201 protein-coding genes, 1 pseudogene and 2 riboswitches (2 of these 204 running past the window's edge) are annotated in these 227,946 nt (G+C 71.6%); of the genes and pseudogenes, 84 read left to right on the top strand and 118 right to left on the bottom strand.

Annotated features, from left to right (window positions below; genetic code table 11):
• On the bottom strand, positions 1-234 hold the 5' portion of the coding sequence (locus ACIRF9_RS14965) for a biotin--[acetyl-CoA-carboxylase] ligase (protein WP_403820856.1). It extends 633 nt beyond the left edge of the window; the window shows 234 of its 867 coding nt (coding positions 1-234); it begins with the start codon at positions 232-234; its stop codon lies off the left edge, out of view.
• Between the two features lie 110 nt (positions 235-344).
• Between ACIRF9_RS14965 and ACIRF9_RS14960 the strand changes: the two genes are divergently transcribed.
• From ACIRF9_RS14960 to ACIRF9_RS14945, 4 genes are all read left to right on the top strand, one after another.
• Positions 345-1,958 (top strand): acyl-CoA carboxylase subunit beta, encoded by a 1,614-nt coding sequence (locus ACIRF9_RS14960; RefSeq protein WP_403820853.1) that lies wholly within the window; start codon positions 345-347, stop codon positions 1,956-1,958.
• Positions 1,959-1,984: 26 nt separating this feature from the next.
• A complete protein-coding gene (locus ACIRF9_RS14955) occupies positions 1,985-2,194 on the top strand; it encodes an acyl-CoA carboxylase epsilon subunit (protein WP_403820850.1) in 210 nt (69 codons plus the stop codon).
• An 87-nt stretch (positions 2,195-2,281) separates the two neighbouring features.
• Positions 2,282-2,410 (top strand): morphogenic membrane protein MmpB, encoded by a 129-nt coding sequence (gene mmpB, locus ACIRF9_RS14950; protein ID WP_403820847.1) that lies wholly within the window; start codon positions 2,282-2,284, stop codon positions 2,408-2,410.
• A 27-nt stretch (positions 2,411-2,437) separates the two neighbouring features.
• Complete coding sequence (locus tag ACIRF9_RS14945; protein WP_403820844.1) at positions 2,438-3,043, top strand: Maf family protein; 606 nt, start codon at positions 2,438-2,440, stop codon at positions 3,041-3,043.
• Here the strand turns inward: ACIRF9_RS14945 and ACIRF9_RS14940 are convergent.
• Complete coding sequence (locus ACIRF9_RS14940; protein ID WP_403820841.1) at positions 3,012-3,626, bottom strand: hypothetical protein; 615 nt, start codon at positions 3,624-3,626, stop codon at positions 3,012-3,014. The genes ACIRF9_RS14945 and ACIRF9_RS14940 overlap by 32 nt on opposite strands.
• 383 nt (positions 3,627-4,009) lie before the next feature.
• On the opposite strand from ACIRF9_RS14940, the gene ACIRF9_RS14935 reads away from it, so the two are divergent.
• Positions 4,010-5,785, top strand: a complete 1,776-nt coding sequence (locus ACIRF9_RS14935) for an acetyl/propionyl/methylcrotonyl-CoA carboxylase subunit alpha (RefSeq protein ID WP_403820838.1) — start codon at positions 4,010-4,012, stop codon at positions 5,783-5,785.
• Positions 5,786-5,879: 94 nt separating this feature from the next.
• Here ACIRF9_RS14935 and ACIRF9_RS14930 read toward each other — a convergent pair whose 3' ends face one another.
• The 3 genes from ACIRF9_RS14930 to ACIRF9_RS14920 all read right to left on the bottom strand — a co-directional run bounded on the left by ACIRF9_RS14930 (position 5,880) and on the right by ACIRF9_RS14920 (position 9,083).
• Positions 5,880-6,584 (bottom strand): hypothetical protein, encoded by a 705-nt coding sequence (locus ACIRF9_RS14930; RefSeq protein WP_403820835.1) that lies wholly within the window; start codon positions 6,582-6,584, stop codon positions 5,880-5,882.
• A 118-nt stretch (positions 6,585-6,702) separates the two neighbouring features.
• Positions 6,703-7,401, bottom strand: coding sequence for a response regulator transcription factor (locus ACIRF9_RS14925; RefSeq protein WP_403820833.1), 699 nt, complete (start codon positions 7,399-7,401; stop codon positions 6,703-6,705).
• 458 nt (positions 7,402-7,859) lie between these two features.
• Positions 7,860-9,083, bottom strand: coding sequence for an RNA-guided endonuclease InsQ/TnpB family protein (locus ACIRF9_RS14920; RefSeq protein ID WP_403820830.1), 1,224 nt, complete (start codon positions 9,081-9,083; stop codon positions 7,860-7,862).
• A gap of 50 nt (positions 9,084-9,133) precedes the next feature.
• On the opposite strand from ACIRF9_RS14920, the gene ACIRF9_RS14915 reads away from it, so the two are divergent.
• Entirely contained in the window at positions 9,134-9,292 is a 159-nt protein-coding gene (locus ACIRF9_RS14915; RefSeq protein WP_403820827.1) for an Arc family DNA-binding protein, read from the top strand.
• A 568-nt stretch (positions 9,293-9,860) separates the two neighbouring features.
• On the opposite strand, the gene ACIRF9_RS14910 is transcribed toward ACIRF9_RS14915, so the two are convergent.
• A complete protein-coding gene (locus ACIRF9_RS14910) occupies positions 9,861-10,820 on the bottom strand; it encodes a DeoR/GlpR family DNA-binding transcription regulator (RefSeq protein ID WP_403820824.1) in 960 nt (319 codons plus the stop codon).
• A gap of 563 nt (positions 10,821-11,383) precedes the next feature.
• Here ACIRF9_RS14910 and ACIRF9_RS14905 point away from each other — a divergent pair.
• On the top strand, positions 11,384-12,046 hold the full coding sequence (locus ACIRF9_RS14905; RefSeq protein ID WP_403820822.1) for a hypothetical protein: 663 nt from the start codon (positions 11,384-11,386) through the stop codon (positions 12,044-12,046).
• 129 nt (positions 12,047-12,175) lie between these two features.
• Complete coding sequence (locus ACIRF9_RS14900) at positions 12,176-14,074, top strand: hypothetical protein (RefSeq protein WP_403820819.1); 1,899 nt, start codon at positions 12,176-12,178, stop codon at positions 14,072-14,074.
• A gap of 58 nt (positions 14,075-14,132) precedes the next feature.
• On the opposite strand, the gene ACIRF9_RS14895 is transcribed toward ACIRF9_RS14900, so the two are convergent.
• Positions 14,133-15,581, bottom strand: coding sequence for an NAD(P)H-quinone dehydrogenase (locus ACIRF9_RS14895; RefSeq protein ID WP_403820817.1), 1,449 nt, complete (start codon positions 15,579-15,581; stop codon positions 14,133-14,135).
• 96 nt (positions 15,582-15,677) lie between these two features.
• On the opposite strand from ACIRF9_RS14895, the gene ACIRF9_RS14890 reads away from it, so the two are divergent.
• From ACIRF9_RS14890 to ACIRF9_RS14875, 4 genes are all read left to right on the top strand, one after another.
• Entirely contained in the window at positions 15,678-16,124 is a 447-nt protein-coding gene (locus ACIRF9_RS14890) for a gamma-glutamylcyclotransferase (protein WP_403820814.1), read from the top strand.
• A 15-nt stretch (positions 16,125-16,139) separates the two neighbouring features.
• Positions 16,140-16,436 carry a type II toxin-antitoxin system RelE/ParE family toxin gene (locus ACIRF9_RS14885; RefSeq protein ID WP_403820811.1) on the top strand — a complete coding sequence of 99 codons (297 nt, stop codon included), beginning with the start codon at positions 16,140-16,142 and terminating at the stop codon, positions 16,434-16,436.
• A 136-nt stretch (positions 16,437-16,572) separates the two neighbouring features.
• Positions 16,573-17,397: a purine-nucleoside phosphorylase gene (locus tag ACIRF9_RS14880; RefSeq protein ID WP_403820808.1), complete on the top strand. Its 825-nt coding sequence runs from the start codon at positions 16,573-16,575 to the stop codon at positions 17,395-17,397.
• A gap of 494 nt (positions 17,398-17,891) precedes the next feature.
• Positions 17,892-19,523 (top strand): phospho-sugar mutase, encoded by a 1,632-nt coding sequence (locus ACIRF9_RS14875; protein WP_403820805.1) that lies wholly within the window; start codon positions 17,892-17,894, stop codon positions 19,521-19,523.
• 116 nt (positions 19,524-19,639) lie between these two features.
• On the opposite strand, the gene ACIRF9_RS14870 is transcribed toward ACIRF9_RS14875, so the two are convergent.
• Complete coding sequence (locus ACIRF9_RS14870) at positions 19,640-19,852, bottom strand: hypothetical protein (protein WP_403820802.1); 213 nt, start codon at positions 19,850-19,852, stop codon at positions 19,640-19,642.
• A gap of 248 nt (positions 19,853-20,100) precedes the next feature.
• Positions 20,101-20,808, bottom strand: coding sequence for a PH domain-containing protein (locus ACIRF9_RS14865; RefSeq protein WP_403820799.1), 708 nt, complete (start codon positions 20,806-20,808; stop codon positions 20,101-20,103).
• Between the two features lie 464 nt (positions 20,809-21,272).
• Here ACIRF9_RS14865 and deoC point away from each other — a divergent pair, with 464 nt between their 5' ends.
• The 3 genes from deoC to ACIRF9_RS14850 are packed head-to-tail and all read left to right on the top strand — an operon-like array spanning position 21,273 to position 24,596.
• Complete coding sequence (gene deoC, locus ACIRF9_RS14860; protein WP_403821229.1) at positions 21,273-22,226, top strand: deoxyribose-phosphate aldolase; 954 nt, start codon at positions 21,273-21,275, stop codon at positions 22,224-22,226.
• A gap of 5 nt (positions 22,227-22,231) precedes the next feature.
• Positions 22,232-23,668 carry an aldehyde dehydrogenase family protein gene (locus tag ACIRF9_RS14855; RefSeq protein WP_403820796.1) on the top strand — a complete coding sequence of 479 codons (1,437 nt, stop codon included), beginning with the start codon at positions 22,232-22,234 and terminating at the stop codon, positions 23,666-23,668.
• Entirely contained in the window at positions 23,661-24,596 is a 936-nt protein-coding gene (locus ACIRF9_RS14850; protein WP_403820793.1) for an aldehyde dehydrogenase family protein, read from the top strand. The genes ACIRF9_RS14855 and ACIRF9_RS14850 overlap by 8 nt, the downstream gene beginning before the upstream one ends.
• A 68-nt stretch (positions 24,597-24,664) precedes the next feature.
• Here ACIRF9_RS14850 and ACIRF9_RS14845 read toward each other — a convergent pair whose 3' ends face one another.
• Entirely contained in the window at positions 24,665-25,072 is a 408-nt protein-coding gene (locus ACIRF9_RS14845) for a hypothetical protein (RefSeq protein ID WP_403820790.1), read from the bottom strand.
• A gap of 59 nt (positions 25,073-25,131) precedes the next feature.
• Between ACIRF9_RS14845 and ACIRF9_RS14840 the strand changes: the two genes are divergently transcribed.
• A complete protein-coding gene (locus tag ACIRF9_RS14840) occupies positions 25,132-25,839 on the top strand; it encodes a uridine kinase (RefSeq protein WP_403820787.1) in 708 nt (235 codons plus the stop codon).
• 221 nt (positions 25,840-26,060) lie between these two features.
• Here ACIRF9_RS14840 and ACIRF9_RS14835 read toward each other — a convergent pair whose 3' ends face one another.
• On the bottom strand, positions 26,061-26,804 hold the full coding sequence (locus tag ACIRF9_RS14835) for a SigE family RNA polymerase sigma factor (RefSeq protein ID WP_403820784.1): 744 nt from the start codon (positions 26,802-26,804) through the stop codon (positions 26,061-26,063).
• Positions 26,805-27,191: 387 nt separating this feature from the next.
• On the opposite strand from ACIRF9_RS14835, the gene afsQ1 reads away from it, so the two are divergent.
• The 5 genes from afsQ1 (at position 27,192) to ACIRF9_RS14810 (ending at position 31,135) form a co-directional block, all read left to right on the top strand.
• Positions 27,192-27,869, top strand: coding sequence for a two-component system response regulator AfsQ1 (gene afsQ1, locus ACIRF9_RS14830; protein WP_403820781.1), 678 nt, complete (start codon positions 27,192-27,194; stop codon positions 27,867-27,869).
• Positions 27,866-29,449 (top strand): sensor histidine kinase, encoded by a 1,584-nt coding sequence (locus ACIRF9_RS14825; protein WP_403820779.1) that lies wholly within the window; start codon positions 27,866-27,868, stop codon positions 29,447-29,449. The genes afsQ1 and ACIRF9_RS14825 overlap by 4 nt, the downstream gene beginning before the upstream one ends.
• Positions 29,449-30,057, top strand: coding sequence for a hypothetical protein (locus tag ACIRF9_RS14820; RefSeq protein ID WP_403820776.1), 609 nt, complete (start codon positions 29,449-29,451; stop codon positions 30,055-30,057). Before ACIRF9_RS14825 ends, ACIRF9_RS14820 begins: the two co-directional genes overlap by 1 nt.
• Before the next feature lie 164 nt (positions 30,058-30,221).
• Positions 30,222-30,770, top strand: a complete 549-nt coding sequence (locus tag ACIRF9_RS14815; protein WP_403820774.1) for a VanZ family protein — start codon at positions 30,222-30,224, stop codon at positions 30,768-30,770.
• Positions 30,771-30,934: 164 nt separating this feature from the next.
• Positions 30,935-31,135 carry a PspC domain-containing protein gene (locus ACIRF9_RS14810; protein ID WP_403820771.1) on the top strand — a complete coding sequence of 67 codons (201 nt, stop codon included), beginning with the start codon at positions 30,935-30,937 and terminating at the stop codon, positions 31,133-31,135.
• A gap of 77 nt (positions 31,136-31,212) precedes the next feature.
• On the opposite strand, the gene ACIRF9_RS14805 is transcribed toward ACIRF9_RS14810, so the two are convergent.
• Together ACIRF9_RS14805 and ACIRF9_RS14800 are read right to left on the bottom strand one after the other, a co-directional pair.
• Positions 31,213-31,584, bottom strand: coding sequence for an ATP-binding protein (locus tag ACIRF9_RS14805; RefSeq protein WP_403820769.1), 372 nt, complete (start codon positions 31,582-31,584; stop codon positions 31,213-31,215).
• A gap of 138 nt (positions 31,585-31,722) precedes the next feature.
• Positions 31,723-32,886 (bottom strand): adenosine deaminase, encoded by a 1,164-nt coding sequence (locus tag ACIRF9_RS14800; protein ID WP_403820766.1) that lies wholly within the window; start codon positions 32,884-32,886, stop codon positions 31,723-31,725.
• A 113-nt stretch (positions 32,887-32,999) separates the two neighbouring features.
• Between ACIRF9_RS14800 and ACIRF9_RS14795 the strand changes: the two genes are divergently transcribed.
• Complete coding sequence (locus tag ACIRF9_RS14795) at positions 33,000-33,761, top strand: alpha/beta hydrolase (protein WP_403820764.1); 762 nt, start codon at positions 33,000-33,002, stop codon at positions 33,759-33,761.
• A 109-nt stretch (positions 33,762-33,870) separates the two neighbouring features.
• On the opposite strand, the gene ACIRF9_RS14790 is transcribed toward ACIRF9_RS14795, so the two are convergent.
• Positions 33,871-34,833, bottom strand: coding sequence for a LysR substrate-binding domain-containing protein (locus tag ACIRF9_RS14790; RefSeq protein WP_403820762.1), 963 nt, complete (start codon positions 34,831-34,833; stop codon positions 33,871-33,873).
• A gap of 63 nt (positions 34,834-34,896) precedes the next feature.
• Here ACIRF9_RS14790 and ACIRF9_RS14785 point away from each other — a divergent pair, with 63 nt between their 5' ends.
• The gene (locus tag ACIRF9_RS14785; protein ID WP_403820759.1) at positions 34,897-36,177 is read left to right on the top strand and encodes an MFS transporter; all 1,281 of its coding nucleotides are present in this window, start codon (positions 34,897-34,899) and stop codon (positions 36,175-36,177) included.
• 59 nt (positions 36,178-36,236) lie between these two features.
• Here ACIRF9_RS14785 and ACIRF9_RS14780 read toward each other — a convergent pair whose 3' ends face one another.
• Positions 36,237-37,136: an RNA polymerase sigma-70 factor gene (locus ACIRF9_RS14780; protein ID WP_403820757.1), complete on the bottom strand. Its 900-nt coding sequence runs from the start codon at positions 37,134-37,136 to the stop codon at positions 36,237-36,239.
• Between the two features lie 53 nt (positions 37,137-37,189).
• Positions 37,190-38,458: an NAD(P)/FAD-dependent oxidoreductase gene (locus tag ACIRF9_RS14775; RefSeq protein ID WP_403820755.1), complete on the bottom strand. Its 1,269-nt coding sequence runs from the start codon at positions 38,456-38,458 to the stop codon at positions 37,190-37,192.
• Between the two features lie 267 nt (positions 38,459-38,725).
• Here ACIRF9_RS14775 and ACIRF9_RS14770 point away from each other — a divergent pair, with 267 nt between their 5' ends.
• The gene (locus ACIRF9_RS14770) at positions 38,726-39,751 is read left to right on the top strand and encodes a sigma-70 family RNA polymerase sigma factor (RefSeq protein ID WP_403820752.1); all 1,026 of its coding nucleotides are present in this window, start codon (positions 38,726-38,728) and stop codon (positions 39,749-39,751) included.
• Here ACIRF9_RS14770 and ACIRF9_RS14765 read toward each other — a convergent pair.
• The 9 genes from ACIRF9_RS14765 to ACIRF9_RS14725 form a co-directional block, all read right to left on the bottom strand.
• Positions 39,635-40,021 (bottom strand): STAS domain-containing protein, encoded by a 387-nt coding sequence (locus ACIRF9_RS14765; protein WP_403820749.1) that lies wholly within the window; start codon positions 40,019-40,021, stop codon positions 39,635-39,637. The two genes, ACIRF9_RS14770 and ACIRF9_RS14765, sit on opposite strands and share 117 nt — an antisense overlap.
• A 20-nt stretch (positions 40,022-40,041) precedes the next feature.
• Positions 40,042-41,319 (bottom strand): thymidine phosphorylase, encoded by a 1,278-nt coding sequence (locus ACIRF9_RS14760; protein ID WP_403820746.1) that lies wholly within the window; start codon positions 41,317-41,319, stop codon positions 40,042-40,044.
• A gap of 103 nt (positions 41,320-41,422) precedes the next feature.
• Entirely contained in the window at positions 41,423-41,848 is a 426-nt protein-coding gene (locus tag ACIRF9_RS14755) for a cytidine deaminase (protein WP_403820744.1), read from the bottom strand.
• Entirely contained in the window at positions 41,845-43,104 is a 1,260-nt protein-coding gene (locus tag ACIRF9_RS14750; protein WP_403820741.1) for an ABC transporter permease, read from the bottom strand. The genes ACIRF9_RS14755 and ACIRF9_RS14750 overlap by 4 nt, the downstream gene beginning before the upstream one ends.
• Positions 43,104-44,219 (bottom strand): ABC transporter permease, encoded by a 1,116-nt coding sequence (locus ACIRF9_RS14745; RefSeq protein WP_403820738.1) that lies wholly within the window; start codon positions 44,217-44,219, stop codon positions 43,104-43,106. The genes ACIRF9_RS14750 and ACIRF9_RS14745 overlap by 1 nt, the downstream gene beginning before the upstream one ends.
• A complete protein-coding gene (locus ACIRF9_RS14740; protein WP_403821226.1) occupies positions 44,216-45,871 on the bottom strand; it encodes an ABC transporter ATP-binding protein in 1,656 nt (551 codons plus the stop codon). Before ACIRF9_RS14740 ends, ACIRF9_RS14745 begins: the two co-directional genes overlap by 4 nt.
• A 260-nt stretch (positions 45,872-46,131) precedes the next feature.
• Positions 46,132-47,184 carry a BMP family protein gene (locus tag ACIRF9_RS14735; RefSeq protein WP_403820735.1) on the bottom strand — a complete coding sequence of 351 codons (1,053 nt, stop codon included), beginning with the start codon at positions 47,182-47,184 and terminating at the stop codon, positions 46,132-46,134.
• A 242-nt stretch (positions 47,185-47,426) separates the two neighbouring features.
• On the bottom strand, positions 47,427-48,491 hold the full coding sequence (locus tag ACIRF9_RS14730; RefSeq protein WP_403821223.1) for a BMP family protein: 1,065 nt from the start codon (positions 48,489-48,491) through the stop codon (positions 47,427-47,429).
• A 286-nt stretch (positions 48,492-48,777) separates the two neighbouring features.
• Positions 48,778-50,019, bottom strand: coding sequence for an amidohydrolase (locus tag ACIRF9_RS14725; RefSeq protein WP_403821220.1), 1,242 nt, complete (start codon positions 50,017-50,019; stop codon positions 48,778-48,780).
• 414 nt (positions 50,020-50,433) lie between these two features.
• Here ACIRF9_RS14725 and ACIRF9_RS14720 point away from each other — a divergent pair, with 414 nt between their 5' ends.
• Entirely contained in the window at positions 50,434-51,096 is a 663-nt protein-coding gene (locus ACIRF9_RS14720) for a class I SAM-dependent DNA methyltransferase (RefSeq protein WP_403820732.1), read from the top strand.
• Between the two features lie 328 nt (positions 51,097-51,424).
• On the opposite strand, the gene ACIRF9_RS14715 is transcribed toward ACIRF9_RS14720, so the two are convergent.
• Genes ACIRF9_RS14715 through ACIRF9_RS14700 form a run of 4 tightly spaced genes read right to left on the bottom strand, consistent with a single transcriptional unit; the run spans position 51,425 to position 56,103 of the window.
• Complete coding sequence (locus ACIRF9_RS14715; protein WP_403820730.1) at positions 51,425-52,516, bottom strand: hypothetical protein; 1,092 nt, start codon at positions 52,514-52,516, stop codon at positions 51,425-51,427.
• Positions 52,517-52,557: 41 nt separating this feature from the next.
• Complete coding sequence (locus ACIRF9_RS14710) at positions 52,558-53,496, bottom strand: N-acetylneuraminate synthase family protein (protein ID WP_403820727.1); 939 nt, start codon at positions 53,494-53,496, stop codon at positions 52,558-52,560.
• A 13-nt stretch (positions 53,497-53,509) separates the two neighbouring features.
• Positions 53,510-54,727: a cytidylyltransferase domain-containing protein gene (locus ACIRF9_RS14705; RefSeq protein WP_403820724.1), complete on the bottom strand. Its 1,218-nt coding sequence runs from the start codon at positions 54,725-54,727 to the stop codon at positions 53,510-53,512.
• 20 nt (positions 54,728-54,747) lie between these two features.
• A complete protein-coding gene (locus tag ACIRF9_RS14700) occupies positions 54,748-56,103 on the bottom strand; it encodes a DUF6716 putative glycosyltransferase (RefSeq protein ID WP_403820721.1) in 1,356 nt (451 codons plus the stop codon).
• A 197-nt stretch (positions 56,104-56,300) separates the two neighbouring features.
• Here ACIRF9_RS14700 and ACIRF9_RS14695 point away from each other — a divergent pair, with 197 nt between their 5' ends.
• The 5 genes from ACIRF9_RS14695 (at position 56,301) to ACIRF9_RS14675 (ending at position 61,402) form a co-directional block, all read left to right on the top strand.
• On the top strand, positions 56,301-57,287 hold the full coding sequence (locus ACIRF9_RS14695; protein WP_403820718.1) for a glycosyltransferase family 2 protein: 987 nt from the start codon (positions 56,301-56,303) through the stop codon (positions 57,285-57,287).
• Positions 57,287-58,624, top strand: coding sequence for a polysialyltransferase family glycosyltransferase (locus tag ACIRF9_RS14690; protein ID WP_403820715.1), 1,338 nt, complete (start codon positions 57,287-57,289; stop codon positions 58,622-58,624). The genes ACIRF9_RS14695 and ACIRF9_RS14690 overlap by 1 nt, the downstream gene beginning before the upstream one ends.
• A gap of 111 nt (positions 58,625-58,735) precedes the next feature.
• Positions 58,736-59,734, top strand: coding sequence for a glycosyltransferase family 2 protein (locus tag ACIRF9_RS14685; protein WP_403820712.1), 999 nt, complete (start codon positions 58,736-58,738; stop codon positions 59,732-59,734).
• Entirely contained in the window at positions 59,727-60,143 is a 417-nt protein-coding gene (locus ACIRF9_RS14680) for a GtrA family protein (protein ID WP_403820710.1), read from the top strand. Before ACIRF9_RS14685 ends, ACIRF9_RS14680 begins: the two co-directional genes overlap by 8 nt.
• On the top strand, positions 60,140-61,402 hold the full coding sequence (locus ACIRF9_RS14675; RefSeq protein WP_403820707.1) for an NAD(P)/FAD-dependent oxidoreductase: 1,263 nt from the start codon (positions 60,140-60,142) through the stop codon (positions 61,400-61,402). The genes ACIRF9_RS14680 and ACIRF9_RS14675 overlap by 4 nt, the downstream gene beginning before the upstream one ends.
• 52 nt (positions 61,403-61,454) lie before the next feature.
• Here ACIRF9_RS14675 and ACIRF9_RS14670 read toward each other — a convergent pair whose 3' ends face one another.
• The 3 genes from ACIRF9_RS14670 to ACIRF9_RS14660 are packed head-to-tail and all read right to left on the bottom strand — an operon-like array spanning position 61,455 to position 66,875.
• On the bottom strand, positions 61,455-63,131 hold the full coding sequence (locus ACIRF9_RS14670; RefSeq protein WP_403820705.1) for a hypothetical protein: 1,677 nt from the start codon (positions 63,129-63,131) through the stop codon (positions 61,455-61,457).
• A 4-nt stretch (positions 63,132-63,135) separates the two neighbouring features.
• Complete coding sequence (locus ACIRF9_RS14665; protein ID WP_403820702.1) at positions 63,136-65,463, bottom strand: glycosyltransferase; 2,328 nt, start codon at positions 65,461-65,463, stop codon at positions 63,136-63,138.
• Positions 65,460-66,875, bottom strand: coding sequence for a glycosyltransferase family 29 protein (locus ACIRF9_RS14660; protein WP_403820699.1), 1,416 nt, complete (start codon positions 66,873-66,875; stop codon positions 65,460-65,462). The genes ACIRF9_RS14665 and ACIRF9_RS14660 overlap by 4 nt, the downstream gene beginning before the upstream one ends.
• Before the next feature lie 279 nt (positions 66,876-67,154).
• Between ACIRF9_RS14660 and ACIRF9_RS14655 the strand changes: the two genes are divergently transcribed.
• Positions 67,155-68,264, top strand: coding sequence for an acyltransferase family protein (locus tag ACIRF9_RS14655; protein WP_403820696.1), 1,110 nt, complete (start codon positions 67,155-67,157; stop codon positions 68,262-68,264).
• A 26-nt stretch (positions 68,265-68,290) separates the two neighbouring features.
• On the opposite strand, the gene ACIRF9_RS14650 is transcribed toward ACIRF9_RS14655, so the two are convergent.
• Positions 68,291-68,947, bottom strand: coding sequence for a TetR/AcrR family transcriptional regulator C-terminal domain-containing protein (locus ACIRF9_RS14650; RefSeq protein WP_403820693.1), 657 nt, complete (start codon positions 68,945-68,947; stop codon positions 68,291-68,293).
• A gap of 94 nt (positions 68,948-69,041) precedes the next feature.
• On the opposite strand from ACIRF9_RS14650, the gene ACIRF9_RS14645 reads away from it, so the two are divergent.
• Positions 69,042-70,379, top strand: a complete 1,338-nt coding sequence (locus ACIRF9_RS14645) for an FAD-dependent monooxygenase (protein WP_403820690.1) — start codon at positions 69,042-69,044, stop codon at positions 70,377-70,379.
• 21 nt (positions 70,380-70,400) lie between these two features.
• On the opposite strand, the gene ACIRF9_RS14640 is transcribed toward ACIRF9_RS14645, so the two are convergent.
• Positions 70,401-71,981 (bottom strand): methylmalonyl-CoA mutase, encoded by a 1,581-nt coding sequence (locus ACIRF9_RS14640; RefSeq protein ID WP_403820688.1) that lies wholly within the window; start codon positions 71,979-71,981, stop codon positions 70,401-70,403.
• A gap of 56 nt (positions 71,982-72,037) precedes the next feature.
• Here ACIRF9_RS14640 and ACIRF9_RS14635 point away from each other — a divergent pair, with 56 nt between their 5' ends.
• Complete coding sequence (locus ACIRF9_RS14635) at positions 72,038-72,886, top strand: L,D-transpeptidase family protein (protein ID WP_403820685.1); 849 nt, start codon at positions 72,038-72,040, stop codon at positions 72,884-72,886.
• Positions 72,887-73,119: 233 nt separating this feature from the next.
• Here ACIRF9_RS14635 and ACIRF9_RS14630 read toward each other — a convergent pair whose 3' ends face one another.
• The 6 genes from ACIRF9_RS14630 to ACIRF9_RS14605 form a co-directional block, all read right to left on the bottom strand.
• Positions 73,120-74,223, bottom strand: a complete 1,104-nt coding sequence (locus ACIRF9_RS14630) for a hypothetical protein (RefSeq protein WP_403820682.1) — start codon at positions 74,221-74,223, stop codon at positions 73,120-73,122.
• Positions 74,223-74,882, bottom strand: coding sequence for an RNA polymerase sigma factor (locus tag ACIRF9_RS14625; protein WP_403820679.1), 660 nt, complete (start codon positions 74,880-74,882; stop codon positions 74,223-74,225). The genes ACIRF9_RS14630 and ACIRF9_RS14625 overlap by 1 nt, the downstream gene beginning before the upstream one ends.
• 382 nt (positions 74,883-75,264) lie before the next feature.
• Positions 75,265-76,035, bottom strand: coding sequence for a hypothetical protein (locus tag ACIRF9_RS14620; RefSeq protein ID WP_403820676.1), 771 nt, complete (start codon positions 76,033-76,035; stop codon positions 75,265-75,267).
• 66 nt (positions 76,036-76,101) lie between these two features.
• Entirely contained in the window at positions 76,102-76,737 is a 636-nt protein-coding gene (locus tag ACIRF9_RS14615) for an RNA polymerase sigma factor (RefSeq protein ID WP_403820673.1), read from the bottom strand.
• Positions 76,738-76,922: 185 nt separating this feature from the next.
• Positions 76,923-77,372 (bottom strand): hypothetical protein, encoded by a 450-nt coding sequence (locus tag ACIRF9_RS14610; protein ID WP_403820670.1) that lies wholly within the window; start codon positions 77,370-77,372, stop codon positions 76,923-76,925.
• Positions 77,373-77,530: 158 nt separating this feature from the next.
• Complete coding sequence (locus tag ACIRF9_RS14605; RefSeq protein WP_403820668.1) at positions 77,531-77,932, bottom strand: hypothetical protein; 402 nt, start codon at positions 77,930-77,932, stop codon at positions 77,531-77,533.
• 116 nt (positions 77,933-78,048) lie between these two features.
• Here ACIRF9_RS14605 and ACIRF9_RS14600 point away from each other — a divergent pair, with 116 nt between their 5' ends.
• The gene (locus ACIRF9_RS14600) at positions 78,049-78,519 is read left to right on the top strand and encodes a DUF1877 family protein (protein WP_403820665.1); all 471 of its coding nucleotides are present in this window, start codon (positions 78,049-78,051) and stop codon (positions 78,517-78,519) included.
• A 719-nt stretch (positions 78,520-79,238) separates the two neighbouring features.
• Here ACIRF9_RS14600 and ACIRF9_RS14595 read toward each other — a convergent pair.
• The 3 genes from ACIRF9_RS14595 to ACIRF9_RS14585 all read right to left on the bottom strand — a co-directional run bounded on the left by ACIRF9_RS14595 (position 79,239) and on the right by ACIRF9_RS14585 (position 82,293).
• On the bottom strand, positions 79,239-79,781 hold the full coding sequence (locus ACIRF9_RS14595; RefSeq protein WP_403820662.1) for a hypothetical protein: 543 nt from the start codon (positions 79,779-79,781) through the stop codon (positions 79,239-79,241).
• A 90-nt stretch (positions 79,782-79,871) separates the two neighbouring features.
• Positions 79,872-80,576 carry a DUF4328 domain-containing protein gene (locus tag ACIRF9_RS14590; RefSeq protein WP_403820659.1) on the bottom strand — a complete coding sequence of 235 codons (705 nt, stop codon included), beginning with the start codon at positions 80,574-80,576 and terminating at the stop codon, positions 79,872-79,874.
• Between the two features lie 148 nt (positions 80,577-80,724).
• On the bottom strand, positions 80,725-82,293 hold the full coding sequence (locus tag ACIRF9_RS14585) for a glycoside hydrolase family 20 protein (RefSeq protein WP_403821217.1): 1,569 nt from the start codon (positions 82,291-82,293) through the stop codon (positions 80,725-80,727).
• Between the two features lie 286 nt (positions 82,294-82,579).
• Here ACIRF9_RS14585 and ACIRF9_RS14580 point away from each other — a divergent pair, with 286 nt between their 5' ends.
• From ACIRF9_RS14580 to ACIRF9_RS14555, 6 genes are all read left to right on the top strand, one after another.
• Positions 82,580-83,170 carry a 2-oxo-4-hydroxy-4-carboxy-5-ureidoimidazoline decarboxylase gene (locus ACIRF9_RS14580; protein WP_403820657.1) on the top strand — a complete coding sequence of 197 codons (591 nt, stop codon included), beginning with the start codon at positions 82,580-82,582 and terminating at the stop codon, positions 83,168-83,170.
• A gap of 191 nt (positions 83,171-83,361) precedes the next feature.
• Positions 83,362-83,742, top strand: a complete 381-nt coding sequence (sdhC, locus tag ACIRF9_RS14575) for a succinate dehydrogenase, cytochrome b556 subunit (protein ID WP_403820654.1) — start codon at positions 83,362-83,364, stop codon at positions 83,740-83,742.
• A gap of 5 nt (positions 83,743-83,747) precedes the next feature.
• Positions 83,748-84,230: a succinate dehydrogenase hydrophobic membrane anchor subunit gene (locus tag ACIRF9_RS14570; protein WP_403820651.1), complete on the top strand. Its 483-nt coding sequence runs from the start codon at positions 83,748-83,750 to the stop codon at positions 84,228-84,230.
• Between the two features lie 19 nt (positions 84,231-84,249).
• Entirely contained in the window at positions 84,250-86,004 is a 1,755-nt protein-coding gene (gene sdhA / locus ACIRF9_RS14565; protein ID WP_403820648.1) for a succinate dehydrogenase flavoprotein subunit, read from the top strand.
• Positions 86,004-86,765, top strand: coding sequence for a succinate dehydrogenase iron-sulfur subunit (locus ACIRF9_RS14560; protein WP_329335516.1), 762 nt, complete (start codon positions 86,004-86,006; stop codon positions 86,763-86,765). Before sdhA ends, ACIRF9_RS14560 begins: the two co-directional genes overlap by 1 nt.
• Before the next feature lie 165 nt (positions 86,766-86,930).
• On the top strand, positions 86,931-87,548 hold the full coding sequence (locus tag ACIRF9_RS14555) for a Uma2 family endonuclease (RefSeq protein WP_403820644.1): 618 nt from the start codon (positions 86,931-86,933) through the stop codon (positions 87,546-87,548).
• 7 nt (positions 87,549-87,555) lie between these two features.
• On the opposite strand, the gene ACIRF9_RS14550 is transcribed toward ACIRF9_RS14555, so the two are convergent.
• The 7 genes from ACIRF9_RS14550 to ACIRF9_RS14520 all read right to left on the bottom strand — a co-directional run bounded on the left by ACIRF9_RS14550 (position 87,556) and on the right by ACIRF9_RS14520 (position 94,120).
• Entirely contained in the window at positions 87,556-87,999 is a 444-nt protein-coding gene (locus ACIRF9_RS14550; RefSeq protein ID WP_403820641.1) for an SMI1/KNR4 family protein, read from the bottom strand.
• A gap of 133 nt (positions 88,000-88,132) precedes the next feature.
• Positions 88,133-89,557 (bottom strand): FAD-binding protein, encoded by a 1,425-nt coding sequence (locus tag ACIRF9_RS14545; protein WP_403820638.1) that lies wholly within the window; start codon positions 89,555-89,557, stop codon positions 88,133-88,135.
• Between the two features lie 225 nt (positions 89,558-89,782).
• A complete protein-coding gene (locus tag ACIRF9_RS14540; RefSeq protein ID WP_403820635.1) occupies positions 89,783-90,046 on the bottom strand; it encodes a TM2 domain-containing protein in 264 nt (87 codons plus the stop codon).
• Between the two features lie 310 nt (positions 90,047-90,356).
• The gene (locus ACIRF9_RS14535) at positions 90,357-90,758 is read right to left on the bottom strand and encodes a DUF2752 domain-containing protein (protein ID WP_403820632.1); all 402 of its coding nucleotides are present in this window, start codon (positions 90,756-90,758) and stop codon (positions 90,357-90,359) included.
• Positions 90,751-91,218: an NINE protein gene (locus ACIRF9_RS14530; RefSeq protein ID WP_403820629.1), complete on the bottom strand. Its 468-nt coding sequence runs from the start codon at positions 91,216-91,218 to the stop codon at positions 90,751-90,753. The genes ACIRF9_RS14535 and ACIRF9_RS14530 overlap by 8 nt, the downstream gene beginning before the upstream one ends.
• A 119-nt stretch (positions 91,219-91,337) precedes the next feature.
• On the bottom strand, positions 91,338-93,839 hold the full coding sequence (locus ACIRF9_RS14525; protein ID WP_403820626.1) for a DUF4132 domain-containing protein: 2,502 nt from the start codon (positions 93,837-93,839) through the stop codon (positions 91,338-91,340).
• The gene (locus ACIRF9_RS14520; RefSeq protein WP_403820623.1) at positions 93,839-94,120 is read right to left on the bottom strand and encodes a hypothetical protein; all 282 of its coding nucleotides are present in this window, start codon (positions 94,118-94,120) and stop codon (positions 93,839-93,841) included. Before ACIRF9_RS14520 ends, ACIRF9_RS14525 begins: the two co-directional genes overlap by 1 nt.
• Positions 94,121-94,226: 106 nt before the next feature.
• Between ACIRF9_RS14520 and ACIRF9_RS14515 the strand changes: the two genes are divergently transcribed.
• Both ACIRF9_RS14515 and ACIRF9_RS14510 read left to right on the top strand, forming a co-directional pair.
• Positions 94,227-94,622: a hypothetical protein gene (locus tag ACIRF9_RS14515; RefSeq protein WP_403820621.1), complete on the top strand. Its 396-nt coding sequence runs from the start codon at positions 94,227-94,229 to the stop codon at positions 94,620-94,622.
• A complete protein-coding gene (locus tag ACIRF9_RS14510; protein WP_403820618.1) occupies positions 94,619-95,713 on the top strand; it encodes a hypothetical protein in 1,095 nt (364 codons plus the stop codon). The genes ACIRF9_RS14515 and ACIRF9_RS14510 overlap by 4 nt, the downstream gene beginning before the upstream one ends.
• Here ACIRF9_RS14510 and ACIRF9_RS14505 read toward each other — a convergent pair.
• Complete coding sequence (locus ACIRF9_RS14505; protein WP_403820615.1) at positions 95,705-96,454, bottom strand: hypothetical protein; 750 nt, start codon at positions 96,452-96,454, stop codon at positions 95,705-95,707. The two genes, ACIRF9_RS14510 and ACIRF9_RS14505, sit on opposite strands and share 9 nt — an antisense overlap.
• Positions 96,455-96,582: 128 nt before the next feature.
• Here ACIRF9_RS14505 and ACIRF9_RS14500 point away from each other — a divergent pair, with 128 nt between their 5' ends.
• The 4 genes from ACIRF9_RS14500 to ACIRF9_RS14485 all read left to right on the top strand — a co-directional run bounded on the left by ACIRF9_RS14500 (position 96,583) and on the right by ACIRF9_RS14485 (position 98,789).
• On the top strand, positions 96,583-96,993 hold the full coding sequence (locus tag ACIRF9_RS14500) for a VOC family protein (RefSeq protein ID WP_403820612.1): 411 nt from the start codon (positions 96,583-96,585) through the stop codon (positions 96,991-96,993).
• Positions 96,994-97,086: 93 nt separating this feature from the next.
• Positions 97,087-97,497 carry a hypothetical protein gene (locus tag ACIRF9_RS14495; RefSeq protein ID WP_403820609.1) on the top strand — a complete coding sequence of 137 codons (411 nt, stop codon included), beginning with the start codon at positions 97,087-97,089 and terminating at the stop codon, positions 97,495-97,497.
• On the top strand, positions 97,494-98,012 hold the full coding sequence (locus ACIRF9_RS14490; protein ID WP_403820606.1) for a thiol-disulfide oxidoreductase DCC family protein: 519 nt from the start codon (positions 97,494-97,496) through the stop codon (positions 98,010-98,012). Before ACIRF9_RS14495 ends, ACIRF9_RS14490 begins: the two co-directional genes overlap by 4 nt.
• A 9-nt stretch (positions 98,013-98,021) precedes the next feature.
• Positions 98,022-98,789, top strand: coding sequence for a TetR family transcriptional regulator (locus ACIRF9_RS14485; RefSeq protein WP_403820603.1), 768 nt, complete (start codon positions 98,022-98,024; stop codon positions 98,787-98,789).
• Between the two features lie 8 nt (positions 98,790-98,797).
• On the opposite strand, the gene ACIRF9_RS14480 is transcribed toward ACIRF9_RS14485, so the two are convergent.
• On the bottom strand, positions 98,798-101,203 hold the full coding sequence (locus tag ACIRF9_RS14480; protein WP_403821214.1) for an MMPL family transporter: 2,406 nt from the start codon (positions 101,201-101,203) through the stop codon (positions 98,798-98,800).
• A gap of 166 nt (positions 101,204-101,369) precedes the next feature.
• Here ACIRF9_RS14480 and ACIRF9_RS14475 point away from each other — a divergent pair, with 166 nt between their 5' ends.
• Both ACIRF9_RS14475 and ACIRF9_RS14470 read left to right on the top strand, forming a co-directional pair.
• Positions 101,370-102,059, top strand: a complete 690-nt coding sequence (locus tag ACIRF9_RS14475; RefSeq protein WP_403820601.1) for a response regulator transcription factor — start codon at positions 101,370-101,372, stop codon at positions 102,057-102,059.
• Positions 102,056-103,513 (top strand): sensor histidine kinase, encoded by a 1,458-nt coding sequence (locus tag ACIRF9_RS14470; RefSeq protein WP_403820598.1) that lies wholly within the window; start codon positions 102,056-102,058, stop codon positions 103,511-103,513. Before ACIRF9_RS14475 ends, ACIRF9_RS14470 begins: the two co-directional genes overlap by 4 nt.
• A gap of 236 nt (positions 103,514-103,749) precedes the next feature.
• On the opposite strand, the gene ACIRF9_RS14465 is transcribed toward ACIRF9_RS14470, so the two are convergent.
• The 4 genes from ACIRF9_RS14465 to ACIRF9_RS14450 all read right to left on the bottom strand — a co-directional run bounded on the left by ACIRF9_RS14465 (position 103,750) and on the right by ACIRF9_RS14450 (position 107,520).
• Positions 103,750-104,145: an ATP-binding protein gene (locus tag ACIRF9_RS14465; RefSeq protein ID WP_403820595.1), complete on the bottom strand. Its 396-nt coding sequence runs from the start codon at positions 104,143-104,145 to the stop codon at positions 103,750-103,752.
• A gap of 143 nt (positions 104,146-104,288) precedes the next feature.
• Positions 104,289-105,827 carry an ABC transporter substrate-binding protein gene (locus ACIRF9_RS14460; protein WP_403820592.1) on the bottom strand — a complete coding sequence of 513 codons (1,539 nt, stop codon included), beginning with the start codon at positions 105,825-105,827 and terminating at the stop codon, positions 104,289-104,291.
• 208 nt (positions 105,828-106,035) lie between these two features.
• Positions 106,036-107,277 (bottom strand): metallophosphoesterase, encoded by a 1,242-nt coding sequence (locus ACIRF9_RS14455; protein ID WP_403820589.1) that lies wholly within the window; start codon positions 107,275-107,277, stop codon positions 106,036-106,038.
• A 3-nt stretch (positions 107,278-107,280) separates the two neighbouring features.
• Positions 107,281-107,520, bottom strand: coding sequence for an SCO4848 family membrane protein (locus ACIRF9_RS14450; RefSeq protein ID WP_403820587.1), 240 nt, complete (start codon positions 107,518-107,520; stop codon positions 107,281-107,283).
• Positions 107,521-107,611: 91 nt separating this feature from the next.
• On the opposite strand from ACIRF9_RS14450, the gene ACIRF9_RS14445 reads away from it, so the two are divergent.
• Positions 107,612-108,949: a D-alanyl-D-alanine carboxypeptidase family protein gene (locus tag ACIRF9_RS14445; RefSeq protein ID WP_403820585.1), complete on the top strand. Its 1,338-nt coding sequence runs from the start codon at positions 107,612-107,614 to the stop codon at positions 108,947-108,949.
• On the opposite strand, the gene ACIRF9_RS14440 is transcribed toward ACIRF9_RS14445, so the two are convergent.
• The 4 genes from ACIRF9_RS14440 to ACIRF9_RS14425 are packed head-to-tail and all read right to left on the bottom strand — an operon-like array spanning position 108,903 to position 111,927.
• Positions 108,903-109,820 carry a YihY/virulence factor BrkB family protein gene (locus tag ACIRF9_RS14440; RefSeq protein WP_403820583.1) on the bottom strand — a complete coding sequence of 306 codons (918 nt, stop codon included), beginning with the start codon at positions 109,818-109,820 and terminating at the stop codon, positions 108,903-108,905. The genes ACIRF9_RS14445 and ACIRF9_RS14440 overlap by 47 nt on opposite strands.
• Before the next feature lie 15 nt (positions 109,821-109,835).
• Positions 109,836-110,246 (bottom strand): GtrA family protein, encoded by a 411-nt coding sequence (locus tag ACIRF9_RS14435; RefSeq protein ID WP_403820580.1) that lies wholly within the window; start codon positions 110,244-110,246, stop codon positions 109,836-109,838.
• Positions 110,240-111,397, bottom strand: coding sequence for a decaprenyl-phosphate phosphoribosyltransferase (locus ACIRF9_RS14430; protein WP_403820577.1), 1,158 nt, complete (start codon positions 111,395-111,397; stop codon positions 110,240-110,242). The genes ACIRF9_RS14435 and ACIRF9_RS14430 overlap by 7 nt, the downstream gene beginning before the upstream one ends.
• A complete protein-coding gene (locus ACIRF9_RS14425; RefSeq protein WP_403820574.1) occupies positions 111,394-111,927 on the bottom strand; it encodes a phosphatase PAP2 family protein in 534 nt (177 codons plus the stop codon). The genes ACIRF9_RS14430 and ACIRF9_RS14425 overlap by 4 nt, the downstream gene beginning before the upstream one ends.
• 132 nt (positions 111,928-112,059) lie before the next feature.
• Here ACIRF9_RS14425 and ACIRF9_RS14420 point away from each other — a divergent pair, with 132 nt between their 5' ends.
• Together ACIRF9_RS14420 and ACIRF9_RS14415 are read left to right on the top strand one after the other, a co-directional pair.
• On the top strand, positions 112,060-113,409 hold the full coding sequence (locus ACIRF9_RS14420) for an FAD-binding protein (protein WP_403820571.1): 1,350 nt from the start codon (positions 112,060-112,062) through the stop codon (positions 113,407-113,409).
• Positions 113,410-113,417: 8 nt separating this feature from the next.
• Positions 113,418-114,173 (top strand): decaprenylphospho-beta-D-erythro-pentofuranosid-2-ulose 2-reductase, encoded by a 756-nt coding sequence (locus ACIRF9_RS14415; RefSeq protein WP_403820568.1) that lies wholly within the window; start codon positions 113,418-113,420, stop codon positions 114,171-114,173.
• Here ACIRF9_RS14415 and ACIRF9_RS14410 read toward each other — a convergent pair whose 3' ends face one another.
• The 3 genes from ACIRF9_RS14410 to ACIRF9_RS14400 form a co-directional block, all read right to left on the bottom strand.
• Positions 114,174-114,752, bottom strand: coding sequence for a 2'-5' RNA ligase family protein (locus ACIRF9_RS14410; protein WP_403820565.1), 579 nt, complete (start codon positions 114,750-114,752; stop codon positions 114,174-114,176).
• A gap of 188 nt (positions 114,753-114,940) precedes the next feature.
• Positions 114,941-115,954, bottom strand: coding sequence for a tryptophan--tRNA ligase (trpS, locus tag ACIRF9_RS14405; protein WP_403820562.1), 1,014 nt, complete (start codon positions 115,952-115,954; stop codon positions 114,941-114,943).
• 140 nt (positions 115,955-116,094) lie between these two features.
• Positions 116,095-117,543 carry a glycine hydroxymethyltransferase gene (locus ACIRF9_RS14400; protein WP_403821211.1) on the bottom strand — a complete coding sequence of 483 codons (1,449 nt, stop codon included), beginning with the start codon at positions 117,541-117,543 and terminating at the stop codon, positions 116,095-116,097.
• A gap of 49 nt (positions 117,544-117,592) precedes the next feature.
• A riboswitch (ZMP/ZTP riboswitch) is annotated at positions 117,593-117,684 on the bottom strand.
• 113 nt (positions 117,685-117,797) lie between these two features.
• Between ACIRF9_RS14400 and rocD the strand changes: the two genes are divergently transcribed.
• Positions 117,798-119,006, top strand: coding sequence for an ornithine--oxo-acid transaminase (gene rocD, locus ACIRF9_RS14395; RefSeq protein WP_403820559.1), 1,209 nt, complete (start codon positions 117,798-117,800; stop codon positions 119,004-119,006).
• Here the strand turns inward: rocD and ACIRF9_RS14390 are convergent.
• The 4 genes from ACIRF9_RS14390 to ACIRF9_RS14375 form a co-directional block, all read right to left on the bottom strand.
• A complete protein-coding gene (locus tag ACIRF9_RS14390; protein WP_403820556.1) occupies positions 119,003-120,190 on the bottom strand; it encodes a glutathionylspermidine synthase family protein in 1,188 nt (395 codons plus the stop codon). The genes rocD and ACIRF9_RS14390 overlap by 4 nt on opposite strands.
• Before the next feature lie 13 nt (positions 120,191-120,203).
• The gene (locus tag ACIRF9_RS14385; RefSeq protein ID WP_403820553.1) at positions 120,204-120,575 is read right to left on the bottom strand and encodes a hypothetical protein; all 372 of its coding nucleotides are present in this window, start codon (positions 120,573-120,575) and stop codon (positions 120,204-120,206) included.
• Positions 120,576-120,663: 88 nt separating this feature from the next.
• Positions 120,664-121,710 (bottom strand): tetratricopeptide repeat protein, encoded by a 1,047-nt coding sequence (locus tag ACIRF9_RS14380; RefSeq protein WP_403820550.1) that lies wholly within the window; start codon positions 121,708-121,710, stop codon positions 120,664-120,666.
• Positions 121,711-121,818: 108 nt separating this feature from the next.
• Positions 121,819-122,607, bottom strand: a complete 789-nt coding sequence (locus ACIRF9_RS14375; protein WP_403820547.1) for a DUF3050 domain-containing protein — start codon at positions 122,605-122,607, stop codon at positions 121,819-121,821.
• 219 nt (positions 122,608-122,826) lie between these two features.
• Between ACIRF9_RS14375 and ACIRF9_RS14370 the strand changes: the two genes are divergently transcribed.
• The 6 genes from ACIRF9_RS14370 to ACIRF9_RS14345 are packed head-to-tail and all read left to right on the top strand — an operon-like array spanning position 122,827 to position 130,777.
• Positions 122,827-123,423, top strand: a complete 597-nt coding sequence (locus ACIRF9_RS14370) for a hypothetical protein (RefSeq protein ID WP_403820544.1) — start codon at positions 122,827-122,829, stop codon at positions 123,421-123,423.
• A 29-nt stretch (positions 123,424-123,452) separates the two neighbouring features.
• A complete protein-coding gene (gene pabB, locus ACIRF9_RS14365) occupies positions 123,453-125,609 on the top strand; it encodes an aminodeoxychorismate synthase component I (RefSeq protein WP_403820541.1) in 2,157 nt (718 codons plus the stop codon).
• The gene (locus tag ACIRF9_RS14360) at positions 125,606-127,162 is read left to right on the top strand and encodes a benzoate-CoA ligase family protein (protein ID WP_403820538.1); all 1,557 of its coding nucleotides are present in this window, start codon (positions 125,606-125,608) and stop codon (positions 127,160-127,162) included. Before pabB ends, ACIRF9_RS14360 begins: the two co-directional genes overlap by 4 nt.
• A gap of 35 nt (positions 127,163-127,197) precedes the next feature.
• Complete coding sequence (locus ACIRF9_RS14355) at positions 127,198-128,781, top strand: AMP-binding protein (RefSeq protein ID WP_403820536.1); 1,584 nt, start codon at positions 127,198-127,200, stop codon at positions 128,779-128,781.
• Positions 128,778-129,956 (top strand): FAD-dependent monooxygenase, encoded by a 1,179-nt coding sequence (locus tag ACIRF9_RS14350; RefSeq protein ID WP_403820533.1) that lies wholly within the window; start codon positions 128,778-128,780, stop codon positions 129,954-129,956. Before ACIRF9_RS14355 ends, ACIRF9_RS14350 begins: the two co-directional genes overlap by 4 nt.
• A gap of 17 nt (positions 129,957-129,973) precedes the next feature.
• Positions 129,974-130,777: an aminotransferase class IV gene (locus ACIRF9_RS14345; RefSeq protein ID WP_403820530.1), complete on the top strand. Its 804-nt coding sequence runs from the start codon at positions 129,974-129,976 to the stop codon at positions 130,775-130,777.
• A gap of 128 nt (positions 130,778-130,905) precedes the next feature.
• On the opposite strand, the gene ACIRF9_RS14340 is transcribed toward ACIRF9_RS14345, so the two are convergent.
• Entirely contained in the window at positions 130,906-131,391 is a 486-nt protein-coding gene (locus ACIRF9_RS14340; protein WP_403820527.1) for a carboxymuconolactone decarboxylase family protein, read from the bottom strand.
• Between the two features lie 113 nt (positions 131,392-131,504).
• Here ACIRF9_RS14340 and ACIRF9_RS14335 point away from each other — a divergent pair, with 113 nt between their 5' ends.
• Entirely contained in the window at positions 131,505-132,437 is a 933-nt protein-coding gene (locus ACIRF9_RS14335; protein WP_403820524.1) for a GNAT family N-acetyltransferase, read from the top strand.
• Positions 132,438-132,689: 252 nt separating this feature from the next.
• Here the strand turns inward: ACIRF9_RS14335 and ACIRF9_RS14330 are convergent, their stop codons facing one another.
• The 5 genes from ACIRF9_RS14330 to ACIRF9_RS14310 form a co-directional block, all read right to left on the bottom strand.
• The gene (locus tag ACIRF9_RS14330) at positions 132,690-133,679 is read right to left on the bottom strand and encodes a malate dehydrogenase (protein WP_403820521.1); all 990 of its coding nucleotides are present in this window, start codon (positions 133,677-133,679) and stop codon (positions 132,690-132,692) included.
• A 340-nt stretch (positions 133,680-134,019) separates the two neighbouring features.
• Positions 134,020-134,973: a helix-turn-helix domain-containing protein gene (locus tag ACIRF9_RS14325; RefSeq protein ID WP_403820518.1), complete on the bottom strand. Its 954-nt coding sequence runs from the start codon at positions 134,971-134,973 to the stop codon at positions 134,020-134,022.
• 120 nt (positions 134,974-135,093) lie between these two features.
• Positions 135,094-135,543 (bottom strand): helix-turn-helix domain-containing protein, encoded by a 450-nt coding sequence (locus ACIRF9_RS14320; RefSeq protein ID WP_403820515.1) that lies wholly within the window; start codon positions 135,541-135,543, stop codon positions 135,094-135,096.
• A 239-nt stretch (positions 135,544-135,782) separates the two neighbouring features.
• Entirely contained in the window at positions 135,783-136,229 is a 447-nt protein-coding gene (locus ACIRF9_RS14315; RefSeq protein WP_403821208.1) for a DUF3017 domain-containing protein, read from the bottom strand.
• Between the two features lie 61 nt (positions 136,230-136,290).
• On the bottom strand, positions 136,291-137,145 hold the full coding sequence (locus tag ACIRF9_RS14310; RefSeq protein WP_403820512.1) for a bifunctional methylenetetrahydrofolate dehydrogenase/methenyltetrahydrofolate cyclohydrolase: 855 nt from the start codon (positions 137,143-137,145) through the stop codon (positions 136,291-136,293).
• A gap of 200 nt (positions 137,146-137,345) precedes the next feature.
• On the opposite strand from ACIRF9_RS14310, the gene ACIRF9_RS14305 reads away from it, so the two are divergent.
• Entirely contained in the window at positions 137,346-137,969 is a 624-nt protein-coding gene (locus tag ACIRF9_RS14305; RefSeq protein ID WP_403820509.1) for a hypothetical protein, read from the top strand.
• A gap of 76 nt (positions 137,970-138,045) precedes the next feature.
• Here the strand turns inward: ACIRF9_RS14305 and purH are convergent, their stop codons facing one another.
• Positions 138,046-139,614 carry a bifunctional phosphoribosylaminoimidazolecarboxamide formyltransferase/IMP cyclohydrolase gene (gene purH, locus ACIRF9_RS14300; protein WP_403820506.1) on the bottom strand — a complete coding sequence of 523 codons (1,569 nt, stop codon included), beginning with the start codon at positions 139,612-139,614 and terminating at the stop codon, positions 138,046-138,048.
• Positions 139,611-140,243 carry a phosphoribosylglycinamide formyltransferase gene (gene purN / locus ACIRF9_RS14295; RefSeq protein WP_403820503.1) on the bottom strand — a complete coding sequence of 211 codons (633 nt, stop codon included), beginning with the start codon at positions 140,241-140,243 and terminating at the stop codon, positions 139,611-139,613. The genes purH and purN overlap by 4 nt, the downstream gene beginning before the upstream one ends.
• A gap of 280 nt (positions 140,244-140,523) precedes the next feature.
• Here purN and ACIRF9_RS14290 point away from each other — a divergent pair, with 280 nt between their 5' ends.
• Positions 140,524-141,285: a hypothetical protein gene (locus ACIRF9_RS14290; protein WP_403820500.1), complete on the top strand. Its 762-nt coding sequence runs from the start codon at positions 140,524-140,526 to the stop codon at positions 141,283-141,285.
• 82 nt (positions 141,286-141,367) lie between these two features.
• Here the strand turns inward: ACIRF9_RS14290 and ACIRF9_RS14285 are convergent, their stop codons facing one another.
• Positions 141,368-141,946, bottom strand: coding sequence for a TetR/AcrR family transcriptional regulator (locus ACIRF9_RS14285; protein WP_403820497.1), 579 nt, complete (start codon positions 141,944-141,946; stop codon positions 141,368-141,370).
• A gap of 89 nt (positions 141,947-142,035) precedes the next feature.
• Between ACIRF9_RS14285 and ACIRF9_RS14280 the strand changes: the two genes are divergently transcribed.
• On the top strand, positions 142,036-142,482 hold the full coding sequence (locus ACIRF9_RS14280) for an anthrone oxygenase family protein (RefSeq protein WP_403820495.1): 447 nt from the start codon (positions 142,036-142,038) through the stop codon (positions 142,480-142,482).
• Between the two features lie 73 nt (positions 142,483-142,555).
• Here the strand turns inward: ACIRF9_RS14280 and ACIRF9_RS14275 are convergent, their stop codons facing one another.
• Positions 142,556-144,205 carry a DUF6350 family protein gene (locus tag ACIRF9_RS14275; protein WP_403821205.1) on the bottom strand — a complete coding sequence of 550 codons (1,650 nt, stop codon included), beginning with the start codon at positions 144,203-144,205 and terminating at the stop codon, positions 142,556-142,558.
• 141 nt (positions 144,206-144,346) lie between these two features.
• Here ACIRF9_RS14275 and ACIRF9_RS14270 point away from each other — a divergent pair, with 141 nt between their 5' ends.
• Entirely contained in the window at positions 144,347-145,255 is a 909-nt protein-coding gene (locus ACIRF9_RS14270; protein WP_403820492.1) for an RNA polymerase sigma factor, read from the top strand.
• 76 nt (positions 145,256-145,331) lie between these two features.
• Here ACIRF9_RS14270 and sucD read toward each other — a convergent pair whose 3' ends face one another.
• The 7 genes from sucD to ACIRF9_RS14235 all read right to left on the bottom strand — a co-directional run bounded on the left by sucD (position 145,332) and on the right by ACIRF9_RS14235 (position 155,976).
• On the bottom strand, positions 145,332-146,216 hold the full coding sequence (gene sucD / locus ACIRF9_RS14265; RefSeq protein ID WP_403820490.1) for a succinate--CoA ligase subunit alpha: 885 nt from the start codon (positions 146,214-146,216) through the stop codon (positions 145,332-145,334).
• Positions 146,217-146,264: 48 nt separating this feature from the next.
• Positions 146,265-147,443, bottom strand: coding sequence for an ADP-forming succinate--CoA ligase subunit beta (sucC, locus tag ACIRF9_RS14260; RefSeq protein ID WP_403820487.1), 1,179 nt, complete (start codon positions 147,441-147,443; stop codon positions 146,265-146,267).
• A gap of 593 nt (positions 147,444-148,036) precedes the next feature.
• Positions 148,037-149,962 (bottom strand): hypothetical protein, encoded by a 1,926-nt coding sequence (locus ACIRF9_RS14255; RefSeq protein WP_403820484.1) that lies wholly within the window; start codon positions 149,960-149,962, stop codon positions 148,037-148,039.
• 143 nt (positions 149,963-150,105) lie between these two features.
• A complete protein-coding gene (locus tag ACIRF9_RS14250) occupies positions 150,106-150,900 on the bottom strand; it encodes a hypothetical protein (RefSeq protein WP_403820481.1) in 795 nt (264 codons plus the stop codon).
• Between the two features lie 141 nt (positions 150,901-151,041).
• Positions 151,042-152,205, bottom strand: coding sequence for a vWA domain-containing protein (locus ACIRF9_RS14245; protein ID WP_403820478.1), 1,164 nt, complete (start codon positions 152,203-152,205; stop codon positions 151,042-151,044).
• The gene (locus ACIRF9_RS14240) at positions 152,202-154,700 is read right to left on the bottom strand and encodes a DUF5682 family protein (RefSeq protein WP_403820475.1); all 2,499 of its coding nucleotides are present in this window, start codon (positions 154,698-154,700) and stop codon (positions 152,202-152,204) included. Before ACIRF9_RS14240 ends, ACIRF9_RS14245 begins: the two co-directional genes overlap by 4 nt.
• 145 nt (positions 154,701-154,845) lie before the next feature.
• On the bottom strand, positions 154,846-155,976 hold the full coding sequence (locus ACIRF9_RS14235; protein ID WP_403820472.1) for an AAA family ATPase: 1,131 nt from the start codon (positions 155,974-155,976) through the stop codon (positions 154,846-154,848).
• Positions 155,977-156,133: 157 nt separating this feature from the next.
• Here ACIRF9_RS14235 and ACIRF9_RS14230 point away from each other — a divergent pair, with 157 nt between their 5' ends.
• Together ACIRF9_RS14230 and ACIRF9_RS14225 are read left to right on the top strand one after the other, a co-directional pair.
• Positions 156,134-157,492 (top strand): SWIM zinc finger family protein, encoded by a 1,359-nt coding sequence (locus tag ACIRF9_RS14230; RefSeq protein ID WP_403820469.1) that lies wholly within the window; start codon positions 156,134-156,136, stop codon positions 157,490-157,492.
• Positions 157,493-157,538: 46 nt separating this feature from the next.
• A complete protein-coding gene (locus tag ACIRF9_RS14225) occupies positions 157,539-159,152 on the top strand; it encodes a DUF5691 domain-containing protein (RefSeq protein WP_403820466.1) in 1,614 nt (537 codons plus the stop codon).
• A gap of 102 nt (positions 159,153-159,254) precedes the next feature.
• Here ACIRF9_RS14225 and ACIRF9_RS14220 read toward each other — a convergent pair whose 3' ends face one another.
• Complete coding sequence (locus tag ACIRF9_RS14220) at positions 159,255-159,671, bottom strand: cobalamin B12-binding domain-containing protein (protein WP_403820463.1); 417 nt, start codon at positions 159,669-159,671, stop codon at positions 159,255-159,257.
• 346 nt (positions 159,672-160,017) lie between these two features.
• Between ACIRF9_RS14220 and ACIRF9_RS14215 the strand changes: the two genes are divergently transcribed.
• Both ACIRF9_RS14215 and ACIRF9_RS14210 read left to right on the top strand, forming a co-directional pair.
• Positions 160,018-160,923 carry an esterase/lipase family protein gene (locus ACIRF9_RS14215; protein ID WP_403820460.1) on the top strand — a complete coding sequence of 302 codons (906 nt, stop codon included), beginning with the start codon at positions 160,018-160,020 and terminating at the stop codon, positions 160,921-160,923.
• A gap of 207 nt (positions 160,924-161,130) precedes the next feature.
• On the top strand, positions 161,131-162,678 hold the full coding sequence (locus ACIRF9_RS14210) for a M23 family metallopeptidase (RefSeq protein WP_403820457.1): 1,548 nt from the start codon (positions 161,131-161,133) through the stop codon (positions 162,676-162,678).
• Between the two features lie 60 nt (positions 162,679-162,738).
• Here the strand turns inward: ACIRF9_RS14210 and pcrA are convergent, their stop codons facing one another.
• Positions 162,739-165,234 (bottom strand): DNA helicase PcrA, encoded by a 2,496-nt coding sequence (gene pcrA / locus ACIRF9_RS14205; RefSeq protein WP_403820454.1) that lies wholly within the window; start codon positions 165,232-165,234, stop codon positions 162,739-162,741.
• 233 nt (positions 165,235-165,467) lie between these two features.
• Positions 165,468-165,641, top strand: a riboswitch (cyclic di-AMP (ydaO/yuaA leader).
• 7 nt (positions 165,642-165,648) lie between these two features.
• Between pcrA and ACIRF9_RS14200 the strand changes: the two genes are divergently transcribed.
• The gene (locus ACIRF9_RS14200; protein WP_403820451.1) at positions 165,649-166,797 is read left to right on the top strand and encodes an NlpC/P60 family protein; all 1,149 of its coding nucleotides are present in this window, start codon (positions 165,649-165,651) and stop codon (positions 166,795-166,797) included.
• Between the two features lie 149 nt (positions 166,798-166,946).
• A complete protein-coding gene (locus tag ACIRF9_RS14195; protein ID WP_403820448.1) occupies positions 166,947-167,990 on the top strand; it encodes a tellurite resistance/C4-dicarboxylate transporter family protein in 1,044 nt (347 codons plus the stop codon).
• On the opposite strand, the gene ACIRF9_RS14190 is transcribed toward ACIRF9_RS14195, so the two are convergent.
• Entirely contained in the window at positions 167,968-168,321 is a 354-nt protein-coding gene (locus ACIRF9_RS14190; RefSeq protein ID WP_403820445.1) for a hypothetical protein, read from the bottom strand. The genes ACIRF9_RS14195 and ACIRF9_RS14190 overlap by 23 nt on opposite strands.
• Positions 168,322-168,819: 498 nt before the next feature.
• Here ACIRF9_RS14190 and ACIRF9_RS14185 point away from each other — a divergent pair, with 498 nt between their 5' ends.
• On the top strand, positions 168,820-169,893 hold the full coding sequence (locus ACIRF9_RS14185) for an NlpC/P60 family protein (RefSeq protein WP_403820442.1): 1,074 nt from the start codon (positions 168,820-168,822) through the stop codon (positions 169,891-169,893).
• Between the two features lie 82 nt (positions 169,894-169,975).
• On the opposite strand, the gene ACIRF9_RS14180 is transcribed toward ACIRF9_RS14185, so the two are convergent.
• Both ACIRF9_RS14180 and ACIRF9_RS14175 read right to left on the bottom strand, forming a co-directional pair.
• Positions 169,976-170,722: a LuxR C-terminal-related transcriptional regulator gene (locus ACIRF9_RS14180; protein ID WP_403820439.1), complete on the bottom strand. Its 747-nt coding sequence runs from the start codon at positions 170,720-170,722 to the stop codon at positions 169,976-169,978.
• On the bottom strand, positions 170,719-172,047 hold the full coding sequence (locus ACIRF9_RS14175; protein ID WP_403820437.1) for a PspC domain-containing protein: 1,329 nt from the start codon (positions 172,045-172,047) through the stop codon (positions 170,719-170,721). Before ACIRF9_RS14175 ends, ACIRF9_RS14180 begins: the two co-directional genes overlap by 4 nt.
• A 143-nt stretch (positions 172,048-172,190) precedes the next feature.
• On the opposite strand from ACIRF9_RS14175, the gene ACIRF9_RS14170 reads away from it, so the two are divergent.
• Entirely contained in the window at positions 172,191-173,888 is a 1,698-nt protein-coding gene (locus ACIRF9_RS14170) for a PspC domain-containing protein (RefSeq protein ID WP_403820434.1), read from the top strand.
• Positions 173,875-174,120 (top strand): hypothetical protein, encoded by a 246-nt coding sequence (locus ACIRF9_RS14165; protein WP_403820432.1) that lies wholly within the window; start codon positions 173,875-173,877, stop codon positions 174,118-174,120. The genes ACIRF9_RS14170 and ACIRF9_RS14165 overlap by 14 nt, the downstream gene beginning before the upstream one ends.
• A 129-nt stretch (positions 174,121-174,249) precedes the next feature.
• On the opposite strand, the gene ACIRF9_RS14160 is transcribed toward ACIRF9_RS14165, so the two are convergent.
• Entirely contained in the window at positions 174,250-174,771 is a 522-nt protein-coding gene (locus ACIRF9_RS14160; RefSeq protein WP_403820429.1) for a DoxX family protein, read from the bottom strand.
• 333 nt (positions 174,772-175,104) lie between these two features.
• Positions 175,105-175,533, bottom strand: a complete 429-nt coding sequence (tnpA, locus tag ACIRF9_RS14155; RefSeq protein WP_403820426.1) for an IS200/IS605 family transposase — start codon at positions 175,531-175,533, stop codon at positions 175,105-175,107.
• Between the two features lie 23 nt (positions 175,534-175,556).
• On the opposite strand from tnpA, the gene ACIRF9_RS14150 reads away from it, so the two are divergent.
• Entirely contained in the window at positions 175,557-176,879 is a 1,323-nt protein-coding gene (locus ACIRF9_RS14150) for an RNA-guided endonuclease InsQ/TnpB family protein (protein WP_403820423.1), read from the top strand.
• A 34-nt stretch (positions 176,880-176,913) separates the two neighbouring features.
• On the opposite strand, the gene ACIRF9_RS14145 is transcribed toward ACIRF9_RS14150, so the two are convergent.
• Positions 176,914-178,203: a hypothetical protein gene (locus tag ACIRF9_RS14145; protein WP_403820420.1), complete on the bottom strand. Its 1,290-nt coding sequence runs from the start codon at positions 178,201-178,203 to the stop codon at positions 176,914-176,916.
• Positions 178,204-178,404: 201 nt separating this feature from the next.
• Here ACIRF9_RS14145 and ACIRF9_RS14140 point away from each other — a divergent pair, with 201 nt between their 5' ends.
• Entirely contained in the window at positions 178,405-179,322 is a 918-nt protein-coding gene (locus tag ACIRF9_RS14140; RefSeq protein ID WP_403820417.1) for a DUF4429 domain-containing protein, read from the top strand.
• Here ACIRF9_RS14140 and ACIRF9_RS14135 read toward each other — a convergent pair.
• Entirely contained in the window at positions 179,319-180,113 is a 795-nt protein-coding gene (locus ACIRF9_RS14135; RefSeq protein ID WP_403820415.1) for a class II aldolase/adducin family protein, read from the bottom strand. The genes ACIRF9_RS14140 and ACIRF9_RS14135 overlap by 4 nt on opposite strands.
• Positions 180,114-180,285: 172 nt before the next feature.
• On the opposite strand from ACIRF9_RS14135, the gene ACIRF9_RS14130 reads away from it, so the two are divergent.
• A complete protein-coding gene (locus ACIRF9_RS14130; protein WP_403820413.1) occupies positions 180,286-180,759 on the top strand; it encodes a pyridoxamine 5'-phosphate oxidase family protein in 474 nt (157 codons plus the stop codon).
• A gap of 11 nt (positions 180,760-180,770) precedes the next feature.
• On the opposite strand, the gene guaA is transcribed toward ACIRF9_RS14130, so the two are convergent.
• Positions 180,771-182,345, bottom strand: a complete 1,575-nt coding sequence (guaA, locus tag ACIRF9_RS14125) for a glutamine-hydrolyzing GMP synthase (RefSeq protein WP_403820410.1) — start codon at positions 182,343-182,345, stop codon at positions 180,771-180,773.
• A 281-nt stretch (positions 182,346-182,626) separates the two neighbouring features.
• Between guaA and ACIRF9_RS14120 the strand changes: the two genes are divergently transcribed.
• Positions 182,627-182,908, top strand: coding sequence for a chorismate mutase (locus tag ACIRF9_RS14120; protein WP_403820407.1), 282 nt, complete (start codon positions 182,627-182,629; stop codon positions 182,906-182,908).
• A 651-nt stretch (positions 182,909-183,559) separates the two neighbouring features.
• On the top strand, positions 183,560-184,591 hold the full coding sequence (locus tag ACIRF9_RS14115; protein WP_403820405.1) for an LPXTG cell wall anchor domain-containing protein: 1,032 nt from the start codon (positions 183,560-183,562) through the stop codon (positions 184,589-184,591).
• 90 nt (positions 184,592-184,681) lie between these two features.
• On the opposite strand, the gene ACIRF9_RS14110 is transcribed toward ACIRF9_RS14115, so the two are convergent.
• The 9 genes from ACIRF9_RS14110 to ACIRF9_RS14070 all read right to left on the bottom strand — a co-directional run bounded on the left by ACIRF9_RS14110 (position 184,682) and on the right by ACIRF9_RS14070 (position 202,073).
• The gene (locus ACIRF9_RS14110; RefSeq protein ID WP_403820402.1) at positions 184,682-186,460 is read right to left on the bottom strand and encodes a GMC family oxidoreductase N-terminal domain-containing protein; all 1,779 of its coding nucleotides are present in this window, start codon (positions 186,458-186,460) and stop codon (positions 184,682-184,684) included.
• Positions 186,461-186,539: 79 nt separating this feature from the next.
• Positions 186,540-188,171 carry a succinic semialdehyde dehydrogenase gene (locus ACIRF9_RS14105; protein ID WP_403820399.1) on the bottom strand — a complete coding sequence of 544 codons (1,632 nt, stop codon included), beginning with the start codon at positions 188,169-188,171 and terminating at the stop codon, positions 186,540-186,542.
• A 54-nt stretch (positions 188,172-188,225) separates the two neighbouring features.
• The gene (locus ACIRF9_RS14100; protein WP_403820396.1) at positions 188,226-189,665 is read right to left on the bottom strand and encodes a protein kinase; all 1,440 of its coding nucleotides are present in this window, start codon (positions 189,663-189,665) and stop codon (positions 188,226-188,228) included.
• 19 nt (positions 189,666-189,684) lie between these two features.
• Positions 189,685-191,340, bottom strand: a complete 1,656-nt coding sequence (locus tag ACIRF9_RS14095) for a serine/threonine-protein kinase (protein ID WP_403820393.1) — start codon at positions 191,338-191,340, stop codon at positions 189,685-189,687.
• 51 nt (positions 191,341-191,391) lie between these two features.
• Positions 191,392-193,185 carry a protein kinase gene (locus ACIRF9_RS14090; RefSeq protein ID WP_403820390.1) on the bottom strand — a complete coding sequence of 598 codons (1,794 nt, stop codon included), beginning with the start codon at positions 193,183-193,185 and terminating at the stop codon, positions 191,392-191,394.
• Positions 193,186-193,244: 59 nt separating this feature from the next.
• Positions 193,245-194,990 (bottom strand): serine/threonine-protein kinase, encoded by a 1,746-nt coding sequence (locus ACIRF9_RS14085; protein ID WP_403820387.1) that lies wholly within the window; start codon positions 194,988-194,990, stop codon positions 193,245-193,247.
• Between the two features lie 147 nt (positions 194,991-195,137).
• Entirely contained in the window at positions 195,138-197,822 is a 2,685-nt protein-coding gene (locus tag ACIRF9_RS14080; protein WP_403820384.1) for a protein kinase, read from the bottom strand.
• Between the two features lie 201 nt (positions 197,823-198,023).
• Positions 198,024-200,135: a serine/threonine-protein kinase gene (locus tag ACIRF9_RS14075; protein ID WP_403821202.1), complete on the bottom strand. Its 2,112-nt coding sequence runs from the start codon at positions 200,133-200,135 to the stop codon at positions 198,024-198,026.
• 231 nt (positions 200,136-200,366) lie between these two features.
• Positions 200,367-202,073, bottom strand: coding sequence for a glycerol-3-phosphate dehydrogenase/oxidase (locus tag ACIRF9_RS14070; protein WP_403820381.1), 1,707 nt, complete (start codon positions 202,071-202,073; stop codon positions 200,367-200,369).
• A gap of 347 nt (positions 202,074-202,420) precedes the next feature.
• Between ACIRF9_RS14070 and ACIRF9_RS14065 the strand changes: the two genes are divergently transcribed.
• A complete protein-coding gene (locus ACIRF9_RS14065) occupies positions 202,421-203,629 on the top strand; it encodes a nucleotide sugar dehydrogenase (protein WP_403820378.1) in 1,209 nt (402 codons plus the stop codon).
• Between the two features lie 93 nt (positions 203,630-203,722).
• Here ACIRF9_RS14065 and ACIRF9_RS14060 read toward each other — a convergent pair whose 3' ends face one another.
• From ACIRF9_RS14060 to ACIRF9_RS14045, 4 genes are all read right to left on the bottom strand, one after another.
• A complete protein-coding gene (locus tag ACIRF9_RS14060; protein ID WP_390658199.1) occupies positions 203,723-204,847 on the bottom strand; it encodes a GuaB3 family IMP dehydrogenase-related protein in 1,125 nt (374 codons plus the stop codon).
• A 116-nt stretch (positions 204,848-204,963) separates the two neighbouring features.
• Complete coding sequence (gene guaB, locus ACIRF9_RS14055) at positions 204,964-206,466, bottom strand: IMP dehydrogenase (protein ID WP_403820374.1); 1,503 nt, start codon at positions 206,464-206,466, stop codon at positions 204,964-204,966.
• A 166-nt stretch (positions 206,467-206,632) separates the two neighbouring features.
• Positions 206,633-207,220: a sigma-70 family RNA polymerase sigma factor gene (locus tag ACIRF9_RS14050; RefSeq protein ID WP_189718553.1), complete on the bottom strand. Its 588-nt coding sequence runs from the start codon at positions 207,218-207,220 to the stop codon at positions 206,633-206,635.
• Between the two features lie 721 nt (positions 207,221-207,941).
• The gene (locus ACIRF9_RS14045; protein WP_003948568.1) at positions 207,942-208,553 is read right to left on the bottom strand and encodes a response regulator transcription factor; all 612 of its coding nucleotides are present in this window, start codon (positions 208,551-208,553) and stop codon (positions 207,942-207,944) included.
• A 380-nt stretch (positions 208,554-208,933) separates the two neighbouring features.
• Between ACIRF9_RS14045 and ACIRF9_RS14040 the strand changes: the two genes are divergently transcribed.
• Positions 208,934-209,263, top strand: a complete 330-nt coding sequence (locus tag ACIRF9_RS14040) for a WhiB family transcriptional regulator (RefSeq protein WP_403820370.1) — start codon at positions 208,934-208,936, stop codon at positions 209,261-209,263.
• 69 nt (positions 209,264-209,332) lie between these two features.
• Here ACIRF9_RS14040 and ACIRF9_RS14035 read toward each other — a convergent pair whose 3' ends face one another.
• Positions 209,333-210,241, bottom strand: a complete 909-nt coding sequence (locus ACIRF9_RS14035) for a LysR family transcriptional regulator (RefSeq protein ID WP_403820367.1) — start codon at positions 210,239-210,241, stop codon at positions 209,333-209,335.
• Between the two features lie 80 nt (positions 210,242-210,321).
• On the opposite strand from ACIRF9_RS14035, the gene ACIRF9_RS14030 reads away from it, so the two are divergent.
• The 3 genes from ACIRF9_RS14030 (at position 210,322) to ACIRF9_RS14020 (ending at position 212,692) form a co-directional block, all read left to right on the top strand.
• Positions 210,322-210,990 (top strand): MOSC domain-containing protein, encoded by a 669-nt coding sequence (locus ACIRF9_RS14030; protein ID WP_403820364.1) that lies wholly within the window; start codon positions 210,322-210,324, stop codon positions 210,988-210,990.
• 97 nt (positions 210,991-211,087) lie between these two features.
• Positions 211,088-211,861 (top strand): SDR family NAD(P)-dependent oxidoreductase, encoded by a 774-nt coding sequence (locus tag ACIRF9_RS14025; RefSeq protein WP_403820361.1) that lies wholly within the window; start codon positions 211,088-211,090, stop codon positions 211,859-211,861.
• A 123-nt stretch (positions 211,862-211,984) separates the two neighbouring features.
• Positions 211,985-212,692 (top strand): ester cyclase, encoded by a 708-nt coding sequence (locus ACIRF9_RS14020; RefSeq protein ID WP_403820358.1) that lies wholly within the window; start codon positions 211,985-211,987, stop codon positions 212,690-212,692.
• Between the two features lie 102 nt (positions 212,693-212,794).
• On the opposite strand, the gene groL is transcribed toward ACIRF9_RS14020, so the two are convergent.
• The 4 genes from groL to ACIRF9_RS14000 all read right to left on the bottom strand — a co-directional run bounded on the left by groL (position 212,795) and on the right by ACIRF9_RS14000 (position 216,955).
• A complete protein-coding gene (gene groL / locus ACIRF9_RS14015; RefSeq protein ID WP_403820355.1) occupies positions 212,795-214,420 on the bottom strand; it encodes a chaperonin GroEL in 1,626 nt (541 codons plus the stop codon).
• Between the two features lie 122 nt (positions 214,421-214,542).
• Positions 214,543-214,851 (bottom strand): co-chaperone GroES, encoded by a 309-nt coding sequence (groES, locus tag ACIRF9_RS14010; protein ID WP_039652762.1) that lies wholly within the window; start codon positions 214,849-214,851, stop codon positions 214,543-214,545.
• Positions 214,852-215,066: 215 nt separating this feature from the next.
• Positions 215,067-215,939: a polysaccharide deacetylase family protein gene (locus ACIRF9_RS14005; protein WP_403820351.1), complete on the bottom strand. Its 873-nt coding sequence runs from the start codon at positions 215,937-215,939 to the stop codon at positions 215,067-215,069.
• Complete coding sequence (locus ACIRF9_RS14000) at positions 215,936-216,955, bottom strand: polysaccharide deacetylase family protein (protein WP_403820349.1); 1,020 nt, start codon at positions 216,953-216,955, stop codon at positions 215,936-215,938. Before ACIRF9_RS14000 ends, ACIRF9_RS14005 begins: the two co-directional genes overlap by 4 nt.
• 130 nt (positions 216,956-217,085) lie before the next feature.
• Here ACIRF9_RS14000 and ACIRF9_RS13995 point away from each other — a divergent pair, with 130 nt between their 5' ends.
• Entirely contained in the window at positions 217,086-218,279 is a 1,194-nt protein-coding gene (locus tag ACIRF9_RS13995; RefSeq protein ID WP_403820346.1) for a methyltransferase domain-containing protein, read from the top strand.
• On the opposite strand, the gene ACIRF9_RS13990 is transcribed toward ACIRF9_RS13995, so the two are convergent.
• The 6 genes and pseudogenes from ACIRF9_RS13990 to ACIRF9_RS13965 all read right to left on the bottom strand — a co-directional run bounded on the left by ACIRF9_RS13990 (position 218,257) and on the right by ACIRF9_RS13965 (position 225,892).
• A complete protein-coding gene (locus ACIRF9_RS13990) occupies positions 218,257-220,302 on the bottom strand; it encodes a cell wall-binding repeat-containing protein (protein WP_403820343.1) in 2,046 nt (681 codons plus the stop codon). The two genes, ACIRF9_RS13995 and ACIRF9_RS13990, sit on opposite strands and share 23 nt — an antisense overlap.
• Before the next feature lie 88 nt (positions 220,303-220,390).
• Positions 220,391-221,681 (bottom strand): annotated as a pseudogene (locus ACIRF9_RS13985) (RNA polymerase sigma factor).
• Between the two features lie 52 nt (positions 221,682-221,733).
• On the bottom strand, positions 221,734-222,090 hold the full coding sequence (locus ACIRF9_RS13980; RefSeq protein WP_403820340.1) for a YciI family protein: 357 nt from the start codon (positions 222,088-222,090) through the stop codon (positions 221,734-221,736).
• Between the two features lie 139 nt (positions 222,091-222,229).
• Entirely contained in the window at positions 222,230-223,285 is a 1,056-nt protein-coding gene (locus tag ACIRF9_RS13975) for an LCP family protein (RefSeq protein ID WP_403820337.1), read from the bottom strand.
• A 104-nt stretch (positions 223,286-223,389) separates the two neighbouring features.
• Positions 223,390-224,745: an endo-1,4-beta-xylanase gene (locus ACIRF9_RS13970; protein WP_403820334.1), complete on the bottom strand. Its 1,356-nt coding sequence runs from the start codon at positions 224,743-224,745 to the stop codon at positions 223,390-223,392.
• A gap of 82 nt (positions 224,746-224,827) precedes the next feature.
• Entirely contained in the window at positions 224,828-225,892 is a 1,065-nt protein-coding gene (locus ACIRF9_RS13965; RefSeq protein ID WP_403820331.1) for a LacI family DNA-binding transcriptional regulator, read from the bottom strand.
• 160 nt (positions 225,893-226,052) lie between these two features.
• On the opposite strand from ACIRF9_RS13965, the gene ACIRF9_RS13960 reads away from it, so the two are divergent.
• Positions 226,053-227,946, top strand: partial view of a glycoside hydrolase family 3 N-terminal domain-containing protein gene (locus ACIRF9_RS13960; protein WP_403820328.1) — the 5' portion only. It continues 419 nt past the right edge of the window; 1,894 of the gene's 2,313 nt are visible here — the first part of the coding sequence; the start codon lies at positions 226,053-226,055; its stop codon lies beyond the right edge, outside the window.

The following is a 227,946-nucleotide window of genomic DNA, read 5'->3' as shown; positions in this document are numbered from 1 at the left end:
GCGCCCGGAGGTCTGCTCCTCGGCGACGAGAACGGCCCCCTCGCCCGCCTTGCCCTCACTCGCCCGCGTGACGAGCTCGGAGTTCGTGGAGCCGATGCGCTGCACCACCTCCACCTCGGACCACAGGCCTCCCTCCCGCACCAGCGCCCGGCGCAGGGCGGTGGCGTTGAGGGGCGGCCGGTCCAGGTCGGACCAGCGGCTGCCGTCGGCGTCTGATGCATCTCGGGGCGTCATGCAAGCCACCCTAGGTGTGTGAAACGCCGCACTGCTGATTGGTAGGCGCACCACTACTCTACGGATGAGTAACCGTCCCCCCTTTTGAGCAGGCAGGGAGCCGCATCCCGATGTCCGAGCCGGAAGAGCGTCACGAGATCCAAGGGATCGACATTCACACCACCGCTGGGAAGCTCGCGGATCTCCAGCGCCGTATCGAGGAAGCGACGCACGCCGGCTCCGCACGCGCCGTCGAGAAGCAGCACTCCAAGGGCAAGCTGACGGCCCGTGAGCGCATCGAACTCCTCCTCGACGAGGGCTCCTTCGTCGAGCTCGACGAGTTCGCCCGGCACCGCTCCAGCAACTTCGGCCTGGACAAGAACCGCCCCTACGGCGACGGCGTGGTGACCGGCTACGGCACGGTCGACGGCCGCCCGGTGGCCGTGTTCTCCCAGGACTTCACCGTCTTCGGCGGCGCGCTCGGCGAGGTCTACGGCCAGAAGATCGTCAAGGTGATGGACTTCGCGCTGAAGACGGGCTGTCCGGTCATCGGCATCAACGACTCCGGCGGCGCCCGCATCCAGGAGGGCGTGGCGTCCCTGGGGGCGTACGGCGAGATCTTCCGCCGCAACACACACGCCTCCGGTGTGATCCCGCAGATCAGCCTGGTCGTGGGCCCCTGTGCCGGCGGCGCCGTCTACTCGCCCGCGATCACCGACTTCACGGTGATGGTCGACCAGACCTCGCACATGTTCATCACCGGCCCGGACGTCATCAAGACGGTCACCGGCGAGGACGTCGGCTTCGAGGAACTGGGCGGGGCCAGGACCCACAACGCGGTCTCCGGCGTGGCCCACCACATGGCGGGCGACGAGAAGGACGCCATCGAGTACATCAAGCAGCTGCTGTCGTACCTGCCGTCCAACAACCTCTCCGAGGCCCCGGTCTTCCCGGAGGAGGCGGACCTCGCGATCACCGACGAGGACCTGGAGCTGGACACCCTCGTCCCGGACAGCGCCAACCAGCCGTACGACATGCACACGGTGATCGAACACGTCCTGGACGACGCCGAGTTCTTCGAGACGCAGCCGCTGTACGCGCCGAACATCCTCACCGGCTACGGCCGCGTCGAGGGCCACCCGGTCGGCATCGTCGCCAACCAGCCGATGCAGTTCGCCGGCTGCCTCGACATCAAGGCCTCCGAGAAGGCGGCCCGGTTCGTGCGCACCTGCGACGCCTTCAACATCCCCGTCGTCACCTTCGTCGACGTCCCCGGCTTCCTGCCTGGCGTCGACCAGGAGCACGACGGCATCATCCGCCGCGGCGCCAAGCTGATCTACGCCTACGCCGAGGCCACCGTCCCGCTGATCACCGTCATCACCCGCAAGGCATTCGGCGGCGCCTACGACGTGATGGGCTCCAAGCACCTGGGCGCCGACCTCAACCTGGCCTGGCCGACCGCCCAGATCGCCGTCATGGGCGCCCAGGGCGCGGTCAACATCCTGCACCGCCGCACGATCGCGGAGGCGGAGGCGAACGGCGAGGATCTTCAGGCGGTGCGCGCCCGGCTGATCCAGGAGTACGAGGACACCCTCCTCAACCCCTACATCGCGGCCGAGCGCGGCTACGTCGACTCCGTGATCATGCCGTCCGACACTCGCCGCCACATCGTGCGCGGCCTGCGTCAACTGCGTACCAAGCGGGAATCCCTGCCTCCGAAGAAGCACGGCAACATCCCCCTCTAGACCTGGTCGACCCGCTGGGAGCCGTCATGAACATCAAGGTCGTACGGGGCAACCCGACGCCGGAGGAGCTGGCCGCCGCCCTGGCGGTGGTCAGAGCCCGCGCCGCGGCGGCGGCACAGTCGCCGTCCGGCGCGGAGGGCCCGAGGGACGCGTGGTCCGACCCGTCGAGGATCGCGGGCCGACGCGTACCCCAGCCGGGCGAGGCGTCATGGGCCCGCACCTACTGGCCGGGCTGAGGGCAGCCGACCTGCTCTTGAGTCAGGGCGCCATTTTGAGTACGCGTACTCAGGCGCCCTCCCCGGCCCAAGCCCCACGCTAGGGGCATGCTGTGGTCCGACCCGAAGAACGAGCCGCCCAAGGAACTCCGCGAGATGCAGGAGACCCTGAGGCGGCTCGGCTTCTTCCTGGCGTTGGCCATGGTGATCGCGATGATCGTGCTCGGCCTCAGATAGGGCCGCCCCCGGCGCTACCCTGACCGCATGCGCCGACTCGTCCTCGCCTCCCAGTCCCCCGCCCGCCTGAACCTCCTGCGCCAGGCCGGTCTCGCCCCCGAGGTCATCGTCAGCGGGGTCGACGAGGACGCCGTCACCGCCCCCACCCCCGCCGAGCTGGCCCTCGCCCTCGCCGAGGCCAAGGCGAGCGTCGTGGCCGCGCGGCCGGACGCCAAGGGCGCGCTGGTGATCGGCTGCGACTCGGTCCTGGACCTGGACGGCGAGGCGCTGGGCAAGCCCGCGGACGCGGAGGAGGCCACGGCGCGCTGGAAGGCGATGCGGGGCCGGGCGGGCACGCTGCAGACCGGCCACTGCGTCTACGACACCGTCAGCGGGCGTTACGCCTCCGCCACCGCGTCCACGGTGGTCCGCTTCGGCGAGCCGACCGACGAGGAGATCGCCGCGTACGTCGCCTCGGGCGAGCCCCTCTACGTCGCGGGGGCGTTCACGCTCGACGGCCGCTCGGCGCCGTTCATCGACGGCATCGACGGCGACCACGGCAACGTCATCGGCATCAGCCTGCCCCTGGTCCGCAGGCTGCTGGCCCAGCTGGGTGTGGGCATCACGGAGTTGTGGGCGCCGCAGGAGGCGTGACCGCCGAGCCGTCGCCCTCGTCGGCCGTACCGCCGCCCGCGGACCGCACGTGGCTCTCGGGCGCCGAACCGCCGTCCCCTGGCCCCTCGTCGCCCGTGCCGCCGCCCTGGGGCTTCTCGAGGGCCACGCCCGTGTCCCCGGGTGTCCCGGGTGCGGTGCCGTCGTCGCCGCGCTCCTCGGCGGCGGGGCCCGGCTGGGCGTCGTACGTCATCAGGAGCAGGATGATCAGCGCGAGCACGACCATCATGAACAGGAACTGCTGCCGGCCGAGCAGGCCCCAGGCGAACGCGCCGAGCAGGCCGTGCACGACGGCCGCGCTGATCAGCAGGACACGCCCGAGGCCGGCGGGCCGGCGGCCGCGCAGGGCCACCAGCAGGGCGACCAGGCCGCAGAAGGCGAAGTAGAGGCCGAAGACGATCCCGCCGACCTTCGAGGACGTCGACATGACGTCCGGGTCAATGCCGGCCAGGGACATGTTCTGCCGGTCGGCCAGGGTCCCCAGGGACCAGTTCAGCACGGCGATGCCGAGCGCCTCGGCGAACAGCACGAGCGCCACGATCAACGCCACCGGTCTTCGGACCACCGGCCCCCACCCACTTTCGCCCCGCTCGAGCCAGAGCCCAGCAGGTTTTCAGTTACCCCAAGTACGTTCGAGACATCGCGAACGCTACTAACGGGTAAACCCGGGGACAAGGGTTCTGCGCCGGGCAAAGAATCGTTGGGCCATTCGTAGGGACTCCACAAAGAAACCGAGTGGGCCGCAGCACGCCCTCACAGAGACCTTGACCACACGGGAAGGCTAGGGTTGCCGGGTGGAGTGCTGCGTACGGCGGTACTACAAGGGATTTCACGGTCGAGTGAGCCTCGCATCACGCTCCGTGTGGGCAAGCTCACCTCTGGGGACGGGTCGATGTGTCGTGTCGGCAGTCCCTAAACTCGGCTTGTTTCAAGGAGGGAGCCTCAATCGTGCGCAAGGTGCTCATCGCCAACCGTGGCGAAATCGCAGTCCGCGTGGCCCGGGCGTGCCGGGATGCCGGTATCGCGAGCGTGGCCGTGTACGCCGACCCGGACCGGGACGCTCTGCACGTCCGGGCCGCGGACGAGGCGTTCGCCCTGGGCGGTGACACTCCGGCGACCAGTTACCTGGACATCGACAAGGTGCTGAACGCCGCGCGCGAGTCCGGCGCGGACGCCATCCATCCTGGGTACGGCTTCCTCTCCGAGAACGCCGACTTCGCCCAGGCGGTCCTGGACGCCGGTCTGATCTGGATCGGCCCGCCGCCGCAGGCCATCCGCGACCTCGGCGACAAGGTGGCCGCCCGCCACATCGCGCAGCGCGCGGGTGCCCCGCTCGTGGCGGGTACGCCGGACCCGGTGTCGGGCTCGGAGGAGGTCGTCGCCTTCGCGCAGGAGCACGGGCTGCCGATCGCGATCAAGGCCGCCTTCGGCGGTGGCGGCCGCGGTCTGAAGGTCGCCCGCACCCTGGACGAGGTGCCCGAGCTGTACGACTCGGCCGTCCGTGAGGCGGTCGCCGCGTTCGGGCGCGGCGAGTGCTTCGTCGAGCGCTACCTCGACAAGCCGCGCCACGTCGAGACGCAGTGCCTGGCCGACAGCCACGGCAACGTGGTCGTGGTCTCCACCCGTGACTGCTCCCTGCAGCGCCGCCACCAGAAGCTGGTCGAGGAGGCTCCGGCGCCGTTCCTCTCCGACGAGCAGGTCGCCGAGCTCTACTCCTCCTCCAAGGCGATCCTGAAGGAGGCCGGCTACGTCGGCGCCGGCACGGTGGAGTTCCTCGTCGGCAACGACGGCACGATCTCCTTCCTGGAGGTCAACACCCGTCTCCAGGTCGAGCACCCGGTCACCGAGGAGGTCGCCGGCATCGACCTGGTGCGCGAGATGTTCCGCATCGCCGACGGTGAGGCGCTCGGTTACGACGACCCGCCGCTGCGCGGCCATTCCTTCGAGTTCCGCATCAACGGCGAGGACCCGGGCCGGGGCTTCCTGCCGGCCCCCGGCACCGTCACCACGTTCAACGCGCCGTCCGGCCCGGGCGTGCGCCTGGACGCGGGCGTCGAGTCCGGCTCGGTCATCGGCCCGGCGTGGGACTCCCTGCTGGCGAAGCTGATCGTCACCGGTGCCACCCGTGCTCAGGCTCTGCAGCGCGCGGCCCGCGCCCTGGAGGAGTTCCAGGTCGAGGGCATGGCCACGGCCATCCCGTTCCACCGCGCGGTCGTCGAGGACCCTGCGTTCGCTCCCGAGCTCACCGGCTCCGGCGACCCGTTCACGGTTCACACCCGCTGGATCGAGACCGAGTTCGTCAACGAGATCAAGCCCTTCGCCTCCCCGGCCGACACCGAGGCGGAGGAGGACGACAAGGACCGCGAGACGATCGTCGTCGAAGTCGGCGGCAAGCGCCTGGAGGTCTCCCTCCCGTCCTCGCTCGGCATGACCCTGGCCCGCACCGGCCTCGCCGCCGGCGCCAAGCCCAAGCGCCGGGCGGCCAAGAAGTCCGGCCCCGTCGCCTCAGGCGACACCCTCGCCTCCCCGATGCAGGGCACGATCGTCAAGGTCGCGGTCGAGGAGGGCCAGGAGGTCAAGGAGGGCGACCTGGTCGTCGTCCTGGAGGCCATGAAGATGGAGCAGCCGCTGAACGCGCACCGCTCCGGCACCATCAAGGGCCTGTCGGCCGAGGTCGGCGCGTCGATCACCTCCGGCGCGGCGATCTGCGAGATCAAGGACTGACACCCCGGCGTCACGAGAGCCCCGGTGGACCGGACGGCCGGTCCACCGGGGCTCTCGTCTTTCCCCGTCCCCCGTGACGGTGGTCTACGCAGTTCTACGCGGCGGCCCGCACCCAGCCGGTGCCGTGCCGGGCGACGACCAGGCCGGTGGCGCCGAAGCCGACGGCGAGCATCAGGAACGTGGCGACGGTGAGCGGCATGATGCCGCCGACGTAGCCGACCACGTTGAGCGGCATGGAGAGGATCAGCACCCAGGCGGCCCAGGCCGGAATCACCCGGCCGCGCAGCAGGGCGATGCCGAGCAGGACCGCGCCGACGACGTGCGCGACGACGAAGTAGAGCGTGGGGACTCCGGTCACGGCCAGCGCGTAGGTGCCGTCTCCGGCCTTGACCAGCGCCTCCTGGCTCACGCCCTTGTCGAGCCCGCCGAGGACGACGAGGTCCATGGACGGGGTCGAGGAGATCGCCAGCAGTCCGGTGCCGAAGACGGCCGCGCCCCACAGACCGAGCTTCGGCGCGTACCGCGTGGCGACGAGCCCGACGACGACCGTGCCCACGGTGAGGAGGATCGAGCCCACCACCCAGAACCACTGGGTGAGCTCGGCGGCCGTCCGGTGCTCGGCGAGCTTGCGCACGATCTCCTTGCTGGAGTCGCTGGTCCCGTACGGGGTGAGCGCCATGCCGACGGCGAGCAGGATCGGTCCGAGACCCGCGGCGACGGCCGCGAGGAGGCGGGCGGGGCCCGGGGCGGTGGCGGTGTCCGCGGCGGAAGTCTCAGGGCGTGACGGTGTCGTGGTCATGGGTCCCCCTTGCCGACCGGCCCCGCGCGGGGCGTTCTCAGTCAGTGAAGCGGCCGGGGCTCGGCCATGACCATCCGTCAATTCTGACGGATCGCGACATGTCGTGTGTACGGGTGGTTCAGTCGAGCAGGCCCAGTTCCCGCCCCCGGTGCAGCAGGGCGGCGGTGTGGCCGGCGTCGAGTTTGCGGTGCAGGGAGGCGATGTAGCCGCGCACGGTGACGGGAGAGAGGCCCAGCTGGCGGGCGGTCTCGGTGGCCGTGCGGCCGGCGTGGAGGTGGCGCAGGGTGCGGTGTTCCTGTGCGGTGACGCCGATGAGCCGGGCGATGGCCCGGCCCCGGGCGAGGTCACGGAGCAGCAGCAGCGCGGGCAGTCCGGGGCCGGCGGAGGGGACGTACCGCACCTCGGTGTCCCGTGCGGTGAACGTGTCGGGGCCGCCGAGCCGTGGGTCGTCCCGTACGGCGGCCAGCAGGCGGGCGGCGGTGGCGTCGAGGGGGTGCGGGCGACCGTCCTCGTCGAGGCGGGCGACGCCGCGGCCGCCCCCGCCGACCAGTTCCAGCGCGGCGGCCGCGAGCAGCCGCAGCCGCTCCCGCCGGGCCAACTGCGCCTCCACCAGGGCGAGTTGCTGTTGTGCGAAGCCGAACAGGTCGCGGTCGTCCCCGGTGAAGTCCCGCCCGGAGCGCACCAGCGCGTACCCCTCGACGACGCCCGGGTCCGCGCCGGCCGAGGCGACGAGGTGCCGCAGGTGACCGAAGGGCCGGAAGTCGAGGTTGTAGCAGTGGGTGCGCCGCCACTGCCGCTCGCCGGCCACGTCGCTCACCCTCCCCCACTCTCGGCTTCGCTCGAGCGGGGGGACCCCCACCGTCCTCCGCGGTCGGGGTCTGGAGCATGATCTCGGTGAGCGGGTGGTCCAGCGGGTGGTCGTAGATGACCATCGGGTCCTCGTGGAAGGAGTCCCGGGGCAGTGACAGCGTGAACAGTCCGGCGCCGTCGACCGACAGCCGGTAGCACTGTGCCGCGTCCGCCGCCACGAGGCGCATCAGCTCGGGCAGCGCCCGCTCCTGCAACTCCGCCACGGAGTCGGCCTCTTCGAGCCCACGTACGAGCGACAGCACACGCCGCGCGTCCGCACCGCTGATCTCCATCACGTCCCCCGGAGCTGCGTCGACGCCCCTGGGAAAACGCTACGGCCCGCGCCGCCCCGACGTGGCCCGCGCGCACCCATCCTCACCAGCAAGATTGACATCCTCCCCTCCCTGAAGGGAGGGGATTCCCGGCTCAGGCTGCCTGTGGGAGCGGCGCTCCCACAGGTCTTACGCCCTCGGCACCAGCCGGGTTGAGACCAGCCCGGACGAGCATCACGCGGGCGGAGTTCTTGTCCCTGGGGGAGACGGCTCCGCACGCGGTGCAGGTGTAGGTACGTTCCGACAGCGGAAGTGCGTGCTTGGCTCTCGCTCCGCACGACGCGCAGTCCATGGTGGTGTGCGCTGGGTTGACGAGGCGGATGTCCCGTCCGTGCTTGCGGCCCATCTCGATCAGGGCCGTCTTCGTGGCGCCGATCGCCGCGTCAGCGGCTTTGCGGGCCATGGTGGTCTTGGCCAGGAACTTCGGCCGGAAGTCCTCCACGGCGATCGCGTCATGATCGCGGACGACCTTCTTGGCCCACTTGCGGGCGGTGTCCTGCCGTTGCCGGGCGATCTTCGCGTAGACCTTGGCGCGCGACTTCTTCGCCTCACGATGGCCCTTTGACGATGCCTGTCCTTTCTTCGGCTTGCGGCGGGCCACCATCCGGTCGTACCGGCTCAGCCTCGCCTGGGCCTTGCGGCCATGCTGCAGGTGGGGGAGGTCGTGGGCGTCGGATGTGGTGGTGACGGTCTCCTTCACCCCCCAGTCCACACCGAGCACCCGGCCCGTGGCGGGGAGCGGCTGCACCTCGGTCGTGACGACGAACGACGCGTACCAGTGGCCCATCGCATCCTGGTACACACGCACGCTGGACGGCGCGGTGGGCAGTTCGCGGGACCACACCACAGTCAGGCTGATGCCGCCCGCGAGGTGGAGGCGTCCGTCCTTCAAGCGGAAGCCCCGGGTGGTGTAGTTCAGCGTGGGCAGCGCGTCACGTTTGCGCTTGATGCGGGGCATCCCGGCACGCTGCCGCACCGGCAGCCCGGCCTTGATGTCCTTCATCGCCTTGGCGCGGGACTTCGCGCAATCGCGGATGGTCTGCTGCTGCGGTACCGAGGCGCCCTCACGCAGCCACGTCATCGCGGTACGGGCCTCGGTCAACATCTTGTCGAGCTGTGCCGGGCCGCACGTCGTCTTCTCGGCGGTGTCCCGGTTCGCGGTGTGGACCTTGCGGGACATGGCCACGCACTCGTTCCACACCCACCGGCAGCGAGCCCACTCGGCCATCAGACCCGCGCGGGCGGCCGACGACACGCGAAGCCGGTAGGTGTATCGAGCATGCCCGACATCCTCCGCCTGTCGTTTCACCGTCTCCATGACGTCAAATGTACGTCACTCTTGCATAGGAAGGCAACTACAGTGGCGGCATGGACGAAGAGAAGCGCATCACTGTCCGGCTCCCCCTGGAGCTCCACGAAAGGCTCGCCACACTCGCAAAGCGGGACCGCAGGTCGGTCAACGGCGAGATCGTGCATCTCCTGGAGGTCGCACTCGCCAGTCACTCGGTGGACACCGAATCGCCCTGACGGCGATTCGGCTTCCCTGCCCTGCTCCGCAGGAATCCGATTCCTCCCCGGCCTGAAGGCCGGGGCATCCTCGGAGGAACCAGGTGACCTGAGGCACGGGACCCCCGGGCATCCCTTCGGGGTCGGCGGGCGCCCATCGGGCCGACGCCTCGGGCGGGCGCCACTCGACCACGGACGCCGCTGGGTGAACGACCCGCAAAGACCTCCCGCGACGACCGACGCACTCCGCGGCTGGTGACGCACCGAAGACGGCCGTGGCCGGTACCTCCGCGACGACACGGACGACCTCATCGGCGACAGCAACCGGCGTGCCAGCGGCGACGGCTGCTCTTCCCCGGCTGCAACCAGCGCCCACAGCCGGCCTATCCCTTCGACGGAGACCCGCCCCTCGTCGACACCAGCTGCTCCACCCCGACAGCAACCGGCGCCCGCAACCGACCCATCCCTTCGACGGCAACTGCTCTTCCCGACGGGAGTCCGCTCCCGAGTGGCACGCAGCCGGCCCTCCCTACCGCGACCGGCACTCCGACTGCGGGCGCGGCCGGCTGTTCGGCGCCGGACCGAAGCCTCAGCGGCGGCGCATGTCCGCGACCCGGGCGCGTTCCGGGGGCTGTTCGCCGAGGACCGCGGCCGTGCGCAGGCCCGTGGCGGCGCCCGGGACCTGGCCCCGGCGCGGGGCCGGGAGGGGGACGTCCCGGCGCTGCTGCTGGGGGCGCGCCGGGACCGCGTCACCCCCCGGGCTGCCGGACGCCCCGGCCACGGCGATCTGCACCCCCTGGTCCGCGAGGGCCTGGAGTTCGGTGGCGGCGCGGTCGTCGTGCGCGGGTGGCTCGTCGGTCACCAGGCGGGTGATGACGTCCGTGGGCACGGTCTGGAACATGGTGTCCGTGCCGAGCTTGGTGTGGTCGGCGAGCACGACGACCTCGGCGGCGGCCTGGACGAGGGCCCGGTCGACGGACGCCGACAGCATGTTGGACGTGGACAGTCCGCGTTCGGCGGTGAGGCCGCTCCCGGAGAGGAAGGCTCTGGAGACGCGCAGCCCCTGCAGGGACTGTTCGGCTCCGCTGCCGACGAGGGCGTAGTTGGAGCCGCGCAGGGTGCCCCCGGTCATCACGACTTCGACTCTGTTGGCGTGGGCCAACGCCTGGGCCACCAGGAGGGAGTTGGTGACGACCGTCAGACCGGGAACGCGCGCGAGACGGCGGGCGAGTTCCTGGGTGGTCGTACCGGCCCCCACCACGATGGCCTCGCCCTCTTCGACGAAGTTGGCGGCGAGGTCCGCGATGGCGGTCTTCTCGGCGGTCGCGAGATGGGATTTCTGCGGAAAGCCGGACTCCCGCGTGAACCCGCCCGGCAATACCGCACCGCCGTGCCGGCGGTCGAGGAGTCCTTCTGCCTCCAGTGCGCGCACGTCCCGCCGTACGGTCACTTCGGAGGTCTGGACGACGCGGGCGAGCTCACGGAGCGACACGGCCCCGTTCGCTCGCACCATTTCGAGGATCAATTGGCGACGTTCTGCAGCGAACACGAAACTGACAGTAACGCGGGCGACCGTCTGCTTTCAGCTCTTTACACCGGATAGTCGAAGTTGTTCGCACAGGGGGTCGGGGAGTGGTATAGGGCCCCGATTCCGGCGCTTCACACCTGCCCTCAGCCCTCCCGTCACCCCTTTCGCCGGACTCCGCCGCCTGATCTGGTCATCCGTCAGATGTTGTCGATGGCGACCGAGTTGGAAGACTTGCGTTTCAAACCCGCTTCCCCTGCAGTTCCATCATCACCTTTGCCCTTCAAACCTCACCCGAGATAAGCTAGTTGAATCTGCGTTACACCCTGGAGCGACTACCTCGTCCGCAAGAGGGCGTCCCACCAGCGGATTCATGAGTATCCGCCCGGTCAGACCCCCTCTCCGGCACGTTCGGCGTACCGGTTCCTCACGGAACCGCCCCCGTCGGGCCTGTCGCAGGCGTACGACTCCCTCGGTCCACCACTGGAATGCGCGAGCGCCGAGTGCCCTCACGCGACGGAGTGCAGGAAGACGGACCTCCCCGGTCGCCTCCTGCGTAGAGCCGCAAGGCTCCGAGGAGGCTGGACATGTGTGCTGCCCGTATGTACCACGTCCCCGAGAACGACGAGTCGGGAACCATCGCCCTGTGTGACGAGTCGATGCGCCATGGCGCCGACTCCGCCGGGGTCTATCTGCTCTCCGCGATCATCGTGCCGGCGACCACGCTGCCCATGGTGCGGGATCGCATGACCGGGCTGCGCCTGCCGGGACAGCGGAAGAAACTGCACTGGCGGGACGAATCGGCGCCCCGACGAACGCTGGCCGCCGACGGATTGGCCGCGTTGCGCGCCGACATCGTCGTCGCCACCTGGTGTGGGATGAGCCGCGACAAGCAGGAGCGCGCCCGCCGCAAGGGCATGGAAGGACTGCTGCTGGACCTGGGTCGCCGCGGTGTCAGTCACGCTCTGTTCGAATCCCGCGGACCTGACCGGGACCGAGCCGACGTGGCCTCTCTGGCGGGACTGCGCCGGTCAGGTGCCCTGCCGCCCTCGCTGCGGGTGAGCCACGCACCGGGCAACGACGAGCCCGCGCTGTGGTGTGCCGACATCGCGGCCGGGGCCTACAGCGCCGCCATCGGCGGCGTGCCGGACTACTGGACGGCCACTCTGCGCGGCTCCAAGGGCACGGTGCTGACCTGCGGAGCGTGTGGGACGCCTCACATGCCCGTCGTAGCAGCGGAAGCCGACTGAGAAAGCGCGAAGGCCAGGCGTCCGTCGTCCGGCGGATGGCCTGGCCCCACTTCCGGCCCCTCCTGGGGTCGGCTGTACAACCACTTTGCCTCCCCGCCAGTCGGGGGTCAAGCGGAAGGTCTGACACGTATGAGTGACATCGATCCCCCCTACGAGCTGCCCGAGGACGAGTACCGCAACCGCGTCGGCGTCCTCGTCGACCGGCTCAAAGACCTGCAGGTCCGCGACATGAGAGCGGTACGGGCAGCAGCCGAGCGTATCGTGGATCACCCCAACGGCACGACACACACGATCGACACGGCCGCTCAGCTGCTCACCGCGGTTGTCGACCCCCGAGCCGTCCGGGCCAATCAGATACGGTCCCAACGCGTGCGGGGCGGACGGATACTCCACCTGCTGCGCGCCAGCGTGTGGACACCCCTGCTGCTGGTCGATGCGACGAACGGCCGTTTCGTGGTCGACCAGGCCTACCTCTCCGACCCCCAGGTCATCCCGGGGACGACCTTGAAGGTGGCGCTCGCGGCACCGGACTCCTCCGGGACCGTTCCCTCTCTCATCTACCGCGGCACCCGGCAGGCCGTCGCGACCGCGCTGGACGAGAACGCGGACTACGTCAGGCAGGCGAACTCCTGGGAAGCCGACATCCGGATCAACGGGATTCTGATGCCCCTGCTGGCGGGGCATGTCGAGTACCGCTTCACCGACGCCCCGTCGCGCCCCGCGGTCGGCGTCGTGGACGGTACCTCCCGCACCGCGTCGGCGCATAGGATCCTCGGACTCGCCGAGTCGGACATCGTCGCCGCTACCCCCGAGTCGCAGCGCAAGTGGCTCACTCGCCGCTTGAAGGATCTGACGGACACCGTCGGGGTGCTCGCGTCCGGCACCGAACCGGACGAGGAGGGACTGCTGACCGCAGAGGGCGTGGTGAACGCGCTGACCGCGGAGGCCGACCTGATCGTCGGCTGGGGCTGGGACGAACAAACGACAGGCCGACCCTCCCACGTCGAACCGACCTATGCGAGCACGCTGAACCTGGCCCTCGGCGCACAGAACATCGAGCCCAAGTCCTTCTCCGCGGAAGCCCAGAGCACCCTGCTCGCGGAGCGGTCCGTGAACACGCTGGCAGACTACGGGCTGATCAGCCACACCGAACTCGTGTACGCGCTGGGCCGCGAGGACCTTACGGAAGTCGCGCGGAAACTCGGTTACAGCCGGCACCGTGACGAACGCTGTGCCTGGCTCATCCGCCTCATGACCACCCCCGAGCCCAAACTGCGGAAGGTGCTGAACGAGGCACTCAACACCAAGGCCTTCTCGGCCAAGAACCGCTCACGCCCCACCATCGAACTGGCGCTGCGCTCGTTCTCGGGGCACGACCACCAGTACCTCGACCGTGCCCGCAACGCCGCCGTACACGCCTTGTGGACGGACGTGGGCACGACTCCCTGGAGCGTCCACTCGCGCCCGGACAACGAGGCCCTCGACGAACTTGAGGACGAGGCGCTGGCCGAGGTGCACGACGGGCAGCCCGGCTCCCGCTGCCAGGAAGTGGCAGCACGGGGCATCGTCCCGCTCCTCGCCCTGGGCGGGCTCGGCGTGGACCGCGGTTCAGCCCAGTTCCGAGGCCAACCAGCCGTGGTGATCGCCCGCATGATGAAGAACGAGTGGGGGATCCGACAGCTGATGGCCACGGTGCGGGCCTCGCGCGAGGACCGTCCCTTCCCCCGCCTTGATCCCGACGGCAGGCAGTTGCCCGACGACGTGCAGCGGAACACGCCGTCGTACAACAACAACTGGCTACGCGAGCAGGTCCTGAGCGAGGAGGTAACCACACCGGTCACTGAGGCCGAAGAACCGGAGAAGGTGCTCTTTCAATCGCTTCAGACGGCCTGGGACGCGCTTGAGCGATACCGGGAGCTGAAGGATCCGGCTTACGACTCCCTCACCGACGACAAATGGCGGGAGGCGGCCAAGACTGCCGGCCGCCTGTCCAAGAACATCAACAAATACGTGCAGGAAGAAGACTGACCACCGCGCACGCGGGCGCCGGGACACAACAGCCCTCGTGTCCCGGAATGCCACGGGGTCAGGCCTCCCCCGCCGCCTTGCGCGTGTGCAGCTGCCGGGCCACCTCGGCGATCGACCCCGAAAGGGACGGGTACACGGTGAACGCGTTCGCGATCTGTTCGACCGTCAGATTGTTGTCGACGGCGATCGAGATGGGGTGGATCAGTTCCGAGGCGCGCGGCGAGACGACCACACCGCCGACGACGATCCCGGTGCCGGGCCGGCAGAAGATCTTGACGAAGCCGTCGCGGATGCCCTGCATCTTGGCGCGCGGGTTGCGCAGCAGGGGCAGCTTGACGACCCGGGCGTCGATCACGCCGGCGTCGACGTCGGCCTGCGTGTAGCCGACGGTGGCGATCTCGGGGTCGGTGAAGACGTTCGAGGAGACGGTCTTGAGGTTGAGCGGGGCCACCGCGTCGCCGAGGAAGTGGTACATGGCGATACGTCCCTGCATGGCGGCGACGGACGCGAGCGCGAACACCCCGGTCACGTCACCGGCGGCGTACACGCCCGGCGCGGTGGTCCTGGACACCTTGTCGGTCCAGATGTGACCGGAGTCGCGGAGCTTGACGCCCGCCTCCTCCAGGCCGAGGCCCGCGCTGTTGGGGACGGCGCCGACGGCCATGAGGCAGTGCGAGCCGGTGATGACCCGCCCGTCGGAGAGGGTGACCTCGACGCGGTCGCCGACCCGCTTGGCGGACTCGGCGCGGGAGCGGGCCATGACGTTCATCCCGCGGCGCCGGAAGACGTCCTCCAGGACGGCGGCGGCGTCCGGGTCCTCGCCGGGCAGCACGCGGTCGCGGGAGGAGACCAGGGTGACCTTGGAGCCGAGGGCCTGGTAGGCGCCGGCGAACTCGGCACCGGTGACACCCGAGCCGACCACGATGAGCTCCTCGGGCAGCTCGCCGAGGTCGTAGACCTGGGTCCAGTTCAGGATGCGCTCGCCGTCGGGCTGGGCGTCCGGCAGCTCGCGGGGGTGACCGCCGGTGGCGATCAGCACGGCGTCGGCGACGAGGGTCTCCTCGGTGCCGTCGGCGGCGGTGACGACGACCTTGCGGGAGCCGTCCAGGGCCTGCATGCCCTCCAGCCGGCCCTTGCCGCGCAGCACCCGGGCGCCGGCCCGGGTGACGGAGGCGGTGATGTCGTGCGACTGCGCGAGGGCGAGCCGCTTCACACGCCGGTTGACCTTGCCGAGGTCCACCCCCACGACCCGGGCCGCCTGCTCCAGCGGCGGGGTGTCGTCGGCGACGATGATGCCGAGTTCCTCGTACGACGAGTCGAAGGTCGTCATGACCTCGGCCGTAGCGATAAGGGTCTTCGACGGCACGCAGTCGGTCAGCACCGACGCTCCGCCCAGACCGTCGCAGTCGACGACGGTCACCTCCGCGCCGAGCTGCGCGGCCACCAGGGCCGCCTCATAGCCGCCGGGTCCGCCACCGATGATCACGATCCGAGTCACGTACTCCATTGTCCCGCACCCCGCGCGGTGGTCCTGCGCCGGGGGCTGAGCCGGTCGCCACTGTTGCCGAAGTGACACGTGTGCCGGCTGCCGTACCCTCCTCCCATGTCGCTCTACGCCGCGTACGCCGGCAACCTCGACGCGCGGCTGATGACCCGCCGCGCCCCGCACTCGCCCCTGCGCGCGACGGGCTGGCTCAACGGCTGGCGGCTGACCTTCGGCGGCGAGCAGCTCGGCTGGGAGGGCGCGCTGGCGACGGTCGTGGAGGACACCGCGGACCCGGAGGCGCAGGTCTTCGTCACCCTGTACGACATCGCCCCGATGGACGAGGAGTCCCTGGACCGCTGGGAGGGCGTCGGCCTCGGCATCTACCGCCGGGCCCGGGTCCGGGTGCACACCCTGGACGGCGAGACCGGCGCGTGGGTGTACGTGCTCAACGGGTACGAGGGCGGGCTGCCGTCGGCCCGCTACCTCGGGGAGATCGCCGACGCGGCGGAGTCGGCCGGGGCGCCGCACGACTACGTGATGGAGCTGCGGAAAAGGCCCTGCTGACCGATCCTGGTGTGCATGAGCGGGGCACGGCACGGTTACGAGGTCCACTACACCGAGCAGGCCGCGGCGGAGCGTGACGCGCTGGACGCACGGCTGCGCGCCCGGTTCGACAAGGGCGTCGACGTGCTGGCCCGCGACCCCTACCTCCCCGCGTCCCGCGCCGTCAGCGCCACCGGCGACGACCGCACGGTCCGGCTCACCGAGCACATCTTCGCCGAGTACATCGTCAGCCGCGGACGGCTGCTGATCTTCGTCGTCGACGTCTTCAGCGACCAGGACGTCCTCGTCCCCGAGGAGGGGTCGGACCTGTGACGGGGCCGCCTCTGCGAACCGCCCCTGCGATGCGCCCCTGCGATGCCCTCCTGGATGGAAACGACAAGGCAACGATCGCCTTCCCGTGTGCTCTGTCATCTACGCGCGTAGGCAAGAACCGGCTACCCTCATCCGCGTGAACGCATCTCTTCTCCCGGACGACATCCAGGGCGACCCGCACGCCGCCGCCGACGCCGCCGCCGCGCGCCTGCGCGAACTGACCGGCGCCGAGACCCACGACGTCGCCCTCGTGATGGGCTCCGGCTGGGCACCCGCCGTGGACGCCCTGGGCGCCCCCGACGCCGAGTTCCCGGTCACCGAGCTGCCCGGTTTCCCGCCGCCGGCGGTCGAGGGCCACGGCGGCAAGATCCGCTCGTACCGCATCGGTGAGAAGCGCGCCCTGGTGTTCCTGGGCCGCACCCACTACTACGAGGGCCGCGGCGTCGCCGCCGTCGCGCACGGTGTCCGTACGGCCGTGTCGGCGGGCTGCAAGACCATCGTCCTGACCAACGGCTGCGGCGGTCTGCGCGAGGGCATGCGCCCCGGCCAGCCGGTCCTGATCAGCGACCACATCAACCTCACGGCGACCTCCCCGATCGTCGGCGCGAACTTCGTCGACCTCACCGACCTGTACTCGCCGCGGCTGCGCGCCCTGTGCAAGGAGATCGACCCCACGCTGGAGGAGGGCGTCTACGCCCAGTTCCCCGGCCCGCACTACGAGACGCCGGCCGAGATCCGGATGGCCCGCGTCATCGGCGCGGACCTGGTGGGCATGTCGACGGTGCTGGAGGCCATCGCGGCGCGTGAGGCCGGCGCCGAGGTACTGGGTATCTCCCTGGTGACCAACCTCGCCGCCGGAATGACGGGCGAGCCGCTGAACCACGAGGAGGTCCTCCAGGCGGGACGGGACTCGGCGACACGGATGGGCTCGCTGCTGGCCCAGGTACTGGGCCGCCTGTAGGCAACGCACCAGGGGGCTCCGCCCCCTGGCCCCCGGCCTACAACCGGCCCACCACCGGCTCGCCGACAGGACGGGGCCCCATCCAGCCCGTCCGGCGTTCCAGCCTCGGCCGGCGCACCGCAGCCCTTCCGGTGTTCCAGCCCGTCCGGCGCACCCCAGCCCGTCCGGCGTCTCCGGCCCCGGCCGGGATTCCAGCCCGTCCGGCGCATCCAACCCCGGCCGGCGCATCCAACCCCGGCCGGTACATCCCAGCCCGTCCGGCGTCTCCAGCCCCGGCCGGGATTCCAGCCCGTCCGGCGTCTCCAGCCCCGGCCGGGATTCCAGCCCGTCCGGCGTCTCCAGCCCCGGCCGGGATTCCAGCCCGTCCGGCGTTTGAGGACGAGGCCCCTTCAGGGCCGAAGCGGGGGTCTGGGGGCGGCAGCCCCCAGGGACGGGACGGGTAGGGGCGGCGGGGGCGAGAAAACCCACGACCACACACGAGAGGTTGACCCACCGTGCACGACGACCTCACCACCCGTGCTCAGACCTGGCTCGCCGAGGACCCCGACCCGCAGACCCGCGCCGAACTCGCGAAGCTCATCGAGTCCGGAGAGGTCACGGAACTCGCCGACCGCTTCTCCGGCACCCTCCAGTTCGGCACGGCCGGCCTGCGGGGCGAGCTGGGCGCCGGCCCGATGCGCATGAACCGCTCGGTCGTCATCCGCGCCGCCGCCGGCCTCGCGGCGTACCTCAAGGGCAAGGGCCAGGAGAACGGCCTCGTCGTCATCGGCTACGACGCCCGCCACAAGTCCGCCGACTTCGCCCGGGACACGGCGGCCGTGATGACCGGCGCGGGTCTGCGCGCCGCCGTACTCCCCCGCCCCCTCCCCACCCCCGTCCTGGCGTACGCCATAAGGCACCTCGGCGCGGTCGCCGGCGTCGAGGTCACCGCCAGCCACAACCCGCCGCGCGACAACGGCTACAAGGTCTACCTGGGCGACGGTTCGCAGATCGTCCCGCCCGCCGACGCGGAGATCGCCGCCGAGATCGCCGCCGTCCGCTCCCTGGACGACGTACCGCGCCCGGAGTCCGGCTGGGAGACCCTCGACGACGCCGTCCTGGACGCCTACCTGGCCCGCACCGACGCCGTGCTCGCCACCGGCTCCCCCCGGACCGCCCGCACCGTCTACACGGCGATGCACGGCGTCGGCAAGGACGTCCTGCTCGCCGCCTTCGCCCGCGCCGGGTTCCCCGAGCCCGTCCTCGTCGCCGAGCAGGCCGAACCCGACCCGGAATTCCCGACCGTCGCCTTCCCCAACCCGGAGGAGCCGGGCGCGATGGACCTGGCCTTCGCCACGGCCCGGGCGACCGGCCCCGATCTGATCGTCGCCAACGACCCGGACGCCGACCGCTGCGCCGTGGCCGTCCCCGACGGCGGCGACTGGCGGATGCTGCGCGGCGACGAGGTCGGTGCCCTGCTCGCCGCCCACCTGGTCCGCAGGGGCGCCCGCGGCACCTTCGCCGAGTCGATCGTCTCCTCCTCCCTCCTCGGCCGTATCGCCGAGAAGGCGGGGCTGCCCCACGAGGAGACCCTCACCGGCTTCAAGTGGATCGCCCGCGTCGAGGGCCTGCGCTACGGCTACGAGGAGGCCCTCGGCTACTGCGTGGACCCGGAGGGCGTGCGCGACAAGGACGGCATCACCGCCGCGCTGCTGATCACCGAGCTCGCCTCGCAGCTCAAGGAGGAGGGCCGGACCCTCCTCGACCTGCTGGACGACCTCGCCGTGGAGCACGGTCTGCACGCCACCGACCAGCTCTCGGTCCGCGTCCAGGACCTCTCGGTCATCGCCCGCGCCATGGAGCGGCTGCGCGAGCATCCCCCGACCGCCCTCGCGGGCCTGGCCGTCACCAGGGCCGAGGACCTCACCCAGGGGACGGACACGCTCCCGCCCACCGACGGACTGCGCTACACCCTCGACGGCGCCCGCGTCATCGTCCGGCCCAGCGGCACCGAGCCCAAGCTGAAGTGCTATCTGGAGGTGGTGATCCCGGTGACCGACCTCGCGGCCCTCCCGGCCGCCCGCACCAGGGCGAACGACCTGCTCGCGGCCATCAAGCGGGACCTGTCGGCGGCGGCCGGCATCTGACCGTACGACGCCCCTCGGGAAGATCGGGGACCCGACTGCCCCGGCCCCCTCGGCCGGGGCAGTCGGGGTTCGTGAGGGCAGGTCAGGTCAGGTCAGGTCAGGTCAGGGGAGGTCGGTCAGGGCAGGAAGAGCACCGCCGCCACCCCGACCATCCCGATGACGACCCCGAGCGGCCACAGCGCACGCCCCCGCTGCCGCACGTCGCTCACGCCGGCCGGCCGCAGCTCCGGGTCCCGCCACATCGCCTCGATCTCGGCGGCCGTCCGCTCGTACGGATGGGTCAGGCCCAGCCTGCGCTCCAGCCAGGGCCTCCGGCCCCGCCGCCCCACAACCCGACCCACCCCACGGCCGACCCAACCCCCGGCACAACGGCCACATCACGCCACGACCACCGGCCCCGCCGCCCCACAACCCGACCCACCCCACAGCCGACCCAACCCCCAGCACACCGGCCACATCACGCCACGGCAGCCATCGGCCCCCGCCACGCCACAACCGACTCACGCCCACGGGCCCGCCACGCCAGAACCCCGCCCCACGTCACGGCCGGCCGAACCCCCTGCACCAACACCCCCCCTCACCCCACGGCCAGCAGAATCCCCAACACAACCACCCCCGCGACCGCCGGCCCCAGGATCTCCCAGGCCCACCGCACGGTCACCTCTCCCTGCGCGCTCTCCGCCTTCTCGCGCTCCTCCCACACGCCCCGCATCTCGTCCATGACCCGGTCGGACGCGGCCCGCACGGGCCCGGCCGGCGCCGGTCCGGGCGAGCTGTCGAAGCCTCCGAGGCCGCTGAGTCCGGCCCGGCCGCCCCGGCCACCCCCACGTCCCTCACGCGGAGCGCTCCGCTCCGCCGCCGCCCGGGCCTCCCGCCGGGCCGCCGACTTGCGTGCCCGCAGCGACACCGGGACGGCCCACAGCTGGTACTTCTTCCCCGACCGGGCGAGGACCTCGTTGGAGTACCCGGACCGCAGCGCCGCGACCTGCCCCCAGGGCAGCACGATCACCCGGAACGGGTTGCGCACCCGCAGCCGGTCCTGGCCGACGTACACGGCGGGCCGCACGGTGAAGGCGACGATCAGCGGCACCACCAGGATCAGCATCGCGAGCGCCAGCCACGGCGCGCTCCCCTCCCCCGCGACGATCGCGTCGATGCCGAGCCAGCCGACGATGGCCAGCAGCAGCACGCCGCTCGCGATACCGGCGGACGACCGGTGGACACGGTCGTCGGACTCGGATGCCGGGGGCTGCGGCGCGGAGGGCTGGTCTTCCGGGGTCGTCATGGCCCCGATTCTGCCGCAGCCCACGGCGCGGGGCCGAGCCGCCCAGGTCCCAGACCGGCCCTCGGCCCCCAAGCCGCCCAGGTCCCAGACCGACCCTCGGCCCCCAAGCCGCCCAGGTCCCAGACCAGCCCCCGGCCCCCAAGCCGCCCAGGTCCCAGACCGACCCTCGGCCCCCAAGCCGCCCAGGTCCCAGACCAGCCCCCGGCCCCCAAGCCACCCAGGTCCCAGACCGCCCCCGGCCCACAAGCCACCCAGATCCCTGACCAGCCCCCAGCCCCCAAGGTCCCGGACCAGCCCCCAGCCCCCAAGCCACCCAGGTCCCAGACCAGCCCCCAGCCCGCAAGCCGCCCGGCTTCCGGTCCAACCCCGCGCCCCTTCAGACCGGACCGGGCACCCCCGCCGGCCAAGGATCCGTCTCCGGGCTATACATCCGCTACGCGCGTAGATATGCTCGTCTGGTGACCATGCCCACCAATGCACCCACCGCAGCCCTCAAGGACGTGACCTCGTCCGACAGCACGCTGCGTCGCTTCCTCCACGGGCTGCCCGGCGTCGACGCGGTCGGCCTGGAGGCACGCGCCGCGTCGCTCGGCACCCGTTCCATCAAGACGACCGCGAAGGCGTACGCCATCGACCTCGCCATCTCGATGGTCGACCTGACGACGCTGGAAGGCGCGGACACCCCGGGCAAGGTCCGGGCGCTCGGCGCCAAGGCGGTCCGCCCCGACCCGACCGACCGCACCACGCCCACCACGGCCGCGGTCTGCGTCTACCCCGACATGGTGGCCGTCGCCAAGCAGGCCGTCGCCGGCTCCGGCGTGAAGGTCGCCTCCGTCGCCACCGCCTTCCCGGCCGGCCGCGCCGCGCTCGCGGTGAAGCTGGCGGACGTGCGTGACGCGGTCGCCGCGGGCGCCGACGAGATCGACATGGTCATCGACCGGGGGGCGTTCCTCGCGGGCGACTACCTGAAGGTGTACGACGAGATCGTCGCCGTGAGGGAGGCCAGCGGGGCGGCCCGCCTCAAGGTCATCTTCGAGACCGGTGAGCTGTCGACGTACGACAACATCCGGCGGGCGAGCTGGCTCGGCATGCTGGCGGGCGCCGACTTCATCAAGACGTCCACCGGCAAGGTCGCCGTCAACGCCACCCCCGCCAACACCCTCCTGATGCTGGAGGCCGTCCGCGACTTCCGCGCCCAGACGGGGGTACAGGTGGGTGTGAAGCCCGCCGGCGGCATCCGTACCAGCAAGGACGCGATCAAGTTCCTCGTCCTGGTCAACGAGACGGCCGGCGAGGACTGGCTGGACAACCACTGGTTCCGCTTCGGCGCCTCCTCGCTTCTGAACGACCTGCTGATGCAGCGGCAGAAGCTGGCCACCGGCCGCTACTCCGGCCCCGACTACGTGACGGTGGACTGATCACCATGGCTTCCGCATTCGAATACGCACCGGCACCCGAGTCCCGCTCGGTCGTCGACATCGCCCCCTCCTACGGGCTCTTCATCGACGGCGAGTTCGTCGACGCGGCCGACGGCAAGGTCTTCAAGACCGTCTCGCCGTCCACCGAGGAGGTCCTCTCCGAGATCGCCCAGGCGGGCGAGGCGGACGTCGACCGTGCCGTGAAGGCCGCCCGCAAGGCCTTCGAGAAGTGGTCGGCGCTGCCGGGCTCCGAGCGCGCCAAGTACCTCTTCCGCATCGCCCGGATCATCCAGGAGCGCAGCCGCGAGCTCGCCGTCCTGGAGACGCTGGACAACGGCAAGCCGATCAAGGAGACGCGCGACGCCGACCTCCCCCTGGTCGCCGCGCACTTCTTCTACTACGCGGGCTGGGCGGACAAGCTCGGCCACGCCGGGTTCGGGCCGGCCCCGAAGCCGCTGGGCGTGGCCGGCCAGGTCATCCCCTGGAACTTCCCCCTCCTGATGCTGGCGTGGAAGATCGCCCCGGCGCTCGCGACCGGCAACACGGTCGTCCTCAAGCCCGCCGAGACGACCCCGCTCTCCGCTCTCTTCTTCGCGGACGTCTGCCGCCAGGCGGGCCTCCCCAAGGGTGTCGTCAACATCCTGCCCGGCTACGGCGCCGCGGGCGCCGCGCTCGTCGCGCACCCGGACGTGAACAAGGTGGCCTTCACCGGCTCCACGGCCGTCGGCAAGGAGATCGCGAGGACGGTCGCGGGCAGCCGCAAGAAGCTCACCCTGGAGCTGGGCGGCAAGGGCGCCAACATCGTCTTCGACGACGCCCCCATCGACCAGGCCGTCGAGGGCATCGTCAACGGCATCTTCTTCAACCAGGGCCAGGTCTGCTGCGCGGGCTCCCGTCTGCTGGTCCAGGAGTCGATCGAGGACGAGCTGCTGGACTCCCTCAAGCGCAGGCTCTCCACGCTTCGCCTCGGCGACCCGCTGGACAAGAACACGGACATCGGCGCGATCAACTCCGAGGAGCAGCTCGCCCGTATCACCGGCCTCGTCGAGCAGGGCGAGGCGGAGGGCGCCGAGCGCTGGTCCCCGGCCTGCGAACTGCCCGAGGCGGGTTACTGGTTCGCCCCGACGCTCTTCACCAAGGTCACCCAGGCCCACACCGTCGCCCGCGACGAGATCTTCGGCCCGGTCCTGTCGGTTCTCACCTTCCGCACCCCGGACGAGGCCGTCGCCAAGGCCAACAACACGCCGTACGGCCTGTCGGCGGGCATCTGGACGGAGAAGGGCTCGCGCATCCTCGCGGTGGCGAACAAGCTCCGGGCCGGTGTCGTCTGGTCCAACACGTTCAACAAGTTCGACCCGACCTCGCCGTTCGGCGGCTACAAGGAGTCGGGCTTCGGCCGCGAGGGCGGCCGCCACGGCCTGGAGGCGTACCTCGATGTCTGACAAGTCCGAGAAGACCGAGCAGCCGCGCCTGAGCGTCTTCAAGACCTACAAGCTGTACGTCGGCGGGAAGTTCCCGCGTTCCGAGAGCGGCCGGGTGTACGAGGTGACGGCGAAGACATCAGCCGCTGACGCGGCGGGCAAGGGCAAATGGCTGGCCAACGCACCGCAGTCGTCCCGCAAGGACGCCCGTGACGCGGTCGTGGCCGCCCGCAAGGCGTTCGGCGGCTGGTCGGGCGCGACCGCGTACAACCGCGGCCAGGTCCTCTACCGCGTCGCCGAGATGCTGGAGGGCCGCCGCGACCAGTTCACCCGTGAAGTGGGCGAGGCCGAGGGCCTGTCGAAGTCCAAGGCCGCCGCGGTCGTGGACGCCACGATCGACCGCTGGGTCTGGTACGCGGGCTGGACGGACAAGATCGCCCAGGTCGTGGGCGGCGGGAACCCGGTCGCGGGCCCGTACTTCAACCTGTCCTCCCCGGAGCCGACGGGCGTGGTCGCGGTGCTGGCCCCGCAGGAGTCGTCCTTCCTGGGCCTGGTGTCCGTACTGGCCCCGGTGATCGCGACCGGCAACACGGCCGTGGTGATCGCCAGTGAGAAGTCCCCGCTCCCGGCCCTCTCCCTGGCCGAGGTCCTCGCCACCTCCGACGTCCCCGGCGGTGTCGTCAACGTCCTGTCCGGCCGTACGGCGGAGATCGCGGCGCCGCTCGCCGCCCACCAGGACGTCAACGCGATCGACCTGGCGGGCGCCGACGAGGTGCTGGCGAAGGAACTGGAGATCGCGGCGGCCGACAACCTGAAGCGCATCCTTCGTCCACAGCCTGTGGACGACTGGTCGGTCACTCCGGGCACGGACCGTATGACGGCCTTCCTGGAGACGAAGACGGTCTGGCACCCGACGGGTTCGCTGGGCGCGTCGGGCTCGGCGTACTGAGCGGCGCCCCGTAAGGGGCACGGGGAACTGCGCGGCCGGCCACGAACGGCCCGCGGTTCCCCGCCCGCTCAGCCCCCCAGAACCCGCGTCGCGTCCCCCAGCACGGGGATCGCCCCGATCGACGACGCCTGCGCCACCGGCCCGGTCAGCATCCGGGAGGTCAGGGGCTGGAAGTCGGCGAGCTGGGTGCCGACGCCGTTGTCGAGGGGGTCGACGCCGGTGCCCGCGAGGGGGTTGGGCTTGAGGCCGGCGATCGTGCCGGTGACGTAGGGCAGGGAGCCGAGCAGACCTTGCGCGCCGGCCTGGGGGTCGATGTCGCCCACCGAGGTGGGGCGGGTCCGCGCAACGTCGACGACCGGTTCGCCGGTCGCCGCGGCGGCGGTTCCGGCGCCCGCGCCCAGCGCCACTCCGGCGGTCGCGAGGGCGGCGAGGGCGCGCCGGCCGGTGGAGGTCTGGGGGGATGCGTGTCGGGCCATCGCTGGTGCCACCTTATGCTGCGCAAGGTAATCGGGTCGACACGAAGGGTATTTGAGGTGTGACGCGCGCTTCAAAGCCGACCCGCGGGGTCGTACGCGGCCCGACGGATGCCTCACACTGGTGTCCCGTGAGCTCCCAACCGCCCATACCCACGCGAGTCGTGCTGCTCTGCGGCCCTTCCGGCTCCGGCAAGTCCCTTCTCGCCGCCCGCTCCGGCCTGCCGGTGCTGCGGCTCGACGACTTCTACAAGGAGGGCGACGACCCGACCCTGCCGCTGGTCGCCGGGAGCTCCGACATCGACTGGGACCACCCCGACTCGTGGGACGCGGACGTGGCGGTCGCCGCCATCGTGGAACTGTGCGCGTCGGGCCGTACGGACGTGCCCGTGTACGACATCTCGCTCAGCGCCCGCACCGGCGTGGAGGCGGTCGAGGTCGGGCGCACCCCGCTGTTCATCGCGGAGGGCATCTTCGCCGCCGAGATCGTCGGGCGCTGCCGTGAGCTGGGCGTCCTGGCCGACGCGCTGTGTCTGAGCCGCGGCCCGATGACGACGTTCCGCCGCCGTTTCCTGCGCGATCTGAAGGAGGGCCGCAAGTCGGTCCCGTTCCTGCTGCGCCGGGGCTGGCGGCTGATGCGCGCGGAGCGCTCCATCGTGGCCCGGCAGACCGCGCTCGGCGCGTACGCCTGCGACCGTGACGAGGCGATGGGCCGGCTCGCGGCCGCGGCGGCGGGCCGCTGCGCGACGACCGCGCGTACGACCGCTTGAACGAGGGGTGACATGAAAAAGCGGGACTGGACGGACCCCCCGGCCCTCCAGTCCCGCTTCCCCCGTTCCCCCGTTCCCCCGTTCCCCCGTTCCACCCCCCGGTGGTGCTTCCCCTTGTTGTGCGGCACCGCTCCCCCGGACGTCCCCCGTCGGGCCCCCGGTGCCGCTCCCCCGTCACCGGCACATGGCCGGGTCCTCCCCCGTGTTTCCCCCGTTCACCTTCAGGCGACAAGCTCCCCGAAGGCGTCCTCCTCGTCACGGCCGAAGCTGAGGACCTGGTCCTCGCGCAGCCGGCGGAGCGACCGCCAGATGCTGGACTTCACCGTGCCGACACTGATGTCGAGGATCTCCGCGATCTCCGGGTCGGTGCGGCCCTCGTAGTAGCGCAGGACCAGCATCGTCCGCTGGAGTTCGGGCAGCCGGGCCAGCGCCTGCCACAGGACCGCGCGCAGCTCGGTGCCGCGCATCGCGTCCGTGTCGCCGGGCGTCTCCGGCAGCTCCTCGGTCGGGTACTCGTTCAGCTTGCGGCGGCGCCACGCGCTGATGTGCAGGTTGGTCATGGTCCGGCGCAGGTATCCGCCGACCGCGGCCTTGTCACTGATCCGGTCCCACGCCTTGTACGTCGAGAACAGCGCGCTCTGCAGCAGGTCCTCGGCCTCGAAGCGGTCGCCGGTGAGGTGGTAGGCGGTGGCGTACAGGGAGGCGCGGCGCTCCTGGACGTAGGCGGTGAACTCCGCCTCGGTCAGCGAGCGACGCTCCCCCGTGTCCTCCCTGTACGCGGCTCCCCCGTGAGCTTCCCCCGTGTGTGCGTCAACCACCGTCATGTACGTGGTGTGCTGACGCCCGGTGCCGCGAGCGCACCCCCGCCCGCTCACGACACCGGACTTCTCGGAACCCCGGTTCACGTCGTGCAGACGCGTGACGACTGCGACTGCGCTGGTGCTCTTACCGTGCAGCGTGTTCATCTCGCGCCCCCCGTCGTGGACTTCCGGTGTTTCGTTCTTTGCGTTCTTGCCTGTGCCGAAAAGACTGCCCGGGCCACTTCATCGCCGTGTCCGCCGACTGTCACAGACCTGTCACAGGGGCCTGTCCTTGCGACACCACAGATCGTTCACAGACGTCAGAGGTACGCCGGTCGGCTGCCGACACCTCCGGACGACCTCGCCGGCGCGGAGGGCCGGCTGATCCTCTCCGACCTCGCCGAACACCTCGGTCCGCGCCCCCGTGCCGGGCTCCTCGGGCAGGTCGAAACCGCAGGTACAGCGCCCGCGCCACGGAAACCGTCTCCCTGTGGCGTCCGCGGTGTGCCCCACAGGTCGAACGACAGCCCCCTCATGGGCCAGAATGAGCGCGTGCCTTCCCTGTTGCTGATCGAGGACGACGACGCCATCCGTACGGCCCTGGAGCTCTCACTGACGCGCCAGGGGCACCGTGTGGCGACCGCTGCGAGCGGTGAGGACGGTCTGAAGCTGTTGCGCGAGCAGCGGCCGGATCTGATCGTTCTGGACGTGATGCTGCCCGGCATCGACGGTTTCGAGGTGTGCCGGCGTATCCGGCGCACCGACCAGCTGCCGATCATCCTGCTCACCGCGAGGAGCGACGACATCGACGTCGTGGTCGGGCTGGAGTCCGGCGCCGACGACTATGTCGTCAAGCCCGTCCAGGGGCGGGTGCTGGACGCCCGGATCCGGGCGGTGCTGCGCCGCGGGGAGCGCGAGTCGAACGACGCGGCGGTCTTCGGCAGCCTGGTCATCGACCGCGCGGCGATGACGGTGACGAAGAACGGCGAGGATCTGCAGCTCACGCCGACCGAGCTCAGGCTGCTGCTCGAGCTGAGCCGGCGGCCGGGTCAGGCGCTGTCCCGGCAGCAGCTGCTGCGCCTGGTGTGGGAGCACGACTACCTCGGTGACTCGCGGCTCGTCGACGCCTGTGTGCAGCGGCTGCGCGCCAAGGTCGAGGACGTCCCCTCGTCCCCGACGCTGATCCGTACCGTCCGCGGGGTCGGCTACCGCCTGGACGCCCCTCAGTGACGCAAGAGCAAGGGGGGTTCCGCGGCTGGTCCGCGGTGCGCAAGGGTCATCTGTCACGGCTGCGCTTCACCAGCCTGCGGCTGCGTCTCGTCGTCGTCTTCGGGGCGGTGGCGCTGACCGCCGCCGTCTCCGCGTCCGGCATCGCCTACTGGCTCAACCGCGAGGCCGTGCTCGACCGTACCCAGAGCGCGGTGCTGCGGGACTTCGAGCAGGAGATGCAGAACCGGGCGGGCGCGCTGCCCGAGCATCCGACGCAGGACGAGCTGCAGCACACCGCCGGGCAGATGGCCAACAGCAGCCAGCGCTTCAGCGTGCTGCTGGTCGGCGAGGACGCGAACGGCAGGACCGTGTACGGCAACTCCGGCGGACTCAGCGGCTTCTCGCTGGAGGACGTGCCCGAGTCGCTGCGTACGGCGGTGAACAAGAAGCAGGACGTCAGCGGCGGCAACAAGTCGCCGTACCACCTCTACTGGCAGCGGGTCGTGGACCACGGCACGCCGTATCTGGTGGCCGGGACGAAGGTGCTCGGCGGCGGACCGACCGGCTACATGCGCAAGTCGCTGGAGCCGGAGGCGGACGACCTCAACTCGCTCGCCTGGTCGCTGGGCATCGCCACCGGTCTCGCGCTGATCGGCGCCGCGCTGCTCGCGCAGGCCGCCGCCACGACCGTGCTGAAGCCGGTGCACCGGCTGGGTGTGGCCGCGCGGCGGCTCGGCGAGGGCCGGTTCGACACCCGGCTGCGGGTGTCCGGGACGGACGAACTCGCCGATCTGTCACGGACGTTCAACCGGGCGGCGGAGTCCCTGGAGAAGCGGGTCGCCGACATGGCCGCGCGGGACGACGCCTCGCGGCGGTTCGTCGCCGACATGTCGCACGAGCTGCGCACCCCGCTGACCGCCATCACCGCCGTAACGGAGGTACTGGAGGAGGAGCTGGACGCCGAGTCGGGCAGCATCGACCCGATGATCGAGCCCGCCGTCCGGCTGGTGGTCAGCGAGACCCGGCGGCTCAACGACCTCGTCGAGAACCTGATGGAGGTCACCCGCTTCGACGCCGGTACGGCGCGGCTGGTCCTGGACAACGTCGACGTCGCCGACCAGATCACCTTCTGCATCGACGCGCGCGCGTGGCTGGACGCGGTCGATCTGGACGCCGAGCGCGGCATCCACGCCCGCCTCGACCCGCGCCGCCTGGACGTGATCCTCGCCAACCTCATCGGCAACGCGCTCAAGCACGGCGGTTCCCCGGTGCGGGTGTCGGTGCGCGAGTCGGCCGAGGACGTCGTCATCGACGTACGCGACCACGGGCCGGGCATCCCCGAGGAGGTGCTGCCGCACGTCTTCGACCGGTTCTACAAGGCGAGCGCCTCCCGGCCGCGCTCCGACGGCAGTGGACTCGGCCTGTCCATCGCCCTGGAGAACGCCCACATCCACGGCGGCGAGATCACCGCCGCCAACTCCCCCGAGGGCGGCGCGGTGTTCACGCTGCGGCTGCCGCGGGACGCGTCGGAACTGGTGGACCCGGGGGGACAGCGGGCGCAGGACGCGCAGGCCGGGAAGGACAACAAGGGGGACGCCTGATGAACGTACGCCGTCTGCTCGCGCTTCCTCTCCTCGCCGGTCTGCTCACCGGCTGCGGGATCCGGGCCACCGAGGTGCCGACCGACTTCGGGCCCGCGCCGTCCCGGGTGCGCTGCTCGCTCTCCGAGCCGGACGTGACGGCGCAGTCCGCGCGCGCGGGGGTGCCGGTGCAGGTGTTCCTGCTGTGCGGCTCGTCGCTGGTGGCCGTCGACCGCTCGGTGCGGGTGCCGGACGGGGCGGTGGACTCCGAGCGGCGCGTGGTGGTGGCGCAGGGCCTGCTCGACGAGCTCGCCGAGTCTCCGTCGGCGGCCGAGAAGGAGGCCGGGTACACCACCGACGTGCGCGGCGGGATGACGGTGAGCGGGCCGGGCGCGAAGGACCCGGACGACGCGCTGCGGCTGAGCGTGCCACCGGGGAACCTGACCTCGTACGCGCTGGCCCAACTGGTGTGCACCTTCTCCGACTCGGCGGCGGCCGAGGGCGACGGCTCGGTCGTCCTGGGCGGCCCCGGCTCCGGCCCGCTGCGCCGCTACGAGTGCACGGACGAGGTCCGCTCCCGTCCGGGCAGCACCGAACCCCCCTCGTCGGAGGTCACGGACGGCGGGTGACGGGCCGCGGGTGTGGTGGACGCCTCATGCCGCGGCCCCGGGGTGTAGTCGTCGCAGGTCATCGTCCGGCGGCGGGACGGTGGTGAGGCGTGTCGCCGGTGGCTCGTGACAGTGCCGGGCGGGGAGCCGGAACCGATCGTGCCGAGGGGTGCGTCTAGGGGGTCGTGCAGCGTCAAGGCTCCATCGGCGGCAGCGCCGCGATCCGTCTCCGTGCGACCGGGGTTGTCCTCCTGGTCGCACACCTCGTGTTCGTGGCCTGGGTCACGCTGCGCCCCCGGGACGTCCCCTGGGTGATGCCCACGAATCTGCACCCCTTCGCCGGGATCCGCGCCGACCTGAGGCTGGGCTGGCCCGAGGCGGCCCGGCGGATCGGCGAGGGGCTGGCGCTGCTCGCCCCGCTGGGCGTCCTGCTGCCGCTGGTGCACGGACGGCTCCGTGTCTCACCCGCGGCCTCCCTGATCCGTACGGTCGCGGCGGGCGCCCTGTTGTCGCTGGGGATCGAGTTGCTGCAGACCGGGGTGCCCGGTCAGGTCGCGGACGTCGACTCGCTGCTGCTGAACACCGCGGGTGTGGCCCTCGCGCACGCCGCGGTGGTGCCGGCGGCCCGGGTGTGGCTGCGCCGCAGGAGCGAGCGGCGGGTGCGGGCGGCCGTCCCGGAGGAAGCGTCTCAGGGGCGGACCCCGAGGATTCCCAGGGTCGGGATCGCCCCGTAGATAGAGGAATCTCGGGGTCGGGATGGCTCCGGAGAGTGACGCTTCGTCCCCTTCGTCTCCGTAGCGTTGATGGCAGACGGGGCAGCCGCAGGGGCCGCCCCGCTCCCCCACTCTCGACTTCGTTCGAGCGGGAGGGAGCCCCCTCGCTCACGAAGGAGCCGCAGATGTCCAGCCTCGCCCGCCCCACCAACGACCGCATGATCGGCGGAGTGTGCGCCGCGCTGGCCCGCCGCTTCGGCACCTCCGCGACGACGATGCGCGTGATCTTCCTGGTCTCCTGCCTGCTGCCCGGCCCGCAGTTCCTGCTCTACATAGCGCTGTGGATCCTGTTCCCGTCGGAGGACAAGGCGCGCGCGGCCTGGTGACCCACTCCCGCACCAACGCCGTTGGGGCGCGCCCGGTCCTCCGGGTGCGCCCCAACGGCGTCGCGGCTGCGGGAGGTTCAGCCGATCGGCAGCCCGTTCACCGGCAGGCCGTGCGTGGGCAGGCCCTGGCCGACCGGCAGACCGCCGAGCAGTCCGGCGACCGGCTTGGTCGGCCCCTGGACGAGCGCCTGCTCGACGGCCGGCTGCGCGGCGGCGAGGCCCGCGGCGAGCGCCGGCTGGGCCTGAGACAGCTGGGCCTGCTCCAGGGACTTGCCGGCACCCGGCAGCGCCTTGGTGACGTTCTCCAAGGGCAGGGCCTTGGTGACCGTGTCCAGCGCCTGCGGGGTGTCCTGGACGGCGGGGGCGGCGTTGGCGGCGCCCGCGCCGACGGCGGCGATGGCGGCACCGAGGGCGGCGACGCCGAGGGTCTTGGCGGCAGACTGCTTCATGATAAATGCGTCCTCGAATGGGATACGGGAACCGATCGGTCCCCGACCGTAAACACGGAAAGGGGGAGGCCGCAAACATCGAAATGCGGACGGATTGTGAACGCCCGTCCGCGTTCCGCACCCCGCACGAGCCCGCGATCAGCCCTCCGTGTCCACGGAACCGCTGGTGGAGGACGTCTGCTGGAACAGCCATTCGGACTTCAGCTCGGCATAACCGGGCTTGATCACGTCATTGATCATGGCCAGTCGTTCATCGAAAGGAATGAATGCTGACTTCATAGCATTGACCGAGAACCATTGTAGATCGTCGAGCGTGTAGCCGAATGCGTCGACAAGGTGCTCGAATTCCCGGCTCATGCTGGTGCCGGACATCAGACGGTTGTCGGTGTTGACCGTGGCCCGGAAGTGCAGTCGCCTGAGGAGACCGATGGGGTGCTCGGCATAGGAGGCGGCCGCGCCGGTCTGGAGGTTGGAACTGGGGCACATCTCCAGCGGGATGCGCTTGTCGCGGACGTAGGAGGCGAGCCGGCCCAGCGTCACCGTGCCGTCCTCGCCGACCTCGATGTCGTCGATGATGCGCACCCCGTGCCCGAGCCGGTCGGCGCCGCACCACTGCAGGGCCTGCCAGATGGACGGCAGCCCGAAGGCCTCGCCGGCGTGGATGGTGAAGTGGTTGTTCTCCCGCTTCAGATACTCGAAGGCGTCGAGGTGCCGGGTGGGCGGGAAGCCGGCCTCCGCGCCCGCGATGTCGAAGCCGACGACCCCGAGATCCCGGTAGCGGTTGGCGAGTTCGGCGATCTCCAGGGAGCGGGCGGCGTGCCGCATCGCGGTGAGCAGGGCGCCGACGCGGATGCGGTGGCCGTTCTGACGGGCCGTCCGCTCACCTTGCCGGAAGCCCTCGTTGACGGCCTCGACGACCTCCTCGAGGCTCAGCCCGGCGTCGAGGTGCTGCTCGGGGGCGTACCGCACCTCGGCATAGACGACACCGTCCTCGGCGAGGTCCTCGGCGCACTCCCGGGCGACCCGCACGAGCGCGTCCCGGGTCTGCATCACACCGACGGTGTGCGAGAAGGTCTCCAAGTACCGTTCCAGGGACCCGGAGTCGGCGGCTTCCCGGAACCAGATGCCGAGCTTGTCGGCGTCGCTCTCGGGAAGTTGGGCATACCCGGTCTCCCGGGCGAGGTCGACGATCGTGCCGGGGCGCAGCCCGCCGTCGAGATGGTCGTGCAGCAGAACCTTGGGCGCCCGCCGGATCTGGTCCGAGCTCGGGGTGATGCCCGCCTGGATGCTCTGGCTCGTCATTTTCGCACTCTAACTCCTACGCGCGTAGAACGCCCGTTGCGCACCCCCGCCGATACGCAATGGTGACCGCACGGACGGGTGGAGTACACCACCACTTCTGACACTGTTCTGTCGTGACACACCAAACGACACCGGTGAGAACGGCCCGGCTGGGGAGGCCGTTCGGCGCGGAGCCGACGGCGGTGAGCGGGGTGGTGCTGCTGCTCCCCGGTGGTGAGGAGGTCTCCGACCGCAGACCGTCCCCGATGTGGGCGACCGCCTCCGTGCGCGGGCTCGGGCGAAGACTCGCGCGCGCGGGCCGGGCGGAAGGGCTCGCCACTCATGTCGTCCACTACCGCTACCGCGGGTGGAACGGCAGCGCGGCGCATCTCGCCGCGGACGCGGCCTGGGCCGCCGACGAGATCGTACGGCGGTACGGGGACGTTCCCGTGTGCCTCGCCGGTGTCGGCATGGGTGGGCGGGCGGCGCTGCGGGCGGGGGGTCACGAGGCCGTCACCTCCGTACTGGCGCTGGCCCCCTGGCTGCCGCAGGAGGATGTGGCCGCGCCACCCGAACCGGTGAAGCAGTTGGTGGGACGGCGCGTGATGGTGGTGCACGGCACGCATGACGACCGGAGTGATCCGGAGTTGTCGTTCCGGCTCGCGGCGCGGGCGAAGAAGGCGAATCGGGATGTGTGCCGGTTCGAGGTGCATGCCGATGGACATGGGTTGCACCAGTACCGGGATGAAGTGCTGGCGTTGGCGGAGGACTTTGTGATGGGGGTGTTGTTCGGGAGGGGGTTTTCCCGGCCTGTCGAGGATGCGCTGGCTGCTCCGCCGCCGTTGGGGTTGCGGATGCCGTTGGCTGCGGGGTTCGGTTCTTCTTGGCGCCGGTGAGGTGGGGGGTGTTGCGGATCGTTGCGGGGTGCGGGTTCGTCGTGGCTGGTCGCGCCCACGCGGCGGAGCCGCATATCGATACAGCCCCGCGCCCCTGGGGTTGCTGCCCTTAGGTCGGCAGCAAGTTGCCCCTTCTTGACAGTAGGAACTTCTTGAAGGCTGCCACCGGTGGGGTGTCCGGGTGGCCGTCCAGCCATGCGACGCCGATCTCGCGGACGGCCCTCGGGGCAGTGACCGTCAGTTCCACCACGCCCGGGCGGGCCACTGCCGGTGGAGGGAGCAGGGCCACGCCCAGGCCCGCCGCGACCAGGCCCCGCAGGGTCTCCGCCTCCTCGCCCTCGAAGGCGACGCGGGGCTTGAAGCCGGCCTCCTTGCACAGGTCGTCGGTGATGCGGCGCAGGCCGTAGCCGGGTTCGAGGGTGACGAAGGTTTCGTCGGAGGCCTCGGCCAGGCGGACTCGTCTGCGGCCCGCCAGGCGGTGGTCGGAGGGTACGACCAGGCGGAGTTTCTGTTCGTCGAGGCGGCGGGCGACGAGGTCCGGGGCGTCCGGGACGGGGGAGGTGAGGCACAGGTCCAGTTCACCCGCCCGCAGACGTTCGATCATCGCCTCGCCGTAGTTCTGGACGAGGCTGAAGCGGACGCGGGGGTGGTCGGCGCGGAAGGCGTGGATCAGGCCGGGGACGGTCTCGGCGCCCATGGTGTGCAGGAAGCCGAACGCGACCTTGCCGGTGGCCGCGTCGGCGTCGGCGCGGACCTCGTCGGCGGCGCGTTCGATCTCCGCGAGGGCGCGTTCCACCGAGGCGAGGAAGGTACGGCCGGCGGGAGTCAGGGAGACCGTGCGGCCTCTGCGGGCGAACAAATCGACGCCCAGGTCCTGTTCGAGGCGGACCATCGCCCGGGAGAGGGTCGACTGCGGGACCTGCATCTCCTGGGCGGCGCGGGTGACGTGCTCGGTACGGGCGACTCCCGCGAAGTACGCGAGCCTCGGGGCCAGCAACCTCGACATGTCAGTCATGTCTTCTGTGTCACTGGACGGTGACAGGTGAGCCTGTGACCTCTGCTGATGCACCATGGGAACGATTATGACGAGTCCGTGCATTGGACGGATGACGGGGACCGTACGTAGCTTCGAGGCATGTCTCCCGCCAGTACCGGGGCGTCCACGATCGTGGGCGCCGTCACGTCCGTCCCCTCCTCCTCCGACACCGTCGACTCGCGCATGGCCCCCGGTGGGCCCGGCTACCGCCGGATGAGCTTCGCGCTCTTCCTCGCCGGTGTGGCGACCTTCGCCCTGCTGTACTCCACGCAGGCGCTGCTGCCGCTGATCTCCGGTGACTTCGGGGTGGCGGCGAGCGAGGCGAGCTGGACGGTGGCGGCGGCGACCGGTGGGCTGGCGCTGTTCGTGCTGCCGATGAGCGCCCTGTCGGAACGCTACGGGCGTCGTACGGTCATGACCGCCTCGCTGGCGGTCGCGGTGACCGTCGGGCTGCTGGTCCCCTTCGCGCCGTCGCTCGGCGCGCTGGTGGTGCTGCGGGCGGTGCAGGGCGCGGCCCTGGCCGGGCTGCCGGCGTCGGCGACCGCGTATCTGGCGGAGGAGGTCCGGCCCAAGGCGCTGGTGACGGCGATCGGGCTGTTCGTGGCGGGCAACAGCGTCGGCGGGATGAGCGGCCGGGTCATCACCGGGTGGGTCGCGCAGGAGTGGGGCTGGCGGGTCGCCGTCGCGGTGATCGGCGTGCTGGCCGTGGGCTGCGCGATCGCCTTCCGGCTGCTGCTGCCGGCGCCGAAGCACTTCAGCTCGGGTTCGCTGCGGCCCCGCGTCCTGGCCCGCACGGTCCGCGACCACCTCGCCAACCCGCTGCTGTGCCGGCTGTACGCGATCGGCGCGCTGTTCATGACCGTCTTCGGCGGTGTGTACACGGTCATCGGCTACCGGCTGACGGAGGCGCCGTTCTCGCTGCCGCAGGGCGTCGTCGGCTCGATCTTCCTGGTGTACCTGGTCGGTACGGCGTCGGCGTCGACGGCCGGCCGTCTGGTGGGCCGGCTCGGGCGGCGCGGGGCGCTGTACCTGGCGGGCGGTACGACGGCGGCGGGTCTGCTGCTGTCCCTGGCGGACTCGCTGGCGCTGGTCCTGCTGGGTCTGGTGCTGATCACGGCGGGCTTCTTCGCGGGGCACGCGGTGGCGTCCTCGGCGGTCAGCAAGACGGCGACCACCGGGCGCGCCCAGGCCTCCGCCCTCTACCAGTCGGCCTACTACATCGGCTCCAGCGCCGGCTCCACCGTCGGCGCGACGGCCTTCCACTCCGGTGGCTGGGCCGGCACGGTCGGCGTGGGTGTCCTGGCGGTGCTCGGTGTCGTGACGATCACCGTGTTCGGGACGCGGGCGGCCCGCCGGGAGACCCTCGTCGCCGCGCACTGAACGCGGATGAGGCCGGAAGCGGTGCCCGGCCGGCCGTCGGCCGGCCGGGCACCGGTGTCTCAGCGCAGGGTGAGCGGGGTCTCGGCGGCGACGCGGGTCAGTTTCTCCGGGTTGCGGACGTAGTACATGCCGGTGATGCGGCCGTCCTCGAGGCGGGCCGCCAGGACGCCGTCGATCTCGCCGTCCAGGAGCAGGACGAGGGCCGGGTTGCCGTTGACGACGGTCGGGACGCTGGTGAGCGTGACCGCCGGGTGCCTGGTGGAGTATCCGAGGATGAAGCGGGCCACCTTGTCGGCGCCGACGACCGGCCGCCGGGCGGCCTGCTTGATGCCGCCGCCGTCGCTCAGCAGGACGACCTCGGGGGCGAGCACGTCGAGGAGGCCCTGCATGTCCCCGGTCTCGAGCGCGCGCTGGAACGACTCCAGGGCCGCCCGGGTCTCGCCCGGGGAGACCACCTCGCGAGGGCGCCGGGCGTCGACGTGTTGGCGGGCGCGGCGCGCGATCTGGCGAACGGTGTCGGGACGCTTGTCGACGGCGGCCGCGATCTCGTCGTAGCCGATCTCGAAGACCTCGCGCAGCACGAAGACGGCGCGTTCGGTGGGCGACAGGGTCTCCAGGACGAGCATCAGCGCCATCGACACGCTCTCGGCGAGCTCGACGTCCTCGGCCACGTCCGGGGTGGTGAGCAGGGGCTCGGGCAGCCAGGGGCCGACGTAGGCCTCCTTGCGGCGGGCCAGGGTGCGCAGCCGGTTGAGGGACTGCCGGGTCGTGATCCGGACCAGGTAGGCGCGCGGGTCGCGCACCTGCCCCAGGTCGGCCTCGACCCACCGCAGCCAGGTCTCCTGGAGGACGTCCTCGGCGTCGGCCGCCGATCCGAGCATCTCGTAGGCGACGGTGAAGAGCAGGTTGCGGTGGGCGACGAAGGTCTCGGTCGCCGCGTCGGTGGTCTGGTCACTCATGGTCTTTCCCTCTCCTTCGCGGGCGGCCGTGACACCGCCCGCGCCCCGATCGGTCAGGCCACCTGCTCAGCGGTGGCCGGCGTCTTGCCGTGCTCGGCCTGCTTGCCTTGCCCGGCCTGCTTCGCCTGCCCGGCCTGCTTCGCCTGCTCGGCCTGCTCGGCCTGCAGCAGCTGCCGGCGCTTGGCGCCGCCCGAGACGCGGTGCAGGCCGTACGAGCCGGGCTTGCGTGCCTCGCCGGCGATGTGCTTGACGATGCCGCTGCACACCAACTCCTTGAGCCGCGCGCCGGGGTGACCGCCGATGTGGAAGCCCACCGCGACGTCGTACCGGTGGGCGAACTGGAAGATGCCGGCGCGTCGGCCCAGGCTGATGCACTGCCCGGCGAAGACCTGGTTGAGCGGCGCGGGCCGCTCGCCCGCGATCCGGGCCAGCACAGTGTCGGCGGCCCGCGCGCCCAGCGGTATCGCGGCCTGGCAGCTCATCCGCAGCGGCAGGTTCGAGGGCGCCGCCGAGTCCCCGGCCGCGACGACGCGTTCGTCGTCCACGCTGGTCAGGGTCTCGTCGGTGAGCAGGCGGCCCAGGGCGTCGGTGCTCAGTCCGCTGCGCGCGGCCAGGTCCGGCACGCCGAAGCCCGCGGTCCAGACGGTCACCGCGCTCGGCAGTTCGCGGCCGCCGCCGAGCCGCACGGTGTCGCGGGTCACGGCCGTCACCTTCGTGTCGGGGCCGTCGAGCACGGTCACACCGAGCCCGGCCAGCCGCTTGGCGACCGAGCGGCGCCCCCGCGGGTGCAGGTACGGGCCGAGCGCCCCGCCGCAGACCAGGGTCACCCGGCGGCCCTGCTCCGCCAGCTCGGCGGCGGTCTCGATGCCGGTCGGACCGGCTCCGACGACCGTCACGGCGGCCTTCGCGGGCGTGGCGTCGAGGACCGGGCGCAGCCGCTGCGCGTCCTCGAGGGTGGCGATCGGGTGGGCGAACTCGGCCGCTCCGGGCACGCCCGGGTCGGCGCTGCCGCTTCCGACGGCGTAGACCAGGTAGTCGTAGCCGACCGTGCCGCCCGTCGCCAGAGTCACGCGGCGCTCGGCCGCGTCGATCCGGCTCACGGTGTCGACCACCAGGCCGGCGCCCTCGGCCAGGACCTCCCGGTAGTCGAGGACCGCCTCGTCGGTCCCGCCGACCAGCTGGTGCAGACGGATGCGGTGGACGAAGGACGGGCGCGGGTTGATCAGGGTCACGGTCACGTCGTCGCGCCGCGTCAGACGGTTGGCCGCCATGACTCCGGCGTATCCGCCGCCGATCACGACCACCTCGGTGTTCCCGGTCATGGTGTCTCTCCTTCGCTCGCTGCTTGACGTCCGCCCTCAAGACACCGGACGCCCGCCCGATGTGACATACGTGACGCGGATCACTTCGCGGGTGAGGGTCCGACCGGCGGGCGGCGGGGCCGGATGTCCTCCCGATCTCCTCCCGATCAGCGCCCTGACCTGCTCCTTTGCCGACTCGGCAGGCCATTGTCAGTGGGCTGCGGTAGCTTCCGAAGTGCTGGGCGCAAAGGCGCGTGACAGGACGGCCACAGGGGTGGGTGGGCGAGGATGAGTGACGGTACGGCGGGCACGGCGACGGCCGAGGACCTCGACGTCCGGCTGGAGAAGCACCGGGTCGAGCTGACCGGTTACTGCTATCGCATGCTGGGCTCCTCCTTCGAGGCCGAGGACGCGGTGCAGGACACGCTGGTGCGGGCCTGGCGCAGCTACGAGAAGTTCGAGGGCCGCTCCAGTCTGCGTTCGTGGCTGTACCGGATCGCGACGAACGTCTGCCTGGACATGCTGACGGCGGGCAACAAGAGGGCGCGGCCGATGGACCTCTCCGAGTCGACGCCGCTCGCCCAGGCGGCCCTCTCCCCCCGCCCCGACCACACCTGGCTGGAGCCGATGCCCGACGCGCGCGTGCTGCCGACGGTGGAGGACCCTGCGGAGGCGGCGGTCGCCAAGGAGTCGGTGCGGCTGGCGTTCATGGCCGCGCTGCAGCAGCTGCCGGCGAAGCAACGGGCGGTGCTGATCCTGCGCGAGGTGCTGGCGTGGAAGGCGAGCGAGGTCGCCGAGCTGCTCGGCACCTCGGTGGCGTCGGTCAACAGCGCGCTGCAGCGGGCGCGGGCCACGCTGGCCGAGCGGGACCGGGCGGGCGCGGACGCGGCCGTGTCCGACCCGTTGGACGAGGAGCAGCAGAAGCTGCTGGAGCGCTATGTGGCGGCCTTCGAGGGCTACGACATGACGGCGCTGACGGCCTTGCTGCACGAGGACGCCATCATGACGATGCCGCCGTTCGACCTGTGGCTGACGGGCCACGACGACATCACGGGCTTCATGACGACCCTCGGCTCGGCCTGCGAGGGCTCCCGCCTGCTGCCGGTGAAGGTGAACGGCCTGCCGGGGTTCGCCCAGTACAAGCCGGACCCGGAGGCGGGCGGGTTCACCCCGTGGGCGATCCAGGTCCTCGAGATCTCAGACGGCCGCCTCACCGGGTTCCACTTCTACCTCGACACCAAGCGGTGGTTCCCGCTCTTCGGCCTCCCCCTCCACCTCGACGGGCAGCCCGACGAGGCGGAGCAGGGCGCGTAGGGCGGGGTCGGGGGCGCGCAGCCGGATCCGTCCCCCGGCTCGCCGGGCGGCGAGCTGGAGGCGGGCCAGCAGGTCCACGGCGGCCAGCCCCGGCGGCCCGAGCCCGGCCACGTCACAGACGACGACCCCGGTGCCGTCGGTCTCCAGCAGGGCCCGTACGGCGTCGGCGAGCCCTGCCACCTGCTCTCGGGTGACAGGGCCGGCCAGGGCGAGTACGGGGGGTGCGTCGGGGTCCACGTGCGGTAGACCCGCGCGCGGGCCCCAACTCATCGGAGGCGGGGAAACGCAGGTCAGGCGATGCGTTCCAGCACGACCGGCGACGCGGTGAAGAGGGTGCCGGGGGCGCCGACGTCGTAGGACCCGGCCACCGCCTCGAGGGCGTACTCGAAGCGCTCGGGGGTGTCGGTGTGGAGGGTGAGCAGGGGCTGGCCCTCGGTCACCGTGTCGCCCGGCTTGGCGTGCAGCTCCACGCCGGCGCCCGCCTGCACCGGGTCCTCCTTGCGGGCGCGGCCCGCGCCGAGGCGCCAGGCGGCGATGCCGATGTCGTAGGCGTCGAGGCGGGTGAGGACGCCCGAGGCCGGGGCCTTCACCACATGCTGCTCGCGGGCCGTCGGCAGCTCCGCGTCCGGGTCGCCGCCCTGGGCCGCGATCATGCGGCGCCAGACGTCCATCGCCGAGCCGTCGGCCAGCGCCTTCGCCGGGTCCGCGTCCTTCACGCCGGCCGCGTCGAGCATCTCGCGGGCGAGCGCGATCGTCAGCTCCACGACGTCCGCCGGGCCGCCGCCGGCCAGGACCTCGACCGACTCGCGGACCTCCAGGGCGTTGCCGGCCGTGAGGCCCAGCGGCGTGGACATGTCCGTCAGCAGCGCGACCGTCTTCACACCGTGGTCGGTGCCCAGGCCCACCATCGTGGAGGCCAGCTCCCGGGCGTCCTCGATGGTCTTCATGAAGGCGCCGGTGCCGACCTTCACGTCCAGGACGAGGGAGCCGGTGCCCTCGGCGATCTTCTTCGACATGATCGAGGAGGCGATGAGCGGGATCGCCTCGACCGTGCCGGTCACGTCCCGCAGGGCGTACAGCTTCTTGTCCGCCGGGGCCAGGCCGTCGCCCGCCGCGCAGATCACCGCGCCGGTGGTGTCCAGGACGTGCAGCATCTCGTCGTTGGAGAGCAGGGCCCGCCAGCCCGGGATGGACTCCAGCTTGTCGAGGGTGCCGCCGGTGTGGCCGAGGCCGCGGCCGGAGAGCTGCGGGACGGCGGCGCCGCAGGCCGCCACCAGGGGGGCCAGCGGGAGGGTGATCTTGTCGCCGACGCCACCGGTGGAGTGCTTGTCGGCCGTCGGGCGGGACAGGGACGAGAAGTCCATGCGCTCGCCGGAGGCGATCATCGCGGCCGTCCAGCGGGCGATCTCGCGCCGGTTCATGCCGTTGAGCAGGATGGCCATCGCGAGCGACGACATCTGCTCGTCGGCGACCTCGCCGCGGGTGTACGCGTCGATGACCCAGTCGATCTGCGCGTCGCTGAGCTCGCCGCGGTCCCGCTTGGTGCGGATGACGGAGATGGCGTCCATGGCCATGGCTTTCCTTCCGGTGGTGCGGGTGGTGCAGAAAGAAGTCGTCGAAAGTGCGCGGCCCCCCTGCCCGATCAAGCGAGTCAGAGGGGCCGCACGGGAATCACTTGGTGAGGTGCTCCGGCCCGAAGGCCTGCGGAAGCATCGCGGACAGGGGCAGGATCCCGGCCGGCGTCTCCAGCAGGAGTTCCGCGCCGCCGAACTCGTACAGCAGCTGACGGCAGCGGCCGCACGGGACGAGGATCTCGCCCTTGCCGTCCACGCAGGTGAAGTGCGTGAGGCGGCCGCCGCCGGTGTTCTGCAGCTCGGAGACCAGCCCGCACTCGGCGCACAGGCCGAGGCCGTAGGAGGCGTTCTCGACGTTGCAGCCGGACACGATCCGGCCGTCGTCGACCAGGGCCGCCACGCCGACCGGATAGCCGGAGTACGGGGCGTACGCCCGGGACATGGCGTCCCGGGCCACCGTCCTCAACTTCTCCCAGTCGACCGAGTCGGCCGGCGTGGAGGCGGGCGTGACGGCGGGGGTCACTTGCCCTGCCCCTTCCGGTACGGCAGTCCGTCCGCCTTCGGCATGCGCAGGCGCTGGGCGGACAGGGAGAGGACGAGCAGGGTGACGACGTACGGGGTGGCCGTGACGACCTGGTTCGGGACGTCGTCGGTGCTGGTGTACCAGATGAACATCAGGGCCGAGACCGCGGCGGTGATCGCGGCGGGGACGTACTTCTTCTTCCAGGCCAGGTAGGCCACGCCGGCGACCAGCAGGATCGCGATCAGCAGGATCAGCGCGTGCACGTTGGTCACACCGCCGCGCAGGTTGAGGCTGTCGGTGTAGCCGAACAGGCCGGCGCCGAGGGCGAGGCCGCCCGGCATCCAGTTGCCGAAGATCATCGCGGCGAGACCGATGTACCCGCGGCCGGCGGTCTGCCCGTCGAGGTAGACGTTCGACGCGACGATGGACAGGAACGCGCCGCCGAGGCCGGCGAAGCCGCCGGAGATGATCACGGCGATGTACTTGTACTTGTAGACGTTGACGCCGAGGGACTCGGCCGCGATCGGGTTCTCACCGCAGGAGCGCAGCCGCAGACCGAACGAGGTGCGCCACAGCACGTACCAGGTGGCGGGGACGAGGGCGACGGCGACGACGGTGAGCGGCGACAGGTTGGTGATCAGACCGCCGACCAGGCCGGCGAGGTCGGAGATCAGGAACCAGTGCTTGTCGTTGAGGGTCTCCAGCCAGCTGGACAGGCCGGGGACGTCGAAGGTGCCGAGCGAGTCGATCGGCGGGGACTGCTTGGAGGAGCCCTGCGGGGCGTCCTCGAAGGTGAACTTCGACAGATAGCGGGTGGTGCCCAGGGCCAGGATGTTCAGCGCCACACCGGAGACGATGTGGTTGACGTTGAAGGTGACGGTGGCGATGGCGTGCAGGACGGCGCCGAGCGCGCCGCCGATGATGCCGAAGACGACACCGGTCCACGGGCCCCACTGGTAGCCGGCCCAGGCGCCGAACCAGGTGCCGAGGATCATCATGCCCTCGAGGCCGATGTTGACGACGCCCGCCCGCTCGGCCCACAGACCGCCGAGGCCGGCGAGGCCGATCGGGACGGCGGCGCGCAGGGCGGTGGACATCTGGCCGGTGGACGTGATGCCGTCCGCGCCGGTGATCAGGCGGACGACCGAGGTGAGGATCAGGACGCCCGAGATGACCAGCAGGAGTACGGGCAGCGACATCCGGCCGCCCTTGCGCGGCGCTTGAGCCTTGGGCTTCGCGATGGTCGCGGTGCTCATCAGACCGCCACCTCCTTCTTGGTGTTCGCGGCGGCGGCGAGCTCCTCACCGACGCGCTTCTGCTGGCGGCGCAGACCCCAGGTGCGGACGACCTCGTAGGAGATGACGACCGCGAAGACGATCAGGCCCTGCATGATCATCGCGATCTCCTTCTCGTACGGCTCCGGAGTCGCGTAGTCGAGCGCGGGGGACGCCTTGTCGAGGAAGGCCCACAGGAGGGCGGCGAGGGCGATGCCGCCGGGGTTGTTGCGGCCGAGCAGGGCGATGCCGATGGCGGTGAAGCCGACACCGGTCGGGAAGCTCAGGCTGTAGGTGTGGGCGTCGCCGAGCAGCAGGGGCAGACCGGCGAGGCCGGAGACCGCACCGGAGACGATCATCACGGTGAGGATCATGCGCTTGGCGTCGACGCCGGAGGCGGCGGCGGCCGACTCGGACTCACCGGTGGCGCGCAGGTCGAAGCCGAAGCGGGTGCGGTTGAGGACGAGCCAGTAGACGATGCCGAGGGCGACGGCAAGGAAGACCAGGCCGTAGATCTCGCCGACGTCGGGGCCGAGGTCGATGCCCGGGACCCAGCCGGACTCCTTCATGATGCCGGTGGTCTTGTTGTCGCCGACCAGCTCACCGAAGACGTCGGGGAGGGTGAGGTAGGCGATGAGGCTGGTGGCGATCGCGTTGAGCATGATCGTCGCGACGACCTCGCTGACGCCCCGGGTGACCTTCAGGACGCCCGCGACACCGGCCCAGATGCCACCGGTGAGGGCGGCGACCAGCAGCAGCAGCGGGATCTGCAGGAAGGCCGGCAGGTCCATGTGGGCGCCGACCACGGCGGTCATCATCGCGGCGAGGCGGTACTGGCCGTCGACGCCGATGTTGAAGAGGTTCATGCGGAAGCCGAGGGCGACCGCGAGGGCGGCGATGTAGTACAGCGACGCCTGGTTGATGATCAGCACCTGGACGTCGGAGTAGCCGATCTGCTCCAGCATGAGCGTGTACGGCTCGATCGGGCTCTTGCCCGAGGCGATCAGCACGACCGAGGTCAGCAGGATCGCCGCGACGAGCGCCATGACCGGGCCGGCCACGGCGAGGAGCAGACGCTCCTTGTCGAACTTCTTCATCGGGCCTCGTCCTCCGGGGCGCTCGCTTCCTCGACGTGCTCAAGGTGTCCGGTGGCGGCACCCGTCATGGCCGAGCCCAGCTCTTCGGGGGTGATGGTGGCGGGGTCGGCATCCGCGACCAGCCGCCCGTTGTAGATCACGCGCAGGGTGTCCGACAGGCCGATCAGCTCGTCCAGGTCGGCGGAGATCAGCAGCACGGCTAGGCCCTCGCGGCGGGCCTCACGGATGCGGTCCCAGATCTGCGCCTGCGCGCCGACGTCCACACCGCGGGTGGGGTGGGCGGCGATCAGGAACTTCGGGTTGTGGCTCATCTCGCGGCCGACGATCAGCTTCTGCTGGTTGCCGCCGGAGAGGGAGGCGGCGGTGACGTCGATGCCGGGGGTGCGGACGTCGAACTCCTCGACGATCCGGCGGGTGTCGGCCTGCGCGCCCTTGGGGTTGAGCCAGAAGCCCTTGGCGTTGGGGGCCTCGGTGACATGGCCGAGGATGCGGTTCTCCCAGAGGGGGGCCTCCAGGAGCAGGCCCTGGCGGTGGCGGTCCTCGGGGATATAACCGACGCCGGACTCGCGGCGCTTGCGGGTGGGCCAGGGGGTGATGTCCTCGCCGAGGAAGGTGATGGAGCCGGAGTCGGCGTGCTTGGTGCCGATCAGCGCGTCGATCAGCTCGGTCTGGCCGTTGCCCTCGACACCGGCGATGCCCATGACCTCGCCGGCGTGGATGGTGAAGGTGACATCGTCCAGGACGCGCTTGACCTCGCCGCCGCCCGCGAACTCGGTGAGCCCCTCTCCGGCGGGCTCCTCCTCCCAGCCGACGGAGGCGCCGCCGCTGGCATAGACGGTGAGGTTCTCGACCTTGAGGACGGGCTGGTCGGTGACCGTGGACTCGGCGGTCTCCGGGGTGGGCAGCTCGCTGCCGACCATCATCTCGGCCAGCTGGCGCGGGGTGGTCTCGGCGGGGACCGCGGTGCCGACGGTGGTGCCGCGCCGGATGACCGTGATCTCGTCGGCGACGGAGAGGACCTCGCCCAGCTTGTGGGAGATGAAGATGACGGAGAGGCCCTCGGACTTCAGCTCGCGCAGGTTGGCGAAGAGCGCGTCGACCTCCTGCGGGACGAGCACGGCGGTCGGCTCGTCGAGGATGAGGGTGCGGGCGCCGCGGAAGAGGACCTTGAGGATCTCCACGCGCTGGCGGTCGGCGACACCGAGGTCCTCGACCAGGGAGTCGGGACGCACGCCGAGGCCGTAGCGGTCGGAGATCTCCTTGATCTTCTTACGGGCGGCACCGCCGATGCCGTGCAGCTTCTCGCTGCCCAGCACGACGTTCTCCAGGACGGTCAGGTTGTCGGCCAGCATGAAGTGCTGGTGGACCATGCCGATGCCGCGGCCGATGGCGTCGGCGGGGCTGGAGAAGCTCACCTGGTCGCCGTCGACGGCGATGGTGCCCTCGTCCGGCTTCTGCATGCCGTAGAGGATCTTCATCAGGGTCGACTTGCCGGCGCCGTTCTCGCCGACGAGGGCGTGCACGGTGCCCTTGCGGACGGTCAGGTGGATGTCGTGGTTGGCGACGACACCGGGGAAGCGCTTGGTGATCCCCGCCAGCTCTACCGCGATCGTCGACTGTGCGGTGAGCGGAGGGCTGCTGGACGCGTCGATGGCGCACTCTCCTTGGGAAAGGGGCCGCTCTACGCGCGTAGCGCCCCTGCTTTAAATAGTGCCCGGATCGAATCGACCTTTAATGATCTTGATAGCCATGATCCCGATAGCCATCTCGATCAGTCTCGATCCGTTCCGAGCATTCTGCCGCGCGAACGGGGCACAGGTCGCTCATGGTTCCCGTGCCCCGTTCCGTGGCCGTAACGCTGTCATTACAGCGCACTGTTGGCCAATGCCTCTGACCGGTTCAGTTCCCCGGATCAGGAGGTCTTGACGGTGATGGTGCCGTTCTTGATGCCCTCTTCGGCCTTCTTGATCGCGGCCTGGATGTCGGCGTTGCCGGAGAAGGTCGGGTTGGAGTTCGACACGCTCACGCCGCCGTTCTCCAGGCTGCCGCGGACGACGCCCGTCTCCGGCTTGCCGTCCTTGACGGACTTGGCCAGGGTGTAGACCGCGCCCTGGACGTTCTTCATGGCCGAGGTCAGGATCGAGTCCTTGTACGCCTTCAGCGCGTCCTGCTTGTACTGGTCGGAGTCGACGCCGATCGCCCAGATCTTGTTGGCGTTGGCGGCCTTGATGACGCCCTGGCCGGACAGACCGGCGGCGGCGTAGACGACGTCCGCACCGGCGTCGATCTGGCCCTCGGCGGCGCTCTCGCCCTTGTCCGGGCTGGAGAAGCCACCCTCGGCGGCGGTCTCGGTCAGGTACTGCGACTTGACCGTGACGCCCTTCTTGGTGTCCTCGACGCCCTGCTTGAAGCCGGCCTCGAACTTGTGGATCAGCGGGACGTCCACACCGCCGATGAAGCCCACGACGTCGGACTTGGTGGCCTTGGCGGCCGCGACACCGGCGAGGTAGGAGGCCTGCTCCTCGTGGAAGACGAGGTCGGCGACGTTGTCGGCCTTGATCTGCTCGTCGTCGACGATGCCGAAGGTGGTCTTCGGGTACTTGGCCGCGGCCTCCTTGACGGCCGGCGCGTAGGCGAAGCCGACGCCGATGACCGGGTTGTAACCCTGCTTGGCGAGGTTCTCCAGGCGCTGCACCTTGTCCGCGTCGGACTCGCCGTCCTGCGGCTCGACCGCGGTGGACTTGTAGCCGAACTCCTTGTCGGCCTGCTCCAGACCGGCGGTGGCGGCGTCGTTGAAGGACTGGTCGCCCTTGCCGCCGACGTCGTACGCGAGAGCGAGGCCCAGGTTCTTGTCGCTGCTCTTCGAGGAGGACGACGACGTGGACGAGCTTCCACAGGCGGACACGGTCACTGCGAGAGCTGCGGTGGCAACACCCGCAACGGCGATTCGGGACACCCGGCGCATGGAACGAGACTCCTTTGTGCAAGCGCCCAAACCAGGCGCTGGTTCCGCCGCAGCGTAACGCGCGTAGACCAGACGGAAAAACCCTTCTGTCCGGTCCGTTATCGAGCTGTGGCCACAGTTGTAGTCCAGGTCACGGACAGCGCGACGCCCCTCGCGGGAGGCAAGGGGCGCATGGGCTGCGAGGACGCCCGTGAGGGCGCTGGGACGGGGCGGGCCGGTGTGGCACCGGCCCGCTTACGGCGTTACTTGGTGTTGACCGTGACCTTGCCGTCGATGATCTCCTGCTTGGCCTTGTTCACGGCGTCCACGACGTCCGTCATGGCCTGGTACTTCGGGTTGGAGTCGGCGAAGCCGACGCCGTCGTTGGAGAGGCTGCCGCGGACCACGCCGGACAGCGGCTTGCCCTCGTAGACGGACTTCACCAGGTCGTAGACCGCGCCGCCGACGTTCTTCAGCGCCGAGCCGAGGATGTAGTCCTTGTACTCCGCGAGCGCGCTCTGGCTGTACTGGTCGGAGTCGACGCCGATGACCCAGATCTTCTTGGCGGCGCCCTCGCTGATCACGCCCTGACCGGACAGGCCGGCCGCGGCGTACAGGACGTCGGCGCCCGCCTCGATCTGGCCGCTCGCCGCGTCCTTGCCCTTGTCGGGGCTGGAGAAGCCGCCCTCCTGGGGCGTCTCCGTGAGGTACTGCGACTCGACCTTGATGTTCGGGTTGACCGACTTGGCGCCCTGGACGTAGCCGGCCTCGAACTTGTGGATCAGCGGGATGTCCACGCCGCCGATGAAGCCGATGTGCGCCTTCTTGGACGCCTTGGCGGCGGCGACACCGGCCAGGTAGGAGGCCTGCTCCTCGTGGAAGACCATGTCGGCGACGTTCTTCGCCTGGACGCTCTCGTCGTCGATGATCCCGAAGGTGGTGTTCGGGAACTTGGCGGCGACCTCCTTGACGGCCGGCCCGTAGACGAAGCCGACGCCGATCACCGGGTTGTAGCCGGCCTGGGCGAGCTGCGTCAGACGCTGGATCTTGTCCGCGTCGGTCTCGTTGTCCTGCGGCTCGACGTCGCGGCCGCTGATGCCGAACTCCTTCTCGGCCTTCTGCAGGCCGGCGTAGGCGGCGTCGTTGAACGACTGGTCACCCTTGCCGCCGATGTCGTACGCGAGCCCGATGCCCTTGCCCGAGTACTTACCGGACGACTCGGTGTCGCTCGTCTTGGAGCTGGTGCTGGACTCACCGCAAGCGGTGGCCGCGAGAGCGATGACCGCGACGGCCACCGCTGCCTGGGAGAATCTGCTCCTCCGAGATATCAGACGCACAGCAAGCACCCCTTCGAATCCCCACGGCGCCGTGACCGGCCCGTTTTCCCCTTGGTGGCGCCGTTCCGGAGGGCTCCCCAACAAGCCGTACCGGGTGGCGATTTCGGCGACAGTAACGCGCGTAGAAGGGGAGGGGAACGGGGTTTCTCGCTCCCGTTATCGATTCGTGCCGACCTTGGGTTACAAGCGCGCCCTGAGGGTTACGAGTGGGTGACACAAGGGGACGAAGGGGCACCATTCCGTCACCCCTTCATCCACCCCACCGGTCACTTCCGGCTCATGCGTCGCGCGTGACCGCGTCCAGCAGCGCGGCGGCCGTGAACAGCTCCACGCCCACGGTGATCGCGGACTCGTCGGCGTCGAAGTCGCCCTGGTGCAGATCACGGACCGTGCGCTCGCCGGGAGGCCGGACGCCGAGGCGGGCCATGGCCCCCGGCACCCGCTCCAGGTACCAGGAGAAGTCCTCCCCGCCGAGGCTCTGCTCGGTGCCCTCCACCGAGCCCTCTCCGCGCCGGGCGACCATCGCGTCGCGCAGCAGCCCGGTCACCTCACCGTCGTTGACGACCGGCGGCACGCCCCGCACGTAGTTGATCTCGGACTTGGCGCGGTGCAGGTTGGCGACCTCGTCGATCGCCGCCACGACGATGTCCGGGGCCTGGCGCCAGGCCTCGATGTCCAGGCAGCGCACGGTGCCGGACAGCTCGGCGTGCTGCGGGATCACGTTCGGGGCGTGTCCGCTCTCGATGCGTCCCCAGGTGACCGCGAGACCGGCCCGGGTGTCGACCCGCCGCCCGACGAGCGCGGGCACGTCGGTGACGACCCGGGCGGCCGCGGTGACCAGGTCGGTGGTCAGGTGGGGGCGGGCGGTGTGGCCGCCGGGACCGTCGAGGGTGATCTCGAGCCGGTCGCAGGCGGAGGTGATGGCGCCCGCCCGCAGCCCGATGATCCCGGCGTCGACGCGGGGGTCGCAGTGCACGGCGATGATCCGCCCGACGCCGTCCAGCGCGCCGCACTCGATGGCGTCGGCGGCGCCGCCCGGGAGGATCTCCTCGGCGGGCTGGAAGATCAGCCGCACCGGACGCGGGAGACGCCCCTGCTTGTGCAGCTCGGCGAGGACGAGGCCGGCGCCGAGGACGACCGCGGTGTGCACGTCGTGACCACAGGCGTGCGCGCGGTCGGGGACCGTGGAGCGGTACGCGCACTCCGTCTTCGTGTCCGGGATGGGCAGGGCGTCGATGTCGGCGCGCATGGCGAAGATGGGGGTGCCGGTGATCTCCTCCCCCTCCTCGATCCCGATGTCACAGATGAGGCCGGTTCCGATGGTGAGGACACGCGGCCTGAGGCCCGCCTTTTCCAGACGGGCCTTGATCGCGGCCGTCGTACGGAACTCCTGGTTGCCGAGCTCGGGGTGCATGTGCATGTCGCGCCGGAAGGCGACGAGCTCCGCACGCAGGGCTTCCGGCAGCGTGCCGGGCAGGGCGGCGCGCTCGGGACTATCGGCCTCGGACTCTCGGGACATCAGTTGCTTCACCCTCTGAAGGGTAGGACGCCGAAGCGGTCAACTGACCCGATCAACAAAATTTCAACCCGTTGGAGGAAGAAAAGTTGGCCGCGCGACGCATGGTTGCTGTTGAGGGTGGGTAAACTCGCCGAATTCTTTACCTGGCGCCACTCTCGTCCTTCCCTCACGCATACCACGACCCACGGGAAGCACGCCGCGCGTGTCCACGTTCCGGAATCCGTCCCTGGGCCGTAGCCGTGGCGCAGTGGTTCCGGCACGCTGCGTGAAATACGACGCGGAAAGCTTTCCGCCCGGGTTCGGCCATCGGGAGGACGGCCGGGTGCCCGTCGTGACGACGTTCACTCCCCGGCCCACGGCTCCTTCGCCAACGTTCGTACGGGCCCACCCCGGCCGCGGGTAGTGTGCGCCCCCATGACCGACCTGGACGTCGACTTCCTGCACGCCACCCGTACCTCGTACGACGCCATAGCCGAGGCCTACACCGAGGAGTTCCCCGACGGGCTGGGGCACCGGCACCTGGACAGAGCGCTGGTCTCGGGGTTCGTCGACCTGGTCAAGGAGCGTGGAGGCGGTGAGCCGGTCGCCGACGTCGGGAGCGGGCCCGGGTTCGTGACCCGGCGGCTGGACGCCCTCGGGTTGCCGGTGTTCGGGGTGGACGTCTCGCCGCGCATGGTGGCGCTGGCCTCGCGGGCGCATCCGCACCTGCGGTTCCATGTGGGGTCGATGACCGGGCTCGACCTGCCGGACCGGTCGCTCGCGGGGCTGGTGGCCCTGTACTCCGTGATCCATGTGCCCGACGCGGAACTGCCCGCCGTCCTGCGCGAGTTCCGCCGGGTCGTGGTGCCCGGGGGGTATCTGCTGCTTGCCTTCCAGGCCGGGCGGGGCGAGGAGCTGCATGTCACGGAGCGGTTCGGGCAGGAGGTGTCGCTGCGGTACTGGCTGCGGGATCCGGTCGTGGTCGCCGAGCTGCTCTGCGAGGCGGGGTTCGAGGTGCAGGCACGGGTCGTCCTGGCACCGGACGAGGGCGCCACGCACCCACGCGCGTTCCTCCTGGCAAGCGTGCCCGGTCTGTAGCGGGCCGGGGGTGGGTGTCGCTTGCCCGCGCTCGCAGGGTGCCGCTGCGCCCACCCGTGCCGCCCCAGCGGCACGACTGCCCGCAGCGAAGCAGGTACGACGGCCGTCCGCAGCTACGCAGCAGACGTGACTGCACCGCGGCTACGCGGGTGACTTGGTGGCGGGCGTGACTGCAACCCCCCAGGGGCGCGGGGAACTGCGCGACCAGCCCCCGACAAGCCGCACCCGAACGCCTGCACCGCAGCTACGCGGGTGACTTGGTGGCGGGCGTGACTGAAACCCCCCAGGGGCGCGGGGAACTGCGCGACCAGCCACGACGGACCCGCGGCTACATGGGTGTCACCGCCGCCAGGCGGTGTACGTCGCGGGCTGTGCCGGTCACGCCTGACAGGAAGCCCTGGGCGCGGGGTGAGGCGTGGTCCGTCAGCCAGCGGGGGTCGATGTCGCAGACCGCCACGCGGACGTCGGTGCCGGACAGGGCCAGGGGAAGGGTGTGGACGACGGTGGAGGGGAAGCTGAGGACCGTACGGCCGATGGGGCCGCGGCGGGCGATCAGTTCCAGGGGGAGGTCGGGGCGGACCACCTCCAGGCCCGTCTCCACGGCCAGCCGGTGGAGTTTGTCCGCGCTCTCGCGGCGGTGGGCGAAGTAGCGGGCCGCGCCATGGGCCCGGGCGAGCGCGCCGACCGCCTCCAGATAGCGGTCCGCGTCCACCACGCCCGTCTCCACCAGCGAGGTGCCCACCATGTCCGCGCCCTTGGTCACGCGCGGCGGGCCGAAGCGGGCGCGGGTCCAGGCGAAGGTGTTGGCCGTGATCGTGACGCCCTCGGGGCTCTCCTCGATCGGCATGGAGGAGAAGACCTCGACCCGGCGGTCCTCGGACGGCGTCAGCCGGCGCCTCGCCGAGGACGACACCGGCGCGAAGAGGAGGTCGCGGGGGCCGGGCCGGCCGCCCTTGCGGTGCCAGCGGACCAGGCGTTCGCCCCGGGCCAGCTGGCCCACGAACTCCATGGTCGCCGTGCCGTCGTCCACCACGACGAGGTCGCCGGCCCGGGTGATGGTCAGCAGCAGCTGGACGTACCGCGAGAACGGGTCCCCCATCACCACCCGCCGCGCCTGCCGCAGCATCGGCGTCAGCCCGCCGATCGTGCGGAAGGGGGCCGTCGTACCGCCCCGCGCCTCCTCCCAGCGCACGGTGTGGCCCTCGTCGCGGGCGAGTTCCGCCATGCGGCGCAACTGGCCGCGGGTCATGGGGTCGTTCGGGGACAGGACGACGAGGGTGAGCTCCGCGCCGGACCCGGACCCCTCCCGCGCGGGCTGGGCGTGGGCCCATTCCAGCACGTTCAGGAGCTGCACCGGGCTCTCGACGAACGCGAGGGTGTGGGGGGTGGTGCCGGGGTTCTTCCCGGCGCGGGGGCTCAACGGCTCATCCTCGTATCGACCGTCCCGTAGTGGTGGGTGACTCAGACCGCGACCGGCTCGCCCGCCGCCGCGGCGATCTCCGCCTCCGCGACGACGCCGTTGACGCGGCGGAGCTTCTTCATCGGGCCCAGCTCGGAGTCGTAGACCTTCTTGACGCCGTCGCCGAGGGAGGCCTCGATGGTGCGGATGTCACGGACGAGGCGCGTGAGGCCCTGCGGCTCGACGGAGGCGGCCTGGTCGGAGCCCCACATCGCGCGGTCGAGGGTGATGTGGCGCTCGACGAAGACGGCGCCGAGGGCGACGGCGGCCAGCGTGGTCTGCAGGCCGGTCTCGTGGCCGGAGTAGCCGATCGGGACGTTCGGGTACTCCTTCTCCAGCGTGTTGATCACACGGAGGTTGAGCTCCTCGGCCTTCGCCGGGTAGGTCGAGGTGGCGTGGCACATGACGATGTTGTCGCTGCCGAGCACCTCGACGGCGTGGCGGATCTGCTTCGGGGTCGACATGCCGGTGGACAGGATGACCGCGCGGTTGGTGGCGCGCAGGGCGCGCAGCAGCTCGTCGTCGGTGAGGGAGGCGGAGGCGACCTTGTGGGCGGGGACGTCGAACTTCTCCAGGAAGGCGACGGCCTCGGTGTCCCACGGGGAGGCGAACCAGTCGATCCCCTTCTCCTTGCAGTACTCGTCGATCTGGCGGTACTCGTCCTCGCCGAACTCCACGCGGTGGCGGTAGTCGATGTAGGTCATCCGGCCCCAGGGCGTGTCGCGCTCGATGTCCCACTGGTCGCGCGGGGTGCAGATCTCGGGGGTGCGCTTCTGGAACTTGACGGCGTCGCAGCCGGCCTCGGCGGCCGCGTCGATCAGCTTGAAGGCGTTCTCGAGCTCACCGTTGTGGTTGATGCCGATCTCGCCGCAGATGTAGACCGGGCGGCCGGGGCCGACCTCGCGGGAACCGAACGTGCGCAGGCGGGAGTTGGTGCTCATGGCGGGGATGTCCTTACGTGGTGAGGTTGTCGAGAGAAGGTCCGAGGATCCAGCCGGCGATCTCCCGGATCGCGCCGTCGCCACCGGGGACGGTGGTGACCGCGCGTGCGGCGCCGCGTACGACGTCGTGGGCGCTCGCGACCGCCACCGGCCAGCCCACGAGGGCGAAGCAGGGAAGGTCGTTGACGTCGTTGCCGACGTAGAGCACGCGCTCCGGCGCGATGCCCTGTTCCTCGCACCACTGCTTGAGTGCGAGGTCCTTGCGGTCGATGCCGTGCAGGACCGGGAGCCTGAGCTTCCGGGCGCGGGCGGCGACGACCGGGTTCTGTTCGGTCGAGAGGATGAGCAGCTTCAGGCCGCTCCTGCGCAGGGCGGCGATACCGAGGCCGTCCCCGCGGTGGACGGAGACGAACTCCCGTCCGTCGGAGTCGATCAGCACCCGGTCGTCGGTCTGGGTGCCGTCGAAGTCGAGGACGACCGCGTCGATGTCGTCGAAGGCCGGCAGGGCGCCCGGGAGGTCCGCGTCGAAGACCGGGGCCAGGGCGCGGGCGCGCGCGAGGTCGTGCGGGTCGTCGATCTCCAGGACCCGCGCGGGGTCGGTGCGGACGAGTTCCGTGCGGCCGAAGAAGCGGTGGCGGTGCTTGCGGAAGCCGGCCGCGTCCATCGCGTAGGCGGCGCCGGTCTCCAGGAAGTCCTGGGGGCGGTCCTGGCGGCGCGGGCGGAAGGACTTGTCGTGGTTGACGCCGTGCCCGCCCTCGGCGGCCTCGTCGGCGTGGCGCCAGACGAAGCCGTGGAACGGCGCGACGGTCACCGCCGTGTCGGCGCCCTGTTCGACGACCGCTCCGGCGACCCCGTCGACGTCCTCGCGGACGAGGAACGGGCTGGTGCACTGCACGAGCAGGACGACGTCGACCGGGGCGCCGTGCAGGGCCTCGTGGGCGTCCATGGCGTGCAGGACGGCCGCCTCGGAGGTGGCGGTGTCGCCGGCGATGGCCGCCGGGCGCAGCACGACCTCGGCGCCCGCCTCGCGCGCCGCGGCCGCGATGGCCTGGTCGTCGGTGGAGACGACCACGTCCGTGACGAGCCGGGTGGCGCGGCATTCGCGGACCGCGCGGGCCACCAGCGGGACACCGCCCACCGGAGCCAGGTTCTTCGCGGGCACTCCCTTGGAGCCGCCGCGGGCGGGGATCACGGCGAGGACGCGGCGCACCCCCGCTGGTGTGTCGGACATCGGCTTCTCTCCTTGAAGGGTCACAGCTCCCCCATCCGCCGGATGACGGGCGCCACCCGCTGCACTCCGTGCCGGTAGGCGCCGCGCGCCGCCCGGCGCACGATCTGCCGGACCGGGCCCGGTTCCTTGTCTGCGGCGGGCGCGCCGGGCAGCGGGCTGCCGTCGGGGCCGAGGTGGTGGCGGGCGAGGATCCCGGGCAGATAGCCGGGCGCGGTGGCGGGCGTGTAGTAGGGGGTGAGGGGCGGCAGTCCGCCGGGCCGGCCGAGCAGCTTGGCGATGCGCTCGCGGGCCACATCCCATGAGGAGTCGTACGAGCCTCCCCCAGAGGGGGTACCCCCAGCGGCGACACCCTGCCGGGACACCCACTCCTCGTCGGGGGTGGGCCGGTGGCCGGCGTCGAGCTGGTCCCAGGAGGCGAGGCAGCCGGAGCCCACGAAGTGGTGGTTGCCGAGGGCCTCGCGCACCCCCAGGTCGCTGAGGACGACGGTGGGGACCCGGCGGTGGAGGGACTCCAGGGCGGCCGTGGAGCTGATCGTCACCAGGAGGTCGGTGCGGTCGAGGACCTCGCCCATGTTGCCGTACACCAGGCGGAAGTTGGGCGGCAGGTCGAGCCGCTGGGCCAGCTTCTGGTACGGCAGTTCCTCGATGTGGGTGGTGTGCTCGCCGGGCTTGGAGCGCAGCTTCAGCAGCACCTCGCGCTCGGGGTGCAGCCGGGCGTGCTGCACCAGCCGGTTCAGCAGGTACGTACGGTCCTTGCGGCTCTCCGGCACGGAGGGCTGGGCGGCGAAGACGACCGTGTACGGGTCGTGCTCCCCGGAGTAGGGGGCGCCGCCCAGGAAGGGCAGGGCCACCTCGGTGACGGAGGAGGCGTCGGCGCCCACGCCCTCGTACACCGCGCGGAACCGCTCGGCGTCCTGGCGGGAGTTGGCGAGGACGAGGTCGGCACCGTGCCGCAGCAGGAGACCGTCGGCGAGCTTCTCGTAGACGACACCGACGTAGCCGGTGACGACGACGGGCCGCTCGGCCGTGTCCTCCCAGACCCGCTTCAGGCCGTGCAGGACCGCCTGGACGCCGCCGCCGACCAGCGCGAGGACGAGGACGTCGTACGACTCCTGCGTCATGGCGCGCAGGAACTCCACGGCCGTGACCTCACGCAGGGATTCGGCGCGCACGCCCACCTCGGCGAGCTGGCGCGGGGTGGGGGTGGCGCGGCCCCGCAGGAGGAACCCGTCGAGGACGGAATGGACGGGGTCGGCTTGCACCCCGCTCACGGATCCGGGCACGATCCTGGAGGCGGTCAGCGCACCCCATTTCCACCGGGTGTCCGAGTCCGCGAGGACGGCAATCCGTGGGGGGTTCGCAGTACTTGCTGGCACGTCGAAGACGCTAGAAAGCAAAACCCAGGGTTGGCCCAACCGCGATTCAACGAAAAGTTAACAGCAGCCCACCGGACACCGAACTGGCTCGCAAACGGCTGTCACGCACGTGGGGTGCACCAATCCGACACATCGAGTTCACCCCCTGTCCAGTCGGCGGAAAGTTCCGCTGCCGGAGGCGCTCCTAGGATTTCGCTGTGCCAAAGCTTTCCGTGATCGTGCCGTTCTACAACGTCCAGCAATACGCACCGGACACCGTCAGAAGCCTTCGCTTCAACGCCCGGCCCGACTTCGAGTTCGTCCTGGTGGACGACAAATCGAAGGACGAAACTCCGGCCATTCTCGAACGGGCGGTCGAGGAGCTTTCCGAGGTCGCCCAGGTGCGTTTTGTCCGCCATGAGGAGAACGGGGGGCTGGCCACCGCGCGCAACACCGGACTGAACGCGGCGACGGGCGAGTATCTGACGTTCCTGGACGGCGACGACTGGCTCGCCCGCGGCCATCTTGCCGAGCTGGTCACCGCGATCGAGACGCTGGGCTGCGACTTCGTACGGACGGATCATGTGCAGGCCACCGGGCGCGCCCGCACGATCGTCCGGCATCCGCTCGGACGGCGCGACGAGGTGCTCGACCCCCGCGAGGCGATCCTGCCCGTCGACCGCTCCACGTCCGTCGACTACGCCTACGCCTGGGCCGGCGCCTACCACCGCCGTCTCCTCGACCGCGGTCTGCTGCACTTCACCGACGGGCTGCGCACCGCCGAGGACCGGCCGTGGATCTGGAAGCTGCACCGGGAGGCGGAGTCGTTCGCGGTGCTGAACCTGCACGGCGTCTTCTACCGCCGCGGGGTCGCCTCCTCCCTCACCCAGATCGGCGACGCCCGCCAGCTGGACTTCATCCGCGCCTTCGACCAGGTCGTCGAGGAGACCGCGCAGGACCGGGAGGCGGACCGGCTGCTGCCCAAGGCGGTGCGCACCTACTGCGCGATCATCGCCCACCACCTCGCGGAGATCGACAAGTTCGAGCCGGCCGTGGCCAAGCAGCTGCGCACGATGAGCTCGGCGGCCATAAAGCGGATGCCGCAGGAGCTGCTCACCGACGTTCTCGACACCATGGACCTGCGCCGCTCCGCGAAGCTGCGGCGGCTCAGGCGCCAGATCACCAGCGCGAAGGCGGCCGCCTGATGGCACGCACCACCGGACAGACCACGCAGATCTTCTGCGCCTCCACGCTGTACGGCGCGGCCACCCTCGCCGCCGCCCTGGACGCCGGCTGCTTCCCGGCGGCGGACCGGCGGCTGCTGCTGGTGTGCAACAACGCCACCACCCCGGAGACCGCCCCGGCCGTCGACGAGATGCCGGGCTTCGAGCCGCTGCGCGACCGCTTCGACGCGGTGCTGTCCTGGAACGACGCGATCAGCCCCTTCCACCCGGGCGCCTGGGCGCCGCGCCCGGACGACGTGCCGCTCCTCGAGCGGTATCTGCGGCTGCTGTGGGGCTTGGGCGAGGACCGGGTGGAGATCGTCCTGGAGTCCATCCAGGTCAACCCCGCCCAGGCCGTCGCCCAGGTGTTCCCCGCCGCGCCGATCGAGGTCTACGCCGACGGCCTGATGAGCTACGGCCCCACCCGCAACAAGCTCGACCCGCTGATCGGTACGCGGGTGCGGCGGCTGCTCCATCTGGACCTGGTGCCCGGGCTCGTGCCGCTGCTGCTCACCGAGTTCGAGGTGCCGGCCCGTACGGTTCCGGCGGCCGCGTTCCTGAAGGTGCTCGGGCAGGTCGCCGACGCCGTGCCGCGGTTGCCGCCGCTGCCCGACGACTCCGCGCTGCTGCTCGGCCAGTATCTGTCCGCGCTCGGCATCCTCTCCGCGAAGGAGGAGGAGGACCTGCATGTACGGATGATGCGGGGCGCGGTGGCGCGCGGTCACCGCTCGGTCGTCTTCAAGCCGCATCCGACCGCGCCGGCCCGCTACAGCCGCCTGCTGGAGGCGGAGGCGGAGAAGCTGGGCGTCGAACTGACCGTCCTGGACACGCCGGTGCTGGCCGAGGTGCTGTTCGGGAGGGCGCGGCCCGCGCTGGTCGTCGGCTGTTTCTCCACCGCGCTGTTCACCGCGTCCGCGTTCTACGAGCTGCCGGTCGCCCGGATCGGCACCCAGCCGCTGCTGGAGCGGCTGACCCCGTTCCAGAACAGCAACCGGGTGCCGGTGGTGCTCGCGGACGCGTTGCTGCCGGACCTGGAGGAGAAGGACGAGATCATTCCGGCCGACACGCTGACCGGTCTGCTCTCCGCCGTCGGATTCGTCATGCAGCCGCAGATCCTTTCCGGTCTTCGTCCGGCGGCCGAACGATATCTGCGCGACCATCTGGCGGGGCGCACCCTGCGTTACTTCAAGCGCAAGCGGCTGACCTCACTGGGGCTGCCCGGCGGTATCCCGGACCGGCTGTCTTTCCTTCCGCACAACTCCACGGCCCGCCGGGTCGTACGGCGGGCGAAGGCGTTGCGGAAGGCGATCAAGCGGTGATTCGCCAACTCCCCACCAAATAAACCCGAAAAGATGAAGAGCAACGGGGAAGCCCGCTTCAGGACGGGCGGAGTTGGGCCGGGGTTAACCAAGGCTCCATAGCTTCCCCGAATGCTGCAAACAGCGTTCTCCCAACAACCGGTCGCCACCCGGGCACCGGAACGCCGACCGCTGGTCTCCTACGTCCTGCCGGTCTACAACGAGCAGGACGGCATCGCCGCCTTCCACACCGAGCTGACCGCCGCCCTCGCCGGCCGCCCGGACCTCGACTTCGAGATGGTGTACGTCAACGACGGCTCCGCCGACGGCTCGCTCGCGATCCTCAAGGGGCTGGCCGAGCGGGACGACCGGGTCCGGATCGTCGACTTCGCCCGCAACTTCGGCCACCAGATCGCCATCACCGCCGGTCTGGACGTCGCGCGCGGCGACGCGGTGATCGTCATGGACACCGACCTCCAGGACCCGCCCCGGGTCAGCCTGGAACTGGTGGACGCCTGGCGCGAGGGCGCCGAGATCGTGCACGCGCGGCGCCGCAGCCGCCAGGACACGGTGTTCAAGCGGACCACCGCGCACCTGTACTACCGCGTCCTGCGCTCCTCCACCGAGGTGGACATCCCGCTGGACACCGGCGACTTCCGCCTCCTCGACCGGCGGGTCGCCGACGAGTTGCGCAAGTACCGCGAGAAGAGCCGGTTCGTACGCGGGATCGTCGCCTCGATGGGCTACCGGCAGACCGAGGTGGCCTTCGACCGCGACGAGCGCTTCGCCGGGGAGACCAAGTACCCGCTGCGCAAGATGGCCAAGCTCGCCATCGACGGCGTGACCAGCTTCTCCACCGTGCCCCTGAAGATGATCACCCGGCTCGGCTTCGTCGTCCTGGCGCTCTCCGTGCTCGGCATCCTCTACGCGCTGGCGATGAAGTTCTTCCGCCCCGACATCACCGTCTCCGGCTGGACGATGCTGATGGTCGTCGTGCTGTTCCTGGGCGGCGTCCAGATGCTGTCGCTCGGCGTCATAGGCACCTACATAGGCCGCATCTACAGCGAGGCGCAGGGGCGTCCGCTGTATCTGGTGCGCGAGGTGATCGGCGGTTCCAGGGCCGATGACTGAGACCACGGCCAGGATCCAGGCGCCTGCCGAGTCCTCCAGGACAGTGCGCCAACTGGTCCGCTACACCCTCATCGGCGGCAGCGGCGTCACCCTCGATCTGGTCCTCTTCCTGCTGCTGCACAACTGGGCCGGGATGAACGAGCAGTTCGCCAACGCCATCAGCACCACGCTCGCCATCACCAACAACTTCGCCCTCAACGCACGCTTCACCTTCGAGCGCCGCGACCGGATCGTCGTCCGCTTCCTGCGCTTCTACGCCGTCGGCCTGACCGGCATCGCCCTGACCAACCTGCTCTTCCTCGCCTTCACCGACGGACTCGGAACCAACGCCAACATCGTCAAGGTGGGCTCGATGCCCCTGGTCCTGGCGCTCCAGTTCGTGCTCAACAAAAAATGGAGTTTCGCGTGAACCTCGGCATCATCGGCGCCGGCGCCACCGGCCTCACCGCCGCCTGGGACGCCGTACGCGCCGGCCACCAGGTGACCATCCTGGAGGCGGCCGCCGAACTCGGCGGGCTGGCCGCCTCGTTGGAGGTGGGCGGAGTCCCGCTGGAGCGCTACTACCACCACATCTTCCGCAGCGACAAGGCGATGATCGTGCTCATCGAGGAGCTGGGGCTGGGTGACGCGCTGCGCTTCCACAAGCCGACGACCGGCATCTACCGGGGCGGGAAGCTGATCGACTTCACCACCCCGTTCGACATGCTCCGCTTCCCGGAGTTCTCACCGGTCGACGCGGTCCGCTTCGCGGGCTCCTCGGCGGTACTGAAGGCCGTACGGAACGGCGAGCGGTACAACGACCTCACCGCCCTCGCCTGGCTGCGCAAGCGGGCCGGGAAGAAGGCCACGGCGGCCATCTGGGAGCCGCTGCTGAAGGGCAAGTTCGGCGACCGCGCCGAGCAGGTGTCGATGGCGTGGCTGTGGGCCCGTATCCACTGCCGGACCTTCGAACTCGGCTATGTCGACGGCGGGTTCGAGCGGGTCTATGCCGCCCTGCGGGACGGGATCGAGGAGCGCGGCGGGAAGGTCGAGTTCGGCAAGGCCGTCGAGACGATCCGGCAGGAGGGCGACACGCCCGTGGTGACCTGCGCGGACGGGTCGACGTACCGCTTCGACCACCTCATCGTCACCACCCCGCAGCCCGCCTTCGCCAAGGCCGCCGGGCTGCCCACCGAGGACACGGTGTGGAAGAACCAGTACCTGGGCGCCACCTGCTTCGTCCTGGAGATGGACCGCAGCGTGATCCCCTACTACTGGCTCAACATCAACGAGCCGGACTTCCCGTTCCTCGCGGTGGTCGAGCACACCAAGATGATCGACCCGTCGGTCTACGGCGGCCGGCACATCCTCTACGTCGGCAACTACGTCGAGCGCGAGGACTGGCGGTTCACCACCGAACCCGGTGAGCTGCTCCAGTCGTTCCTGCCGTACCTGAAGCGGGTCAACCCGGACTTCGACCTGTCCTGGGTGAAGAACTGGCACTTCTCGAAGGCCGGCTTCGCCCAGCCGGTGGTGACCCCGCGGTACCGGGCGCTGATCCCGCCCCACGAGACCCCGCTGAGCCGGGTCACGCTGGCCACGATGGCCCAGATCTACCCGCAGGACCGGGGGCAGAGCTACTCGGTGGAGATGGCGCGGAAGGTGACGGCGAAGCTCGGGCTGCGCTGAATCTGCCGGAACGCGGAAAGGGGCCCCCGGTGCGGGGGCCCCTTTCCGTTGCTCACTTGCGCCTGCAGACCACCAGCGGGGTCTTCGGCTTCAGCGGCGGGCAGGTGTACGTCGCCCGGACCCGCTCGCGCAGCCCCGCGTCGACGTACGCGAGCCGGAACCAGGCCCGGTCCAGGATCGCGTAGGGCGCCGGGTCGTGGTCGACGCAGTCCGCGTTCTCCTTGAAGGACTTCAGGTCGGCCACGTCCGGGATGAAGCGGGTGCGCTGGAGGAACGTGGCGATCGGGTAGCGGCACTGGGCCGGGTGGTCGACGTAGTAGACCGTGTCGCCGAAGGCCAGGTACAGCACCTTCGCCCCGGCCGGGATCTGCGCGCTGAGCCGGTCGGCGTCCCTCTGCTTGATCTCCGCGTTCTGGTGGAACCTGGTGTTGGTCGACGACACCTTGCCGTACTGGGCCAGGTGCGGGGAACTCGGCCAGACCGGGCCGGCGAGCAGGACGACACCGGCGAGCGCGACCGGGGCCGCCGACCGTCCGGGCAGGCCCTTCAGCCGGGTGTCGGCCAGCGCGGCGAGCAGGGCGAGAAGGCCGAGCACCCACAGGGTCGCCGGGCGCTGCGCCCCCTCCGGCAGCCGGGTGTAGAGCGCGGGCAGGGTGCCGTACAGCAGGGACACGGTGCCGAAGCACCACGGCGGGGTGCGCGAACCGCCCACCGCCAGGCCCCATACGGCGGCGGCGAAGACGGTCAGCTGGACGGCGTGGTACGGGAACCAGTTGCCCTGTACGACCACCACGGCCAGCGAGCCGGAGCCGATGAGCACGGCGATCGTCAGCAGCTCCAGGCGGCGGGCGCGGCCCTGGACCCGGGTGAGGAGGAGCAGCAGCGCGCCGGGCAGGAGCAGCAGCATCGGGGTGAGGACCGACCGGTCGGCGAGGAACTCGAAGGACCGGTGCAGGATGAAGCCCGGGCGGATCCCGGTGCGGCTGAGCGCCGACTGGTTGATCTGCGGCATGTCGTGCGTCCACTGCAGCTCGTGCGAGCCGGCGAGGACGCTCAGTCCGAAGAGCGCGATCGCGCCCGGTACGGCGACCAGGGCGACGCGGATCGCCCGGCCGCGGTCGGCGGCCCACAGGATCAGGACGCCGAAGGCGGCGGTGGAGGCGGTGGAGTACTTCATCATCACCGCGAGGCCCAGCGGCAGCGCGGCGATCAGGGCGGCCGGCCAGGTGCGGCGCACACCGAGCGCCGCCGCGATCCCGAAGACGGTCAGCACCACGGCCGTCCACTCCGGCTGGAGGAAGTCGGTGCGCGGCGCCAGGACGAGGACGAGTCCGGTGGCGCCCGCGGTGAGGGCCGCCTCGCGCGGGGTGATCCGGCGCAGGAGCGCGGTGTACAGGGCGAGGGCCGCCGCCGCGACGACGAGCGCACCCTCGGCTTCGATGATCGTCTCCCGTACGACCACGCTGCCGGAGGTGGGCAGGTCCAACAGGGCGATGAACCACCGGTAGAAGAACGGGCGGTGGGTGAAGACCTCGGACGGGGAGTAGCCGGCCTCGCCGCCGAGGCGCAGGGCGGCGAGCACGTACTGGAGGTCGCCCGTCAGCCGCCGGGTGAGGACCGTGTACACGACGGCCGCCGCGGCCGAGGCCGCGACCACCGGCCACCACAGGGGTGACCGGCGGGCGCGGGGGGCGGGCGGCGCGTCGACCGGGGCGGTCGTCGTCGCCATGCGATCAGCCGCCCAGGATGGTGCGCAGGTCGGCGGAGTTGGCCTCGGTGACCTTCCACAGTTCCTGCTGGCGGCCGTGCACGTCGGCGACCGTGCGGTCGTGGTCGGCGAGCAGGTCGCGGGAGCGCTCCACCAGGAGGGCGGCGAGGTTCCGGTCGTGCACCGAGACACCCCACTCGGGGCGGTCGATGTCGCGCAGGAAGTACGCCATCTTGGGGTGCGAGATGAGGCTGATGATCGGGGTGCCGCAGCCGAACGGGATCATGCCGGCGTGGCCGCGCATGCCGATGACCAGCCTGGTGCGGGCGTAGAGGTCGCGAATCTCATCGTTCTCGAAGTCGTACATCGGGATGACGGGCAGCGAGACACCGTGCTCGCGGCGCAGGTCGAAGGCGATCTTCTCGTCGTCGAGGGAGTGCGCCACGCACCTCACGTCGGCCAGCTCGCGCAGCCCCTCGACGGCCTTGGCCATCTGGGCGAGGAAGTAGCCGTAGTCGTGGCCGAAGCGCAGGCCCGCGCGGTCGTAGGCGGCGTTGATGAGGATCGTGTCGTCGCGGCGCGCGGGGTCCTGCCAGCCGTCGACCAGCTGGCGGGTGACCGTGGTCGGGCAGGGCTGGAAGCGGACCCTGTCGTGGAGGTGGGCGGGGAGCATCGCCCGGACCTTCTCGATGGAGCCGTGGTTGCGCAGGCCGAAGAAGGAGGACTTCTCGACGAGGAGGCGCAGTGACTCCCGGAAGCGGTTGGCCCGGTAGGACTGGCCGTCGAAGGCGTTGAAGCCGACGGCGTAGACGGCGATCGGAACGTCGATCCCGTTCAGCATCTCGTCGGAGACGTTCCACTGCCAGGCGCTGTTGCCGTTGGGCATGGTGTCCGGGATGAACAGTCCGCCGCCGCCGATGACCAGGCCGCGGCGGGCGTTGACCCGCTCCAGTGCGGCCTCGTCGAAGAGGCGGTGGGCGTGGACGGAGTGCCAGCGGCGGGAGGTGGTGTCGCGGTCGAAGCCGAGCCGGACGCTCTCCGGGAGCAGCTTGTCGCCGGCGTTGCCCTGGCGGTCCATGTAGAAGGCGACGTGCGCGAGCTGGTCCTCGGGGCGCCCCGCGGGCTGGGCCGGGATGCCGAGGGTGCGCTGGTGCCAGATGCGGCTGGCGCGGTGGGTCGGGTCGACGGTCAGGCCGGCGGTGGCGTACTCACGGGCCTGGGTGTCGTCGCCGTGCACCCAGGCGATCTGGGCGAGCCGGGAGAAGGCGGTGGCGGCCCGGTTGGGGGCGGCGGAGGCGAGGTGCAGCTGGGCCTTGGCCTCCTCGTAGCGGGAGACGCTCATCAGGGCGTTGCCGTACACCTCGTGCGGCCAGGCCTCGTCGACGGGCAGGTGCACGCGCTCCAGGATGTCGACGGCGGCCTGGAAGTCGCCGGCGCCTATGTGGGCGAGGGCGACCTTGCGGGCGGTGTCGACGTCGCCGGTGCGCTCGACGTGCGGGGTGCCGTAGTGGACGAGCAGGTCGTGGTGGAGGGTGTCGCCGGCCTCCAGGTAGGCGGCGTGGAGTTCGGCGTCGGTCAGCTCGAACTCGGCCCAGCGCTCCTGTGCCAGGCCGTAGCCGGCCTCGCCGCCCTGCCAGGGCTTGTGGCGGCCGGTGAAGTGCAGGACGGCGGTCTCGTCCGGGACGGGGAGGTCGCCGGAGAGACGGCGCTTGACGTAGTTGTACTTGGGGTCGAGGTCGACGAAGTCGCCGTCGAGGAGGGCGTTGAGGATGCCCTGGTCGTGCTTGTCGAGCTCGTAGGTGCCGGCGCGGCCGATCGCGTCGAGCTTCGCGCAGAACGCGTCGGTCAGGTACTCCTTCTGGATGACGAGGAGCCCGCTGTTGAGCATGCGGGTCTTGTCGCCGTAGAAGAACTGCGGGACGGCGGCGAGGCCGTGGCGCAGGGCGAGGAGTTCGGTGATCGGGCCGAGGACCACCATGTCGGTGTCCAGGGTGATCACGGTGTCGTAGTCGCGGATCCGGAAGACGTCGAGGATGAAGTACGCCTTGCGGACGAGGTAGTTGTCCTGGTCGCCCTTGACGTAGGAGTCGTAGTGGTCGGCGTCGACGCGGCGGAACCGCACGCGCGGGTGCAGGGCGCGGATGGCGGCGACGGAGGCGGGGCGCAGGTCGTCGTGGAGGACGAGGAAGTCCTCGCAGACGTCCGGGTTGGACAGGGCGAGGGAGCGCAGCAGGACGAGGAAGCCGGGGAGGTAGTTCTCGTCGACGAAGCTCGCGAAGGCGATGCGGCGCTTGCCCGTGAGGGCGCTGGCGTCCGTGGCGGGCGCGGAGGTCTCAGGGGTGGTGGTCGTCATCGCAGGGAAATCCTCATGCCGGAGACGCTCTGGGCCCGTTCCATGACCCACGCCTTCTCGCTGCCGTATTCGTGCACGTTGGTGATGGCCAGCTTCATCGCCTCGGGGAGGCGGTAGGCGCCGCTCTCGTAGAAATCGAAGCCGATCAGGTCGAGCGTGGGGCTGACGTCGAGGAAGTCGAGCAGCCAGAGCATGTTGAAGCCGGAGGTGGGGATGGCCGCGAACTGCTCGGTGGTCCAGCCGCCGATGTTGCGCACCGGCCAGCGCAGCGACTCGTCGTTGACGTAGGTCTGGGCGCCCGGGATCAGCTTGTTGCGGACCGAGTACTTCCAGTCGGGCGAGCTGCCGCTGAAGACGAGCCGGGTGTCGACGGGCTTGTCCCAGTTGTAGTTGTGCTTGTGGATGGTGACGTGGATGTCGGTCTTCTTGCCGGTGTGCGCCGGGTCGATGCGGTACGAGTTGAAGCGCACGACGAGGTCGTAGGCATCGATGTCGTGGCCCAGCGAGCTCTCGCCGACCTTGCCCGAGTTGGCGATGAGGCAGATCGACTTGCCGGCGATCCGGTTGCGGAACTCGCCGAGGCTGAGCCACTGCACGCCCCCGAACAGGGGGTCCGGGACCGGGCCGCGCATACGGCCTCGGCGGGTGTCGGCGTACAGGGCGAGGGCCTGGGTGAGTTCGGCGGTGGGCCGGGTGTGCTGGGAGGTGGCCAGGTCGAGGTAGTGCGCGAGCGCCTCCTGGACCTCCTGCTCGGGGGCGCCCTGACGGTCCATCGCGAGGATCGCGCCGACGAGGCGGGCCTGGGCGCCGCTCTGGTCGCCGACGGCGTGTGCGGCGAGGCCCTCGGCCCAGGAGTCGGTGGCGGGGGCGTCGCCGAAGCGGGCGGAGTCGGGGACCGTGCGCTTCAGGAGGATGATGAGTTCGGTGCGGGCCTTGGTGGCGGCGTGGATGCCGTCGACGCGGGCGCGGACGCCGAAGCCGTCCTCCTTGGTGAGGTCGAGGTAGCGCTCGTAGGCCTCGGCGGCCTCCTCCGGCAGGCCCAGGGCCTCCAGGATGCGGCCGCGCAGCCGCCAGCCGGCGCGGGAGTTGCGGCGCTGGTGGAGGATGGTGTCGGTGATGGTGAGCGTCAGGTTCAGCTCGTCGTCGTAGGCGCAGACGACCGCTTTGTTGCCGACGTTGAGCAGGGCGTCCAGGACCTCGTTGCCGAGGTTGCCGCCGCTGCCGGTCGCCGCCGCCTTGGTGCGCCTGAGGAGGCTGGTGGCGGTGGGCGCCGGTGCGGTGGTCTCCTGGGTCGCCCACACGGCCAGGAGTTGACGCAGGGCCTCGGCGACTTGCAGGCGCTTGGGGTCGAGGCTGCCGACGAGCTTGCCGCTGTGCACGGAGCACGCGCGCAGGCAGTCCTCGAGCGTCACCGGGGATGGCGCTGACGAGGGCCTTTGCGGCTTGGTGTGTGACCCTCTGCTGCGGACCCTCGTCATGATTCTCCTGGGCGTATGAAAAGCGTATTGACGTACTGAAACCTGGTGAGGTTGGGAGAACGTAAGAAAGGAAAACGACGCCCAGGTGAACCCCTCGGAACAGAGGAGCGAATGCTGAGGCTGTCGAACAGAAGTTTTGCGGGTGACGCCATAGGGTCCACATAGACGGCACTCATTCGCATTCCTAGGGACACCGGCGTGACACAGACGGTCGTGAACACGACACAGGGGAGCCTCACGGTCGCCACCCCGAAGGCGGCACCGCGGGGCGGCCGGCTGCGCGCCCTCGACGGCCTCCGGCTGATCGCGGCCCTGATGGTGGCCTGCTACCACTACGGCGGCCGGGGCGGCGACATCACCCGCGCCTGGGGCACCTCGGCGGCCCACGTCTTCCCGACCCTGCACACGCCGTTCGCCTACGGCTGCCTGGGCGTCCAGGTCTTCTTCGTGATCAGCGGTTTCGTCATCTGCATGAGCGGCTGGGGCCGCTCGCTGCGCTCGTTCTTCGCCTCCCGCGCGGCCCGGCTGATGCCCTCGTACTGGGTGGCGGTCCTGCTGGTGACGGCGGTCTTCGCGCTGCCGGCGGTCGCCTACGCGGCGGTCTCACCCAGTGACGTGCTGGTGAACCTGACCCTGCTTCAGCAGCCCTTGGGGGTGAGCCGGGTGCTGGGCGTGGACTGGACGCTGTGGGCGGAGATCCGCTTCTACGCCCTGTTCGCGCTGTGCGTGGTCCTGCCGGGCGCGAGCCGGCGCCGGGTGATCCTGTTCTGCGCGGGCTGGATCCTGGCGGCGGCGATCGCGCAGGGCGCGCACCAGCCGCTGCTCGACATCGTGCTGATGCCGGAGTACGCGCCGTTCTTCGTCGGCGGGGTGGGCCTGTACCTGGTCCACCGCGACCGCCGGGACCCCCACGCGTGGGGGATCGTCGGCGTGAGCTTCCTCATCGGCCAGCACTACGCGGTGCGTTCGCTGTGGAACGCCGCCGACCCGAACGCCTTCGCCCACCGCACGTCCTTCGGCATCATCGCGGTCGTCGCCTTCGGCTTCGTGGCGGTGGGGGCGATCGCCCTGGGCTGGCTGGACCGGGTGAACTGGCGCTGGCTGACGGTGGCCGGGGCGCTCACCTACCCCTTCTACCTGGTGCACGAGCACCTGGGCTGGGTCGTGGTGGAGACCCTGCACCGACGGCTGGGAGTGCCGTCGTACGGGACGTTCCTGCTGACCATCGCGTCGATGCTGCTGCTGGCCTACGCGATGAACAAGCTGGTGGAGGAGCAGCTGACGCCGAGGCTGCGGAAGGCGCTGGCGGCGCCGCGTCAGTGAATTCCGGGTGAATTGCGGGGCCCTTTTCAGGAAACTCCGCAGCGCGCTCCGATTCCCGCGATGACGATCTCCAGTCCCTCGTCGAAATGCGTACCGTAATCGGCGAAGATCTCCGCGCCGGCCCGCGCGGACAGCGGGAACTCGGCGAGCAGCCGGGCTCGCTCCTCGACGTCGTACCCCTCCCGCCGCTCGCCGGGCAGCGGCTGCACGCCCTGCTCGTCGATGACGAACCCGATGGTGTACGAGTACGCGGTCGAGGTCGCCCGGACGGCCTGGCCGAGGCTGAACCCGGCGGCCGTGAACAGCCGCAGGTTCTCCTCCATCTCATGGGCGTGGTCGGTGCCGGTGAAGCGTGAGCCGCTGAACACCCGGGCGCCGTCGCGGTAGGCGAGGAGGGCCTCGCGCAGCCCGCGGTTGGCCTTGCGCAGCCGCTCCTGCCAGGAGTCGCCCGGATCGAGGGCGACTTTGGCGACCATCCGCCGGTACATCTCGGTGGCCATCTCGTCCAGCAGCGCCTGCTTGTCCTTGAAGTGCCAGTACAGGGCCGGCGCCTTGACGTCGAGCTCCTTGGCGATCGCCCGCAGGGTCAGCCCGTCCAGACCGGTCTCGTTCAGCAGCGCCAGGGCGGTGTCGGCGACGCGCCCCCGGTCGAGGGGGGTCCGGGGGGCTCGTTCGGTGCTCACGATCGACAGCTTAACGCCGTTAACGGTTGACAGTTTAACGCCGTTAAGGGCACAGTCGTCGTCGACAGCACTTAACAGTGTTAAGGAGATGGTGATGCGACAGACGGACGTACTGATCGTGGGTGCGGGCCCCACCGGCCTCGCCCTCGGCATCGACCTGGCGCGGCGCGGGGTGGACGCGCTGGTGGTGGAGCGAGGCGAGACCCTCGCCCCGGGCTCCCGCGGCAAGGGCCTGCAGCCGCGCACGATGGAGGTCTACGAGGACCTCGGCGTCCTGGACGAGATCCTCGCCGCCGGCGGCCCGTACCCGGTGGGCATGATCTGGCAGGACGGCCGGCAGGCCGGCGAGCACCGGATGTTCGACCCGGCGGAGGACGGCGAGGAGGGCTCCCGCTTCACCGGCCCGTGGATGGTCCCGCAGTGGCGCAACCAGGAGATCCTGCGGGCACGGCTGGAGGAACTGGGCGCAGGGGTGACCTTCGGCCGCGAGGTGGTGCGGCTCGAGCAGGACCCGAACGGCGTGACGGCGCACTTCGCCTCCGGCGAGCCGGTGCGCGCCCGGTACGCGGTCGCGGCCGACGGAGGCCGCTCGGCGGTGCGCCGATCACTGGGCATCGGGATGACGGGCGAGACGGTCGACCCGGATCCGCTGCTGGTGGCGGACGTACGGATCACGGGGCTGGAGCGCGCGTGGTGGCATGTGTTCCCGCCCGGCGGGGAGGGTGCGGGCTTCCTGGCACTGTGCCCGCTGGCCGGGACGGAGGACTTCCAGCTGGTGGCTCGGTTCCCGGACGGCACGGACATCGATCTCTCCCCGGACGGCATCCGCAAGGTGGTGGCGGACCGCACCCATCTCGCCCCCGAGGACGTCACCGAGGTCCGCTGGTCCTCGAACTTCCGCCCCCGCGCGGCCCTGGCGGACCGCTTCCGCGAGGGCCGGATCTTCCTCGCCGGCGACGCCGCCCACGTCCACTCCCCCGCCGGCGGCCAGGGCCTGAACACCAGCGTCCAGGACGCGTACAACCTGGGCTGGAAGCTGGGGGCGGTACTGAGCGGCCGGGCACCGGCGGCGCTGCTGGACACGTACGAGGAGGAGCGCCGCCCGATCGCCGCGAACGTCCTCGGTCTGTCGACCGCGATCCACCGTGACGAGGCCCGCCGGGGCGCGGGGACACGCCAACTGGGCCTGAACTACCGGGACTCGTCACTGTCCGATGAGACGAGGACGGCCCCGGGCGCTCTGCGCGCCGGCGACCGCGTCCCGGACATGACGGTGAACGGCGTACGTCTCTTCGACCTGCTGCGGGGGCCGGAGTGGACCCTGCTGAAGCTGGAGGAGGGGGTGTTCCTGGTCAGGCCGGACGGTTACGTGGGCTGGGCGGGAGAGACGGAGGAGGGGGTGGAGGGGTACCGGGCGCGGGTGGGCGCCTGAAGATCGGCAGCGGCGCCAATCTCAGAACGCATCGCTCGGCACATACGTCCCCCAGACCCCCCGGAGGGCATTGCACACCTCCCCCACCGTCGCCCGGGCCCGCAGCGCCTCCCTCATCGGGTAGAGGACGTTGTCCTCGCCCTCGGCCGCCGTTCGCAGGGCCTCGAGGGCGGCGTCCACCGCCTTCTGGTCGCGTTCCGCGCGCAGTTTCGCCAGGCGCTCGGCCTGTCGGGTCTCGATGGCCGGGTCGACGCGGAGCGGTTCGTAGGGCTCCTCCTCGTCGAGCTGGAAGCGGTTGACGCCGACCACCACGCGCTCGCCGGAGTCGGTCTCCTGGGCGATGCGGTACGCGTTGTGTTCGATCTCGTTCTTCTGGAAACCGTGTTCGATCGCCGCCACCGCGCCGCCGAGGTCCTCGACCTTCCGCATCAGCTCGACCGCGGCCGCCTCGACGTCGTCGGTCATGCTCTCGACGGCGTACGAGCCGGCGAAGGGGTCGACCGTCGCGGTCACGTCCGTCTCGTGGGCGAGGACCTGCTGGGTCCGCAGGGCCAGGCGCGCGCTCTTGTCCGTGGGCAGCGCGATCGCCTCGTCGAAGGAGTTGGTGTGCAGGGACTGCGTGCCGCCCAGCACCGCGGCCAGGCCCTGCACCGCGACCCGGACCAGGTTCACCTCCGGCTGCTGGGCGGTCAGCTGCACCCCGGCCGTCTGGGTGTGGAAGCGGAGCATCAGCGACCTGGGGTCCCGCGCCCCGAATTCCTCCTTCATGACCCGCGCCCAGATCCGGCGGGCGGCGCGGAACTTCGCGACCTCCTCCAGGAGCGTCGTACGGGCGACGAAGAAGAAGGACAGCCGGGGGGCGAAGTCGTCCACGTCCATGCCCGCCGACACCGCCGTTCGGACGTACTCGATACCGTCCGCCAGGGTGAACGCGATCTCCTGCGCGGGGGACGCCCCGGCCTCCGCCATGTGGTAGCCGGAGATCGAGATCGTGTTCCACTTCGGGATCTCGGCCCGGCAGTACTGGAAGATGTCCGCGATCAGCCGGAGGGAGGGCTTGGGCGGGAAGATGTACGTGCCCCGCGCGATGTACTCCTTCAGCACGTCGTTCTGGATCGTGCCCGTGAGCCGGTCGGCGCCGACGCCCTGCTCCTCCGCCACCAGCTGGTACAGCAGCAGGAGCAGCGCCGCCGGGGCGTTGATCGTCATCGACGTGGACACCCGGTCCAGCGGGATCCCGTCGAACAACACCCGCATGTCGTCGATCGAGTCGACGGCGACGCCCACCTTGCCGACCTCGCCGTGCGCGATCGGGGCGTCGGAGTCGTGGCCCATCTGGGTGGGCAGGTCGAAGGCCACGGACAGGCCCGTCGTGCCGTGGGCGATCAGCTGCCGGTAGCGGGCGTTCGACTCGGTCGCCGTGCCGAAGCCCGCGTACTGCCGCATGGTCCAGGGCCGTCCGGTGTACATGGACGGGTAGACACCCCGGGTGAAGGGGTAGCCACCCGGTTCGCCGAGCTTCTCGGCCGGGTCCCAGCCGTCCAGGGCCCGCGGGCCGTACACCGGCTCGATGGGCAGTCCCGACTCCGACTCACGCGCCATGACCACCACCATGCCGCTCCGTTCGCCCGGCGTCATCCGGGGGGAACATCTGAGGCATGCGGATGCGGAGATCGATCATCGCCCTGGCCGGCACGGCGGCCCTGGCGACGCTGTGCGGCTGTACCGTGCAGACCCCGGACACGCAGGACGGCAGGGCACGCCCGCCGGTCCACGTCGACGTCACCCGTACGCCACCGGCGCCGAGCCCGAGCAGCACGTCCCCCGACGACAAGCCGAGCGCGACCCCCACCCCCGCCACCCCGTCGCCCGCCCCGGCCGTGCTGTGGAAGCGCGGCGACACCGGGCGGGACGTGCGCGAGCTCCAGGCCCGGCTGCGGCAGGTCGCCTGGCTCTTCGAGGGGCCCACGGGGCTGTACGGCCCGGCCACCGAGGACGCCGTGAAGGGGTTCCAGACCAAGCGCGGGCTGCCGCGGACCGGGAAGACGGACACGGTCACCTGGCAGCGGCTGGAGCGGATGACCCACGAACCGGGGCAGTGGGAGCTGTATCTGATGGGTGGTCAGCCGGCCGCCGCGCCCGACTCCCGGTGTCTGACCGGGCGGGTGCTGTGCATCGACAAGACGAGCCGCACCCTGCGCTGGATGATCGACGGACGGACGGTGTCGACGGTGTCCGTGCGGTTCGGCTCCCAGTACACGCCCACCCGGGAGGGTGTGTTCCGCGTCTACTGGAAGTCCCGCAACCACGTGTCCACGCTCTACCACACGCCGATGCCGTACGCGATGTTCTTCAGCGGCGGCCAGGCGGTGCACTACTCGGCCGACTTCGCGGCCCGCGGATACGCCGGTGCCTCGCACGGCTGTGTGAACGTACGGGACGAGGGGGCGATCTCGGCGCTCTTCGCGCAGGTGCGCAACGGCGACAAGGTGGTGGTGTCCTGGTGAGTTCGGGGCGCGGGCGGGACCGGGGGAACGTGTCCCGCCCGCGCCAGGTGCACGAGCCGTAGGTACGGGGGGAACCCCGGCTCAGTGCGAGGGCCGATGACCAGTCGGCTCACTTGTTACTGCGTCACCGCCGCCGGAAACGTCACACCCGGCGCGAAAAAATTTCCTCGGATTATGAAGTCGCAGGTCAGAGGGGGCGCGCGGAGAGAGGGGAGGGAGGGTGTGGTGCGGCGTCAGTGGTGGCCTGTGCCGCCGGAGGACCTGCCGTCCCGGCCTCCGCCGCCATTGCCGTTGGCGTTCCCGTTGTCGCCCTTGCCGCCGTCGTCCTCGTCGGCGTCGCCGCCGGAGCCGGTGCCTGTGCCTGTGCCGCCGGAGATGGTGTCGTGGCCGAGGCCCGTGCCGGTCGAACCGCCGCTCTGGCCGGCCGACTCGCCGTCGCGGTCGTACTGGCCCGCGCCGCCGTCGCCGTCCTGGTACCAGGAGCCCCAGCCGTCCCCGTCGCCCGTGCGGGAGTCGTCGCGGGAGGTGCCGTCGAGGACGTCCGCGCAGTACGCCGACACGTGCGACCAGCCGCCCGCCAGTCCCTCCAGGGTCCGACGGCGCTCGGTGTCCAGCGTCCTGCCGTCACGGACGTCACGGCAGGACGAGGTCACGCCCTTCGGCCAGGTGCCGAGGGCGCCCGTCCCGGCGGTGGAACCGTCGTTCCCCTTCGCGTCCTCGCCGCCGTCCCGGCCGGTGCCGCTGCTGCCTCCGTCGGGTGTCGCCATGTCGGTACCGCCGTCAGAGGCGCCCGGCGAGGGCGAGACCAGCGGGCGGTCGGGGCTCGCGGCGGCCGAGACGGAGGCCCCGGGCGCCGGTTCGGCCCCGTCGAACGGACTGGGCAGCACACCGGTACCGGCCGCCACAGCGACCCCGCCGACCATGCCGACGGCCAGCGCGGCGGCCAGCCCGAACCGCAGGCGACGGCTCCAGCCGCCGTACGCCTGCTCCCGGGCACGTGCTCCGATACGGACCAGTCCGGCGTCGACGGTGCGTGCGGGTTGTTCCAGTGACTCGGGTGACTGCTGTGACGCACGCAACGCTCGCGCATCCCACGAGGTGGCCGGCTCCCGCGCCGCGCGGGCCTCGCTGAAGGCCTTCAGGGCCGCGGCCTCGCCGGGGAGTTCCTCGTCGGCCGGGAGCGGTTCGGCACCCAGCGCGGAGAGCGCGCCGAGTGTTCTGGCGAGTCGTTCGGCCTGGTCACGGGCTTCGGGGGCGACAGCGTTCTCGGGTGACTCACCGCGCAGCAGACGCTCCGCCGTCTCGCGGTCGAGCCACCTGTCCTGCTTGTCGGCCATCACATGTCCTTCTGCGTCCGCGCGCTCGCTTGCGTCACACTCGCGGACGTTACCGCGCGCGAACGCGGCCCTCGCTGGGGAGGCAGCGCGTCGAGGACGCCGGCCGTCTCCGGATCGTCGCCGAGCATTTCGGCGAGCTTCTTCAGACCGCGGTGCGCGGCGGTGCGGACGGCACCGGGCCGTTTGCCGAGGGTCTCGGCGGCGGTCTTGGCGTCCAGACCCATCACGACCCGCAGGACGACGGCCTCGGCCTGGTCCTGCGGGAGGCGGGCGATGAGGTCGAGGGTGCGGCCGGTGGCCAGCGCCTCGATGGCCTCGCCGGCGGTGTCGGACTCGGCGGCCCGGCCGGTCAGCTCGGTCTCGTCGCCGCCGATCGCGGGGCGCCGCCCGCGCATGCGTATGTGGTCGAGCGCGCGGTTGCGGGCGATCCGGGCGGCCCAGCCGCGGAAGCGGTCCGCGTCGCCGCTGAACCGCTCCAGGTCCCGGGCGATCTGCAGCCAGGCCTCGGAGGCCACGTCCTCGGCGTCGAGGTCGCCGACGAGTGTGCGCACGTACCCGAGGAGCCGCGGGTGCACCGTGCGGTACACAGCCCGGAAAGCAGTCTCGTCCCCGTTCTGTGCCGCAAGCACCGCGGCTGTCAGCTCCGCGTCGTCCCCCACGTCGTGGTTCCTCGGTCGGTCGATGGTCGCGGTTTCGAGACCGCAGGTCGTTGCGGTGGTCTGCCGCTTGGCCGTCCGGCGCGAAAGGCACGTTACGACCTGAAAGCATCGGCCGTCCATGTCCGTACAACATGCAACTAACTCGTGATCCCGTCGAACGGGCCTCCGGACCCGCTCCGGGGTGTGACAGAAAACGCACTCGTGGCGCTGTAGGGAGTACGGGCCGCCGCGCGGCCCGTGCCGCGCGACGGCCGGGGCCTCTCCTGTGGGGGGTGGCGGCCCCGGCCGTTGCCTCGGCGGCACGACGCGGGGCCTCGCGGAGCGAGGAGCCCGGCGGAAATGCCCTGGGGGGCCTTGCGGAGAGCCCTGCGAAAGCGAAGGGCTACTGGTTCTTGGCGTTGCCCTTGGCGGACTTGTCCGGTGTCGCCGTCTTCTCGGCCTTCTCCTCACCGTTCCCGGTGGTCCCGGAGTTCCCGGAGTCGCCGCTGTTGCCGCCGCTCTTCTCGCCGGCCTTGCCGTTGCCCGCGGCCGACGCCGTCTGCGCCGCGCAGTACGCCTCGACGTTCTCCTCGCCGCCCGCCGCCGTCACGAGCCGCTGCCAGGCGGTGGAGTCCAGCGCCCTGCCCTGGCCCTTGACCTGCTGGTAGGCGCGGCAGTGGGCCTCGGTGTCCTGGGCGGTCACCGGACGGTCGCGGTCCGCCGAGGTGCCCGGGGAGGGGGTGAGGGAGGGCGTGGCGGAGCGGCCCTCGGACGCGCTCGCGGACTGCTTCGGGCGCTCCGCCGCATCGGAGTCGTGGGTGGCGGAGCCGATCGCGGCGAACGCGACCCCGCCCAGGGCGAGGCTCGCGACGGCGACGGAGAGCGTGGCCCGCAGCGAGCGCGCCGTGCGCCGACGGGTCCGGGGCCGCCAGTCGTCGCGGCGCCGGGTACGGGCCCGGTGCTCCCCCGCGTCCCGGGCGGCCCGGAAGGCGGCCACGGCGCGGAGCTCGCCCTCGCTGCCCGCGGCCGCCGCGGCGGGAGAGCCGACCTGGCGCAGGGCGTCGGCGAGCAGCGCCTCCAGTTCCGCGTCGACCGTGTCCGCCGCAGGGGTCGTCCGGGCAGGGTGCGCATGCCGACGGACCGGCTCTCCGCCGTCGTTCAGCCGTTCACCCATGTCCGTTTCCGCTCTGTCCGATCCGTTCGGCAGCCGTTGATCCATACGGTCCGCGGCCGTCGCCGTTCATTTCGAATCCCCCAGCGTGCGGGGGCCGCCATCCGTCACACCTGCGTCGTTCGCGTCCGCGACGCCGAGCTGGCGGGCCAGCCGTTTCAGGCCGCGGTGCGCGGCGGTGCGGACCGCGCCGGGGCGCTTGCCGAGGACCCGGGCCGCGGCGGGACCGTCCAGGCCCACGACGACCCGCAGCAGCACGGCCTCCGCCTGGTCCTGCGGCAGCCCCCGGACCAGTTCCAGGGCCCGCGCGGTGGAGAGGGACTCCAGGGCCTGGTCGTGCGTGGTGTGCGGGCCGGGCAGGTCCATGACGACGTCCTGCTCCAGCACCGCCGCCCTGGGCCGCACCCGCAGCCGGCGCAGATGGTCCAGGGCCCGGTGCCGGGCGATGGTCGCGGTCCAGCCGCGGAACCCCGCGCCGTCGCCCTTGAACCGCCCCAGGTCCCGGGCGATCTCCAGCCAGGCGTCGGAGGCCACGTCCTCGGCGTCGTCGCCGACGATCCCGCGCAGATAGCCGAGCAGTCCCGGCTGCACGATCCGGTACGCGACGGCGAACGCGGTCTCGTCACCGTCCTGGGCCCGTGCCACGGCCGCGCCCAGTTCCCCGTCGTACGCCTGTGCGCGCCGGGGTTCCCCTCCCTGGCCCAAGACTGTCCTCGTTCGTACGGAGTTCCTCGCGGACGTGTCGCTCCCCGGCCGGACTTCCGGTCCGGGCGGGGCCACGCCCCCACGGTCATCAGCGCCGGGCCGCACAGAATTGTCACAGGGTGTGCCCGTGGGCCCGCCCGGGCCGGCGCGCGGACCCGCGGTCAGGCCTGCGGTCGGGCCGGCGCTCATGCCGCCGCCCTCCGGGTCCGGCCGTGCAGCGTGAGATAGAAGGTCTGCAGGGACTCCTCGGGGCCGCCCGTCTCGAAGCGGTTGACGACCTTGCCGAGGGGGTTCCAGACCCGGCCGTCCGGCATCCGGACCCCGACCGGCTGTCCGAACCAGCCGCGCTGCCGCTCGTCGAGGTCCACCCAGACCGCGCCGGCGCGGCGGACGAGCACCTCACCGACGTACGCGCCGAGCTCCACCAGGGTGTCGTGGGCGCGCTCCCGGTCGGCGCCGCCCTTGCGCAGGCCGTCGACCAGGAAGTCGACGACGCGCAGGCTGGTCACCGAGTAGTCGAGGGGCAGCCGGTGGCGTGCGGTGACGCGAGCGACGAACGCCGTGGCGCGCGCCCGCATCCCCGCCGCGCGTATCTCCGACGGGTCCGACGTGTGCTCGTCCGCCCTGCTGCTCATGGGTCCCCACCCCTTCGTTCGGCCCACTCGATCCGGGGGAACCGGCTCGGCTCCCCGCTGTCCCAGCGGACGGCGGCTTCCGAACATCACAGGTCACAAACGTGTCGTCGGTCACACGAGCCGACAGGGGCGGGCCGTACGACGCACATGTACGACGCTCAGCTGCGCCCGCCGCGCGCCGCGTCCCGGCACAGCAGCCGCAGCGACCCGTGCCCGCCGAAGCAGCGGCGGGCCTCGTCGAAGGGGTCCCAGAGACGGCCGTCGGGGGTGCGGATCCAGTGGTCGCCGCCGGTCGCCCACCACTCGCCGCCGGTCTCGCGGACGATCACCTCACCGGCGTACGCCCCGAGGCCGCGCAGCACGTTCTCCACGGCCGGATACGGGGTGCCCTCGGCGCGCAGGTCCTCGATCAGCCGGTCGACGCGCCACAGGCTCCGCGCCGAGTGGTCGAGGTGCAGCCGGGCGCCCTCACGCAGCGTGGACACCATGTCGGCCGCCCACCGCACCGGCTTCACGGCGGCCTGGGGCCGGGCAGGGATCTGGCGAGTCGTACTGGTCATGTACGGGAGAGCGCCGGGCGACCATGATCCGTCACCCGGATCCGGGCACCTTCCCGGAACCGGTGCGGAACCGCCACAGGAGTGATGGTTCCGCGGCCTCGTGCGCTCCATGAGTGATGAGCGCGTACCTCGACTTCCGTGCCGTACCGCCCCCGGCGCTGCGCAACAGCGCGGCATGGCTGCGGAGGCTGTTCCACGACAACCAGGGCACGGTCCGGGACCGGGTGGACCGGGTGGACCGCGACCAGCAGTTCCTCTACACCGACACTCCGCCGGAGCACGCGGACGCGGGCCCCGGGGCCTACGCGGTCCTCGGCGGCGGCCGGGTGTACACGGCCGACGCCGAGGAACCGCCGTTCCTGCTGCTCACCGCGGCCCAGACGGCCCGGGTCGCGGCATACCTGGCCGCCACCGACTTCGACACACTGTGGCGCCCGGCCCGCGCGGAACTGCTCCCCCGCCACGGCGGCCCCACCCAGGAGCCCCACACCCGAGCCGCCTTCGCCGCGGCCCACCGCGAACTCACGGCCTTCTACACCGCGACCGCCCTCCACCACGACGCGGTGGTGAAGTGGCCGGTGCCGTGAGCCGCCGGGTCGAAGCCGTCCACGCGACAGGCGCCGCGAGCCGACGGGACAGGGCCGAGGGCCCGGGATCGTCCGCATGGCCGACCGTACGTCGCGACGGGGAGCCGTCAGCGCGGCCGGCGCCGCGGGCAGGCAGGCCAGGGCCGAGGGCCGGGGTGGCCCTCCGCGCGGCCGGCGCCGTCGCGTCGCAAGGCGGAGCCGTCGGCTGGCCGTGCGTCGCGGCGCGGAGCTGTCCGCATGACCAGCGCCGCAAGCCGACAGGGCAGGGCCAAGGGCCCGGCATCGTCCGCATGGCCGACCGTACGTCGCGACGGGGAGCCGTCAGCGCGGCCGGCGCCGCGGGCAGGCAGGCCAGGGCCGAGGGCCGGGGTGGCCCTCCGCGCGGCCGGCGCCGTCGCGTCGCAAGGCGGAGCCGTCGGCTGGCCGTGCGTCGCGGCGCGGAGCTGTCCGCATGACCAGCGCCGCAAGCCGACAGGGCAGGGCCAAGGGCCCGGCATCGTCCGCATGGCCGACCGTACGTCGCGACGGGAGCCGTCAGCGCGGCCGGCGCCGCGGGCAGGCAGGCCAGGGCCGAGGGCCGGGGTGGCCCTCCGCGCGGCCGGCGCCGTGCGTCGCAAGGCGGAGCCGTCCGCGCGGCCGGGGCCATGGGTCGGCGAGGCTGGGCCGCGCCGTGCGTCGCGGGCGGAGCCGTCCGCGCGGCCGGGGCTGCGGGCCGGAGGTCAGGAGCGGCCGCGGGCGCGGCGTGAGACCACGGCGCGCAGTATGCGCCGTCCCTCCGTGGACACGTCCAGTGCTCGGCGCAGGCCGCCCGTGCCATGGCTCGCGAGGAGTTCCAGGACGGTGATCTGACGGCGCAGCTCGGCGGCGACGAGGGGTGGCATGCCCTCCGTACGGCCCTCGCGGCGGGAGTCGACCGAGTCGGCGTCCTTGGCCAGGTCGAGCAGGCGGTGGATCTGCAGCGAGGCGACGGAGCAGGCGTCGGCCCACACCCGCACCTCGGCGGCGGACGGGTCGGCCGGGGCCGCGTCGAGCATCCGGCGGGTGAGCAGCGCGGCCTCGCCGCCGTCCTCGCCCGAGGCCAGCTTGCCGCGTGCCAGCTCCAGCCCCTCACCCCAGTCGGCCGTGCCGGCTAGGCCGGCCCACAGCGGCCGCAGGATCTCGTCGTCACCGCCGAGCAGGGGCACACACCGATCCAAACAAGCCAGCCCACTGGCGGCCAGTCCGCGTTCGTCGGCCTGAGCGATCAGTTCCACCAGGCTCATCACGCCTCCCTCGCCAGGGCGCCTACCTTACGGAGCCCACACTTCCCCTTACTGCGTGCAACGGGCCAGGAGTGTCACAGGGAGAGTTTTTCAGCCACTGAGGCCGATGGGGTTGGTGGGGCTGTTGGGGCCGGCGGGGCCAGTGGGGCCGGCCGGGTCGCCGGGCGGACCCTCCAGGACCTTCGCGTTCTGCATCGCCGTCAGCCGCAGCACGACGAGGATCGCGAGGACGGCGGCCGCGAGGTCGATCCCGTCGGCGAACATCAGCTGACGGACGGCGTTCCCGAGCTCCGTGGCCGTCTCCGCCCGGTCGTACATCCGGGAGCCGGCCCGGTCGGCGAGCAGCGAGAGGATCCACGCCGTCCACCACACGTTGACCAGGGTGTGCGAGCGCGGCCGGTCCCAGGGAGCGCCGGGGCTGCTGGCGTCCCAGATGTCCAGGGTGATCCGGCGCGGGTACCAGAGGTTCACGATCGGGGTGAACCAGCCCCCGATCGCCCAGCCGCGCGACTTGCTGTGCCCGTCCGGCCGGAACACCTCGGCGTTGACCCGCACCCGGTGGAACCAGCACAGGTACACCACGACGGTGGCGACCAGGGCCACGGTCTGGGCGATGCCGGCCGCACGGTACACACGGTCCGCGCGGTCGATCCGGCCCACCCCGCTGCCGAGGTACACCTCGTCGCTGACGTCGAGCATGAAGGAGCCCGCCCACAGGGCGAACAGATCGGTGGCGACGACCAGCCCCAGCAGAATGGCGGCTGCCCGCGCGAGCATGACAGGTGAGCGCAGCATGAAGGTCCCCCCGAATGAGCCTGGATGATCAGCGGATTCAGCGGATTCAGCGGATCGCCCGGTCAGTCGATCCGCTGATCAGCAGAGATACGCGGCCTCGGAAGATACGGTTCGCCCGCCCCGCGCGTCCAGCGGTTTCGGCTCGGGCTCAGCCCAGGCGTCCCGCCAGCGTGCTGAACTGCGCCCAGGTCAGCGACGGCGTCCGCGCGTCCCACAGCTTCTGCGCCGTCGCCCGCAACGGCATCCGGATCCCGGCGGCGACCTGGTCCTGGGTCTGCGAGTTCGCGAGGTCGCACCAGACGGAGAAGGATCCGCCGAGGATCTGGGCGTCGTACTTCGCCGCCACCGCCGTCGTCCCGCGCAGCACACGCGGGGTCCACTGCTCGTAGATCCGCTGTCCGGTCGGGTACACGAAGGTCTGCGGCTCGCCGAGGACGTAGTAGAGGTACTCGTCGTTGTAGTTGAGCACCTTGCGCCCCGCGCTCAGATACTCCGTCGGCACCCGCGCCCCGATCTCCTTGCCGGTCCAGTACGCGACCACCAGGTCGGAGGCGGGCTGCACGGTCGTACCGCGGAAGAAGCCGTCGTTCCACACACGCATGGTCCGGTCGTGGGCGCGGACGGTCTCGGCGCGGTCGTTGAGCCAGCCGGTCGCGAGGTCGGCGACGCCCGCGCCGGCGCCGTAGCGCTGCCGTGCGGCGGTGGCGAGCTGCGGATAGGAGGCGGCCGGGTTCGACACGGTCAGCGCCTGGTACTCGTCACCGCCGAGATGCCACTGCGCGCCGGGGAACAGGCCCGCGTACTCGTTCAGCAGATCGTCGAGGAGCTTCGCGGAGGCGTCCTTGGAGATGTCGATCGCGCCGCGCGTGGCCACCCCGTTCACATTGCGCAGTTGCAGCTCGGGGTGCGCGGCGAGGACGGCGCCCAGATGTCCGGGCGAGTCGATCTCGGGTACGACGGTGATGTGCCGCGACGCGGCCAGGTCGACGATCTCCTTCACCTGCGCCTTGGTCAGGTGCTGCTGCGCCACGATCTCCGGATGCGTGTCGGACTCGATCCGGAACGCCTGGTCGTCGGAGAAGTGCAGCCCGAACTGGTTGAACTTCAGATCCCCCAGCTCACGGATCCGGTCCTCGATCCAGCCCGGCGAGAAGTACTTGCGGGCGATGTCCAGCGAGAAGGCCCGCTGCGGCTTGGCGGGCGTGTCCCGTACGACGCCCTCCGGTGCCGTGGCCCCCTTCCGCACCTCCTGCTTGAGCGTGCGGGTGCCGTAGAAGACGCCGGCGTCGGAGGGCCCGCTGACGGTGACCCGCCCCTGCCGCACGGTCATGGTGTACGACTCCGTGTTCCCGCTGCCGCCGAGAGCCAGCCGCAGATCCCCGATGCGCGAGTCGCTCTTCTCCCCGGCGTACGTCATCCCGAGCTCGCCGGCGATCAGCTGCCCCTCGTCGGCCAGGCGCGGGTCGCTCACGACGACCCGGAACTTGGCGGCGGGCCGCCAGCCCGGGCCACGGGCCGGGGTGTGGCTCTGGACGGCGGGGATGGTGCGGGGGGCGGTGGACAGGGGGTAGGTGCGGGTGGGGGCGGGACTGGCGGACGGCGTGCCGGCGGCGACGGTCCGCCGCCCGTCGTCGGAGACGCCCTGGGAGGTGCGCTGCCCGGCCGCCGCTCCGGTGGGCGTGCTGTCGTCCCCGTCGCCGGAGGCCCACAGCCCCATTCCGACCCCGAGGGCGGCGACCAGCCCGCCGGCTATCAAGGCTCGCGGCACGACCCGCTGCCGCGGGCCCCGCTCCTGCTTCCTCCGTGGCGCCGGGCGCCGATGCCTGTGCCTGCTCACCCCGCCAACCGTACGACGCCCGGGTGACCGAAGCGCGCCGAAGGAGTCCACCACCCGTTCTGAAACTCTCCCGTTCGAGTGAAATTCGGGCAACCGTCGGACACCCGATGACCACTCCCGATAACGTTGCGCCACACCTTTCACCGCATCCCCTGCCACACCACACGTGACGCGAGGATCCACGCTGCCTGCGCACCGTCTTCCCCACCTCACCGGCCGCCTCCCCATACCGGCGCAGACCCGGACATCCCCAGCACCCCTGCTGGACGCCTTCAACGCCGCTCCGCCCGAAGAGGCCCACGAGACCCTCCTCACCTGCCTGAGCAGCCCGTGCTGGGCCCGCCGCGTGGCCGACCACCGCCCGTACCCCACGGTGGAAGCACTGCTGGCCGCGTCGGACGAGGCGGCGTACGACCTGACGGCGGCCGACCTGGCGGAAGCACTGGCGGCAGAGCCCCTGCCCACACTGCCGGCGGACGCGTACGAGGCCGCCCACCTCGCCCTGGACGCGGCCCACGCCGCCTACGAGGCCCGATTCGGACACGTGTTCGTCATCTGTCTGCATGAAGTAGCCCAGGAAGAGCTCCTGGACTTCACCCTGGAAGGCATCCGGTCACGTTTGACAAACGATCCGGAGGAGGAACGGGTAGTGGCAGCAGACGAACTCCGCCGCCTCGCAAGAGGGCGGTTGGTTGCCTACCTGAGGGGCGCGGGGAACTGCGCGACCAGCCCAAACGGTGCCGCACCCGGCACATAACAGTACGGCCCCCCACAGATGCCGCCAACGCTCACCCATCCGCGTGCCACTTTGATCACACCGGTAGGCCCGCTGTAAGCCCAGCGCCAGCGGCTGGCTACGATGCTGGGGGCCGGTGGACCGTACCCGGCCGGGCCCGTCCGACAGCACAAGCCGGCAGGCCCCAATCCCCGCTCCCGGAGGGTTCTTCCGTGCCGGCTGGAACGCTGTACCGCGGCCGGGAAGGAATGTGGTCCTGGGTGGCTCACCGAGTCACCGGCGTCCTCATCTTCTTCTTCCTGTTCGTACACGTGCTGGACACCGCTCTCGTGCGTGTCTCCCCCGAGGACTACGACAAGGTCGTAGCCACGTACAAGACCCCGATCGTCGCCGTCCTCGAGTACGGCCTGGTCGCCGCCATCCTCTTCCACGCGCTCAACGGCCTGCGCGTCATCGCCGTCGACTTCTGGTCTCAGGGCCCGCGCTACCAGAAGCAGATGCTGTGGACCGTCGTAGGCGTCTGGGTCGTGCTGATGCTCGGGGCGATCTACCCCGTCCTCGGCCACGCCGCTCGTGAACTGTTCGGGAGCTGAGACCGATGGCCACCACTGAAACCACCGCGTCCGGGATCGGCCCCGTGGAGGGCGGCTCGCTCTACGACGTCGACAACCCGGCGCCCCTCATCGAGGCCCCGCGCAAGCGCACCAAGAAGACCCCGCGCTCGACCCGCGGCAACTTCGAGATGGCCGCGTGGCTCTTCATGCGTCTGTCCGGCATCGTGCTGGTCGTCCTGGTCATCGGCCACCTGCTGATCCAGCTGGTGCTGGACGGCGGCGTGTCGAAGATCGGCTTCGCGTTCGTGGCCGGCCGCTGGGCGTCCCCCTTCTGGCAGGTCTGGGACCTCCTCATGCTCTGGCTCGCGATGCTGCACGGCGCCAACGGCCTGCGCACGGTCATCAACGACTACGCGGAGCGCGCGAACACCCGGCTGTGGCTGAAGGGCCTGCTCTACACCGCCACGGTGTTCACCATCCTGCTGGGCACGCTGGTGATCTTCACCTTCGACCCGAACATCCGCTAGGCACGGGGCTGCGAGAATCATGAAGATCCACAAGTACGACACCGTCATCGTCGGCGCCGGTGGCGCGGGCATGCGCGCGGCCATCGAGTCGACGAAGCGCAGCCGCACCGCGGTGCTCACCAAGCTCTACCCCACCCGCTCCCACACGGGCGCCGCGCAGGGCGGCATGGCCGCCGCGCTGGCCAACGTGGAGGAGGACAACTGGGAGTGGCACACCTTCGACACGGTCAAGGGCGGTGACTACCTGGTCGACCAGGACGCCGCCGAGATCCTGGCGAAGGAGGCCATCGACGCCGTCCTCGACCTGGAGAAGATGGGCCTGCCGTTCAACCGGACGCCCAACGGAACGATCGACCAGCGGCGCTTCGGCGGTCACTCCCGCAACCACGGCGAGGCCCCGGTCCGCCGGTCCTGCTACGCCGCGGACCGCACGGGCCACATGATCCTCCAGACGCTCTACCAGAACTGCGTGAAGGAGGGCGTGGAGTTCTTCAACGAGTTCTACGTCCTGGACCAGCTGATCACCGAGGTCGACGGCGTCAAGAAGTCGGCGGGCGTCGTGGCGTACGAACTCGCCACCGGCGAGATCCACGTCTTCCAGGCGAAGGCCGTGATCTACGCGTCCGGCGGCACCGGCAAGTTCTTCAAGGTGACGTCGAACGCGCACACGCTGACCGGTGACGGCCAGGCGGCGGTCTACCGCCGTGGTCTGCCGCTGGAGGACATGGAGTTCTTCCAGTTCCACCCGACCGGCATCTGGCGCATGGGCATCCTGCTGACGGAAGGTGCCCGCGGTGAGGGCGGCATCCTCCGCAACAAGGACGGCGAGCGCTTCATGGAGAAGTACGCGCCGGTCATGAAGGACCTCGCGTCCCGTGACGTCGTGTCCCGCTCCATCTACACGGAGATCCGGGAAGGCCGCGGCTGCGGCCCCGAGGGCGACCACGTCTACCTCGACCTCACCCACCTCCCGCCGGAGCAGCTGGACGCGAAGCTCCCGGACATCACGGAGTTCGCCCGTACGTACCTCGGCATCGAGCCGTACACGGACCCGATCCCGATCCAGCCCACCGCGCACTACGCCATGGGCGGCATCCCGACGAACGTCGAGGGTGAGGTCCTGTCGGACAACACCACGGTGGTCCCGGGCCTGTACGCGGCCGGCGAGGTCGCGTGCGTGTCGGTGCACGGCGCCAACCGCCTCGGCACGAACTCCCTGCTGGACATCAACGTGTTCGGCCGTCGGGCCGGTATCGCGGCGGCGGAGTACAGCCACACGGCGGACTACGTCGAGCTGCCGGAGAACCCGGCGGAGTTCGTGGTCGAGCAGGTCGAGCGGCTGCGCGCCTCCACCGGCACCGAGCGGGTGGCGACGCTCCGCAAGGAGCTGCAGGAGACCATGGACGCGAACGTCATGGTGTTCCGCACGGAGCAGACGATCAAGACGGCGGTCGAGAAGATCGCGGAGCTGCGCGAGCGCTACAAGAACGTCTCGATCCAGGACAAGGGCAAGCGTTTCAACACGGACCTCCTCGAGGCGATCGAGCTGGGCAACCTGCTCGACCTGGCCGAGGTCATGGCCGTGTCCGCGCTGGCCCGCAAGGAGTCCCGCGGCGGTCACTACCGCGAGGACTACCCCAACCGCGACGACGTCAACTTCATGCGCCACACCATGGCGTACCGCGAGGTGGGCGACGACGGCGCCGAGTCCATCCGTCTCGACTACAAGCCGGTCGTCCAGACCCGCTACCAGCCGATGGAGCGTAAGTACTGATGGCTACCCCTGTTCTGGACAAGGTGGAGGCAGAGTCCGCCGCGTCCCCGTACATCACGGTCACGTTCCGAGTCCGCCGCTTCAACCCGGAGGTCTCGGCGGAGGCCACCTGGGAAGACTTCCAGCTGGAGATCGACCCCAAGGAGCGCGTCCTCGACGGCCTCCACAAGATCAAGTGGGACCTGGACGGCACCCTCACCTTCCGCCGTTCCTGCGCCCACGGCATCTGCGGCTCCGACGCGATGCGGATCAACGGCAAGAACCGCCTCGCGTGCAAGACGCTGATCAAGGACATCAACCCCGAGAAGCCGATCACGGTCGAGCCCATAAAGGGCCTGACGGTCCTGAAGGACCTGGTCGTCGACATGGAGCCGTTCTTCCAGGCGTACCGCGACGTGATGCCGTTCCTGATCACGAAGGACACGAACGAGCCCACGCGCGAGCGCCTGCAGACGGCCGAGGACCGCGAGCGCTTCGACGACACGACGAAGTGCATCCTCTGCGCCGCGTGCACGTCCTCGTGCCCGGTCTTCTGGAACGACGGCCAGTACTTCGGCCCGGCGGCCATCGTCAACGCGCACCGCTTCATCTTCGACTCGCGTGACGAGGCCGCCGAGCAGCGCCTGGAGATCCTGAACGACCGCGACGGCGTCTGGCGCTGCCGCACCACGTTCAACTGCACGGACGCCTGCCCGCGCGGCATCGAGGTCACCAAGGCGATCGCCGAGGTCAAAAAGGCGCTGATCACGCGCCGCTTCTGACCTGCGTTCCCGTACGGCCACGAGGGCCCCGTCTCCCGGTTTCGTCACCGGGGGCGGGGCCCTCGGGCGTGCAAACGCCACGATCGGGTGAACGTGATCAAGAGGGACACCGGGGCGGCCTCCGGCCTACGATGATGCTCTCGACACCAGCCAAGGAGGCACGCGATGTCCGCCACAGCCATCGAGCGGCCCTTCGACGACGAGCCGTTCTCGCTCACGGCCATCGCCGACGAGATCATGGAGCGCCATCCGGGCTACCGCGTCGAGATCATCGGAGGTCACCTCCTCGTGACACCGTCACCGGATGCCCCGCACGCCCGCGCCCTCACCAAGCTCATGCGCCCTTTCATCGCCGCAGGACTGGACGATGGGGACACCGAGGTCCTGCAGAGCGTCGGCCTGTGGCTGCCGACCGGCGAGGAGGACTACGCCATCCCCGACCTGGTGATCGTGGACTCCGACATCGACGACCACCTGGTGGAGAACAACGCGTACGATCCGGCCCCGTTCCGTCTGGTCCTGGAGGTGACCTCCGGCAACTGGAAGGACGACCTGAGGACCAAGGTCGCCGCGTACGCCGAGGCCCGAGTGCCGGTGTATGTGATCGTCGACCGCAAGCACCAGCGCGTCCACGTCCTCACCGAACCGACCGTGGGCGGCTACGCCAACCACCAGTTCCACGCCCCCGGCCAGTCCCTCACCCTCCCCCGCTCCATCGGCGCCGAGGTCACCCTCGACGTCGCCGAGATCCTCACGGCAGGACGGCCGAAGAAGAGCGACTGAGCGGCTGTCACCAGGACGCGTACCACTGCGGATCGCCGCCGCCGAGCCGACGCCGGAGGTAGTCCTCCAGCCCCTTCGCCACCCAACGACGGCTGTCGCTCTCGTGCTCCCAGACGAAGATGTCGGGCCGCTCGGGCCTGACGACGAAGGAGAAGAGGTCACCGCCGCCGCTCTCCCCGAAGAGCAACAGCGGATCGAACGGCATATAGAGGTCCCGGAAGTCCGCCGAACTCCTGAACTCCAGGTTCCGGTCCACGACTTCACCGACCGAGCACACGATCCCGGCCCCGTACTTGTCGCGGGCGCCGTCCGCCGCCCGCCAGAAATCCTTGAGCGCGGCAGGCAGGGGATGCCCCAACACCACTTCCGCCACCCGCATTTCCTCCTCACAGCCGGGGCCGCCCGCGAGGTCCACGTCCGCCGAGAGCGAGGAGATGAGCTCGATCCACATAGGGGTCAATCCTTCACGAATCCGCGCACCGCACAACCCTCTCAGGAACCAGTTCTGCGAGACCCTTGAGCCGGCAGATCGAGAACAGGGCCCGGATCCCCAGGAGTTCGGACCCTGTCCGGTGAGGGGATCGTCAGAAGATGCCCTGGCCCGGAACCAGGATTCCCTCCGGGTCGTAGGTGCACTTGGCCGAGGCGAAGGCGTCCCAGGCGGGGCCGAAGTGGGTCTGCCAGTCCTCGGGGGTGAAGGGGATGCTGCCGACCGGGTAGTGGGTGCCGCCGGCCGCGGCGACGGAGTCGTAGGCGGCGCGGTTGGACGTGAGGATGCGCTCGACCGCGGCGGTGTCGTCCGGTGGGGCGGCGCTGAGGATGTCGAAGAGGTACGAGACGTCCTCGTCGGAGGTGCGCAGGAGGGGTGTGGTGAGGCGTTCGCGGAGGAGGGGGTAGAAGAGGATCACGCCGCCGGCGCCCAGGTCGGCGGGGGTGAGGGCGTCCAGGAGCGGGGCGCTGAGGGTCGCGGCGGACGGGCCGGGAAGCATGAGGTTGAGCCAGGGGTGGGCGTAGGTCCAGATGCCCGCCTCCTTCATGGCCGCGATGAGGGGCGCCAGGCGGTCGAGGAAGGTGTAGTACGGCAGATCGGTGGTCTGGACGCTCGTCGGGTCGTGGCGCAGGCCGCTCAGGAGCGTCGCGTCGTCCGGTGCGGGGCCGACCGGTGGGCCGTAGGCCACCGCCTCCAGGTTGTAGACCCGGAAGCCTCCCTCGGCGTCCGCGTGGACCTGGCCCTCCACGTAGGCGAAGCGGCCTTCCTGGACGAGGATGCGCTGGTCGTCGAGGAAGGTGGCGAGGTCGTCGTACGTCAGCTGGTAGTGGCGTACGGTCTCGGGGGCCGGCACCAGGCGCAGGGTGGCCTCGACGATGATCGCGCACTGGCCGAGGCCCGCCAGGACGGCGTGGAAGAGGTCGGCGCGGCGGGTCGGGGAGCAGCGGACCAGTTCGCCCGCGCCGGTGACGACGCGGAGTTCGGTGACGTTGTCGACCTGGGCGCCGTACCGGTGCGCCTGCCCGCCGAGGCCGCCCACGGACAGGGTGCCGCCGACGGAGAGTTCGAGGTAGTCGGTGAAGACGGGCGGGGTGAGGCCGTGGGCGAGCGTGGCCTGGGCGACCGTGCTCCAGCGGGCGCCGGCGCCGACGGCGACGGTGGTGCTGTCGGAGTCCAGGGCGCCGATGTCGGCGAGGGTGGCGGTTTCGATGACCAGGCCGCCCTCCACCTGCGCCTGCCCGTAGGGGGCGTGTCCCTGGCCGCGCGGTGCGACCGGCAGGCCGTGGTCGTTGCAGAACCGGACCATGGTGACGACGTCACGGACCGAGCCGGGGCGCAGGACGGCCGAGGGGCGGCGGTGCACGATGTGGCCGTAGTCGTCGGCGGCGGCGCTGAGCGAGGACTCGTCGGTGACGAGTGTTCCGTCCAGCCGGGGGATCTTGGCGAGTGCCGCCGAGTCCGTGCCGGACTCCGATGTCGTCGCGGCCCAGCTCCTGGCGGCGGGGTCGAAGCCGATCACGGCGGCCCCGGTGACTGTGAGTCCTCGTAAAACGGTACGTCTTGACGGCGTGCCGGACATCCGCACTTCCACCTCTCAAGCTCCACGAAATCTTCAAATCTTCGTCAGCCTAGGCGAGTTCGATCTCGTCGGTACCGGATTTCGCGGGTCAAGTTACGCATGGGTACGGCGAGGGCCCCGCTCCTGGGCAGGAGTGGGGCCCTCGCCGTTGGTGGTGCTGCGAGCTCAGCCGCGCAGGACACGACCCTGCGCGTCGGTGCGGTCGTTGCTCGTGAGGAACAGGATGCCGTCGATCAGCGACCAGATGCCGAGGCCACCGCAGGTGAGCAGCTGGGCGATGCCGATACCGACGGAACCGACGTAGAAACGTCCGATGCCGAGGTAGCCCAGGAAGATCGTGAGGATGCCGGCGACGATCTTGGACTTGTCGGAGTACGGGCGGCCCAGCGGGTCGACGCCGTAGGGGGCCTCGGGAGTGGGGACGGTCATGTGAACTGCTCCTGGGATGACAACTGCGAAAGACCGGAGCCGACTTGCTCCGGACGGGGAGTCCAGGAGGGATGCGACGAGATGTTCACCTGCGTCGACGCACGTCGACGACCACGTCCGCGCATGGCGTCACCGCGCGTGGACGTCCCCCCTGTGTCCCGTGAGCGTAGAGAGGCCCGTGGTGCAAAAGGGAGTAGCCGTGAGCGATCGTTCCTGTTCCGTGATCAAAACCCGCCAACTTCGCAATCATTCCGGACGTCCGGAGGGCGAAGTGTGAACCCGGGGAGTCGATCCTGCGTCACATCCGCGCCTAGAAGGCGTTTCGGACGACCGTCCAGGTCACCGCGATGCCGAGGACGACTGCCACTCCCCGGCCGCTGAGGCGCGGGTGCCAGCTGCGGCCGTGCAGGCCCTCCCAGATCCAGCGGGCCAGGAGCGCGAGGGCGAAGGGGGAGGCGAGCAGCAGGACGCGGTTGTCCAGCCAGGCCTGCTCGAAGTGGCGATGCATCAGGTCGTAGGCCATCCGGGTCCCCCCGCAGGCAGGGCAGAGCAGGCCGGTGACGAGACGGAACGGGCACCGCGGCAGGATGTGGCCGGGCTCGTGGGGGTTGGTGACGTAGAGGTAGGCGGAGCCCGCCGCGCCGGCGGCGAGCACCGCGAGGGGTGCCGCCGCCGGGTGTCGCAGCGCGGACAGGCGCTCCGCTTCAGCCACGCAGGACCCGCCCGTTGGCGTCGGTCTTGTCGTTGCTCGTGAGAAGCATGATCCCGTCGACCAGCGACCAGATGCCGAGGCCACCGCAGGTGAACAGCTGGGCGAGGCCTATGCCGACGTGACCTATGTAGAACCGGCCGACGCCGAGGTAGCCCAGCATCAGCTGGAGGACACCCGCGACGATCTTCGACTTGTCGGAGTAGGGGCGCCCGTAGGGGTCGTAGCCGTAGGGGGCGTTGGGGTCGCCGGTGAAGGTGCCCGGCGGCACGTAACCGGGGGCGGCGTAACCGCCCTGCGGGTAGCCCTGCTGGTAACCCGGCTGGGGCTGACCCGGCTGCGGGTACCCGTAGGGGCCCGGCTGGCCGGGCTGAGGGGCGCCGTACGGGCCGGGGCCGCCGGCGTTGGGGTAGCCGTACCCGGGCTGGGGCGGCTGCTGCGGGTGCTGAGGCTGTTCGGACAAGGCGAGTTCTCCCCGTAGTCATATGAGCGGATGATCTGCGTACAAGGTGGGTGCACGTCATCTTGCAGCAGAAAACCGGCCCCGGAGAAGCCGGGTCCCCCATCGATGGCCGTGAGGGCCTACAACTGGCTCAGGATCGTCGGATCCGTGATCTTCCGGTCCTCCGCCAGCAGCACCGCCTTGCTCAGGATCACGGCCAGCATTCCGTCCCCCTCGAACGGCAGGTGAACGGCGGTCCGAGGGGCTTCCGGCGCGCTCCTGGGGACGATGCACACGTACTGGTCGTTCGGCGATCTGAGGATGTTGCCCGAGCCCAGATGGATCCGGTACGTGTGGCGGTCGCCCCTCACCCGGAGGAAGCGGTCCTCCAGCGTGCAGCGGTCGGCGATCGCCAGACGGGGCACCAGGCGTTCCAGAACGGCCCGGCGCGTCAAGGCGCTCTGGCCGAGCTCGCCGAAGCCGTACGACGTCCAGTACTCCCGGAAGCGGCTGTCGGGGCCGCCGTCCTGCCAGGTCGGGTCGTTGCCGACGCTGGTCACGCCGATGAACAGGTCTATGTCGCGCAGGACTTCGGAGAGGACGAGGGCCGGAACGGCCGTCAGGGGAAGCGGGTCGACCGGGGCCGTGCCGTCGCGCAGCCGCATGCGGTACTCGCCGCCGCCCATGTGTGCCGAGTTCTGCGGCGCGTCGATCGGATAGAAGCGGACCTGGTCGGTGCGCACGTGCAGATACGCGCCCGAGTCCGTGGTCCCGGCCGGGTTCTCCCCGCCGTCGCCCCCGATCCAGACCTCGGCGCGCAGGCCCCACGCGGGGAGTTCACGGGTGGCGGGCGGCGCCAGGTCGTCGAAGACCAGGCGCAGCTTGTTGTGCCAGCCGCGGACGGCGGCCAGGGCGTGGAACTGGTGCTGGCGCAGGACGTGCGCCGCGAAACGGTTCGAGTACGTGCCGGTCGCGCGCTCGGCGTCCGTCAGCACGTACACCTCGCGATGGGCCTGCTTGAACGGCTGGGTGATCCCGTGCCGTTCGAGCCAGCCGCGCCAGGCCTCGATCTCGGCGGGGTCGCGGCCCACCGGGTGCCAGAGCGCGACCTCGGTGCCGTCGGTCACCGGCGTGTCGTCGAGTGTGCGCAGTTCGCCGTCGGCGTGTCCGACCGTCGTGCCGTCGACCGTCCACAGCAGACGGCGGGCCAGCGTGCCCATGAGAGGGTGGTCGAGACACCGCTTGCGCCAGGCCGCGTACGGCTGGACGCGGCCGGCGAGGAACTGACGGTCCAGCCGCTCGCTCTGGGCCGAGAGCATCCTGTCGACGTCCTTGACCGCGGCCTTGAGCTCTTTCAGTGCCTCGGCGTGGTCGCGCCGCACGGCGGCCGGGACTGTCCTGACCGTCTTGCCGGACGCGCCGCGCCAGGTCAACAGGGCTTTGCCGCCCCGTACTTCCAGGAGGGCGGTGAAGTCGCCGAGCCGGCGTTCCGCCCGTCCGACCTCCGTCAGGCCGTACGCGGGAACGGCCAGGTCCTCGATCTCCTCCCGGCTGATGCCCAGCGCGGCGGCCCTGTCGTCCAGTGTGGTGTTCAACAGCTTGAGGGTGGCCTTGTAGGTGACCCGGGTGGTGAGGCGGGCCAGTTCGGCGAGGGCCGCCTCTGCGTCGATCCGGGCCAGGGCGACGACCCCGGCGTTGGCGACCTTGGGGTTCACCGGTCCGCGGCCGGGCACCCTGCGCAGGGCCGTCTCGACGAGGGAGCCCAGCGCCCGGGCGGTCGCGGGGTGCGGGGGCAGCAGGGAGAGCAGCCAGGCCAGTCCGCGCAGCGCGTTGGCGTTGTACGGGTCGAAGGAGTCCTCGCAGTTCTCCTCGAAGTACCCCAGCAGGGACCGCGTCCTGGGCCCGCCCACCAGCCGCAGCCAGGACAGCAGCCGCTCACGCGCCGCCTCGGCGCCGACGGCGTCCAGCAGGGCGCGGGCCGTCTTCTCCCACTTCGCGGACGGGCGGGCCGAGGTCGCGCCGAGGGTGTGTGCGAGCAGGCCGAGCCAGTCCTCACCGAGGCCGGGCAGATCCGCCAGCGCCCGGTCGGACCAGGCCTCGCCGGGGTTCAGCACGGGGCTGGTGAGACGGGCGGCGGTCGGCCCCAGCTCCTTCTCGACGCCGTACACCATCAGGAGCGAGCGCCGCACCACGGCGACGAAGTCGGCCGGCGGCTCACGGCCGTCGGCCAGTTCGAGCTCGGTGAGCCGGATGAGCCGGTCGGTGTCCCCGAACGCCTCCTGCTCGGAGACGAGTGCGATCAGGGCGGCCCGGGTGACGGGGGGCCGCAGATCGACCTCCGTCTCGTACAGCAGGGTGTGCAGGAGCTCCATGACCGTGCGGTGGAGGGCCGTGCCCCGCTGCAGCTCGAGGTAGCGGGCGGCGAGGTGGTGCACCAGATCCGCACGGAACCGGGCGTCGGCGTCCTGGAGCGCGCGGAGGACCGCCGGGAGGTCGTCACTCCCCCGGCCCTCGTCCGTCGCGGCGAACGCGAGCAGTTCGGGTACGAGCCGCTCGGCATCCTGCGCGGCGATCAGGGAGAGGGTCTCGCGGACCGGCCGCGGGTGCGCGGTGTCCTCGGCAGCGGAGGCGAAGGCGGTCATCAGCCACCCGCCAGCGGTACGAGCCTCAGGAACGTGACCTCGACGCCGGGCCCCACGAGGACCTCCTCGTCGAGCCCGGTCATCTGCCGGTCCCCCACCAGCACCAGCAGCCCGTTGCCCGCGAAGGCTCTCAGGGCGGGCTCCTGATGCCCGGCGCCCTCCTGGAGAGCCCACCGCCGGATCAACTCCCGTACGGTGAGCCGCTCCTCGGCGACCTCCAGGACCCGGCCCGAGCCACGGCCCCCGCTTGTCGTCTCGTCGACGAACGTCACGACTCCCATGCCGTCGAGAGTAGGAGGCACCACTGACAACGCGCGTCCGCCGTCCCTGGTCCAGCATGCGGTGGCACGGCATACTCGGGTGACGGTCTTCCAAAGGGAGGCGGGGGTGACGGGGAGACACAACCGGGGCGCCGGGTTCGCGGGGCTGTGGTTCGGGCTGTGGGGGCTGGGGCGGGCGCTCGCGCTCGGAGCGCACCCCTGGAAAGGGACGCAGGGCAACCCCAGGGAGAGCACGTACCTTCACGTGTGCGGGTTCATCGGCTGCACGGCCCGGTTGCAGTGGCTCTCCTCGGGTACGTCCAAGCAGTGCGCCAACGCGCACAGGACAGCCGTCGTGCACTGGGGCGGAAGGGGACCCAAGGTGCTCAGATCGACCTTGTACATCTACGCCTGCATGCCCTGCATGACGCCGCTCGTCCGGAGCGCGACGCCTCCCGATCCGCAGTCCCTGGTGTGCCCTGTCCACGGCACGCCCCTGACCCTGCTCGTGGAGCCACGGTGATCGGGGAACTGGTCAAGGCCGGCACGAAGGCCATGGGCGGTGCCCAGTTCAGCCTGCTGAGCGTGCTGCCGGGCGCGCTGGTGGTGACGGTGACCGGGGTGCTGATCGGCGCGGGCGCCTATGACTTCGACCGGCCCGTCGATATCCGAAGCGTCGCTCCCACGAATTTCGACACGTCCACCGTGGTGGCCTTCGCCCTGGCCGCTCTGGTCGGCGGCATCCTGCTGCGCCCCTTCGAGCGGGCGCTCGTACAGCAGTTGGAGGGCTACTGGAGTTCCCCGTCCCCGCTCGCCCCGCTGCAGGGAGCCGCCATCGAGAGGCACCGCCGCCGCAGGGACGACGCCGGTGCCCGGGTGGACGCCAACGACGGCAAGCCCGTGAAGTTCCCCGAGGGGCCGTCGACGCTGCGCAGGCTGGCGGCTCTGGACCGGCAGGCGAGCCGCAGGACACGGGCGCTGGCCAGGGACAGGCAGATCGTGCTGAGCTATCACGACGATCTCGACCGCGACACCGGCCGGAAGCTGGACGAGTCCGAGCTCATGCCCACTCTGCTGGGCAACGTGCTGCGCCGTTCGGAGCGGATGGCGGGCGGGCGGTACGGCTTGGACGCGATGGCCGTCTACCCGCGCATCTATCCCTACATCTCGGACCGGCTGGCAGAGGCCATGGCCCGGCAGCTCGACCTTCTGACCGCCACGGCGTCGTTGAGCATCTCCTTCGGCATGCTCTCCGCCGTGACACTGCCCCTGGTGGCCCGGTTCGACCCGTGGTCGCTCACGCCCGTCGCGGCGGCCGTCCTGGCCGTCCTGGCCTACCGGGGAGCCGTCGTCACCGCGCACTACGCCGGCGAACTGCTCAACACCGTCTTCGACCTGCACCGCTTCGACCTCGCGACGGCGTTCCACTACGAACTTCCGCCGAACGCCGAGGACGAGTACGACCTGAACGAGGACCTGACGGGCTTCCTGAAGTTCAGGGAGACCCACACGCTGAAGGACATGCCTCTCGGCTACCGGGACTTCTCCCACCCCACCCCCGCTCCCCCGACCCCCCAGTCCCCCACGCCACCCGCCGGCGGCGGCTCAGAGTGACCGTATGTCCAGCGTTCCGCCCACCCCGCTCACGTTGAGCAGGACCCGGCGGGGCATGTCGGTCCGGGCCGCCTCGCCCGCGTAGATGTCCGTCGTGGCGTACACCCGCACCTGATCGGCGAAGTGCACCGCCAGCGCGCCGGCCACGTTGCCCTTCACCACGGCGCAGCGGCGGTCGAGTTGCACGGTCACGCTCCCGAACAGCACGGTGACGTCGACCTCCAGCACCTCGAACGCGGCGGTGCCGCCTTCGGACTCGGTCGGATCGGGCCTGAACCGCACCGCGCTGAGGTCCAGCCGCACGTCCCCGAGATACGACCCCACGCTGATCTTCCGCAACGGCCCGGAGGCCGAGCCGAGTTCCGGCCGCAGTCGCCTCAGCACACTGCGATAGCGCCGCAGCGCCCCCTCGTCGCGGTCGTCGGGGACGGTCGGTGCGGCGCCCAGTGCGATGGCCGCTCCGAGCAGGATGGTGATTCCCGGCCAGGCCTTGCCCGCGGTGCCGTCGAGATACCCGGCGTTGTGCGCACCCCACAGGGCGCCGACCGCGATGAGGGCGACGGGGGCGGCCAGCAGGCCTCGTGGCACGGCCGCGCGGAGCAGGAGCAGCAGACCGAGGGCGACGACGGCGTACGGCAGGGAGGACAGCGTCCACCGGCCCCCGGTCCGCAGGGCGGAGGGTCCTCCGAGGAGCCAGGCCGTGCCGACGATCGCGATCAGCATCCCGAACGCTATGCGCACCCGACCCATCGGCTCCCCCCACACATTCCGGGGGAAGGGTACCGAAGCCCTGCTCCGACCGGGTGGGCCCACGGTCGGTCCTCCCGGCCGAGCGTGCGACGGCGACCGCGCAGACCTAATCTGACGGTATGTCAGATGACGAGTCCTACGAACTGCTCGGGTTCGACAACGTCCTGCTCCCCGTCGGCGACCTCGGTGAGGCCGTGAGGTTCTACGAGCGGGCCGGGTTCGCGGTGGCGTTCCGGTTCGACGAGGGCGGGATCGCGTTGCTGAAGGTCGGGGGCGAGACGCCGGGGATCCTGTTGCGGCAGGAGGAGGGGCTGGGGCACCGGCCGCCGCCCTGGGCCTCGCCGCGGCTCTGGCTGGAGGTGCCGGACGCGCGCGTGGCGGCCCGGCGGCTGGCCGAGGCCGGGATCACACCGCTCGATCCGCCGTTCTCGGTCGCGACGGGGTGGACCGTGGAGGTCGCGGACCCCTGGGGGAACGTCCTCGGGTTCGCCGACTACACCAAGCGGCCGGAGCTCGGGCGGAGACCGTGACGCAGGTCCCACACTCCCACCTCTTGAACGTGTTCAAAACTGAGCTACAGTCATCCCTGTCAGCGTTTTGAACGCGTTCAACAAGGGGGACGCATGGACCTCACCGTCATCGCCTACGTCATCTACCTGGTCGTCAGCATCGGTCTGACCGTCTGGGTCGCCCGGACCCTCAGCCGCAACGGACGGGTCTTCCTCGCCGACGTGCTCAAGGGCGACGAGAAGCTCGCGGATGCCGTCAACCACCTCCTGGTGGTGGGCTTCTACCTCGTCAACCTCGGCTTCGTCGCGCTCTTCCTGAGCGACCCGAACCGGCTCATCGAGGACACCCGCGAGATCTTCGAGGTCCTGTCGGCCAAGCTCGGCGTGGTGCTGCTGGTGCTCGGCGCGATGCACCTGGGCAACGTGTACGTGCTCAACCGGATCCGGCGGCGCGGGATGCTGGCCCGGGAGCAGGTGCCGCCCGTCGAGCCGCAGGCCTGGACCGCCCCGTCGGCCGGGGCGTGACCACCGTGACGACCACGGAGGCACACGGTCACCGGGACGCCGCCGGCGTCCCGGTCCGCCGGCTCACCGTCCTCTACGACGCCGACTGCTCCCTGTGCACGTTCGTCCGCGACTGGCTGGGCCGACAGCCGCAGCTCGTCCCGCTGGAGCCGGTCGCGGCCGGGTCCGCGGAGGCCGCCGCCCGCTTCCCCGGGCTGGACCACGGCGCCACCCTGGAGGAGATCACCGTCGTCGGCGACGGCGGCCAGGTCTACCGGGGCACCGCCGCCTGGATCGTCACCCTGTGGGCGCTGCGCGAGCACCGGGCGCTCGCCCACCGGCTGAGCACACCGGCCGGGGCGGGTCTCGCCAAGGGCGCGGTCCTGGCCGCCGCCAAGTGGCGCGGGGCCCGGAAGAAGAACGGCGGTTGGGGCGGCGGCGCGTACCACGCGGCCGACGGCTGGTCCTTCGACCGGCACCGGGGCTGGACCTACACCCCACCCGGCTGTGCCGACGGGGCCTGCTCCACTGGTTAGGCTCTGGCCGTGTCCGCGAACAACGACGGTCCCGCCGAGGCCGCTCCCCCGCCCGAGCCCCACGAGCCGGCCCCCACGACCGGCTCGAAGTCCGAGCAGACCCGCGCCCTGATCCTGGAGACGGCGATGCGGCTGTTCCAGGAGCGCGGCTACGACAAGACGACGATGCGGGCCATCGCCCAGGAGGCAGGCGTCTCCGTGGGGAACGCCTACTACTACTTCGCCGGCAAGGAATGGCTGATCCAGGGCTTCTACGACCGTCTCGCGGCCGAACACCGCGAGGCGGTCCGCGACATCCTGGCGCGGGAGACCAGCCTGGAGGCGCGCATGGCGGGCGTCCTGCGGGTCTGGCTGGACGTGGCGACGCCGTACCACGAGTTCGCCGTGCAGTTCTTCAAGAACGCCGCCGACCCGGACAGCCCCCTCAGCCCCTTCTCGGCGGAGTCGGAGCACGCGCGCGTGGAGGCGATCGCCGTCCACAAGGAGGTGCTCGCGGGCTCCAAGGCGAAGGTGCCGGAGGAACTGCGCGAGGTGCTGCCCGAGCTGATGTGGCTCTCCCAGATGGGCCTCGTCATGTACTGGATCTACGACCGCACGGAGGGCCGCGAACGCAGCTACCGCCTCGCGGAACGAGGCGCGCGCCTCACCGCACGGGGTGTGTCCCTGGCCCGCTTCCGCGTCCTGCGGCCCCTCGTCCTGGAGATCCACGACCTGTTCACGGACTTCCTGCCGGGGATGACGAACGCGTTGCCGGATCCGAAGAAGCGGGCCAGGTAACCCCGGCGTCAGTTCACCTCGGTCGCCTCCGGGATCTCCGAGAGCTCCACGTCGAACACCAGGGGCTCGTCCGCGACGGTCACCTGGCGGGCGCGGGAGGGGTACGAGGGTGCCGTCGTCGCCAGCAGGTACGTCCCCGGTGCCGGGACCGAGAGGATGTAGGCGCCGTCGGCGAGGGACGTGACGTGGTCCAGTCGGCGTCCGCCCTTCGACATGAGGACGACGGACGCGCCCTCGACCGGGTCGCCGGACTCGTCCCGGACGAAGCCGTGGACGGCGGAGGACGGGCCGCCCGCCGCGGCGCTCTCCTCGGGCTCCTCCTTCGGCTCCACCGCCAGATGCGGCAGCCGCTTCTCCAGCCAGGCCGGCAGCCACCAGTTGGAGGCGCCGAGGAGGTGCATCGCGGCCGGCACCAGGGCCGTACGGAGGATGAACGCGTCCAGGGCGACGGCCGCCGCGAGGCCCACGCCCGCCATCGCCGCACCCGAGTCGCCGCTGAGGACGAACGCGAGGAACACGCAGACCATGATGAGGGCGGCGGAGTTGATGACCCGGCTGGTCTCGGCCAGGCCGACACGCACCGCGCGCGCGTTGTCCTTCGTGTGCACCCACTCCTCGTGCATCCGGCTGACCAGGAACACCTGGTAGTCCATGGAGAGGCCGAAGAGGAGGGAGAGCATGATGACGGGCAGGAAGGCGTTGATCGGGCCCTCCTTGCCCAGGCCGAGCAGCTCCAGGCCCCAGCCCCACTGGAAGACGGCGACGAGGACGCCGAAGGAGGCCGCGGCCGCGATCAGGTTCATCACGGCGGCCGTCAGCGGCACCACCAGGGAGCGGAAGGCGATCAGCAGGAGCAGGAAGCCCAGGCCGATGATCGTCGCGATGAAGAGGGGCAGCCGGTCGCCGGTGACGGTCGCGAAGTCCTTGGAGACCGCCGTGACGCCGCCGACGTGCGCCTCGGCCCCGGCCGCCGGGACGACGTCGTCGCGCAGCCGGTCGATCAGGGTGTCCGTCTCCTCGGACTGCGGTGAGGTGGTGGGCACCACCTGGATGACGGTGACGCCCTGCGCGGGCGGCAGCGCGGCCACCCGGGCCACCCCCGGGGTGTCCTCGATGCCCTTGACGAGGGCGGTGGTGTCGGTGCCGTCCACGACCACCTGGAGCGGGCCGTTGAAGCCCGGTCCGAAGCCCTCCGCGAGAAGGTCGTAGGCCTTGCGGGTGGTGGTGGACGCGTCGTCGTTGCCCTGGTCGGTGGCGCCCAGGCGCAGCGACAGCACGGGCAGCGCGAGGACGGCCATGACGACCAGCGCGAGCGCGGCGACGGTACGGGGCCGGCGCTGCACGCCCGCCGACCAGCGCGCCGAGAGTCCGCTCACCGTCTCGGCCTCCGGCCCCTGCGCGGCGAGCCGCTTGCGCTGCCTGCGGCTGAGGACGCGCGGGCCGAGGAAGCCCAGCAGCGCGGGCAGCAGGGTGGTGGCCGCGAGGACGCTCAGGACGACCGTCAGCGAGGTGCCGATGACGACGCCGTCGAGGAAGCGCAGGTTCGTCACCAGCATGCCGGCGAGGGCGATGCAGACCGTGCCGCCCGCGAACAGCACCGCGCGGCCGGAGGTGTTGAGGGCGATGACCGCGGACTCCTCGGGGTCCGCGCCGCGCAGCAGCCCCTTGCGGTGCCGGGTGACGATGAACAGGGCGTAGTCGATGCCGACGCCCAGGCCGATCAGGGACGAGAGCAGCGGGGCCAGGTCGGGGATGTCGGTGACATGGCTGAGCAGCTGGGTGGAGAACAGGCCGGTGCCGACGCCGAAGACCGCCACGGCGAGCGGCAGCAGCATCGCGAAGAGGGAGCCGAAGGCCAGGAACAGCACGATCGCGGCCGCCACCAGGCCGACCATCTCGGCGAGGCCGGTGGGCGGTTCCTGCACGCGCTGGATCGCCTGGCCGCCCAGCTCGACCTCCAGGCCGTCGCCCTCGACGCCCTGCGCGGTGTCGACGACGTCCTGGACGAGTTCCTTGGGCACGGCGTTCGCCTGGTCGGCGAAGGTGATCTGGGCGTACGCGATCCTCCCGTCGCCGCTGATCTGCGCCGCGCCCTGGTCCGTGTACGGGCCGGTGACCCCGCCGACGCCCTTCATCGCCGCGATCTCGTCGAGCGCGGGCTGGATCCGGGACCGTACGTCCTGGTCGCGGACCGTTCCCCCGTCGACCTTCCAGACGACGGTGTCGGTGTCGCCCGCGCTCGCGGGAAACGCCTTCTCCATCAGGTCGTACGCCTTCTTGGAGTCCGTGTCGGGGAGGGAGAAGACGTTCGCGTAGTCCGTGCCCGCCGTCGAGGCCGAGAATCCCAGGCCGAACAGCGCCCCCACCCACAGCAACAGGACCACCAGCCGATGCCGGTAGCACCAGCGTGCCAATGCCGCCACGATCGCCACTCCTCATCACAGTCGACGGGTCCCCCAGGTCCTGGGCACCAGGATTGGCGGCGGCACGCGCGCGTGGACATCGACGGGCCATGACTCTCAAGGAACTCCAAAGCGGGAACCGGGCCCGGTTGTCGGTGGGCCCGCCGATACTGGGGGCATGTCGACGGCCCCCGGCACCGTGCTGGTCGTGGAGGACGAGCCGAGCATCGCGGACGTCCTCGCCATCGCGCTGCGCTACCACCGCTTCGAGGTCATGATCGCGGGCACGGTCCGCGAGGCCCTCGCCCTCGCCGGGCGCACCCGGCCCGACGTGGCGCTGCTGGACGTCATGCTCCCGGACGGCGACGGGCGGGCGCTCGGGAAGGAACTGCGCGCGCAGAGACCCGACCTGGCGCTGGTGTTCCTCACCGCGCGGGACGCGCCCGCCGAGATCGTCGGGGCGCTCGGCTTCGGCGACGACTACATCACCAAGCCGTTCGACATCGACGTGGTCGTCGCCCGGATCACCGCGGTCCTGCGGCGGACCCGCCCGGCGGACGTCCTGCCGCAGCGCCCGCCGCTGACCTACGGCGACCTGGAGCTGGACGAGACGACGTACAGCGTGCACCGCGCGGGCCGCTCGGTCGAGCTGACCCCCACGGAGTACGCGCTGCTGCGCTTCCTCGTGCGCAACGGCGGCCGGATCGTGCCCAAGGAGCAACTCCTGCGCCATGTCTGGCAGTACGAGCACACCCCGCCGGAGTCGACGATCGTCGAGACCTACATCAGCTATCTGCGGCGCAAGCTGGACGCCCTGGGACCGCCGGTGATCACCACCCGGCGGGGCGTGGGGTACGGACTGGCATGAGGAGGCTGCGGGCCCTGCGGTGCGGGCGTGGGCTGCACTCGCTGCGGGTGAAGCTGACGCTGGCGAACGTGGCGCTGCTCGCGATCGGGGTGATCGCGGCGACCGCGGTCAGTCTGATGGGGATGCGGCACTACCTGGTGGACCAGGTCGACACGGAACTGCTCAAGACCCGTGACTCGCTGGCCGGTACGGGCATCACCCTGCGGGACCTCGACTCGCTCTCGGTGCTGGACTTCCTCCGGGACCGGATGACGCCCGAGCAGAGCGACACACAGCCCACACCGGACACGGTGTTCGCCGCCGTCGACACCGAGGGCCGGGCGGTGCCCATTCTCGGTGTCACCCCCACCTCCGCCCAGACCGGCCTCGCCGCCGCCGTCCGGGACCCGCGCGCGCTCACCCTCGCCCCCGACCCGCAGGACGTGCGCATGCACGGCGCGGCGTACCGGGTCACGGGCAGCCGGCTCGGGGACGGCACCTACATCCTGATGGCGACCTCCACCGAGGCCCTGCACCAGGGCATCGCCAAGGCCCTCAAGCTCGACCTCGCGGTCGGCACGCTGCTGCTGGCGCTGCTCGCGTGTCTCACGCTGTTCAGCGTGCGGCGGCGGATGCGGCCGCTGGAGGACATGGTGGAGACGTCGTCGGCGATCGCCGAGGGCGATCTGACCCGGCGGGTGCCCTCCAGCCGGGAGGCCACCCTGGAGGTCGAACAGCTGCGGCTGGCCCTGAACTCGATGCTCCACCAGGTGGAGACGGCGTACCGCACGCGCGAGCGCAGCGCGGCCCAGCTGCGCCGCTTCGTCGCCGACGCCTCGCACGAGCTGCGCACCCCGCTGTCGGCGATCCGCGGCTATCTCCAGCTGTACGACCAGGGGATGCTGCGCGAGCCGGAGGAGCGCAGGCGGGCCTGGGACCGGATGAACGGCGAGGTGGACCGGATGGGCCGGCTCGTCGACGAGTTGCTCACCCTGGCCCGCCTCGACCAGCGGCCCGAACTGCGGCTGCGGAACGTGGACGTGAGCCGGCTGGTGCGGGACGCGGCCCAGGACCTGCGGGCGCTGCAGCCCGACCGGCCCGTCGTCGTCGACGCGGAGGGGGCGCTGCTGGTGCAGGCCGACGAGTCGGGGCTGCGGCAGGTGCTGGGCAATCTGGTGGCCAACGTGCGCACGCACACGCCCGCCGGGGTGCCGGTGCGGCTCGGGGCGAAGCGCGCGGACGGTGTCGTACGGCTGTCGGTGGAGGACGAGGGGCCGGGGCTGGAGGCGGAGGACGCGGCGCGGGTGTTCGACCGTTTCTACCGCGCGGGCGGCGGGGCGGGCAGCGGGCTGGGGCTGGCGATCGTGCAGGGCGTGGTCCGGGCCCACGGCGGCGAGGTGAGCGTACGAACGGCACCGGGCAAGGGCCTCGGGGTGACGGTGGAACTGCCCGCACGTCCGACGGCGTGCCGTTGAGACGCTGCCGCTAGGGGGTGTTGTGAAAGTCCCGTGCGGTGCCCGCGGTGTCCGGTGCGTGCCCTGGGGGTCCCCCCGGCCGAAGGCTGGGGGAGTGCCGGGCGAAGGTCCTCGTAGCGGAGCTACATGGGCCTTTGGCCGGTGCGGCGGTGGGGGTACCTCCCGCTCGAGCGAAGCCGAGAGTGGGGGAGCGTGCCGGGCGCCGTGGGTGCTGTGCGGGACTTTCACCACACCCCCTAGGTGGTGACCAGGGCCCACACCGTCTTGCCGTGGCGGCCTCTGCTCCACACGCCCCAGGCGGTGGCGAGGTGTTCCACGAGGTGCAGGCCGCGGCCGTGTTCCTCCCACTCGCCGACCGTCCGCGGCCGGGGTTCGGAGCGGTCCTCGTCGGAGACCTCGATGAGACAGGAGCCGTCCGCGAGCGCGGTGACCGCCACCTCGAACTCCCGCTCCAGCAGCGGTCCGTGGCGTACGACGTTGGTGGCCAGTTCGGACACCACGAGCAGCGCGTCGCCCAGCGCCCGGTCGTCCGGGCCGTGCCCCCAGTCCGCCAGATGGTCCCGCACCCGGCGCCGGGCCAGGCCGACGGACGCCGGATGCCGGGGCAGCCGGAAGGAGTTGCGTCTCAGCACGTCTGCTCCTCACCCCGCGCACACCTCCGCCATATGACCCCGTCGGGTGACTGCCCGGTGTCGCGGTGGCGCATGCCCCGGTGCGCGAATCCGCCCGTCGGACGGCCCGTGAGGTCGCTCTCACGGGCCGGTGGGGGGAGGGATCAGATCCAGTCCAGCGCCCACAGCCGGAACACGCCGTTGCCGTCCGCCAGGTACTGGCCGCCGCCGACGTCCGCGTTGGTGACGACGTACTCCTTGCGCTGCCACAGCGGGATCACCGGCACGTCGTCGGCGACGACCTGCTGGAGGTTCTTGAAGTCCTCGGAGACCTGGCTGCGGTCGGCGTACTGCTGGCTGTCGCGGATGTACCGGTCGACGGTCTTGCTGCTGTAGCCGGTGTTCATGGTGGAGTCGGTGCCGACGAGCGGGCCCGCGTAGGTGTCCGGGTCGGGGTAGTCGGCGACCCAGCCGACGGCGTACGCGTCGAGTTTTCCGCCCGCCCAGCGCTTCTGGAAGTCGGTCCACTCGTACCCCTTGACGTTCACCTCGAACAGCCCGCTGGCCTCCAGCTGGCGCTTGAGTTCCTTCGCCTCGGCCGCGGCGGCGCCGCTGCCCAGGCCGTAGCCGTAGGTGAACTTCACGGGGATGCTGACGCCCGCCTCCTCCAGGAGCTTGCGGGCCTTCTCGGAGTTCTGGTCCGGGTAGGTGTCGAAGAAGGAGGTCGTGTGGCCGGTGAGGCCGGCCGGGATCAGCGAGTACAGCGGCTCGACGGTGCCGTCGTACACGGTCGCGGCGAGCTGTTCACGGTCGATCAGCCAGGCCATCGCCTTGCGGACGCTCGCGGAGTGCAGCGGCGAGGAGGAGCGGGTGTTGAAGTACAGGTTGCGGGTCTCGGAGCTGTCGGCCTCGCTGACGCGCTGGTCGGGGTCGCTGGCGTTGAGGGCGGCGAGGGTGGCGGGCGGCAGCTGGCGGGTGGCCGCGTCGATGTCCTTGGCCTTCCACGCCTTCTCCAGGGCGTCCGGGTCGGCGTAGTAGTGCAGTGCGATCGGCGAGCCGGTCTTCACCGCGCCCCGGTAGCGCGAGTTGGGCTCCAGGTCGACCTGCTTGCCCTTCGTGTACGACGTCAGCGTGTACGGGCCGGTGCCGTCGACGGAGGTGCCGGTGCGCAGGTCGTCCGCCGGGTAGCGGGTCCGGTCGACGATCGAGCCGGCGCCGGTGGCCACCTTGAACGGGAAGGTGGCGTCCGGGGAGGACAGATGGAAGGTGACCTCGAGGTCCTTGGCGTCCACCGACTTCAGGGTGGAGAGCAGGGAGGACGGGCCGACGTCGGAGTTGATCTTCTTGACCCGGTCGAAGGAGAACTTCACGTCCTGGGCGGTCACCTTGCGGCCGCTGGGGAAGGTGAGGTCGTCGCGCAGCTCGCAGGTGTACGTCGTCAGGCTGGCCTTCTCGAAGGAACAGCGCTTGGCCGCGTCCGGCACGGGTGAGACGCCACCCGGCTCGTAGGTCAGGAGCGACTGGAAGACGTTGCTGAACAACGCCCAGGAGCCGGCGTCGTAGGCGCCCGCCGGGTCGAGTGAGGTGATGGTGTCCGTGGTCCCCACCGTGATGGTGGCTCCGTTGTCGTCCTTCGACGGCAGCAGCTGCCAGCCGCCCACCCCGACGACCGCGAGAACCAGCACTGTCACGAGGATCCGCATGCGAACCGAGCGCATGGTGATGCCCTGCCCTCCCCGGGCCACAAGAAGGCCCAGTACTACACAGAAAGCCACTCCCCTTGTGTGGCGGGCATCACCTAACCACAAGTGTTTTGTGTGACGGAAGGCAATTCTGACTAGATGAGAAAGAACTTACCGAGCGGTTGTTTCGGCCGGGTTTCACAGCTTTCTCACAGCACCTGAGGGAGGGTCAGGTCTGCTTCGAGGCCAGCTCGATCACCGTGATGTCCGAGGGCGCCCCCACGCGCGTGGGCGGCCCCCAGGCGCCGGCGCCCCGGGAGACGTACAGCTGGGTGTCGCCGTAGCGCTCCAGGCCGGCCAGGGTCGGGTTCGCGGCCCCGGCGATCAGGTTGCCGGGCCAGAGCTGGCCGCCGTGGGTGTGGCCGGAGAGCTGGAGGTCGACGCCGTGGCGTACGGCGTCGTCGATCTGGACGGGCTGGTGGGCGAGGAGCACGCACGCGCGCGTGGTGTCCCGGTCGCCGAGCGCGCGGGTGAAGTCGGGGCCCTGGCCCTCGCTCTCGCCCGCGATGTCGTTGACTCCGGCCAGGTCGAACCAGGGGAGTTCGGTGCGGGCGTTCTCCAGGGGGTCGATGCCGAGCCGGCGGACCTCCTCGATCCATTGTTCGGCGCCGGAGAAGTACTCGTGGTTGCCGGTGACGAAGAAGCTGCCGTGGCGCGCCTTCAGTTGCGCGAGGGGGGCGGCGGCCGGTCCCAGGTCCTTCACGCTGCCGTCGACCAGGTCGCCGACGACCGCGATCAGGTCGGGCTGGGTCGCGTTGATCGTGTCGACGACCTTCTGGGCGAAGCCCCGGCCGAGGACCGGGCCCAGGTGGATGTCGCTGACGACCGCGATCCGGCAGCCGTGGGCGGCACGTGGGAGCTTGGCCAGCGGGACGGTGACCCGCTTGACCTTCGGGCCCCGCAGGACGCCGTAGGTGCCGGTGCCGACGGTCCCGACGGCGACGGCCGCGGCGGCGCCCCCGACGACCCGGGAGACGAAGAGACGCCGCGAGGGGGCGGACGGGGGCTGCGACTCCCCGGTCGATTCCGGCCGTTCCTCGGCGGGCGCCCCCACCGGCACCGGCTGCGGCACGGGCTCCTCGACGGGCGCCCGCTTCGCCCGCTTCTCCAAAAAGCGGCGCAGCAACGGTCGTACGACCTCGCCGACGACGACACCGAGGAGCAGGTAGATCGACAGCGCGAGCCACAGGAAGCCCGGCCAGGCCAGGGTGCGCTGGAGCCAGAAGGGAGCGCCGCCGCGTTCGGCGACGAGCGCGCCGACCGCCAGGACCCAGCCGCCCGCGATCAGCACGGCGCCGCCGCGGCGGACCCGGCCGGGGCCGCGGGTGGTGTCGCGGAACAGACGGCGCCACAGGTACCAGTTGGCGCCGACCAGCACCGTCAGCGCGAGCAGGAGGAAGACGATCAGCATCGGCTATGACGTCCGGCCCAGTGCGCGCAGACCGCGCAACCCGATGACCCCGATGGCCGTCCCCAATACGAAGGAGACGACGGCGAGCGTCAGATGCACCCAGAAGTACGCCGTGGGGTCGCCGTCGTCGAACGCGAGCCCGCTGCTGTCCTTGACCAGGTTTTTGACGAAAGTGACCCAGATGACCCAGCTCCACACCCCGAAGGCGAGCAGGAACCAGGAGAGGGGGCGGCTGAGCTTCATGCGTTCAGTATCGCCGCCGCGTGTCCGGTTCGATGACCGGGGTGGGGAGGGCGGTGGGACTTCCCGTCGCCTGCCAGGTACGTTCTCCGTCGTGCCCGCACCCATGAACCAGACCGTCAGGCGATCCCTGCTGGTCACCGCAGCGTCCCTCACGTCCCTCGCGCTGACCGCGCCCGTGGCCCTCGCCGCGCCCAAGCCGTCGCCCTCCACGAGCGCGTCGCCGTCGGCCTCCACGAGCGCGTCCCCGTCGGCCACTCCCCCGGCGAACATGTCCACCGTCGGTGGCGCCCGGCTCGGGCAGGCCGGGACGCAGGTGGCGCTCGCGGGCGACGCGCCGGTGGTGCCGAAGGACCTCACCGCGCGGTCCTGGATCGTCGCGGACGCCGAGTCGGGCGAGGTGCTCGCCGCGCACAACGCGCACTGGCGGCTGCCCCCGGCCAGCACGATGAAGATGCTGTTCGCCGACACCCTGCTGCCGAAGTTCCCGAGGACCACCACGCACAAGGTGGAGCCGAAGGACCTGGAGGGCATCGGGTCGGGCTCCAGCCTGGTCGGCATAAAGGAGAACGAGACGTACACGGTCCACGACCTGTGGCTGGGTGTGTTCCTGCGCTCCGGCAACGACGCCGTGCACGTGCTGTCGGCGATGAACGACGGTGTCGCCAACACGGTCAAGGAGATGAACGAGCACGCCGAGGAGCTCCAGGCCCTCGACACGCACGTGGTCTCCCCGGACGGCTACGACGCGCCCGGCCAGGTCTCCTCCGCGTACGACCTGACGCTGGTCGCCCGCTCGGGGCTGCAGAAGAAGGACTTCCGGGAGTACTGCTCGACGGTCTCGGCCAAGTTCCCGGGCGAGACCAAGAAGAACAAGAAGGGCAAGAAGGTCCGCTCGACCTTCGAGATCCAGAACACCAACCGGCTGCTGGCCGGCGACTACGACGTCACGCAGTACCCGGGCATCGCGGGCGTGAAGAACGGCAACACCACCAACGCGGGCGCCACCTTCACCGGCGTCGCCGAACGCGACGGGCGGGTACTGCTCGTCACGGTGATGAACCCGGAGAAGAGCGAGCACAACGAGGTCTACAAGGAGACCGCCAAGCTGTTCGACTGGGGCTTCGCGGCGGCCGGGAAGGTGACGCCGGTGGGCGAGCTGGTCCCGCCGAAGGGCGCCGCTCCCAGCCCGCAGGCCAGCGGGCAGGCCAGTGCGCAGCCGGGCGCGAACCCCTCCTCGGGGGAGTCCGCGAAGGCCGGGCAGGGCGGCACCTCGCAGCAGCCGGTGGCGGGGGCCGTGGCCGACGACGGCTCGCGCGGCATGTGGACGGCGCTGGCGATCGCCGGCGGGGTGCTGGTGCTGCTGGCCGCCGGGGCGTTCGTGGTCAACCGCCGCTGGCCGCTGCCGGATCTGGTACGCCGTCGTCGCTGACGTCCTCGTCCAGGGGGTTGTCGGGGGCGCTGCCCGTCGCCGTCCACGCGGCGCAGTACAGGACCAGCTTCGAGGTGAGGTTGATCCACAGCAGCAGGGCGATGGGCACGCCGAACGCGCCGTACATGCTCTTGCCGGCCACGCCCTGCATGTAGCCGCTCAGCAGCAGCTTCAGCAGTTCGAAGCCGACCGCGCCGATCAGCGCGGCGACGAGGAGCCGGCGGCGGGTCGGCTCGACTCCGGGCAGCAGGGTCAGCACGTACAGCAGGAGCAGGAAGTCGGCGAGGACCGCGATGGTGAAGGCGGCGATCCGCAGCAGGGTGCCGCCCCAGCCTCCCTTGTCGATGCCGAGCGCGTCGATGATCCGGCCGACCAGGGCGGAGGCGACGGTGGAGATGGCGAGGGTGGCCAGGACCGCGCCGCCGAGGCCGACCAGGATGCCGGCGTCCTTGGCCTTGTCCAGGACCGGGTTCTCCTCCTGGTCGGGCAGTTCCCACACCGCGCGCAGACAGTCCCGCATCTGGCCGACCCAGCCGATGCCGGTGAACAGCAGCACGGCGCCGGCGATGAGTCCGACGGTGCCGGCGTTCTGGACGAGGCCGTGGATGTCGAGCTGGTCGGAGATGCCGGGGACCTGGTCGGCGATCTTGTCCTGGAGTTCCTGCTGCTGGGACTCGCTGAGGGTGGCGGCGGCGATCGCGGCGGCCAGGGTGAGCAGCGGGAACAGGGCGATGAAGCTGATGAACGTCATCGCGGCGGCGAGCCTCGTCCACTTGACGCGGTCCAGTCGCTCGTACGACCGCCACGCGTGCGTGGCCATCAGGCGGGTGACCCACGGCCCGACGCCGGGAAGCTTCTTCAGCCAGTCCATGATCCGAACTCTGCCCTATTCGCGGGGAACGACGCGGAAGACCAGGGTGCGAGTACCCCAGAACCGCAGGACAGTCGCGAGCGCCATGCCGATCACGGCCCCGGAGACGGTGTCGGCGCGCCGGGAGGTGAGCCCGAGGCCGTAGTGGCTGACGGCGAGGCAGAGGAGCTGGACGAGGGCCCCGGCGATGTTGACGGCGAAGAACACGGCGTAGGCGCGCGGGCCGTGGGCGTGGGTGTGCCGGTAGGGGCCGAGCGCGTTGCCGGTGTAGGCGACCGTGCAGCCGACGAGGAAGGAGAGGGTCTTCGCGGTGAGCGGACCGAGGCCGGCCTGGCCGCGCAGCCAGGTGAAGAGGGCGAGGTCGGCGGCGTAGGCGAGGAGACCGACGGCGGCGAAGCCCAGGACCTCCGCCCTGCCGCCTACCAATTGGCCACCGCCAGCCCGTACATGGCGAGCCAGGCCAGGCCGATCAGGGCGAGGGCACGGTCGCCGAGGACGACCTCCTCGGGTTCGCCCGCGGTGCCCCGGTCGGCGAAGACGGCGTAGCGCAGGACGGCCAGGATGAACGCGACCATCGACAACTGGCGCCAGGGCAGCAGGCTCGTGTGCGGTACGCCGCCCTCCTCCAGGGCCCACAGGCAGTAGCCGAGCACGGCGACACCGGCCGCGAGCTGCCAGACGAAGCGGAGGTAGCCGGTGGTGTACTCGGTGAGCAGCGCGCGGGTGGCGCCCGCCGTCCCGGCCAGCTGGACGGCCTCGGAGTAGCGCTTGGCCGAGACCATGAACAGCGCGCCGAAGCCGGTGGTGATCAGGAACCAGCGGGAGAGGGGGATGCCGAGCGCGAGCCCGCCGACCATGGCCCGCATCAGGAAACCGGTCGTGACGACGACGAGGTCGACGACGAGGACGTGCTTCAGGCTGACGCAGTACGCCAGTTGCATGCCGAGGTACGCGGTGAGGAGCGCGGCGACGGCCGGGTTCGTCCACCAGGCCGCGAGGGCCGGTGCGAGGACCGCCAGGGTGCCGCCGACGGCGTACGCGACGGGGACGGGGACCGCTCCGGCGGCGACGGGGCGGTGCCGCTTGGTGGGGTGGGCGCGGTCGGCCTCGGCGTCCCGGGCGTCGTTGATCAGATAGACGGCGGCGGCGCAGGCGGTGAACAGGACGAAGACGAGAGCGAGTTCGGTGAGGACGCGCCCGGTGAAGAGCCGGCCGGCCGCGGCGGGGGCGGCGACGACGAGGACGTTCTTGACCCACTGCTTGGGCCGCGCGGTCCGCAGAAGCCCGCGCAGGAGCCCACCGCGACGGCCGGGAGGGACACCCGGCCTCCCGCCCCGCCGCGGCGCCGCGACCCGACGCCCCCGACCGCGCTGCTTCAGCAGCTCCACCTCGGCCGAACGGCCGGGGCGGGTGAGGGACGCGGCCCCGGCCGGGCGGCCGGGACCGCTGCGGGCCGTGCTCTCGGCCGGGCGGCCGGGACCGCTGCGGGCCGTGCTCTCGGCCGGGCGGCCGGGACCGCTGCGGGGCGCGGCCCCGGTCGGGCGGCCAGGGTTGGTGAGGGGGGTGGCCTCGGTCATGAGTGTTCCCTCGCGCCTCGTGCGCCCTCTCTCATCCACCGCTTCCCCAGGCGTGCCGTGAGTGCGCCCAGGGCCGCCCCCGCGGCCACGTCGGAGGGGTAGTGGACGCCGACGATCAGACGGGAGAGGCACATCGCGGCGGCGAGCGGCGCGGCGGCGGGTGCCCCGAGGGCGCCGAAGGCGACGGCGGCGGCCGCGGCGGAGGTCGCGTGCGAGCTCGGGAAGGAGTGCCGGCCGGCGGTGCGCACCAGGGGTTCGACGTGTGCGGGGCGCGGGCGGCGCACGATCCGTTTCACGCCCATGCTGACGACGTGCGCGCCCGCGGTGAGCGCGGTCGCGCGCAGCCAGGCGCCGCGCCGAGGGCGGTCCACGGCGGCTCCCGCGAGGCCCGCCGCGAGCCACAGCGCACCGTGCTCACCCGCCAGGGACAGGGCGCGCGCGGCACCGGCGACGCGCGGGTCCGCGCCCCGGGCGCGCAGTGCCGTGAGGATCCGGTGGTCCATGTCGTCGAGGTCGTCGAGGTGGTCCATGTGGAGTCACTGTTCACGTCAACACCACCGGAACTCCGGCAATATTGAGCGACATCCCATTAATCACCCATTTCGGGGAGCGAGAGAGGTTTCAAAAGTATTCGCCCATATAGGGGCGATACGGTCGCACCCATGCCTGCCGACACCGTTTCCGTCACGGGATGGGGCCGCACCGCCCCCTCCACCGCCCGGCTGATCCGCCCCCGGACGTACGAGGAGGCCGTGGCCGCCGTCCGGGACTGCGGGGTCCGCGGGGGCATCCCGAGGGGGCTGGGGCGGGCGTACGGGGACGCGGCGCAGAACGCCGGCGGGGCGGTGTGGGACATGACCGGCCTGGACCGGATCCATGTCGTCGACGCCGCCGCCGGGACCGTGCTGTGCGACGCCGGGGTCTCCCTGCACCGGCTGATGGAGGTCCTGCTGCCGCTCGGCTGGTTCGTACCGGTGACCCCCGGCACCCGCTACGTCACCGTCGGCGGAGCGATCGGCGCCGACATCCACGGCAAGAACCACCACGTCTCCGGGTCCTTCGCACGGCATGTGCCGTCCTTCGAACTCCTCACCGCCGACGGCACGATCCGCACGGTGGGCCAGGGCACCCCGCTGTTCGACGCGACCGCCGGCGGCATGGGCCTGACCGGCGTGATCCTCACGGCCACGGTCCGGCTCCAGCGCGTCGAGACGTCTCTCATGTCGGTGGACACCGAACGCGCCGCCGACCTCGACGACCTGATGGCCCGGCTGACCGCCGCCGACCACCGCTACCGCTACTCCGTCGCCTGGATCGACCTCCTCGCGCGCGGGGCGGCCACCGGACGCGCGGTGCTCACCCGCGGCGACCACGCGCCCCTGGACGCCCTGCCCGCCCGCTCGCGCACCGCACCGCCGGCCTTCCGCCCCTCCCGGCTCCCGCCCGCCCCCGCCTTCCTGCCGAACGGTCTGCTGACCCGTACGACCGTCGGACTGTTCAACGAGCTCTGGTACCGCAGAGCGCCCCGCGCGCGTACCGGCGAACTCCAGCGGCTGTCCGCCTTCTTCCACCCCCTGGACGGCGTCCCGCACTGGAACCGCGTCTACGGCCGAAGCGGCTTCGTGCAGTACCAGTTCGTCGTCGGATACGGCCAGGAGGACGCCCTGCGCCGAATCGTGGGCCGCATCCGCGCCCACCGCTGCCCGTCCTTCCTCGCCGTCCTCAAGCGGTTCGGGGAGGCCGACCCCGGCTGGCTCTCCTTCCCCCGCCCCGGCTGGACCCTCGCCCTGGACATCCCGGCCGCCCTGCCCGGTCTGGGCGCCTTCCTCGACGAACTGGACGAGGAGGTGGCCGCCGCCGGCGGACGCGTCTACCTCGCCAAGGACTCCCGGCTGCGCCCCGACCTGCTCACCGCGATGTACCCGCGCCTGGCCGACTTCCGCGCACTGCGCGCGGAGCTGGACCCGCGCGGGGTCCTCACCTCCGATCTGTCCCGGCGCCTCAACCTCTAGGAGCTGTCGTGAAGGACGCCTTCGGCCTCCCCCAGTCCCTGCTCGTCCTCGGCGGCACGTCCGAGATCGCGCTGGCCACCGCGCGCCGGCTGATCGCCCGCCGCACCCGCACGGTGTGGCTGGCCGGGCGCCCGTCCCCGGCCCTGGAGTCGGCGGCCGCCGGCCTGCGCGCCCAGGGCGCGGAGGTCCGTACCGTCGCCTTCGACGCGCTCGACCCCGACGACCACGAGCGGATCCTCGGCAAGGTCTTCGCCGAGGGTGACATCGACCTCGTGCTGCTCGCCTTCGGTGTCCTCGGCGACCAGGCGCGCGACGAGCGCGACCCGTCGGCGGCGGTGCGTGTCGCGCAGACCAACTACACCGGCGCGGTCTCGGCGGGCCTGGTGAGCGCCCGCGCACTCCAGGCGCAGGGCCACGGCTCGCTCGTCGTGCTCTCCTCGGTCGCCGGGGAGCGCGCCCGCCGCTCGAACTTCATCTACGGCTCCAGCAAGGCCGGCCTCGACGCCTTCGCCCAGGGCCTGGGCGACGCGCTGCACGGGACGGGCGTGCACGTCATGGTCGTACGCCCCGGCTTCGTCCGTACGAGAATGACGGCCGGCCTCGAGGAGGCACCGCTCGCCACCACCCCGGAGGCGGTCGCGGCGGCCGTCGAGCTGGGCCTGCGGCGGAGATCGGAGACGGTGTGGGTGCCGGGGGTGCTGAGGGTGGTGATGTCGGCGCTGCGGCACGCCCCGCGGGGCGTGTTCCGGCGGCTGCCGCTGTAGCTAGCGCGTGGGCAGCGAGCCCCGGTCCAGGTGAGCCGCCTGCGGGGGCACCACCGTGCCGCCGAACGCGTACTCGCTCAGTGGGCGCCAGACGCCGTCGGGGCCCTGCTCGTGGAGGGCGAAGCCGGTGCAGGACCACTCGGCCTCGTAGCCGGCGAGTTCCTCGAAGGCCCGGTCCATCGCCGCGTCGTCGATGCCGTGCGCGACGGTGACGTGCGGGTGGTAGGGGAACTGCAGCTCGCGGACGAGGGGGCCGGAGGTGTCACGGACGCGCTGCTGCAGCCAGGCGCAGGCCTCGGCGCCCTCGACGACCTTCATGTACACCACCGGCGACAGGGGCCGGAAGGTGCCCGTGCCGGACAGCCGCATCGGGAAGGGGCGGCCGATCGCGGCGACCTCGGTGAGGTGGGCCTCGACGACCGGCAGCGCGCTCGTCTCGACCTCTGTCGGCGGCAGCAGCGTGACATGCGTGGGGATGCCGTGAGCAGCGGCGTCGCCGAAGCCCGCACGCCGCTCCTGGAGCAGGCTGCCGTGAGGCTCCGGGACCGCGATCGACACGCCGATCGTTACGGTCCCCACGTCGTCTCCTGTCGTCATGTCCGATGAGATGCCGGTCGTGGTGCCGGGTTCGTACTCAGTCGTCGCAGTCGTACGGCTATCGACTGTACGGCCACGGCTGTGCTCTGGGCAGGCGCAAGGGAAGTGATGTGCAGCGCTCTGCCCAGAGGAACATGTGTGCGGTGCGCCCCGGGTGCCTCCGCGCGCCTTCAGTGCTTCGCGGGCAGGAAGCCGACCTTCTCGTACGCCTGGGAGAGCGTCTCCGCGGCGACGGCGCGCGCCTTCTCCGCGCCCTTCGCCAGGATCGAGTCCAGCGTCTCCGGGTCGTCCAGGTACTGCTGGGTGCGGTCCCGGAACGGGGTGACGAAGTCGACGACGACGTCCGCGAGGTCCGTCTTGAGCGCGCCGTACATCTTGCCCTCGTACTCCTGCTCCAGCTGCGCGACGCTCTTGCCGGTGAGCGTGGAGTAGATGGTGAGCAGGTTGCTGACGCCCGGCTTGTTCTCGGGGTCGAAGCGGACGACGGTGTCGGTGTCCGTGACCGCGCTCTTGACCTTCTTCGCCGTCGCCTTCGGGTCGTCGAGCAGGTTGATGAGGCCCTTCGGCGTGGACGCCGACTTGCTCATCTTGATCGACGGCTCCTGGAGGTCGTAGATCTTCGCCGTCTCCTTGAGGATGTACGGCTTCGGGATCGTGAAGGTCTCGCCGAAGCGGCCGTTGAAGCGCTCGGCGAGGTCGCGGGTCAGCTCGATGTGCTGGCGCTGGTCCTCGCCGACCGGGACCTCGTGGGCCTGGTAGAGCAGGATGTCCGCGACCTGGAGGATCGGGTACGTGAAGAGGCCGACGCTCGCGCGGTCGGCACCCTGCTTGGCGGACTTGTCCTTGAACTGGGTCATGCGGGACGCCTCGCCGAAGCCGGTGAGGCAGTTCATGACCCAGGCGAGCTGGGCGTGCTCGGGGACGTGGCTCTGCACGAAGAGGGTGCAGCGCTCGGGGTCCAGGCCCGCCGCGAGGAGCTGTGCCGCGGCGAGGCGGGTGTTGGCGCGCAGGTCGGCCGGGTCCTGCGGGACCGTGATCGCGTGCAGGTCGACGACCATGTAGAAGGCGTCGTGGGACTCCTGCAGGGCCACCCACTGGCGGACGGCGCCGAGGTAGTTGCCGAGGTGGAACGAGCCGGAGGTGGGCTGGATTCCGGAGAGCACGCGGGGTCGATCTGAGGCCATGTTCACCATTCTCTCAGAGGGAGAGGGTGAGTTTGGCCCGGGAGGTGGGGGGTGGTTCGGTGCGTGGGGGACTGCGGACCGTTGTGGCTGGTCGCGCAGTTCCCCGCGCCCCTTTGGGGCGCTGCCCCTGAAGGTGTCGATCAGCCCAGGTCGATTTCCGGGTACAGCGGGAAGCCCGCCACCAGGTCCGTCGCCCGCTGGGAGATCTCCTCCGCCACCTTCGCGTCCAGGACGTGCGCGGCCTTGCTCGGCGCGCCGGACTTCGTCGTGCCCTGCTCGGTGGTGGTGAGGACGCGGTCGATCAGGCCCGCCACCTCGTCCATCTCCGCCGTGCCGAGGCCGCGCGTGGTGAGCGCCGGGGTGCCGATGCGGATGCCGGAGGTGTACCAGGCGCCGTTCGGGTCGGCCGGGATGGCGTTGCGGTTGGTGACGATGCCCGAGTCGAGGAGGGCGGCCTCGGCCTGGCGGCCGGTGAGGCCGTAGGAGGTGGCCACGTCGATCAGGTTGAGGTGGTTGTCCGTGCCGCCGGTGACGAGGGTCGCGCCGCGGCGCGTGAGGCCCTCGGCCAGGGCGCGGGAGTTGTCGACGATCCGCTGGGCGTAGTCCTGGAAGGCGGGCTGCCGGGCCTCGGCGAGGGCGACGGCCTTGGCGGCCATGACGTGCGGGAGCGGGCCGCCGAGGACCATCGGGCAGCCGCGGTCGACCTGGTCCTTGAGGGAGTCGTCGCACAGGACCATGCCGCCGCGCGGGCCGCGCAGGGACTTGTGGGTGGTGGTGGTGACGATCTGGGCGTGCGGGACCGGGTCGAAGTCGCCGGTCAGGACCTTGCCGGCGACGAGCCCGGCGAAGTGCGCCATGTCCACCATCAGCGTCGCCCCGACCTCGTCGGCGATCTCGCGCATGATCCGGAAGTTCACCAGACGGGGGTACGCCGAGTAGCCCGCGACGATGATCAGCGGCTTGAACTCGCGGGCCGACGCGCGCAGGGCCTCGTAGTCGATGAGGCCGGTCGCCGGGTCGGTGCCGTAGGAGCGCTGGTCGAACATCTTGCCGGAGATGTTCGGGCGGAAGCCGTGGGTGAGGTGGCCGCCGGTGTCGAGGGACATGCCGAGCATGCGCTGGTTGCCGAAGGCCTGGCGCAGCTCGGCCCAGTCGGCGTCGGTGAGGTCGTTGACCTGGCGGGCGCCGGTCTTCTCGAGGAAGGGGGCCTCCACGCGGTCGGCGAGGACGGCCCAGAAGGCGACCAGGTTGGCGTCGATGCCGGAGTGCGGCTGGACGTAGGCGTGGCGGGCGCCGAAGAGCTCGCGGGCGTGCTCGGCGGCGAGGGCCTCGACGGTGTCGACGTTGCGGCAGCCGGCGTAGAAGCGGCGGCCGACGGTGCCCTCGGCGTACTTGTCGCTGAACCAGTTGCCCATCGCGAGGAGGGTGGCCGGGGAGGCGTAGTTCTCGGAGGCGATCAGCTTGAGCATCTCGCGCTGGTCGTGGACCTCCTGGCCGATCGCGTCGGCGACGCGCGGCTCGACGGCGCGGATCACGTCGAGGGCGGCGCGGAAGGCGGTGGACTCGGTGGAGAGGGGCTGCTCGGACATGTCGTCGGCCTCCGGGTGGCGTGGGTGCTGGAAAGCGGTCACGGGGTCACGGTTCGGCCCAGGCGCACGGCACTGTTGATCACTTCCAGGCCGCTCCCCGATGGTCCGTCCCATCCCAGCGCGCCAGTCACGGCCTGCGCAGCAGCCTACCGTTCACGCGCGCGCGTGAAGGTCCCGCGTCCACCATGCGAGCGACGCCGGAAGGGAGCACTCTGGAGATCGCTGGAGATCGCTGGACGCCCCGGGAGGTCCCTGTGAGCACGACCGAGGCGCTGATCACCGCCGCCGACACGCACAGCGCGCACACCTACCACCCCCTGCCGGTGGTGATCGCGACGGCCGAGGGGGCGTGGATGACGGATGTGGAGGGGCGGCGGTATCTGGATCTGCTGGCGGGCTACTCGGCGCTGAACTTCGGGCACGGCAACCGGCGGCTGATCGACGCGGCGAAGGCGCAGCTGGAGCGGGTGACGCTGACCTCCCGGGCCTTCCACCACGACCGGTTCGGGGCCTTCTGCGCGGAGCTGGCGGAGCTGTGCGGCAAGGAGATGGTGCTGCCGATGAACACGGGCTCGGAGGCGGTGGAGACGGCCGTGAAGACCGCCCGGAAGTGGGGGTACCGGGTGAAGGGCGTCCCGGCGGAGATGGCGAAGATCGTCGTCGCCGGGAACAACTTCCACGGGCGTACGACGACGATCATCAGCTTCTCCACCGACCCCGGCGCCCGGGCCGACTACGGTCCGTACACGCCCGGCTTCGAGATCGTGCCGTACGGGGATCTGACGGCGATGCGGGCGGCGGTGACCGAGAACACCGTGGCGGTGCTGCTGGAACCCATCCAGGGCGAGGCGGGGGTGCTGGTGCCGCCGGAGGGCTATCTGGCGGCGGTGCGGGAGCTGACCCGGGAGCGGGGCGTGCTGTTCGTCGCCGACGAGATCCAGTCGGGGCTGGGCCGGACGGGGCGGACCTTCGCGTGCGAGCACGAGGGGGTCGTACCGGATGTGTATGTGCTGGGGAAGGCGCTCGGGGGCGGGATCGTGCCGGTGTCGGCGGTGGTGGCGGACGCGGAGGTCCTCGGGGTGTTCCGGCCCGGGGAGCACGGGTCGACGTTCGGCGGGAATCCCCTGGCGTGTGCGGTGGCGCTGGAGGTGCTCGCGATGCTGCGGTCGGGCGAGTACCAGGAGCGGGCCGCGCGGCTCGGCGACCATCTGCACCACGAGCTGGGGGCGCTGGCCGGCACCGGGCGGGTGACGGCGGTGCGGGGGCGGGGGCTGTGGGCGGGGGTCGACGTGGCGCGGGGGCTGGGGTCGGGGCGTGAGGTGGCGGAACGGCTGATGGACCGGGGCGTGCTGGTGAAGGACACGCACGGCCCGACCATCCGCATCGCACCGCCGCTCGTCATCTCCCGGGAGGACCTGGACTGGGGGTTGCAGCAGTTGGGGGCCGTGCTGGAGGGGGCCTAGAGGATCACGTGGGGCAGGAAGCGGGCGTACTCGTCGGTGATCAGGCCGGAGGATTCGCGGATGCCGAGGCCCGCGGACTCCTCCTCCACGACCCAGGCGCCGAGGACGACGTGGTTGCCGTCGAAGGCGGGCAGGGGTGCCAGCTGCTGGTAGCAGCAGGGCTCGTCGTCCCGGAGGACCGGTGCGGCGCCCTTCTCGTGGACCGTGACGCCGGCGCCCTCCCGGCCGAGGAGGGGCTTGGCGACGTAACCGGTGGTCATGGCCAGCTCGCGGGGGCCGTCGAGGTAGGCGGGGAGGAGGTTGGGGTGGTCGGGGTACAGCTCCCAGAGGACGGCGAGGAGGGCCTTGTTGCTCAGCAGCATCTTCCAGGCGGGCTCGATCCACATCGTCGTGCCCGTGCCGCCGCCGTTGTCGAGGGTGTCGAGGACATGGCCGGCGAAGCGGTCGGTGGTGAGCCACTCCCAGGGGTAGAGCTTGAAGCAGCTGCGGATGAAGTGGAGCCGGTGGTCGACGAAGCGGCCGGACAGCCGGTCGAAGCCGATGTCCTCCACGGGGATGAACGCCGTGTCCAGGCCCGCCTGTTCGGCGGTCTCCTTGAGGTAGGCGACCGTCATCAGGTCCTCGCCGAGTTCGTCGGCGGTGGAGTGCGCGAAGTACAGGGGGCTGCCCGGCGGGAGCAGCGGGGCCTGCTTCCGCCAGGCGTCGACGAGGCGTTCGTGGAGGGAGTTCCACTGGTCGGCGCCGGGGAAGCGCTCCTCCATCCAGAACCACTGCGGGGAGGCCGCCTCCACCAGCGAGGTCGGGGTGTCGGCGTTGTACTCGAGGAGCTTCGCCGGGCCGGTGCCGTCGTAGCGGAGGTCGAAGCGGCCGTAGACGGAGGGGAGTTCGGCGCGGCGGTGCCAGGCCTCCGTGACGGCGGCGGCGACGCGCGGGTCGGTGATGCCCAGGTCGGCGAGGCGGTCCTGCGCGACGAGGTGCCCGGCCGCCGCCAGGCACATGCGGTGGAGTTCCTCGACGGTCTCCTCCAGCGCCTCCACCTCCTCGAGCGTGAAGGCGTAGTACGCGCTCTCGTCCCAGTACGGGCGCAGACGGCCGTCGGGGTGGCGGGTGAGCGGGTAGACGAGGCCCTGCTCCTCCACCGTCCGCTGCCAGTCGGGGCGGGGTTCGATGGTGTGGCGCTGCATGGCGTACGTCCGCTCAGCCGCCGCTGCTGCCGGAACCGGAGCAGCCGAAGCCGCCCCGGTCGACGGCCTCGCTCTTGCTGAAGGTGCCGTAGTCCGCCCAGCCGTTGCTGACGTCGGCGTCGTAGTACCAGGCCGCGTCGGTCGTCTTGCCGGTGCCCGAGCCGGTCTTCTTGCCCTTGCTCTTGCCGGTGGACGAGGAGCCGGAGGTGGAGGACTTGCAGTTCTTGTCGGCGACGACCTTGTAGCCGTAGAGGGAGTCGTAGTTGTCGCGGTCGACGCAGCGGCGGTCCGGGTCGGAGCCGCAGGAGGTGAGGGCCGCGGCGACGACCCCCATGCCGCCGAGTACGACCGTGCTGGACCGCAGCCGCCTGCGCGTTTCCGCCATGTTCTTGTCTCCCCGTTGCGTGTGCTGTCGTCCGGTGTCGCCCGGTGTCGTCTTTACTTCGCCCCTACGGCGGTTTCCGCCCGTCAGCCTAAAGATCGGCGAGAACGCCTGCACACCGGCCCCCCGGTACCCGGCCGAGCCCTGGGGATTTCCCCCAGGGCGTCCCCGAGGTGCGGGGGGTGGGTGACTCCCTAGCGTTCCGGGTACGGCCGAGGGTCGGCCGGACGCTGCACGGGAGCGAGGCCTCGTACACCGTGACGCTGGTCGTGCGGGACATCTCGGACGGCACCGCGATCCCGACCGTGGGCCCTTCGGTGGTCAGGGGCCACTTCCAGGAGAAGGAGTGGTCCAAGCCGGCTGCCCTGTTCTCCTTCATCCTGGACAAGGGCACGCTCGATGCACGCAAGGGGCACCTCGCGCAGGCGTACGGCTCGGGCCTCGGCGTAGGCGTCCTGGGCGCGTTTGGGTTCGCGGCGGGCCGCGTACAGCGTGCCCCGGGTGCGCTGGACGGTGGCGAGGGTGGAGCCGCGGCGCGGCGGGCGGCGCGTTCCTCGAGGGCGGTCAGGAGCCTTTCGGACTCATCGAGTTCGCCGGCCGCCACCAGGCAGTCGGCGAGCAGGTCGCGCCAGGGGACGTTGGCGGTCTCCGCGGTGAAGTCCAGGCCGTCGTGGGCGAGCAGGGGCCGCAGGAGGGCGAGGGCGGCGGTGGGGTCGCCCCGCATGTGGTCCAGGAAGGCACGCCCGTACGTCACGAAGATCTCCAGCATCCGGGATTCCCGGACGACGGGGTTGCCGTGCGCGGTGCGCAGGTGGGCGGCGGCCTGGTCCCAGGCGCCCCGGGCGGTGCGCAGGTGGGCGGCCTCGGCGTGCACGACGGGGGCGATCCAGCCCTGGCCGAGGTCGGCGGCGACGGAGGACGCGGTCTCCCAGTGGGTCTCGGCGAGGTCCCAGTCGCCGGCCAGGAACTCCGTCTTGGCGAGCAGGGTCAGGGCGATCACGCGCAGCGGCACCGGGCCGGTGCGGGCCAGGTCCACCGCGCGCTCGAAGTCGGCGCGGGCGCGCGGCAACCGGTCGGTGTAGAGGTGGAGGGTGCCGCGGCCGAGGAGCAGGTCGATGTCCGGCAGGCCGACGAGCACCGCCCCGGGCGCCCGGCAATGCGACAGCGGACGTAGCCGGGCGCGCGCGTCTCGCGGGGGCGCACATCACCTCGAACCCCGCCCGCCGGGGCCCCGGTGCGCGGGGTCTCAGGCCATGGCCCCGGTGATCCCGTCCCACAGGCGCGACCTCGCCTCCAGTGCCAGCTGCACGGTCTCCACCGCCTCCTGCCAGTGGGTGTCGTTCGTGCCGCACAGGTCGGTGACCATCTGGAGGGCCATGGGGGTGTGTTCCTCGCCGTCGACCTCGATGTGGCGGGCGAGGTAGTCGCGGAAGAGCGGGAAGCGGTCGGTGCCCTCCTCCTTGATCACCTGGTCGAACATGTCCGGGATCAGGTCCTCCCGGGAGAAGGCGAAGGCGGCGGCCCGGCAGTGCAGGGGGCGGTCGGCGATGATGTCGAAGGTCGTCGTGACGAACTCGGCCGCCGGTGCGGGGACCTGGGCGACGCGCAGGGCCGCCGGCAGGTCGTGGCCCTCGGTGATCAGCGCGATGAACGTGTCGATGCGGGTGGTGTCGGCGTCGGCCTCGGCCATGGCGGCCCGGTACAGCTCGAAGTGGCTGGTGAAGCCGCCGTTGAGCTCGTCGCTCTCCTCGACCAGCGTGATGTCGTTGATGAGCCTGCGGGCCACGGCCGAGCCGCGCGGCACCCAGGGCACGTCGACGCAGGTCAGGTCGCGCTGGAGCGACTTGAGGAGGGACATGAAGTCCCACACCGCGAACACGTGGTGCGCCATGAACGTTTTCAGGTGTTCATCGCTCGATATCCGCTGGTAAATAGGGTGGGAGGTTACTTCTTTCCGGGCCGATTCGAGCACCGAACGGGCCCGCTCGATTCCGTCGTGCCCTTCTTCGGTCAGATTCCAGTCGTACCTGGACATGGCGTTCTCCTTCGATCTGGAAGGCCGATCGTGCACTTTCCCCGAGGGGTCGGCAAGCGCTTCCAGGAATTCGAGAGAAATTACCGGCGGTACCGGAAGACAGACCGCGGCAAGGGGATCCAAAGGCGCGTAAAAAGTTACGTTTCGGACAACTGTGAAGGGCTCGAAAAAGTTCGTTGAACTTTGAACGCAGTCGCTCTTCTTCCCGTACTCGACCCTGTGAGCAGTAATCCCGTCACCGTCACCGTGGCCTATCACGTGGTGCCGGGCCGTGAGGCCGACTTCCACACCTGGGGGTGGGCCATGCTGGGCGCCAGCGCCCGGCAGCCGGGTTTCCTCGGGGGTGGCGTCCTTGTCGATCAGGAAGCGGAGTGGCATGTCGTCTATCGCTTCGCCACCGAGGACACGGCTCTGGCCTGGGAGGTCTCGACCGATCGGGTGCAATGGGACGTCCAGACGGAAGGCATCGCCCAGCGGGCGGGCCGCAGGAGCGTGCAGGGGTCGAAGGAGTGGTTCGACTCCCAGGCCCCCCTGCCTCCGCCCCCGGCCCCACCTGCTCCGCCGGCCCCGCCGGCGAAATGGAAACTGTGGTTCGTGAATATGAGCGCGGTGTTCCCGCCGGTGCTCCTGTTCAATCTGATCGTGCTGCCCTATCTCGGCGGCCTCAATCCGTTCATTCGCACGCTGTTGCTCTGCCTGTGTGTGACGGCCCTCGTCACCTGGATTCTCATGCCGCGCCTTCAGCGTTTCTTCAAGAAATGGCTGTACCCACCGCTCCAGGCGCTGCGTGGGCGGCACAAACGACGGACCGTATAGGTTCGTGAACGACCGAAGGAGGTGGGCGGGTGAAGACCCTGCTCATCGACAATTACGACTCGTACACGTACAACCTGTTCCAGCTGATCGCCGAGGTCAACGGCGAGGAGCCGGTGGTGATCCACAATGACCTCGACGGTGTCGACGGTGTCGATGGAATCGACGTGTTGGACACTCTCGGCGGTTTTGACAATGTGGTCGTCTCCCCCGGACCCGGACACCCGGGATCGGCCCGTGACTTCGGCATCAGCGCCCGGGTGCTCGCCGAGGCCACGGTGCCCGTGCTCGGTGTCTGCCTCGGCCACCAGGGCATCGCGCTCGGTGAGCGGGGCCGGGTGGCGCCCGCCCCGCAGCCGCGGCACGGCCATCTGACCAAGGTGCGGCACGACGGCCGGGACCTGTTCCAGGGACTGCCGCAGCAGTTCACCGCGGTCCGTTACCACTCCCTCGCCGTGCACGAGCCGCTGCCCGACTCCCTGGAGGCCACCGCCTGGGCCGAGGACGGCGTCCTGATGGGCCTCAGGCACCGTGAACGGCCGCTGTGGGGCGTGCAGTTCCACCCGGAGTCCGTGCTCACCGAGTACGGCCACCGCATGCTGGTGAACTTCCGCAACCTCACGGCCGAGCGGGCCCGCCGCACCCGTACGAAGAACACCGCCGTCCCGTCGGCCGCGCCCGCCGAGGCGGTGATTCCCCGGCCCCGGCAGGGCAACCGCCCCGCCTACCGGCTGCACACCCGCCGTATCGCCGGCGCGGTCGACACCCAGGACGTGTTCACCCGTATGTTCGCCGGCTCACCGCGGGCGTTCTGGCTGGACAGCTCCCGGGTCGAACGGGGCCTGTCGCGCTTCTCGTTCCTCGGCGACGACAGCGGCCCGCTGGCCGAGTACGTCCGGTACGACGTCGAGGCCGGCCGGTGCGAGATCGAGCGGGCCGGGCGGCCCCCGCGGAAGGTCACCGCGAGCGTCTTCGACTACCTCAAACGGCAGTTGAGCAACCGCCGCGTCGACGCCACCGGTCTGCCCTTCGACTTCACCGGCGGATACGTCGGGTACTTCGGCTACGAGACCAAGGCCGACTGCGGCTCCCCGGGCCGCCACCGCGCCGAGACCCCCGACGCCGCCTGGCTGTTCGCCGACCGGCTGATCGCGGTGGACCACGAGGAGGACTTCACCTACGCGCTCTGTCTGGCGGAGGACACCCCGCAGGCCGCGCGGGAGGCCGCCGACTGGCTGGAGAGCGCGGTCGCCCAGCTCACCTTCGTCGCCCCGGACGGACACCGGCCGCCGCCCGCGCCGGCCGAGCCCGACCTCGGCGCCGCCGAACCGTGGCTGGTGCGCGACCGGGCGACCTACCTCGCGGACATCGAGGCCTGCCAACGCGAACTGCGGGCCGGCACCAGCTACGAGGTCTGCCTCACCGACGCGGCCCGGCCGCCCGCCCCGGCCGACGCGTACGCCTTCTACCGGGAGCTGCGGCGCGTCAACCCGGCGCCGTACGCGGCCTTCCTGCGGTTCGGCGACCTCGACGTGGCCGGCGCTTCGCCGGAGCGGTTCCTGCGGATCACCCGGGACGGCGTCGCCGAGACCAAGCCGATCAAGGGCACCGCACCGCGCGGCACCGGGCCGCTGGAGGACGCCCGGATCAAGGACGCGCTGGCGGCGGACGCCAAGACCCGCGCGGAGAACCTGATGATCGTCGACCTGCTCCGCAACGACCTGGGCCGGGTCTGCCGGACCGGGACGGTACGGGTGTCCCGGCTGATGGACGTCGAGACGTACGCGACCGTGCACCAGCTCGTCTCCACCGTGGAGGGACGGCTGCGCGCCGGCACGGACGCCGTGGACTGCGTCCGCGCCTGCTTCCCCGGCGGGTCGATGACCGGCGCGCCGAAGCTGCGCACGATGGAGATCATCGACTCGATCGAGACCGAGGCGCGGGGCGTGTACTCCGGCGCCCTCGGCTACCTGGGGTGCAGCGGCGGCGCGGACCTCAACATCGTCATCCGCACCGCCGTACTCGCCGACGGCCGGATGCACCTGGGGGCGGGCGGCGCGATCGTCCTGGACTCCGATCCGGTCGCCGAGTACGACGAGATGCTGCTGAAGACGGCCGCGCAGATGCGGGCGTACACGGGGGCGTCGCCGGTGGAGGCGCCGGACGCCCTGGAAGAGGGCGCCCGATGACGACTCCTCGGCTCGGCACGGCACCCGACCTCGCGCCGCCCCCCGCCGCCAACCTCGCCGCCCGCCTCACCGCCCTGATGGAACGGGAGGGCTGGGCCGGCCGGGCCGCCTTCCACCAGGGGCACCGCACCTGGACCCACGGCGAGGTGCACGACCTCGGGGCGCGGGTGGCCGGGGTGCTCGCCGGGGAGGGCGTGCGGCCCGGGGACCGGGTGCTGCTCGCGCTGCCCGACTCGATCGCCTGGGTGGCGGCCTTCCTGGGCGTCGCGCGGCTGGGGGCCGTGGCGGTGCTCGTCAATCCCGAACTGCCCGCCGCCGACCACGCGTTCATGACCGCGGACACCGAGGCCGTGCTGTGCGTGACCGGCCCGGGGCTGGAGGACCACGGGTCGGCGGGACCGGCCCGGGAGGACCGGTTCGCCGGCCGGGGCCGGATCGGCGCCGATCAGCTCCTCGCGCTCGCCGCCACGGCGGAGGCGGCCGACGCACGTCCCGTCGGCCCGGACAGTCCCCTCTACATCCAGTACACGTCCGGGACGACCGGCCGGCCCAAGGGTGTCGTGCACACGCACGCCGACCCGGCGGCCTACCACGAGCTCATCGGACGGCCGCTGCTGGGCGTCACCGAGGACGACGTCACCCTGTCCGTGTCGAAGCTGTTCTTCGCCTACGGCTTCGGCAACGCCTTCGTCTTCCCGCTCTTCTCCGGCTCGTCCGCCGTGCTGGTGGACCGCCGCCCGGCACCCGCAGCCGTGGACGAGCTGGTCGCCCGGCACCGGGTGACCCTGCTGTACTCCGTGCCGTCGGCGTACGCGGCGCTGGTCGCCGACCGGGGCAGCGGGCACGAGGCCTGCTTCGCCTCCGTACGGGCCGCCGTGTCGGCCGGCGAGGGCATGCCGGACGGGCTCGGCGGACGGGTCTCGGAGCTGCTGGGCGCGCCCGTGCTGGAGCAGATCGGCTCCACCGAGGCCGGACACGCCTTCTGCGCCAACAGCCTCGGCCACAACCACCCGGGCACCGTCGGCCGTCCCGTGCCGGGCTTCGAGGCGGAGGTCCGCGACCGTGCCGGACGCCCGGTGCCGGACGGCACCGAGGGCGAACTGTGGGTGCGCGGACCGACGGTGACCCCCGGCTACCTCAACCGCCCCGAGGAGACCGCGCGCACCCTGGTCGGCGGCTGGCTGGCCACCCACGACCGGGCGGTCCGCGCATCCGACGGCACGCTGCGCCACCTCGGCCGCGCCGACGACATGGAGATGGTCGGCGGGATCACGGTCTCCCCGCTCGAGGTGGAGGCCGTGCTGCGCACCCATCCGGCGGTGCGGGAGGTCGCGGTCGCGGCCGTCACCGACGCCGGCGGGGCCGGCAGACTGCGCGCCTTCGTCGTGCCCGTCGCGTCCGTGCCGGACGGCCTCGGGGAGGACCTGCTGCGGCTGGCCCGCGAGCGGCTGGCCGCGTTCAAGGTCCCCCGCAGCGTCAGCCTCGTCACCTCCCTGCCCCGCACCGCCACCGGGAAGCTCCGCCGCCATCTGGTCCGCCAGGGCGCGTGGTGACCCCGCCCCGCACCACGTCCGAGAGGAACAGTCACATGCCCCAGCAGCCCCTCCTCGCCGATCGCGGGTTCTATCTGGGCCCGATGTTCCGGCAGGCGGCCGACCGGCACGGAGCCGTGTTCGTCACCCTGGACCGGCCCCTGGACACCCACCCCGGCCTCGGGACCGCCCTCAGCTACACGATCCTGGCCGATGTGGTCGAGGAGCTGTCGGGACGCCTGTGGGCGGCCGGGGTGCGGCCCTCGGAACAGGTCGTCGTCCACAAGACGGACAACGTCGACATCGTGCTGCTGACCTGCGCGATCTCCCGGATCGGCGCGGTGCCGGTCCTGCTGTCGCCCGCGCTGGCCGGTGAGGTGGTGGGCAAGCTGCTCGCCCGGCTGCGGCGGCCCTGGCTGGTCACGGACGCGGCGAAGCTGGACGGCCCGCTCAGCGGCCTCGACCTGGACACCGTCGTACGGCGCACCCTCACCGTGGCCGACACGCCGGGCGCCCAGTCACGCGAGTCGCTGGCGAAGCACGCCGGAGCCGAGACGCCCCGCGCCGTGCGGCTGCACCCGCGCGAACCCGCCCTGATCACCCACAGCTCCGGCACCACCGGCGTGCCCAAGCTCGCCGTGCACTGCGCGAACACCATGTGGAACCGGCTCGTCCCGCAGAAGGCGATGGGCTGGCCCACCCGGGGCGAGGTCGCGGCGCTGCACATGTCGTTCGTGCACTCGCGCTTCTACCATCTGCTGGGCGTGCTGCTGCACTTCGGCAGCCCGCTGCTGCTGATCACCGACCCGGACCCGGCCTCGGTGGGCCCGCTGCTGGTCCGGCACCGCCCCGGGATCGTCGAGACCCACCCCAACACCTTCGTGCTGTGGGAGGAGCTGGCCGACGCGCCCGGCGCGCCGCTGTCGCGGGTGAAGTCGTACGGCTCGACGTTCGACGCGATCCACCCGCGCACGGTACGGCGTCTGCTGGACGCCTCGAAGCGGCGCACGCCCTGGCTGATCCAGCTGTACGGGCAGAGCGAGAGCGGGCCGGTGGCGTTCCAGTGGTTCACCCGGCGTTCCGTCGCCCGCGCGGACGGCCGCCGGGTCGGCACCGGCATCCCCGGCTTCACCCGGGTCCGGGTCACGGACGCCGACGGCCGCCGGGTCGCGCCGGGCACGCCCGGCCGGATCGAGGCCCGCACCCGCGGCCGCATCCTCACCTACCTGGGCATGCAGGAGCAGTACGACCGCCAGCTGACCGACGGCTGGTGGCAGATGGGCGACATGGGGTACCGCAGCCGGCTGGGCGCGCTGTACCTGATGGACCGGGAGATCGACCGGATCGACTCCGTGCACAGCAATCTGGAGGTCGAGGACACCCTGATGGACCGCCTGGAGGAGCTGCGTGAGGTGGTCATCGTGCCGGGCGCGGACCGCGAGCCGGTGCCGGTGGTGTGCGTACGGGGCGAGCGGCCCCTGGACCCCGAGCGCTGGCGGGAGGCGACGGCCGACCTGCCCGCGATGGCCGAGCCGAGGCAGTGGCGGTTCGAGGAACTGCCGATGACGGCGACCTGGAAGGTGAAGCGGGTGGAGATCACCCGCATGCTGGCCGAGTCGCGCGAGAGCGTCCGCGCGTGAACCCGGTGATCGTGGTGGGCGCGGGTCCGGTCGGTCTGTCGGCCGCGCTGGGCCTGCGCGCGCACGGCCTGCCGGTGGTACTGCTGGAGGCCGACCCGCGGGACCGGGAACGGCCGGGCAGCCGGGCCCTGTTCGTGCACCGGGAGACGCTGCGGCTGCTGGACGGGATGTGCCCGGGGCTGGCCGCCGAGATCACGGCGTACGGCCGGACCTGGCACACCCGGCGCACCCTGTACCGGGGCCGGGAGGTGTACTCCCGCACCTTCCCGCCCCCGTCCGGGCTGCCGCCGTTCACGAGCCTGCGCCAGCTGGACACCGAACGCTTTCTGCGCGCCGCCTGCGAGCGGGCCGACGTGGAGTTCGTCTGGGACGCCCGCGTCACGGACGTACGGACGACGGCGACCGGTGTGTCGCTGACGGGTGCGGACGGGCGTGAGTGGAGCGCGCCGTACGTCGTGGCCGCCGACGGTGCGCGGTCCGCCGTGCGGGGCGGGCTGGGCATCGCCATGGAGGGCGAGCGCGGCGAGGGCTTCCACGTGGTGGTCGACGTCGCGGACGTGCCGGGCGCCGAGCTGCCGCTGGAGCGGGTCTTCCACTACGAGCATCCGGGTGTCGGGGGCCGCAGTGTGATGCGGGTGCCGTTCACCGGCGGTTTCCAGGTGGACCTGCAGTGCCGCGACGACGACGCGGAGGAGGAGTACGGCACCGAGGAGGCCGTACGCCGCTGGCTCCCCGGAGTCGTGGGCGACGGGTACGGGGACCGGGTGCTGTGGGTGTCGACGTACCGTTTCCTGCGCAAGGTCGCGGCGTCCTTCACCGACCCCCACGGGCGGGTGCTGCTCGTCGGGGAGGCGGCGCATCTCTTCCCGCCGTTCGGGGCGCGGGGCATGAACAGCGGGATCGCCGACGCGGCGGCGGCCGCGGCGGCCGTGGCCGCCGGGACCCCGGAGGCGGTGGCCGCCTTCGCGGAGGTACGGCGGGCGGCGGGGCTGTTCAACAGCGAGGCCGCCGGGCTCGCCCTGGACCATCTGCGGCCCCGCCGCCGGATCGTACGGCTGAGACAGCGGGCGGCGGCGGCCCTCTCACCCGTGCTGCCGTCGTGCGGGTCATGGCTGGAGCACGCGCCGTACGGTCCCCGGCACGGGGCGCCCGCGGTGGCGGGCGGGAAGTACTGAGTTTCGAGGAGGTACGTGTGACGACACAACCGGCGGTCCGGGAAGGGCTGTTGACGTGGTCACCCGACCGGGGGCTGACCCCGGACGCCGACCCGGCGGCCGACGGGCCGCTGCTCGTCGCGGACTCGTGGCTGCTGCGCGAGGGCCGGGTACGCGGCTACGGCCGCCACCGGGAGCGCTTCCTCGGGGCGTGCGGCGAGTGCGGCGGGCCGCCGCCGCGCCGGCTGGTGGAGTTCTGGCAGGACGTGACCTCCGTGCTGCCGCGCACGGGCGAGTGGTTCCCGCGTGTCGAACTCGCCGCCGGGTCACATGAGTTGAGACTGCGGCTGCGGCACGCCCCGCTACTCGGCACTGAGGTGCGGCTGTGGTCGGCGGCGCAGGCCGACCCGCGGACGGTCCCGCGGCGCAAGGGCCCCGACCTGGACGCCCTGGCCCGGGTGCGCAGCCGGGCGAACGGCGAGGGGGCCCAGGAGGCGGTGCTGGTCACGGCCGCCGGGCTGGTGCTGGAGTCCCCCACCGCGAGCGTGCTGTGGTGGGAGGACGACGAGCTGTGCCTGCCCCCGGCCCGGCTGCCCCTGCTCCCCGGGATCACCGCCCTGCTCGTCCGGGAGCGGGCCGAGCGATCCGGGATCCGGGTCGCCCACCGTGAGCGGACCCTCGCCGAGCTGGACGGCCGTGAGGTGTGGCTGGTGAACGCCCTGCACGGGATCCGGCCGGTGACGGGCTGGACGGGCACCTCGATCACCCCCGGGCCGGCGGTACGGGCGGCGGAATGGCGGGAATGGCTGGACGGACTCATGGAGCCGCTGCCGGGCGAATAGCGGACGACCGGAAAACAGAATGACGGGCATCGGCGATCCCTGCCGATGCCCGAATTCTGCTGTGTCTAATTCCGCGTTCTTTACTTCCGGCTCTGCTTCCGGCTCTGTTTCCGGCTCTCTTTCCGGCTTTACTTCTGGGCCGGCTGATAAGCCCCCGGAACCATCCGCGTCGCGATCGCGATCCGGTTGTACGCGTTGATGACGGTGGCCGCCCAGATGAGTGCCGCGATCTGCGCCTCGTCGAACACCTCGGCCGCCCCGGCGTACACGTCGTCCGGCACGTGCCCGTCGGCGACGAGGGTCACGGCCTCCGTCAACGCCAGTGCGGCGCACTCCCGTTCGCTGAAGAAGGGGGTCTCCCGCCAGGCGTTCAGGGCGTAGATCCGCTGCTCGGTCTCGCCCTGGGCGCGGGCGTCCTTGGTGTGCATGTCGAGGCAGAACGCACAGCCGTTGAGCTGCGAGGCGCGGATCCTGACCAGTTCCAGGATGTCCGGTTCGACTTTCGCGTCCTGTGCCGCGGTGACGGCCGCCGCGTGCAGGGAGCCCATCGCGGAGGAGACGTCGGGGGTGATTTTCTTCAGGGCCACACGGGATATCTGGTCACTGTTGCTCATGGAGCGACTATATCCATGAATTCAAATTACGGAGACACGCTCACCGAAAGACAATGCCGTGCACGACGCGTCCAGGTGGACGCCACCCGATCCTTTGACTAAAGTCAAAGATTATGGAGTCTGTGTCGGAGCCCGTACCGGAACCGGTGCCGGCCGCGGACGTCGCGGCCTTCCGCCTGTTCAACCGCTACTTCACGCGCCGTATCGGCGCCCTCGACGACCAGTACCTCGGCCAGGGCCGTCCCCTCGGCGAGGCCCGCCTGCTGTTCGAGATCGCCGACGGCGCGGCCGGGGTCTCCCTGCGCGAACTGCGCGGCCGGCTCGGTCTGGACGCCGGTTACCTCAGCAGGATGGCGCGGGCACTGGAGGCGCAGGGCATGGTCCGCGTCGGCGTCCCCGCGCACGACAACCGGCTGCGGACCGTCGAGCTGACCCCGGCCGGGCGCGCAGAGGTCGCGGAGCAGAACCGGCGCGCCGACGCGCTCGCGGCCGGCCTGCTGCGAGGGCTCGCCCCGCGGCAGCGTGCGGAGCTGACCGGGGCCCTGGCCGCCACCCGGCGCCTGCTGCGGCTCGCGGGCATCGAGGTCGCGGTCGTCGACGGCGCGTCGGCGGACGCCCGGGCCTGCCTGGAGGCGTACGCCGCCGACATCGACGCACGGTTCCCGGAGGGCTTCGACAAGGGCTCCCTCGTGGACCCGACGGAGGTCTCCGGGGAGGCCGGCGCCTTCCTGGTCGCCTACGAGGAGGGCCGGCCGGTGGGCTGCGGGGCGCTGCGGCGGCTGGAGCCCGGCACGGGCGAGATCCGGCACGTGTGGGTCCACCCGGACGCCCGCCGGCTGGGCCTCGCGCGGCGACTGCTCGGCGGGCTGGAGCAACAGGCGCGGGCGCGCGGGCTCTCCGCCGTACGACTGGACACCCACGCCGCGCTCACCGAGGCCCAGGCGATGTACCTGGCCTGCGGCTACACCGAGATCCCCCGCTACGACGACAACGTCTACGCCAGCCACTGGTTCGAGAAGCGGCTGGGGCCGGGGAGCGCCGGCTGACCTTCGGCCGTCAGGGGCGGGCCAGGGATGAACAGCTCGGAGCCGATCCGCGGACCGGCTGCCGCTCCCGCACGCCGGGCGGCTCGACTGGCCGACCAGGGACGGCAGTTCCCTCCGGACGCCGGGCAGGCGCGGCATGGAGTGACCGTCGACGGCACCGCCCAGCCCGGAAACGGGCGCGGGCCCCGTTCCGGATGAACACCGGAAGCGGGGCCCGTGCGGGCTCGCGACGGAGACCGTCGACGAGGTGGCTCAGATGAGGCCGAGGGCGCGGACCGCCTCGCGCTCCTCCTCCAGCTCCTTCACCGACGCGTCGATGCGGGCGCGGGAGAACTCGTTGATGTCCAGGCCCTGGACGATCTCGTACTGGCCGTCCTTGGTGGTGACCGGGAAGGAGGAGATCAGGCCCTCCGGGACGCCGTAGGAGCCGTCCGACGGGATGCCCATGGAGGTCCAGTCGCCGTCCGCGGTGCCGTTGACCCAGGTGTAGACGTGGTCGATCGCGGCGTTGGCGGCGGAGGCGGCCGAGGACGCGCCACGGGCCTCGATGATGGCCGCGCCGCGCTTGGCGACGGTCGGGATGAAGTCGTCGGCGAGCCACTGCTCGTCGTTCACGACCTCGGCCGCGTTCTTGCCGGCGACCGTGGCGTGGAAGATGTCCGGGTACTGGGCGGCGGAGTGGTTGCCCCAGATGGTCAGGCGCTTGATGTCGGCGACCGTGGAGCCCGTCTTCTTCGCGAGCTGGGTCAGCGCGCGGTTGTGGTCGAGGCGGGTCATCGCGGTGAACCGCTCGGCCGGTACGTCCGGGGCGGCGGCCTGGGCGATCAGGGCGTTGGTGTTGGCCGGGTTGCCGACGACGAGGACCTTGATGTCGTCCGCGGCGTGGTCGTTGATGGCCTTGCCCTGCGGCTTGAAGATGCCGCCGTTGGCGGAGAGCAGGTCACCGCGCTCCATGCCCTTGGTGCGGGGGCGGGCGCCCACGAGGAGGGCGACGTTGGCGCCGTCGAAGGCCACGTTCGGGTCGTCGGTGATGTCGATGCCGGAGAGGAGCGGGAAGGCGCAGTCGTCGAGCTCCATGGCGGTGCCCTCGGCGGCCTTCAGCGCCGGGGTGATCTCCAGGAGGCGCAGGCGGACCGGCACGTCCGCGCCGAGCAGCTGGCCGGAGGCGATGCGGAAGAGCAGGGCGTAACCGATCTGGCCGGCCGCGCCGGTGACGGTGACGTTCACGGGAGTGCGGGTCATGGCGTTCTCCGTATGACAGCTGTCGGTGGGGCGTCCCTGCCCCGGGTGGGACGTACAAATGATCGATCTCTTGGCATCAAGAGATCCATCCAGCGGTCAGGCTATCGCGCATCCGGGATCCCGGACCGCCGGGGCCGTGTGGCCCGGCCCACAGAGTGGACAACTCTGGTGCGAGAGCCACGAAAAAGGCGGCCGCCGGTTCGGGAGAGGTGGAACCGGGCGGCCGCCGGGTGGGGGTACCGGGTCGTGCCGGACTCCCGTGGGGGTACGGTTCGCGTGCCCAGGGCGGAGGCGGGTATTCCTGCGCGCACCGCTTTTTTTCAGCTGGCGGAGGCACCCCTCAGCGGGTGCACCCCTTCTCCCCCGAGGCCAGCACCGCGCAGGCCCTCGCCTGGTCCGCGTCGCGCACCGCGATCATCGGGGTGTACGCGATCGTCTCGGCGGAGGTGGTGATGGTCCCGGTCTGCCGGCGCGAGCCCACGGTCACCCGTACCACGTCCCCCGGCACGGCCTGCGTGATCCTGCCCCAGGCCGCGCCGCACGTCCGGCTGTAGCGGACCTCGACCAAGGCCGGGCCGACCGTCGCGCTCTTCGCCGTGGTCACCAGGTCGCCGCTGCACCCCATCTGTTCCGCGTCCTTGCCGGTGCAGCCGGAGCCCGCGCACAGCACCCCGGAGGGCAGGACGGTACTCGTGGCGGCCGACGGCGTGGGCGAGCCGGACGCGCCCACGGTCTGCCGCCCGCCCCCGCCGTCGGTCAGCAGGAACGCGCCCACGACGACGATCACCACCCCGACCACCCCCGCGAGGAACAGCGCCGTGCGCTGCGCACCGGCCGCCCTCCCCGGGTCCTCCGAGGAGTCCGGCGGCGGCGTCGGGGACCCGCCCGCCGGACCCGCGACGCCCGGCACGGCCGCGCCGCGCTCCCCGGACCGCTGTCCGCCCTCCGGCGGCCCGAACTCCCCCAGCGCCGCCCGCGCCCGGGCGATCCGCGCGGCCTCCACGGTCGGCTCGTGCCGCAGTTCCGAACGGCTCCAGGCACGTTCGGCCAGCTCCCACATCGTGGTCAGATGGACGGGCGGGGTGCCGGTGACCTCGGCGAGCGCGATGATCGCACCCTTGGGGGCGAGCAGCCGGCCGTTCAGATACCGCTCCCAGGACGTCCTGCTGTACCCCGTACGGTCCGCGACCGCCCCGAGGCTCAGCCCCGCGCGGTCCACCACCCTGCGCAGCTGCTCGGCGAACTCCCGTACTTGTGGGTCGAGTTCGTCCGGCAGGTCCCGCCAACGAGGCATGGAGCCCCCCTCCCTCCGCCAAGTCCCCCTTTGGCCACGTTAGCCCCGATGTCCAGACGATTCGGGACACAAACCCGAACTGTCAACGTATCGACACGACGGGCACACGGAAGGAGCCCGTCAGCCGAAGGCCACGGCTCCCCCGAGGGCGGTGAGCAGCAGGGCGAGCAGCAGCAGGACCGCGTACAGGAGGAGCCGTCCGGCGGGGCGGTCCGGCGCGGGCTCGTCCAGGCGTTCCCACCAGGGAACGGTGGGGTCGTCCTCGTACCCTTCACCAGGCTGCGCCGCGGGCGGGCGCGGCCAGGCCTCCACGGCCAGTTCCCAGCGCACCACGTGCCGTTCGGCGTCCGCGCCGGTCAGCCCCGCGACCCGGCACAGTGCGGCGACGGCCTGCCGGGGCGGCGGCTGTACGGCGTTGAGGTAGCGCTGCCAAGAGGACTTGCTGTACGCGGTGCGCGCGCCGAGCGCGGCCAGGCTGAGGCCCGTTCCGTCCTTGAGCTGCCTCAGCCGTTCCACGAAAAGCCGCACCTCCGGCGGCAGCCCGTCCGGCAGCGGCTGCCAGGCGCCCATCCCGCCCACCTCCTCGTCGATCCGATGGGGGGACGACGTCCGGCGGGCGGACGGTTCCCGAGGCATACCGTCGGCAGCGGAACGGTCACTTCCGTGCCACAGCGCACGGAGACCTGTTGAACAGCCAGTTCACTGTTTGGCAGCGTGGAACCCGCACGGCGGCCCGTCCTTCTCGGGGGAGAGGACGGGCCGCCGGACGTTCGGGTTCCTGTCGGCCGCGAGTTGGGCAGCGCCCTTCCTCACGTACTGACGGTGAAGTGCAGGGTGTCCTTCAGAAACGGAATCTGCAGCCACGGATCCGGCTGAGCCATGAGCGCCAGCAGCACGATCACCGCACCCAGCACCCCGTACGTCGCTATGTCCGTGAAGCGGGAGCGCACGGCGAGCATGCCGACGCCGGGCAGCAGCCAGCGCAGCACCGCACCGGCCAGCAGCGCGACGCCGATCACGATCGTGCCGGCCCGGAACTGGTCGAGCGCGGTCACGAGCAGACCGACCGCGACCAGCGCCGACACCACGATGATCGGCCACTGGCGCGCGGCCAGGGTGTCGCCGGCCGCGGCCCTTCCGGCGCCCTCGGGACGCGCCGTGTCCTTGGTGAACAGCGGGAAGCGGCGGGTGTGACGGCGCGCCACGCCGTCGGCGTCCGGCGCGCTGACGGGGTCGCGCACCTCGATGTCCTCGATGTCCTCGACGCCCTTGATGCCCTTGATGCCCTCGATGTCCTCGGCTTTGCCGGAGGTCCGGTCAGCCTGCACTGCGCTCCGCCGCCTCGACCACGTTGACGAGCAGCTGGGCACGGGTCATCGGGCCGACGCCGCCCGGGTTCGGGGAGATCCACGCGGCGACCTCACGGACGTCCGGGTGGACGTCGCCCACGATCTTCCCCTCGGCGTTGCGCGAGACACCGACGTCCAGGACGGCGGCGCCCGGCTTGATGTCCTCCGCACGGATCAGATGCGCGGAGCCGGCGGCCGCGACCACGATGTCCGCGCGCTTGAGGTGGGCGGACAGATCACGGGTGCCGGTGTGGCACTGGGTCACCGTGGCGTTCTCGCTGCGACGGGTCAGCAGCAGCGGCATCGGGCGGCCGATGGTGACACCACGGCCGACGACCACGACCTCGGCGCCCTTGATCTCGACACCGTGGCGCCGGAGCAGGGTGAGCACGCCGTTCGGGGTGCAGGGCAGCGGGGCGGGCTCGTTGAGGACGAGCCGGCCGAGGTTCATCGGGTGCAGCCCGTCGGCGTCCTTGGACGGATCCATCAGCTCCAGGATCCGGTTCTCGTCGATGCCCTTGGGCAGCGGCAGCTGGACGATGTAGCCGGTGCAGTCCGGGTCGTCGTTCAGCTCGCGTACGACCGCCTCGATCTCCTCCTGCGTGGCCGTGGCGGGCAGTTCGCGCTGGATGGAGGCGATGCCGACCTCGGCGCAGTCGCGGTGCTTGCCGGCGACGTACTTCTGGCTGCCGGGATCGTCCCCGACGAGGATCGTGCCGAGGCCGGGCGTCACACCCTTCTCCTTCAGCGCCGCCACGCGGGCGGTCAGCTCGGACTTGATCTCGGCTGCGGTGGCCTTGCCATCGAGAATCTGGGCGGTCATGACCCCATCCTCCCGGATGACGGGCTCACGGTTCCAATCCGGGAGCCGAATGCGGCTGGACAAGAAACCGGCCATTGCAGAACGATTGCTGCCACAGTGCCGCGGGCAGTACCGGGGGGACGCACCGCATCTGTGATCTTCCTCCGCGGTGGGCCGCCCGTCGTCCCCCGCACTGGATCCGCCAACGGAGGAAGTGACCCATGAGTTTCGGCGACCCGAACAACCCCTACGGTCCGCCGCCCCAGCAGCCCCCGGCCTCTTCCGGTTACAGCTACCCGCAGCAGCCCGGCCCCGGCTACGGCGTCCCGCCGGCGCCGCCCTACCAGCAGCAGCCGTACCCGCAGTACCCGGGCGGCTACCCCGGCGGCCCGGCGGGCCCGGCCGCCATCCCCGGGATCACCCGCGCCGCGCAGATCCTGGTGGGCGTGCTCGCCCTGGCCCACCTGGGCGTGGCGGGCCTGTACGCCTGGCAGCTGTCCAAGTGGGACGAGACCATGGCCGAGGCGGGCATCACCGGTGACGCCGAGGCGGAGAGGTTCGCGGACCTCGGCAAGGGCGTCGTGGTCTTCTTCATGAGCCTGGCCGTGGTGTTCGCGATCCTCGGCCTGGTGCTGCTGCTCCAGTACGCCAAGGGCGGCAACGCCGTCCGCGTGTGCTCGATCGTCTACGGCTCGTTCGCGATCGTCACCGGCATTTTCACCCTGGCGGCCTACGGGCTCGGTCTGGTGATCCTGGTGGTCGCCATCCTGGTGATCGTCTTCGCCGCGAAGCGCGCGAGCGCCGAGTGGTTCCGGCGCCCGCGCCACGGGGGCGCGCACCTCTGACGGCACACGACGAAGGGCCGTGTCCCGCCCCATCGAGGGAGGGACACGGCCCTGGTGCTGTCACCGCGTCAGTGCGTCAGTGGAAGAAGTGCCGCGTCCCGGTGAAGTACATGGTGACGCCCGCCTTCTGCGCGGCCTCGACGACCAGCTCGTCCCGGACCGAACCGCCGGGCTGGACGACGGCCTTCACACCCGCCGCCACGAGGACCTCGAGCCCGTCGGGGAAGGGGAAGAACGCGTCGGAGGCGGCGTAGGAGCCGCGTGCCCGCTCCTCACCGGCCCGCTCGACGGCCAGCTTCGCCGAGTCGACCCGGTTGACCTGCCCCATGCCGACGCCGACGGAGGCGCCGTCCTTGGCGAGCAGGATGGCGTTGGACTTCACGGCCCGGCAGGCCTTCCAGGCGAAGGCGAGCTCGGCCAGCTCCTCGGCGCCGAGCGCCTCGCCGGTCGCGAGGGTCCAGTTGGCCGGGTCGTCGCCGTCGGCCTGGAGCCGGTCGGTGACCTGGAGCAGCGCGCCGCCGCCGATGGGCTTGAGCTCGACGGGGCTGGACGGCCCCTGCGGCGCCTTCAGCACCCGGATGTTCTTCTTCTTGGTGAGGGCCTCCAGGGCCCCCTCCTCGTAGTCGGGCGCGACGATGACCTCGGTGAAGATCTCGGCGACCTGCTCGGCCATCTCCTTGCTGACGGGCCGGTTCACGGCGATGACACCGCCGAAGGCGGACAGCGGGTCACAGGCGTGCGCCTTGCGGTGGGCCTCCGCGACATCGGCACCCACCGCGATACCGCAGGGGTTGGCGTGCTTGATGATCGCGACGGCCGGCTCGTCGTGGTCGTACGCGGCACGGTGGGCGGCGTCCGTGTCCGTGTAGTTGTTGTACGACATCTCCTTGCCGTGCAGCTGCTCGGCCTGCGCGAGACCGGCGCCGCTGCCGTCGGCGTAGAGGGCGGCGGGCTGGTGCGGGTTCTCGCCGTAGCGGAGGGTGTTCTGCCGCTCCCAGGTGGCGCCGAGGAAGTCGGGGAACTGCGAGTCGTCGACGGGCGCGTAGGAGGAGGCGAACCAGGAGGCGACCGCGACGTCGTAGGCGGCGGTGTGCTGGAAGGCCTCGGCGGCGAGCCGCTTGCGGGCGGCGAGGTCGAATCCGCCGTCCTTCAGGGCGGCGAGGACGTCGCCGTACCGGGCGGGGCTGGTGACGACGGCCACGGACGGGTGGTTCTTGGCGGCGGCGCGCACCATGGACGGCCCGCCGATGTCGATCTGCTCGACGCACTCGTCGGCGGAGGCGCCGGAGGCGACGGTCTCCCGGAAGGGGTAGAGGTTGACGACGACGAGGTCGAAGGGCTCGACACCCAGCTCGGTGAGCTGCCGCCGGTGGTCCTCGAGACGCAGGTCGGCGAGAATGCCGGCGTGCACCTTGGGGTGCAGGGTCTTGACGCGGCCGTCGAGGCACTCGGGGAAGCCGGTGAGCTCCTCGACCTTGGTGACGGGGACGCCGGCGGCGGCGATGCGGGAGGCGGTGGAGCCGGTCGACACCAGCTCGACGCCGGCCTCGTGCAGCCCGCGGGCGAGCTCCTCGAGCCCGGTCTTGTCATAGACGCTGACAAGCGCACGGCGGATGGCCCGCTTGGCGTTGCTCTCGGCGGTCACTGGATAACTACCTTTCGTCCCTCAATGCGATAGCCGTTGCGGGCGAGGCGCCCCACGACCTCGACGAGCAGCCTTCGCTCGACTTCCTTGATGCGCTCGTGCAGAGCGCTCTCGTCGTCCTCGTCCCGGACCTCGACCACGCCCTGGGCGATGATCGGACCGGTGTCGACACCGTCGTCGACGAAGTGGACGGTGCAACCGGTGACCCGGGCCCCGTAGGCGAGCGCGTCACGCACACCGTGGGCGCCGGGGAAACTGGGCAGCAGCGCGGGATGGGTGTTGACGAACCGCCCCCCGAAGCGGGCGAGGAACTCCTTGCCCACGATCTTCATGAATCCGGCGGAGACGACGAGGTCGGGCTCGTGGTCGGCGACGGCCTCGGCGAGGGCGGCGTCCCACTCCTGACGGCTGCCGAAGTCCTTGACCTTCCGCACGAAGGTGGGAATCCCGGCCCGCTCGGCACGGGCGAGCCCCTCGATACCGTCCCGGTCGGCCCCGACGGCGACGATCCGCGCGCCGTAGGCCTCGACGCCGGTGGCGGCGATCTCGTCGAGGAGCGCCTGGAGGTTCGTACCGGATCCGGAGACGAGCACGACGAGACGCTTGGCCACGGTCGGCTTGGCGGCCACGGTGGGGGCCCTTTCTCGGGGAAGCAGCGGAGCACGGCCGGCGAGGATGCTTTTGTACGTTCGTACGAATGCATCGCGCCCCCGAATACGGGGAAGCCTACGAAGCAGCCGACCGTCAGCAACGATACCGGCACACCAGGCGGCCCCCATGGGACGGGGGCGTGGCCGGAAGGTAGCGTCTGCGAGGAGCGGGGTCGGGAACGCGGTGGCAGTGCGACGCGTTCCCCCTGCGAGAGCTCACATCGGACAGTCGTACCACCTAGGGGAAGACGCTCACTTGATGCCGGACCGCAGTCTGCGACTCCACACGCTCCCCCCGCAGCCCGTGGCGGGAGAGGTGCGCGGCACCCTGCTGCGCCGCGAGCGCCCGACGTCACCCCCCGACGCAGAGCCGAACTCCTCGGACAAGCCGTCGGACAAGGACGACAACCCCTTCGCCCCGCCCCCCGAGGGCACCCCCGACCGCCCGTGGCAGCCCCGGCGCCCGGCGAACGGCGAGGGTGACGCGCCGGCCGAGGGCCGCACTCCCTGGGGCAATCAGTGGAGCGACCAGCAGCCCGGCCGCTCCCCCGGCGGCGGCTTCGGCGAGCGCCCCCGCAGCGGCGGCCCCGAGGGCCCCGGCCCCACCCCCGGCCCGCGCTGGGACCCCACGGACCCGGCCCAGCGCCGCGCCCGCTACGCGCTGCTCTCCGGCATGTGGGCCTTCTTCTTCGCCCTCTTCGGCTGGCCGTACGTGGCACTGCTCCTGGGCGCCCTCGCCCTCAACTGGGGCATCAGCGCCCTGCGCGCCAAGCCCCGCACGCCCGACCCCGACGCCCCGGCCCCCACCGAGCCCCCCGGCCGCCCCCAGACGACCGCCGCGATCAGCGGCCTGGTCACGGCGTCCCTGGCCCTCGCCCTCGTCGCCGTGACCTTCACCGCCCAGCTCGTCTACCGCGACTACTACACCTGCACCAAGGACGCCCTCACCACCGAGGCCGAACAGTCCTGCAGCGACCTCCTCCCGAAGGAACTGAAGGGAATCCTGGGCGCCAACACCTGAGACCCGCCACGCGGTCCCCGCGATGCCGCGGGCGGGCAGCGGGGCCCGAGGACCCCGGCCGCGTGCCCGCCGGGGCGGTGTGTCAGACCACGGCGAGCCGGTCCACCAGCAGTTCCACCCTCCGCTCGGTGTCCTGCGGCGGCAGCCGTCGCGCCCGGGTCAGGGTGGCCAGCCCGTGCAGGGCCGCCCAGAACAACTCGGTGAACAGTCCCGGGTGGACGCCGTCCCCGGCGACCTCGGCGAGCGTCTCCAGCAGGGCGGCGAAGGCGTCCTTCAGTGGCTCCGGGGTGTCCTCGTGTGCGAACGCCAGGCCGCCGTCGAGCTGGAACATGGCGTCGTAGACCGCCGGGTTGCGTTCGGCGAAGTCGAGGTAGGCGCGGGCGAGGGCGGTGACCCGGGCGCGGGTGTCGTCCGCGGCGGAGGCCGCGGCCCGCAGCGCCGCGGCCATCTCGGTGGCGCCCTCGAGGGCGACGGCGCCGATGATCTCGCGCTTGCCGCGGAAGTGGCTGTAGAGGACGGGCTGGCTGTATTCGATGCGCTCGGCGAGCCGGCGGGTGGTGACCGCGTCCCAGCCCTGCTGCTCGGCGAGTTCGCGGGCCGTCGCCACGATGAGGCGCTCACGGCCCGCCCGTTCGCGCTCCTTGCGTTCCTGTACCGACATGACCCGATCCTAGCACCGCTAGACAATCGAGCGGCAGCAGTACTAGCGTTGCCTCATCATCTAGCAACGCTAGATCCAGGAGGGTCATCATGCTCACCGCACTTGAGATCGTCACCACCGTGATCGTCGGCCTGATGGTGGGGGTGGAGTTCTCCGTCGCCTTCGTCATCAACCCGATCTTCAACGCCCTGCCCGAGGACAGCGGCCAACTCGGCCGCGCACACGGGGGCCGGATGCTCGGCGCCGTCATGCCGTTCTGGTACATCGGCTCGCTCGTCCTCGTCGCGGTCTGGGCCATCGCCGGACGGCACCACGACGGCGCCGGCCTCACCGTCACCGCCGGCGCGCTGCTGCTCCTCAGCGTGGTCATGTCGCTCCTGCTGCTCGTCCCGATCAACAACCGGGGCAAGACATGGACCCCCGAGAACCGGCCCGAGGACTGGAAGGAGCAGATGAACCGCTGGGACCGCTTCCACTACGTCCGCGTCGCCGTCATCGTCGCCGCCTTCGCCCTGCTGGTCACCGCCCTCGCCTGAGCCCGCCGGCCGACACCCTGCTGGTGGCGCTCAATCCCCACTCCCCGGGCGGCGGGGCGAGGAAAACCGACGGTCACTGCGCCGCCCCCTCCTCCCCCGCGGCCTCCCGCAACGCCGCCCACCTGAACTCCCGAGCCCCGTCCCCATGCCACCCGGGCTCCGCCGACTCCCCCTCCTCCCCCACCCCCGCATCCTCCACAGCAGCGAAGTCGTACAGCTCACCCCCGCCCTCCTCGCGCTCCTCCGCATCCAAGGAAACCTCCACCCCCACCCCCGTCCAGGAAAACTCCCGCACCCCCCGCCCCCTCCATCTCCGCACCCACAACCCCACCGGCACCCCCACCGCCACCACCCACACCACCACCGCACCCCCCACCTGCCACCACACCGGCCCGAACCGAGCCATCACCCCCACCCCCAACGGCCCACCCGCCAACGCCGCAAGCACCCCCACCAGCCCACCGCACCCCACACCCGCCCCCACCACTCCCCCCACGGTCCGCCATCGCGACCACGCATCCACGGGCGCCTCCGCCACCCCACCACTGGAACCGGCCCCCGCACCTCCCACGAACACCCCCACCACCACCCCCGCCGCCATCGGCACCACCCCGGCCGCCCAGTTCCACACGGTCCCCACCCCCGCCTCCGGCACCGCCGCCAGCAGCGGGAACGGCGGCAACAACGGCGCCGGATCGGCCCCCAACGGCGTCACCACATGCCCCACCCCCAGCACATACCCGGGCCCCAGGGCGTACGCCGCCCCCCACACCGCCGCGTTGGGCACCAGCGCCACACACAGCAACAACACCGCGAACCGCCCCGACCACCCCTCCGTCAACTGCAGAAACGCCCCCCGAGCCGCCCCCACGTGCCACACCGACGAGACGGCCACCAACAACCCCCCACCCCCGACGAGCACGGCAGCCCCGGCCCCCGCGGCCCGCAACCTCACCCCCGCCCTCTCCTCCCGCGACTCCCCACCACCAGGACCACCCACACCCTTGACCCCACTGGTCGCATCCAGCCCGGTCAACCGCTCCCGCCCCCCACCGAACACGACCCTCCCCACCCACCCCGGCAACACCCGCTCGAACGGCTCCCGAGGACGCCCGTACGCCGACCACACCCCCGTCCCCGCCGCCACCACGGCCACCGCCGGCACACACACCACCGTCCAGAACCATGAAGGCCGCAGCACACCCCCCGCCGCATACGAGGCCACCCCCACCGCCACGGCGAGATACCCGCCCACCACACCGACCCACGCCGTACGCGCCCCCACCAGCACACTCCCCGCCGCACCACCCAGCACCCCGACCGCCTCCCCCACTCCTTCCCGCGCCTCCTCCCCACCCCCGTCGTCCACCGCATCCCGCGCCGCCCGGTGCACCAGCCACACCGGCAGCACGAGCAGCAGCAACGGCGTGACCCCGACCGGCGCGGGCACCCCGGACAACGTCTCGGTGCGCACCAGTTCCGCCCCGTGCGCCAACAGCCACAGCGCGGCGGCGACATGCAACGCCCCGCTCGGCCCACTGTCGGGATACGGCGAACTGATCCACAGCATCATCACCAGCGCGGCGAACGCCCCGAGCCCCAGCCCGGCGGCCAACGCCCCGCCCAGCGCGGCGGCGACCAGTCCGGGCGAACGGTCCCGCAAACGGGACGACAGCGAGGGCAGGGAGGACAGCGAGGACGGGAACGGTCGACGAGCAGGCATCCGGGTCACGCCCGCCATGGTCCCAACGACACGCGCTTTCCCGGCGTAACAGGCGAACCATCGCCGTGTCACTCAATATACGGTTATGTTCTTTTTCGCACGAAGCTGCTCCCGGTGCCACCGCCAGCGGGAGGCGTACGCGTGAAGAACCCGACGCCGCCGCCCCAGCCCGGCGACAGCACCCTCGCTCCGCGGAACCCCGGACACCGAAGCCCCGGACACCGGAACGCCGAACCCCACCGCCCCGCCGCCCGCCTGACGCCTGCTCAGGCCTTCGACGCCCTCTACACGTTCTGCGCCCCGGCCCTCGTACGACAGGCCTATCTCCTCTGCGGCCGCCGGGAACTCGCCCGCGAGTCGGTCGAACAAGCCTTCCAACTCGCCTGGCAGCACTGGCCCGAGGTGGCCGTGGACCGCGACCCGGCGACCTGGGTGCGGGCGGCCGCGTACGAGTACGCGCTCTCCCCCTGGCACCGGTTCCGCCCCCGCTTCCGGCACCCCGAACCACCGCCCGCCGACGCCGCCGACCGCGCCCTGCTCGCCGTACTCCTCACGCTTCCGCCGTCGTACCGCCGCACGCTCGTCCTCTACGACGGTGTGGGCCTCGACCTGCCGGAGACGGCGGCGGAGACGGAGGCGAGCACACCGGCGACCGCGAGCCGTCTCCTGCACGCGCGCGAGGCCGTCGCCGCGTCCCTGCCCCGGTTGGCCGACCCCTCCGTCCTGCACCAGCGCCTCGCCGAGCTGGCCTCCGCGGAACGCCTGCGCGCGGCCCGGCCCACGACCGTGCGGGCGGGCAGCGAGCGCCGCGCCCGCTGCTGGACCCGGGCGGCGATCGCGTTCACGGTGGCGCTCATCGGCGCGACAGCCCTGACCCTCCGCACGGCCCCCACCCAGTACGACCCCCCGGTCCCCCGGGGCGAAACGGTCCAGGGAATCCCCCCGAAGCCGGCCCCAGGCGCCCTCTCGAACAAACAAACGGCCCTCCGTAAAAAACTGAGGTCGGCCTCGGCCAACGGCCCGGAGAGGTTGCTGCCGGAGACCCGGTGAACGGCACCTTGAGAAACGCCGGTGGGCCCGCCCCCACCCCGGGGAACGGGCCCACCGACGTTCAGCTGAAACCCACTCAGCCGGCCAGGATCTCCCGAGCCAGCTTCGCCGTCTCGGTAGGCGTCTTGCCCACCTTGACGCCGGCGGCCTCGAGGGCCTCCTTCTTCGCGGCGGCCGTACCGGAGGACCCGGAGACGATGGCGCCGGCGTGGCCCATGGTCTTGCCCTCGGGCGCGGTGAAGCCCGCGACGTAGCCGACGACCGGCTTCTTCACGTTGTCCTTGATGAAGGCCGCGGCCCGCTCCTCCGCGTCGCCGCCGATCTCACCGATCATCACGATCAGGTCGGTGTCGGGGTCGGCCTCGAACGCGGCCAGCGCGTCGATGTGGGTGGTGCCGATGACCGGGTCGCCACCGATTCCGACGGCGGACGAGAAGCCGATGTCACGCAGCTCGTACATCATCTGGTACGTCAGCGTGCCGGACTTCGAGACCAGGCCGATGCGGCCCGGCTTGGTGATGTCGCCCGGGATGATGCCGGCGTTCGACTGGCCCGGGGTGATGAGACCGGGGCAGTTCGGGCCGATGATCCGGGTCTTGTTGCCCTTGGCGACGGCGTACGCGTAGAACGCGGCCGAGTCGTGGACGGCGATGCCCTCGGTGATGACGACCGCGAGCGGGATCTCGGCGTCGATCGCCTCGACGACGGCGGCCTTGGCGAAGGCCGGCGGCACGAAGAGGACGGACACGTTCGCGCCCGTCTTCTCGATCGCCTCGGCGACCGTGCCGAAGACCGGGATCTCGTTGCCGTCGATGTCGACGGACGTGCCGGCCTTGCGGGGGTTCACGCCACCGACGATGTTCGTGCCGTCGGCCAGCATGAGCTTGGTGTGCTTCATGCCCGTGGCACCGGTCATGCCCTGGACGATGACCTTGGAGTCCTTGTTGAGGAAGATAGCCATGGCTGTCTGAGTCCCTCTTACCTTTGTCGTGTCGAAGACGCGCGAATGTCAGCGCGCAGCCGCGAGCTCGGCGGCCTTGTCGGCCGCGCCGTCCATGGTGTCCACGCGCTGCACGAGCGGGTGGTTGGCGTCGGAGAGGATCTGACGACCCAGCTCGGCGTTGTTGCCGTCCAGACGCACGACCAGCGGCTTGGTGACGTCCTCGCCGCGGTCCTCCAGAAGCTTCAGCGCCTGGACGATGCCGTTGGCGACCTCGTCGCACGCGGTGATGCCGCCGAAGACGTTGACGAAGACGGACTTGACGTCCGGGTCGCCGAGGATGATCTCCAGGCCGTTCGCCATCACGGCGGCGGAGGCGCCACCGCCGATGTCGAGGAAGTTGGCGGGCTTCACGCCACCGTGGTTCTCACCGGCGTACGCGACGACGTCCAGGGTGCTCATGACGAGACCCGCGCCGTTGCCGATGATGCCGACCTCGCCGTCGAGCTTGACGTAGTTGAGGTTCTTCTCCTTGGCCGCGGCCTCGAGCGGGTTGGCCGAGTCCTTGTCGTGGAGTTCCTCGAAGTCGGGGTGACGGAACTCGGCGTTCTCGTCCAGGGTCACCTTGCCGTCGAGGGCGATGACGTCACCGGAGGCGACCTTCGCGAGCGGGTTCACCTCGACGAGGAGGGCGTCCTCCTCGACGAAGGTCTTCCACAGGGTGACGAGGACGTTCACGACCTTGTCGGCGACCTCGGCGGGGAAGTTGGCCGCGGCGACGATCTCGCGGGCCTTCTCCTCGGTGACACCCTCGTTGGCGTCGATCGGCGTCTTGGCGACGGCCTCCGGACGGGTGGCCGCCACCTCCTCGATCTCCATGCCGCCCTCGACGGACGCGATGGAGAGGAAGGTGCGGTTGGCACGGTCGAGGAGGAAGGAGACGTAGTACTCCTCGACGATCTCCGGAGCGGTCTCGGCGATCATCACCTTGTGGACCGTGTGGCCCTTGATGTCCATGCCGAGGATGTCCGTCGCGCGGGCGACGGCCTCGTCCGGGGTCGCGGCCAGCTTGACGCCACCGGCCTTGCCGCGGCCACCGACCTTCACCTGAGCCTTGACGACGGACTTGCCGCCCAGACGCTCGGTGATCTCGCGCGCCGCCTCAGGCGTGTCGATGACTTCACCGGCCAGCACCGGTACATCGTGCTTGGCGAAGAGGTCCCTCGCCTGATACTCGAACAGGTCCACGCGCTTCCGTCCCTATCAGTGATCTCGCGGTTCGTTGGATGCGTGGGCGTGCCGCGAAGGGCAACGTGACGTCCGCTTGGGTCACAGGGGAAGCGCACACGGTGTCCGAGCGCGCGGCATGTCCGTCTCGCAGGTTATCTCTGCTTGCGGGAGGCCTCTAAATCGCGGGTCACACCTGAGCGGTGATACCTGTCACATGATGTCGCACTCACTGGCACGGAGTGTCGCATGTGCAGGGCCTCACCGGGTTGGGGTCGACCCGGTGAGGCCCCTTGAACAGCCCCTTAGGGGCTCTGGCCGGGCGATCCCCACCCCAATGGGGACCCCTCGGCCTCATCCATGAGGTTTCGGCCGGACAAACCGATGGTTTTCGGCCGTCCGGGGCCTGTCGCCTCATGAAGTCGTTCGGTCGCACCCCCTCCCGCGCAGACATTGCCTGCGACCGGAGCGGTTGCGGTCATCTCGAGATCACTTGTGGACCACTTGGGAATCGCCGATGGACCACTTGTCGATCTTCCCGATCTTCCCGATCTTCCCGATCTTCCCGATCTTCCCGATCTTTTCGGGCTTTCGGTCTTTCGGTCTTTTCGCGGTCAGACGCTGTACGGGCCGGCCTGGGAGTCGGCGACGCCCCGGACGCCGGTCACGGCGTGACCGGCCAGCGGACCGCCCTCGGCCTCGACGGTCCCGGCCAGGTCCCACGCGAAGGGCGCGGTCCGCCCGGTGACCCCGTCGGCGAAGGAACCGGCCTCACCGGCGACACCGCCCGCGAAGGGAGCGACCTCGCCCTCGACGCCGTACGCCAGCACCGTCGCGCTCCCGGCGACCGGCCGGACGGTCGCCGCCACGGTCCCGGCGACGGTGTCCACGACGGGCTGTACGGCCCCGGCGACTCCGTCCGCGAACGGCGGAACCTGCCGGCCGACGCCGTACGCCAGACCGCCCGCCTGCCCGGCCACCCCGTGCGCGAGCGGCGGTACGTCCTCGACGACCCCGCCGGCGAACGGCCGTACGTCGCCGACCACGCCGTACGCCAGCGCGCCCGCGTCCACCACGGCCTGCCCGGCGACGGGCACCACCCCGTGCACGGCGGTGTTCACCACGGGCGGCAGCACGGCCTCCGCCGCGTCCGCGGCGACCTGGCCCGTGAGACCGGTGGCGTACGGGACGACCTGGCCGGCCACACCCGTCGCGTACGCGGGTACGGAGGAGACGACACCGGTGGCAAACGCGGGAACGCCCCCGACGAGGCCCCCGACGACCGGGTGTACGCCGGACAGGGCGCCGCCGGCGACCGCGTGCACCTCCGCCACGGCCCCACCGGCCACCGCCTCCACATCACCGACGGCACCACGCGCCGCCGACGTCACGCCCCACACGGCGTCGCCGACGGCGGGCGTGATCCCGCCCACCGTGTGCCCGGCCACGGGGGCCACGCCGGTCACGGTCCGCCCGACGACGGGGACCACTCCGGTCACGGCCTGCCCGGCAAGGGGGACCGCACCGGTCACTGTCTGCCCGGCGAGCGGAACGGCGTCCCCGACCGCCTGGCCGGCCACCGGCAGCACACCGTCCACGGCGGCCGTGACGACGGGCGGAACGACCGCGTCCGCCGTCCGCTCGACGACCGGGGTGACCGTCCCGGGCACGCTCGCGACCGTGCCGAGGACCTGCTGCCGCACCCCGCCGACCGTGCCCGTGACATGGCCGGGAACGGCGGAGACGGAGGCCTCGGCGGCGGACGTGACACCGGTGGCCTCGCCCCCGGCGGTGGCGACCGCGCCGGCCGCGCGGCCCTCGGCGCCGGTGACCGCGGCCCCCGCGGCACCGGTCGCCCCGGCGGCGGTACGGCCCGCCCCCGCGACCGTCCGGCGCGCCTTGGTCCGTACGACGCCGTCGACGCCCTGCGTCTGGACGCGGGCGGCCGACTGGACGCTCTGGAGCTTCGTCTGGGCGGCGGCGAGGGCCTGCTCCAGCTCGGGGGCGAAGGCGGAGAGGGGGCCGAACAGGTAGTCGACGGCGCTCCGGTCGTCCTCCGGGAGGTCCGGAAGGGCCGGCGTCTGCTTCTGGGCGGCGGCACCGGTCACCACGGTGGACTCGGCCTCGCCGACGGACTTCGTCGCGGCCCGCGCCGCCTTCTCGGCGCGAGCGGCCTTGGCGCCCTGGATGACCTTGGCGGCACCGCCCTTCACCTTCGCCGCGGCCTTGGACTCGGTGTGGGGGTCGATGTCGGTGCTGTCGCCGGCGGTGTCGGTGGCGGCGGCCGTGGTGTCCGTGACCTTCGAGGTCACGTTCCCGGTGACGCCGGTGGCGGTGTCCCGCACACCGGTGACGACACCGTCCACCGTGTCGGTGACGGTGCCGGTGAGAGTGTCGGTGAGGGTGCCGGTGGCGTCGGTGTCCGGCGTGGACACGGAGGAGGCGGGCAGTTCGTCGGCGCTGGCCGCGGCGGAACCGAGCGCCCACGCGCCGGTGACACCGGCGGCTACGACGAGGGAACGGCGGATGTTCTTGTTCATGCGTGCGTCAGATCCTTTGGGGGTTCCGAGACTTCGGAAGGCTTGGGACGTTCCGGCGCCGGAGCAGGGGGACTCCGGGCGGGTGGGCAGACCTGTTCCGCCCCCGCGCGCCAGGTCCGCAGCGGGGGAAGGGCTGCCCCGTCCTAGCCGGGGAAGACCGGAATGTCCCGGTACCTGTCCCGGGTCTCGGCCGCTTCCGACCGCACGACACCGCCGGGTGCCAGCAGCAGCGGCACCCGGTGATACGCCGTCACGGCCTGCGCGTCGCCGTGCCGCGACGCGCCGCCGGCGAGGACGGACGTACCGCCCAGCAGACCGCTGGGCTCACCGCCCGGCGCCCGGTGCGCGGGGGCGTGACCGTCACGGGCGCGCTCCGAGTCATGCGCTGCCGTGCGCACGCCGGCCTCATCACCGACGAGCGGGACGACAGGCCCGTACGACGCCGTGAGCGGAGCCGTCGCCGTGGACGCGTCGTCCGCCTTCCCGGCCGGGGAACCGTGCCCGTGGCCGCCCGGCGACGAGGTCACCGGGGAGGCCGGCCGGGGCGTCTGGTCGACGGGCACCGGAATCTGCACCGGAAGGGTCTGCACGGGGAGCGAGGGCAGATCGGAGACGTCCGGCAGATCGGAGACGTCCGGCAGATCCGTCAGGTCGGGGAGACCCGTCCGGTCCGTCAGCCCACCCAGGTCCTGGACGACCGACGAAACCGGCGACACCTGCGCCGACACCTGCTCCAACTCCTCTGTCACCGGCGCGACCTGGGCCGTCACGGCCTCCGGAAGCGCCGGGGTGCCTTCCGCCGCCTGCGCCTGCCCTCCGCAGAGGAACCCGAGCGCGAGCAACCCACCCACCAGCAGCGCCAGTTGCAGCGCACGCCGCCCGGCCGCCTCGCGCACAACACGCAGAGCGGCACCGGGCGGAACGATGGGAGAGGTCAAGAAGGGAGGATCCTCCCGTGCGACGAAACGTGCCGCCGATCCTTGCACGCGAGTCCCGAGGTAGCGCAACCCCCCTGTTACCGATGGGTAGTCATGTCATCCATGTCCCTTTTGTCGAGGCAGGGGTGCCCCGCACAGACGTCACACGGTGTCCGGCACGGGAAGCGGGCGTCTCTCGATCGCCGCCGCCATCACCTCCGGGAACAGCTCCGGTGTGCAGGCGAACGCCGGTGTGCCCAGCGCGGCGAGCGCGGCCGCGTGTTCACGGTCGTAGGCCGGCGCCCCCTCGTCCGAGAGCGCGAGCAGCGTCACGAACCGCACTCCCGACGCCTTCATCGCCGCGACCCGCTTCAGCATCTCGTCGCGTATGCCGCCCTCGTACAGGTCGCTGATGAGCACGACGACCGTCTCGGTGGGCCGCGTGATCTGCGACTGGCAGTACGCCAGCGCCCGGTTGATGTCCGTGCCCCCGCCCAGCCGGGTGCCGAAGAGGACGTCGACGGGGTCGTCCAGGTGGTCGGTGAGATCGACGACCGCGGTGTCGAAGACGACGAGCCGGGTGTCGACCGCCCGCATGGAGGCGAGCACCGCTCCGAAGACGGACGCGTAGACGACGGATGCCGCCATCGACCCCGACTGGTCGACGCAGAGGACGACCTCCTTCTTCACGGACCGGCCCGCCCGCCCGTACCCGACCAGCCGCTCCGGCACGACCGTCCCGTACTCGGGCAGGTAGTGCTTGAGGTTGGCGGCGATGGTGCGGTTCCAGTCGATGTCGTGGTGGCGGGGCCGGTGGACGCGCGCGCTGCGGTCGAGGGCGCCGGTGAGCGTGGCCCGGGTGCGGGTGGCGAGCCGCTTCTCCAGGTCCTCGACCACCTTGCGCACCACGGCCCGTGCCGTCTCCTTCACCGTCTCCGGCATCGCCTTGCCGAGGGAGAGCAGCGTGCCGACGAGATGCACGTCGGCCTCGACCGCCTCGAGCATCTCCGGCTCCAGCAGCAGCGCGGACAGACCGAGCCGGTCGATGGCGTCACGCTGCATCACCTGGACGACGGAGGTGGGGAAGTACGTCCGGATGTCCCCGAGCCACCGTGCCACGGACGGCGCCGACGCTGCGAGCCCCGCCGAACGGTCCCGTCCCGTCGCCGGTCTGTCCCCCTTCCCGTAGAGCGCGGTGAGCGCCCCGTCCATCGCGGCGTCCCGCCCGGAGAGCGCATGACCGGTACCGTCCGCCGCGTCCCCACCGAGCACCAGCCGCCACCGCCGGAGCCGCTCCCGCGCCGGGTCGTGCGCATCGGCCGTCATCCACCCACCCCCGCAAGGTCGTTGTCCTCACTGTCGTCGGCACCCTCGGTTTCACAGGCGCCCTTGTCACGCGCGTCGGCATGGTCCCCGTCCAGCCCCAGCAGCAGCCGCACCACCGGCAGTACGGCGTCCGCCCGGCCCGTGTCGAGGTCGGGCGCGAACCCTGGCACTCCCGCCCCCGGCCGCGCCGCGCCCACCCGCTCCCCCGGCCCCCGCCGAACCAACTCGCCGAGTGTTCTGCGCACCGCCGGCTCGTACGCCGAGAACGTCCGCCGCAGCAGCGGCAGGACATCGGTGAACGCCTCCGCCGGCACCCCCGTGAGCCATGCGTCGACCAGCCCGAGCAACTGCTCGTCGTGCACGAGCAGCAGCCCGCCCCCGGAACCGCCGCCGACGAAGCCCTCGATCCACGCGGCCGCGTCCCCAGGCGGTGTCCCCGGCGAGAGCGCGAGCCCCATGAGCCGCGCCGCCTCCTCCTGCTCCACCTCCCCGTCGTCCAGCAGCAGCCGCACCGCCCGCCCCCGGACGACCCCCGCCACCCGCTCCCGCCCGGACAGCCCCCGCAGCACACCCCGCCAGCGCCCGCGCAGATCCCGGTCACCGAAGCCCCGGACGAGATCCCGTCCCGCATCGCCCCCAGCCCCATCAGATGGGTCATCGGCCCTGACCCGGTCGGCGGCCCCCCGCAGTGCCGCCGTCTCCTCCAGCAGCCCCACCGCCCCGTGCACCGCGTCCACATGGCGCCGCATCTCGTCCGCCGCGTCCGCGTCCAGGCCGGTGCAGGCCGGGGGCAGGCCGACGAAGACGCGTTCGGCGAGGCCCGCCGCGACGTCGGCCAGCGCGCCGGTGTCGGTGCCGCGGACATCGCCGTAGCGCAGGGAGCGGACCAGGGCGGGCAGCGCCTGGGCGAGGTGGCCCACGTCCGTGTCGAGGGCCGCCCGGTCGGCGAGGACCCGCATCACCGTGGGCAGCGCGTCCGGGAGGCCGGCCAGCAGGCAGCGCTCGGCGAGCGCGGTCACCTCGGCGAGGCTCCGCGCGGCCACGGCGTCCGTCTCCGTCTTCGCGGTCGCCGCGGCGCGTACGGTCGTCCCCCACACCCCGGCCTCGGCAACCCGCACGGCCAGTTCCGGTTCCCAGCGCAGCCGCCAGGTCTCCCGGAAGGTCCCCGTGCTGCCGCGCGAGGCGACCGGCTCGCCCCACTCCACGCCCAGCAGCCGCAGCCGGTGCAGCAGCCTGCTGCGTCCGGCGTCGGTCCTCTTGCGCAGGTCGAGCTCCATCTCCCGTTCCGCCGCCTCCGGTTTGAGCCGGAGCCGGCGCTGCGTCCGGTCGAGATCGCGCTGCAACGGCACGGCCGGCGCGCCGGCCGGCACCTCGCCCAGCACGTCCCCGACCACCAGCCGGTCACGCACGAGCGCCAGTGGCACGTCCGACCCCTCGCACAGCACCGCCCGCGCCGCGTCGGTGGTCTCGCTCAGGCCGGGCAGCGGCCGCCCGCGCAGCGCGGCAAGTGTCTCGGCGAGCCGGACGGCCTCGATGACATGCGCGGAGGACACGATCCGGTCCTCCGCGCGGAGCAGCCCGGCGACCTTGGTCAGCCACCGCTCGACCGGCCGGTCCGGCGCACCGAACAGATGCGCGTACCAGCCGGGCGAGTCGATGCCCGCCCCGTATCCCCCGTCGCGTGCCAGCCTGCGGTACGTCCACGGCACCCAGGTCAGGTCGGCCCTGACCTTGGCCAGGCCCTTCAGCAGCGCCCGGTCGTCGGCGACGGCGGCCTTGCGCCGCAGCGCGGGCACATGCCAGGCCCCGCACACCACGGCCACCGCGTCTTCGCCGAACTCCCGCTGAGCAACCCGCAGTTGGAGGCGCATATGGGCCTCCCGCACGAGATCCCGGTCGCGCACCTCGCCCTCGTACGTCTCCCGCACCGCCGCCATGGCCTCCTCGACGGCGGCGAAGGGCGCGAGCGGGTCCCCCTCCGCGACGCCCCGGTGCTCGACGACGTCCTCCCACCAGCGTTCGGCGTCGTCGTACCCGGCGGCCTCGGCGAGGGCGCCGAGCGGATCGACCCGCAGGCCGTCGCCCGGCGCACCTCCTTGGTCCTCTTGGTTTTCCTCGATGTCCGTCCCGCTGTCCCAGGCCAGGGTGTGGGCGGCCGGGAGGTCGATGAAGCGGGCGGGAACGCCGTGCTCCAGGGCCCAGCGCAGCGCCACCCACTCCGGGGAGAACTCGGCCATCGGCCAGAACGCCGAGCGTCCGGGCTCGTCCACGGCGTGGGCCAGCAGCGCGACCGGCGGCCGCATCTCCCGACCGGCGGCCAGGGGAATCAGCGCGTCGGCCTCGGGCGGCCCTTCGATCAGCACGGTCCGGGGCCGCGCGGCATCCAGCGCCGCCCGCACCGCCCGCGCCGATCCCGGCCCGTGGTGCCGCACCCCGAGCAGCAGCGGCCACCCGAAGTCACCGGCCTGTCGGCCGCCGTTCTGATTCCCCGTCATCGCACCCCCCGGTTCACCTCACCGTTCTTCCGTCCTCAGCCGCGCGGCCAACGCGAGTCGTCGTCCACGTACACGTACACGTCTTCACCCCCCTTCAGTCCCTGTCGGAGCCTTCGCGGCCACCTCGAGTCCTGGTCGTTCCCGTTCACGCACTCACCTCCCTGCAGGCGCGGTAGAAGTCGGTCCAGCCGTCCCGTTCGCGGAGCACCGTCTCCAGGTACTCCTGCCAGACGACCCGGTCGGAGGCCGGATCGCGGACGACCGCACCGAGGATTCCCGCGGCGATGTCCCCGGGCCGCAGCACGCCGTCGCCGAAGTGCGCGGCCAGAGCGAGGCCGCTGGTGACGACGGAGATGGCTTCGGCGGTGGACAACGTGCCGCTGGGAGACTTCAGCCTGATGCGGCCGTCGGTGGTGATCCCGTCGCGCAGTTCACGGAAGACGGTCACCACGCGGCGGATCTCGTCGACCCCGTGGGGCACGGCCGGCAGCTCGAGGGAGCGGCCGATCTGGTCGACACGCCGCGCGACGATGTCGACTTCGGCGTCGACACTCGCCGGCAGCGGCAGCACCACCGTGTTGAAGCGGCGACGCAGAGCGCTGGACAGTTCATTGACCCCGCGGTCCCGATCGTTGGCAGTGGCGATCAGGTTGAAGCCGCGAACCGCCTGAACCTCCTGCCCCAGTTCAGGTATCGGCAGCGTCTTCTCCGACAGGATGGTGATGAGTGTGTCCTGTACGTCGGCCGGGACGCGAGTCAATTCCTCGACGCGGACCGTCATCCCCTCCGCCATGGCCCGCATGACCGGGCTGGGCACCAGGGCGTCCGGGCTCGGTCCGTGCGCCAGCAGCTGCGCGTAGTTCCAGCCGTAGCGGATCGCCTCCTCCGGGGTGCCCGCCGTGCCCTGCACCAGCAGGGTGGAGTCGCCGCTGACCGCCGCGGCCAGGTGCTCGGACACCCAGGTCTTGGCGGTGCCGGGCACACCCAGCAGAAGCAGCGCGCGGTCGGTGGCGAGCGTGCTGACGGCCACCTCGACGATGCGGCGCGGGCCCACGTACTTCGGGGTGATCTCCGTGCCGTCGGGCAGCGTGCCGCCGAGGAGGTAGGTCGCGACGGCCCACGGCGACAGCCTCCAGCGGGCCGGGCGCGGGCGGTCGTCATGTGCGGCGAGTGCGGTGAGTTCGTCGGCGAAGGCGTGCTCGGCATGCGGCCGCAACGCCTCCGCGGGTTGCTGCGGACCGGGTTTCGCGAACGTCGGGTCTACGGACACGGACATGGCTGAGGTCCCCCTCCAGCTCGGCCGGTTCGGATCTGGTGTCCACCGTGCACCACGCCACTGACAATGCGATTCGACCTGCGAAAACGTCCCGGAGCCAGCCCTCGGTCGACGCCAGCGGGGCCGATTGTCAGTGGGGGGATCTACCGTCGACGACATGACTCAGCAGGAGGTGCGCTGGACCGCGGAACAGGTGCTGGCACTGGCACCTGACGCCGTGTCGCGCAAAGCGGGGAGCAAACTCGGCACGGCCGGTCCGTGGTCCGGGACGGGCAGTTCACGGGAGGGGACGGTGTGGGGACTGTGCCGGGGCGGCGGGGGCACGTCGTACCGGACGGTCGTCGACACCACGAACACGCCCGGCGCCTCCGGCCCGGCCTACGACTGCACGTGCCCGAGCCGCAAGTTCCCGTGCAAGCACGCACTCGGCCTGCTGCTGCTCTGGACGGCCGGGGAGACGGCCGTCCCAGCGGGTCGGGCGCCGGACTGGGCCGCGAAGTGGATCGCGGGGCGGCGCGGGGACTCCCGGGAGAACGGGCAGGTGAGCGCGGCGGGTTCCGGCACCGTATCCGCCGATCCGGAGGCGGCGCGCCGGAGGGCGGAGCGGCGCGCCGAGCGAATCACCGTGGGGGCGACGGAGCTGGAGCAGCGCCTGGCCGACCTCCTGCGCTCCGGCCTGGCCGCGGCGGAGCAGGCGGGTTACGGGCTGTGGGAGGAGACGGCGGCCCGCATGGTCGACGCGCAGGCTCCCGGACTGGCGGCCCGGGTGCGGGAGTTGGGGGCGATCCCGGGCTCCGGCCCCGACTGGCCGGTGCGGCTGCTGGAGGAGTGCGCCCTGCTCCACCTCCTCGACCAGGGCTGGCTGCACCGAGAACGGCTCCCGCAGCCCCTGGCGGCGACGGTCCGCACCCGCGTCGGTCTGACCGCCCCGCCGGCCGGCCCGCCGGTGCGCGACCACTGGCTGGTTCTCGCCCAGTACGACACGCCGGACCCGAAACTGACGACCCGCCGCATCTGGCTCCACGGCACCGCCTCGGGCCGCACGTCCCTCGTCCTCTCCTACGGCGCCGCCGGCCGCGCCCCCGACCTCGCCCTGCCGGTCGGCCTGGCCCTGGACGCCGTACTGTCCGCCTACCCGGGCGCCGGGCAGCGACGGGCGGCGCTGGGGGAGCAGTTCGCGCCACCCGCACCGACCACGGCCCGCCCACCGGGCATGACGACGACCGAGGCGGCCGCCCGCTACGGCGAGGCGCTGCGCGACGACCCCTGGCTGGAATCCGTCCCGGTGACGCTGGACGACGTCATACCGACCCCGGACGGCACTTCCTGGCAGCTGGCCGACGCCGACGGCGACACGGCCCTGCCGCTCACGCCCACCGCCGCCCGCCCCGGCCTGTGGCGTCTGGTCGCCCTCTCGGGCGGCACCCCCGTGAAGGTGTTCGGCGAATGCGGCCACCGGGGCTTCACCCCCCTGACCGCCTGGCCGTCCGGTGAGGGAGCGGCGGTCCGCCTGTGACCGGAACAGCCAGGACGGACACGACAGCAGATGGGAGGAGACGCACTTGAACACCACCCCGGCACCCACGCCGCCCACCACCACCTGGGACGACCTGGTCACTGCGGCCCTCCTCGGCACGGACCGCCGTACGCCCCCGGGAGCCGCCCCCGGCCGGGCGGCGCCGGCCGCGCTGCTGGACGCTGCGGCCGCCGAGACCGTACGGCGTCGCGCGGGACTGCGTCCGGGCCGGGCCGCCCCCCGCCCGCAGCCGGCCCCCGCCGACCCGCGCCCACCGCTGCCCGCCCCGGCCGCCCGCAGACTCGCGCTGCTGCTCGCCGACCGCCCCGGCACCGGCGGTGCGGGCCGCAGAGGCACGGCTCCGGACCTCATGGAGCTGCTGCCGCAGTGGCTGGCGGCGGCGAACGCCCGCGGGTTCGCCCCGCCCGCCGAAGCCCTGCCCGCGCTGCTCGACGCGGCACGCGGGCGTACGGACCTGCGTCCGGCGGTGCTGAGGTTCGCGGGCCCACGCGCCCTGTGGCTGGCCCGGCTGAACCCGGACTGGCGGTTCGCCCTCCGCGCGGCACCGGGCGGCGACGCCTCGCTGCCGCGTCCGGAGGACTCCGACCGGATCGAGAAGCTCTGGCAGGCAGGCCTGTTCGCCGAGCGTGTCGCCCTCCTCGCGTCCCTCCGGTCCCGCGCCCCCGACGCGGCCCGGGCCCTGCTCGAGTCGACCTGGTCGACCGAGCGCGCCGAGGACCGCCTGATGTTCCTCGACTCGCTGCGCACCGGCCTCGGCGGACGCGACGAGCCGTTTCTGGAACAGGCGTTGGCCGACCGCAGCCGCAACGTACGGGCGACGGCGGCCGAGTTGCTGTCGGCGCTGCCGGACTCGGCGCTCGCCGCGCGGATGGCGGTGCGGGCCGGCGCGTGCGTGGCCGTCGACCACATGCGCGACACGCCGACGCTCGTCGTGGAGGCGCCCCACGAGTGCGACGCGGCCATGGAGCGCGACGGCGTGCCCCCCAAGGCCCCGCCCGGCCGGGGTGAACGGTCCTGGTGGTTCGGCCAGTTGGTCGAGGCGGCCCCGCTCGGCGTCTGGTCCGCGCGACTGGGCGGCCGTACACCGGAGCAGATCGTCGCGCTGCCGGTGGCCGACGACTGGCTGAGCGAGCTGCACGCGGCCTGGTGCCGGGCCGCCGTACGCCAGCGGGACGCCGCCTGGTCGCGGGCGCTGCTCGGGCCGCCGTCGGCACCCGGCGCGGGCGGCCCGGGCGCGGTCTCCCTCTCCGAGCGTGCCAAGCTCCTGGGCACCCTGCCGGTGGGGGAACGGGCCGGGTGGGTCGCCGGGTTCATCGCGGTGCACGGCCTGTCGGAGGCGTTCCAGCTGCTCGGCGTGTGCGCGGTGCCCTGGGCGACCCCGCTCGGCCGGGCGGTGGTCGACGCCCTGAACATCGCGCGGGACGCGGGGAGTTACCCCTGGAGCTTCAGCGGGGTGATGGGCCTCGCCGAACGCTGCCTGGACCCCGCCGAGGCCTCCCGCCTGGACGCCCTCCTGGCCGTACCCGACGAACCGGAGGACGCCTCCCCCGGCGCCGGGAGCTACTGGGCGGAGGCGTTCCAGCGACTCGGTACGACACTGCGACTGCGGGCGGTGATGGCCCAGGAGCTGGGGGGATGAAGGCTCACGAGCCAGGGGGCGATGGCTGGGGAGCCAGGGGGCGATGGCTCGGGAGCCAGGGGGTGATGCCGCGGGAGCCAGGGCGGTGAGGGCCGGCGGCGACTAGGCTCCGGTCGGCTGCCGGACATTGGCACGTACCCACTCCACGACGGACGCCGTGGTGGCCCCGGGAGTGAAGATCTCCGCGACGCCCTTCTCCTTCAGCGGCGCGATGTCCGCGTCGGGGATGATCCCGCCGCCGAAGACCAGGATGTCCGCCGCGTCCCGCTCCTCGAGCAGCTCGATCACGGCGGCGAAGAGCGTGTTGTGCGCGCCGGACAGGATGGACAGCCCGATGGCGTCGGCGTCCTCCTGGATCGCCGTGTCGACGATCTGCTCGGGGGTCTGGTGGAGCCCGGTGTAGATGACCTCCATGCCGGCGTCGCGCAGCGCCCGGGCGATCACCTTGGCGCCGCGATCGTGGCCGTCGAGTCCCGGCTTGGCGACCACCACACGGATCGGACCGGCTGCCACACCCATCACTGCCTCCCTGAAGCCGACTCCGTCCATCCTCGACGGTCCGGACACGCCGTGCCACACCACCGGAAAGTGAACGAACGTTACCGCCTGCAACCCCTAACCGGCCGTTTCGTGGCATGGGCCGAGGGGGAAATCACATGATGGGACAGAAACGGGAGCCGCAACGAGGTCGCCGTACCGCCGCGCCGCAGGCCGCGCGCCGCGGCGGTACGGCGCATCGGCGCAGCCGCGACGGGCGCCCGGGGCCCAGCGCCCCTCCGCCGCCCGGCCGACCGCCTCCGCCGCGACTTCCACGAGGGCACACGGGGGACAGAGACGTCCTCGGCGTGCCGACAGGAGGTCGGCCATGCAGGTCACCAGGGTGCTGCAGCCCTTTCTTCCGTTGTACCGGCGTCTGCTGCCGGACATGCCCGGGCTGCCGACAAGGCTGGCGGGACTCTCCACGGCCCTGCTGAAAGCGACCGTCCTGGACCTCGCGATCCTCGCGGGCCACCTGCTGCTCTACCCCGCCGGCATCGCCCCGGAGCGCCGCCCCGCGCTTCCGGCGGCGAAAAACCACGCGACGGGCGAAAATGGCACCGAGTGCCCCGCACAGCTGCCCACCCCGGCCCCGCTTCCGGTCGTCCTGCTGCACGGCTTCATCGACAACCGTTCCGTCTTCGTCCTGCTGCGCCGCAGCCTCGCCCAGCACGGCAGGCATCGCGTGGAGTCGCTCAACTACTCCCCCCTCACCTGCGACATCCGCACCGCGGCCGAGCTGCTCGGGCGGCACATAGAGGAGATATGCGCGCGTACCGGCAGCGGCCGTGTCGACATGGTCGGGCACAGCCTCGGCGGACTGATAGCCCGCTACTACGTCCAGCGGCTGGGCGGTGACGTCCGGGTCCGCACGCTGGTCACGCTCGGCACCCCGCACTCCGGCACCCGGGTGGTGCCGCTGGCGAACGCACACCCGATCGTGCGCCAGATGCGCCCCGGTTCGGAGGTCATCGAGGAGCTGTCCCGGCCGGCGCCCGGCTGCCGTACGCACTTCGTCAGCTTCTGGAGCGACCTCGACCACCTGATGGACCCGCTGGAGACCGCCCGCATCGACCACCCCGACCTGCTGGCGCAGAACGTCCGGGTGACCGGAATCGGCCATCTCGCCCTGCCCGTCCACCCGGCGGTCGCGACCGGCATCCTGGAGGCCCTCGACTCCCCGGAGGCGACGGCCACGGCAGAGCCGCATCCCGGCGGCCTGACGGTGGCCTGAGTCGTCCAGCAACCGTTCGACAGCTCCCGCACATCGAACACGTTTCGAACATAGGGCCAAACCCGCGCCCGCCGTCCCCCGAAACACGGCCGATTGCCCGTTTCCTGCGAGCGTGAAACCTGCGGAAGATTGTCGTGCCCGCGTACCGCCGGGTACAGTCGCCGCACTGCTCTGGCAGCCCCTGTTGTCGAGGCGAGAGAGAAGTTGGTGAACGACCGTCACCCGTCGGGGAGTACGACCACCCCGGCTCCGGCTTCCGACGCCGACTCCGCGCCCTATGCGTCGTACGGCATGCAGGAAGCCCAGTACGACGGCTTCTCCTCGTACAACGGCTACGACAGCGGCGCCCACGGCACCGGCCACTTCGCGGTCGACCCCCTCTTCGGCAGCCTCCCCGGCGACGGCTCGGGCACCACCAACTCCGGGTACGGCGACGGGCAGTGGACCACCGGCGCCCACGCGACGATGGTGGACACCTCAGGCCACCAGCTCCACGACACGGGCGGCCACCACACCCTGAACTACGACCCGTACGCGGCCCAGCACCACGCCGCCTACGACTCGGGCGCGTACGACACGACCGGCTGGCCCACCGGCCACCAGCAGCTCGCGGCCGTCCCGCCGCAGGCCACCGCACCCGACACCAGTGGTCAGTGGGACGCGAACACCTGGCTCCAGCCCGAGCAGTCCGGGAGCCCGGCCGACCAGACCCAGCACTGGGAATGGGGCACCCAGGCCTTCGACACCGGCGCCTACGACGCCACGCAGTGGAACTCCGACGGCGGCGACTCCACGGCCACCCCGGCCTCCGACGAGTACGAGCAGCCGGCCGAGATCCCCTTCGACCAGCTGGCCACCGCCACCTTCGGGACCGTCGGCTACGACGAACAGGGCACTGACGGCGGCGAGTCGAGCGCCACCGGTGAGCTGCCCGCCGTGTCCGAGCTCCCCCTCCTGGACGACCAGGAGGAGCCCGCCCCGGCGCCCGTCACCCGCGCCGCCGCGCGCAACGCGAACCGTTCCCGCCGCCGTACGCCCGCGAAGCGCTCCGCGCTGCTGACCGTGGCCGTGCCCTCGGCGTGTGTGATGGGTGTCGCCGGGATCGCCGCCGCCTCCGTCGGCACGCTGACCGGCGGCGACGACAAGGACACCACGGCGTCCGCCTCGGACGCGCAGGCCGTGAAGCCGTCCGCCGCCAACAACAAGCTGGACACGCAGCTCGAGACCCTCACCGCCGAGGCCGACGCCTTCGCCGACCGGGCCAGCCGGACGCAGGAGCGCATCGACCTCAAGGCGCAGCAGGAGGCGGAGCAGAAGAAGGCGGCGGCGGAGGCGGCCCGCAAGGAGCGGCTGCGCCCGAAGTACGCCCTCCCGGTCGCCCAGCGCGGGCTCAGCGCCTACTTCGGCCAGGCCGGCGTCAACTGGATGTCCCAGCACACCGGCATCGACTTCCCGGTCTCGTACGGCACGACCGTGATGGCGGCGACCGACGGCACCGTACGGACGCAGTGGAACAGCGCCTACGGCAACATGATGATCGTGACGTCGAAGGACGGCACGGAGACCTGGTACTGCCACCTCTCCAGCTACCGCGTCGCCTCCGGTACGACCGTGAAGGCCGGCGATCCGATCGCGTACTCCGGCAACTCGGGCAACTCCACCGGCCCGCACCTGCACTTCGAGGTCCGGCCGGCCGGCGGTTCGGCCATAGACCCGCTGCCGTGGCTGCGCAGCCACGGGCTCGACCCGACGTAGAACCCGACCCCGCCCTGCCGTGAGCCCCCGCTGTGGAAGCGGGGGCTCATGCGCGAGGTCTCAGAGCTTCTCCACCGGCGCGTACCGCAGCAGCAGCCGCTTCGGCTTGGCGTCCCCGAAGTCGATCGTCGCCTCCGCGTTCGCGCCCGTCCCCTTCACGCCGACGACCGTGCCGAGCCCGAACTGGTCGTGGGTGACGCGGTCGCCGACGGCCAGCGCGACCACCGGCTTCTCCGCCGCGCCCCGGCGGGTCGCGAAACCGGACGCGCCGGCGGCCGAGGAACGCGAGCGGGACGAGGACAGCGAGGCGGCGACGGCGGAGACCGGACCGGAGGACACAGGCGCGGTCGCCCCCGTCCGCTTCCAGTCCACATGCGTGGGCGGGATCTCCTCCAGGAACCGGGACGGCGGGTTGTACGACGGCTGCCCCCAGGCGCTGCGCATCGCGGACCGCGTGAGGTAGAGCCGCTCCCGCGCGCGTGTGATGCCGACGTAGGCCAGGCGGCGCTCCTCCTCCAGCTCCTTGGTCTGGCCGAGGGCGCGCATGTGCGGGAACACGCCGTCCTCCATGCCGGTGAGGAAGACGACCGGGAACTCCAGGCCCTTGGCGGTGTGCAGGGTCATCAGGGTGATGACGCCGGAGCCCTCCTCGTCCTCGTCGGGGATCTGGTCGGAGTCCGCGACGAGCGCGACCCGCTCCAGGAAGGCGGCGAGCCCGACGGGGGCCGCACCCTCTCCCTCGCCGGCCTCCTGCTCGAACTCCAGTGCCACGGCGGCGAGTTCCTGGAGGTTCTCGATACGGGTCTCGTCCTGCGGGTCGGTGGAGGCCTGCAACTCGGCGAGGTAGCCGGTGCGTTCCAGCACGGCCTCCAGGACGGTCGCGGGGCCTGCGCCGGACTCGACGATCGTACGGAGCTCCTCCATCAGGGCGTTGAACCGCTTCACGGCGTTCGTCGACCGCGCGGCCATGCCGTACGCCTCGTCGACGCGCTTCAGCGCCTGCGGGAAGCTGATCTTCTCCCGCTGGGAGAGGGCGTCGATCATCGCCTCCGCGCGGTCGCCGATGCCGCGCTTGGGGACGTTGAGGATGCGGCGCAGCGGGACGGAGTCCTCCGGGTTGGCGATGACCCGCAGGTAGGCCAGGACGTCCCGGACCTCCTTGCGCTCGTAGAAGCGGACGCCGCCGACGACCTTGTAGGGCAGGCCGACGCGGATGAAGACCTCTTCGAAGACACGGGACTGGGCGTTGGTGCGGTAGAAGACGGCGACGTCACCGGCCTTCGCGTCGCTCGCGTCGGTCAGTCGGTCTATCTCGTCGGCGACGAACTGGGCCTCGTCGTGCTCGGTGTCGGCGACATAGCCGGTGATGCGCGCGCCCGCGCCCGCGTTGGTCCACAGGTTCTTGGGGCGGCGGGACTCGTTGCGCTCGATGACCGCGTTGGCGGCGGAGAGGATCGTCTGCGTGGAGCGGTAGTTCTGCTCGAGCAGGATCGTCGTCGCGTCCGGGTAGTCCTCCTCGAACTGGAGGATGTTGCGGATCGTCGCGCCCCGGAAGGCGTAGATCGACTGGTCGGCGTCACCCACGACGCACAGCTCGGCGGGCGGCACGTCGTACTCGCTGGGGGGTACGTCGACCGGGTGCTCAAAGGTGCCGACCAGCTCCCTGACCAGGGCGTACTGGGCGTGGTTGGTGTCCTGGTACTCGTCGACGAGGACATGACGGAAGCGGCGGCGGTAGTGCTCGGCGACGTCCGGGAACGCGCGCAGCAGGTTGACCGTCGTCATGATCAGGTCGTCGAAGTCGAGGGCGTTCGCCTCGCGCAGCCGGGACTGGTACATCGCGTAGGCCTGGGCGAGGGTCTTCTCGAAGCCGTCGGCGGCCTGGGCGGCGAAGTCCTCCTCGTCGATCAGCTCGTTCTTCAGGTTGCTGATCTTGGCGCTGAAGGACTTCGGCGGGAAGCGCTTGGGGTCGAGGTCCAGGTCGCGGCAGACCAGGGCCATCAGGCGCTTGGAGTCGGCGGCGTCGTAGATCGAGAAGGAGGACGTGAAGCCCAGCTTCTTGCTCTCGCGGCGCAGGATGCGCACGCACGCGCTGTGGAAGGTCATCACCCACATCGCGTTGGCGCGCGGGCCGACGAGCTGCTCGACGCGCTCCTTCATCTCGCCCGCGGCCTTGTTGGTGAAGGTGATCGCGAGGATCTGGCCCGGATGCACGTTCCGCTCGGCGAGGAGGTGGGCGATGCGGTGGGTGAGCACGCGGGTCTTGCCGGAGCCGGCGCCGGCGACGATGAGCAGGGGGGTACCGGCGTGGACGACGGCCGCGCGCTGGTTGTCGTTGAGCCCCTCCAGGAGCGCCGCCGCGTCGATCGCCGGGCGCGGGGCGCCGTCGCGGTAGTAGGCATCGCGGTCCGGGGGCACGTCGAACTTCCCGCCGAACAGATCGTCCGGAACCGACTCCGGAGCGTGATCGTCCTCGGGCGGCGGCGGGGGCTCCTCGTCGTGGCCGCGAGGGCCCTGGAGGTCCGCCAGGAAGCTGTCGTCAAAGAGGCTGCTCATCGCTCTCCGAGTCTAGGGTGCCCCACTGACAACGCGGAGCCGTCCCGGGAAACATGCCCACCCTCACCTTCCGAGGCGGCCGTATCACAGCATGTGATCCCATGGATGAGCTTTGCTCAAGGTAACGAAAATGTATCGGGCATATCGCCCATCAACCTTCACAGGGGCCACACGAGTTGGCTACCGTGCCGGGCAGGCCTCCACGGATCCCCACCGGCGAACCTCGCCGGGCCGCGCGGCCTCCGCCGAGTCCGGTGCGCCCTTGTGCGGCAGCCGGAGCCGGGGACCCACCGATTCCCCGGGGTGAATCGGCCCGACCGCCCAGTGGGGCAGGGCCGTAGGGCGCCCTTCCGAACCATCCGCCCGAACCCGACAGCTAACCCGGTAGGCGGACGATGGAAGGAGTCGCCTCCCTTGGCGTCGCAGCACCGCAAGCCGCGCTTCCCGGGCACCCGCGTGGCAGGCATACGCACGCCCGCCCTCGCCACCGCCGCCCTCACGTCCGTGGCCCTGCTCTCCCAGTCGGCCAACGCCGCCCCCGCCGACGACGGCAAGCCGAGCCTGGAGGAGGTCGAGAAGAAGGTCGACGACCTCTACCGCCAGGCGGAGTCGGCGACCGAGAAGTACAACGCCGCCAAGGAGAAGACGACCAAGCAGCGCAAGCGCGTCGACACGCTCCTCGACGACGTCGCCCAGCGCACCCAGAAGCTCAACGAGGCACGGGAGGAGCTGGGTTCCTTCGCCGCGGCCCAGTACCGCACCGGCGCCTCCGCCCCCGACACGGCGACCTTCCTGCTGGCCGACTCCCCGCAGGACTACTTCGACCAGACGCAGCTGATGAGCCGGCTGACCGACCGCCAGAAGGGCGCGGTCGACGACTACTTCACCGAGCAGTCGGCGACGATGAAGAAGCGGCAGGAGGCCACCGAGAGCCTCTCGGCGCTCACCGACACGCAGAGCGATCTGAAGACCGCCAAGGCCACGGTCCAGCAGAAGCTCGGCGACGCGCGCGAGCTGCTGTCGCAGCTGACGGCCCAGGAGAAGGCGCGGCTGGCGGCGATCGAGAAGCGGAAGCAGGAGGAGGCCGCGCGCAAGGCGGCGGAGCTCGCCCAGCAGCAGGCCGCCGAAGCGGCCGCCCAGCAGCAGAGCGCCGACACCTCCGAGACGACCGGCTCCTCGTCGTCCGGCACGGACTCGTCGTACGCCACCAAGGCCGAGAAGGCGCTCGCCTTCGCCCGCGCGCAGATCGGCAAGCCGTACGTCTGGGGCGCCACCGGCCCCGACTCCTACGACTGCTCCGGCCTCACCCAGGCCGCCTGGAAGGCCGCGGGCGTCACCCTCCCGCGCACCACCTACGACCAGGTGAACGCCGGCACCACCGCCTCCCTCGCCGACGCCCAGCCCGGCGACCTGGTCTTCTTCTACGACGACGTCAGCCACGTCGGCATCTACATCGGCAACGGCATGATGATCCACGCCCCGAAGCCGGGCGCGTACGTCCGCGAGGAGTCGATCTACTACGACGGAGAGTCGGGCATCCACAGCGTGGTTCGCCCGGCCTGAGGCAGTCACAGCGGCAGGCGTACCGCGGCCAGACCGAGGCACGCGCGCGTGAGGCGTTTTGTGCGACTACGCGCGCGTGCGCCGTTTTTTGCAGCCACGCGCGCGTGTGCCCCCGCGCAAGCCGCTCCGCACTCCTTAGCATCGGCCCCATGCCCGGCTCCTCCTCCCTTCGCGCCTGGTGGGCGCAGCGTCCGCCGGCGGCCGGGGCCGCCGTTCTGGCGACCGGCATCCTGTCCGTCGGACTGCACCTGGCGGGATACGAGACGTTGTCCCGCGTCGCGCTGGCGCTGGCCGGCGCCGCCTGGGTGGCGCTGGGCGCGGACTTCGTCGTACGCCTGGTGCGGGAGCGCGAGCGGTGGCTCGCGGAGGCGGGCACGCCGGCCGGACTGACCGCCGTGGCCGCCACGACCGTCCTCGGCACACGGGTCTCGGCGCTCGGCTGGCAGTCCCTCGCGTGGGCGTCGCTGGCCCTGTCGGCCGTGCTGTGGCCGGTGCTGCTGACGGGCGTCGCACGGCAGGTCGTACGGCATCTCGCGGGGCACCGGGGACGGCGGATGCCCGGGGACGTGTTCCTGTGCTGTGTGGCCACCCAGGGGCTCGCGGTGCTGGGCGCGACGCTCGCCAAGGCGGAGGCGATGACGTGGCCGGCGTACACGGCGCTGGCGCTGTTCTGGCTGGGGCTGGTGCTCTACGTGCTGATGCTGGCCCTGTTCGACTGGCGGCAGGTGACCGAGGGCGCCGGCGACCAGTGGATCGCGGGCGGGGCACTCGCCGTCTCGGCGTTCGCGGGGGCGAGGCTCATCGCCGCCGACCGCGGGGAGCTGTATCTGTGGAACGCCGACGACAGGGGCGCCCTGCGCGCGATGACCGTCGCGCTGCTCGTGCTCTCGCTGTGCTGGTACGCCGTACTGCTCGCCGCCGAGGTGTTCCGGCCGCGCCTGCGCTACGACGTCCGGCGATGGGCGACGGTGTTCCCGATGGGGGTGACGGCGGCGGCGATGCTCTCCGTCGCCGCGGCCGTCCGCATCCCGGGCCTCAAGGGGCCCGGGGAGGTGCTGCTGTGGGTCGCGGTGGCCGCGTGGCTGGCCGTCGCCGTGGCGGCGCTGGCCATGGTCCGCCGGTCCGTGACGGCCTCCGGGTTCCCCGGCTCCCCGGGATCCACCCGGTCCGTCAGGTCCAGAGGACCGCGATGAAGATGTTCGCCACGGTCAGCAGGCCGACCAGGCCGAACAGCGACTTGTCCACCTTCTCGTCGTCCCGCTTCACATAGACCAGGCCGAGGATCACGATCAGCAGCGCCAGCTTCACACCGATCTTGATGTTGTTGACGGGCTGGTCGTCGGCCTGATTGAGGCCGACCAGGATCACGCCCGTGACCAGCATCGTCGCCGCGCCGTGCAGCATGGCGGGGACGAAGCGGGCCGTGCCCTGGCCCATCGCCTTCATCTGTGTGAGGAAGCCGCCCAGGAGCGCGGCGATGCCGATGATGTGCAGGCCGACGAAAAGATGGATGAGTACGTCCATGAGGCCGGATGCTAATCAGCCGTGCCCGTGCCCCCCACACCGGCCCTCCCCATGTGACCTGGCTTGCATATATGCGTCCCATAGCAGCCTGCCGCGCCGAGGTGTCCCGGAATCGCCGCATCGGTCACCGCTCCGCGCGAAGCCGACGCCCCCGACCCGGCTCCCTCGACAGAAACGATCACCTGCCGGTCCACTCGCGCCATTTCCATACATCGCGTTACCAACCCGACACAGACGGGCCTAGCGTCCTCCCCCAGGTGACCGGCTCCCCACCGCCGCCCGGGCCAGGGGCGGCAGTCGGCCACCACCGCCGAGAAGGTCCGGCGGCGTGCCCCGCTCCCCCTGTGCGGGCCGCCGTCGGACAGGTCAGCCGCTCTCCTCGGTCGTCCGTCCGCTCCCTCGACGGCCGATGGGGCAGCCGACAGCCGTGGGTCCGTCCGACGCCCGTCCGACGACCGCCCGGCCGAAGCGGTCGTACGAAAGGACGTGCAGTCCCACGTGGCAGCGCACCGCAAGGCCCGACAGCGCTCGCTCGGCGGCCAGACGGCCCGTACGGCGTTCACCCTCGCCCTTGCCGGCGCGGCGACGGCCACGGCCTTCGACGGAACCGGACAGGCCGAGCCGCAGCTGACCGCCGCGCAGGTCAAGGCCAAGGTGGACAAGCTGTACCAGGAGGCGGAGGCGGCCACCGAGAAGTACAACGGCGCGCAGGAGGCGGCCACCGCCGCCGAACAACGTCTGGGGACGCTGCAGGACGAGGCGGCGCGCAAGGAGGAGAAACTCAACTCCGCGCGGGAGGCGCTGGGCTCGATGGCGGCGGCGCAGTACCGCAACGCCGGGCTCGACCCGGCCGTGCAACTGGCGCTCTCCGACAACCCCGACCAATATCTCGACGGCGCCGCCTTCGCCGAACGCGCCGGCGACCGGCAGTCGGCCGCCGTCACCCGTGTCCGCCGGCAACTGCGCGAGATCGAGCAGCTGCGCGGTGCCGCACGCGTCGAACTGTCCTCCCTCAAGGCCCGCCAGGCGGAGCTGAAGAAGCACAAGAGGACCATCACCGACAAGCTGGACGTGGCCCGCAGCCTGCTCTCCCGGCTGACGGCGGCGGAACGGGCCCGCATCGGAGCGGACACGGGCGGCACCGGCTCGGACGACCGCGCCTCCCGGGCCTCCTCCGGCGCACGCGACACCCTCCAGGCACCCGGCACCACCGCCGCCCCCAACTCCCGGGCGGCAGCCGCCGTTTCCTTCGCCTACTCCAAGCTCGGCAGCCCCTATGTCTGGGGCGCCACCGGCCCCGACGCCTTCGACTGCTCGGGCCTGGTCCAGGCCGCCTACCGCTCCGCCGGAGTCTCCCTCCCCCGCACCACCTACGCCCAGATCGGCGCCGGCCAGCGCGTCTCCCGCTCCGAACTCCTCCCCGGCGACCTGGTGTTCTTCTACTCCGGCATCACCCACGTCGGCCTCTACATCGGCAACGGCCAGATGATCCACGCCCCGAACCCGTCGGCCCCGGTACGGATCGCCCCCATCGACGAGATGCCGTTCGCGGGGGCGACGCGGGTGGTGTGAGAGGCGGGCGCGGCTCCGGGCGTGCCGTCGGCCGGCGTGACGTCGGACCAGTGGCCGCGCGATCGGCCCCGTGGCCGTGCCGTCACACCAGCCGACGGGCCGTCGCCCAGCGCGTCAGCTCGTGGCGGTTGGACAGCTGGAGTTTGCGGAGCACCGCGGAGACATGGGACTCGACCGTCTTCACCGAGATGAACAGCTGCTTGGCGATCTCCTTGTACGCATAGCCCCGGGCGATGAGGCGCAGCACCTCGCGCTCGCGCTGGGTGAGCCGGTCGAGGTCCTCGTCGACCGGCGGGGCGTCGGTGGAGGCGAAGGCGTCCAGCACGAACCCGGCGAGGCGGGGCGAGAAGACCGCGTCCCCCTCCTGCACCCGGAAGACGGAGTCGACCAGATCGGTACCCGTGATCGTCTTGGTGACATAGCCACGGGCGCCCCCACGGATCACCCCGATCACGTCCTCCGCCGCGTCCGACACGGACAGGGCGAGGAAGCGCACCGGCTGCTCGGCGTCGGCCATCAGCGAGGCACAGCGGCGCAGCACCTCCACGCCTCCGCCACCGGGCAGATGGACGTCGAGAAGGACCACCTCGGGCCGGGTCGCGGTGATGACGGTGACCGCCTGGTCGACGTCCGCGGCCTCGCCGACGACCTCGACCCCGGTCTGCTCGGTCTGGCCGATCTCGGCCTGCACGCCCGTGCGGAACATACGGTGGTCGTCGACGAGGACCACCCGCACGCGCCTCCCGCCCGTGCTCTCGCCGGAGGTCTGCGCCGGCTCGGCCGCCTCCCCCGCTCCCGCCGTTCCGTTCGTCTCGGTCGGGTCGCTCATGACGTCTTCTCCACCCTCTCCATCTCCAGCTCGACCTCCGTGCCGCCGCCCGGGACCGCCCGCAGCCGCGCCGTGCCGCCGTTGCGCTCCATGCGGCCGATGATCGATTCTCTAACGCCCATGCGGTCGGCGGGTATGGAGTCCAGGTCGAAGCCGGGGCCGCGGTCCCGGACGGACACGAACACCGCCCTGCCCTCGACTTCGGCGTAGACCTGCACGGCTCCGCCCTCGCCACCGTACTTGGCGGCGTTCACCATCGCCTCGCGCGCGGCCTGCATCTGTGCGCCGACCCGCTCGTCGAGCGGGCAGTCGCCCACGACCACGACCTCGATGGGCACGCCGTGCTTGTCCTCGACCTCGGCGGCGTTGCGCCGGACCGCGTCGGCGACCGTGGTCGGCTCGTCCGCCTCGTCCTTGCCCGTGCCCTCCGGCTTGTAGAGCCAGGTGCGCAGGTCCCGCTCCTGGGCGCGGGCGAGGCGGCGCACCTCGCTCGCGTTCTCCGCGTTGCGCTGGATCAGAGTCAGGGTGTGCAGCACGGAGTCGTGGACGTGGGCGGCGACCTCGGCGCGCTCCTGGGCCCGGATGCGCATCAGGCGCTCCTCGGAGAGGTCCTGGGTCATCCGGACCAGGTAGGGCCCGGCGAGGAGCGTGATGCCGACGAGCACGGCGAGCGCCGCCTGCAGGACCGAGTCGAGATGGGCGGCGGAGCCCTGCAGGACGAAGATGCCGGAGACGCCGGCGGTGACGAGGAGGACGCCGGCACCGGCCCGCAGCAGCGTGAGCGTGCGGCGTCTTCGGCCGACCTCGACCCAGCGGGCCCGGCGGGCGTTGTCCGCCTGGCGCCAGACGAGGGCGACCCCCGCGCCGACGAGCACGGCGGGCAGCAGATACGCCTTGGCACCGCTGCCCAGGTTCACATTGCTGACGAAGACCAGGGCGACGACGACCATGAGCAGCAGGGCGACGATCTGGCCCCGGTCCGGTCTGCGGGCGACCAGCCTGCGGCGGCCGTCGGGCGCGGTCTCGGTGGAGACGAGCGACGGGGGCTTCTGGTCGCCGACGCCACCGACGCCGAGCGGCACGAAGAACCAGAAGGCCGCGTAGAGCAGGGCGCCGAGGCCGTCCGCCATGAACAGGCCGACGAAGACGAGCCGTACCCACACGACGGGCAGCCCGAGATGCCCGGCGAGCCCCCGCGCCACGCCACCCAGCCAGCGTCCGTCGCTGCTGCGGTAGAGCTTGCGCGGCGGCCGCGGTTCGACGAGTGGCGCTGCTGCGGCTTCCGGCATGCCACCGATGGTCACACGGCGGGCGGTCCCGGGCATCAGGGTTCTCCCCCGAGACGCCCCTGATCTTCGGCCCGGCCGCAGGTCGAACGCCTCCCGGGCGCCGCCTCAGGGCCGATATCAGGGTCCGGCCAGGGTCGTTCCGACTCCCGCCGGGGCCGTCGGGCCGACACCATGGACTCATGGAAAATCACCAGCACGCCTCGGACGCCGTGCCCGACGAGGGCACCGCGCCCGACGCGGCCGCCCCGTCCACCGGCGCCCAGGGCGCCGCAGGTGAGCAGCCCCGCGCGCACAGGCGGGCGGGCGCACCCGCGCACGGAGAACACGGAGAACACGGAGAAGACGGAGAAGACGGAGAAGACGGAGCACGCGACATGTCCGAGGAGCCGACCCGGCCCGGGAAGGCAGGCGGGCCCGAGGAGACGGGAGGGGCAGGGGCGGTGAAGGACAGGCGGGGCGACGACACCCTCACCGCCGCCGAGGCCGCGGTCAGCGCGGCGACGGCCGCGGCAGCCGCCGAAGCCGCGGCTGATGGAGCCGCGTCCGCGGCAGCCGCCGCGGAGTCAGCCGCGGGGTGGGGTGTGGATGAAGGCGCCGAAGCGGTCGAGCGGCCCGGGTTCCGGCGCGACCGGCGGCACAAGGTGCTCGCCGGGGTGTGCGCGGGGCTGGGCCGGCAGTGCGACATGGACCCGGTGATCTTCCGGATCACGCTCGCCGTGCTCTCCGCGACCGGCGGCATCGGCCTCATCTTCTACGGCTTCGCCTGGCTCTTCGTCCCGTACTCCGACGAGGAGCAGAACGAGGTGCGCAAGCTGCTGACCGGCCGGGTCGACGGCCAAGCCCTCGTGGCCGTGCTGTTCGCGCTGGTCGGCTGCGGTGTGTTCCTGTCGATGCTGAAGAACGGCGGTGTGCTGACCTTCGCCGTGGTCCTCTCCCTTCTTCTCGCGGGAGCCGGGTACTGGTCGCGGCACCGGGACTCCTCCGACCCCGACCCGCTGGCCGCACAGGCCGTCGCCGACGCCCCGCCGGAGGCCCAGGCGCCACCGGTCCCGGCCGCCTACCCCTCGTGGTGGCGCGACCCCATAGTCAAGGACGGCACACATGTCGGCGGCACCGGCTATCTGTGGGGTCCCCGGGACCCGCGCGACCGGGACATCACGGCGGCCATCAACGTCAGCCTCATAGGTCACAGGAGCGGTCGCGAGGGCATACGCGTCCCGCCCGGCCGCTCCCCCGCTCCACGCGGGCCCCGCTGGACAGGCGGCTGGGTGTTCCTGCTGGCGGTGCTCGTGGGCGGGCTCGTCACCCGGCTCACCTGGGACGACCACCCGCTCGGCACCAGCCTGCAGGCCGGTCTGGCCGCCGCGCTCATCGTGTTCGGCGCGGGCATCGCGGTCAGCTCGTTCCTGGGGCGCACGGGCGCGGGGTCGGTGTTCCTGGCGATCGTGACGGCGGGTCTGCTGGCTTGCTCGGCGGTTCTGCCCAAGGACGTGGGCACCCACTGGATCGACACGACCTGGCGGCCGGCGGCGGTGGCGGACGTGCGGGAGTCCTACGACCTCGGCACCGGTGACGGGACGCTGGACCTGTCCCGGCTGGACCTGGCCAAGGGGCAGACGGTGAGCACCAACGCGGAGGTGGGGGTGGGCCGGCTCAGGGTGATCGTGCCGCCGGACGTGACGGTGCACGTGAGCATCGATGTGGGGCTGGGCGACATACAACTGCCCGGCGAGGACAAGGAGGACGTGGACGTGGAGCCGGGCAAGAACCGGACGGCGACGCTGTCGCCGGTGTCGGGCGCCAAGGACGCGGGGACGCTCGACCTCGACCTCCAGGTCGGGGTGGGACAGGCGGAGGTGACCCGTGCTGCGGCATGAGTTCCAGCCGGGGAGGCTGGTCGCCGGCGCGTTCTTCACTCTCGCGGGTGTCATCTACGCGGGTGACGCGGGCGGACTCTGGGAGACGCCGTGGTTCGCGATCATCCCGCTGCTCGTGGCCGGCCTCTGCCTCGCCGGCGCGACGGGCGTGGTGGCCCGGTCCATACGCAGACGCCGCCGCCCCGGCCGGGGCACACCGACCGGGGCAACGGACACGAACAGCACGATGTGACAGACGGGAAGCGAAGGCACGCCTGCCGATGAAGGCACGCCTGTCGACGAGGGCGCTGCTGCCCATGCGGGCGCGACCGCCAGCGGCAGGACGGGGAAGAGCCCCGCCTCGGGAATCGGTCCCGCAGGGTCAGTCAAAGCCTCCCGCGCGTTGTCGGCGCCTGTTGCGCCAAGCGGCGTCGAGGGAGAGGTAGGGGGCGCCGGCGAGGACGAGGGGGAGCCAGGCCATGAGGTAGATGAGGTCGTTGCCGTAGTAGTACGGGTCGGAGGCCCAGCTGACCGTCAGCCACAGGGAGAGGGAGATCAGCGCGCCGCCGAGGGCGGCCAGGCGGGTGAGGAGGCCGATCAGGGTGCCGATACCGACGGCGAGTTCACCGAGGGCGATGGCGGCGCCGAAGCCGACCGGGTTCTTCAGGGCCAGGTCGACCAGGGCCGGGATGGCCGAGGAGTCGCGGACCGCGCGCATGGTGTCGCCGATCGAGCCCGCCCCGCCGTCCTTCATGAAGGCGCTGTCGGTGAGTTTGTCCAAGCCGGCGTAGATGAAGGTGACGCCCAGGAAGATACGTAGAGGAAGGAGGGCGTACCGGGTGGCGGTGTCCCGCCAGTCCCGTCCGCCGCCGTCGAGATATGGGGGGTAGGTGTCCGTCCGCATGCCGTGAGTCATCGTCCGTAGCCGCCTCTCGCCAGGAGTGGTGGGACCCCTCAACAGACCATACGTACGAAATGGGGGGTGCGCTCAACTGTTTGCACGGCCTGGGTGCCCCTGTGGTTCACTCCGCACACGTTCACTCGGGCCCGCGGGTTCACTCCACCCCCGCTCACCTGGGTCCGGTAGGCGGTCCTCGGTCTACTCCGTCTGCACCCTCTACCTTTGATCTTGCGCAGTGCTCCGCCCTTCAGGGCGGTGGTGAAGCGCATCTCGGAATTGCTCTGGCCTCGGCTGTGGGCAGGGATCCGCGCTGTTGGCCGACGCTCACGACGGCCGTCACATGGGGCGCTGCTGGTTCTCGATGTACTGGCGAACGACGGTCAGCGGTGCTCCGCCACAGCTTCCGGCGAAGTAGGAGCCAGACCAGAAGTGGCCGCCCCACAGGTAGCGACGGACGTGAGCGTCGTACTCCTTGCGCAGGTAGCGGGAGGAGACGCCCTTGAGGGAGTTGACCAGCTTGGAGAGCTGGACTTTGGGCGGGTAGTGCACGAGCAGGTGGACGTGGTCCTCTTCGCCGTTGAACTGCTTCAGTTCAGCCTCGAAGTCCTCGCAGACCTCCCGCATGATCTCTTCGCAGCGCGTCAGCATCTCGCCCGTCATGGCCCTGCGCCGGTACTTGGTGACAAACACCAAATGGACATGAAGGTTGTGGACGACATGACGGCCGGTGCGCACATCGGGATTTGGATTCCAGTGCGGTGACATAGACCGAATGGCACAGTGATCGCATGGCAACGGAACGTGCACAGGAGAAGCGGCAGTTCGGGCACCGCGCCCGGCTGGCACTGACCCCTGCGCAGATCCGGCTCATCGACGCCCAGGCGCACGCCGCCCGTACGACGTGGAACCTCCTGCATGACTGGTGGACGATGCTGCCTAAGGGCAAGCGCACACTTGCCGCGGCGGACGCCGCGATCCGCCAGGCGCGCAGGGACATCGACTGGCTCGCGGCCCTTCCCGCCCAGGCCGCCCAGGCGGTGCTGAAGACCTACTTTCAGGCGTGGAGGAACTGCTGGGAGGGGCGGGCCGAGGCGCCGAACTTCAAGGCCCGTCTCCGCACGGTGATGAGCGTGGACGTCCTGCAGGGTCGCGACCTCCAGATCAAGCGCGTGCACCGCCGCTGGGGCATGGTCAACATTCCCAAGGCCGGCCGTGTCCGCTTCCGCTGGACCAAAGACCTCCCCATCGGCAAGACCGCCGGCACCGACAACAAGATCACCGGCGCCCGGCTGGTCAAAGACGCGCTCGGCTGGCACATCGCCTTCCGCGTCCAGACCCTCAACGCCGTGCCCGAGCCTCACACCGGTCCCGAGGTCGGCATCGACGCCGGAGTCAACATCCCCCTGGCCCTGTCCGACGGTCACCACCAGGACCACGGTCGCCCCGCCCGCCTCCCGGACGGCACAGCCGACCGGGACAAGTGGCTCAACCCCAATGAAAAGGCCAAGCCGCTCCGCCTGGAGCAGCGGGCCGCGCACCGCAAGAGCTTCCGCAAGCCGGGGCGGAAAACCTCCAACCGGCTGAAGCGGACCTACGACCAGATCGCAAGCCTCCGCGCGACAGCCAAGCGCAGGGCGAGTGACTGGCAGCACCAGACCACCACCCACCTTGCCCGCACCTACGGCGTGATCGTGGTGGAAAAACTGGACATCCCGAACATGGTCAAGAGTGCCAGAGGCACCATCGAGAACCCAGGGAAGAACGTCGCCCAGAAGTCCGGCCTCAACCGCTCCATCAGCCAAGAGGCGTGGGGACGCACCGTGACGATGCTGACGTACAAGGCCGCCCGCCACGGGGGCACCCTGCACAAGGTTCCCGCCCCCGGCACCTCCCGGCGCTGCTCGATGTGCGGCTTCACCACACCGGGCAGCCGGGAGTCCCAGGCCGTGTTCGTATGCAAGAACGAAGGCTGCGGATGGTCCGACAACGCCGACCACAACGCCGCACGGAACGTCTTGCACCTGTACCGGATGGGCCACGCGCTCGTCCCGGCTGCCGGAAGGGCAGTCGTCAGGCGCACCCGCGGCGTCAAGCCCGCCACCGCAAGGTAGGAGGGAATCTCCCGGCTTCAGCCGGGAGAGCACTTCAATCGGTGACGTCGATCGTGTAGCGGTTCGTCTCGACGCCCGCCGCGGTGACCACCTGGACGTCCACGCGGCCGGGTTCCACGTCTGCCGGGACCGGGACGGTGAGGACGGCGTCGGTGGGGTTGCTGAAGCCGCCGGTGACGGGGACGAGGGGGACGTGGACATGGACGGGGCCGATGCGGACGACCATGCGGGAGAGGCGGTCGGCGGTCTGGGCGCCGGGCGGGACGAAGCCGGCGCCGCGGATCTCGATGTCGTCGCCGGTGCGGATGGGGGCGTCGAGGTCACCGGCCTCGCGGGAGCGGACAACAGAGAGGATCACGGGGCGGCCGCCCTCGGCGTACTTGCCGGCGAGGTAGGTCGCGGCCGAGACCAGGACCACGACCGCGAGGCCCCAGGGCAGATCGGGGAGCTGGTCGGGGCGGCGGGCGAGGCGGACCGCGGCGAAGGCCAGGGCGACGGCGCTGATCACGACGTACTGGATGTCGGCGAAGGTGCCGCGGCCGGAGTCGTCGGTGAGGAGGTCGGCCGCCCGGGGGCGGTGGGCGCGGACCTTCTGGAGCCGCTGGGCGAGGACGCGCAGGCCGACCACCCGGCGGACCAGCACCGCGATGCCGCAGACCACCGCCAGGACGGTCACCACGCCGGCGCCGTGGGTGAGGTCGAGGCCGGAGAGGAGGGCGTCGCGTTCGGTGTGGCCGGAGGCGGCGGCGAGGCGGCCGACGAGGACGAGGACGGCGTAGGAGAGGAGGAGGACCCAGGCGGCGGCGACGGCGCGGGAGGTGGAGAGGCGGTTGTCCTCGCCGATGACGGGGGCGAGGGCGCCGCCGCGGGCGCGGTGGAACCAGGAGGCGGTGGTGAGACCCCCGGCCACGAGGAGGGCGGCGAGGAGTCCGGCGGTGCGGGCCGAGGTCCAGCCCGCGCCGATCGCCGTCAGGGACTGGACCAGGAGGAGGACGACGACCGCGGCCCACACGGTGACGGCCGTGCGCAGCCAGAGGCGGGAGAGCCAGGCCTCGCCCTCGGCGCGGCCGCGTTCGGCGACGAGTTCGGCGGACTGGGTGAGTTCCTCGGAGACCCACTGGCGGGAGGCGGAGGCGGAGTGGGCGACGGCGGCGGGCAGGCCCTGTCCGGCGGCGAACTCGTCGCGTTTGAGCAGGAACGCGGCGACCGCGCGCCGGTGTCCCTCGCGGGCGCCGTGCGGGCAGTCCCCGCAGGTGCAGCCGCCGTCGTGGGTACCCGCGCCCGTGCTCGGGTTCGCGCCCTGTCTCGCCTCCTGTACCGCCACGTCCGACGCCCGCCTTCCCCATGAACCGAACGAGCGGCGACCTCTGGGGACCCGGTGTGGATCCCGGTCGCCGCCCTGCTGACAACCCGCCCCTGATGACAGCGAATTGTGCCCTACGGCACACCGTGTCCTTCCGGCAGGTCTGGTCCGTACGGGTGAAGAAGGCGCTGTCCGTGTTGACCCGGCTGCGAGAATTTGCGTATGGCCGAGATCATCCAGCGTGACGGGAGCTGGGCCTTCGACGGTACGACGATCCGGATCACGCCGGGGCTCCACCGTTCGGTGCCGCTGTTCCGGCAGACGTACGGGGAGATCGCCGTGCCGTTGGAGGCGGTCGCCGGGATCGTCTACGAGCCCGAGCGGCGGCGCGGGCGGCTGCGGATGCGGCTCCGGGAGGGTGCGGATCCGCTGCTGCAGGCGACGGGCGGGCGGCTGCCGGAGGCGGCGGATCCGTATCGGCTGGCGGTGGACGTGGACCGTTCCGGGGTGGCCGAGTACGTCGCCGAGGAGATCCGGCACGCGCTGCTGCTCGACCAGGTCCCCAAGGAGCCGACCAAGGCCTATCTGCTGCCGGGTCCGCCGGTGCCGGTGTCGGTGCGTTCCTCCGACGGCACGGTCTCCTTCGACGGCACGCAGGTCCGGATCGACTGGGCGGACACCTCGGACCGGGTGAAGCGGGCGACGGGGCCGCGGATCATCGCGGTCGGGGATCTGGTGCAGGTCGAGTGGCTGCCCAACTCCGGCTACGAGGACGGCTTTCTGCGGTTCGTGACCCGCGAGACGCCCTTCTCGACTCGGCCGGCCTCGAAGCTGCCGGCGGAGAAGGACCCGTATGCGCTGGACCTGTGGGGCAATGTGCGGCGGGACCTGCTGACCGCGCTGGTGGCGACGGCGGTCACCGCGCGGCTGCCGCATCCCTCGGCCCAGGCGGGCGTCGAGGGGGCGGACACCCCGCACCGGCGCCCGGCGGCCGTTCCCGCGCAGGCCGACCACCACGACGTACTGCTGCGGCGGCTGCGCGAACTGGGGGAACTGCACCGGGACGGCGTGCTGACGGACGACGAGTTCGCGATGACCAAGGCCGTGATACTGCGCGGGTTCCAGGGATCGGGGCCCTAGCTCAGCAGGTCCGGTTCGCTGCGGCTGATGTCCTGCCAGAGGGGCTGGTAGTTGATCCAGGCCACGAGGTCGCCGCCGAGTTGTTCGCGGGTCGCCACCGCTGCCCTGTGGTCGATGAGCAGGGGGCGGCCGGCGGCGCGGGCGGTGAGCTGGACCTGGCTGGAGCGTTCCATGGACATGAACCACCAGGCGGCCGCGTCGACCGAGTCGCCGACGGTCAGCAGCCCGTGGTTGCGCAGGACGAGGGCCTTGCGGGAGCCGAGCGCGGTCGCGATGCGCCGGCCCTCCTCGGTGTCGACGGCTACGCCGGTGTAGGCGTCGTAGAGGGCGTGGTCCTCGTAGAAGGCGCAGCTCTCCTGGGTGATGGGGTCGAGGAGTTCGCCGAGGGCGGCGAGGGCGCGGCCGTGGACGGAGTGGCAGTGGGCGACGGCGACGACGTCGGGGCGGGCCGCGTGGACCTGGGCGTGGACGGTGAAGGCGGCCTGGTTGACGTGGTAGCGGCCCTCGATGACCTGACCGTCCGAGTTGGCGAGGACCAGATCACTGACGGTGACGTGCTTGAACGGCATGCCGAATGGGTTGACCCAGAAGCAGTCGCTGAACTCGGGGTCGCGGGCCGTGATGTGTCCGGAGACCCCGTCCTCGAAGCCGAACCGTCCGAAGAGGCGTACGGCGCCTGCCAGGCGTTCCTTGCGGTGCCGGCGCTCGTCCTCCACCGAGTCGTGCATCGGCGGCATGGCGAACTGCAGCCGGTCGGTGGGCAGCGGGGCAGGCGGCGTGGGCCCATGCATCGGTCCTCCAGCACTGGGTGGGTGTACGGGCGGAAGTTACCGTCGGTCAGCGCAGGAGAACAGGCTTGTTATGTAAAGATGACGTGCGGCGCCAGAACACGACAGGATTCCGACAGAACACGCCCGTCGAAAGACGACAGACGATGTCGGGTATCGAAGCCAGACTCGGTGCATGACATCGAACTGGGCGGCGTTCGCCGCGGCGGAACCCGATCTCGCGAGGACCGTCGAGGAGCGCTTCGGCGCGTTCACGCATCACGTCCTGGCGACCCTGCGCAAGGACGGCTCTCCGCGGACCACGGGCCTGGAGGTCCGTTTCCTGGACGGTGAGCTGTGGCTCGGCATGATGCCCGACTCGGTCAAGGCGCTCGACCTGCGGCGCGACCCGCGTTTCGCGCTCCAGGCCAACCCGGGCGAGGGCACGGGGATGGGCGGCGGGGACGTACGGATCGGCGGGCGCGCGGTCGAGGTCGACGACCCGGCGGTGAAGGGCGCGTACATGAAAGAGGTGGAACCGCCGGAGCCGTTCCACCTCTTCCGCACCGAGCTGACGGAGGTCGTCAGGACCTACGTCGAGGACGAGACGTATCTCGTCGTGCAGGTCTGGAAGCCCGGTGAGCCGCTGCGCGTCGTCAGGCACAAGTGAGCTTCACGGGCTCACTCCCACTCGATGGTGCCCGGCGGCTTGGAGGTCACGTCGACGACGACACGGTTGACGTCACGCACTTCGTTGGTGATCCGGGTGGAGATCTTCGCGAGGACGTCGTACGGCAGCCGCGACCAGTCGGCGGTCATGGCGTCCTCGGAGGAGACCGGGCGCAGCACGATCGGGTGGCCGTAGGTGCGGCCGTCGCCCTGGACGCCGACGCTGCGGACGTCCGCGAGCAGGACCACCGGGCACTGCCAGATCTCGCGGTCGAGACCGGCGGCCGTGAGTTCCTCGCGGGCGATGGCGTCGGCGTCGCGGAGCAGGTCGAGCCGGTCCTTGGTGACCTCGCCGACGATCCGGATGCCGAGGCCCGGTCCCGGGAACGGCTGGCGCTGGACGATCTCCTCGGGCAGGCCGAGCTCCTGGCCGACCATGCGGACCTCGTCCTTGAAGAGCTTGCGCAGCGGCTCGATCAGCTTGAACTCGAGGTCCTCGGGGAGGCCGCCCACGTTGTGGTGGGACTTGATGTTGGCCGTGCCGGTGCCGCCGCCGGACTCGACGACGTCGGGGTACAGGGTGCCCTGGACGAGGAACTCCACGGCCGGGCCCTCGTCCGCGATGATCTCGGCCTGGGCCTGCTCGAAGACGCGGATGAACTCGCGGCCGATGATCTTCCGCTTCTCCTCGGGGTCGGAGACCCCGGCGAGCGCCTTCAGGAACCGCTCCTCGGCGTCCACGACCTTCAGCTGGACGCCGGTCGCGGCGACGAAGTCCTTCTCGACCTGCTCGGTCTCGCCCTTGCGCATCAGGCCGTGGTCGACGTAGACGCAGGTCAGCTGGGAGCCGATGGCCTTCTGGACGAGGGCGGCGGCCACGGCGGAGTCGACGCCGCCGGACAGACCGCAGATGGCGCGGCTGTCGCCGACCAGCTCACGGATCGCGGCGACCTGCTCCTCGATCACGTTGCCCGTGGTCCAGGACGGGGTGAGACCGGCGCCGCGGTAGAGGAAGTGCTCCAGGACCTGCTGGCCGTGCGTGGAGTGCATGACCTCGGGGTGGTACTGGACGCCGTAGAGCTTCTTCTCGTCGTTCTCGAAGGCGGCGACCGGGACGACGTCCGTGGAGGCGCTGACGGTGAAGCCCTCGGGGGCGGCGGAGCAGGCGTCGCCGTGCGACATCCACACGGCCTGCTCGGCGGGGGTGCCCTCGAAGAGGGTGGAGGACGACCTCGACACATGGAGGTCCGTACGGCCGTACTCACGGGCGCCGGTGTTGTCGACCGTGCCGCCGAGGGACTGGGCCATCAGCTGGAAGCCGTAGCACATGCCGAAGACGGGGACGCCGGCCTCGAAGAGGGCGCGGTCGACGGTCGGGGCCCCTTCCTCGTACACGGACGAGGGGCCGCCGGAGAGGATGATCGCCGCCGGGTTCTTGGCGAGCATCTCCTGGACCGGCATGGTGCTCGGCACGATCTCGCTGTAGACCCGGGCCTCGCGGACCCGACGGGCGATGAGCTGGGCGTACTGCGCGCCGAAGTCGACGACCAGGACGGTGTCGGGGGCGGCGGGGGTCGCTGATGACACGGGGTGCCTTCCGGCGGTTGGGCGGGGGCTGTGGTACCGAGTCTAACGGGGTGGGCGTGGGCGGCCTCGCCGTCGTCCGCTGTGGCATACTCGCCCCATGCTCGCGCACTCGACCTTCCTCTTTACCTATGGCACCCGGCCCACCGGCTGCCATGGTCGTGCTGCTTGAGCAACTGACAAGCGACTTCCCCAGGCGCCCCGGGCCGACAAGGTCCGGGGCGCCTGGCGTTTTTCCGGACCTTGCCGCTCCGGGGCACCCCACCTACCGATGAGGAGCCCCCATGACCGCCCTCGACGTCACCGGCGCCCGCACCCCCGAGGCCGCCGACGTGATCACCGGCGCGCGTGAGCGCATCGACGCCCTCGACGACCGGATCATCGGGCTGATCCAGGAGCGGATGGCCGTGTCCGCCGTCATTCAGGAGGCCCGGATCACCTCGGGCGGCCGGCGGGTGAACCTCTCGCGTGAGATGGAGGTCCTCGGCCATTACAGGGACGCGCTGGGCAAGCCCGGCACCGCCCTCGCGATGACGCTGCTGGAGCTGTGCCGGGGTCGCATCTGAGTTCGGCGCGCCTCTCACCCGTACGGCGCGTGACCGGCGTCGGCGGGCTTCGTTGGATCTGGTGTCCGTTCCAGCCAGGGGCGGGCCCGGAAGAAACCACGCGTGGCTCACTGGAGCGATGAGACGGACGGATCGTGCCGTGCGTCGTGGGACCTCGCTCCAGGAAAGTGACCGGACGGCAGGGGACAGCAGCCCGGTCACCCAAGAGAACGGTCGGCCTCGGGGACGCCCGGGGCCGACCGGCGGACATGGCAAAAACGCACAAGGGCTGGGTCAAACGGTTGCGGGCGCCGCGTTCATCCAGCACGATGCGTAGAAAGCCCCCAACAGCCCCAAGTCCCGTCCCGGACAACCCTATTGCGTGCTTTGTCCCGGATGACTGCCAGAGGTCCAGACCATTCAGCGGCGCAACCCCCCGGCGCCGCTTTCCAGGCACCGGCGCTGCCCTGACGCCGGTGCTGACGAGAAGAAGGGCCCCGCAGATCCGTTCTGCGGGGCCCTTCGTCATGTCGTGACGCAGGTCACATAAAGTTCCTGTGAGGCGAGGACAACTGTTCACAGGATTCGCGGGTCACACCTATCGAAACAAGGGTCACTCCCGCGCCCCACATTCGCGGAAGACCTCCCCCTACACGATCTTCCGAGGTCTTCATGAAGCTTCGCCGGACTCTCGTCACCGCGGCCGCGACGGCCGCTCTGGTGCCGTACGCCCTGCTCTCCGCGCCCGCCGCGTTCGCGGAGGAGACCGGCTCGCCGTCCGCGAGCAGCTCCGAGTCGCAGACCGCCTCCGCGTCCGCGTCCGACACCTCCAGCCCGTCCGGGTCCGCGTCCGACACCTCGTCGCCCTCGTCGTCCGAGTCGCAGACCGGCAGCGCCTCCGGCTCGCCGTCCGGCTCCGCGTCGCAGTCCTCGTCGTCCTCCGCGTCCTCCTCGGCCTCCGAGAGCTCGACGGCGGACGAGAGCGATGCCCCGTTCGACCCCGTCACGGACTGCAAGTCCATCGACTGGGACGACGACCTCAGCGCCACGATCAAGGGGCTGCCGAGCAAGATCGTCGCCGGCTCCGGCTGGCACGGCTTCAAGTACACCGTCGAGAACAACACCGGCACCGACCTGAAGAACGTCTACATGGCGACGTACCTCGAATACGAGGACGAGGACGTCGACGACTGGCTGTCCGACGGGCTCGCCGTCATCCAGGTCAAGGAAGACGGCAAGTGGACCAACGCCTACCAGGAGTCCTTCGAGGACGGGGCCGGCGGGTCGGTCAACATCAGCAGTTCCTTCGTGGGTCTGCTCGACGAACTGGAGAAGGACACCTCCGCCACCTTCGACCTCCGTGTGAAGGTCGAGGCGTCGGCTCCGGCGGGCTCGTCGGTCGCGCTGAGCGAGGCCGTGTACGCGGGCGAGAACGCCGACTGCCACCTCGGCGGTGCGGTGTACGACGTCCAGATCCTCGCCGCGGGCAGTGACTCCGGCGGCAGCGACGACGCGACGCCGAACGGCGACAAGCCCACGGACACCAAGCCGCAGGGCAGCGCCAAGCCGATCAGCGGCAGCCTCGCCTCCACCGGCTCCGACTCCTCGCTCCCCGTCATCGGTCTCGTCGGCGGCGCCGCCGTCGTCGCCGGTGCGGGTGCGGTCCTCGCGGTCCGCCGGCGCAAGACCGGCGCGCACGCGTAACGCACCGCAGACCAGCGAAAGGGACCTGCGCTCGGAGGGGGGTGCAGGTCCCTTTCGCTTGCCCGCGGTCGCTCGGTCCTACGGCATCCGCTACTTCTTCGGCGGCACCGTCGGCATCCCCAGGAACGGCAGGCGCAGCGCGCCGAACGCGTCCGCCGGGACCGCCGGCTCGCGGGGCTCCACCGGCTTCAGGCGCTCGTACGCCGTCCCCTGCGCCGGACGCGGGTCCGCCTCGCCCTGGTTCGGCCAGTACGACATCGCCCGCTCGGCCTGAGCGGTGATCGTGAGCGACGGGTTCACGCCCAGGTTCGCGGAGACGGCGGCGCCGTCGACGACGGAGATTCCGGGGTGGCCGTAGAGGCGGTGGTACGGGTCGATGACACCCGTCTCGCGGGAGTCGCCGATCGGGCAGCCGCCGAGGAAGTGGGCGGTGAGCGGGGTGCCCATCAGCTCGCCCACGTTGGAGCCGGCGAAGCCGTTGATCTCGGCGGCGATCGCGGAGGCGGCCTCCGAGGCGGCCTTGATCTGCTTGGGGTTGGGGGCGCCGTGGCCCTGGCGTGCCGTCAGCAGGCCCCTGCCCACGCCCGTCGGCTTCAGATACGTCGTCAGCGAGTTGTCCAGCGACTGCATCACCAGGCCGATGATGGTCCGCTCCGACCAGCGCCGGTTGGAGAGCGAGCGCAGGACGAGGAGGGGATGGCGGGCGGCGTTGGCCAGCCAGCCGGCGACCCTGGACGAGCCCTCCGCGTACGGGACCTGCAGGATCGACAGGCCGCCCATCGAGTTGGAGCCCTTGCCGTAGCGGACCGGTTCGATGTGGGTGTTCTCGTCGGGGTGGACCGAGGACGTGATGGCGACTCCGCGGGTGAAGTCCGCCTTCGCCCGGCCGGTCGCCCTGCGGTAGCGGCGGTCGTCGGTCTGGGCGCCGACCAGTGCCTCGGAGTTGGTGCGGGTCAGCTCGCCCAACCGGTCCGACAGGTACGGGAGCTGTCCGTTCGCCTTCATACGGTGCAGCAGGGTCTGGGTGCCGTAGGTGCCGGCGGCGAGGACGACCCGGCGGGCCTTGAAGGTCCGCCCCTTCGACGGGCGGCGGTCGTCGGTCGGCAGGGTCGCCACCGCGTAGCCGCCCTGCGAGTCGTCCGTGACCGACACGACCGTCGTCAGCGGGTGCACGACCGCGCCCGCCTTCTCGGCGAGGTGGAGGTAGTTCTCGTTGAGGGTGTTCTTCGCGCCGTGACGGCAGCCGGTCATGCACTCCCCGCACTCGGTGCAGGCGTTGCGGGCGGGGCCCGCGCCGCCGAAGTAGGGGTCTGCGACCTGCTCCCCCGGCTTCGCCTTCGCGACGCCGTCCGCGTCCTCGCCGTCGCCGAAGAAGACGCCGACCGGCGCGAGGTGGAAGGTGTCGCCGACGCCCATCCGCTCGGCCGCCGCCTTCAGGTGTTCGTCGGAGGGGGTCGTCGTCGGGTTGAGCCGTACGCCGAGCATGCGGCGCGCCTGGTCGTAGTACGGCTTCAGCTCCTCCTGCCAGTCGGTGATGTCACGCCACTGGGGGTCGTCGAAGAAGGCCTTCGGCGGGACGTAGAGGGTGTTGGCGTAGTTGAGGGAGCCGCCGCCGACTCCCGCGCCGGCCAGCACCATGACGTTGCCGAGGAGGTGGATGCGCTGGATGCCGTAGCAGCCGAGCCTGGGGGCCCACAGGTAGTTCTTCAGGTCCCAGGAGTTCTTCGGGAGGGTTTCGCGGGTGAAGCGGCGGCCTGCTTCCAGGACACCTACCTTGTAGCCCTTTTCCGTCAGGCGGAGGGCTGTCACCGAGCCGCCGAAGCCTGACCCGACGACGAGGACGTCGTAGTCGTAGGTGTCCTGAGGCACGATTGCTCCTCTTTGAGTTTCCGTGCGGGTCGTACGTGGTTGCTCGCGCAGTTCCCCGCGCCCCTGAAAAGCAGGTTGGCTACCTGAGCCTCAGTGCCTTCATCACCCGCAAGCTCGTGCTCATGAACTGGGCGTACTTCTCGTCCGTCATGCCCAGGGCCGGCGCCATCGGGAGGAGGCGCTGCTGAGCGACCGTCTGGGCCTCCGTGTACTTGAGGATGCCCTCGGAGCCGTGGCGGCGGCCGAGGCCGGAGTCCTTCATACCGCCCATCGGGGACTGGACGCTGCCGTAGGCGGGGGCGTAGCCCTCGTTGACGTTGACCGTGCCGGTGCGCAGGCGGGCGGCGACCGCGCGGCCGCGGGCGCCGTTCTTCGTCCACACCGACGAATTGAGGCCGTACGACGTCGAGTTGGCGAGCTCGATCGCCTCGTCCTCGGTCTTGAAGCGGTAGATCGAGACGACCGGGCCGAAGGTCTCCTCGCCGCACACCGCCATGGGCTCGGTGACGCCGTCGAGGATCGTCGGCTCGTAGAAGTAGGGGCCGATGTCCGGGCGGGCGGTACCGCCCGCGACGACCTTCGCGCCCTTGGCGACGGCCTCCTCCACGTGCCGGGTCACGGTCTCCAGCTGGCGCGGGCCGACCAGGGAACCCATGTCCGCGCCGTAGGCGAGGGAGTTGCCGAGGCGCATGCCCTTGGTGCGGGTGGCGAAGCGCTCGAGGAAGGCGTCCGCTATCGACTCGTGCACATAGAGCCGCTCGATGGAGATGCAGAGCTGGCCGGCGGAGGAGAAGCAGGCGCGGATCGCGCCCGCGGCCGCCTTCTCGATGTCGGCGTCCTCGAGGACCAGCATGGCGTTCTTGCCGCCGAGTTCGAGGGACACGCCGACCAGGCGGGCCGCCGCACCTTGCGCGACCTCGCGCCCCGTACGGGTGGAGCCGGTGAAGGAGACGTAGTCGGCGTGCTTGACGAGCTCGGGGCCGACGACGGGGCCCTCGCCGAGGACGACCTGGAAGACGTCGGCGGGCAGGCCGGCCTCGATGAGGAGGTCGCGCGCCCACAGGGCGGTCAGGCAGGTCTCCGTGTCGGGCTTCATGACGACGGCGTTGCCCGCGACGAACGCGGGGAGCGCGTCGCCGACGGACAGCTCCAGGGGGTAGTTCCAGGGGGCGATCTGGCCGACGACACCGCGCGGGTGGCGCAGTTCGGTGACCTTCGTGAGGGTCGGCATGGCGCCGGCGTGCCGCTTCGGCCTGAGGTAGGCGGCGGCGCGGCGGCCGTAGTGGCGGGCGGCCACCGCCACGGCCTGCACCTCCTCGTGGGCGTGCAGCCGCGCCTTGCCGGTCTCCAGCTGGATCAGGTCGAGGACCTCGGCCTGCCGCTCCAGGACCAGGTCGTGGAAGCGCAGCAGGACGGCGGCGCGCTCCCGTACGGGCGTCCGCTCCCACACCGCCTGCGCGGCGCGGGCCGCCTCGAATGCCTTGAGTACGTCCTCGGGGGTGGACTCGGGCAGGTCGGCGAGCTTCTCGCCGCTGAAGGGGCTGTGGTTCGCGGTACGGCCGGAGCCGACGACGCCCTTGGTCAGCTGGGCGACGAGCTGGGGAGTGACCACGTCGGCGGCGGTGCGGACGCCGGCGGGGGCGGGGGCGAGGGGGTTGGTACCGGCCGTGGTCTTCGTACCGGTCTGTTCCGGGGCCTGCGAGTCCGTCATGACGCGCAGGGTATGCCGCGAGGAGGACTTTGGGTACCCGCCGGTAACGGGCATTCACCGACCGCTCACACGACGCCAGTGTCCACTGGCAACGAACCTGCTGATCAGGCCGTTGTGCCGGGGGTTCAGGCGGTTTCGATCCACCGACGTCCCCTGGCCTCCCACCGAAGCGCCCTGATCCCGCGCCGGTACGCCCTGGCCCTCCGCCACCGCCTCCCGACCCTGCGCCCCCACTCCCTCACTCTCCGCCACCGCCCGACCCCGCGCCGCCACACCCTCGCCCTCAACCACCACCGCCCGACCCCGCGCCGCCACACCCTCGCCCTCCGCCGGGGCATCCCCGTCCCACGCCGCCACACCCCGACGCTCCACCGAAGCATCCCCGTCCCACGCCGCCACACCCCGACGCTCCACCGAAGCATCCCCGTCCCGCACCGACACACCCCGACGCTCCGCCGAGGCGTCCCCGTCCCGCACCGCCACACCCTGACGCTCCACCGAAGCATCCCCGTCCCGCACCGCCACACCCCGACGCTCCGCCGAGGCGTCCCCGTCCCGCGTCAGCCCACCCCCGCCTTCCGACACCGTCTCCCCACCCCGCACCAACCCACCCCGGCCCGCCGGCGACAGCCCCCGCCCCCCGGCCACCGCCTCCAACTCCGCGGCCGCCTCCTCCGCCCCCGGGCGACCCGCCGGGTCCCGGGTCAGGAGGTGGAGGAGCAGCGGGGCCAGGGGGCCCGCGTGGTCCGGGGTGGGTGGGGCTTCGGTCAGGATTGCGGTGAGGGTGGACTCCGGGGTCGTACGGCGGAACGGGGGGCGGCCCTCGACGGCGGTGTGGAGGAGGACGCCGAGCGACCACAGGTCGGAGGCGGGGCCGGCGCCGCGGCCGGACATGCGCTCGGGGGCGACGAACTCGAGGGAGCCCACGAACTCGCCCGTGGCGGTGAGGGACTCCTCGCCCTGGATGTGGGCGATGCCGAAGTCGGTGAGGACGACGCGGCCGTGCGGGCCGAGCAGGACGTTGGCGGGCTTCACGTCGCGGTGGACGATGCCGACGGCGTGCGCCGCGCGCAGGGCGCCCAGGACGGCGAGGCCGATGCGGGCGGCCTCGGCGGGATCGAGGGGGCCGCGCGCGAGCACCTGGTGCAGGGACTCGCCGCGTATCAACTCCATGACGATCCAGGGGAGTCCGTCCCCTCCGGCATCGGCCTGTCCTTCCTCCACCACCACGTCGAGGATGGAGACGGCGGACGGATGGTCGACACGGGCGGCGGCGCGGGCCTCCCGGTAGAGGCGATGGGCGGCCCGGCGGTAGACCTCGTCCTCGGGGTGGCCGGGCAACCGGGGCTGCTTGACGGCGACTTCACGGTCCACGAGCGCGTCGTGGGCCCGCCAGACGGTGCCCGTGCCGCCGGAGCCGATCCGTTCGAGCAGCCGGTAACGCCCGCCCACCGTACGGTCCTTGGCGCCTACGGGGTCACCGTCGTTGCTCATGCCCCATGCCTACCACGACCTACGGCTTGTCCACGTCCAGGTTCGCGATCGCCGTCCGCGCCACCTCGCGGCCCCGCTCGGTGAAGTCGCCCTTGCCGGGATAGCCGATCAGCAGCTTGTACATGTCGCCGGTGGACGACTTGTAGTAGAAGATCCTCAGCTCGCGCGGGAGCGGGTCCTGACTGTCGTCGGTGGTGTAGACCACCGTGTTCTCGGCGGCCGGTTCACCGTCCCGGTACTTCACGTTGTCGTCGGTTTGGGTACGCGGCGTCGGCGTCTTCGGCATGTCGAGCTCGTAGCTGCCGGACTCCTTGAACTCCCCGTCGTCGGCGTACATCTCGGCCGCCGCGGAGGCCTTGATGTCCTTGCTCGTGTCCTCGGCCTTGCGGGCCACCTCCAGAACGACCGAGACCGCACCGCTCGGGTCGGTGAAACTCACCCAGTGCTCGTCGTCCCTCCGGTCCTTCTCGGGCTCGCTCCGCACATAGGTGCCGGGCACCGCCAGCGTCGCGGTGAGGTCCTTCTCGTGGTGCTTCGCCCAGCCGTCCGGCAGCGGTCCGGCGAACGGGTCGGCGATCGTCACGTACGCCGTCACCGCCGCCGCGACGACCGCGACCCCCAGCCCGATCCACACCGTACGGGCCAACCGACGGCGCCGGGCGGGCGCGTCGGCCTGCCGCACGACCTCCGTGGGCTGCGGCGGCTGCGGCGCGGGCGGGTTGGCGGCGGCCTCCAGCAGCGCCCGCACCCGCGCGGCGTCGGGGCGGCGCGCCGGGTCCTTGTCCAGCAGCCCGTTGACGGCCTCGGCGAGCGGGCCGTGCGCGGCGGCGGGCGGGGCGGGCGCGGCGTTGAGGACGGACTGCAGGGTGGCCGGCGTGTTGCTGCGGCGGAACGGCGACACGCCCTCCGTGGCCGCGTAGAGCACCACCCCGAGGGACCACAGGTCGGACGCCGGCCCGGGACGCTGCCCGAGGACCCGCTCGGGCGCGATGTACTCGGGCGAGCCGACGAAACCGCCGGTGTCGGTCAGATTGGTCTCGCCCTCGATCTGGGCGATGCCGAAGTCGGTGAGCACGATCCGGTCGTGACGGCCGAGGAGGATGTTGTCCGGCTTGACGTCCCGGTGCAGGATGCCCGCCGCGTGCGCGGCCTCCAGCGCGCCCAGCACCTCCAGGCCGATCCGGGCGGCCTCGCGCCCGCTGAGCGTGCCCTCCTGGAGGGCGCTGCCGAGCGAGCGGCCGTGGACCAGCTCCATCACGATCCACGGCTGTCCGTCGACGACCGCGACATCGTGCACATTGACCACGGCGGGGTGGTCGAGCCGGGCCGCCGCCCGCGCCTCGCGCCGCATCCGCTCGAACGCGTTGGCCCGTTCACGGTCGGGAAGATGGTCCGGTACGCGGGGTTCCTTGACGGCGACCTCACGGTCCACGGTCTCGTCCTTGGCCCGCCACACCGTGCCCATGCCGCCGTGCCCGAGCTTGGCGAGCAGCCGGTAGCGCCCGGCGATGAGCCGCCCGACGCCCGGCTCCTGCGGCGGCGCCTGCGGGGGCCCCTGGGCCGGGGGCGGTACGACGGCGTGCTGCGGGCTCTGCCGGTTCTGCGGATTCGGCGGTTGCAGAACGAAACTCGTCGTCTCGTCGGACTCGTGGCCGACGCCCCCGTTGTGACTCATGGGTCCATCCATATCGCGCCAGGCAGGCCGGTATCCACCGGAGTGGTGCAACTACCCTGTCACGAACGTGTCAACGGCGACGTCGAAGTACTCCCGTGCCTCCCGCACCTTCCCGACCGGCGCCGACACCCACACGTCGTACATCCGCCCGCCCTCCTCCCAGCACAGGTCGTACGTGTGCCGGGGGCCCTCCGCCGCGCTGAAGCCGTTCCAGGTGAACTCCCAGAAGGCGGCGGGGTGTCCGCCGTGCGTCGTCTCGGTGACCTTGCCGTCGTGGTAACCGGGGTTGGTGTCCGGGCCCTTGGCGGCCGCGCGCCGCATCACGCCCAGCGGGCCGCCCTCCTCGGGATCGGCGATCTTGATGCCGAGGCGGAAGGTGTCCCCCGGCGACATGTAGAAGACCCGCTCGCCCTGCGGCACGCGCGTGAAGTCGTCCGGCACGGCGAGGGAGAACCCGGCGGGGTCGTCGGCCACGCGGTAGCCGGAGGGGGCGGTGGGGCGGTCGTCGGAGGCGGGGCTCGGGGCGTGGGAGGCCGTGGCGGAGGGGGTGGGGGTCGTGGCCGTCGACGGGGGCGAGGCGGTCGTGGGGGCCGGTGAGCCGCCGGCGGTCGGTCCCGACGCCGCGCTCGTCGTCTGCCGGGGCGCCGTGGTCGTGGGGGAACCGCCCCCGTCGCCGTCCCGGTTCACCAGCAGCGCCGCCGCCGACACGCCCGCGCCCGCCATCGCGGCGACGAGCAGCGCGGCGATCAGCACGCCCCGCGTGGAACGCTCCCGGGCGACCGGCGGCGGCTCGGACCCCGGCCCGCTCCGCCCCGGCCCGCTCTGGCCCAGCCCCGTCTGCCCCAGCCCGGTCTCCCCCAGCCCGGTCTCCCCCAGCCCGGTCTGCCCGAGCCGGGACTGCTCCCAGCGCGGCTGCTCCGGCTCCCCGGCCCCGGTCGACCGGGAGGGTCGCGGCCGTGTCGGCAGATCCTGCTGGGTCGGCGTGTAGCCGGAACCCACCGCCGGGGGCGTGCGCCCGGTGTCACGGAAGGCGCGCAGCAGGCGTTCCGCCTCCGCCGCCGCGAGCCGCCGTTCCGGATCGCGCTCCAACAACCCCCGTACGACGGGCAGGAGCGGCGCGGCCTGGTCGGGCGTCCGGATCTCGGCCATGACCACGGCGTGCAGGATGCCGCCCAGCGAGTCGCGCCGGAACGGCGATTCGCCGCTCAGCGCGGTGCACAGCAGCGCGCCCAGCGACCACAGGTCGGACTCGGGTCCGGTGTGCGCGCCGGACATCCGCTCCGGGGCGGTGTACTCGGGCGAGCCGACGAAGGAGCCGGTCTCGGTGAGCGTGGTGGCGCCCGCGACCTGCGCGATGCCGAAGTCCGTGAGCACGACCCGGTCGCTGTCGTCCTCGAGCAGGACGTTCGCCGGCTTGAGGTCCCGGTGCAGCACTCCGGCCGCGTGGGCGGCGCGCAGGGCGCCGAGCAGGGCGATGCCGATCCGGGCCGCCTCGTCCGGTGCGAGCGGGCCCTGCTCGGCGATCCGGTCGGCGAGCGAGCCGCCGTTGATCAGCTCCATGACGATGTACGGGCGTTCGCCGTCCTCGACGACGTCGTGCACGACGATGATGTGCGGGTGGCTCAGCTGGGCGACCGCCCGTGCCTCGCGCAGCGTCCGGTCGCGGCGGCCGCGCGCCTCCTCGTCGGAGAGCGTGTCGTCCTGGATCAGCTCCTTGACCGCGACACGCCGTCCCAGCAGCTCGTCCGTGGCACGCCACACGACGCCCATGCCGCCCCGGCCGAGCCTCGCCTCCAGCCGGTAGCGGCCCGCGATGACACGGACGGTGTCCCCCTCGGTCCCCATGGGCTCATCATGCCCCACCGGAGCTCCCGGCTCCGGGTGGCCGACCGGCCAACCCCCCGTCAGGAGGCGCTGGGTTCCCGCCAGCTCTGCAGTACGGACTTGAACTGCTTGGCGGTCGTCTTCCAGTCATCGGCGGGCGCCGACATGTAGATGGCGTACTCCGTGCCGTCACGGGCGATGTACGTCTCCTCGATCGCCCGGCGCGGCCCGGGGAACTGCGTGTCCTTGGCCAGCGCGGTCCACGTGTACTCCCACTCGGAGCCGTCGCGGTCGCGGTAGATGTTCCTCTCCAGCTTGACCGTCTCGTAGTCCACCAGCCGGTCGAGCTGCGCTTCGAGGTCCTTCTGGTGCGCGTACGGGTCGTTGTAGTCGGGCGACTTGTCGAGCGCGATGCGGACGAAGTGCTCACCGCCGTCGGGCGAGTAGTCGATCTGCTGGAGGTCGCCGTCGTCCTGGAAGACCGTCCGCTGCCAAGTCGAGTCGGGCAGCGAGAGCCCGAAGCCCAGCGGGTCGCTGACCTCCGTCCAGGAGGCCGTGGGGCTCGGCGAGGGGGAGGGAGAGGCGGAGCCGGAGTCGGAGGCGGAGTTCGTGGTCCCGTCGGTCCCCTGTCGGCCCTCGTCCCACTGCTGGAAGGCCACCGCCGCACCCCCGCCGACCAGCGCGGCAAGGACGACCACGAGCGCGAGCGTACGCAGCCGACGACGGCGACGGCGCGGGGGCTGGGCGGAGGCGGGGTCGAGGTGGGGGCCCAGGTGCGTCGGGCCGGAGTGCGAGGGAGCGTGGCCGGGGTGCGTGCCGCCGACGGCGGTCGGGCCCGTGCCGCCGGGAACGGGAGTCCCCGCTTCCGGCACCGCAGGTCCCAGAGGTCCGGTACCGAAGTGGCTTCCGGACGCGTACGAGGACCCCGTACCGTTCGTCCGCCGGTCGGGTCCGCCGTACTGGTCCGGGCCGCCGAACTGCGTCGGGACGAACGCCTGTGCCCCGGTCGGGCGGCGCCCCTCCGCCGCCTCGGCGAGCAGCTGCTCGGCCTCGTCGAAGCTGGGACGGGTGGCCGGATCCTTGCGGAGCAGGGCGGTGATGACGGGGCCGAGCGGGCCGGCGTACTGCGGCTCGGTGGCCTCCTCCTCGACGACGGCCTGCATGGTGGTCAGCGGCGAGGTGCGGCGGAACGGCGAGCGCCCCTCCACCGCCGTGTACAGCGTCGCGGCGAGCGCCCACAGGTCGGAGGACGGGCCGGGGTCCTGGCCGCGCACCCGCTCGGGGGCGAGGTAGTCGACGGAGCCGACGACCTCTCCGGTGCGGGTGATCGTGGTGTCGCCCTCGATCTGGGCGATGCCGAAGTCGGTGAGGAGGACCCGGCCGTCGTGCGAGAGGAGCACGTTGCCGGGCTTGACGTCACGGTGCAGGACGCCGGCGGCATGCGCGGCCCGCAGGGCGCGCAGCACCCACAGGCCGACCCGGGCCGCCTCGGCGGGCTCGACCCGGCCGTCCTCCTTGACCGCGTCGGCCAGCGAACGGCCCTCGACCAGCTCCATCACGATCCACGGCCGGCCGTCGTGTTCGAGCACGTCGTGCACGGTGACGACGGCGGAGTGGTTGATCCGCGCGGCCGCGCGCGCCTCGGCCCGCGTGCGCGCGAGCAGGATCGCCTGGTCGCTCTCGGACACGTAGAGCGCGGCGGTCAGTTCCTTGATGGCGACGGCCCGGTGCAGCAGCTCGTCGTGGGCGCGCCACACCCGGCCCATCCCGCCGCTGCCGATGGAGTCGGCAAGCCGGTAGCGGCCCGCAAGGAGCAGGCCCTGCATCTGATTCACGTTGCCCCGCAATGGTCTTGACAGGGTCAGCGTAAAGACCGGGCCGCGTCCGGGGAACAAGCGGGGTGCCAAGGAGACAGCACTGTGACGGTTGTCGCTTCCGCGGCCGCGGAGCAACCTGGAGCGGCCGGGCCGTGCTCAGCCGGTGTACTGGTAAGTAGCCGCCGCCTGTCCGTACAGCCGCGTGACCTCGTCCCGTTCGGCTTCCGGACCCCTGACCTGCACGATGTGGTAGCGGCCGTCGATGAGGACCGCCAGATTGCGGACGTACAGCTCGCGCCCGCCGTCGGACCAGGTGAACTGGCCCTCGGCCATGACCCGCGTGCCCACCGTGGTGGTGCGCAGCCCGGAGGCCGTCGCCCAGCTGGAGTCGCGGTACGGCTGCAGTTCGCTCTCCTTCTCCCGCTGGTAGACCATCGGGTCGCTGCCGTTGGCGGACGCGCTGTCCCGTCCCGGTACGACGATCAGCTCGAAGTCTCCGTGGGAGTAGACGACCTGACCGCGTCCGTTCTTCCCGGTGCGGTCCCAGCCGTTGGCCACGGCGACCTGGAAACCGGCGGCGTCCTTGCGGAGCGTGAAGCCATCGGCGACGTCCACGCCGGAGCCCGTCCGGGTCTCGGTCGCCTCGGCGCTCGTACTGCTGCCCGGCGAGGTCTGGTCGGGGCGGGGCTCGCTGCTCGCGTCCGGGGCCTGACCGGCCGGCGGGGTGGCGGAGGCGGTGGCCCCGGTGTTCTGCGTGCCGCCGGTTCCGGCCGCGCCCTCCTCGTCCGCCTTGGGCATGAACAGGACGGCGTACGCGATGGCGCCGGCCAGCAACAGCAGGATCAGCACCAGGAGGGTGCGGCCCAGGCTGCGCGGCGAACGGCCCGTGTCCCGCGGGGCCCGCTTGTGCCGGCCGTGCGTCGCGGGCAGTCCGGCACGCCGTCTGCGCACCAGTTCGCCCTTGCGGCGCACGATCGGCAGCCGGTGCGGGTCGGCGGGCGGCGCGGCGACGACGTACGTCCCCGCCTCCGGTTCCGGCGCGGACCGCACCAGCGAGCGCAGCCAGCCGCGCAGTTCCTCGAAGTCGAGGCGCTCGGTGGGGTCCTGGCGCAGCAGCGACTCCACGACCGGCCTGAGCGGCCCGCACTCCTCGGCGAAGGCGGGCGGCTCGGCGCACACCATCTGCACCAGTTCCGCCGTCGACTCCTCCGGGTAGGGCGCGTGTCCCTGTACGGCCCTGAAGAGCAGCGCGCCGAGCGCCCACAGGTCGGTCGCGGGACCGATCGGCGCGGCCAGCTGCCAGTTCTCGTGCACCGGCCCGGCCTGCTCGGGCGCCCACCGCTCGGTGACGGGCCCGACGACCGCCATGCGCGTCTGCCGCGCCCGCTCGGCGGCCAGCGCGGTGGCGGGCCCACGCCGGACGGGTGCCCCGGGCACCCCGGCGGCGACGAGTTCGTCCCAACGGCCCCGGGCCCGCCCGTCACCGGCATCCCCGGCCGCCTGGGCGGGCAGCGGGGCGGGCGAGTACGGGGCGATGCCGGGCGCGCCGGGTCCCTGAACGTGGCCGGGGGCGGCGGGGTCGGCACCAGCGGCCCCCGGGCCCTGGCCGAAGCCGAAGGCGGAGCCTGATGGCGGGTTGGGTGCGGGAGCACCCCGTACCCCGTACGGGTCGGCGATCTGCCCGGGCGGCGCGGAGGAGCCGCCGGGCGCTCCGGAGAGCGTGTTGCCCGCACCGCTCCCGGGCGCACCACTCCCGCTCGCGCCACTCCCCGGCGCACCGTACGGCGAAGCCGTCATGGCTGCGCCTGTGTCCTCGGCCGGGGTGCGGGCCCCCGGCAGGGCCGCCCGGCCGTTCTGCTGTGCCTCCTGCACCCGGGCCGCCGCCCGCGCGCCCGCCCGGTACGCGGCGATCGCCCCGGCCCGTGCCGCACGGATGTCCCCGCCGGTCTCCACGGCCGCCCGACGGGCCACCGCACCCGACTCCCCGCCGCCGGTCACCGGCTCACCCGCCGGGCCCGGCAGCCCACCGGCCGCCCGAGCCTCGATGGCGGCCCGCCGCGCGGCCTCGGGATCGACGCCCCCGGCACCACCGGAGCCGGGACTCACACCACCGGAGCCCGCGCCCGGACCAGGACCGAATCCAGGACCGGCACCGGGAGCCACCGGCCCCTGAGGCGCGGGAACCGGAACCGGTGCCCCCGCCCCCGTCTCCTCCACCGGCACCGGGTCGTACCCGCACAGCGCCTCTTCCGCCGCCCCGACCGCCAGGCCGGTCAGCATGACCCGTCCGTCGTCGCAGACGAGGACGGTGCGTGCGGTGATGTTCCGGTGCACCCAGCCGTGGGCGTGCAGCACCCGCAGGGCCATGAGCACGTCGGAGGCGACCTCGGCCGCCCGGTACGGCGTCAGCGGCTGTTCGGCGAGCAGAGCGGCGAGTGGCCGCGCGGCCACCAGTTCACTCACTATCCACAGCGAGCCGCCCTCGGCGAACACGTCGAAGACCTGGTCGAGCCGCGGGTGGTCGGGAATGCTCGCCGCGGCCTGCGCCGCCTCCACCGCCCGCCGTACGACGGGATCGGCGGGCCGCCGGGTGCCGGTGCCGGCTCGCGCACCGGGAACCCGGCCGGTGCCCCTGCGCTCACGCGCCGTGAACCCCTCGGGCAGCCCCTCGGCGTCGAGCACCTCGGCCTCGACGACCTCGGGCAACGGCACCTGCCGGACCAGGACTTCCTGTCCGCTGTAGGTGTCGAAGGCCCGGGTCTCGGTGAGTTCGTACTCGTCGGAGGGCGGCAGCGGCAGGCGGTAGCGGTCGGCGAGTACCCGCCCCGCATAGTCGTCCACGTTGCCTCCCCCGGCCACCCGGTCGGTCAATTCCGTTCGCCTCGCGGGCCGTTCCAGCCGTATCCGGTCATGGAGCTGGATGCGTACGGTCCGCAACCACTCACGATACGTGCCGGAGGCAACCCGCAAAGAGGGGATGCGAGATCTCGCTCCCCGAACACCTGCCGAACACGGTGCGTGACCGCTCTGCCGTCGGGACGGCTACTTCTTGGGCGTGAAGGTGTCCGTCAGTGTCTGCCAGGTGTTCTCGCGCAGATCGCCGGACCACTTGGCGGCCTTCGCGGTGTACATCAGCGCGTACCCCTGGCTGCTGCTCACGACGAATCCGCGGTCGATGACGCGGTACTTCGTGCCGCTCTCCACGTAGGTGAACTCCCAGTCGGCCGTGTTCCAGCCGCGGTAGTTCACCGCCTCTATTCGGATCTTCTTGTACTGGGAGCGCTTCATATAGCGCTCCTGGTTCTTCCAGTCGGCGACGGGGTCGTCCTTGGGCGTGGTCGTCCAGGCGACCAGCAGCCGCTGCCCGTCGGGGCCGGTGAACCGGTCGCCCGTGGAGCTCGCCGACTGGAACTTCCAGCCGGTGGGCAGCCCGATCGAGTACCCCTGGCCGCCCTCGTACGTGGTCGCCGCCCGGCTCTCCTCGGCGGTGGAGACGTCGGACCCGCTGCCGCCGTCCGTGGAGGTGTTGCTCGGTGCGGCACCGGAGGTGGCGGTGCCGGTGGACTGCGAGGCCGACCCGTCGGACTTGGTTCCGCTGTCCTTGTCCTCCTTGGTGGAGGCGCTCGCGCTGGCGACGGTCCTGCCGCCGCCACCGCTCTTCGAGCCGCCGGCGCTGTCGTCGTCATCGCCGCCGAACGTGATGGCCAGTACGGTGCCGAGCACCGCGAGCACCACGACCACGGCGATGATGACCAGCGTCCGCTTCGGCACCACATCGGTCAGCGGTGCCCGGGGCACGGGCCGCGGCGGCAGGTCCGGCGGCGTCATCACGGGCCATCCGGAACTCCGGCCGCCCGTCCCGCCGCTCGCCCCGCCGTTCGTCCCGCCGTTCGTCCCGGTGGAGCCCTGCGCGCCCTGGCCCCCGCGGCCGCCGCTGCCGGCGGACGACACCGACGCGGAGCCGGCCGCTGAGGTGGAGGTGGCCGCCGGGGCGGCCGGGGATGCCGTCGTCGCCCTGGTGGCCGGGGCGGTCGTCCTCGGTTCGTCCGTCCGTACGGAACCGGAGGCCGCCGTGCCGGACGCGGTGGCCCCGGAAGCCGCCGTGCCACTGCCCGACTTGGTGCGGGACGCCGTGGTGGCCGCGGCCGCGACGGCGGCCTTCTTGCGCACCGAACGCAGCGCCCCGCGCAGCTTCTCGCCCGCCTCCGCGGCCGAACTCCCCTTGCCGTCGGGGCCGTCCGGCTGGACCGGCAGCGGCACCACCCGGGTGGCGTCGGCCGGCTCGGCCTCCTTCGGTTCAGGCGCGTGGATCACGGCGTTGAGCATCGCCCGCGCACCGGCGTCGTCGAGCCGCCGCTCGGGATCCTTGGTGAGGAGCCCGTAGATGACGTCCTTCAGCGGACCCGCGTTCTTCGGCTCCTCCAGCGGCTCCGTCATCACCGCGGTGAGCGTCGCGATCGCCGAGCCCTTGTCGTACGGGGGCGAGCCCTCGACCGACGCGTAGAGCAGACCGCCGAGCGACCACAGGTCGGCCGCCGGCCCGGGCTTGTGGCCGCGGGCCCGCTCGGGGGAGATGTAGGAGGGGGCGCCGACGAGCATGCCGGTGGAGGTGATGGACGGGTCGCCCTCGACCTGGGCGATGCCGAAGTCGGTGAGCACGACCCGGTCGGTGTCGCCCTCGAGCAGGACGTTGGACGGCTTCACGTCACGGTGCAGGATGCCCTCGCGGTGCGCGGACCGCAGCACGTCGAGGATGGCGAGGCCGACCTCGGCCGCGCGCCTCGGCTCCAGCACGCCGTCCTCACGGATGACCTCGGCGAGCGACTTGCCCTCGACGAGCTCCATCACGATCCACGGCCGGTCGTCCTCCTCGACCACGTCGAAGACCGTCACCGCGCTGTTGTTGCGGATCCGGGCGATGGCCTTGGCCTCGCGCAGCGTCCGTGTGATCAGCCGGCGCTTCTCGTCCTCGTCGATGTTCCCCGGGAACCGCAGCTCCTTGACGGCGACCGTCCGGCCGAGGGTCTCGTCCTCGGCGCGCCACACCGTCCCCATGCCGCCGCGGCCGAGTACGCCTCCCAGCCGGTACCGCCCGGCGAGGAGACGTGCGCTCTTGTCCTGACGGGGTGTCCCCGCCCGCTCCGCCTCCGACATGCGTCCCCTCATGCAACCCGCCCTGACAGAGCCTCCATTGTCCCTCACCCGACAAGTGCCCGACGCCCAGGGTGCCCCTCCATGCCTCCTCACCGCACCCCGGGACGGGAGCATTCCGGCCAGAAGGGGCAGCAAACTCCGGCCAGATCATGACATGACCGCCGCTTCACCCCGTCAACAGCGGTTGAACCCGCGACATTCACGCGGTCAGGACAGGGGCCGCGGTGCGCGTCAGAGCGGCACGATGTCCGGTGCTCCGAGCCTCGCCGCGTCCGCCGTCTGGTCGTCCGGCTGCAGTTGCGACTCCCGCTCGGCCTCCACCCGCTTCTCGTAGTGCTCGACCTCGCGCTCGATCTGGTCCTTGTCCCAGCCCAGCACGGGCGCCATCAGCTCGGCCGCCTCCCGGGCGCTGCGCGTGCCGCGGTCGAAGGTCTCGATGGAGATGCGGGTGCGCCGGGTCAGCGCGTCGTCCAGGTGGCGTGCCCCCTCGTGGGAGGCGGCGTACACGATCTCGGCGCGCAGATAGTCGTCGGCGGCCTGGAGCGGCTCGCCCAGCGAGGGGTCGGAGGCGATGAGGTCGAGCACTTCCTCGGCCATCGTCCCGAAGCGGTTCAGCAGATGCTCCACCCGCACCACGTGCAGCCCGCTGCGCGCGGCGATGCGCGCCCGCGCGTTCCACAGGGCCCGGTAGCCCTCGGCGCCCAGCAGCGGCACGTCCTCGGTGACGCATTCGGCCACGCGCATGTCGAGCCCGTGCACGGCCTCGTCGACGGCGTCCTTGGCCATCACCCGGTACGTCGTGTACTTGCCGCCCGCCACGACCACCAGCCCGGGCGCGGGATGGGCGACGGTGTGCTCGCGCGACAGCTTGCTGGTGGCGTCCGACTCGCCGGCCAGCAGCGGCCGCAGCCCCGCGTACACGCCCTCGACGTCGTCGCGGGTCAGCGGCACCCGCAGGACCGAGTTCACATGCTCCAGCACATAGTCGATGTCCGCGCTGGAGGCGGCCGGGTGGGCCTTGTCGAGGTCCCAGTCGGTGTCGGTGGTGCCGACGATCCAGTGCCGGCCCCAGGGGATGACGAACAGCACGGACTTCTCGGTGCGCAGGATCAGACCGGTGGAGGAGCTGATGCGGTCCCTGGGCACGACGAGGTGGACGCCCTTGGAGGCGCGGACGTGGAACTGGCCGCGCTCGCCGACCATCCCCTGGGTGTCGTCGGTCCACACACCGGTGGCGTTGACGATCTGACGGGCGCGGATCTCGTACTCGCCACCGCCCTCGACGTCCTTCACGCGCGCGCCGACGACCCGTTCGCCCTCGCGCAGGAAGGCCGTCACGCGCGCGCGGTTGGCCGCCTTCGCGCCGTAGGACACCGCCGTGCGCACGAGGGTGGCGACGAAGCGGGCGTCGTCCATCTGGGCGTCGTAGTACTGCAACGCGCCGACCAGCGCCTCCTTCTTCAACGCGGGGGCGACGCGCAGGGCGTGACGGCGGCTCAGGTGACGGTGCAGCGGCAGGCCCCGGCCGTGCCCGCGGGCCATGGACATCGCGTCGTAGAGCGCGACGCCCGAACCGGCGTAGAAGCGCTCCCAGCCCTTGTGCTGGAGCGGGTACAGGAACGGAACGGGCTTCACCAGATGGGGTGCGAGCCGTTCCAGCAGCAAACCGCGTTCCTTCAGGGCCTCGCGGACCAGGGCGAAGTCGAGCATCTCCAGATAGCGCAGGCCGCCGTGGATCAGTTTGCTGGACCTGCTCGACGTGCCCGACGCCCAGTCACGCGCCTCGACCAGGCCCGTGGACAGGCCGCGGGTCACGGCGTCGAGGGCGGTGCCCGCGCCGACCACTCCGGCTCCCACGACCAGCACGTCCAGCTCGCGCTCAGCCATGCCCGCCAGTGACTCGGCTCGCTGCGCCGGCCCCAGTGTCGCTGTCCTCACCGCTGCCTCCCGCTGTCCGTCGCGCCGGCCGCACCCTCAGGGCGAGGCCCGCTCGGTGTCCCCCTGCCCAAAATTCTGACCGCCTTGCCCGACTTCAGCCACCACTCACCCCCAGCCTGTGGACAACTCTCACGGAACCGGAGCGGACCTTCCGGAGAACACGGCTGTCCGGCACGGCCCGCCCGCCCTCCCGACCAGCGCGGCCCTGCAAAACGGTCGATCAACACAGCCGATCAATCCCGCATAACGGTCATATTTACTCCTAGTCTGACATTGCGCTCGCCCGTCCTGTCCACAGGGCTTGCGTACCTGTCCCGCTTCGGTTATTGGGAAGGACGGCCCACGCCATGCCCGCAGATCTCGCCGTCATCGGACTCGGCCCGCTCGGCCTGCCCCTCGCCCAGTCCGCCGTGGCCGCCGGAATCCCCACCCTGGGGTACCGGACCGGCCCCGAGGCGGGCTCCGTCACCCCCGCCGAACTGCGCCGGATGCTCTCGGGGGGCTTCCGGCCGGCCACCGACCCCGCGGAACTGAGCCGGGTGCGCACCGCCGTCATCTGCGCCCCGACCCCGCGCGACGCGGACGGCGGCCTGGACCTCGGCCAGGTGGAGGCGGCCGCCCGCACCCTGGCCGGGCAGTTGCGCCCGCACACCACCGTCATCCTGGAGTCACCCGTGCACCCGGGGACGACGGAGGAGTTCCTGCTCCCGCTCCTGGAGGAGATGTCCGGCCTGCGCGCGGGCCGCGACTTCCACCTCGCCTACTCCCCCAGCCGGGTCGACCCCGGCAGCCGCGCCTTCACCCCGGCCAACACGCCGAAGGTCCTCGGCGGCCTGACCCCCGCCTGCACCGAGTCCGCCGCCGCCTTCTACGGCCGCCTCACCGACAAGGTGGTACGCGCGCGTGGCCTGCGCGAAGCCGAGACCGTGCAGCTTCTGGAGACCAACTTCCGGCACGTCAACATGGCCCTCGTCAACGAGATGGCCGTCCTCTGCCACGACCTGGGCGTCGATCTGTGGGACGTCATCCGCTGCGCCGAGACCAAGCCGTTCGGCTTCCAGGCCTTCCGCCCCGGCCCCGGCGTCGGCGGCCACTCCGTCCCCCTGGACCGCACCGGCCGCCCCGGCAGCCCGCTGCGCATGGTCGAACTCGCCCAGCAGGTCAACAGCCGTATGCCCCGGTACGTCGTCCAGCGCGCCGCCGCGCTCCTCAACGAGCACGGCAAGTCGGCCCGCGGCGCCCGCGTCCTCCTCCTCGGCGTCACCTACAAGCCCGACCTCGCCGACCAGCAGAACACCCCCGCCCGCGAGATCGCGCTCCGCCTGATGGAACTCGGCGCCGCCGTCAGCTACCACGACCCCCACGTCCCGTCCTGGAGCGTCCTCGACCGCCCCGTCCCCCGCGCCGACTCCCTCTACGAGGCCGCCGCCGACGCCGACCTCACGATCCTCCTCCAGCACCACCGCACGTACGACCTCCAGGGCCTGTCGGTGAAGGCCCAGCTCCTGCTGGACACCCGGGGGGCCACGCCCACGGGGGCGGCACAGCGGTTGTGAGGGGGGTGCACCTACGCAGGAAGGGGGCACCTACACAGAAGGGGCCGGTCACTCACCCAAGTGAGCGACCGGCCCCTTCGCGCGTTCTGCCTGCTACCGCCGGTGCACGGAATCCGCGACCGTGACCTCGACGCGCTGGAATTCCTTCAGCTCGCTGTAGCCGGTCGTGGCCATGGCGCGGCGGAGGGCGCCGAAGAAGTTCATCGAGCCGTCCGGGGTGTGGGACGGGCCCGTGAGGACCTCCTCGATGGTGCCGACCGTGCCGAGGTCGACCTTCTTGCCGCGCGGCAGCTCCTCGTTCACGGCCTCCATGCCCCAGTGGTGGCCCCGGCCCGGCGCGTCGGTCGCGCGGGCCAGCGGGGAGCCCATCATCACCGAGTCGGCGCCGCAGGCGATCGCCTTGGGCAGGTCGCCGGACCAGCCGACACCGCCGTCCGCGATGACGTGCACGTACCGGCCGCCGGACTCGTCCATGTAGTCCCGGCGGGCGGCGGCGACATCGGCCACCGCGGTCGCCATGGGGACCTGGATGCCCAGCACGTTGCGCGTGGTGTGCGCCGCGCCGCCGCCGAAGCCGACCAGGACGCCCGCCGCGCCGGTGCGCATCAGGTGCAGGGCCGCCGTGTAGGTGGCGCAGCCGCCGACGATCACCGGGACGTCGAGCTCGTAGATGAACTGCTTCAGGTTCAGCGGCTCGTGCGAGCCGGAGACGTGCTCCGCCGAGACGGTCGTCCCGCGGATGACGAAGATGTCCACGCCCGCGTCCACCACGGCCTTGGAGAACTGGGCCGTGCGCTGCGGGGAGAGCGCGGCCGCCGTGACCACGCCGGAGTCGCGCACCTCCTTGATGCGCGCGCCGATCAGCTCCTCCTTGATGGGGGCGGAGTAGATCTCCTGGAGGCGACGGGTCGCGGCCTCGGCCGGCAGCTCGGCGATCTCGTCGAGCAGCGGCTGCGGGTCCTCGTACCGCGTCCACAGACCCTCGAGGTTCAGCACGCCCAGGCCGCCGAGCTCGCCGATGCGGATGGCGGTGGCCGGGGAGACGACCGAGTCCATGGGAGCGGCCAGGAAGGGCAGCTCGAAGCGGTAGGCGTCGATCTGCCAGGCGATCGAGACCTCCTTCGGGTCCCGCGTACGGCGGCTGGGGACGACGGCGATGTCGTCGAAGGCGTACGCCCGGCGGCCGCGCTTGCCGCGCCCGATCTCGATCTCAGTCACGTCTGTGGCCTTTCCCTGATGCGTTGCAGCGTCTTCCAGTATCGCCGACGGGCACGACGAGGGCGGCCCCGGAGGCTCCGGGGCCGCCCTCGCGACGCCTCACGCGCGCGTGCGCGTCACTTGCTGCTGTAGTTCGGGGCCTCGACCGTCATCTGGATGTCGTGCGGGTGGGACTCCTTCAGACCCGCGGAGGTGATCCGTACGAAGCGGCCCTTGGTTTCCATCTCCTCGATGGTGGCCGCGCCCACATAGCCCATGGTCTGGCGCAGACCGCCGACGAGCTGGTGCAGGACGTTGGCCAGCGGACCCCGGTAGGGCACCTGGCCCTCGATGCCCTCGGGCACGAGCTTGTCGTCGGCGGCGACCTCCGCCTGGAAGTAGCGGTCCTTCGAGTACGACTTGCCCTGGCCGCGCGACTGCATGGCACCGAGGGAGCCCATGCCGCGGTACGACTTGAACTGCTTGCCGTTGATGAACTGCAGCTCGCCCGGGGACTCCTCGCAGCCCGCGAGAAGGCTGCCGAGCATCACGGTGTCGGCGCCGGCGGCGAGCGCCTTGCCGATGTCGCCGGAGTACTGCAGACCGCCGTCGCCGATCAGCGGGATGCCCGCCGGGCGGGCGGCGAGGGAGGCCTCGTAGATCGCCGTGACCTGCGGGACACCGATACCGGCGACCACGCGCGTGGTGCAGATCGAGCCCGGTCCGACACCGACCTTGATGCCGTCGACACCGGCGTCGATCAGGGCCTGGGCGCCGTCACGGGTGGCGACGTTGCCGCCGATGACGTCGATGCCGACGCTGGACTTGATCTTCGCCATCCAGCTGAGGGCGTTGCTGTTGTGGCCGTGCGAGGTGTCCACGACCAGGAAGTCCACACCGGCCTCGGCCAGGGCCTGGGCGCGCTCCAGCGCCTCGGGGCTGGCACCGACGGCCGCGCCGACGATCAGCCGGCCCTCGGCGTCCTTGGCGGCCCGGGGGTACTGCTCGGCCTTGACGAAGTCCTTGACCGTGATGAGGCCCTTGAGGACACCCGCCTCGTCGACCAGGGGAAGCTTCTCGATCTTGTGGCGGCGCAGCAGCTCCATGGCTTCCGTGCCGGAGATGCCGACGTGGCCCGTGACCAGCGGCATCGGCGTCATGACCTCGCGGACCCGGCGCGAGCGGTCGCTCTCGAAGGCCATGTCGCGGTTGGTGACGATGCCGAGCAGCTTCTTGTCGCCGTCGGTGACCGGGACACCGCTGATACGGAACTTGGCGCACAGGGCGTCGGCCTCGGCGAGCGTGGCGTCCGGGTGCACCGTGATCGGGTCGGTGACCATGCCGGACTCGGAGCGCTTCACCAGGTCGACCTGGTTGACCTGGTCCTCGACGGAGAGGTTGCGGTGCAGCACGCCGACGCCGCCCTGACGGGCCATCGCGATCGCCATGCGGGACTCGGTCACCTTGTCCATGGCCGCGGACAGCAGCGGGATGTTGACCCGGACATTACGGGAGATGCGGGACGAGGTGTCGACCGCGTTGGGGAGCACCTCGGATGCGCCCGGCAGCAGCAGCACGTCGTCGTAGGTGAGCCCGAGTGTCGCGAATTTGGCGGGCACTCCGTCGACGTTGGCAGTCATGACACCTTCCCCAAATGGCCTTGATCGGTGCGGATGTCCATGCTAACGGGAAGCGCAGCTCCCGAATTCCACGGTCCGACGTCACTCCGGGCTTCGTATGTTCGTACGGAATCTACGGCCGGCCTGTTCACCGAAGGCCCCGAAGCGGCCTGTTGCCGCGGGGCGGTCACTGCTCGGCGAGGGCTCGCAGCCTGCTCAGCGCCCGGTGCTGGGCCACACGGACCGCCCCGGGTGACATTCCCAACATCTGGCCGGTCTCCTCCGCGGTGAGGCCCACCGCGATGCGCAGCAGGAGCAGCTCCCGCTGGTTCTCGGGCAGGTTGGCCAGCAGTTTCTTGGCCCACTCGGCATCGCTGCTGAGCAGGGCGCGCTCCTCGGGGCCGAGCGAGTCGTCGGGCCGCTCGGGCATCTCGTCGGAGGGGACCGCCGTGGATCCGGGGTGCCGCATGGCGGCCCGCTGGAGGTCGGCGACCTTGTGGGCGGCGATGGCGAAGACGAAGGCCTCGAAGGGCCTGCCCGTGTCCCGGTAGCGGGGCAGGGCGAGCAGGACCGCGACGCAGACCTCCTGGGCGAGGTCCTCCACGAAGTGGCGTGCGTCGCCGGGCAGCCGGGACAGCCGGGTGCGGCAGTAGCGCAGCGCCAGGGGGTGGACGTGGGCCAGCAGGTCGTGCGTGGCCTGCTCGTCGCCGTCCACGGCGCGATGGACGAGTGCTCCGATCGTCCCCACGGCAGTGACCGCCTCGTCGTCGCGCATCGGTCCATGGTGCACCGCGGCCGTATGGTCCGCGGCACCGTGCTCGTCGTTGTGCACCGAAGCGTTATGAGCAGGTGCGCCGGCACTCATCCCCTGCGCCCTCCCCTTCCGCTCGACCGACTCGTCCCCGAGAGACTCCACATCTCAAGGATGCGGCATCCGCCGCGAAACGAGCAGCGGGCACCCGACGGGGCCCTCTGCCACCCGCGCCCACGGCGCCGGGGACGGGGGTCCGGCCCGGCCGCTCGACCCCGCCTGAGCAGGAAGGTTCCCTCATGCCCCCGCTCCTCTTCACTGACCGGATCCGACCGGGCGGCCCGCCGCGAAAACCGGTCGGATCCGCCGGACGGACGAGAATCACCCGGCCGCCCCCGGGCCGGGAAACCGACGAGGACGGCCCCACGGCCCACCGAAGACGGACTCCGCATCCCGGCGGACACACGACCCGCGCCCCGGCGGAACCGGACCCGCACCCCGGCAGAACCGAACCGCGCCCCGCGGACACGACCCGCACCCCGGCGGAACCGAACCGCGCCCCGAGCAGGCCGGGCTGAGTCCGCCCGTGGTGTGGCGGCGCGGCGAAGGGACGCGGGACCGTGTCGGTGTGCGGCTCCGCCGCGATGGGGGTGCCCCGCTCGAGCAAAGCCGAGAGGAGGGAGCGACCGGCCACGACGGCGCCGCGGACGACCGGCGGCACCTCGCGGCACTTCCGGCGGAGCGCTTAGCGGACCAGACCCCACCGGAAGCCGAGGGCCACCGCGTGGGCGCGGTCCGAGGCGCCGAGTTTCTTGAACAGGCGCCGGGCGTGCGTCTTGACGGTGTCCTCGGAGAGGAACAACTCGCGGCCGATCTCCGCGTTGGAGCGGCCGTGGCTCATGCCTTCGAGGACCTGGATCTCGCGCGCGGTGAGCGTGGGCGCGGCGCCCATCTCGGCCGAGCGCAGCCGACGGGGGGCCAGGCGCCAGGTCGGGTCGGCGAGCGCCTGGGTGACGGTCGCGCGCAACTCCGCGCGCGAGGCGTCCTTGTGCAGATAGCCGCGGGCGCCGGCGGCGACCGCGAGGGCGACGCCGTCGAGGTCCTCGGCGACGGTGAGCATGATGATGCGGGCGCCGGGGTCGGCGGACAGCAGTCGCCGTACGGTCTCGACGCCGCCCAGTCCGGGCATGCGCACGTCCATCAGAATGAGGTCCGAGCGGTCGGCGCCCCAGCGGCGGAGGACTTCCTCGCCGTTGGCCGCCGTCGTCACGCGCTCGACGCCGGGCACGGTCGCGACCGCGCGGCGGAGCGCCTCTCGGGCAAGCGGGGAGTCGTCGCAGACGAGGACGGATGTCATGGCCGCCCTCCGCAGCTGATGCGCGTCACCTTGTGCCTCCAGGCTGGTGGGAAATCGTCACCTGTGCGGTCGACCGTCTCGGACGCCTGCCCGAGCGTTTGTGTTTTCAACCGCCTCCGCACTCTCAACGACGGTCACTCGAAAGAGTTACGGGGCTGCGTGCAGTCTTCGGCACTCTACGTGAGGGTGCGGACACGGTGGAGGCTGCCGCGCGGACCCTCAAGCTTTCATCACAACCCATGCCCCATTCAGCCCTATTTCTTCCCTTTAGCTGGTGTCTGAGGCTAGATTCGCAATGGGTCATATTTTCATCTCCTTAGATCGTAGTTGTACGGTCGTTGGCACCGTATCCGCTCAGAACGGCTACAAGGGGTCACGCAATGGCAGATTTCTCCCGCCTTCCCGGACCGAACGCGGACCTGTGGGACTGGCAGCTCCTGGCTGCCTGCCGCGGGGTGGACAGTTCGCTCTTCTTCCATCCGGAGGGTGAGCGCGGGGCGGCTCGGAGCGCTCGAGAGAACTCGGCCAAGGAGGTCTGCATGAGGTGCCCGGTCCGCGCGCAGTGCGCGGCGCACGCGCTGGCCGTACGCGAGCCGTACGGCGTGTGGGGCGGGTTGACCGAGGACGAGCGCGAGGAGCTGATGGGCCGGGCGCGCAACCGCCTGGTGTCGGCGTCGGCGGGCGCGAGAGACGCGTCGCCGGACGCCTGACGGAACACCCCGACAACTGAAGGAACGTTTCTGCAACACAACGGCGGGCACGCGCGCGTGCCCGCCGTTTCACTTGGCCCGCGCCGCCCGCCCCAGCTGCTCCAGCGTCGCCGCGACGGCCGGCACCTGGGCCAGGTCCGGCAGCGTGAGGGCGACGATCTCCCGCCGCACCGCCGGCTCCAGCGTCACCGCGCGTGCTCCCCGCGGCCGTACGGACTCGATCGCGAGCTGGGGCAGGACGGCCACGCCGAGACCGGCGCCGACCAGGCCGACGACCGCCGGGTAGTCGTCGGTCGCGAAGTCGATACGGGGCGTGAAGCCGGCCCGCTCGCACACCTCCACCAGCTGGCCGCGGCAGCGCGGGCAGCCCGCGATCCACGGCTCGGCGGCGAGTTCCCCGATGGCGACGGTCCGCGCCCGGGCGAGCCGGTGCCGTTCCGGTACGAGGGCGACCAGCCGGTCCGTCAGCAGGGGCCGTACGACCAGGTCGTCCCACTCCCCGGTGTCGCCGGCGCCCGCCACGCGCGCGTAGCGGAACGCGAGCGCGACGTCGCAGTCGCCGCCGCGCAGCGCCTCGACCGACTCGGGCGGTTCGGCCTCCTCCAGGGAGACACGGGTGCCGGGGTGCTCGGCGCGCAGGGCGGCGAGGGCGGTGGGGACGAGCGTGGAGCTGCCGCTGGGGAAGGAGACCAGGCGGACCCGGCCGGCCCGCAGACCCGCGATGGCGGCGACCTCCTCCTCGGCGGCGGTGAGGCCGGAGAGGATCCCGGCCGCGTGCCGGACGAGGGCCTCGCCCGCCTGGGTCAGTCGCATCTCCCGGCCGCTGCGGACCAGCAGGGGCGTGCCCACGGACGCCTCCAGTGCCTTCATCTGCTGGCTGACCGCCGGCTGGGTGCAGCCCAGCTCGCGCCCGGCCGCCGAGAAGGAACCGGTGGCGGCGACGGCGCGCAGCACACGGAGATGACGGGCCTCGATCACTCTCCGAGCATAAGCGCAGCTTGGGTACGGCGTCGAAAAACGCGTCGACACTTTGAGCTCCGGTCACCTACCGTGCGGGCATGAGGCTTCTCTCCGTCAACCTGGGCCGTGCGAAGGCCGTCCCCTACACCGACCACCCGGACGGGGTGACCGGCATCGACAAGCGGCCGGTCGAGGGACCCGTGCGGATCTCGGCTCCGGGCCCGAAGGGCGTCGGCGGCAGCGGGCTGGCCGGTGACATGGTGTGCTCCCTGCGCCACCACGGCGGGAACGACCAGGCGGTGTACGCCGTGGCGCGCGAGGATCTCGACGACTGGGAGCGCGAGCTGGGGCGCGCGCTGGCCGCCGGCGCGTTCGGCGAGAACCTCACCACCGTGGGCCTCGACGTCTCCGGCGCGCGGATCGGCGAGCGCTGGCGGATCGGGCCCGAGGTGGTGCTGGAGGTGACCTCCGGGCGGATTCCCTGCCTCACCTTCCAGGGCCACATGGGTGAGCAGCGGTGGGTCAAGCGGTTCACGGCGAAGGCGGCGACCGGCGCGTATCTGCGGGTGATCGAGCCGGGCGAGGTCCGCGCGGGCGACGCGATCGAGATCGTCCACGTCCCGGAGCACGAGGTGACGGCCCGGATGGAGTTCCAGGCGACCACCACGCACCGGGAGCTGCTGCCCCGGCTGCTCGCGGCGGGCGACGCCCTGCACCCGGAGGCGCTGGCGGCGGCCCGGAAGTACGTGGAGCGGTACGGCGGCTGAGCCGCGCTCACGTCGGGGGACGGCACGGGTCCTTCACGTTCGGGAGGCCGCGTGCAGAGAACGGACCCGCACAGTCCGGGTCACTAACCTTCATGCCATGACAACGGCTCTCATCACGGGTTCGACCGCGGGCATCGGCGCCGCGTTCGCCCGCAGACTGGCGGCGGACGGGCATGATCTCGTCCTCGTCGCCCGGGACACCAAGCGGCTGCGCGAGCAGGCGACCGAACTGCACGACCGGCACGGCATCGAGGCGGAGGTGCTGACCGCCGACCTCGCCGAGGACGCCGGCATCGAGGCGGTGGCCGCCCGGCTGGGCGACCGCAGGAACCCCGTCGACCTGCTGATCAACAACGCGGGCTTCGGCAACAAGGGCCGCTATCTCGACGTATCGATGGCCGACGAGCTGAAGATGCTCAAGGTGCACTGCGAGGCGGTGCTGCGGCTGACGTCGGCGGCGACGGCCGTCATGCGGGAGCGGGGACGGGGAGGGGTCGTCAACGTCGCGTCCGTGGCGGCGTTCGTACCGCGCGGGACGTACGGGGCGTCGAAGGCGTGGGTCGTGCAGTTCACGCAGGGCGCGGCGCGGGATCTGGCCGGTTCGGGCGTCCGCCTGATGGCGCTCTGCCCGGGCTTCGTGCGGACGGAGTTCCACGAGCGGGCCGGGATGGGCACGGACAACATCCCCGGGTGGATGTGGCTGGACGCGGACAAGCTGGTCGCGGCGGCCCTGCACGATCTGGCGCGCGGCAAGTCGCTGTCCGTCCCCGACCCGCGCTACAAGGCGCTGATGGGCCTGGTGAAGGTGACGCCGCGCTCGCTGCTGGGCGGGATCAGCTCCAGGACCGGCCGGAAGTACGGCCCCCAGTAAGGAAAACGGAGAGGGGCTCGGCAGTAGGGGAACGGGCCTCTCCGGCAAGCGGGTGACGTCGGCGCTCCGGTGGGAAAATGGGCGTGTCAGAAGACCGGACCCAGGGGGACCGGAGGCGGCGTCATGACGTTCGTACAGCTCATCGACTGCAGGACCAGTCGGTTCGACGAGATGGACCGGCTGATGGACACGTGGGTCGAACAGACCAAGGGGAAGCGGACGGCGACGCACGCGGTGGTCGGCAAGGACCGCTCGGACGCGTCGCACTTCATCGAGATCGTGGAGTTCCCGTCGTACGAGGAGGCGATGCGGAACTCGAACCTGCCGGAGACGGACAAGATCTTCCGGGATCTGGTGGCCCTGTGCGACGAGATGCCGACGTTCACGGATCTCGACGTCGTACGGGACGAGAAGCTGTACGCGGAGACCTCGCGGCGGTTCTTCGACACGGTGGCCGCACAGGGTGAGCTGCCTCCGCTCGACGGGCTGATCGCGGAGGACTACCACGACCACGATCCCGCCAACGAGCAGGACACCATGGGGATGGACGCGATGCGTCGCGAGGTCGGGATGTGGCGGAGCGGCTTCGACTTCTCCTTCGACATCGAGGACCAGATCGCGCAGGACGACCGCGTGTGCAGCCGGTGGACCTGGCGCGGCACCCACAAGGGCGAGTTCATGGGCCTCCAGGCCACGAACCGGCAGGTCAGCATGACCGGGACGACCATCCACCGGTTCGACGGGAGCGGCAAGATCGCCGAGGGCTGGTGGCAGTACGACCGGCTCGGGCTGATGGCGCAGTTGGGGGCGCTGGACGCGCTGGAGACCTGACGACGAACGCGTGAGACCGCCCGCGAAGGGGGAAGCCCCCGTTCCGCAACCGGAACGGGGGCTTCTTCGCGCTGCCCTGCCTCAGTGGGCGGGGCGCCTGCCTCAGTGCGAGTGGCCGTGGCCGTGGCCCGCGGCGGCCGGCTCTTCCTCTTCCTTCTTCTCGACGACCAGGGTCTCGGTCGTGAGGAGGAGGGAGGCGATGGAGGCGGCGTTCTCCAGGGCGGAGCGGGTGACCTTGACCGGGTCGATGACGCCGGCCTTGACCAGGTCGCCGTACTCGCCGGTGGCGGCGTTGAAGCCCTGGCCCTTCTCGAGCTCGGCGACCTTGGAGGTGATGACGTAACCCTCCAGGCCGGCGTTCTCGGCGATCCAGCGCAGCGGCTCGACGACCGCGCGGCGGACCACGGCGACACCGGTGGCCTCGTCGCCGGTCTTGTCCAGACCGCCGTCCAGCACCTTGGCGGCGTGGACCAGCGCGGAGCCACCACCGGAGACGATGCCCTCCTCGACCGCGGCGCGGGTCGCGGAGATGGCGTCCTCCAGACGGTGCTTCTTCTCCTTCAGCTCCACCTCGGTGGCGGCGCCGACCTTGATCACGCACACGCCGCCGGCCAGCTTCGCGAGGCGCTCCTGGAGCTTCTCGCGGTCCCAGTCGGAGTCGGTGTTCTCGATCTCGGCCTTGATCTGGGCGACGCGACCGTGGACGTCCTCGGTCTTGCCGGCGCCGTCGACGATCGTGGTGTCGTCCTTGGTGACGGTGACACGGCGGGCGGAGCCGAGCACGTCGACGCCGACCTGGTCGAGCTTGAGGCCGACCTCCTCGGAGATGACGGTGGCGCCGGTGAGGACGGCCATGTCCTGCAGCATCGCCTTGCGGCGGTCACCGAAGCCCGGGGCCTTGACGGCGACCGCGTTGAAGGTGCCGCGGATCTTGTTGACGACGAGGGTGGAGAGCGCCTCGCCCTCGAGGTCCTCGGCGATGATCAGCAGCGGCTTGGAGGAGTTGGTCTGGATGACCTTCTCGAGCAGCGGCAGCAGGTCGGCGATGGAGGAGATCTTGCCCTGGTTGATGAGGATGTAGGGGTCCTCCAGGACGGCCTCCATGCGCTCCTGGTCCGTCACGAAGTACGGCGACAGGTAGCCCTTGTCGAAGGCCATGCCCTCGGTGAAGTCCAGCTCCAGACCGAAGGTGTTGGACTCCTCGACGGTGATGACACCGTCCTTGCCGACCTTGTCCATCGCCTCGGCGATGAGCTCGCCGACCTGCTGGTCCTGGGCGGACAGCGCGGCGACGGCGGCGATGTCGGACTTCTCGTCGATCGGGCGGGCGGTGGCCAGCAGATCGTCGGAGATGGCCTTGACCGCGGCGTCGATGCCCTTCTTCAGGGCGGCCGGGGAGGCACCGGCGGCGACGTTCTTCAGACCCTCGCGGACGAGCGCCTGGGCGAGCACGGTGGCGGTGGTCGTACCGTCACCCGCGATGTCGTTGGTCTTGGTCGCCACCTCCTTCACCAGCTGCGCGCCGAGGTTCTCGTACGGGTCCTCGATCTCGACCTCACGGGCGATGGTGACGCCGTCGTTGGTGATGGTCGGGGCGCCGAACTTCTTGTCGATGACGACGTTGCGGCCCTTGGGGCCGATCGTCACCTTGACCGTGTCGGCCAGCTTGTTGACGCCGCGCTCGAGGGCGCGACGGGCGTCCTCGTCGAACTTCAGGATCTTCGCCATGACAGCGGGAGCCCTCTCGGAAACTTGTGGGTGAAAAAGGCACTGCGCCCCGGGCGCCCGGCTACTTGTGTGGTCGCGGGGGCCAGGGGCGCAGTGTCAAGCATCAAATGTGCTCGGGCGAACTACTTCTCGATGATCGCGAGGACGTCGCGAGCCGAGAGGACGAGGTACTCCTCGCCGTTGTACTTCACCTCGGTGCCGCCGTACTTGCTGTACAGGACGACGTCGCCGACCTTGACGTCGAGCGGCAGGCGCTCGCCGTTCTCGAAGCGGCCCGGGCCCACGGCGAGGACGGCGCCCTCCTGGGGCTTCTCCTTCGCGGTGTCCGGGATGACCAGGCCAGAGGCCGTGGTCTGCTCGGCGTCGAGCGGCTGGACCACGATGCGGTCCTCGAGCGGCTTGATGGCAACCTTGGAGCTGGCGGTCGTCACGATCCGACCTCCCCCTTCGGAGATCTCACGGGGTTAACTGTCTGAGGTGGCGACCAGGTGGATCCGTCGTCGCGGGTGCCGGACCTGCCCGTCGCTGTGTTGGCACTCTCATCTGCCGAGTGCCAGAGCCGAGACTATGACCGCGATTAGCACTCGGTCAAGCGGACTGCTAATCCCCGCGGGGCGCGGCGCGAATTCGGCACCCTGAAGCCGGCCTACAGATAGTCCTCCAACCTGCCCACCGCCAGCCCCCGCTCCTGCACCCGGCGCAGCAGACGCGTCGTCCGTTCGCGCAGGCCCGGTCCCGCCGACTCGTCCGGGTCCACGGCGATGATGTCGCCGGGGCGCAGGTCGGGGGCGCCGTGGGTGTAGGTGAGGTCGGTGGGGCCCATGGAGGCGCGCCACAGGACGAGGGCCGTGATGCCGCAGTCGGCGGCGGCGCGCAGGGTGGTGGTGTCGTACGTGGCGTAGGGCGGGCGGAAGAGGCGGGGGCGCAGGCCGAAGCGGGAGCGGAGTTTCTCCTGCTGGCCGCAGATCTCGGCGCGCTGGCCGGCGTAGGGGAGACCGCGCAGGGCCGCGTGGTCGAGGGTGTGGTTCTGCAGGGTGGCGCCGACCGCGCGGAGGCGGGCGAAGTGGCCGTAGCCGGGGCCGACCACGCTGTCCGTGAGGAACACGCTGACGGGGAGGCGGAGTTCGCGGACCATGTCGACGAAACGGGGGTCGCGTTCGGCGCCGTCGTCGTAGGTGAGGAAGACGACCTTGTCGTGGGTGGGGATGTGGTCGACCACCGGCGGGAGGGCAGCCGGCTCCTCCGGCCCGGCCGCCTCCCCGGGGCCGCCGGGCCCTCCGGGACCGCCGAGGGTGCCGGGGCTGCCGGACAGGGGTCTCGAGGCCCGGGCGGGTGCGGGGGCCAGGGGCGTCGACAGGCCCCAGCGGCGGTAGGGCTGCTCCGTGGCCCCGTCCTGCGGGTGCACCCGCTGCGCCGCCTTCTTGCCCAGCCGTTCGATCGGGTCGACGGACTGGGCGCAGCCGCTCAGGGTCGTCACCGTCAGCGCCAGCAGTACGGCCACCAGCCCCCGTGTCCTCACAGGTAGTCCTCCAGGCGTGCCACCGCGTACCCCTTCTCCGTGACCTTGTTCAGGAACCGGCGGACCATGTCGGGCATGGTGCCCTTCCAGTCGCCCGGGCCGCGGAAGTGGCTCAGGACGATGTCGCCGGGATGGAGGTCGCGGTCCCACTCGCGGTACTCCCAGTGGTCGACGAAGACCTCCTCGCCCCAGAGTGGGGCGTACTTCAGCCCGCAGGACTTCGCGGCGATCAGCGTGTCGCGGTTGTAGTTGCCGTAGGGCGGCCGGAAGAGGGTGGGGCGCCTGCCGTACTGCTCGCGGAGCACCGTCTGCATGCCGCAGATCTCGCGCCGCTGCTGCCGGTAGGACAGGCCGGGCAGGTAGGGGTGGTGGAGGGTGTGGTTGTTCAGGGTCACCCCCGTGGCCTGCATCTTCTTGAAGTACGGGTAGTCGTCGTCGATGAGGTAGTCGCTGAGGAAGGCCGTGTACGGGATCCTCAGCTCGCTCATCATCCGCAGGAACCGGGGGTCCTTCTCGGCGCCGTCGTCGATGGTGAGGAAGACGACCTTGTTCCGGGTGGGGATCCGGGTGAAGACGGGCGGCAGGCCGAGTTCCTCGTGGTCGTCCACCTCGAAGCCGTCGCGGGTGGTGATCTCGGGCTTCTCGGCGGGCGGGGCCGGCGGGGGCAGCGGGACCTTCTTCAGGCCCCAGCGTTCGGCGGCGGCGACCCGGGCGGCCTGGTCGGCACGGAGGCGGTCGGCGTACGAGCGCAGGGCGTGGACGGGAGGTGCGGCCGCTCCGGCCTGCTGACCTGCGGCGGGGTCGGCACCGGCGCCGTCGACGCCCTCCGCGCAGCCCGACACGATCGCGGTCAGGGCGAGCAGCGCGATGCCTCCGCGGACCCCGGCCCGCCGGCGGTCGGTCGTCCACCCACGCTCGGCGCCCCTCCCCGTTCCGGTGGCCCGCCCGGCGCCGGCCCCCCGCCCACACTCCACCCGAGAAGCACCATTCTTATCGTTTTGTACGACAGCTCCCATGGCGCCGGATCCTCCCAGCCCCGCCGCTGCAACCCGCCCCGACACCGCCACCGGAGCCACACCGTCCACCAACTGGCCCACAGGCCGCCCGCTCGCCCCACCCGGCACTCCCCTGACCGACAATGTCCCGGTGAACGACCTCGCCCCGCTCCTCAGCCCCGAGGGCCGCGCCCTCCTCGATGCCGTGCGCGGGACCGCCCCCGCCGACGAGCTCGCCGTCGCCACGCGGCTGCGCCGCGAGCACCCCGCCGAGCTGGTGTCGGCGGCGCTCGGACAGGCCCGGCTGCGGCAGCGGGCGGTGGCGAAGTTCGGGGCCGAGGACGCCGGGCGGATGTTCTTCACGCCCAACGGGGTGGAGCAGTCGACGCGGGCGAGTGTGGCCGCGTACCGGGCCGAGCGGATGAGGGCCCTCGGTGTGACCTCCGTGGCCGACCTGTGCTGCGGGATCGGCGGTGACGCGATCGCCCTCGCCCGCGCCGGGATCCGGGTCCTGGCCGTGGACCGCGATCCGCTGACGGCGGCGACGGCACGGGCCAACGCCGACGCCCTCGGGCTCGCGGACCTCGTCGACGTACGGGAGGCGGACGTCACGGAGGTCGACACGAGCGGGTACGACGCCGTGTTCGTCGATCCGGCGCGGCGCGGGGGGCGCGGGAGGATCTTCGATCCCGAGGCCTACTCGCCACCCCTGTCCTGGGCCGTCGGAGCCGCCCTCGCCGCTCCCCGGGCCGCCCTGAAGATCGCGCCCGGTGTGCCGCACGAGGCGATCCCGGACGAGGCCGAGGCCGAGTGGATCTCGGACGGCGGGGATGTGAAGGAGGCGGTGCTGTGGTTCGGCACCGAGCCGGGAGCCGTACGGGCGACGCTGCTGCCGGGGCCGCGGACCCTGCTCGGGACCGGACTGCCCGATCCGGACGTCAGGCCCGTCGGCCGCTATCTCTACGAGCCCGACGGCGCCGTCATCCGCGCCCATCTGGTCGCGGAGGTGGCCCGGGACCTCGACGGCGGGCTGGTCGACGAGACCATCGCGTACGTCACCGCCGACGAGCTGCGCCCCACCCCCTACGCCTCCGCCTACGAGATCACCGACCGGCTCCCCTTCAACGTGAAGAAGTTGAAGGCGCTGCTGCGGGAGCGGGAGGTGGGGATCCTGACCGTGAAGAAGCGCGGGTCGGCCGTGGAGCCGGAGGAGCTGCGCAGGAAGGTGCTGCCCAAGGCGCACGGGCCGTACTCCGCGACCGTGTTCCTGACGCGTGTGGCGGGGGCCCCGACGATGCTCCTCGGGGCCCCCGCCGCGGCGGCTACTGCCGGTGGACCGTCTTGAGCGGCTCCGGGTTCGGGTCCGCTGCGACCGGACCCGTCCGCTCCACCGTGGCGGCCTGGCCGTCGTTGGTGCGCAGCGCGAAGGTCGTCGCCGTCGTGCTCGCGGGGATGACGCCGTTGTAGTAGGGGCGGTACTCGAAGTAGCTGCTGCCCGCGCTGATCGAGGCGCCCACGGTGTTCACCGCCGTCGTGGTGACCGCGCCGGTGTTGCCGAAGGCGACCGTGAAGTTGGTGCTCGCGGACTCCCGCAGCAGGTAGCTCTTGACCTCGGTGGACAGGGCGGTGCGGGTGGTCCACAGGACCGGTCCGAAGACGTTCATCGCGGCGGCCGCGGACACCCCGTCACGCCACTGGCCGGTGAAGGCGAGCGCGGTCTGGCTCGGCGCGGACCACCAGAACTTGGCGATGTTCACCGAGAGCGCCGCGTCCGTGCTGCCCGCGATCGGGTAGTAGTAGTACGTCGACGGCCAGCGGGAGAAGCTGGTGTGGGTGAGCGCGTACTTCGCCGCCGAACCGACCGGGATGACCATGGTCTTGTCGGGGTTCAGGCTGTTGAGGTACGACTTCACCGACGCGGTCAGCTTGTTGCCGTTGGTGAGGACGACGCTGCCCGCGCTCGTGCTGCCGTCGGCGCCGGCCGCCGCGGCGGCGGAGAGGGCCGCCCGGTACTCGGTGCCGCCGGCCAGGAAGACGTACTTCGGGGCGGTGCTGACGGCCTTCGCGACGGCGACCGAGGTCGCGTAACGGTCCGCGCCGGACAGCCGCTTCGGGACGTAGCCGAGGGACTTCAGCTGGCTGGCGACCGTGCCGGTGAGGACGGACGTGCCGCCGACGAGGTACACGGTCCTGCCCGGCTTCAGCGCCCGCTTCAGCTCCTTCTTCACCGCCGACGACAGCCCCGTCTTGGGGGTCATCAGCACCGGGCCCTGCTTCTTGCCGGCCAGGACGGGCGCGGTGACGGAGTACGCCGCGTCGTCCCGGTTGACCAGCACCGCGGACTTGGCGTTCATCAGGCCGGGCACGCTCTCGCCGATGGTGTTCCAGGTCCAGCGGGAGGAGGCGATGTTGGTGGCGTAGGCGTCCGCGCCCCAGACCCGGCCGACGCCGTTCTTGCGCAGGGGCTGCCAGCTGGGGTTGTTGACGGAGCTGCTGCGCGAGGCGTCCGTGACCGGGGTGAGCGCGCCGGTGGCGGTGTCGACGTACTCGATGGTGTGCACGTCGTCGCTGTACGGCGAGGTGTGGGCGTCGAGGACGATCCGCGTGCCGGTCGGCGACCAGGACGGGTTGGCGTACCAGCGCGGGCCGGTCGTGAGCTGCTTGACGTCGGTGCCGTCGGCGTTCGCGGTGAACACCTGGGCGTTGCCGTCGGTGTCCTTGCGGACGAACGCCAGCTTGGTGCCGTCCGGGGAGTATGCGGGCTGCTCGGCGTCGGCCAGGACGCGCGTCACGGTCTGCGCGGTGCCGTCGAAGACGTAGACGCCGGGGGTGCCGGAGCAGCTGCCGGTGCGGCGCTCGAAGGCGAGCAGGCCCGTGGGGCTCACGCTCGGCTCGCTGTCGCAGACCGTGGCCGGCTCCTGGGACGCCGTCAGCAGCGGGCGGGGCGCCCACGAGCCGTCGGAGGGGCCGTAGACGATCTGGCCGCCGGTGGAGAAGACGACGTAGCGGCCGCCCCACCAGAAGGTCAGGTCCTCGTACGTGGCGCTGGAGCGCACGCCCGTGGCCCAGGGCAGGGTGATCTTCCCGGTGCCGTTGGGGCGGACGCTGGAGATCTGGCTCCAGGTGGAGATCACCCGGCTGCCGTCCGGGGCCCAGGTGGCGTAGTTGTCGACGTTGGGGATCTGGGTGCCCGCGCCGGTGGCCGGGTCGATCAGCAGTCCCCCGTCGTTGAGGATCCGGCCCTCGGTGCCGGGCCAGGGGCCCGCGTCGTCGGCGGCGGCACCCGGCGCGGTCGCCAGGGTGCCCACGGCGGCGAGCGCCGCCGCGGTGGCGAGCGCCGCGGCACGGCGGCGCGTGAACAGTCTCAAGTTGTCATCCCCCCAGGAATCACACGTCACAGCCGTTTCACAACGGCTCGAACACTTTAGTGCTCAACTGGAGCTTGTTGGAACAGAGTTACGAGCCGCAGTCGGCCGCGCGTGCCAGCAGTAGCTCCCGTTCCCGTTCGTTGCGCGTCAGCGACGCCGCACGTTCGAACTCGGCCCGCGCCTGGGCCGTACGGCCCAGGCGCAGCAGCAGGTCGCCGCGGACGCTGGGCAGGAGGTGGTAGCCGCTCAGGGCGGGTTCGGCGGCCAGGCTGTCGACGATCTCCAGGGCGGGGGCGGGGCCGTCGGCCATCGAGACGGCGACCGCGCGGTTGAGTTCGACGACCGGGGACGGGGCGCGGGCGGCCAGGAGGCCGTACAGGGTGGCGATGGCGGCCCAGTCGGTGTCCTCGTAGGTGTGGGCGTGCGCGTGGCAGGCGGCGATGGCGGCCTGCAGGGCGTACGGGCCCGGGGCGCCTGTCGCGCCGGCGTTCGCCCGGTCGAGGGCGGTGATGCCGCGGGCGATCAGGAGGCGGTTCCAGCGGCGGCGGTTCTGGTCCTTCAGGAGGACGGGGGTGCCGTCGGGGGCGGTGCGGGCGGCCGTGCGGGAGGCCTGGAACTCCAGCAGGGAGACGAGGCCGTGCACCTCGGGCTCCTTCGGCATGAGCGCGGCCAGCTGCCGGGCCAGCCGCAGCGCGTCCTCGCACAGCGCGGGGCGCAGCCAGTCGTCACCCGCGGTGGCCGCGTACCCCTCGTTGAAGATCAGGTAGATCACGTCGAGGACCGAGCCGAGCCGGGCCTCGCGGTCGGGGCCGTACGGCACCTCGAAGGCGACGTTCCGGGTGGCGAGGGTCCGCTTGGCGCGCACGATGCTCCCCCACTACCAAACGTGTGGGGGGACCCCCAGCGACCGTGGGCTCGGGGACCAGGACGGCACGGGCGATCTCGGCGGTGGTCAGACCGCCGAGCAGACGCAGGGTGAGGGCGGTGCGGGCCTCGGGGGACAGCACCGGGTGGCAGGTGGTGAAGACGAGCCGGAGCAGGTCGTCGTCGATGTCGTCGGGCCCGGCGGGCTCCTCCGGCAAGGCCGTGGTCTCCAGGGTGCGGCCGATCTCCTGGAGCTTGCGGGCGTAGTTCTCCCGGCGGCGGACCAGGTCGACGGCGCGGCGCCGGGCGGCGGCGGTGAGCCAGGCGCCCGGGTTGTCCGGGACGCCGTCGCGGGGCCACTGCTCCAGCGCGGCGACCAGGGCGTCCTGGGCGAGTTCCTCGGCGATGCCGACGTCCCGGACGACCCGGGTGACGGCGGCGACGACGCGCGGGAACTCCAGGCGGAAGACGGTGTCGAGGGTGCCTCGGGGGTCCGGGGCGGGCTGCTGTTCCACAGCCCACCATCGAACACCCCGCACGACGTCGGGCCAAGGAACCCTCAGGCTCTCAGCCCTCGGCGATCTCCCGCACCTCGCAGGTCACGGTCCAGAAGTCCTCGTGCACCTTCAGGAACCGCTTGGTCCACTCGAGGGCCTCGGCCATGTCCTTGCACTGCATGAGCGCGTAGCCGCCGACGACCTCCTTGGACTCGGTGAAGGGCCCGTCGGTGACGGAGATCTTCCCGCCCTCCCAGTGCACCCGGGTGCCCTGCGCGGACGGCGTGAGCCCGGCGGTGTCGAGCATGACGCCCGCCTTGGTGACCTCCTCGATCAGCTCACCCATCCGCCGCATCAGCTCGGGGCTGGGGCCCTCGGCGGGGGCGGAGGCCTCGTCGATCTTCACGAGCGACAGGTAACGGGGCATGGTGACTCCTCGTGGTGCACGGCGACCGGGTCGGTCCCGGCCGCTCACCCCTTCGTCGAACGGGAGACGACCGGATCGACACCCTCGCCGGATTTTTTCTCGAGGAGTCCCGAGGAATCCCTCCGCCGCCCGCGGCCCCCTATGTGAGCGACTCCCACAGTTCGCTCGCCTCCGGCTCCTGAGCCACCACCCGGTTGGGGTCGGACGGGGCGGTCACGACCGGCATGGTGATCGTCTTGACGTTGTCGGCCGTCAGGCCCTTGAGGCTCTGGCCCAGTTCCATCAGTTCGGAGAGGGAGTTCAGGCCGGTGTCGGTGGTGAGGCTGCCGGTGATGGCGTCGGCGACCGCGTAGAGCTTGGTGGGGCTGGTGAGCAGGCTGGTCGAGGCGATCTGTTCCAGCAGGGCCTTGACCAGCTTCTGCTGGAGCTTGATCCGGCCGAGGTCGCTGCCGTCGCCTATGCCGTGCCGGGTGCGGGCGAGCGCGAGGGCCTGCTTGCCGCCCAGGTGGTGGGTGCCGGCCTCGAGGTGGAGGTGGCTGTCGTCGTCGTCGATGTCCTCGTCGGTGGTGACGGTGACCCCGCCGAGCGCGTTCACCAGCTTGGCGAAGCCGGAGAAGTCGACCTCGATGTAGTGGTCCATGCGGACGTTCGTGATGGACTCGACGGTCTTGACCGCGCAGACCGGCCCGCCCAGCGAGTACGCGCTGTTGAACATCGTGCCGTAGGCCACCGCCGAGGTGCCGCCGGAGGAGAGCGGGCAGGAGGGGCGGGTGACGAGGGTGTCGCGCGGGATGCTGACCACGGTGGCGTTGGTCCGGCCCGCGTCGATGTGCACGACCATCGCCGTGTCGGAGCGGGCGCCGCCGCTGTCGCCGCCGCCGAGTTCCTGGTTCTCCTTGCCGCTGCGCGAGTCGGAGCCCAGCACCAGGATGTTGACGGCCTCGGTGGGCAGTGGGGAGGCCGAGGCGGACGCCGAGGCGCTCGGGGTGGTGACCGCCTTCGCGGGGCGGTCGTCGCCGAGCGCCTGGTCGATGTCGACGCTCTTGATGTTGTCGTTGAGGTGCCAGTAGGCCCAGCCGGCCGTCCCGATGCCCAGCACCAGGGCGGCGGCCAGCGTGAGGCCGGCGGCCTTCAGTACTCTCGACCGCCGGCCCGCTCTTCTGCCGTCTTCGCCGTGCTCCTCGTGTCGCGTCACGGGGAGGAAGGTAGGCGGGGATTATTAGCGGACTGTTAGGACGGCGGGCCCGACCGGGATTTCTTGTGAAAATCTCACAATTCTCAGCCCACCATCACCAGGGATCACCCCAGTGTCACCGTCGGCACCGGATTGCTGCCGCTCCAGCTCGCGTTGAACCCGAAGCTCACCGAACCCCCGTCCGGCACCGACCCGTTGTACGAGGCGTTCACGCAGGACACCGCGGCCCCCGACTGGGTGCAGGTCGCGTTCCAGGCCTGGGTGATCTGCTGCCCGGCGCCGTACGTCCAGGTCACCTTCCAGGACGACAGCGAGGCACCCGAGCAGGAGATCGTCACGTTCCCGGTGAACCCGGTGTTCCACTGACTGCCCACGCTGTACGCCGCCGTGCACGCGCCGGTCGGCGGGGGCGTGCTCGTACCGCCGAGCGCCTCCGCGATCCCGTAGTACGCCGGTTTCGGCGCGTAGTTCGCGTCGTACGGCGTCGCCGCCCCCTGCCCCGGGAAGGTGCTCTCCACCCAGGAGTCGGAGTCGGTGAAGCCCCAGACGGTGAGGTTCACGCAGCGCGCGACCGCGACGCAGGCCGCGGTGACCGCCTTGTAGTCGGCCTTCTGCTGGGCGAGCTTGGCGCTGTCCGAGGGCAGCGTCATCCGGATGTCCAGCTCGGTGATCGCCACGTCGACGCCGAGGTCGGCGAAGCGCTGGATGTTCTGCTGGAGGGTGGAGGGGACCTGACCGAGGATGAGGTGGGCCTGGAGGCCCACCCCGTCGATCGGGACCCCGCGGTCCTTCAGCGACTTGACCAGGTTGTACAGAGCCGTCGACTTCGCGTTGACGCCCTCGACGTTGTAGTCGTTGATGTACAGCTTGGCGGCCGGGTCGGCGGCGCGCGCCCAGGTCAGGGCGCTCGCGATGTAGTCGGCGCCGAGGCCGTTGTACCAGAGGGTCGAGCGGTAGGTGCCGTCCTCGTTGAAGGGCTCGTTGACGACGTCCCAGGCGGCGATCTTCCCCTTGTAGCGGCCGACCTCGGTGTTGATGTGGTTCTGGAGCAGGGTGCTCAGCTGGGCGGAGGTCCAGCTGCCGTTGGTGAGCCAGCTCGGGTTCTGGCTGTGCCAGACCAGGGTGTGGCCGCGCACCTGCTGGTTGTGGGCCTGCGCGAAGGCCACGATCTGGTCGGCCTCCGCCCAGTTGAAGGAGCCCTGGGTCGGTTCCACCGAGCCCCACTTCATGGCGTTGCCGGGGGTGAGCGAGGAGAACTGCGCCCCGGCGATGTCGCCGTAGGTCCCGGTCAGCTTGGAGCCGGTGACCGCCGTACCGATGACCTTGCCCTTGGCGGTGCCGAGGTCGCGCAGGGGGGTGTCGGCGGCGTGGGCGGTGCCGGCGGTGAGCAGGGCGCCGACGGTGGCCGCTCCGGCGAGGAGGGCGGCGAGACGTGCACGCGGTGAACTGGAGGATCTCATTGCGGGTGCCTCCGAAAGTTTCGGTCGTGCAACCGATTGACTTCGGAGGAGTGTGGAGGCGCCCACCACACCCGTCAATACGTCAACTTCCGGCCACGGGCGGCCGCGCGGTGCTCGCCCGCACCACCAGACTCGTCGCCAGCTCCACCCGCGTCGCCGTCGGCGTCTCCTCCGCCGGGGCCCGCCCCAGCTCGAGGACCAGCCGGGCCGCCGCCTCCGCCATCTCCGTCAGCGGCTGCCGTACGGTCGTCAGCGGCGGCCCCACCCAGCGCGCCACCGGCAGATCGTCGAAGCCGACCACACTGACGTCCTCCGGGATGCGCAGTCCCAGCTCACGTGCGGCCTCGTAGCAGCCGAGCGCCTGAAGGTCGTTGCCGGCGAACACGGCGGTGGGCCGGTCCGGGCGGTCCAGCAGCTCACGGCCGAGCCGGTAGCCGGTCTCGTGGTGGAAGTCGCCGGTCTTGACCAGTGCGGGCTCGACCGGCAGCCCGGCCGTCTCCAGCGCGGCCCGGTAGCCGTCGATCCGGGCCCGGCTGCACATCATCTGCGGCGGCCCGCTGATCGCCCCGATCCGCCGGTGCCCCAGCTCGACCAGGTGCCGGGTGGCCGCCAGCCCGCCCTGCCAGTTGGTGGCCCCGATGGACGGCACGTCGGCCCCCGGGTCGCCTGCCGGGTCCATCACCACGAACGGGATGGAACGGCTGGTCAGCAGCGCCCGCTGGGACTCGTCGAGCCCGGACAGCACCAGCACGACCCCGTGCGGACGGCGGGCCGCGACCTGGTCGGCCCAGGTCCGCCCGGGGGTGAGCCGCCCGGCGCTCTCGCTCAGCACCACGCTCAGCCCGGCGTCCCGCGCCACGTTCTCCACGCCCCGGATGACCTCCATCGCCCAGGCGCTCTCCAGCTCGTGGAAGACCAGGTCGATCAGGGGCGAGCGGGTCGCCTCGGCGCGCCGGCGCCGGTAGCCGTGGGCGCGCAGCAGTTCCTCGACCCGGGTGCGGGTCGCGGGGGCGACATCGGCACGGCCGTTGAGGACCTTCGAAACAGTCGGCGCCGAGACGCCGGCCTCGCGGGCGATCTCCGCGAGTGTGGCGGTCTGCGTCGGCCGCGTTTCCGTCCGCGTTTCCGCGGGCTCCGAGGGTGTCATGGCGGCGATCGTATCCCCGCGCGACCTCTTGACGAAGCCACTGCCAAGCCATAGGTTCCCGGAACATTCGAAGTACAGCTCGAAACATTCGTAATCCAGCTCCAGAACGCACTGTCGCACTGCCCATCTGGTGGATCACCGACCCCCTGACAGGAGTTTCATGACCACCGCCCCCTGGCGTGACCGCGCTCTGCCCGCCGCCGCCCGTGTCGACGACCTGCTCTCCCGGATGACCCTGGAGGAGAGGACCGCCCAGCTGTACGGCGTGTGGGTCGGCGCCGCGACGGACGGCGAGGGAGTCGCCCCGCACCAGCACGACATGACCGCCGACCGCGCCGCCGACTTCGACGAGCTGATCACCCGGGGGCTCGGCCAGCTGACCCGTTCCTTCGGCACGGCCCCCGTGGACCCGGCGCTCGGCGCCCGCGCCCTGGCCCGGGCCCAGCGCCGTATCGCCGAGGCGGGCCGCTTCGGCATCCCGGCCGTCGCCCACGAGGAGTGCCTGGCCGGCTTCACCGCCTGGCGGGCCACCGCCTATCCGGTCCCGCTGGCCTGGGGCGCCGCCTTCGATCCGCCGCTGGTCGAGGAGATGGCCCGGGCGATCGGCCGCGATCTGCGCGCGGTCGGGGTCCACCAGGGCCTGGCCCCCGTCCTGGACGTCGTCCGCGACCCGCGCTGGGGACGGGTCGAGGAGACGATCGGCGAGGACCCGTACCTGGTCGGCACGGTCGGCGCGGCCTACGTCCGGGGCCTCGAGTCGGCGGGGATCGTCGCCACGCTCAAGCACTTCGCCGGGTACGCGTCCTCGGCGGGCGCTCGCAACCTGGCGCCGGTCCGGGCGGGGACCCGGGAGTTCGCGGACGTGACGCTGCCCCCGTTCGAGATGGCGCTGCGCGAGGGCGGAGCGCGGTCGGTGATGGCGGCGTACACGGAACGGGACGGTATCCCCGCCTCCGCCGACCCCGAGCTGCTGACCCACCTCCTGCGCGACGAGTGGGGCTTCACGGGCACGGTCGTCTCCGACTACTTCGGCATCGGCTTCCTGCAGACCCTGCACCGGGTCACGGGCACCCCCGCTGAGACGGCACGCCTCGCGCTGGAGGCCGGCATCGATGTCGAGCTGCCGACGGTGAAGCACTACGGCGAGGCACTGGTCGCGGCCGTCCGGGCGGGCGAGGTGCCCGAGGAGCTGGTCGACCGGGCGGCACGCCGCGTCCTGCTCCAGAAGTGCGAACTGGGCCTGCTGGACGAGGACTGGCAGCCGCAGACCCCCGAGTCGGTCGACCTCGACCCGGCGGCGAACCGCGCGCTGGCCCGCCGGCTGGCCGAGGAGTCGGTGGTCCTGCTGGACAACCCGGACTGCCTGCTCCCCCTCGCCCCCGACACGCGGATCGCGGTGGTGGGCCCGAGGGCGGCGGACGCCCTGGCGATGCTCGGCTGCTACTCCTTCCCGTCCCATGTCCTCCCCCACCACCCCGAGGTGGACCTGGGCATCGGGATCCCGACGCTGCTGGAGTCCCTGCGGGCCGAACTCCCGGACGCCAAGGTGACGTTCACGGAGGGCTGCGGGGTCTCCGACCCGGACCCGTCCGGGTTCACGGAGGCCATCACACGCGCCTCGGAGGCGGACGTGTGCGTGGCCGTGCTCGGCGACCGGGCGGGCCTGTTCGGGCGCGGCACCTCGGGCGAGGGCTGCGACGTGGCCGACCTGAACCTGCCGGGCGTCCAGGGCGCCCTGCTCGACGCGCTGGTCGCGACGGGTGTCCCGGTCGTTCTGGTCCTCCTCACCGGCCGCCCGTACGCGCTCGGCCGCTGGCACGGTCGGCTCGGGGCGGTCGTTCAGGCCTTCTTCCCCGGGGAGGAGGGCGGCCCGGCGGTGACCGGCGTGCTGTCGGGCCGCGTCAACCCCTCCGGACGCCTCCCGGTCAGCGTGCCGCGCGTGCCGGGCGGTCAGCCCTGGACCTACCTCCAGCCGCCGCTGGGCCTGGCGGGCCAGGTCAGCAGCCTGGACCCGACCCCGCTGTACCCCTTCGGGCACGGCCGCTCGTACACGT

The sequence above is a fragment of the Streptomyces sp. NPDC096132 genome, from assembly GCF_044763345.1.
Lineage (GTDB): Bacteria > Actinomycetota > Actinomycetes > Streptomycetales > Streptomycetaceae > Streptomyces.
Note: the sequence above shows the minus strand (reverse complement) of the source record. Positions and strands in the feature narration are given on the sequence as shown.

Excerpts from the sequence above, each read along its gene's own strand:
- ACIRF9_RS14960 (WP_403820853.1), top strand. The coding sequence starts at position 345 with ATGTCCGAGCCGGAAGAGCGTCACGAGATCCAAGGGATCGACATTCAC.
- ACIRF9_RS14955 (WP_403820850.1), top strand. The coding sequence starts at position 1,985 with ATGAACATCAAGGTCGTACGGGGCAACCCGACGCCGGAGGAGCTGGCC.
- mmpB (WP_403820847.1), top strand. The coding sequence starts at position 2,282 with ATGCTGTGGTCCGACCCGAAGAACGAGCCGCCCAAGGAACTCCGCGAG.
- ACIRF9_RS14945 (WP_403820844.1), top strand. The coding sequence starts at position 2,438 with ATGCGCCGACTCGTCCTCGCCTCCCAGTCCCCCGCCCGCCTGAACCTC.
- ACIRF9_RS14930 (WP_403820835.1), bottom strand. The coding sequence starts at position 6,584 with ATGACCACGACACCGTCACGCCCTGAGACTTCCGCCGCGGACACCGCC.
- ACIRF9_RS14920 (WP_403820830.1), bottom strand. The coding sequence starts at position 9,083 with ATGGAGACGGTGAAACGACAGGCGGAGGATGTCGGGCATGCTCGATAC.
- ACIRF9_RS14915 (WP_403820827.1), top strand. The coding sequence starts at position 9,134 with ATGGACGAAGAGAAGCGCATCACTGTCCGGCTCCCCCTGGAGCTCCAC.
- ACIRF9_RS14905 (WP_403820822.1), top strand. The coding sequence starts at position 11,384 with ATGTGTGCTGCCCGTATGTACCACGTCCCCGAGAACGACGAGTCGGGA.
- ACIRF9_RS14900 (WP_403820819.1), top strand. The coding sequence starts at position 12,176 with ATGAGTGACATCGATCCCCCCTACGAGCTGCCCGAGGACGAGTACCGC.
- ACIRF9_RS14895 (WP_403820817.1), bottom strand. The coding sequence starts at position 15,581 with ATGGAGTACGTGACTCGGATCGTGATCATCGGTGGCGGACCCGGCGGC.
- ACIRF9_RS14890 (WP_403820814.1), top strand. The coding sequence starts at position 15,678 with ATGTCGCTCTACGCCGCGTACGCCGGCAACCTCGACGCGCGGCTGATG.
- ACIRF9_RS14885 (WP_403820811.1), top strand. The coding sequence starts at position 16,140 with ATGAGCGGGGCACGGCACGGTTACGAGGTCCACTACACCGAGCAGGCC.
- ACIRF9_RS14865 (WP_403820799.1), bottom strand. The coding sequence starts at position 20,808 with ATGACGACCCCGGAAGACCAGCCCTCCGCGCCGCAGCCCCCGGCATCC.
- deoC (WP_403821229.1), top strand. The coding sequence starts at position 21,273 with ATGCCCACCAATGCACCCACCGCAGCCCTCAAGGACGTGACCTCGTCC.
- ACIRF9_RS14855 (WP_403820796.1), top strand. The coding sequence starts at position 22,232 with ATGGCTTCCGCATTCGAATACGCACCGGCACCCGAGTCCCGCTCGGTC.
- ACIRF9_RS14850 (WP_403820793.1), top strand. The coding sequence starts at position 23,661 with ATGTCTGACAAGTCCGAGAAGACCGAGCAGCCGCGCCTGAGCGTCTTC.
- ACIRF9_RS14845 (WP_403820790.1), bottom strand. The coding sequence starts at position 25,072 with ATGGCCCGACACGCATCCCCCCAGACCTCCACCGGCCGGCGCGCCCTC.
- ACIRF9_RS14835 (WP_403820784.1), bottom strand. The coding sequence starts at position 26,804 with ATGAACACGCTGCACGGTAAGAGCACCAGCGCAGTCGCAGTCGTCACG.
- ACIRF9_RS14820 (WP_403820776.1), top strand. The coding sequence starts at position 29,449 with ATGAACGTACGCCGTCTGCTCGCGCTTCCTCTCCTCGCCGGTCTGCTC.
- ACIRF9_RS14810 (WP_403820771.1), top strand. The coding sequence starts at position 30,935 with ATGTCCAGCCTCGCCCGCCCCACCAACGACCGCATGATCGGCGGAGTG.
- ACIRF9_RS14805 (WP_403820769.1), bottom strand. The coding sequence starts at position 31,584 with ATGAAGCAGTCTGCCGCCAAGACCCTCGGCGTCGCCGCCCTCGGTGCC.
- ACIRF9_RS14800 (WP_403820766.1), bottom strand. The coding sequence starts at position 32,886 with ATGACGAGCCAGAGCATCCAGGCGGGCATCACCCCGAGCTCGGACCAG.
- ACIRF9_RS14790 (WP_403820762.1), bottom strand. The coding sequence starts at position 34,833 with ATGGTGCATCAGCAGAGGTCACAGGCTCACCTGTCACCGTCCAGTGAC.
- ACIRF9_RS14785 (WP_403820759.1), top strand. The coding sequence starts at position 34,897 with ATGTCTCCCGCCAGTACCGGGGCGTCCACGATCGTGGGCGCCGTCACG.
- ACIRF9_RS14780 (WP_403820757.1), bottom strand. The coding sequence starts at position 37,136 with ATGAGTGACCAGACCACCGACGCGGCGACCGAGACCTTCGTCGCCCAC.
- ACIRF9_RS14775 (WP_403820755.1), bottom strand. The coding sequence starts at position 38,458 with ATGACCGGGAACACCGAGGTGGTCGTGATCGGCGGCGGATACGCCGGA.
- ACIRF9_RS14770 (WP_403820752.1), top strand. The coding sequence starts at position 38,726 with ATGAGTGACGGTACGGCGGGCACGGCGACGGCCGAGGACCTCGACGTC.
- ACIRF9_RS14765 (WP_403820749.1), bottom strand. The coding sequence starts at position 40,021 with ATGAGTTGGGGCCCGCGCGCGGGTCTACCGCACGTGGACCCCGACGCA.
- ACIRF9_RS14760 (WP_403820746.1), bottom strand. The coding sequence starts at position 41,319 with ATGGACGCCATCTCCGTCATCCGCACCAAGCGGGACCGCGGCGAGCTC.
- ACIRF9_RS14750 (WP_403820741.1), bottom strand. The coding sequence starts at position 43,104 with ATGAGCACCGCGACCATCGCGAAGCCCAAGGCTCAAGCGCCGCGCAAG.
- ACIRF9_RS14745 (WP_403820738.1), bottom strand. The coding sequence starts at position 44,219 with ATGAAGAAGTTCGACAAGGAGCGTCTGCTCCTCGCCGTGGCCGGCCCG.
- ACIRF9_RS14735 (WP_403820735.1), bottom strand. The coding sequence starts at position 47,184 with ATGCGCCGGGTGTCCCGAATCGCCGTTGCGGGTGTTGCCACCGCAGCT.
- ACIRF9_RS14725 (WP_403821220.1), bottom strand. The coding sequence starts at position 50,019 with ATGTCCCGAGAGTCCGAGGCCGATAGTCCCGAGCGCGCCGCCCTGCCC.
- ACIRF9_RS14720 (WP_403820732.1), top strand. The coding sequence starts at position 50,434 with ATGACCGACCTGGACGTCGACTTCCTGCACGCCACCCGTACCTCGTAC.
- ACIRF9_RS14710 (WP_403820727.1), bottom strand. The coding sequence starts at position 53,496 with ATGAGCACCAACTCCCGCCTGCGCACGTTCGGTTCCCGCGAGGTCGGC.
- ACIRF9_RS14705 (WP_403820724.1), bottom strand. The coding sequence starts at position 54,727 with ATGTCCGACACACCAGCGGGGGTGCGCCGCGTCCTCGCCGTGATCCCC.
- ACIRF9_RS14690 (WP_403820715.1), top strand. The coding sequence starts at position 57,287 with ATGGCACGCACCACCGGACAGACCACGCAGATCTTCTGCGCCTCCACG.
- ACIRF9_RS14685 (WP_403820712.1), top strand. The coding sequence starts at position 58,736 with ATGCTGCAAACAGCGTTCTCCCAACAACCGGTCGCCACCCGGGCACCG.
- ACIRF9_RS14680 (WP_403820710.1), top strand. The coding sequence starts at position 59,727 with ATGACTGAGACCACGGCCAGGATCCAGGCGCCTGCCGAGTCCTCCAGG.
- ACIRF9_RS14670 (WP_403820705.1), bottom strand. The coding sequence starts at position 63,131 with ATGGCGACGACGACCGCCCCGGTCGACGCGCCGCCCGCCCCCCGCGCC.
- ACIRF9_RS14665 (WP_403820702.1), bottom strand. The coding sequence starts at position 65,463 with ATGACGACCACCACCCCTGAGACCTCCGCGCCCGCCACGGACGCCAGC.
- ACIRF9_RS14645 (WP_403820690.1), top strand. The coding sequence starts at position 69,042 with ATGCGACAGACGGACGTACTGATCGTGGGTGCGGGCCCCACCGGCCTC.
- ACIRF9_RS14640 (WP_403820688.1), bottom strand. The coding sequence starts at position 71,981 with ATGGCGCGTGAGTCGGAGTCGGGACTGCCCATCGAGCCGGTGTACGGC.
- ACIRF9_RS14635 (WP_403820685.1), top strand. The coding sequence starts at position 72,038 with ATGCGGATGCGGAGATCGATCATCGCCCTGGCCGGCACGGCGGCCCTG.
- ACIRF9_RS14630 (WP_403820682.1), bottom strand. The coding sequence starts at position 74,223 with ATGGCCGACAAGCAGGACAGGTGGCTCGACCGCGAGACGGCGGAGCGT.
- ACIRF9_RS14620 (WP_403820676.1), bottom strand. The coding sequence starts at position 76,035 with ATGGGTGAACGGCTGAACGACGGCGGAGAGCCGGTCCGTCGGCATGCG.
- ACIRF9_RS14610 (WP_403820670.1), bottom strand. The coding sequence starts at position 77,372 with ATGAGCAGCAGGGCGGACGAGCACACGTCGGACCCGTCGGAGATACGC.
- ACIRF9_RS14605 (WP_403820668.1), bottom strand. The coding sequence starts at position 77,932 with ATGACCAGTACGACTCGCCAGATCCCTGCCCGGCCCCAGGCCGCCGTG.
- ACIRF9_RS14600 (WP_403820665.1), top strand. The coding sequence starts at position 78,049 with ATGAGCGCGTACCTCGACTTCCGTGCCGTACCGCCCCCGGCGCTGCGC.
- ACIRF9_RS14595 (WP_403820662.1), bottom strand. The coding sequence starts at position 79,781 with ATGAGCCTGGTGGAACTGATCGCTCAGGCCGACGAACGCGGACTGGCC.
- ACIRF9_RS14590 (WP_403820659.1), bottom strand. The coding sequence starts at position 80,576 with ATGCTGCGCTCACCTGTCATGCTCGCGCGGGCAGCCGCCATTCTGCTG.
- ACIRF9_RS14585 (WP_403821217.1), bottom strand. The coding sequence starts at position 82,293 with ATGGGGCTGTGGGCCTCCGGCGACGGGGACGACAGCACGCCCACCGGA.
- ACIRF9_RS14570 (WP_403820651.1), top strand. The coding sequence starts at position 83,748 with ATGGCCACCACTGAAACCACCGCGTCCGGGATCGGCCCCGTGGAGGGC.
- sdhA (WP_403820648.1), top strand. The coding sequence starts at position 84,250 with ATGAAGATCCACAAGTACGACACCGTCATCGTCGGCGCCGGTGGCGCG.
- ACIRF9_RS14560 (WP_329335516.1), top strand. The coding sequence starts at position 86,004 with ATGGCTACCCCTGTTCTGGACAAGGTGGAGGCAGAGTCCGCCGCGTCC.
- ACIRF9_RS14555 (WP_403820644.1), top strand. The coding sequence starts at position 86,931 with ATGTCCGCCACAGCCATCGAGCGGCCCTTCGACGACGAGCCGTTCTCG.
- ACIRF9_RS14550 (WP_403820641.1), bottom strand. The coding sequence starts at position 87,999 with ATGTGGATCGAGCTCATCTCCTCGCTCTCGGCGGACGTGGACCTCGCG.
- ACIRF9_RS14540 (WP_403820635.1), bottom strand. The coding sequence starts at position 90,046 with ATGACCGTCCCCACTCCCGAGGCCCCCTACGGCGTCGACCCGCTGGGC.
- ACIRF9_RS14525 (WP_403820626.1), bottom strand. The coding sequence starts at position 93,839 with ATGACCGCCTTCGCCTCCGCTGCCGAGGACACCGCGCACCCGCGGCCG.
- ACIRF9_RS14520 (WP_403820623.1), bottom strand. The coding sequence starts at position 94,120 with ATGGGAGTCGTGACGTTCGTCGACGAGACGACAAGCGGGGGCCGTGGC.
- ACIRF9_RS14500 (WP_403820612.1), top strand. The coding sequence starts at position 96,583 with ATGTCAGATGACGAGTCCTACGAACTGCTCGGGTTCGACAACGTCCTG.
- ACIRF9_RS14495 (WP_403820609.1), top strand. The coding sequence starts at position 97,087 with ATGGACCTCACCGTCATCGCCTACGTCATCTACCTGGTCGTCAGCATC.
- ACIRF9_RS14475 (WP_403820601.1), top strand. The coding sequence starts at position 101,370 with ATGTCGACGGCCCCCGGCACCGTGCTGGTCGTGGAGGACGAGCCGAGC.
- ACIRF9_RS14470 (WP_403820598.1), top strand. The coding sequence starts at position 102,056 with ATGAGGAGGCTGCGGGCCCTGCGGTGCGGGCGTGGGCTGCACTCGCTG.
- ACIRF9_RS14460 (WP_403820592.1), bottom strand. The coding sequence starts at position 105,827 with ATGCGGATCCTCGTGACAGTGCTGGTTCTCGCGGTCGTCGGGGTGGGC.
- ACIRF9_RS14455 (WP_403820589.1), bottom strand. The coding sequence starts at position 107,277 with ATGCTGATCGTCTTCCTCCTGCTCGCGCTGACGGTGCTGGTCGGCGCC.
- ACIRF9_RS14450 (WP_403820587.1), bottom strand. The coding sequence starts at position 107,520 with ATGAAGCTCAGCCGCCCCCTCTCCTGGTTCCTGCTCGCCTTCGGGGTG.
- ACIRF9_RS14440 (WP_403820583.1), bottom strand. The coding sequence starts at position 109,820 with ATGGACTGGCTGAAGAAGCTTCCCGGCGTCGGGCCGTGGGTCACCCGC.
- ACIRF9_RS14430 (WP_403820577.1), bottom strand. The coding sequence starts at position 111,397 with ATGACCGAGGCCACCCCCCTCACCAACCCTGGCCGCCCGACCGGGGCC.
- ACIRF9_RS14425 (WP_403820574.1), bottom strand. The coding sequence starts at position 111,927 with ATGGACCACCTCGACGACCTCGACGACATGGACCACCGGATCCTCACG.
- ACIRF9_RS14420 (WP_403820571.1), top strand. The coding sequence starts at position 112,060 with ATGCCTGCCGACACCGTTTCCGTCACGGGATGGGGCCGCACCGCCCCC.
- trpS (WP_403820562.1), bottom strand. The coding sequence starts at position 115,954 with ATGGCCTCAGATCGACCCCGCGTGCTCTCCGGAATCCAGCCCACCTCC.
- ACIRF9_RS14400 (WP_403821211.1), bottom strand. The coding sequence starts at position 117,543 with ATGTCCGAGCAGCCCCTCTCCACCGAGTCCACCGCCTTCCGCGCCGCC.
- ACIRF9_RS14390 (WP_403820556.1), bottom strand. The coding sequence starts at position 120,190 with ATGCAGCGCCACACCATCGAACCCCGCCCCGACTGGCAGCGGACGGTG.
- ACIRF9_RS14385 (WP_403820553.1), bottom strand. The coding sequence starts at position 120,575 with ATGGCGGAAACGCGCAGGCGGCTGCGGTCCAGCACGGTCGTACTCGGC.
- ACIRF9_RS14375 (WP_403820547.1), bottom strand. The coding sequence starts at position 122,607 with ATGTCCAGGTACGACTGGAATCTGACCGAAGAAGGGCACGACGGAATC.
- ACIRF9_RS14360 (WP_403820538.1), top strand. The coding sequence starts at position 125,606 with ATGACGACTCCTCGGCTCGGCACGGCACCCGACCTCGCGCCGCCCCCC.
- ACIRF9_RS14355 (WP_403820536.1), top strand. The coding sequence starts at position 127,198 with ATGCCCCAGCAGCCCCTCCTCGCCGATCGCGGGTTCTATCTGGGCCCG.
- ACIRF9_RS14340 (WP_403820527.1), bottom strand. The coding sequence starts at position 131,391 with ATGAGCAACAGTGACCAGATATCCCGTGTGGCCCTGAAGAAAATCACC.
- ACIRF9_RS14335 (WP_403820524.1), top strand. The coding sequence starts at position 131,505 with ATGGAGTCTGTGTCGGAGCCCGTACCGGAACCGGTGCCGGCCGCGGAC.
- ACIRF9_RS14330 (WP_403820521.1), bottom strand. The coding sequence starts at position 133,679 with ATGACCCGCACTCCCGTGAACGTCACCGTCACCGGCGCGGCCGGCCAG.
- ACIRF9_RS14325 (WP_403820518.1), bottom strand. The coding sequence starts at position 134,973 with ATGCCTCGTTGGCGGGACCTGCCGGACGAACTCGACCCACAAGTACGG.
- ACIRF9_RS14320 (WP_403820515.1), bottom strand. The coding sequence starts at position 135,543 with ATGGGCGCCTGGCAGCCGCTGCCGGACGGGCTGCCGCCGGAGGTGCGG.
- ACIRF9_RS14310 (WP_403820512.1), bottom strand. The coding sequence starts at position 137,145 with ATGACCGCCCAGATTCTCGATGGCAAGGCCACCGCAGCCGAGATCAAG.
- ACIRF9_RS14305 (WP_403820509.1), top strand. The coding sequence starts at position 137,346 with ATGAGTTTCGGCGACCCGAACAACCCCTACGGTCCGCCGCCCCAGCAG.
- ACIRF9_RS14290 (WP_403820500.1), top strand. The coding sequence starts at position 140,524 with ATGCCGGACCGCAGTCTGCGACTCCACACGCTCCCCCCGCAGCCCGTG.
- ACIRF9_RS14285 (WP_403820497.1), bottom strand. The coding sequence starts at position 141,946 with ATGTCGGTACAGGAACGCAAGGAGCGCGAACGGGCGGGCCGTGAGCGC.
- ACIRF9_RS14280 (WP_403820495.1), top strand. The coding sequence starts at position 142,036 with ATGCTCACCGCACTTGAGATCGTCACCACCGTGATCGTCGGCCTGATG.
- ACIRF9_RS14275 (WP_403821205.1), bottom strand. The coding sequence starts at position 144,205 with ATGCCTGCTCGTCGACCGTTCCCGTCCTCGCTGTCCTCCCTGCCCTCG.
- sucD (WP_403820490.1), bottom strand. The coding sequence starts at position 146,216 with ATGGCTATCTTCCTCAACAAGGACTCCAAGGTCATCGTCCAGGGCATG.
- ACIRF9_RS14255 (WP_403820484.1), bottom strand. The coding sequence starts at position 149,962 with ATGAACAAGAACATCCGCCGTTCCCTCGTCGTAGCCGCCGGTGTCACC.
- ACIRF9_RS14245 (WP_403820478.1), bottom strand. The coding sequence starts at position 152,205 with ATGACGGCCGATGCGCACGACCCGGCGCGGGAGCGGCTCCGGCGGTGG.
- ACIRF9_RS14240 (WP_403820475.1), bottom strand. The coding sequence starts at position 154,700 with ATGACGGGGAATCAGAACGGCGGCCGACAGGCCGGTGACTTCGGGTGG.
- ACIRF9_RS14235 (WP_403820472.1), bottom strand. The coding sequence starts at position 155,976 with ATGTCCGTGTCCGTAGACCCGACGTTCGCGAAACCCGGTCCGCAGCAA.
- ACIRF9_RS14230 (WP_403820469.1), top strand. The coding sequence starts at position 156,134 with ATGACTCAGCAGGAGGTGCGCTGGACCGCGGAACAGGTGCTGGCACTG.
- ACIRF9_RS14220 (WP_403820463.1), bottom strand. The coding sequence starts at position 159,671 with ATGGGTGTGGCAGCCGGTCCGATCCGTGTGGTGGTCGCCAAGCCGGGA.
- ACIRF9_RS14215 (WP_403820460.1), top strand. The coding sequence starts at position 160,018 with ATGCAGGTCACCAGGGTGCTGCAGCCCTTTCTTCCGTTGTACCGGCGT.
- pcrA (WP_403820454.1), bottom strand. The coding sequence starts at position 165,234 with ATGAGCAGCCTCTTTGACGACAGCTTCCTGGCGGACCTCCAGGGCCCT.
- ACIRF9_RS14195 (WP_403820448.1), top strand. The coding sequence starts at position 166,947 with ATGCCCGGCTCCTCCTCCCTTCGCGCCTGGTGGGCGCAGCGTCCGCCG.
- ACIRF9_RS14190 (WP_403820445.1), bottom strand. The coding sequence starts at position 168,321 with ATGGACGTACTCATCCATCTTTTCGTCGGCCTGCACATCATCGGCATC.
- ACIRF9_RS14180 (WP_403820439.1), bottom strand. The coding sequence starts at position 170,722 with ATGAGCGACCCGACCGAGACGAACGGAACGGCGGGAGCGGGGGAGGCG.
- ACIRF9_RS14175 (WP_403820437.1), bottom strand. The coding sequence starts at position 172,047 with ATGCCCGGGACCGCCCGCCGTGTGACCATCGGTGGCATGCCGGAAGCC.
- ACIRF9_RS14170 (WP_403820434.1), top strand. The coding sequence starts at position 172,191 with ATGGAAAATCACCAGCACGCCTCGGACGCCGTGCCCGACGAGGGCACC.
- ACIRF9_RS14160 (WP_403820429.1), bottom strand. The coding sequence starts at position 174,771 with ATGCGGACGGACACCTACCCCCCATATCTCGACGGCGGCGGACGGGAC.
- tnpA (WP_403820426.1), bottom strand. The coding sequence starts at position 175,533 with ATGTCACCGCACTGGAATCCAAATCCCGATGTGCGCACCGGCCGTCAT.
- ACIRF9_RS14150 (WP_403820423.1), top strand. The coding sequence starts at position 175,557 with ATGGCAACGGAACGTGCACAGGAGAAGCGGCAGTTCGGGCACCGCGCC.
- ACIRF9_RS14140 (WP_403820417.1), top strand. The coding sequence starts at position 178,405 with ATGGCCGAGATCATCCAGCGTGACGGGAGCTGGGCCTTCGACGGTACG.
- ACIRF9_RS14135 (WP_403820415.1), bottom strand. The coding sequence starts at position 180,113 with ATGCATGGGCCCACGCCGCCTGCCCCGCTGCCCACCGACCGGCTGCAG.
- ACIRF9_RS14130 (WP_403820413.1), top strand. The coding sequence starts at position 180,286 with ATGACATCGAACTGGGCGGCGTTCGCCGCGGCGGAACCCGATCTCGCG.
- ACIRF9_RS14120 (WP_403820407.1), top strand. The coding sequence starts at position 182,627 with ATGACCGCCCTCGACGTCACCGGCGCCCGCACCCCCGAGGCCGCCGAC.
- ACIRF9_RS14115 (WP_403820405.1), top strand. The coding sequence starts at position 183,560 with ATGAAGCTTCGCCGGACTCTCGTCACCGCGGCCGCGACGGCCGCTCTG.
- ACIRF9_RS14105 (WP_403820399.1), bottom strand. The coding sequence starts at position 188,171 with ATGACGGACTCGCAGGCCCCGGAACAGACCGGTACGAAGACCACGGCC.
- ACIRF9_RS14100 (WP_403820396.1), bottom strand. The coding sequence starts at position 189,665 with ATGAGCAACGACGGTGACCCCGTAGGCGCCAAGGACCGTACGGTGGGC.
- ACIRF9_RS14095 (WP_403820393.1), bottom strand. The coding sequence starts at position 191,340 with ATGAGTCACAACGGGGGCGTCGGCCACGAGTCCGACGAGACGACGAGT.
- ACIRF9_RS14090 (WP_403820390.1), bottom strand. The coding sequence starts at position 193,185 with ATGGGGACCGAGGGGGACACCGTCCGTGTCATCGCGGGCCGCTACCGG.
- ACIRF9_RS14085 (WP_403820387.1), bottom strand. The coding sequence starts at position 194,990 with ATGCAGGGCCTGCTCCTTGCGGGCCGCTACCGGCTTGCCGACTCCATC.
- ACIRF9_RS14075 (WP_403821202.1), bottom strand. The coding sequence starts at position 200,135 with ATGTCGGAGGCGGAGCGGGCGGGGACACCCCGTCAGGACAAGAGCGCA.
- ACIRF9_RS14065 (WP_403820378.1), top strand. The coding sequence starts at position 202,421 with ATGCCCGCAGATCTCGCCGTCATCGGACTCGGCCCGCTCGGCCTGCCC.
- guaB (WP_403820374.1), bottom strand. The coding sequence starts at position 206,466 with ATGACTGCCAACGTCGACGGAGTGCCCGCCAAATTCGCGACACTCGGG.
- ACIRF9_RS14050 (WP_189718553.1), bottom strand. The coding sequence starts at position 207,220 with ATGCGCGACGACGAGGCGGTCACTGCCGTGGGGACGATCGGAGCACTC.
- ACIRF9_RS14045 (WP_003948568.1), bottom strand. The coding sequence starts at position 208,553 with ATGACATCCGTCCTCGTCTGCGACGACTCCCCGCTTGCCCGAGAGGCG.
- ACIRF9_RS14040 (WP_403820370.1), top strand. The coding sequence starts at position 208,934 with ATGGCAGATTTCTCCCGCCTTCCCGGACCGAACGCGGACCTGTGGGAC.
- ACIRF9_RS14030 (WP_403820364.1), top strand. The coding sequence starts at position 210,322 with ATGAGGCTTCTCTCCGTCAACCTGGGCCGTGCGAAGGCCGTCCCCTAC.
- ACIRF9_RS14025 (WP_403820361.1), top strand. The coding sequence starts at position 211,088 with ATGACAACGGCTCTCATCACGGGTTCGACCGCGGGCATCGGCGCCGCG.
- ACIRF9_RS14020 (WP_403820358.1), top strand. The coding sequence starts at position 211,985 with ATGACGTTCGTACAGCTCATCGACTGCAGGACCAGTCGGTTCGACGAG.
- groL (WP_403820355.1), bottom strand. The coding sequence starts at position 214,420 with ATGGCGAAGATCCTGAAGTTCGACGAGGACGCCCGTCGCGCCCTCGAG.
- ACIRF9_RS14000 (WP_403820349.1), bottom strand. The coding sequence starts at position 216,955 with ATGGGAGCTGTCGTACAAAACGATAAGAATGGTGCTTCTCGGGTGGAG.
- ACIRF9_RS13980 (WP_403820340.1), bottom strand. The coding sequence starts at position 222,090 with ATGCCCCGTTACCTGTCGCTCGTGAAGATCGACGAGGCCTCCGCCCCC.
- ACIRF9_RS13970 (WP_403820334.1), bottom strand. The coding sequence starts at position 224,745 with ATGAGATCCTCCAGTTCACCGCGTGCACGTCTCGCCGCCCTCCTCGCC.
- ACIRF9_RS13965 (WP_403820331.1), bottom strand. The coding sequence starts at position 225,892 with ATGACACCCTCGGAGCCCGCGGAAACGCGGACGGAAACGCGGCCGACG.